Annotated in this window: 227 protein-coding genes, 2 tRNA genes, 4 pseudogenes and 3 riboswitches (2 of these 236 running past the window's edge); of the genes and pseudogenes, 63 read left to right on the top strand and 170 right to left on the bottom strand. The window is 40.5% G+C overall.

Annotated features, from left to right (window positions below):
- Window positions 1-1,349, top strand: the 3' portion of a protein-coding gene (locus DESME_RS08255) for a LutB/LldF family L-lactate oxidation iron-sulfur protein (protein ID WP_025248728.1). The gene continues 103 nt to the left of window position 1, outside the view; 1,349 of the gene's 1,452 nt are visible here — the last part of the coding sequence; the start codon falls outside the window, past its left edge; it ends in the stop codon at window positions 1,347-1,349.
- Window positions 1,346-2,029, top strand: a complete 684-nt coding sequence (locus DESME_RS08260; RefSeq protein ID WP_006718651.1) for a LutC/YkgG family protein — start codon at window positions 1,346-1,348, stop codon at window positions 2,027-2,029. Before DESME_RS08255 ends, DESME_RS08260 begins: the two co-directional genes overlap by 4 nt.
- Window positions 2,030-2,180: 151 nt before the next feature.
- On the opposite strand, the gene splB is transcribed toward DESME_RS08260, so the two are convergent.
- Both splB and DESME_RS08270 read right to left on the bottom strand, forming a co-directional pair.
- Window positions 2,181-3,230 carry a spore photoproduct lyase gene (gene splB, locus DESME_RS08265; protein ID WP_006718648.1) on the bottom strand — a complete coding sequence of 350 codons (1,050 nt, stop codon included), beginning with the start codon at window positions 3,228-3,230 and terminating at the stop codon, window positions 2,181-2,183.
- Between the two features lie 50 nt (window positions 3,231-3,280).
- Window positions 3,281-3,847, bottom strand: a complete 567-nt coding sequence (locus tag DESME_RS08270) for a hypothetical protein (protein WP_006718647.1) — start codon at window positions 3,845-3,847, stop codon at window positions 3,281-3,283.
- A gap of 149 nt (window positions 3,848-3,996) precedes the next feature.
- On the opposite strand from DESME_RS08270, the gene DESME_RS08275 reads away from it, so the two are divergent.
- A complete protein-coding gene (locus tag DESME_RS08275; protein WP_006718645.1) occupies window positions 3,997-4,206 on the top strand; it encodes a DUF1657 domain-containing protein in 210 nt (69 codons plus the stop codon).
- Window positions 4,207-4,251: 45 nt separating this feature from the next.
- Here the strand turns inward: DESME_RS08275 and DESME_RS08280 are convergent, their stop codons facing one another.
- Window positions 4,252-4,620, bottom strand: coding sequence for a DUF4363 family protein (locus DESME_RS08280; protein WP_006718644.1), 369 nt, complete (start codon window positions 4,618-4,620; stop codon window positions 4,252-4,254).
- 30 nt (window positions 4,621-4,650) lie between these two features.
- Window positions 4,651-5,328 (bottom strand): DUF421 domain-containing protein, encoded by a 678-nt coding sequence (locus tag DESME_RS08285; RefSeq protein WP_006718643.1) that lies wholly within the window; start codon window positions 5,326-5,328, stop codon window positions 4,651-4,653.
- A gap of 171 nt (window positions 5,329-5,499) precedes the next feature.
- Here DESME_RS08285 and DESME_RS08290 point away from each other — a divergent pair, with 171 nt between their 5' ends.
- Together DESME_RS08290 and asnB are read left to right on the top strand one after the other, a co-directional pair.
- A complete protein-coding gene (locus tag DESME_RS08290) occupies window positions 5,500-5,916 on the top strand; it encodes a hypothetical protein (RefSeq protein WP_006718642.1) in 417 nt (138 codons plus the stop codon).
- Between the two features lie 174 nt (window positions 5,917-6,090).
- Window positions 6,091-7,977, top strand: coding sequence for an asparagine synthase (glutamine-hydrolyzing) (asnB, locus tag DESME_RS08295; protein WP_006718640.1), 1,887 nt, complete (start codon window positions 6,091-6,093; stop codon window positions 7,975-7,977).
- Window positions 7,978-8,053: 76 nt separating this feature from the next.
- On the opposite strand, the gene DESME_RS08300 is transcribed toward asnB, so the two are convergent.
- The 3 genes from DESME_RS08300 to DESME_RS08310 all read right to left on the bottom strand — a co-directional run bounded on the left by DESME_RS08300 (window position 8,054) and on the right by DESME_RS08310 (window position 11,188).
- Window positions 8,054-9,385: a hemolysin family protein gene (locus DESME_RS08300; protein WP_025248731.1), complete on the bottom strand. Its 1,332-nt coding sequence runs from the start codon at window positions 9,383-9,385 to the stop codon at window positions 8,054-8,056.
- A 268-nt stretch (window positions 9,386-9,653) separates the two neighbouring features.
- Complete coding sequence (locus DESME_RS08305; protein WP_006718634.1) at window positions 9,654-10,082, bottom strand: hypothetical protein; 429 nt, start codon at window positions 10,080-10,082, stop codon at window positions 9,654-9,656.
- On the bottom strand, window positions 10,079-11,188 hold the full coding sequence (locus tag DESME_RS08310) for a ParM/StbA family protein (RefSeq protein WP_006718632.1): 1,110 nt from the start codon (window positions 11,186-11,188) through the stop codon (window positions 10,079-10,081). The genes DESME_RS08305 and DESME_RS08310 overlap by 4 nt, the downstream gene beginning before the upstream one ends.
- Window positions 11,189-11,359: 171 nt before the next feature.
- Here DESME_RS08310 and DESME_RS08315 point away from each other — a divergent pair, with 171 nt between their 5' ends.
- On the top strand, window positions 11,360-12,634 hold the full coding sequence (locus DESME_RS08315; RefSeq protein ID WP_006718630.1) for an Nramp family divalent metal transporter: 1,275 nt from the start codon (window positions 11,360-11,362) through the stop codon (window positions 12,632-12,634).
- Window positions 12,635-12,715: 81 nt separating this feature from the next.
- Here DESME_RS08315 and DESME_RS08320 read toward each other — a convergent pair whose 3' ends face one another.
- Together DESME_RS08320 and DESME_RS08325 are read right to left on the bottom strand one after the other, a co-directional pair.
- Window positions 12,716-14,143, bottom strand: a complete 1,428-nt coding sequence (locus tag DESME_RS08320; protein ID WP_006718627.1) for an ATP-binding protein — start codon at window positions 14,141-14,143, stop codon at window positions 12,716-12,718.
- 167 nt (window positions 14,144-14,310) lie between these two features.
- A complete protein-coding gene (locus tag DESME_RS08325; RefSeq protein WP_006718626.1) occupies window positions 14,311-14,547 on the bottom strand; it encodes a hypothetical protein in 237 nt (78 codons plus the stop codon).
- A gap of 186 nt (window positions 14,548-14,733) precedes the next feature.
- Window positions 14,734-14,908, top strand: a riboswitch (cobalamin riboswitch).
- Between the two features lie 110 nt (window positions 14,909-15,018).
- Between DESME_RS08325 and cobT the strand changes: the two genes are divergently transcribed.
- The 3 genes from cobT to cobS all read left to right on the top strand — a co-directional run bounded on the left by cobT (window position 15,019) and on the right by cobS (window position 17,823).
- The gene (gene cobT / locus DESME_RS08330) at window positions 15,019-16,149 is read left to right on the top strand and encodes a nicotinate-nucleotide--dimethylbenzimidazole phosphoribosyltransferase (RefSeq protein WP_041484173.1); all 1,131 of its coding nucleotides are present in this window, start codon (window positions 15,019-15,021) and stop codon (window positions 16,147-16,149) included.
- Window positions 16,150-16,429: 280 nt separating this feature from the next.
- A complete protein-coding gene (gene cobU, locus DESME_RS08335; protein ID WP_006718622.1) occupies window positions 16,430-17,044 on the top strand; it encodes a bifunctional adenosylcobinamide kinase/adenosylcobinamide-phosphate guanylyltransferase in 615 nt (204 codons plus the stop codon).
- A 2-nt stretch (window positions 17,045-17,046) separates the two neighbouring features.
- Entirely contained in the window at window positions 17,047-17,823 is a 777-nt protein-coding gene (cobS, locus tag DESME_RS08340; RefSeq protein WP_006718620.1) for an adenosylcobinamide-GDP ribazoletransferase, read from the top strand.
- 102 nt (window positions 17,824-17,925) lie between these two features.
- Here the strand turns inward: cobS and DESME_RS08345 are convergent, their stop codons facing one another.
- The gene (locus DESME_RS08345) at window positions 17,926-19,773 is read right to left on the bottom strand and encodes a sensor domain-containing diguanylate cyclase (RefSeq protein WP_006718617.1); all 1,848 of its coding nucleotides are present in this window, start codon (window positions 19,771-19,773) and stop codon (window positions 17,926-17,928) included.
- A 114-nt stretch (window positions 19,774-19,887) separates the two neighbouring features.
- Here DESME_RS08345 and DESME_RS08350 point away from each other — a divergent pair, with 114 nt between their 5' ends.
- Window positions 19,888-20,538: a TVP38/TMEM64 family protein gene (locus tag DESME_RS08350; RefSeq protein ID WP_006718614.1), complete on the top strand. Its 651-nt coding sequence runs from the start codon at window positions 19,888-19,890 to the stop codon at window positions 20,536-20,538.
- 78 nt (window positions 20,539-20,616) lie between these two features.
- Here DESME_RS08350 and DESME_RS08355 read toward each other — a convergent pair whose 3' ends face one another.
- From DESME_RS08355 to DESME_RS08380, 6 genes are all read right to left on the bottom strand, one after another.
- Window positions 20,617-21,603 carry a TIM44-like domain-containing protein gene (locus DESME_RS08355; RefSeq protein WP_006718613.1) on the bottom strand — a complete coding sequence of 329 codons (987 nt, stop codon included), beginning with the start codon at window positions 21,601-21,603 and terminating at the stop codon, window positions 20,617-20,619.
- A 33-nt stretch (window positions 21,604-21,636) separates the two neighbouring features.
- Window positions 21,637-22,317: a PspA/IM30 family protein gene (locus DESME_RS08360; RefSeq protein ID WP_006718610.1), complete on the bottom strand. Its 681-nt coding sequence runs from the start codon at window positions 22,315-22,317 to the stop codon at window positions 21,637-21,639.
- A gap of 616 nt (window positions 22,318-22,933) precedes the next feature.
- Window positions 22,934-23,692: an acyl-[acyl-carrier-protein] thioesterase gene (locus DESME_RS08365; protein WP_006718608.1), complete on the bottom strand. Its 759-nt coding sequence runs from the start codon at window positions 23,690-23,692 to the stop codon at window positions 22,934-22,936.
- Complete coding sequence (locus tag DESME_RS08370) at window positions 23,667-25,130, bottom strand: cbb3-type cytochrome c oxidase subunit I (protein ID WP_006718606.1); 1,464 nt, start codon at window positions 25,128-25,130, stop codon at window positions 23,667-23,669. The genes DESME_RS08365 and DESME_RS08370 overlap by 26 nt, the downstream gene beginning before the upstream one ends.
- On the bottom strand, window positions 25,127-25,432 hold the full coding sequence (locus DESME_RS08375) for a cytochrome c (RefSeq protein WP_242837395.1): 306 nt from the start codon (window positions 25,430-25,432) through the stop codon (window positions 25,127-25,129). Before DESME_RS08375 ends, DESME_RS08370 begins: the two co-directional genes overlap by 4 nt.
- A 203-nt stretch (window positions 25,433-25,635) precedes the next feature.
- Window positions 25,636-26,766, bottom strand: a complete 1,131-nt coding sequence (locus DESME_RS08380; protein ID WP_006718601.1) for a glycerate kinase family protein — start codon at window positions 26,764-26,766, stop codon at window positions 25,636-25,638.
- Between the two features lie 337 nt (window positions 26,767-27,103).
- Between DESME_RS08380 and DESME_RS08385 the strand changes: the two genes are divergently transcribed.
- Complete coding sequence (locus tag DESME_RS08385; protein WP_006718600.1) at window positions 27,104-27,799, top strand: TerC family protein; 696 nt, start codon at window positions 27,104-27,106, stop codon at window positions 27,797-27,799.
- A gap of 93 nt (window positions 27,800-27,892) precedes the next feature.
- Here DESME_RS08385 and hgcB read toward each other — a convergent pair whose 3' ends face one another.
- The 4 genes from hgcB to DESME_RS08400 all read right to left on the bottom strand — a co-directional run bounded on the left by hgcB (window position 27,893) and on the right by DESME_RS08400 (window position 31,679).
- A complete protein-coding gene (gene hgcB, locus DESME_RS15660; protein WP_006718597.1) occupies window positions 27,893-28,183 on the bottom strand; it encodes a mercury methylation ferredoxin HgcB in 291 nt (96 codons plus the stop codon).
- A gap of 12 nt (window positions 28,184-28,195) precedes the next feature.
- Window positions 28,196-29,200: a mercury methylation corrinoid protein HgcA gene (gene hgcA / locus DESME_RS08390; protein ID WP_006718596.1), complete on the bottom strand. Its 1,005-nt coding sequence runs from the start codon at window positions 29,198-29,200 to the stop codon at window positions 28,196-28,198.
- 47 nt (window positions 29,201-29,247) lie between these two features.
- Window positions 29,248-29,505 (bottom strand): GntR family transcriptional regulator, encoded by a 258-nt coding sequence (locus DESME_RS08395; protein ID WP_006718594.1) that lies wholly within the window; start codon window positions 29,503-29,505, stop codon window positions 29,248-29,250.
- A gap of 437 nt (window positions 29,506-29,942) precedes the next feature.
- Window positions 29,943-31,679 carry a cell wall-binding repeat-containing protein gene (locus tag DESME_RS08400; protein WP_006718589.1) on the bottom strand — a complete coding sequence of 579 codons (1,737 nt, stop codon included), beginning with the start codon at window positions 31,677-31,679 and terminating at the stop codon, window positions 29,943-29,945.
- Between the two features lie 260 nt (window positions 31,680-31,939).
- On the opposite strand from DESME_RS08400, the pseudogene DESME_RS08405 reads away from it, so the two are divergent.
- Window positions 31,940-34,099: pseudogene (locus tag DESME_RS08405) on the top strand (thioredoxin domain-containing protein).
- A gap of 28 nt (window positions 34,100-34,127) precedes the next feature.
- Here the strand turns inward: DESME_RS08405 and DESME_RS08410 are convergent.
- From DESME_RS08410 to DESME_RS08445, 8 genes are all read right to left on the bottom strand, one after another.
- On the bottom strand, window positions 34,128-35,195 hold the full coding sequence (locus DESME_RS08410) for an HD-GYP domain-containing protein (protein WP_006718583.1): 1,068 nt from the start codon (window positions 35,193-35,195) through the stop codon (window positions 34,128-34,130).
- A gap of 257 nt (window positions 35,196-35,452) precedes the next feature.
- Window positions 35,453-35,908 carry a hypothetical protein gene (locus DESME_RS08415; RefSeq protein ID WP_006718581.1) on the bottom strand — a complete coding sequence of 152 codons (456 nt, stop codon included), beginning with the start codon at window positions 35,906-35,908 and terminating at the stop codon, window positions 35,453-35,455.
- Between the two features lie 317 nt (window positions 35,909-36,225).
- Window positions 36,226-37,299, bottom strand: coding sequence for a tyrosine-type recombinase/integrase (locus DESME_RS08420; RefSeq protein WP_006718579.1), 1,074 nt, complete (start codon window positions 37,297-37,299; stop codon window positions 36,226-36,228).
- The gene (locus DESME_RS08425) at window positions 37,286-37,534 is read right to left on the bottom strand and encodes a helix-turn-helix domain-containing protein (RefSeq protein ID WP_006718578.1); all 249 of its coding nucleotides are present in this window, start codon (window positions 37,532-37,534) and stop codon (window positions 37,286-37,288) included. Before DESME_RS08425 ends, DESME_RS08420 begins: the two co-directional genes overlap by 14 nt.
- Before the next feature lie 95 nt (window positions 37,535-37,629).
- Window positions 37,630-37,851 carry a hypothetical protein gene (locus DESME_RS08430; protein WP_006718575.1) on the bottom strand — a complete coding sequence of 74 codons (222 nt, stop codon included), beginning with the start codon at window positions 37,849-37,851 and terminating at the stop codon, window positions 37,630-37,632.
- A 15-nt stretch (window positions 37,852-37,866) separates the two neighbouring features.
- Window positions 37,867-38,295 (bottom strand): hypothetical protein, encoded by a 429-nt coding sequence (locus DESME_RS08435; protein WP_006718573.1) that lies wholly within the window; start codon window positions 38,293-38,295, stop codon window positions 37,867-37,869.
- Window positions 38,296-38,393: 98 nt separating this feature from the next.
- The gene (locus DESME_RS08440; protein WP_006718571.1) at window positions 38,394-39,131 is read right to left on the bottom strand and encodes a peptidoglycan recognition protein family protein; all 738 of its coding nucleotides are present in this window, start codon (window positions 39,129-39,131) and stop codon (window positions 38,394-38,396) included.
- Window positions 39,132-39,213: 82 nt separating this feature from the next.
- Window positions 39,214-39,810, bottom strand: a complete 597-nt coding sequence (locus DESME_RS08445; RefSeq protein ID WP_006718568.1) for a hypothetical protein — start codon at window positions 39,808-39,810, stop codon at window positions 39,214-39,216.
- A 292-nt stretch (window positions 39,811-40,102) separates the two neighbouring features.
- Between DESME_RS08445 and DESME_RS08450 the strand changes: the two genes are divergently transcribed.
- The gene (locus DESME_RS08450; RefSeq protein ID WP_006718564.1) at window positions 40,103-40,321 is read left to right on the top strand and encodes a hypothetical protein; all 219 of its coding nucleotides are present in this window, start codon (window positions 40,103-40,105) and stop codon (window positions 40,319-40,321) included.
- A 20-nt stretch (window positions 40,322-40,341) separates the two neighbouring features.
- On the opposite strand, the gene DESME_RS08455 is transcribed toward DESME_RS08450, so the two are convergent.
- Window positions 40,342-42,954 (bottom strand): hypothetical protein, encoded by a 2,613-nt coding sequence (locus DESME_RS08455; RefSeq protein WP_006718562.1) that lies wholly within the window; start codon window positions 42,952-42,954, stop codon window positions 40,342-40,344.
- Between the two features lie 283 nt (window positions 42,955-43,237).
- On the opposite strand from DESME_RS08455, the gene istA reads away from it, so the two are divergent.
- Together istA and istB are read left to right on the top strand one after the other, a co-directional pair.
- Complete coding sequence (istA, locus tag DESME_RS08460) at window positions 43,238-44,779, top strand: IS21 family transposase (protein WP_006716270.1); 1,542 nt, start codon at window positions 43,238-43,240, stop codon at window positions 44,777-44,779.
- Window positions 44,779-45,522, top strand: a complete 744-nt coding sequence (gene istB / locus DESME_RS08465; protein WP_006716269.1) for an IS21-like element helper ATPase IstB — start codon at window positions 44,779-44,781, stop codon at window positions 45,520-45,522. The genes istA and istB overlap by 1 nt, the downstream gene beginning before the upstream one ends.
- A 61-nt stretch (window positions 45,523-45,583) precedes the next feature.
- On the opposite strand, the gene DESME_RS08470 is transcribed toward istB, so the two are convergent.
- The 14 genes from DESME_RS08470 to DESME_RS08530 all read right to left on the bottom strand — a co-directional run bounded on the left by DESME_RS08470 (window position 45,584) and on the right by DESME_RS08530 (window position 55,948).
- Window positions 45,584-46,777 carry a hypothetical protein gene (locus DESME_RS08470; RefSeq protein WP_006719094.1) on the bottom strand — a complete coding sequence of 398 codons (1,194 nt, stop codon included), beginning with the start codon at window positions 46,775-46,777 and terminating at the stop codon, window positions 45,584-45,586.
- Window positions 46,778-46,789: 12 nt separating this feature from the next.
- Window positions 46,790-48,130: a hypothetical protein gene (locus DESME_RS08475; RefSeq protein ID WP_006719096.1), complete on the bottom strand. Its 1,341-nt coding sequence runs from the start codon at window positions 48,128-48,130 to the stop codon at window positions 46,790-46,792.
- A gap of 106 nt (window positions 48,131-48,236) precedes the next feature.
- On the bottom strand, window positions 48,237-48,653 hold the full coding sequence (locus DESME_RS08480; RefSeq protein ID WP_006719098.1) for a hypothetical protein: 417 nt from the start codon (window positions 48,651-48,653) through the stop codon (window positions 48,237-48,239).
- 11 nt (window positions 48,654-48,664) lie between these two features.
- A complete protein-coding gene (locus DESME_RS08485; protein WP_006719100.1) occupies window positions 48,665-49,225 on the bottom strand; it encodes a GLUG motif-containing protein in 561 nt (186 codons plus the stop codon).
- A 15-nt stretch (window positions 49,226-49,240) separates the two neighbouring features.
- On the bottom strand, window positions 49,241-49,441 hold the full coding sequence (locus DESME_RS15900) for a hypothetical protein (protein ID WP_025248734.1): 201 nt from the start codon (window positions 49,439-49,441) through the stop codon (window positions 49,241-49,243).
- Window positions 49,442-49,540: 99 nt separating this feature from the next.
- Complete coding sequence (locus tag DESME_RS08490; protein ID WP_006719103.1) at window positions 49,541-50,161, bottom strand: hypothetical protein; 621 nt, start codon at window positions 50,159-50,161, stop codon at window positions 49,541-49,543.
- Between the two features lie 2 nt (window positions 50,162-50,163).
- On the bottom strand, window positions 50,164-51,987 hold the full coding sequence (locus DESME_RS08495; protein WP_006719105.1) for a hypothetical protein: 1,824 nt from the start codon (window positions 51,985-51,987) through the stop codon (window positions 50,164-50,166).
- 4 nt (window positions 51,988-51,991) lie between these two features.
- Window positions 51,992-52,579 carry a hypothetical protein gene (locus DESME_RS08500; RefSeq protein WP_006719108.1) on the bottom strand — a complete coding sequence of 196 codons (588 nt, stop codon included), beginning with the start codon at window positions 52,577-52,579 and terminating at the stop codon, window positions 51,992-51,994.
- Between the two features lie 28 nt (window positions 52,580-52,607).
- On the bottom strand, window positions 52,608-52,922 hold the full coding sequence (locus tag DESME_RS08505; protein WP_006719111.1) for a hypothetical protein: 315 nt from the start codon (window positions 52,920-52,922) through the stop codon (window positions 52,608-52,610).
- Window positions 52,923-52,986: 64 nt separating this feature from the next.
- Window positions 52,987-54,150: a phage major capsid protein gene (locus DESME_RS08510; protein ID WP_006719113.1), complete on the bottom strand. Its 1,164-nt coding sequence runs from the start codon at window positions 54,148-54,150 to the stop codon at window positions 52,987-52,989.
- Window positions 54,151-54,180: 30 nt separating this feature from the next.
- On the bottom strand, window positions 54,181-54,987 hold the full coding sequence (locus DESME_RS08515; RefSeq protein WP_006719115.1) for a hypothetical protein: 807 nt from the start codon (window positions 54,985-54,987) through the stop codon (window positions 54,181-54,183).
- Window positions 54,988-55,068: 81 nt separating this feature from the next.
- Window positions 55,069-55,383: a hypothetical protein gene (locus tag DESME_RS08520; RefSeq protein WP_006719118.1), complete on the bottom strand. Its 315-nt coding sequence runs from the start codon at window positions 55,381-55,383 to the stop codon at window positions 55,069-55,071.
- Window positions 55,380-55,592 carry a hypothetical protein gene (locus DESME_RS08525; RefSeq protein WP_006719120.1) on the bottom strand — a complete coding sequence of 71 codons (213 nt, stop codon included), beginning with the start codon at window positions 55,590-55,592 and terminating at the stop codon, window positions 55,380-55,382. Before DESME_RS08525 ends, DESME_RS08520 begins: the two co-directional genes overlap by 4 nt.
- A gap of 23 nt (window positions 55,593-55,615) precedes the next feature.
- Window positions 55,616-55,948: a hypothetical protein gene (locus DESME_RS08530; protein ID WP_006719121.1), complete on the bottom strand. Its 333-nt coding sequence runs from the start codon at window positions 55,946-55,948 to the stop codon at window positions 55,616-55,618.
- A 132-nt stretch (window positions 55,949-56,080) separates the two neighbouring features.
- Here DESME_RS08530 and DESME_RS08535 point away from each other — a divergent pair, with 132 nt between their 5' ends.
- The gene (locus DESME_RS08535; RefSeq protein ID WP_006715219.1) at window positions 56,081-57,364 is read left to right on the top strand and encodes an IS110 family RNA-guided transposase; all 1,284 of its coding nucleotides are present in this window, start codon (window positions 56,081-56,083) and stop codon (window positions 57,362-57,364) included.
- 290 nt (window positions 57,365-57,654) lie between these two features.
- On the opposite strand, the gene DESME_RS08540 is transcribed toward DESME_RS08535, so the two are convergent.
- The 6 genes from DESME_RS08540 to DESME_RS08570 form a co-directional block, all read right to left on the bottom strand.
- On the bottom strand, window positions 57,655-59,346 hold the full coding sequence (locus DESME_RS08540) for a portal protein (RefSeq protein ID WP_025248735.1): 1,692 nt from the start codon (window positions 59,344-59,346) through the stop codon (window positions 57,655-57,657).
- 29 nt (window positions 59,347-59,375) lie between these two features.
- Complete coding sequence (locus DESME_RS08545) at window positions 59,376-59,585, bottom strand: hypothetical protein (protein ID WP_156922765.1); 210 nt, start codon at window positions 59,583-59,585, stop codon at window positions 59,376-59,378.
- A 165-nt stretch (window positions 59,586-59,750) separates the two neighbouring features.
- The gene (locus tag DESME_RS15375) at window positions 59,751-61,229 is read right to left on the bottom strand and encodes a PBSX family phage terminase large subunit (protein WP_006718841.1); all 1,479 of its coding nucleotides are present in this window, start codon (window positions 61,227-61,229) and stop codon (window positions 59,751-59,753) included.
- Between the two features lie 57 nt (window positions 61,230-61,286).
- Window positions 61,287-61,865 carry a site-specific integrase gene (locus DESME_RS08560; RefSeq protein WP_006718840.1) on the bottom strand — a complete coding sequence of 193 codons (579 nt, stop codon included), beginning with the start codon at window positions 61,863-61,865 and terminating at the stop codon, window positions 61,287-61,289.
- 204 nt (window positions 61,866-62,069) lie between these two features.
- Entirely contained in the window at window positions 62,070-62,462 is a 393-nt protein-coding gene (locus DESME_RS08565) for a hypothetical protein (RefSeq protein WP_006718838.1), read from the bottom strand.
- Between the two features lie 106 nt (window positions 62,463-62,568).
- Window positions 62,569-62,892: a hypothetical protein gene (locus DESME_RS08570; RefSeq protein WP_006718835.1), complete on the bottom strand. Its 324-nt coding sequence runs from the start codon at window positions 62,890-62,892 to the stop codon at window positions 62,569-62,571.
- A gap of 109 nt (window positions 62,893-63,001) precedes the next feature.
- On the opposite strand from DESME_RS08570, the gene DESME_RS08575 reads away from it, so the two are divergent.
- On the top strand, window positions 63,002-63,529 hold the full coding sequence (locus DESME_RS08575) for a hypothetical protein (protein ID WP_006718834.1): 528 nt from the start codon (window positions 63,002-63,004) through the stop codon (window positions 63,527-63,529).
- A gap of 103 nt (window positions 63,530-63,632) precedes the next feature.
- Here DESME_RS08575 and DESME_RS08580 read toward each other — a convergent pair whose 3' ends face one another.
- The 14 genes from DESME_RS08580 to DESME_RS08630 form a co-directional block, all read right to left on the bottom strand.
- Complete coding sequence (locus DESME_RS08580; RefSeq protein ID WP_167998833.1) at window positions 63,633-64,475, bottom strand: HEPN domain-containing protein; 843 nt, start codon at window positions 64,473-64,475, stop codon at window positions 63,633-63,635.
- Between the two features lie 202 nt (window positions 64,476-64,677).
- Window positions 64,678-65,313 (bottom strand): hypothetical protein, encoded by a 636-nt coding sequence (locus DESME_RS08585; protein ID WP_006718830.1) that lies wholly within the window; start codon window positions 65,311-65,313, stop codon window positions 64,678-64,680.
- Window positions 65,314-65,406: 93 nt separating this feature from the next.
- Window positions 65,407-65,682, bottom strand: coding sequence for a hypothetical protein (locus DESME_RS08590; protein WP_006718827.1), 276 nt, complete (start codon window positions 65,680-65,682; stop codon window positions 65,407-65,409).
- Window positions 65,683-65,810: 128 nt separating this feature from the next.
- Window positions 65,811-65,939, bottom strand: coding sequence for a hypothetical protein (locus DESME_RS16380; protein WP_006718824.1), 129 nt, complete (start codon window positions 65,937-65,939; stop codon window positions 65,811-65,813).
- Window positions 65,936-66,073: a hypothetical protein gene (locus DESME_RS15905; protein WP_006718821.1), complete on the bottom strand. Its 138-nt coding sequence runs from the start codon at window positions 66,071-66,073 to the stop codon at window positions 65,936-65,938. The genes DESME_RS16380 and DESME_RS15905 overlap by 4 nt, the downstream gene beginning before the upstream one ends.
- Before the next feature lie 4 nt (window positions 66,074-66,077).
- Window positions 66,078-66,548 carry a crossover junction endodeoxyribonuclease RuvC gene (locus DESME_RS08595; protein ID WP_006718819.1) on the bottom strand — a complete coding sequence of 157 codons (471 nt, stop codon included), beginning with the start codon at window positions 66,546-66,548 and terminating at the stop codon, window positions 66,078-66,080.
- A complete protein-coding gene (locus tag DESME_RS08600) occupies window positions 66,541-67,392 on the bottom strand; it encodes a hypothetical protein (protein WP_006718816.1) in 852 nt (283 codons plus the stop codon). The genes DESME_RS08595 and DESME_RS08600 overlap by 8 nt, the downstream gene beginning before the upstream one ends.
- Window positions 67,393-67,660: 268 nt before the next feature.
- Window positions 67,661-67,852 (bottom strand): hypothetical protein, encoded by a 192-nt coding sequence (locus tag DESME_RS08605; RefSeq protein WP_006718815.1) that lies wholly within the window; start codon window positions 67,850-67,852, stop codon window positions 67,661-67,663.
- A 207-nt stretch (window positions 67,853-68,059) separates the two neighbouring features.
- A complete protein-coding gene (locus DESME_RS08610) occupies window positions 68,060-70,930 on the bottom strand; it encodes a hypothetical protein (RefSeq protein WP_006718813.1) in 2,871 nt (956 codons plus the stop codon).
- 69 nt (window positions 70,931-70,999) lie between these two features.
- The gene (locus DESME_RS08615; RefSeq protein WP_006718811.1) at window positions 71,000-72,121 is read right to left on the bottom strand and encodes a hypothetical protein; all 1,122 of its coding nucleotides are present in this window, start codon (window positions 72,119-72,121) and stop codon (window positions 71,000-71,002) included.
- Between the two features lie 458 nt (window positions 72,122-72,579).
- Window positions 72,580-72,861, bottom strand: a complete 282-nt coding sequence (locus DESME_RS08620; RefSeq protein WP_006718809.1) for a hypothetical protein — start codon at window positions 72,859-72,861, stop codon at window positions 72,580-72,582.
- A 514-nt stretch (window positions 72,862-73,375) separates the two neighbouring features.
- Entirely contained in the window at window positions 73,376-73,537 is a 162-nt protein-coding gene (locus tag DESME_RS15910; protein WP_006718807.1) for a hypothetical protein, read from the bottom strand.
- A gap of 74 nt (window positions 73,538-73,611) precedes the next feature.
- Window positions 73,612-73,809 (bottom strand): hypothetical protein, encoded by a 198-nt coding sequence (locus DESME_RS08625; protein ID WP_006718805.1) that lies wholly within the window; start codon window positions 73,807-73,809, stop codon window positions 73,612-73,614.
- Window positions 73,797-74,108, bottom strand: a complete 312-nt coding sequence (locus DESME_RS08630; protein ID WP_006718803.1) for a hypothetical protein — start codon at window positions 74,106-74,108, stop codon at window positions 73,797-73,799. Before DESME_RS08630 ends, DESME_RS08625 begins: the two co-directional genes overlap by 13 nt.
- 162 nt (window positions 74,109-74,270) lie before the next feature.
- Here DESME_RS08630 and DESME_RS08635 point away from each other — a divergent pair, with 162 nt between their 5' ends.
- The gene (locus DESME_RS08635; protein ID WP_006718801.1) at window positions 74,271-74,486 is read left to right on the top strand and encodes a helix-turn-helix domain-containing protein; all 216 of its coding nucleotides are present in this window, start codon (window positions 74,271-74,273) and stop codon (window positions 74,484-74,486) included.
- Between the two features lie 155 nt (window positions 74,487-74,641).
- On the opposite strand, the gene DESME_RS08640 is transcribed toward DESME_RS08635, so the two are convergent.
- On the bottom strand, window positions 74,642-74,857 hold the full coding sequence (locus tag DESME_RS08640) for a hypothetical protein (protein ID WP_025248736.1): 216 nt from the start codon (window positions 74,855-74,857) through the stop codon (window positions 74,642-74,644).
- Between the two features lie 427 nt (window positions 74,858-75,284).
- Here DESME_RS08640 and DESME_RS08645 point away from each other — a divergent pair, with 427 nt between their 5' ends.
- Together DESME_RS08645 and DESME_RS08650 are read left to right on the top strand one after the other, a co-directional pair.
- Window positions 75,285-76,340, top strand: coding sequence for a helix-turn-helix domain-containing protein (locus DESME_RS08645; RefSeq protein ID WP_006718796.1), 1,056 nt, complete (start codon window positions 75,285-75,287; stop codon window positions 76,338-76,340).
- A 465-nt stretch (window positions 76,341-76,805) separates the two neighbouring features.
- A complete protein-coding gene (locus tag DESME_RS08650) occupies window positions 76,806-77,432 on the top strand; it encodes a hypothetical protein (RefSeq protein ID WP_006718794.1) in 627 nt (208 codons plus the stop codon).
- 1,096 nt (window positions 77,433-78,528) lie between these two features.
- Here the strand turns inward: DESME_RS08650 and DESME_RS08660 are convergent.
- Window positions 78,529-78,615: transfer RNA gene (locus tag DESME_RS08660), tRNA-Leu, on the bottom strand.
- Between the two features lie 140 nt (window positions 78,616-78,755).
- Here DESME_RS08660 and aspD point away from each other — a divergent pair.
- On the top strand, window positions 78,756-80,393 hold the full coding sequence (aspD, locus tag DESME_RS08665; RefSeq protein ID WP_006718791.1) for an aspartate 4-decarboxylase: 1,638 nt from the start codon (window positions 78,756-78,758) through the stop codon (window positions 80,391-80,393).
- A 124-nt stretch (window positions 80,394-80,517) separates the two neighbouring features.
- Here the strand turns inward: aspD and DESME_RS08670 are convergent, their stop codons facing one another.
- The 8 genes from DESME_RS08670 to DESME_RS08705 all read right to left on the bottom strand — a co-directional run bounded on the left by DESME_RS08670 (window position 80,518) and on the right by DESME_RS08705 (window position 91,290).
- Window positions 80,518-81,756, bottom strand: a complete 1,239-nt coding sequence (locus tag DESME_RS08670; protein ID WP_006718789.1) for a thiolase family protein — start codon at window positions 81,754-81,756, stop codon at window positions 80,518-80,520.
- A 155-nt stretch (window positions 81,757-81,911) separates the two neighbouring features.
- Window positions 81,912-82,694, bottom strand: coding sequence for an enoyl-CoA hydratase-related protein (locus DESME_RS08675; RefSeq protein ID WP_156922766.1), 783 nt, complete (start codon window positions 82,692-82,694; stop codon window positions 81,912-81,914).
- Between the two features lie 37 nt (window positions 82,695-82,731).
- Entirely contained in the window at window positions 82,732-83,589 is an 858-nt protein-coding gene (locus tag DESME_RS08680) for a 3-hydroxyacyl-CoA dehydrogenase family protein (protein ID WP_006718785.1), read from the bottom strand.
- 39 nt (window positions 83,590-83,628) lie between these two features.
- Entirely contained in the window at window positions 83,629-85,383 is a 1,755-nt protein-coding gene (locus tag DESME_RS08685) for an acyl-CoA dehydrogenase family protein (RefSeq protein WP_006718782.1), read from the bottom strand.
- A gap of 48 nt (window positions 85,384-85,431) precedes the next feature.
- Window positions 85,432-86,769, bottom strand: coding sequence for an MFS transporter (locus DESME_RS08690; protein WP_006718781.1), 1,338 nt, complete (start codon window positions 86,767-86,769; stop codon window positions 85,432-85,434).
- A gap of 19 nt (window positions 86,770-86,788) precedes the next feature.
- A complete protein-coding gene (locus DESME_RS08695; RefSeq protein ID WP_006718779.1) occupies window positions 86,789-88,072 on the bottom strand; it encodes a CaiB/BaiF CoA transferase family protein in 1,284 nt (427 codons plus the stop codon).
- A gap of 335 nt (window positions 88,073-88,407) precedes the next feature.
- Window positions 88,408-90,336, bottom strand: a complete 1,929-nt coding sequence (locus DESME_RS08700) for a sigma-54-dependent Fis family transcriptional regulator (protein ID WP_006718776.1) — start codon at window positions 90,334-90,336, stop codon at window positions 88,408-88,410.
- 279 nt (window positions 90,337-90,615) lie between these two features.
- Window positions 90,616-91,290, bottom strand: coding sequence for a 4Fe-4S dicluster domain-containing protein (locus DESME_RS08705; RefSeq protein ID WP_006718774.1), 675 nt, complete (start codon window positions 91,288-91,290; stop codon window positions 90,616-90,618).
- A gap of 269 nt (window positions 91,291-91,559) precedes the next feature.
- Here DESME_RS08705 and DESME_RS08710 point away from each other — a divergent pair, with 269 nt between their 5' ends.
- Entirely contained in the window at window positions 91,560-92,543 is a 984-nt protein-coding gene (locus tag DESME_RS08710; RefSeq protein WP_006718772.1) for a hypothetical protein, read from the top strand.
- A gap of 133 nt (window positions 92,544-92,676) precedes the next feature.
- On the opposite strand, the gene DESME_RS16385 is transcribed toward DESME_RS08710, so the two are convergent.
- The 7 genes from DESME_RS16385 to DESME_RS08750 all read right to left on the bottom strand — a co-directional run bounded on the left by DESME_RS16385 (window position 92,677) and on the right by DESME_RS08750 (window position 104,866).
- Complete coding sequence (locus DESME_RS16385; RefSeq protein WP_282432807.1) at window positions 92,677-93,633, bottom strand: lytic transglycosylase domain-containing protein; 957 nt, start codon at window positions 93,631-93,633, stop codon at window positions 92,677-92,679.
- A gap of 71 nt (window positions 93,634-93,704) precedes the next feature.
- Complete coding sequence (locus DESME_RS08720) at window positions 93,705-96,053, bottom strand: cytochrome c3 family protein (protein ID WP_006718768.1); 2,349 nt, start codon at window positions 96,051-96,053, stop codon at window positions 93,705-93,707.
- A gap of 31 nt (window positions 96,054-96,084) precedes the next feature.
- Window positions 96,085-97,020, bottom strand: coding sequence for an NHL repeat-containing protein (locus tag DESME_RS08725; protein WP_242837448.1), 936 nt, complete (start codon window positions 97,018-97,020; stop codon window positions 96,085-96,087).
- A 632-nt stretch (window positions 97,021-97,652) separates the two neighbouring features.
- A complete protein-coding gene (locus DESME_RS08730; protein WP_006718764.1) occupies window positions 97,653-97,931 on the bottom strand; it encodes a hypothetical protein in 279 nt (92 codons plus the stop codon).
- A 113-nt stretch (window positions 97,932-98,044) separates the two neighbouring features.
- Window positions 98,045-99,931 carry a hypothetical protein gene (locus tag DESME_RS08735; RefSeq protein ID WP_025248738.1) on the bottom strand — a complete coding sequence of 629 codons (1,887 nt, stop codon included), beginning with the start codon at window positions 99,929-99,931 and terminating at the stop codon, window positions 98,045-98,047.
- 38 nt (window positions 99,932-99,969) lie between these two features.
- Window positions 99,970-102,708 carry an immunoglobulin-like domain-containing protein gene (locus DESME_RS15385; protein ID WP_025248739.1) on the bottom strand — a complete coding sequence of 913 codons (2,739 nt, stop codon included), beginning with the start codon at window positions 102,706-102,708 and terminating at the stop codon, window positions 99,970-99,972.
- A gap of 565 nt (window positions 102,709-103,273) precedes the next feature.
- The gene (locus DESME_RS08750; RefSeq protein WP_486598900.1) at window positions 103,274-104,866 is read right to left on the bottom strand and encodes a hypothetical protein; all 1,593 of its coding nucleotides are present in this window, start codon (window positions 104,864-104,866) and stop codon (window positions 103,274-103,276) included.
- Between the two features lie 316 nt (window positions 104,867-105,182).
- Between DESME_RS08750 and DESME_RS16275 the strand changes: the two genes are divergently transcribed.
- Entirely contained in the window at window positions 105,183-105,323 is a 141-nt protein-coding gene (locus DESME_RS16275) for a hypothetical protein (protein ID WP_242837463.1), read from the top strand.
- 144 nt (window positions 105,324-105,467) lie between these two features.
- Here DESME_RS16275 and DESME_RS08755 read toward each other — a convergent pair whose 3' ends face one another.
- The 5 genes from DESME_RS08755 to DESME_RS08775 all read right to left on the bottom strand — a co-directional run bounded on the left by DESME_RS08755 (window position 105,468) and on the right by DESME_RS08775 (window position 111,001).
- Window positions 105,468-106,427, bottom strand: a complete 960-nt coding sequence (locus DESME_RS08755; protein ID WP_006718284.1) for an NHL repeat-containing protein — start codon at window positions 106,425-106,427, stop codon at window positions 105,468-105,470.
- 1 nt (window position 106,428) lies between these two features.
- Window positions 106,429-107,142 carry a tetratricopeptide repeat protein gene (locus DESME_RS08760; RefSeq protein WP_006718286.1) on the bottom strand — a complete coding sequence of 238 codons (714 nt, stop codon included), beginning with the start codon at window positions 107,140-107,142 and terminating at the stop codon, window positions 106,429-106,431.
- Window positions 107,143-107,155: 13 nt separating this feature from the next.
- On the bottom strand, window positions 107,156-108,358 hold the full coding sequence (locus tag DESME_RS08765; RefSeq protein WP_006718288.1) for a hypothetical protein: 1,203 nt from the start codon (window positions 108,356-108,358) through the stop codon (window positions 107,156-107,158).
- Window positions 108,359-108,869: 511 nt separating this feature from the next.
- Complete coding sequence (locus tag DESME_RS08770; protein ID WP_006718290.1) at window positions 108,870-110,057, bottom strand: NapC/NirT family cytochrome c; 1,188 nt, start codon at window positions 110,055-110,057, stop codon at window positions 108,870-108,872.
- 284 nt (window positions 110,058-110,341) lie between these two features.
- Window positions 110,342-111,001, bottom strand: a complete 660-nt coding sequence (locus DESME_RS08775) for a LuxR C-terminal-related transcriptional regulator (RefSeq protein ID WP_006718292.1) — start codon at window positions 110,999-111,001, stop codon at window positions 110,342-110,344.
- 316 nt (window positions 111,002-111,317) lie between these two features.
- On the opposite strand from DESME_RS08775, the gene DESME_RS08780 reads away from it, so the two are divergent.
- Window positions 111,318-112,346, top strand: a complete 1,029-nt coding sequence (locus tag DESME_RS08780) for a hypothetical protein (protein WP_006718294.1) — start codon at window positions 111,318-111,320, stop codon at window positions 112,344-112,346.
- Between the two features lie 114 nt (window positions 112,347-112,460).
- Here the strand turns inward: DESME_RS08780 and larC are convergent, their stop codons facing one another.
- Entirely contained in the window at window positions 112,461-113,669 is a 1,209-nt protein-coding gene (gene larC / locus DESME_RS08785) for a nickel pincer cofactor biosynthesis protein LarC (protein WP_006718296.1), read from the bottom strand.
- A 2-nt stretch (window positions 113,670-113,671) separates the two neighbouring features.
- Window positions 113,672-114,427: a nickel pincer cofactor biosynthesis protein LarB gene (gene larB / locus DESME_RS08790; protein ID WP_025248741.1), complete on the bottom strand. Its 756-nt coding sequence runs from the start codon at window positions 114,425-114,427 to the stop codon at window positions 113,672-113,674.
- Window positions 114,428-114,645: 218 nt separating this feature from the next.
- Here larB and DESME_RS08795 point away from each other — a divergent pair, with 218 nt between their 5' ends.
- A complete protein-coding gene (locus DESME_RS08795; RefSeq protein WP_006718299.1) occupies window positions 114,646-115,059 on the top strand; it encodes a CBS domain-containing protein in 414 nt (137 codons plus the stop codon).
- A gap of 42 nt (window positions 115,060-115,101) precedes the next feature.
- On the opposite strand, the gene DESME_RS08800 is transcribed toward DESME_RS08795, so the two are convergent.
- The gene (locus DESME_RS08800; protein WP_006718301.1) at window positions 115,102-115,839 is read right to left on the bottom strand and encodes an SDR family NAD(P)-dependent oxidoreductase; all 738 of its coding nucleotides are present in this window, start codon (window positions 115,837-115,839) and stop codon (window positions 115,102-115,104) included.
- Between the two features lie 179 nt (window positions 115,840-116,018).
- On the opposite strand from DESME_RS08800, the gene DESME_RS08805 reads away from it, so the two are divergent.
- Entirely contained in the window at window positions 116,019-117,170 is a 1,152-nt protein-coding gene (locus DESME_RS08805) for a VanW family protein (RefSeq protein ID WP_006718303.1), read from the top strand.
- Window positions 117,171-117,346: 176 nt separating this feature from the next.
- Window positions 117,347-118,336 carry a polyprenyl synthetase family protein gene (locus DESME_RS08810; RefSeq protein ID WP_006718305.1) on the top strand — a complete coding sequence of 330 codons (990 nt, stop codon included), beginning with the start codon at window positions 117,347-117,349 and terminating at the stop codon, window positions 118,334-118,336.
- A 26-nt stretch (window positions 118,337-118,362) separates the two neighbouring features.
- Here DESME_RS08810 and DESME_RS08815 read toward each other — a convergent pair whose 3' ends face one another.
- The 24 genes from DESME_RS08815 to DESME_RS08930 form a co-directional block, all read right to left on the bottom strand.
- Window positions 118,363-119,430 carry a tetraprenyl-beta-curcumene synthase family protein gene (locus tag DESME_RS08815; protein ID WP_006718307.1) on the bottom strand — a complete coding sequence of 356 codons (1,068 nt, stop codon included), beginning with the start codon at window positions 119,428-119,430 and terminating at the stop codon, window positions 118,363-118,365.
- A gap of 198 nt (window positions 119,431-119,628) precedes the next feature.
- A complete protein-coding gene (gene tatA / locus DESME_RS08820; protein ID WP_006718309.1) occupies window positions 119,629-119,832 on the bottom strand; it encodes a twin-arginine translocase TatA/TatE family subunit in 204 nt (67 codons plus the stop codon).
- A gap of 160 nt (window positions 119,833-119,992) precedes the next feature.
- Window positions 119,993-120,763, bottom strand: coding sequence for an SDH family Clp fold serine proteinase (locus tag DESME_RS08825; protein WP_025248742.1), 771 nt, complete (start codon window positions 120,761-120,763; stop codon window positions 119,993-119,995).
- A gap of 170 nt (window positions 120,764-120,933) precedes the next feature.
- Entirely contained in the window at window positions 120,934-121,218 is a 285-nt protein-coding gene (locus DESME_RS08830) for a hypothetical protein (RefSeq protein WP_006718313.1), read from the bottom strand.
- Window positions 121,219-121,259: 41 nt separating this feature from the next.
- Window positions 121,260-122,549, bottom strand: coding sequence for a glutamate-1-semialdehyde 2,1-aminomutase (hemL, locus tag DESME_RS08835; RefSeq protein WP_006718315.1), 1,290 nt, complete (start codon window positions 122,547-122,549; stop codon window positions 121,260-121,262).
- 28 nt (window positions 122,550-122,577) lie between these two features.
- Window positions 122,578-123,588, bottom strand: coding sequence for a siroheme decarboxylase subunit beta (gene ahbB, locus DESME_RS08840; protein ID WP_006718317.1), 1,011 nt, complete (start codon window positions 123,586-123,588; stop codon window positions 122,578-122,580).
- A 1-nt stretch (window position 123,589) separates the two neighbouring features.
- Entirely contained in the window at window positions 123,590-124,588 is a 999-nt protein-coding gene (gene nirJ2 / locus DESME_RS08845; RefSeq protein WP_006718320.1) for a putative heme d1 biosynthesis radical SAM protein NirJ2, read from the bottom strand.
- Between the two features lie 19 nt (window positions 124,589-124,607).
- Window positions 124,608-125,579: a porphobilinogen synthase gene (hemB, locus tag DESME_RS08850; RefSeq protein ID WP_006718322.1), complete on the bottom strand. Its 972-nt coding sequence runs from the start codon at window positions 125,577-125,579 to the stop codon at window positions 124,608-124,610.
- Window positions 125,580-125,967: 388 nt separating this feature from the next.
- Window positions 125,968-127,140, bottom strand: coding sequence for a putative heme d1 biosynthesis radical SAM protein NirJ1 (gene nirJ1 / locus DESME_RS08855; protein ID WP_006718324.1), 1,173 nt, complete (start codon window positions 127,138-127,140; stop codon window positions 125,968-125,970).
- A gap of 2 nt (window positions 127,141-127,142) precedes the next feature.
- Entirely contained in the window at window positions 127,143-128,648 is a 1,506-nt protein-coding gene (cobA, locus tag DESME_RS08860; RefSeq protein WP_006718325.1) for a uroporphyrinogen-III C-methyltransferase, read from the bottom strand.
- 27 nt (window positions 128,649-128,675) lie between these two features.
- Window positions 128,676-129,596: a hydroxymethylbilane synthase gene (gene hemC, locus DESME_RS08865; RefSeq protein ID WP_006718327.1), complete on the bottom strand. Its 921-nt coding sequence runs from the start codon at window positions 129,594-129,596 to the stop codon at window positions 128,676-128,678.
- The gene (hemA, locus tag DESME_RS08870) at window positions 129,597-130,931 is read right to left on the bottom strand and encodes a glutamyl-tRNA reductase (protein WP_006718329.1); all 1,335 of its coding nucleotides are present in this window, start codon (window positions 130,929-130,931) and stop codon (window positions 129,597-129,599) included.
- Window positions 130,907-131,545, bottom strand: a complete 639-nt coding sequence (locus DESME_RS08875; RefSeq protein ID WP_006718331.1) for a precorrin-2 dehydrogenase/sirohydrochlorin ferrochelatase family protein — start codon at window positions 131,543-131,545, stop codon at window positions 130,907-130,909. Before DESME_RS08875 ends, hemA begins: the two co-directional genes overlap by 25 nt.
- Window positions 131,546-131,625: 80 nt before the next feature.
- Window positions 131,626-132,483, bottom strand: coding sequence for a c-type cytochrome biogenesis protein CcsB (gene ccsB / locus DESME_RS08880; RefSeq protein ID WP_006718333.1), 858 nt, complete (start codon window positions 132,481-132,483; stop codon window positions 131,626-131,628).
- A gap of 27 nt (window positions 132,484-132,510) precedes the next feature.
- Complete coding sequence (locus DESME_RS08885) at window positions 132,511-133,839, bottom strand: cytochrome c biogenesis ResB family protein (protein ID WP_006718335.1); 1,329 nt, start codon at window positions 133,837-133,839, stop codon at window positions 132,511-132,513.
- Between the two features lie 276 nt (window positions 133,840-134,115).
- Entirely contained in the window at window positions 134,116-135,075 is a 960-nt protein-coding gene (gene nrfD, locus DESME_RS08890) for an NrfD/PsrC family molybdoenzyme membrane anchor subunit (protein ID WP_006718337.1), read from the bottom strand.
- Between the two features lie 85 nt (window positions 135,076-135,160).
- Window positions 135,161-135,835: a 4Fe-4S dicluster domain-containing protein gene (locus DESME_RS08895; protein ID WP_006718340.1), complete on the bottom strand. Its 675-nt coding sequence runs from the start codon at window positions 135,833-135,835 to the stop codon at window positions 135,161-135,163.
- Between the two features lie 279 nt (window positions 135,836-136,114).
- The gene (locus DESME_RS08900; protein WP_006718342.1) at window positions 136,115-137,083 is read right to left on the bottom strand and encodes a polyprenyl synthetase family protein; all 969 of its coding nucleotides are present in this window, start codon (window positions 137,081-137,083) and stop codon (window positions 136,115-136,117) included.
- 29 nt (window positions 137,084-137,112) lie between these two features.
- Window positions 137,113-137,556 (bottom strand): twin-arginine translocase TatA/TatE family subunit, encoded by a 444-nt coding sequence (locus tag DESME_RS08905; protein ID WP_006718344.1) that lies wholly within the window; start codon window positions 137,554-137,556, stop codon window positions 137,113-137,115.
- Between the two features lie 13 nt (window positions 137,557-137,569).
- Window positions 137,570-138,325, bottom strand: coding sequence for a twin-arginine translocase subunit TatC (gene tatC, locus DESME_RS08910; protein WP_006718346.1), 756 nt, complete (start codon window positions 138,323-138,325; stop codon window positions 137,570-137,572).
- A 95-nt stretch (window positions 138,326-138,420) separates the two neighbouring features.
- Window positions 138,421-139,158 carry a polyprenyl synthetase family protein gene (locus DESME_RS08915; RefSeq protein WP_006718348.1) on the bottom strand — a complete coding sequence of 246 codons (738 nt, stop codon included), beginning with the start codon at window positions 139,156-139,158 and terminating at the stop codon, window positions 138,421-138,423.
- Between the two features lie 214 nt (window positions 139,159-139,372).
- Window positions 139,373-139,750 carry an adenosylmethionine decarboxylase gene (speD, locus tag DESME_RS08920; protein WP_006718351.1) on the bottom strand — a complete coding sequence of 126 codons (378 nt, stop codon included), beginning with the start codon at window positions 139,748-139,750 and terminating at the stop codon, window positions 139,373-139,375.
- A 592-nt stretch (window positions 139,751-140,342) separates the two neighbouring features.
- On the bottom strand, window positions 140,343-141,326 hold the full coding sequence (locus tag DESME_RS08925) for an asparaginase (protein ID WP_006718353.1): 984 nt from the start codon (window positions 141,324-141,326) through the stop codon (window positions 140,343-140,345).
- A 125-nt stretch (window positions 141,327-141,451) separates the two neighbouring features.
- Entirely contained in the window at window positions 141,452-142,243 is a 792-nt protein-coding gene (locus DESME_RS08930) for a DUF5714 domain-containing protein (protein ID WP_427846173.1), read from the bottom strand.
- A 129-nt stretch (window positions 142,244-142,372) separates the two neighbouring features.
- Between DESME_RS08930 and DESME_RS08935 the strand changes: the two genes are divergently transcribed.
- Window positions 142,373-142,834 (top strand): (2Fe-2S)-binding protein, encoded by a 462-nt coding sequence (locus tag DESME_RS08935; RefSeq protein ID WP_242072673.1) that lies wholly within the window; start codon window positions 142,373-142,375, stop codon window positions 142,832-142,834.
- An 84-nt stretch (window positions 142,835-142,918) separates the two neighbouring features.
- Here DESME_RS08935 and DESME_RS08940 read toward each other — a convergent pair whose 3' ends face one another.
- On the bottom strand, window positions 142,919-143,266 hold the full coding sequence (locus DESME_RS08940; RefSeq protein WP_006718359.1) for a cupin domain-containing protein: 348 nt from the start codon (window positions 143,264-143,266) through the stop codon (window positions 142,919-142,921).
- A gap of 278 nt (window positions 143,267-143,544) precedes the next feature.
- On the opposite strand from DESME_RS08940, the gene DESME_RS08945 reads away from it, so the two are divergent.
- Genes DESME_RS08945 through DESME_RS08955 form a run of 3 tightly spaced genes read left to right on the top strand, consistent with a single transcriptional unit; the run spans window position 143,545 to window position 145,773 of the window.
- Window positions 143,545-144,006 (top strand): DUF2975 domain-containing protein, encoded by a 462-nt coding sequence (locus DESME_RS08945; RefSeq protein WP_006718360.1) that lies wholly within the window; start codon window positions 143,545-143,547, stop codon window positions 144,004-144,006.
- Between the two features lie 16 nt (window positions 144,007-144,022).
- On the top strand, window positions 144,023-144,229 hold the full coding sequence (locus tag DESME_RS08950; RefSeq protein ID WP_006718362.1) for a helix-turn-helix domain-containing protein: 207 nt from the start codon (window positions 144,023-144,025) through the stop codon (window positions 144,227-144,229).
- Window positions 144,230-144,246: 17 nt separating this feature from the next.
- Window positions 144,247-145,773 carry a DUF4153 domain-containing protein gene (locus tag DESME_RS08955; protein ID WP_006718364.1) on the top strand — a complete coding sequence of 509 codons (1,527 nt, stop codon included), beginning with the start codon at window positions 144,247-144,249 and terminating at the stop codon, window positions 145,771-145,773.
- A 58-nt stretch (window positions 145,774-145,831) separates the two neighbouring features.
- Here the strand turns inward: DESME_RS08955 and DESME_RS08960 are convergent, their stop codons facing one another.
- From DESME_RS08960 to DESME_RS08970, 3 genes are all read right to left on the bottom strand, one after another.
- Window positions 145,832-146,521, bottom strand: coding sequence for a hypothetical protein (locus DESME_RS08960; protein WP_006718367.1), 690 nt, complete (start codon window positions 146,519-146,521; stop codon window positions 145,832-145,834).
- A 109-nt stretch (window positions 146,522-146,630) separates the two neighbouring features.
- Window positions 146,631-147,896: an ABC transporter permease gene (locus tag DESME_RS08965; protein WP_006718369.1), complete on the bottom strand. Its 1,266-nt coding sequence runs from the start codon at window positions 147,894-147,896 to the stop codon at window positions 146,631-146,633.
- Complete coding sequence (locus DESME_RS08970) at window positions 147,896-148,828, bottom strand: ABC transporter ATP-binding protein (RefSeq protein WP_006718371.1); 933 nt, start codon at window positions 148,826-148,828, stop codon at window positions 147,896-147,898. The genes DESME_RS08965 and DESME_RS08970 overlap by 1 nt, the downstream gene beginning before the upstream one ends.
- A gap of 463 nt (window positions 148,829-149,291) precedes the next feature.
- Between DESME_RS08970 and DESME_RS08980 the strand changes: the two genes are divergently transcribed.
- A complete protein-coding gene (locus DESME_RS08980) occupies window positions 149,292-150,539 on the top strand; it encodes a D-alanyl-D-alanine carboxypeptidase family protein (protein WP_006718373.1) in 1,248 nt (415 codons plus the stop codon).
- A 223-nt stretch (window positions 150,540-150,762) separates the two neighbouring features.
- Here the strand turns inward: DESME_RS08980 and DESME_RS08985 are convergent, their stop codons facing one another.
- The 4 genes from DESME_RS08985 to DESME_RS08995 form a co-directional block, all read right to left on the bottom strand.
- The gene (locus DESME_RS08985) at window positions 150,763-151,107 is read right to left on the bottom strand and encodes a hypothetical protein (protein ID WP_006718375.1); all 345 of its coding nucleotides are present in this window, start codon (window positions 151,105-151,107) and stop codon (window positions 150,763-150,765) included.
- A 299-nt stretch (window positions 151,108-151,406) separates the two neighbouring features.
- Window positions 151,407-151,934 carry a putative immunity protein gene (locus DESME_RS08990; protein ID WP_006718376.1) on the bottom strand — a complete coding sequence of 176 codons (528 nt, stop codon included), beginning with the start codon at window positions 151,932-151,934 and terminating at the stop codon, window positions 151,407-151,409.
- A gap of 206 nt (window positions 151,935-152,140) precedes the next feature.
- On the bottom strand, window positions 152,141-152,302 hold the full coding sequence (locus DESME_RS15915; RefSeq protein WP_167998813.1) for an excinuclease ABC subunit A: 162 nt from the start codon (window positions 152,300-152,302) through the stop codon (window positions 152,141-152,143).
- The gene (locus DESME_RS08995) at window positions 152,295-152,690 is read right to left on the bottom strand and encodes a YkvA family protein (RefSeq protein ID WP_006718378.1); all 396 of its coding nucleotides are present in this window, start codon (window positions 152,688-152,690) and stop codon (window positions 152,295-152,297) included. Before DESME_RS08995 ends, DESME_RS15915 begins: the two co-directional genes overlap by 8 nt.
- A 179-nt stretch (window positions 152,691-152,869) precedes the next feature.
- Window positions 152,870-153,003: riboswitch (cyclic di-AMP (ydaO/yuaA leader) on the top strand.
- Between DESME_RS08995 and DESME_RS09000 the strand changes: the two genes are divergently transcribed.
- A complete protein-coding gene (locus DESME_RS09000) occupies window positions 153,002-154,309 on the top strand; it encodes a C40 family peptidase (protein ID WP_006718382.1) in 1,308 nt (435 codons plus the stop codon). It overlaps the preceding riboswitch by 2 nt.
- 337 nt (window positions 154,310-154,646) lie before the next feature.
- Here DESME_RS09000 and DESME_RS09005 read toward each other — a convergent pair whose 3' ends face one another.
- The 3 genes from DESME_RS09005 to DESME_RS16435 all read right to left on the bottom strand — a co-directional run bounded on the left by DESME_RS09005 (window position 154,647) and on the right by DESME_RS16435 (window position 157,202).
- Window positions 154,647-155,024, bottom strand: coding sequence for a YolD-like family protein (locus DESME_RS09005; RefSeq protein ID WP_006718384.1), 378 nt, complete (start codon window positions 155,022-155,024; stop codon window positions 154,647-154,649).
- Entirely contained in the window at window positions 155,011-156,285 is a 1,275-nt protein-coding gene (locus tag DESME_RS09010) for a Y-family DNA polymerase (protein WP_006718385.1), read from the bottom strand. Before DESME_RS09010 ends, DESME_RS09005 begins: the two co-directional genes overlap by 14 nt.
- A 680-nt stretch (window positions 156,286-156,965) precedes the next feature.
- Window positions 156,966-157,202 carry an IS3 family transposase gene (locus DESME_RS16435; protein ID WP_084553226.1) on the bottom strand — a complete coding sequence of 79 codons (237 nt, stop codon included), beginning with the start codon at window positions 157,200-157,202 and terminating at the stop codon, window positions 156,966-156,968.
- Here DESME_RS16435 and DESME_RS09015 point away from each other — a divergent pair.
- From DESME_RS09015 to rnfB, 7 genes are read left to right on the top strand one after another with little or no spacing between them, the layout of a single operon-like run.
- A complete protein-coding gene (locus DESME_RS09015; protein WP_006718388.1) occupies window positions 157,131-157,538 on the top strand; it encodes a SoxR reducing system RseC family protein in 408 nt (135 codons plus the stop codon). The two genes, DESME_RS16435 and DESME_RS09015, sit on opposite strands and share 72 nt — an antisense overlap.
- A gap of 19 nt (window positions 157,539-157,557) precedes the next feature.
- Window positions 157,558-158,877 carry an electron transport complex subunit RsxC gene (gene rsxC, locus DESME_RS09020; protein WP_006718390.1) on the top strand — a complete coding sequence of 440 codons (1,320 nt, stop codon included), beginning with the start codon at window positions 157,558-157,560 and terminating at the stop codon, window positions 158,875-158,877.
- The gene (locus DESME_RS09025) at window positions 158,874-159,869 is read left to right on the top strand and encodes an RnfABCDGE type electron transport complex subunit D (RefSeq protein WP_006718392.1); all 996 of its coding nucleotides are present in this window, start codon (window positions 158,874-158,876) and stop codon (window positions 159,867-159,869) included. The genes rsxC and DESME_RS09025 overlap by 4 nt, the downstream gene beginning before the upstream one ends.
- Before the next feature lie 8 nt (window positions 159,870-159,877).
- A complete protein-coding gene (locus DESME_RS09030; RefSeq protein WP_006718394.1) occupies window positions 159,878-160,447 on the top strand; it encodes an RnfABCDGE type electron transport complex subunit G in 570 nt (189 codons plus the stop codon).
- A gap of 1 nt (window position 160,448) precedes the next feature.
- On the top strand, window positions 160,449-161,072 hold the full coding sequence (gene rsxE / locus DESME_RS09035; RefSeq protein WP_006718396.1) for an electron transport complex subunit RsxE: 624 nt from the start codon (window positions 160,449-160,451) through the stop codon (window positions 161,070-161,072).
- The gene (locus DESME_RS09040; protein WP_006718397.1) at window positions 161,069-161,647 is read left to right on the top strand and encodes an electron transport complex protein RnfA; all 579 of its coding nucleotides are present in this window, start codon (window positions 161,069-161,071) and stop codon (window positions 161,645-161,647) included. The genes rsxE and DESME_RS09040 overlap by 4 nt, the downstream gene beginning before the upstream one ends.
- A gap of 21 nt (window positions 161,648-161,668) precedes the next feature.
- Window positions 161,669-162,502, top strand: a complete 834-nt coding sequence (gene rnfB, locus DESME_RS09045; RefSeq protein ID WP_006718400.1) for an RnfABCDGE type electron transport complex subunit B — start codon at window positions 161,669-161,671, stop codon at window positions 162,500-162,502.
- A 226-nt stretch (window positions 162,503-162,728) separates the two neighbouring features.
- On the opposite strand, the gene DESME_RS09050 is transcribed toward rnfB, so the two are convergent.
- From DESME_RS09050 to DESME_RS09055, 3 genes are all read right to left on the bottom strand, one after another.
- Window positions 162,729-164,297, bottom strand: a complete 1,569-nt coding sequence (locus DESME_RS09050) for a DEAD/DEAH box helicase (protein ID WP_427846174.1) — start codon at window positions 164,295-164,297, stop codon at window positions 162,729-162,731.
- Window positions 164,228-164,827, bottom strand: a complete 600-nt coding sequence (locus DESME_RS16440) for a DEAD/DEAH box helicase (RefSeq protein WP_006718404.1) — start codon at window positions 164,825-164,827, stop codon at window positions 164,228-164,230. Before DESME_RS16440 ends, DESME_RS09050 begins: the two co-directional genes overlap by 70 nt.
- Before the next feature lie 286 nt (window positions 164,828-165,113).
- Window positions 165,114-165,578, bottom strand: a complete 465-nt coding sequence (locus DESME_RS09055) for a hypothetical protein (protein WP_006718405.1) — start codon at window positions 165,576-165,578, stop codon at window positions 165,114-165,116.
- 987 nt (window positions 165,579-166,565) lie between these two features.
- Between DESME_RS09055 and DESME_RS09060 the strand changes: the two genes are divergently transcribed.
- Entirely contained in the window at window positions 166,566-167,483 is a 918-nt protein-coding gene (locus DESME_RS09060; protein WP_006718408.1) for a class I SAM-dependent methyltransferase, read from the top strand.
- Window positions 167,484-167,756: 273 nt separating this feature from the next.
- On the opposite strand, the gene DESME_RS09065 is transcribed toward DESME_RS09060, so the two are convergent.
- Window positions 167,757-168,452: a toll/interleukin-1 receptor domain-containing protein gene (locus tag DESME_RS09065; protein ID WP_006718411.1), complete on the bottom strand. Its 696-nt coding sequence runs from the start codon at window positions 168,450-168,452 to the stop codon at window positions 167,757-167,759.
- Window positions 168,453-168,580: 128 nt separating this feature from the next.
- Entirely contained in the window at window positions 168,581-169,987 is a 1,407-nt protein-coding gene (gene dgt, locus DESME_RS09070) for a dGTPase (protein ID WP_006718413.1), read from the bottom strand.
- A gap of 465 nt (window positions 169,988-170,452) precedes the next feature.
- On the opposite strand from dgt, the gene DESME_RS09075 reads away from it, so the two are divergent.
- The 3 genes and pseudogenes from DESME_RS09075 to DESME_RS09085 all read left to right on the top strand — a co-directional run bounded on the left by DESME_RS09075 (window position 170,453) and on the right by DESME_RS09085 (window position 176,121).
- Window positions 170,453-171,388, top strand: a complete 936-nt coding sequence (locus tag DESME_RS09075) for a tyrosine recombinase XerC (RefSeq protein ID WP_006718414.1) — start codon at window positions 170,453-170,455, stop codon at window positions 171,386-171,388.
- A gap of 146 nt (window positions 171,389-171,534) precedes the next feature.
- A pseudogene (locus DESME_RS09080) lies at window positions 171,535-172,816 on the top strand (IS110 family RNA-guided transposase).
- A 738-nt stretch (window positions 172,817-173,554) separates the two neighbouring features.
- Window positions 173,555-173,700: riboswitch (cyclic di-AMP (ydaO/yuaA leader) on the top strand.
- 414 nt (window positions 173,701-174,114) lie between these two features.
- A complete protein-coding gene (locus DESME_RS09085; protein ID WP_006716242.1) occupies window positions 174,115-176,121 on the top strand; it encodes a KUP/HAK/KT family potassium transporter in 2,007 nt (668 codons plus the stop codon).
- A gap of 25 nt (window positions 176,122-176,146) precedes the next feature.
- Here the strand turns inward: DESME_RS09085 and arr are convergent, their stop codons facing one another.
- Together arr and DESME_RS09095 are read right to left on the bottom strand one after the other, a co-directional pair.
- Window positions 176,147-176,896, bottom strand: coding sequence for an NAD(+)--rifampin ADP-ribosyltransferase (gene arr, locus DESME_RS09090; RefSeq protein ID WP_006716241.1), 750 nt, complete (start codon window positions 176,894-176,896; stop codon window positions 176,147-176,149).
- A gap of 635 nt (window positions 176,897-177,531) precedes the next feature.
- Window positions 177,532-177,771: a CDGSH iron-sulfur domain-containing protein gene (locus tag DESME_RS09095; protein WP_006716240.1), complete on the bottom strand. Its 240-nt coding sequence runs from the start codon at window positions 177,769-177,771 to the stop codon at window positions 177,532-177,534.
- A gap of 207 nt (window positions 177,772-177,978) precedes the next feature.
- Here DESME_RS09095 and DESME_RS09100 point away from each other — a divergent pair, with 207 nt between their 5' ends.
- Entirely contained in the window at window positions 177,979-178,614 is a 636-nt protein-coding gene (locus DESME_RS09100) for a DUF2238 domain-containing protein (RefSeq protein WP_006716239.1), read from the top strand.
- A gap of 692 nt (window positions 178,615-179,306) precedes the next feature.
- Here DESME_RS09100 and DESME_RS16280 read toward each other — a convergent pair.
- The 17 genes from DESME_RS16280 to DESME_RS09180 all read right to left on the bottom strand — a co-directional run bounded on the left by DESME_RS16280 (window position 179,307) and on the right by DESME_RS09180 (window position 195,149).
- A complete protein-coding gene (locus tag DESME_RS16280; RefSeq protein WP_242837451.1) occupies window positions 179,307-179,426 on the bottom strand; it encodes a DUF6019 family protein in 120 nt (39 codons plus the stop codon).
- A gap of 99 nt (window positions 179,427-179,525) precedes the next feature.
- On the bottom strand, window positions 179,526-181,520 hold the full coding sequence (locus DESME_RS09105) for an ABC transporter permease (protein ID WP_006716238.1): 1,995 nt from the start codon (window positions 181,518-181,520) through the stop codon (window positions 179,526-179,528).
- Window positions 181,513-182,280 carry an ABC transporter ATP-binding protein gene (locus DESME_RS09110; protein ID WP_006716237.1) on the bottom strand — a complete coding sequence of 256 codons (768 nt, stop codon included), beginning with the start codon at window positions 182,278-182,280 and terminating at the stop codon, window positions 181,513-181,515. The genes DESME_RS09105 and DESME_RS09110 overlap by 8 nt, the downstream gene beginning before the upstream one ends.
- Before the next feature lie 185 nt (window positions 182,281-182,465).
- Window positions 182,466-183,473, bottom strand: a complete 1,008-nt coding sequence (locus tag DESME_RS09115; protein ID WP_006716236.1) for a sensor histidine kinase — start codon at window positions 183,471-183,473, stop codon at window positions 182,466-182,468.
- Between the two features lie 39 nt (window positions 183,474-183,512).
- Window positions 183,513-184,184, bottom strand: a complete 672-nt coding sequence (locus DESME_RS09120) for a response regulator transcription factor (protein ID WP_006716235.1) — start codon at window positions 184,182-184,184, stop codon at window positions 183,513-183,515.
- Between the two features lie 184 nt (window positions 184,185-184,368).
- Window positions 184,369-185,142: an amidohydrolase family protein gene (locus DESME_RS09125; RefSeq protein WP_006716234.1), complete on the bottom strand. Its 774-nt coding sequence runs from the start codon at window positions 185,140-185,142 to the stop codon at window positions 184,369-184,371.
- A 261-nt stretch (window positions 185,143-185,403) separates the two neighbouring features.
- Window positions 185,404-185,901: a hypothetical protein gene (locus DESME_RS09130; RefSeq protein WP_167998836.1), complete on the bottom strand. Its 498-nt coding sequence runs from the start codon at window positions 185,899-185,901 to the stop codon at window positions 185,404-185,406.
- 282 nt (window positions 185,902-186,183) lie between these two features.
- Window positions 186,184-186,930, bottom strand: coding sequence for a Fic family protein (locus DESME_RS09135; RefSeq protein ID WP_006716232.1), 747 nt, complete (start codon window positions 186,928-186,930; stop codon window positions 186,184-186,186).
- Between the two features lie 524 nt (window positions 186,931-187,454).
- Window positions 187,455-187,802, bottom strand: a complete 348-nt coding sequence (locus DESME_RS09140; protein WP_006716231.1) for a DUF2200 domain-containing protein — start codon at window positions 187,800-187,802, stop codon at window positions 187,455-187,457.
- Window positions 187,803-188,017: 215 nt separating this feature from the next.
- Window positions 188,018-188,944: a ParB/RepB/Spo0J family partition protein gene (locus DESME_RS09145; protein ID WP_025248745.1), complete on the bottom strand. Its 927-nt coding sequence runs from the start codon at window positions 188,942-188,944 to the stop codon at window positions 188,018-188,020.
- A gap of 329 nt (window positions 188,945-189,273) precedes the next feature.
- Entirely contained in the window at window positions 189,274-189,537 is a 264-nt protein-coding gene (locus DESME_RS09150; RefSeq protein ID WP_025248746.1) for a hypothetical protein, read from the bottom strand.
- A 193-nt stretch (window positions 189,538-189,730) separates the two neighbouring features.
- The gene (rhuM, locus tag DESME_RS16285; RefSeq protein ID WP_051413980.1) at window positions 189,731-190,180 is read right to left on the bottom strand and encodes a RhuM family protein; all 450 of its coding nucleotides are present in this window, start codon (window positions 190,178-190,180) and stop codon (window positions 189,731-189,733) included.
- A 282-nt stretch (window positions 190,181-190,462) separates the two neighbouring features.
- Window positions 190,463-191,077 (bottom strand): hypothetical protein, encoded by a 615-nt coding sequence (locus tag DESME_RS09160; protein WP_006716228.1) that lies wholly within the window; start codon window positions 191,075-191,077, stop codon window positions 190,463-190,465.
- Between the two features lie 274 nt (window positions 191,078-191,351).
- Window positions 191,352-192,146 (bottom strand): ImmA/IrrE family metallo-endopeptidase, encoded by a 795-nt coding sequence (locus tag DESME_RS09165; protein WP_006716227.1) that lies wholly within the window; start codon window positions 192,144-192,146, stop codon window positions 191,352-191,354.
- Window positions 192,139-192,489 carry a helix-turn-helix transcriptional regulator gene (locus DESME_RS09170; protein ID WP_006716226.1) on the bottom strand — a complete coding sequence of 117 codons (351 nt, stop codon included), beginning with the start codon at window positions 192,487-192,489 and terminating at the stop codon, window positions 192,139-192,141. The genes DESME_RS09165 and DESME_RS09170 overlap by 8 nt, the downstream gene beginning before the upstream one ends.
- Window positions 192,490-192,939: 450 nt before the next feature.
- Complete coding sequence (gene ltrA, locus DESME_RS09175) at window positions 192,940-194,343, bottom strand: group II intron reverse transcriptase/maturase (RefSeq protein WP_006715476.1); 1,404 nt, start codon at window positions 194,341-194,343, stop codon at window positions 192,940-192,942.
- Window positions 194,344-194,816: 473 nt separating this feature from the next.
- Entirely contained in the window at window positions 194,817-195,149 is a 333-nt protein-coding gene (locus DESME_RS09180) for a DNA-directed RNA polymerase subunit alpha C-terminal domain-containing protein (protein WP_025248747.1), read from the bottom strand.
- A gap of 343 nt (window positions 195,150-195,492) precedes the next feature.
- Between DESME_RS09180 and DESME_RS09185 the strand changes: the two genes are divergently transcribed.
- The 5 genes from DESME_RS09185 (at window position 195,493) to DESME_RS09205 (ending at window position 197,579) form a co-directional block, all read left to right on the top strand.
- The gene (locus DESME_RS09185) at window positions 195,493-195,720 is read left to right on the top strand and encodes a DUF1659 domain-containing protein (RefSeq protein WP_006716224.1); all 228 of its coding nucleotides are present in this window, start codon (window positions 195,493-195,495) and stop codon (window positions 195,718-195,720) included.
- Window positions 195,721-195,791: 71 nt separating this feature from the next.
- On the top strand, window positions 195,792-196,016 hold the full coding sequence (locus DESME_RS09190; RefSeq protein ID WP_006716223.1) for a DUF2922 family protein: 225 nt from the start codon (window positions 195,792-195,794) through the stop codon (window positions 196,014-196,016).
- Window positions 196,017-196,094: 78 nt separating this feature from the next.
- Window positions 196,095-196,289, top strand: coding sequence for a YvrJ family protein (locus DESME_RS09195; protein ID WP_006716222.1), 195 nt, complete (start codon window positions 196,095-196,097; stop codon window positions 196,287-196,289).
- A gap of 40 nt (window positions 196,290-196,329) precedes the next feature.
- Complete coding sequence (locus DESME_RS15390; protein ID WP_006716221.1) at window positions 196,330-196,983, top strand: thermonuclease family protein; 654 nt, start codon at window positions 196,330-196,332, stop codon at window positions 196,981-196,983.
- A gap of 5 nt (window positions 196,984-196,988) precedes the next feature.
- Complete coding sequence (locus tag DESME_RS09205; RefSeq protein ID WP_167998837.1) at window positions 196,989-197,579, top strand: N-acetylmuramoyl-L-alanine amidase; 591 nt, start codon at window positions 196,989-196,991, stop codon at window positions 197,577-197,579.
- Window positions 197,580-197,645: 66 nt separating this feature from the next.
- Here the strand turns inward: DESME_RS09205 and DESME_RS09210 are convergent, their stop codons facing one another.
- Genes DESME_RS09210 through DESME_RS09225 form a run of 4 tightly spaced genes read right to left on the bottom strand, consistent with a single transcriptional unit; the run spans window position 197,646 to window position 203,829 of the window.
- Window positions 197,646-200,867 carry a type I restriction endonuclease subunit R gene (locus DESME_RS09210; RefSeq protein ID WP_006716219.1) on the bottom strand — a complete coding sequence of 1,074 codons (3,222 nt, stop codon included), beginning with the start codon at window positions 200,865-200,867 and terminating at the stop codon, window positions 197,646-197,648.
- A 16-nt stretch (window positions 200,868-200,883) separates the two neighbouring features.
- Window positions 200,884-202,047: a restriction endonuclease subunit S gene (locus DESME_RS09215; protein ID WP_006716218.1), complete on the bottom strand. Its 1,164-nt coding sequence runs from the start codon at window positions 202,045-202,047 to the stop codon at window positions 200,884-200,886.
- A complete protein-coding gene (locus DESME_RS09220) occupies window positions 202,044-203,612 on the bottom strand; it encodes a type I restriction-modification system subunit M (RefSeq protein WP_006716217.1) in 1,569 nt (522 codons plus the stop codon). The genes DESME_RS09215 and DESME_RS09220 overlap by 4 nt, the downstream gene beginning before the upstream one ends.
- Window positions 203,605-203,829, bottom strand: a complete 225-nt coding sequence (locus DESME_RS09225; protein ID WP_006716216.1) for a helix-turn-helix domain-containing protein — start codon at window positions 203,827-203,829, stop codon at window positions 203,605-203,607. Before DESME_RS09225 ends, DESME_RS09220 begins: the two co-directional genes overlap by 8 nt.
- A gap of 165 nt (window positions 203,830-203,994) precedes the next feature.
- Here DESME_RS09225 and DESME_RS16445 point away from each other — a divergent pair, with 165 nt between their 5' ends.
- Window positions 203,995-204,222: an ATP-binding protein gene (locus DESME_RS16445; protein ID WP_084553227.1), complete on the top strand. Its 228-nt coding sequence runs from the start codon at window positions 203,995-203,997 to the stop codon at window positions 204,220-204,222.
- Between the two features lie 136 nt (window positions 204,223-204,358).
- Here DESME_RS16445 and DESME_RS15705 read toward each other — a convergent pair.
- Window positions 204,359-204,493: pseudogene (locus DESME_RS15705) on the bottom strand (competence protein ComM); the annotation flags it as partial.
- A gap of 320 nt (window positions 204,494-204,813) precedes the next feature.
- Between DESME_RS15705 and DESME_RS09230 the strand changes: the two are divergent.
- Both DESME_RS09230 and DESME_RS09235 read left to right on the top strand, forming a co-directional pair.
- Entirely contained in the window at window positions 204,814-205,134 is a 321-nt protein-coding gene (locus DESME_RS09230) for a helix-turn-helix domain-containing protein (protein ID WP_006716214.1), read from the top strand.
- A gap of 222 nt (window positions 205,135-205,356) precedes the next feature.
- On the top strand, window positions 205,357-206,469 hold the full coding sequence (locus DESME_RS09235) for a hypothetical protein (RefSeq protein ID WP_006716213.1): 1,113 nt from the start codon (window positions 205,357-205,359) through the stop codon (window positions 206,467-206,469).
- Between the two features lie 295 nt (window positions 206,470-206,764).
- Here DESME_RS09235 and DESME_RS09240 read toward each other — a convergent pair.
- The 3 genes and pseudogenes from DESME_RS09240 to DESME_RS15395 all read right to left on the bottom strand — a co-directional run.
- Window positions 206,765-207,004, bottom strand: a pseudogene (locus tag DESME_RS09240) (ATP-binding protein); the annotation flags it as partial.
- Between the two features lie 9 nt (window positions 207,005-207,013).
- Window positions 207,014-207,448: an ImmA/IrrE family metallo-endopeptidase gene (locus tag DESME_RS09245; protein ID WP_006716211.1), complete on the bottom strand. Its 435-nt coding sequence runs from the start codon at window positions 207,446-207,448 to the stop codon at window positions 207,014-207,016.
- Between the two features lie 12 nt (window positions 207,449-207,460).
- Window positions 207,461-207,868 (bottom strand): helix-turn-helix domain-containing protein, encoded by a 408-nt coding sequence (locus DESME_RS15395; protein ID WP_006716210.1) that lies wholly within the window; start codon window positions 207,866-207,868, stop codon window positions 207,461-207,463.
- A gap of 146 nt (window positions 207,869-208,014) precedes the next feature.
- Between DESME_RS15395 and DESME_RS09255 the strand changes: the two genes are divergently transcribed.
- The 9 genes from DESME_RS09255 to DESME_RS09295 all read left to right on the top strand — a co-directional run bounded on the left by DESME_RS09255 (window position 208,015) and on the right by DESME_RS09295 (window position 214,497).
- Complete coding sequence (locus DESME_RS09255; protein WP_006716209.1) at window positions 208,015-208,266, top strand: helix-turn-helix domain-containing protein; 252 nt, start codon at window positions 208,015-208,017, stop codon at window positions 208,264-208,266.
- A 111-nt stretch (window positions 208,267-208,377) separates the two neighbouring features.
- Window positions 208,378-208,665 (top strand): hypothetical protein, encoded by a 288-nt coding sequence (locus tag DESME_RS09260; protein WP_006716208.1) that lies wholly within the window; start codon window positions 208,378-208,380, stop codon window positions 208,663-208,665.
- Window positions 208,666-209,445, top strand: a complete 780-nt coding sequence (locus DESME_RS15400) for a recombinase RecT (RefSeq protein WP_006716207.1) — start codon at window positions 208,666-208,668, stop codon at window positions 209,443-209,445.
- Window positions 209,442-211,403 carry an AAA family ATPase gene (locus DESME_RS09270; protein WP_006716206.1) on the top strand — a complete coding sequence of 654 codons (1,962 nt, stop codon included), beginning with the start codon at window positions 209,442-209,444 and terminating at the stop codon, window positions 211,401-211,403. The genes DESME_RS15400 and DESME_RS09270 overlap by 4 nt, the downstream gene beginning before the upstream one ends.
- Window positions 211,404-211,486: 83 nt before the next feature.
- Window positions 211,487-211,840 carry a hypothetical protein gene (locus DESME_RS09275; RefSeq protein ID WP_006716205.1) on the top strand — a complete coding sequence of 118 codons (354 nt, stop codon included), beginning with the start codon at window positions 211,487-211,489 and terminating at the stop codon, window positions 211,838-211,840.
- Window positions 211,841-211,859: 19 nt separating this feature from the next.
- On the top strand, window positions 211,860-212,918 hold the full coding sequence (locus tag DESME_RS15405; RefSeq protein WP_006716204.1) for a DnaD domain protein: 1,059 nt from the start codon (window positions 211,860-211,862) through the stop codon (window positions 212,916-212,918).
- Window positions 212,919-213,030: 112 nt separating this feature from the next.
- Complete coding sequence (locus DESME_RS09285; protein WP_006716203.1) at window positions 213,031-213,633, top strand: ATP-binding protein; 603 nt, start codon at window positions 213,031-213,033, stop codon at window positions 213,631-213,633.
- Between the two features lie 74 nt (window positions 213,634-213,707).
- On the top strand, window positions 213,708-214,049 hold the full coding sequence (locus DESME_RS16290; protein WP_006716202.1) for a hypothetical protein: 342 nt from the start codon (window positions 213,708-213,710) through the stop codon (window positions 214,047-214,049).
- A 34-nt stretch (window positions 214,050-214,083) separates the two neighbouring features.
- On the top strand, window positions 214,084-214,497 hold the full coding sequence (locus DESME_RS09295; protein ID WP_006716201.1) for a hypothetical protein: 414 nt from the start codon (window positions 214,084-214,086) through the stop codon (window positions 214,495-214,497).
- A 393-nt stretch (window positions 214,498-214,890) separates the two neighbouring features.
- Here DESME_RS09295 and DESME_RS09300 read toward each other — a convergent pair.
- The 13 genes from DESME_RS09300 to DESME_RS09360 form a co-directional block, all read right to left on the bottom strand.
- Window positions 214,891-214,967 (bottom strand) — tRNA-Pro (locus tag DESME_RS09300).
- 72 nt (window positions 214,968-215,039) lie between these two features.
- A complete protein-coding gene (locus tag DESME_RS09305) occupies window positions 215,040-215,486 on the bottom strand; it encodes an ACT domain-containing protein (RefSeq protein ID WP_006716200.1) in 447 nt (148 codons plus the stop codon).
- Window positions 215,487-215,622: 136 nt separating this feature from the next.
- Entirely contained in the window at window positions 215,623-217,107 is a 1,485-nt protein-coding gene (spoIVA, locus tag DESME_RS09310; protein ID WP_025248749.1) for a stage IV sporulation protein A, read from the bottom strand.
- A 253-nt stretch (window positions 217,108-217,360) separates the two neighbouring features.
- Window positions 217,361-218,392, bottom strand: coding sequence for an NAD(P)H-dependent glycerol-3-phosphate dehydrogenase (locus DESME_RS09315; protein ID WP_006716198.1), 1,032 nt, complete (start codon window positions 218,390-218,392; stop codon window positions 217,361-217,363).
- A 15-nt stretch (window positions 218,393-218,407) separates the two neighbouring features.
- Complete coding sequence (gene plsY / locus DESME_RS09320; protein ID WP_006716197.1) at window positions 218,408-218,995, bottom strand: glycerol-3-phosphate 1-O-acyltransferase PlsY; 588 nt, start codon at window positions 218,993-218,995, stop codon at window positions 218,408-218,410.
- Between the two features lie 8 nt (window positions 218,996-219,003).
- A complete protein-coding gene (gene der / locus DESME_RS09325; protein WP_006716196.1) occupies window positions 219,004-220,329 on the bottom strand; it encodes a ribosome biogenesis GTPase Der in 1,326 nt (441 codons plus the stop codon).
- Entirely contained in the window at window positions 220,322-221,659 is a 1,338-nt protein-coding gene (locus DESME_RS09330; RefSeq protein ID WP_041483974.1) for a radical SAM protein, read from the bottom strand. Before DESME_RS09330 ends, der begins: the two co-directional genes overlap by 8 nt.
- The gene (locus DESME_RS09335) at window positions 221,656-222,237 is read right to left on the bottom strand and encodes a hypothetical protein (RefSeq protein WP_006716194.1); all 582 of its coding nucleotides are present in this window, start codon (window positions 222,235-222,237) and stop codon (window positions 221,656-221,658) included. Before DESME_RS09335 ends, DESME_RS09330 begins: the two co-directional genes overlap by 4 nt.
- A 13-nt stretch (window positions 222,238-222,250) precedes the next feature.
- On the bottom strand, window positions 222,251-223,429 hold the full coding sequence (gene ftsW / locus DESME_RS09340; RefSeq protein ID WP_006716193.1) for a putative lipid II flippase FtsW: 1,179 nt from the start codon (window positions 223,427-223,429) through the stop codon (window positions 222,251-222,253).
- Between the two features lie 100 nt (window positions 223,430-223,529).
- Window positions 223,530-225,542, bottom strand: coding sequence for a bifunctional 4-hydroxy-3-methylbut-2-enyl diphosphate reductase/30S ribosomal protein S1 (locus DESME_RS09345; RefSeq protein WP_006716192.1), 2,013 nt, complete (start codon window positions 225,540-225,542; stop codon window positions 223,530-223,532).
- A 111-nt stretch (window positions 225,543-225,653) separates the two neighbouring features.
- Window positions 225,654-226,244, bottom strand: a complete 591-nt coding sequence (locus tag DESME_RS09350; RefSeq protein ID WP_006716191.1) for a lysophospholipid acyltransferase family protein — start codon at window positions 226,242-226,244, stop codon at window positions 225,654-225,656.
- A gap of 10 nt (window positions 226,245-226,254) precedes the next feature.
- Window positions 226,255-226,920: a (d)CMP kinase gene (cmk, locus tag DESME_RS09355; protein ID WP_006716190.1), complete on the bottom strand. Its 666-nt coding sequence runs from the start codon at window positions 226,918-226,920 to the stop codon at window positions 226,255-226,257.
- An 82-nt stretch (window positions 226,921-227,002) separates the two neighbouring features.
- Window positions 227,003-227,692 (bottom strand): CPBP family intramembrane glutamic endopeptidase, encoded by a 690-nt coding sequence (locus tag DESME_RS09360; protein WP_051413981.1) that lies wholly within the window; start codon window positions 227,690-227,692, stop codon window positions 227,003-227,005.
- Between the two features lie 90 nt (window positions 227,693-227,782).
- Here DESME_RS09360 and DESME_RS09365 point away from each other — a divergent pair, with 90 nt between their 5' ends.
- Entirely contained in the window at window positions 227,783-228,049 is a 267-nt protein-coding gene (locus tag DESME_RS09365) for a hypothetical protein (protein ID WP_006716188.1), read from the top strand.
- 68 nt (window positions 228,050-228,117) lie between these two features.
- Here the strand turns inward: DESME_RS09365 and DESME_RS09370 are convergent, their stop codons facing one another.
- Both DESME_RS09370 and aroA read right to left on the bottom strand, forming a co-directional pair.
- Window positions 228,118-229,851, bottom strand: coding sequence for an L-lactate permease (locus DESME_RS09370; RefSeq protein WP_006716187.1), 1,734 nt, complete (start codon window positions 229,849-229,851; stop codon window positions 228,118-228,120).
- A gap of 724 nt (window positions 229,852-230,575) precedes the next feature.
- Window positions 230,576-230,686, bottom strand: partial view of a 3-phosphoshikimate 1-carboxyvinyltransferase gene (gene aroA / locus DESME_RS09375; protein WP_006716186.1) — the final stretch only. The gene runs 1,188 nt beyond the window's last position; the window shows 111 of its 1,299 coding nt (coding positions 1,189-1,299); the start codon falls outside the window, past its right edge — the gene reads right to left on this strand; the stop codon is at window positions 230,576-230,578.

Consider the following 230,686-nt stretch of genomic DNA (forward strand, 5'->3'; position numbering starts at 1 on the left):
ATCAGAAGTTGGACGCGGCGAATCAACTTGGAGACTGGGAAGAATGGCGTCAAGCTGGGGAAACAATTCGAAATCATGTCGTTCTTAACTTAGATTATTATCTGAAACAACTGATTGAAAATGTCGAGAAAAACGGTGGGCATGTTCATTTAGCCAAAACTCCGCAAGATGCCGTCAAAATTGTTCAGGACATTTTCCAAAAACATAATGCCAAGACCGTGATTAAATCAAAGTCGATGATTTCAGAGGAAGTCCATCTCAATCCCGCTCTGGAAAAAGACGGAATTGAAGTCAGCGAAACCGATCTCGCGGAATATATTATCCAGATCGCGGATGAACCTCCCTCTCACATCATTGTACCCGCGATGCATAAGAACCGGGATCAAATTGCGAAGCTTTTTGAACCGATTGCGGGGCATCCTTTAACTTCAGATACCCCGACCCTTACGAAATTTGCACGAGATAAAATGCGTGAAAAATTCCTCTCTAGTGAAATTGGGATCTCTGGCTGTAACTTTGCTGTCGCAGATACTGGGACTGTTACTATGGTGACCAATGAAGGAAACGGCCGTATGGTCAGCACCATACCAAAAGTTCAAATTACCATGATGGGCATGGAAAGAATTGTTCCATCCTTTAAGGAACTCAGCGTTATGCTTAATCTTCTTGCGCGCAGCGCCACGGGACAACGCTTATCCGTATATACAACGATGATCACGCCACCTCGACATGAAGGAGATGTTGATGGCCCTGAAGAATGGCATCTTGTCATTCTCGACCATAATCGCTCCGAAATATTAGGTGATCCAGATTTCCGCGCTTCTTTACGCTGTATCCGTTGTGGTGCCTGCTTTAACGTCTGTCCAGTTTACCGGCAAGTTGGAGGGCATGCATATGGATCCGTTTACGCTGGCCCCATTGGAATCGTCATAACCCCGCTTCTCGAACAAAATTATGAGAAGTGGGGCCATCTCCCCTATTTCTCTTCCTTATGTGCTGCATGCTCTGAAGCATGTCCCGTAAGAATTCCACTCATGGATTTAATTGTTAAACACCGTGATCGCAAAGTTCTTACTGGACACACCCCAGCAATTGAACATAAAGCCTTCAAGGCCTATCGTTATTATTTCACACGTCCCAAGGCTCTCCGCAATCTTCTCCATATGGGTTCCCGTATGCAGTGGGTTCTCATGCGTCATGGTCGTATCGTGATGGGCCCGCCTCCGCTTAACAATTGGTTAAGGAGCCGGTATGTACCCCCCCTCCCTCTTCAAAACTTTCAAGATCTCTGGCCGATGCTCGAAAAACGCTTAGAGAAAACTAAGCCACAAGGAGGTGAGCAAAAATGAGTGATCCCCAAGAATTCCTCGCCCACTTAGCCAAAAAACTTGGACGTCCTACTCCGACCTCTGTCGAGCCGATTGAGTTCACCTTTCCTCACTATCAACTCAGCAATCTCGAAGAGCGCATGGATATCCTACTCACAAATTGGAAGTCACTCGGGGGCAAAGGAATTAAAGCCAGAACTCCTGAGGAAGCTGTCCCTGCTCTAAAGAATTGGTTTGGTGATCCAGAACCCGAATGGCTGAACAATACCTCGATCTTGACTTGGGGAGAACTGCCTGATTTTGTGACAAACACGTTTAAGCAGCTTCACTGGGCAACTCAATCCTACCCTGATTCGTCCATAGAGCGTACAGTGCGAATTACCTCAGCTGCGCAATCTCAGCTAGGTGTCACTGGAGCAGATTATGGAATCGTCCAATCGGGTTCCCTTGTGCTTAAAAGCAACCCCGAACGCGGGCGTGCCGTCAGCCTCTTGCCGCCTCGCCATTTAGCCTTTCTTCCCGCTTCAAAAATCAAAGATGAGCTGTCAGAGATCATGGAAGAGCTTCTTACGGCGGGGGCTCCTCCGGCTGGCATCGAAATCATTTCAGGACCTAGTCGCACCTCAGATATTGAGATGGATCTCTCCATCGGTGTTCATGGACCCATCGAAGTTTATTTGGTTATCATGACCGAGTTATAAAGAAGACTTGGCTAACGCCAAAGCGGTGGCCTTAGTCGCCTTATCCTGCCGAACTTAACCACATGCATCGTAGGATAAAGAAAGTTTAACCCGCAAAAAGGCCCTTCCTGAGTAGGTGATCCTAGCACTCTACCGGGAAGGGCTCTTATTATTATATAAAGTACTCGATCTTTGCCCCTGGAAAATACTTTTCTGTGATTTCCAACGCAAACGTTTTCATTTCTGCCATCTCCTCTGGGCGATAAACATATTTACCATAGCCAAACTGACCATACTTATACTTCCGTTGCTCTTCGTCCATCGGTAGCATTGTATTAGGGAACACCTCGAGAATCGTGTTTTTTGCCCGCGTTGTGTATCGATGCGTAATCCATTCGAAACTCAAATCGCTTGACCGATAATTATTCGGAGCATTTTTCTCCAACTCTTGAGCTAAGGACGATAGCAGCGTCTCATATTCCTCCCGCCACCCTTCAACACGAATCATCGGTGCTATGATGAACCCCAAGGGATATCCAGCTCTCAAAACCTTTCCTGCGGCCTGGATTCGTTCCTCTGGAGACGGTGTTGCGTGTTCGTATTCCTTAACTACTTGGGCACAGTTTAAACTAAAGCGAAATCGGGTATGCCCCTCATGTTTTGCCTCAAGTAAACTGTCCACATTCGTAAATTTTGTAACAAATCGGAAGCGAGCCTTTTCAAGCTGACCGAAAAACTCAATGGCTTGTTTTAACGAGCCAGTATACGCTTCAACTGGCAAGGGGTCAGAAGTAGCCGCTCCTTCAAAAAGTGTGATCTCCGGAAGTCGCGCCTCCATAAGCTGGCGGGCCGTTCCCAGAATTTCCTCAACATTAACATAAACACGAATATAGGGCTTTTTACCTAAGGTTGTATTGAGGTAACAGTATTCGCACATTCCTGGACAACTCGTGACAAGAGGGAGCTGATAATGGGCAGAAGGCTTACAGCTTTGAAATTCTTTTCCTTTGCGGACCCCAATCACGAGTGTCCGTTTACCTTCTCGATAGGCTTGTCCAGCGGTTTTCCCAGGAATTCCGCTGACTCGATTATGGGACCCCGTTTCTATTACCGGTATGTCCGTTCCGCGGAAGTGTTCAACCAGTTCCTTTCCCAAGGGGTATTCTAAGGCTTCTGGCTCATAAAAAACACGAGCCGGAAGAAATTTTTTCATTCCAATCATCTGTATTCTTCTCCTCATTTTACTTCTCTTCATTTATTGGAGGCAATTTGTCAATTTAGGTTCACCTGATTTGCCTGTAGATAACTAGTGATTTTATCCTTTTCTTGGGTCTGGACATGCACAATCGCTTGTGCTTTCCCTTCCTTGAAGCCATTCCACTTAAGGAGTAAGCTCTGTTGATAGTGTTTATCAATCACGGGATCGGTATATTGAAGCAAGACGACAAGATAGTACGCGCCTAAATCCATCTCCTCTGGCGTTAAAGCGATCATCAAACTTGACGATGTATCTTTAGGAATTTCATTAACCAAGTCATAGCGTTCATTATGGATGGGTTTTTGTTGCAAATTCTGATCAAAAATAATCGTTTGGCTCGATAAATTCACCGCTGGATGAATACCAACATTATTAAACTTAAATTCAAATTCTACCCCGTCTCTCACCTCAACTTGGGGCGACTCTTTCAGAGAAAGATAAGGTCGAGCATCTTCACGTTGAACCTTCCAGGCATTCAACGTCACATAAACAGTAATTAGGGCCGTCAACGCTAAAATAGCCGTTCCAACAGTCGCAATAATACTACTCCACTTTAACAATTTGTCTTCCTTCGTTGACATACCTCTCTCCTCACAAACGCTATTAATAAAAAAATTGCCAATTCTTCCAAAACTATTTCCTTATAGATTTGGGTTCAAATCATATACTAAGCCTGTTTGCAAAAACAAAAGATTTTTTACGATTCAGAAAAAATAAGGAGGGATTTTTCGTGACTGTTCAACAAGACATGCAAAAAGCTACCGCCGCCGCTAAATCTGCTTTAGGAACGTATGATAACTTCGCACTTTCCACTCAGGATCAATCTGCTAAACAAATGTTTCAAGAGATGTCGAGTGACATGCAACGACATGTAGCACAACTCAATAGTCGTTTAAACTACCTTGAGTCGAACAACGGGTTAAATTCAACTCAAGGATAAACATATACGTTTAGCGCAGGGGTTCTACCTTAATGGGTAGAGCCCCTAAAAAATATTTTTTAGATTGAAGGATTCCGTATCTGCAATATGTTCATACAGTAAGCGCAAAGTAGCTAACTCCCCAGCGGCTAAGACGGAATTGTTAGCCTGAAAATATTCAGTCAATCGCATAATGGCAATATCGATCGTATCAATTTCCTGATGATGCACTAACACGCTCCATACGTCCTTGGTCTCAACCCAATCCTTTTTCAACAATTGTAAGTGTACATTAGCTTGATCCCAGTCTTGATTATCTAGCCGTTCATCAACTTGCTCAATGGTCTGAACTAATTTTTGAGTCGACGTAGTGATGTAACGGTTACCCCATACTGATCCTCCAATCAGTATGGCTAAGATCACAAAAATTATCATATAAGACCTCATGAATCCCAATCCTTTCTGCTAACGCTTTGATTTTTCTTGAAGGAAAAGCGTTCCGGAGGTATCGAGACTCGCAAGAAAAACATCTTCTACTCGATGAATATTCTGCTTTTTAAGCTCCTCCAATAACCACTGAAGATCTTTATCGATGCGTTGAAGGTTGACCTGATGTAATTTTCCATCCATGATTAATATGGTTGGCAGCCCCTCAAACGAGGGACACATATTGAAATCTTCCGGAGTTGTAGGTCTCTTTAATGACTTTGGTAGAACGCTAAGCTGGCCATTCGTTTCTAAAACTGCAAACTCAACATCAGAAATATTAGGAATATTTTTCATGCGTAACTCTTCCAATAAGTCTGTTAAATTATAACGATTTCGTTTAAGCTCAGATTCCACGATTTTTCCCCGTTCTATTAAAATGGATGGGGTTCCATTTAAAATAGCTCGTGCCCGTTCACTTTTCAATTCGACTATCGCGAGAAGCGTACTCACCAGGAGTATAACGAGTATCGGAATAATTCCCGCAATTAAAGGAATCCCGACATTTTCGCTAGGGATTGCTGCTAATTCTGAAATCATAATAATACCGACTAAGTCAAAGAGTTGTAATTGTCCGATCTCACGTTTACCCATAAAACGCAAAGCAATGACAACCACAGCATAGAGGATAAGGGTTCGTGTCACAATAATTAACATAAGAAACTCCTTTCCTTTTCGAGTTCATCCTCTAGCCTGCTCAATCATGGAACGAGAGGAAACATATTATATTTTTCCCTGTCATACCCTACTTATTCTTTAAATTTTCATTCATGAATATTCGAGTGTTGGGCAAGAATAATAGGGAATTTAACACAAGGTGGTGAAGATATGCGCTCATCAATTTCTTTAGGACTGGTTAGTGGCCTAATTGGTCATTTTGCTAAAGTGATCGTATCACATGAACCTCGAAACACCCATAGACGAAGGACTCACCCTCCCCATCATTTTGCTAATGTAATGTCTGGAGCTTTCTTAGGAATTCCGATTGTCTATTTTATGAAAAGAACGGGCAAAGACAAACATATAACCAAAGGAGCTAGCTTTGGAATGCTGCTCTGGGCCTTCTTTTACGGTGGGAAAAATAATCGCGATTACCATCACTATCACCTTAAATTCCCCAAAAAACGCAATGAACTTCTCTCGTTTTTAAGTTACGTCCTTTTTGGGGTCACTACTGCATGTACCGCCGTAAAATTAGCCGATCCCGGTACTTATACTGATGATGAATATGATTTCGGATTTTAATCATTTTTTCCAACAAAAAAGGGACTTGTCAAGAAATAGAAATTCGATCCTATTTCTGTGACAAGTCTCATTTTTTTTAAAATCTTTTCACTACGCACACTTATCACTTTCGATTCATATCCTAAAGCATGAGATAGATGATAATGATTATCTTTATCAAAGGAGGCAAAACCTATGTGTGGTATCGTCGGTTGGGTGGATTGGAAAGCCAATTTATCCCGCCCTGAATCTCAACATATTCTAACAAACATGACCCAAACTCTTATCCCGCGTGGTCCTGATGCAGAAGGATATTGGTACTCCTCTGACGCAAGTTTTGGTCATCGCCGTTTAGTCGTCATTGATCCCAAGGGTGGACTCCAGCCAATGCTTCGTAAGCGCGGAGAAAATGAATTTGTCTTAATTTATAATGGAGAACTTTACAACACACCCGAACTGCGCAGAGAACTACTCGCGTGTGGCTATCATTTCGAGGGACATTCTGACACTGAAGTTCTTCTCCTCTCGTATCTTGAATGGGGCCCTGCATGTGTCGAGCGTTTTAATGGAATTTTTGCTTTTGGAATTTGGGATAGTGCAGAACAACAGCTTTTTCTCGCTCGCGATCGCTTAGGCGTTAAACCTCTTTTTTATAAAGAAACGCCCAACGGCCTGCTTTTCGCCTCTGAGCTCAAGGCCTTACTCGCCAATCCTGACGTTGAACCTGAAGTCGATGCTGAAGGATTATCCGAAATCCTCTTTATCGGCCCAGCTCGCACACCAGGTCATGGAGTCTATCGCGGAATTAACGAATTAAAACCGGGTCATACCCTCCGTTTCTCCCGTTCTGGATTGAGAACCATTCCCTATTGGAGTTTACCCAGCGAACCGTCCTCCGATAATTTGGATCAAGCAACAACCCAAGTCCGTGAACTCTTTCTAGATGCAGTCAAGCGCCAGTTAGTTTCGGATGTCCCACTCGGTACACTTCTCTCCGGCGGCTTAGATTCAAGCGCTATTACAGCTATTGCTGCCCAAACTTATGCAGAGCAAGGGAGATCTCCATTACAAACTTTTTCGATCGATTACCTCGAGAATGAGAAATACTTTCAAGCGAATTCTTTTCAACCCAATTCTGATGCACCCTGGATTCAGCGTGTCTCCCAAGAATTTGGAACGAACCATTATGATTTTAAACTTGATACTCCGGAACTGGTTCAAGCCCTACGCCCCTCTACACAAGCACGCGATCTCCCAGGCATGGCTGATGTTGATTCTTCTCTCCAACTTTTTGCAAGTCAAATCAAAAAAGTGGTCACTGTCGGACTTTCAGGAGAATGTGCAGATGAAATATTCGGCGGATACCCCTGGTTCCATCGTCCTGAAACCTTAGCTGCGGAGACCTTTCCTTGGGCAATTCAAGTCCAAAACCGTCTTCAGGTTTTCTCGCCCGAACTTCTCACGCGTCTTAACCCAACAGAATACCTTCGCAACCGCTATCAAGAAGCCCTCACCGAAGTCCCTCATCCGGAAAAATCATTGCAGAGCTCATCAGCCCAAGATGAAAAAACGACACAAGAACGTCGCATTCGTGAAATCAGTTACCTTACGATTACACGGTTCATGCCCACGCTCTTAGATCGGAAGGATCGCATGACGATGTCAGTCGGTTTAGAAGGCCGAGTTCCCTTCTGCGATCATCGCTTAGCCGAGTATGCTTGGAATTTACCTTGGGAGATTAAATCCTTTGAAGGACGGGAAAAAGGAATTCTCCGACGCGCACTTGAAGGCATCTTACCTCATGATGTTCTTTGGCGTAAAAAAAGCCCTTATCCCAAAACACACAATCCCTCATATCTAAAAGTCGTACGTTCCTGGCTCCTAGAAATCCTTGCTGATTCGCAATCCCCCCTTCTTCCTTTGATCAACCGCTCTAACCTAATGTACCTGATCAAAATCTCAGACAATCTACCCTCTGGTCATCCTTGGTTCGGTCAGCTTATGGATATTCCCCAGCTCTTCGCATATCTCATTCAATTAAACCTTTGGCTGGAAAATAACAAAGTTAAACTCAATTACTAACTCAAATAATTAAAAGAGGTACGAATTACATTCGGACCTCTCTGGCTTTTTTATCCTTATTTATGAACCTAATTGGTCAAATTGATTTTTCATCAGTTCGTTCTTCTTTGGAATCAAGTTTGATACTCTGACTATTTTTTTTAATAACCTTGACTCGAGTTATTCGGTAACCCTTAACTTCTAACACGTTGAAACTATAGCCATCAAATTCAACGTGGTCACCTTTGACCGGTGTTCGGCCCAGCCGAGAAAAAACATATCCACCAATCGTTGACACAGATTCGTCTTCCAAGGTAATTCTCAAGAGTTCTGAAACATCATCAAGAAGCACTCGTCCGTTGATCAGGAATTCCCCATCTTGAACTTTGACTATCTCAGAAGTCTGGACTTCCTCAAACTCATCATAAATTTCCCCAACGAGCTCTTCCAATAAGTCTTCAATCGTAACCATTCCAGCAGTTCCGCCAAATTCATCTACAACGACAGCCATATGAGTTCGCTGCAAGCGCATCTTTTGCACAAGATGGGAAATGGGCATTCCTTCTGGAACAACAAGGATTTCACGTTTAACTTGTTTAATGGAGATAATTTCAGGATTATCTGCCAGATTCAATAAATCTCGCATATGCACTAATCCAATGACATTATCTTTGCTCTCTTCACAGAGCGGATAACGCGTATGTCCATGTTTTTTAACGACCGCTGTCGCTTCTTCTAAGGTATCTTCAGTAAAGATGCACACCATATCCTGACGCGGAACCATTACTTCACTGACAATGCGATCTGAAAACTCGAAAACGTTATCTAAAAGTTTTCCTTCCATCTTGTCGAGAATACCATTACGCTGACTCGCATCTACCAACATTCTCAATTCCTCTTCAGAATGCGCCAAATCAGCTTCATTGGCTGGCTCGATCTTTAAGACGCGAAGCGCCAAATTAGAAAGACCATTCAAGGCTTTAATGACAGGATAAAATACCTTGTAGAATACTTTGATCAGTCCAGCTGTCTTTAATGCTGCAACTTCAGCATTTTGAATAGCTAAAGACTTCGGTACTAGTTCACCCAAGACAATATGTAGAAATGTAATGAGAATAAATGCAATTACCGCTGAGACAGAATGGGTTACGACAGAATCCCAGCGCAAATACTGCTCAAAAAAAGGATTCAGCAGCGTTGCAATTGCAGGTTCTCCTAACCAACCTAAACCTAATGATGCGAGCGTAATTCCCAACTGAGTAGCAGACAGATAGGCATCAAGATTTGCAGTGACCTCAAGCGCTACATTAGCTTGACTTGAACCCGAATCTGCCAATTCAGCCAGGCGGGTTTTACGAACTTTAACGAGAGCAAACTCGGAAAGAACAAAGAAACCATTTAAAGCAACGAGTAACAATGCGGCTACTATTTTTAGCACGCTACCTATGACACCTTCGATCGAAACTTCCTCCTTTAATTATGAGAATTTCTGCGGAATACAACTAAGGCGCCAAGAATAAAGCTCTTGGCACCTACAATAAATACATCAATTGGCTTCTCGAGGTAAAGGATCTTCCACAATAATTCTCCCTTATGATCTTCTTTATAAGATAACTATAAATTAACTTCGATCTGACGTCAAGTGACAACTTTAATCGAATACCCGGTCTGTTACTGAAGCTTCAATTAAAGCACATCTATTCTTCTTTGTGCTCGTCCGTTCTCCGGAAAAGACGAAGGACCTCTTCATCCTCTTCTTTACCGATGATTGATAGTAGATTTTGAACAGGATCAGGTATGACTTCAACCGGGTTCAATTCAAAAAGTGATTCTAGACTGAACTCGACAGGCTCAGGGAAGTCCTCAAAATCATCTCCTGAGTTCTCGTTAACAGAAACACCGTTTTCTTCGTCAACGCCTACTGTTCCTTCCTTTAATACCTCATCTGCTACAGCCGTTGCGCTTAACTTTGTTTGCATCAAGTCAGGATGGGCCTGGAAAAACTCACGCAACGCCATTTTAGTGAATTCCGAGCACTTTTCAGCTGGAAGATTCCGCAACTTTTCCCAAAGATCTTCATCCTCAGTATTAAAAAACAAGTGCAAAAAGGATTGCTCAGTGCTCATGGATTGATATCAGCCTTCTTTGTCAAGCTGTTAACCAGATTTGCCGCCATAATTCGGAACCCGGTTGCATTCCCAAACTGCGGATCGTCAATTAAGATTTTGTTTTCTAACTGAAGATGTTCATAGACAAGTTCTCCTACTTTACCCGCAACGAGAACGGTATGAATTTTTCCAAGCATAGGCTTCAGGGTTTTCTTCACTTCACGTGAAATATCCGTTCCAAGTTGAGCCAGCATTTGATTCATGACCGGATTCAAGTTAATCGTTCCATTGTGCCATGGATAGTGCCCTCCGTGGACGCGAAAAACTTTATCTAACTCTTGATCACCTGTTTCGATCGGGTTCTGATGATTAGCACTCATTTCCTTTAACTTTTCAGCAACTCCGGTATAGGCCCATTTTAAGCCTTTTTCAATGCTAAACGAGTTAGGTGGATCCAGCATCACCCCGTCATAGAATGTCGCGACATCTGTCGTCCTAAAACCTGGATCAATTACGATGACATATCCATTAAAAAGCTTCGGGCTGGTCGGCATACCAAACTCATTTAAGGTTTCTTTAATGAAAACGCCATAACTTTGTGGCAGGACTCGAGATCGAATAATCGTTAATTGACGGGTCTCTCCTTTAAAAGGGCCAGATAAAAACTTAACTGACCAAGACCCTTTGAGTTGAGCTTCGTACTTATCCTTGAGCGCAGCATAATATTTAACCGGAACCCCGGTACCTAAATAAATATTAGCTTTTGGGGTTTTCTGTGCTAACGCTAAAGCAACCACAAGGAGGGCTGTGGCTTCTTCATCTGTTGACTTATCCTCATCCCAACAATAATGTGCTTCATTCGGATTAAGACTTTCTGCTAAATTGCCCATAAAATAATGATGTTCTATACCCGTCGAATTGTTCTTTACGACAACATCTAGAGAAGCGATTTGTTCATCCAATTCTGTGCCACGAGTTACAATAGAATTTCCCAATGTCGAAAAGATCCGTTCATTACCTTGACAGATCACCGCTGGAAAAAGCACTTTGCTGTCCCCTGCATCGAGTTTGATCGCTCCAAAACCAGGATCTCCTCCTGCTACGAGTATGTCGTTTTCAAACACCTTGAGTTCCTCCTCATCACGTTTAGAATCATATTCCGACACAATTCATTTAATTTCTATTATATATCATCAAACCATATCTTACCACCCTCAAGGCGTCACCCCTTCCCCGCCGACTCCATAGATTAGAAATGGGTCACCTCACGATCCAAAAAAAGAGGCGGTGAAAGCATGAGTGATAATCCTCTCTACTTACACAATGTATCTGTTCCAATACCCCTGGAAAAAGAAACCTGGCAAGAAAAGACCAAATCTTTATTACGGTATATCGGGCCAGCCTTTATCGTCAGTGTCGCGTACATCGACCCTGGAAATTTTGCGACGAACATAAGCGGCGGTTCAAATTTTAACTACTCTCTCTTATGGGTCATCCTCTGGAGTAACCTGATGGCCATTTTCCTTCAGACTCTATCCGCTAAACTGGGTATCGTCACCGGAATGGATCTTGCAACCCAGTGCGGACGCCAGTTTAGTCGCCCGACTAATATTCTGCTCTGGATCATCACCCTTTTTACTGCAATAGCAACCTACATGGCCGAATTTTTAGGGGCCGCTTTAGGTTTCTACCTTCTCTTCGGGATTCCCTTAATTTGGGCAGGTGCACTATCCATCCTCACAACATTCTTGATTGTCTATCTTCAACGCTTCGGCCAACACGTGGTTGAACGAACAATTGTTATCCTCGTGGCCGTGATCGGAATTTCATACTTTGTCGAAATTTTCCTCGCTAAACCCAACTGGCATGAAGTTGCCATCCATACTTTGATTCCCAGCTTAGGTCCAGACAGTGTTCTAGTCGCCGTGGGAATGCTCGGAGCCACTGTAATGCCTCACGTTATCTTTCTTCACTCTGCACTCGTTCAATCCCGACGAAAAAGTGAGAAACTTAGTGATATCAAAAGGCATTTTCGGATGGAACGCTTTGACATCATCTTTGCAATGAACATCGCCTTTTTGGTCAACGCCGCAATGGTCGTCGTTGCTGCCTCCGTTTTTTATGCAAACGGGCAGCCTGTCGAAACAATTGAAGAAGCACATCGCTCACTCTCCCCTTTACTTGGTAATCTCTCAAGTGGCGCATTTGGATTGGCCTTACTTGCCTCGGGTCTTTCCTCCTCAACGGTTGGCGCAATGGCAGGAGAAAATATGATGAAAGGGTTTATCGGTTTGGATATTCCGGTTAACATTCGTCGAATTATTACGATGATCCCCGCGATGATTCTGCTCTGGATCGGACTCAATCCCATGAAAATCCTAATTCTGAGCCAAGTCACTTTAAGTTTCGCCCTTCCGGCCGCGATTATCCCGCTTCTTGTAATTACAAGTCGAAAATCGGTGATGGGCGAAATGGCGAATAAAAAACTGACCAATGTTATGGGAATCATTATCGTGACGCTCATTGTCTCACTCAATGCTGTTTTGGTCTACCTAACCCTCTTTAACTAAGAAAAGTGTGGGTTACCACACTTTTCTTAGTTAAAGATTATCAGTTAATTTCATTCTAAATTTTTATATTTAAGTTACCTTTTACTTCTTCAAATTGATCTTCTGTTGAGCCGCTAAATAGTCAATAAATTGCCGAGCGGTACGACCTGAACGCGCATTATGCATCATGACCCAGCGGAGGGCTTGCTGGCGAAGTTGCGCTTTTTCGAGTGCTAATCCTTCCTGCACAGCCAATTCTTCCACAATCCGCAAGAATTCCTCCTGGTCTGGTGAGGGGAACGTAATCGTGATCCCGAAACGATCCGCTAACGAAAGTTTTTCATCCATAGTATCACGGACATTAATCTCATCGCCTTGACGCTCGGAGAAGTTTTCACGGATAAGATGGCGACGATTCGAGGTCGCGTAAATAAGAACATTATCAGGACGCTTTTCCAAGCCTCCCTCTAAAACGGTCTTCAACGATTTATAGGCTAACTCCGTTTCCTCAAACGAAAGATCATCGATAAAGAGAATAAACTTTTGAGGTTGAGGCGCGAGAAAACGAATAATCAAAGGAAAGTCGGTTAAATCTTGCTTGGAAAGTTCCACTAATCTTAGCCCCTGATCACAATATTCCTGAAGAAGAGCCTTGACGAGAGATGATTTACCCGTTCCCCTGTTTCCATAAAGAATTACATTGTTGGCTGGGTATCTTGAAAGGAAGAAATTCGTGTTTTCTAAAAGAATGCCCTGTTCTCGCTCTTGGCCGATTAACTGTTCTTTTCGGATTGGATCTGGAGTTACCGTAACGAGAAGTTTAGCATTCCCGTCCCATTTAAAGGCCAATCCTGTTGCCATTAGACCGGAGCCAATTTTTTGATAGAAAGAGGCTAACTCTTGAACCGCCTTTTCGTCATCGTCTGCGCGTAAAACTGCTTTAACTTCATTACGCATTTTTTCTAAAAACTGTCCTGCACGGCTAGGATCCTGATGAATCTCACCTACTTGGGGAGCCCATAAAGGCCATTGTTCCATCCTTCCGAGCCACTCTACCCCTGAGTTAGTTCCCAATTCAGCTTCTATATCCATTCTTCCACAAACCATTCGTTGTAGTTGTTCTGGTTGAAGAGAAGCGATCTTCTGGACTGCCTTTACATCATGAATAACGAGATTTTTAAGTCCGAGATCTAAACTTCCCCACGCTTTAAAACCAGCTTGACGCGAAAAAACATTGTCCGCTTCTAGGACAAGATCCCATAAATATTCCGGCCAATTCTCTTCAGTTGCTAGTGCACAAAATGTATGATAGTTTCGATAAACTTGACCCCAATCAACCTTCTCTTGAGTTAATGAAGTGAATACGTTCTGTAAGCTCTTTACGACTGGATCTTCACGCAGTGATCTATAAATGATTAAACCCTCTAATAGATAAGCGTATTTTTGGGTTTGTGCTGTCCCATTTAAGCATCTATCCTTTAAATCCTCATATTTCAATGTTTCCGATTGTCTCAATTCTCCCCGTTTCATATATATAAACTCCTTCGATTAAAGTGTTGTAGTACAATGCCACCCCACTCTATTTTTTACTAGCTGTATTATATCATAGATTTATGTTTCTTACCTTACTCAATTCACAATTTTCCACGCATGATAAAAAGGGTGAGCTTACTCACCCTCCGGTTCCATTTTGCTTTTCAATTGAGAACATCAATCACAGCTTTAGCCTTCTTCACCATATCAACAAGTGAACCGCGCGTAGAATCCGTTTCATCATCCGCCGTATGCTCTTCACCAAGTCTTGGACTACGAACAGTTATACAAATTCCATCTGGTGAAGCCACTTCCAGCAAGTCTAAAAGATTAATGACAGCTCCTCCTGGAATATTAATGCGTATTAAGCTTCCCGGTAATTTCGTACATTCTTCGCTCATTAAATCTCCCCCTTTATTACCCTTACAGTGAAATATTCCTGGACCAAGTGCTCAATTTCATCTCACTTCTCCGTTCTACTATAGACTATGTTAGATTTGGACAATGGTTACAAGCTCCTGTATCATCTATTAGACCCATATTTTATACTTGACTTTTTCCGAATCTTTGGTAATCTTAAGGTAAATTTAATTGTATTATTCTTAGGTGCCCCTCACGGGGAGAATAGGGAAACCGGTGTTAATCCGGTGCGGACCCACCACTGTAAAGATGAGCCCTCGCTAATCCACTGGCATTTGCTGGGAAGGAGCGTCAGGGTGCTTGAGTCTAAGCCAGGAGACCTGCCTAAGAAGAAAAGTCTTTCCGGGGTATTGGAAAGCGGCGGCGATGACGGAAAAGTCCCGACCACAATAAAAATTGTGGCGGGACTTTATTTTTTACAAAAAATAAAAACTAAATGGAGGAGATTTAAAATGACAACAAAAAGGACGAGTAGGAATTTTCATGGTCTAAACAATAATCTCAAAGAAGCGGACGAACAAGCCCTTGAGTCCGCCTTAAAAGAGCTTACGAGTGGAATTGAAAAGCTCGATCAGGAATCTATCTCAGCCATGCAACAACGCTTAGATGTAAAAATTAAACCTACCAGAAGCCTAGGCGTCTTAGAGGATATTGGCCAACAACTTGCGGGAATCTTCCGCACCTCACAACCGAAAATTGAAGGAAAAGCTGTCCTCCTCATGGGCGGAGATCATGGTGTTGTAACAGAAGGAGTCAGTGCTGCTCCCCAAGAAGTGACTGCTCAAATGTTCTATAGTTACCTCGAAGGAGGTGCAGGTATCAATGTCCTTGCCGAATACGGTGGCGCTAAAGTCATCGCAACTGACATCGGAATTGCTGCCCCCTTAGACCCCCCCGAACTGATGGTCAATCGCGTTAAGAATGGGACCAATAATATAGCTGAAGGCCCTGCTATGACCCGTCAAGAAGCACTACTCGCGCTGCTTACTGGTGCACAGATTGCAGCTAAAACAGTCGACTCTGGCGTCAATCTCTTAGCAACGGGTGAAGTAGGTATCGGCAATACCACTCCGAGTGCTGCCCTAGTCTCAGTCTTTACCGGCCACTCCGTGGAAGAAGTGACCGGGCGCGGCACAGGAGTCAGCGATGAGGCCCTAAAACATAAACAAGATGTCATTAAACGAGCCATCGAAGTCAATCAACCTGACCCCTCTGACCCTATTGATACCCTCTCCAAAATTGGAGGCCTTGAAATTGCCGCCCTAACTGGAGCGATTCTCGAAGCTGCTTATCAACATATCCCCATCATCCTTGATGGCATTATCTCCTCAGCTGCTGCACTTACAGCTGCACAACTTGCCCCCATCTCTGCCCGCTATATGATCTCCTCTCATAACTCAGAAGAACAGGGCCACCGTTTAGCCCTAAAACAACTCGGCCTCCAACCTCGACTTGATTTCCACATGAGACTTGGTGAAGGAACAGGCGCCGCCCTCATGTTTCCAATGGTAGAAGCTGCCCTCAAAATCGCTGATGAAATGGCAACCTTCGAATCAGCTGGCGTCACCACAGGAGACTTTTAATCTAATACTTCGCTTAATAACTGATACAACACAAAAATAATGATAAAGAGCTGACCTCAGAATCAACATTGCTAACGAGGTCAGCTCTCCATCGATAAGTACGCTTTAATAGTTCTAAGTAAAAACCAAGATAAAGGAAAAGACTACTAAGAACAAAAAGCAGGTGAAATAGAAATTTAAAAGAATATTTATACTCATAAAACTTCAAGCACCTCGGCCGGATAGAGGGTGCACTCGGAAGTGGAGATGATAACCCAACCTAAGGAGGCAGAACACTCTAATGTCTAACTTCATACTTATCACCGGCGGAGCACGCAGCGGTAAAAGCACCTTTGCTGAACAACTCGCTGCCCACCCCGGTCGACCCGTTATCTATATTGCTACAGCGCAAGTCTTCGATAAGGAAATGGCATGGCGAGTCCAAAAACACCAACAGCAACGCCCCAGCAACTGGGAACTCATTGAAGAACCGTTCGATATTCCTTCAGTGTTGGAAGGAATCCGCAGTGAAAATGCAGTTATCCTGCTGGATTGCGTGACAATCTGGCTTTCTAATCTCATGCTTAAGTCCTTGAGCTCTTCTTCAGATTCCCATTACCCCGATACCTTAACTCCCGAAGCAGAGGAAAAAATACTCGACCAAGTTCGAAAAGCTGCAACCCTGGCCCAGGAAATAACTCCGCAGGTCATTATGGTAACAAATGAAGTGGGACAAGGAATCGTCCCTGATAATCCGATGTCCCGCTCTTACCGGGATTTAGCAGGACGAGGCAACCAGCTACTTGCTCACAAAGCTGATAAAGTCTTCTGGGTCGTTTCAGGTTACCCCCTTGAAGTTAAACAATCAGGGCAGGAACTTCTAGATTCTTTAAAACCACGACAGGAGCATCATTAATTATGCGTGGATTTATAATTGCTGCAACCTTTTTGACACGCCTCCCTTTCCCCGCACCAACAGACGTCTCCCAAGAAGAATTTACTGCTAGTCAGCGTTATTATCCGATCGTCGGTCTGCTGCTTGGCGTTATTTTGAGCTTAAGTGCTCTCCTTTTGCTAAACTTTTATCCCCCCCTTGTTGTTGCTACTGCCTTGATTATTGAAGAATTAATTTTAACAGGCGGCATTCATATGGATGGCTTCATGGATAGCATGGATGCCCTCTGGTCAGCTCGGACCCCTGAAAAAATGCTTGAAATCATGAAAGACAGCCGAGTTGGATCGTTTGGTGCTTTAAGCGCAAGCGCCCTTCTCCTCCTCAAATTCACACTCGTAGCAGGACTTCTTCAAGAAAGCGTTCCCCTCGTGTCCTTTTCCACTCATTTTGCACCTATTTTAACCCTACTTATCATGCCGATACTATCACGTTGGGTTTTTATGTTTGGAATTCTCTTTTATCCCTATGCTCGCGAAGAAGGACTCGGGCAAGGGTTTCACGAAAGTTCACTTCAAAAGCCCTTATTTTTTACTATAGAAGGCTTAATATGCTTGGCTCTGACCGTTTATCTTTTAGGTTTGGCTGGTTTGATTGGTTTTCTCTTCTCCATTCTCTTTATTTACTACTTTTCAAAGAAAGTCGCACGCCTTTTGGGCGGATTAACCGGAGATCTATACGGGGCCAGCATTGAACTCTCAGAGATACTTTTTTTAATCGGCGTAATCCCCTTCTTTAGGTAAACCTAGATCTAATATTTCAGCTATCTAAGTTCAAAATAATGAGTAAAGAAGCCGTTATCTTGAGCTCCTCAACAATGAGGAACTTCAAAATAACGGCTTCTTTTAATGAAAAACGATCTGCCCTTTGCCCATATTTTTTCCAATATAAAGACGTTGATCTGCCAGACGGTACAATTCTTCGTAATTCCGCCCTTCCGCAGGAAATTCAACGACACCAATACTTACGTCAAGCCCAAACTGTTTAAGACCAAGGTTTCCTTTCATTCGTTCAATAACCTTCCGGGCTTCCGGTGAGAAGTGCAAATCCGTCAAAACAACCGTAAATTCATCTCCTCCAGTCCTAGAAACAATATCAGATTCTCGAACAGAAGCACACAGATTTTGAGCTAACGTCTTTAAGGCCAAATCTCCTGCAGGGTGACCTTGGGTATCATTGAGACGCTTAAAGAAATCAAGATCAAGAATCAAAAGCAAGAAAGAAGATTGGCGGCGAAGTGTTCCTGCCATTTCCTCACGAATCCGATGATCAAACCCTTGACGGTTCAATATTCCAGTAAGTCGATCCGTAGAGGCTAGATGGGATAACTCATCGCGCTGGCGAATCGCATCTAAGGCAACTCCAACATCTCGAACATAAGCTGATACAATCTCCTGACGTTGTTCTGTCACCCATTCTAAATCATCCATTAACCAAAGTTCACCCATAAGCCCGCTATGGTTGACAATCGGTTGGATAAGAATCTTACGCCAGTGCTCAGGATTATCCCCAACCTCCAAGAAATGTGACACCGCATGTGGATTGGTAAAACGATCATACTTATCTCGTTCCATTTGTTTCCATACCCAATCTTTCCATGCCCATTCTGCTTGTTTCAACCGCCCAAAGGGAGCACGAATTATCCATTCTCCCTGTTCATATAGGAAGAAAAAACCCCCCGGAAGAAAGAGGATTTCCATTGCCATTTCACCGGCTTCTGTGAGAAGTTGCTCCTCTGTATCGGCTTGGACAAGAATTTCCGTGCCTCGCAGCAGTAAGGTCAAAGCCTGTTCTCGTTCTAAAGCCGCCATTCTCAGCTGTTGTTCATAGACAAAGGAAGAGACGAACGGAACAATTTGCCGTAACCAGTAAATATTTTCATTGTCAATATTCTCTCGTTCTTGGGTAAAAAGAACGATCTGTCCCAATGTTTGACCAAAATGGTTAAGCGGTATACTCACAAGTGTTACAAGTCCAAACTCTTTAAGAGGCTTAACCCAAGCTTCGTTAAGCTGATCAAGATTATACCGAATAAGTTGATGCTGCTCATTTTTTTCCGTCTTAGAGAAATGATTAACCCAATCCAATCCAAATTCAGGAGGGAGCTTGTTTTCCACATAGGATCGTAGTTCTTCACTAGAGGTACTGACGGAAACCACTCCATATTCTCCCTCTGTCCAAAGCCATACCCCAACCATCGAAACTTGGAAAAGATCTAAAACCCGACGCGTCACAATCTTTAAAGCCGCAAACTGGTCTTCCTCACGGGCCATATCCTGCGCAAGATTTAAAACATCGTTAGCCCGTATTTTATCGTGAAACTCTGTTATAGAGAAACAGGCACCTTGGACTTCAGCAGATTCATCTAATAACGGAACCCCAACAATTAGACCCCGTTTCTCACTGTCCGCCCGCCAACCCTGCTTTTTTATGACTACTCTGTCTTTTTTGTAAAGAATTTCTTTAAACCAGGGAAGTTCTTCCGTTGACATCCCTTGAAATATTCCAGTTTCAATAAATGCACCTGGACTTGTATAGAGTACTTTCTTACGGTTTGTAACAATCCATTCATGCTCTTTTTCGCATATAGCAGATAAAAGGTGCTGAAGTATCGGCATATATTCTTGGATTTTTTGTTCGAACACAGATTCCACACCCTTACGTTCTCCACACTTCTCCCAATATTTTATCATAAAAAACTCACTACAGGGAATTGATTAAAAACTTATTCTTTTCACACTCCGTTGTACATTGAATTGAGATCAGCTATACTTTTGCTAAAGTATGTGTAGGGGAGAAAATTAACGATGTTTACACCGCAGAAAAAAGCGTCTTTTTTAACTCTTATTCTCTCGATGATCTTAATCCTTTTTCTTTATCCCAAACTCCAGCATCCTCAGGATCTCCAAAACCTAATTCTACAACTCGGTTGGAAAGGAATTATGCTTGATCTTCTTGTATTATCTGTGCAAATGCTTTTTCCCTTCATTCCTTTTGCCCTTCTTGCAGGGATGAATACCCTCCTCTTCGGGTGGAAGATAGGTTTTGCTCTTTCTCTAATGGGAAGTCTTCTTGGTTCGATGCTCGGCTTTGGACTTTCCCGCACACTTGGACAAGAATGGGCTCGACCCAAATTAGCCAAGCTTGGGAAATGGGCCAAACTTTCAGAGGATAAAAATTTCTACTTGATTGTTCTCGCACGCCTCATTCCTGTACTCCCTGCAGCAGCTGTTAATTACGCTGCGGGTCTTTCACCGATAAAATTTTCCTCTTTTTTTTGGGCGACCTTATTAGGTAAAATTCCTATGATTGCCTGGGAATCTTGGGTCGGACATGATTTTTGGAACATCTTAAATCATCCCTGGCGCTTCGCTCTCGCCCTTCTCATTGGCGCACTGGGTATCAGTTGCGCTTGGTATGGTTGGAAACAATTAGACCAACGTGATAACAAAGCTTAACACAACAAAAAGGTCAGGCGTCCTATGTAAGACGGCTGACCTTTTTATTGTTGATTTCATCAATAACTTAATGCTAACTTAATGCTCATCTCCGCGAGCAATCTTTGTAATTTCCAGTGCATCTTCTTGATAAATATTAGAGAGTACCCATTGATCGTGCTCCCAACTAAATTCCCAGAATTCAGTAAAATAAAGGCGATTATCATCTTCTCCCGCGATAATCTTGCCTGAAGTATCCACTGTGTAATCAAATAAACTCGCCGAAATCATCGTAACAAAATGTTGTGCTGTATCATCCAGATGACTATGAATGAACTCAATATCACCTGCATTAAGCACTGGCTCTTTGATCACATTTCGTTCTCCCCGATTGCGCATATTCGCAAGATCTGTCTGATATTTCTGCAGAATTGTCGAACTTAAATAGACCTCGCCTCCACTCAGATCCTGCCGAGTCCAAGCGTCTTGTAGCCAAAAATAGACCTGTCTAACCCGTCCGACCAGAAAGTCTCGATCCCAGCGGGGGAAGGTTTCTGAGTAGTAACGCATGTTTTCTCGGGTAAACTGAATAGCCTTACCAAAACGCTGGAGATTATTCTCATTCGTAATCGGCCGTCCTGTTACATCCACAGGGGTTAGGGGCGAAGGATTACTCTCCCACTCTTGCGGAGATTGGGGTGAATATGGGTCACCGAAACCCTTGCCCCTGCCCTTCCGTTTTCCCCAAGGACGTATTGAAGAACGTAAGGCTTTAATAATCAGAAAAGCAATAATCAACATAAATATTAGGCTGAAAAAGCCGCCAAAGAGAGATCCCCCCCCGCCTAATCCAAAGAAAGACGGGCCCCAGAAAAACGGAAAAAAGGAGAATCCACCTAACCCACTACTAGGAATTCCACCTGAGAACGAACCACTGCTAAAGCTACGGCCAGCGCTTCCGCCCAAACTTCCACCTAAGCTGCCACCTTTCCCCCCGCCAGCGCGAGCCAAGGCCACTGTGGCCTGGCTCGCGAAGATCATGAGGGTCATGATGGTAATATTAAATCTTTTCGTCCACCTCTTCATGATCAAACACCTACTTTAATCTTTCACTTTTTTCTATTCTTCCTTTTTTAACTGTGCTTTTAATTTCGCTAATTCATCCTCAACTTCTGAATCAGCTTGACCCTTTTTCAACTCAGCGAATTGATCATCTAAAGAATTTCCGGTGCTCATCATTGTTTTAGAAGCTTTAGCTTCAGCTTCCATCCGTTCTACACGATCCTCCATCCGATCGATATTCCCCATAGGATCCATTTTCGACATACCGGATATCGTATCATTGGCCTTTTTCATTGTTTCGGCACGTCGTTGGCGCATCACAAGATTATTTCGTTCCGATTTAGCCTTCTCTAATTTTTCAGTTAAGATACGTAGATTTTCTTTTAAATCTTCAACAGCAGTGGTCTGATCGGCCAACTGGGTTTGAAAATCTGTTACGCTTGTCTCCGCTTGTTTTTTCAGAGTTAACGCTGTACGTGCTAAATCATCTTTGCCCTGCTGAACAGCTAAACCGGCTTGCTCTGTCCGTTGAGCAATTTCCTTGCTCAGAGTCACGATGCGCTCTTCAAGTTGAATTTTGTCCGCTACTGCGCGATTCACTTGAATTTGGAAATTTCGAACTTCATCAGTCGCTTGCTCGATATAGAGGTTTAACATTTTTTCTGGATTTTCTGACTTATTCACCAAATCCATAACATTAGCCTGCACCAAATCTTTAACGCGAGTAAATAAACCCATTTTAATTTCTCCCTTCAATTCTACCTTATTTATATATTTAACATATGACTAGATATAACTATAACTTTACACATTATGATCTGCTTTAACCCTTAATCTTCATTCTACCCCCATTCAATATAATCCTCTAATTTTAATATAAAAGGAATTTGAGCTTTTAGCAGGTTAGAAGTCGAGCCGTTTACTTTTAGTATAACAAAGAGGTTAGACGAAATCATGAAATAAAAATGAACTTTCCATGAATTATAATCCCATGAATTTGAATCTTTTTGCCTCTGTTCACCACCTTAATAAAAAAATAAAGACCTTACCCCCTGCTGTGGGTAAGGTCTTGCAATTTCGTAAACGTTGATAGCACCGAGTCCACATCGGACTGATTGACGACACTATCGACGGCATTTCTGCCGCTCGCTACTCCCCTTACTTATGCGTTTTTCCACTTCAATTAGAACCAGAAAAACTATATTTATATAATATGCGAAAGAGAGATTAAAGTCAAACCAGATTCCGATCTAATTTCCAGTTCTACGTTCTCTCTTTAAACGGCTTTAGCCTAATCTTCTCCTGCACAGTCAAGCAATCTCGTTCTCTCTTCTTTTTTCCAACTCATTCTAAATTATCGCTTAGACCAACGTGTTTGGGCCAGAGCTAAAGCTACCTCTTCTTCACCATCCCTTTCCAGAATCTGATGAACATAATGCGCCTCCTGGTCCACTCTCTGCTGTTCTTCTGTTACCGATTGGATCATTTGACCATAAGTACTTTCTTTCTTATAGACAACCTCAAGTGAAGAAATTCGATATGTTCGATACACTTCTTCAGGAATCGTCTCCAACACCCACTCAATATATTTAGCATTATTAACATGATCATTAGTATCTATGTCACTTCGCCGGATCATAAATTTACTCCGTTTCTTTTCTCTTGTTTGACTCATCTTTAATTCTGGGAAAGGAAAAGAAAGGGCTTTGTCCGGGAAAATGTGATAAGCATCACTAACCTCCTGTGGTATACGAGTCGGTCGCCTTTTCTCTAAATTCAGGAAAATCCATAAGGAACTCGCCCGGGCAATCACCTTATCTTGAGAATTTAGGACTAAAAATTCGCGGTCACCATAGAAACGTTGAAAATGTGAAGGCCAGGTCTGAATTTTAACTTTCTCTCCGTAATGAGGATACTGATCCATTTCAATCTGCCACTGACTTAAAACCCAACCATACCCCTTCTCTTTCAGACGGGTTACCCCATACCCTACTGCTTCAGAGTGAGCAATGGCTGTCTCTTCTAGAAAGTTGAGGAGTGCCAGCGGTGTTAGTTCTTGATAAAAATCAACCTCATAGTAATGGACTTCAAATTCTTTTTGAAACTTCTTCACTTATTTTTCCATCCTCTCTCGTTAGCCACCAGACATTAACTATTCTCCAGCCGAAGAGTATACTCCCCACCGTATAAAAAGAACCGCCCGCTACCCGAGCGAGTAAATACGGACTTATCAACCCCTGAACTTGCGTAAAATCCATCCCTAAGTACCGCCATAGATAACTTTGTAAAAATCCCGCTACAAGAAGGCTTGAACTCATGGTTATAACTCCCAGATTCAAAAAGAGAACACCGGCAACAGCCCAAATATAGCTCTTTCGGGAAAGGACTGTGCCACGACTTAGAATAGCGTGAGATCCCGCTAAAACTAGAAAACCCATGACTCCAAATAATGCCAAATGGGCATGTCCAGACGTGATATAGGTTCCATGCGTATAAAGATTAACCCACGGTATCGTCATTAACATTCCGAGCATCGAAGCACCCGTCAGGTGATAAAGCAAACTACTCAAAATCATCCATAAGGTAAGCTTTTCCACTCGTTTCAGTGGACGATGTCTCTTCAATCCTTTATACGTTAAATGAGCAAGTAAGATCACAGGGATCATTTGAATTAGGCTGAAAACTACGCCAATAATTAACCAAATTGCTGGATATCCAATCCAATAATAATGATGTCCTGTACCAAACAGACCCCCGCTAACCGCCAAACTCGCTTCGAGATAAAGCCATTTCTCCATATCTTTCTTTTCAACTAACCCTGATGCAATAAAAAAGGATGCAATAAAGCCGCTGGTTATCAACTCAAAGGCCATTTCCTCCCAAAGATGGACGACCCAATACTTTACTGCTTCATCAACTATCGGATTAGTATAGTTGAGCACATTCGGGATTAATAAAAGGCCAAGAAAAACCATTCCTCCCGTCATAATCGCGGACGCCGGAGTTATATGCTGCTTAGATTTTTTCAACGTTTGGATCAGATTATAAGCACACAGCAGAATGGCTAAAGAAATTCCAGCATAGAACATCGGCAGACCATCAAGAAACTCCCGACCATTTCCGATGCGGAAGGTCAACGTCCCCAACAATCCTGCCGTCGACAATACAACAATCCAAAATTGCCAACGGACAATTTTAAGTGAATATAAATCAGCCTTCAGTTCATCGACGGTAAAGAAATATACCATTCCCATCGCGCCGATTAAGGGCCAGCAGGTTGCCAATCCAAGATGAACAGAACGGCCATATTCATAAGGAACCGGAGAGGGTAAATCAGGTACCACGAGTGAAGTTGCTCCTAAAATGGCCACAAATCCCTGTACGACAAATAATGCACACGCCAAAAATGCGAATCGTCGGGAGAGCGCTTGCCCACCTCGCTTTTTCCCATTTTCCTTTTCGACACGGGCCTTCTGATCTTCATCATTTTGACGTGTTTTCTTTAGGATTTTAGAAATGATAAACCCTAGAACCGTCTGATTTAGTTTCATGATTCCTTTTCCGCCTTTTGGGGCTGCGGGGGCCAACCTAGAGTTGGGATCTTATCAAGATACTCGAAGTATTCAACGATTTGCGTTGCCTCTGAACCGGATAGACCCGGGTGATGTAGTTTCCTATTAGGGAGCATCACTGGAGGTTTTACTAAATAATTAAGTACGTATTCACTCCCGCGTTGAGCGACGATATGGGTCATATCTGCCCCCACATAACCTCCGTTGCCAAAAATGGTATGGCAACTGACACACTCATGTCTTTGCCACACCTGCTTTCCAGAGATTGCGCCTTCACTCATGGGGACCGCTAGATGTGAAGAAAAGTAATTCGCTCCAATAAAGGTTCCGTAGGAAACCAGGCTAATCAATATAAATACTCTCAGCTTCACTGCGCCTCATCTCACTCCGTTTTCAGCTCGATCCAATTAGTTCTTAGTATGCGCAGTTTCACTGAATCTATAATCATTAACGACTAAGCCCTTCTCATATGAAGCGGATCACTTCATAAAGAAATCTGAAGAATTCGAAATGCTCTTTCCGTTGCCCCGATCGTCAACTCATACGCTTGTTCAATTGACGTTTCCAGCATCATCGGACCATTCACAATACTCACAATGGAACTGAGACCATAATCATAAAGAGCTTCTGCACCAGGACCGATCGATCCCACGATGGCAAGTACTGGCTTCGCTTGCTTAACCGCCCTCTTAACAACTCCCATGGGTACTTTTCCATAGAGCGATTGGCTATCAATCCGACCTTCCCCTGTAATAATGAGATCCGCCTCTTCTTGCATCTGATCAAACTTAACCGTATCTAGAATGGTCTCTACTCCTGTCTTTAGTTCAGCGTTCGTAAAAGCCAGTAAACCTGCTCCTATTCCGCCAGCAGCACCTGACCCTGGGATATCCTTCAGATCAAGGCCGAGCTGCTCTTTAATAATCTGTGCGTAATGCTCTAAATTGCGGTCTAGAATTTGCACCATTTCGGAACTTGCTCCTTTTTGCGGGCCGAAAACCGCTGATGCTCCTCGTGGCCCGCATAGGGGATTATCAACATCACACATCACTGTTATCTTCGTGTTTTTCAACCGGGGATCAACCTGCGTGAGATCAATGCTTGCCAATCGTACTAACTCTCCACCTCCCGGTTTTAGTTCTCTACCCTCTTTATCTAGTAGCTTCACCCCAAGTGCTTGAGCCATTCCTGCTCCACCATCGTTCGTGGCACTCCCACCAATTCCTAGGATAATATCGCGTGCCCCAAGATCCATAGCTTTGAGGATCAATTCTCCGGTTCCCTTTGTTGTTGTAACTAGTGGATTCCGTAGCTCAGCGGGTACAAGGGGTAGCCCTGAGGCCGCTGCCATTTCCAAGACCACCATCCCGTCCGGCAATTGTCCAAGAAAGCTCTCAATTGACTCCCCCAAAGGAGAGGTTACCTTTGTTTTTAAAATTTTTCCTTGCCTCGCTTGGACCAGTGCTTCAACTGTCCCTTCCCCGCCGTCAGCCATCGGTAATATGTAACTCGTTGCTTCAGGGAACACCTTATGAATCCCTTCCGTAATCGCCTCTCCGACCTGTTGACTTGATAAACTTCCTTTAAATGAATCAACTGCAATTAAAATATGCATTGTATAACTCCTTTGTCCACGCATAATCTTTTACTTTATGTTACTTTATATTTTAGTAATCTATAGAAGTTAATTCAAGAGCACCAAGAGCAGTTAATAGTGCAGCAAGTCGCTTGATCTTGAAAAATATATTCTTGACCAAGATGCCATTATCTTCTATAATAAATGTATAGTGTTCAAAGGGGAGTAGCTGTTACAGCAAAGTCATCAGTACGGAATTAAGGTTCCTGGCTTTGTTGGCAACTCAAGTTGTTAGCAAGACCTTTGCCCATAACGGGTAAAGGTCTTTTTATATGCCATAATAAATAGAAATGATTTTAATAAGAGGAGGAAAGTTATGGGATTATTAAGTCCTGAATTCTTCAGTGCAATTCTCTCCATCGTACTTATGGACTTGGTTCTAGGTGGAGATAATGCCATTGTCATCGGGATGGCCGCACGAAATTTACCAGCCAAAGATCAAAATAAAGTCATATTTATCGGTACAGGAGGAGCAATTGTCATCCGTTCTCTCGCAACCATTATTGCAGTTTGGTTGCTGAAAATCCCAGGATTAATGCTAGCCGGCGGTCTTCTTCTTGTCTGGATGGCTTATAAACTTCTTGTCGAAGATAAAAGCGAAGAAAACAATATCGAATCCAGCTCAAATTTGTGGGGTGCGGTTCGGACAATTATCATTGCCGATGCCGTGATGGGGTTAGATAATGTTTTGGCAGTAGCAGGTGCTTCACATGGTAGCCCTCTACTCGTAATCTGCGGTCTTCTGATTAGTATTCCTATCGTGGTTTGGGGTAGTACCCTTGTTATTAAAGCGATTAATCGCTTCCCGATCATTATCCCCATCGGTGCTGCTGTTATTGCTCACACTGCAGCAACTATGATCATGGGTGAACCATTTATTCGGAATTTTGTAGGAGACAGTTCCCTCATTGAATGGGGACTTAGCATTATCTTAATTTCTGGCGTATTGATTGTTGGTTATCAGAAGAAAAAACAGCGCACTCGCTCTAATGATCAACAAGAAATTGCCTAAGTAACTCTCTCTTAAAATATAAACAACGTTTACATGAAAAGGATACAATACCATGAACTCAAAGTTCAAGTGTTGTATCCTTTTTAGTTTTATTTAGCAACAACCACCCTCTGAGCAATCACAGCTCGGTTCCGTCCCTGTTAGCCATCCCTTAATAATTGCAGAGGCACAACCGACACCGGGCTTAACTTCTAAAGCATTAACTGGACAATTTCTAACACATGCGCCACATTCCATACAGTGATCTTTATCAATAATGACCGACTTTCTCTCACTTAGGATAAAAACGTGATGCGGGCAAACTTCAAGGCATCGCCCACAACCTATACATTTATCGGACTCTATTTTTAAGGTTGACACATTCTTTAAATAGGTATTTCTCACACTAACATCTCCTTAAAGAGTAATGAAACTATTAACTAGAACTAATACTATCCCCAAGGATATCGAAATAATAATCGCTGGAAGAGCAATTTTCATTTCTTTCAAAACACCTGAAAAAGACGTGAAAGTCGAGGAACCTGTAAAATTCATCGCATAGTACGCCGCTATAGGAGGTAGGATGAGTAAATACCCCAATGCTCTTAAGATACTATATTGGGGTAGGTTAGGCCACCCATTTAATCCATTAACGAGTACTGCCCAAATCAAACCTAATAACCAGCCCTTCCATGCAAAAGCCCGACCTGGAATCCAAGGGAGTAATACCGGAGTTACTACGCACCCAATGATCACTGCCCCCATATACGCGTAAAAATCAACAAAGCCAAAAGGGCCAATCCCTAGAAGGTCTAACAAAAAGAGAATCCCAAAAATCATTAGAGAAACCTTGAGCGAATTGACTAATTCAACTGGAGTTAAAACTAATCGATCATATGTATGAAATGTGACTGCCCGCATTTCTACCGTGGCTTTCATTCCTGAATTGATAAACGCGGAGATATCTTTGGCTTTCACTGGTCCATAGATGATTTTAAAACCAGAGTGCTTCGTAACCTCATGTGCACTTATCCCAGGTGCTCCCAATTGAGGTAAAATTAAGGTTCGATGCGACACAACTTTCCCAAGCTGGACTATAGCTATGCGGTTAAGGAGTTCCTGAGTTCCAAAGGCACCCTTACCGGCTGCGCACCAAACATTGACTCCTTTTGTATCTATGACTAAAATCCAAACATCTAACCCTTTTAGGTCTTTTCTTAACATATCGAAGCTTAATTTATAATTAGCACTCACCATTATCGGAGAATTCGGATTGGGATTACCCACGCTATAAAGGCCAGGCTCAACTCTATAATCCATCCGGTTAATTCCCCATCGGACCTTCCACGCACCTAAAATATCCTGAAAGGTTAATTCGGTGGAAGTCTTCGTCACTTTTATTTCCCGGCTCAATATTTCCATCAGATTATCCCTCTATTCTTTATCTTACTACACTTGGCTTTAAACTCTCACTTGCGACTTCTATATTTTGCTGCGCCGAAATTTCTCCGAGAAATCCATAACCAGATGGGTTTATTTACGATATCGAAAAATTTTTGTTCGACAACCAAAAGAGCTAGTCCATTTCTTACTGTCGCTCTGCTAACCCCATATTGTTGACTCAAAGAAGATTTTGCAGGGAGAATGTCACCCGGTTTTAATACAGAGCTGTTGATCTTCTCTTTTATCTCTTTCAATATTCTGAGATAAACCGGACTATTTGTCATGGTCTGATACTCCCTATGGATTCTTGGAGAGCATCCATTCCTTACATATCCTCACACCAACGGAAACATCTCAGGCGAAATTATGTGCCCCTCCAACAACTTGAATGTCAAAACGTCAAAAAAACTTATTTTCTCAATTATACAAAATAATTGTGAAAAAGGGCAAGTTATAGCGACTTGCTCAGGAAATATGTTACAACCCATAAAAAGCATAAGTCCCAAACCGACGAACCACACATTTTTACTTTAACAACCTTAACAAGTACAACCCATAAAATTCCAACAGCGTGCATCACATAACCTGCAATAGCATATGCCATTTTTGACGTTGGAGATAAAGTTGCTGTGGACAAACCTACCGTCATCCCTAATCCAACGCTTCCGTTGCCAATTGTGTAACCATCATTCCTTGGTCTAAGGGGTCGCTGGATAATTTCTTACTTTTTATAAAGCTGGAAAGTTAACGTATCTCCTTCCACGAAACTACGGATTAAGAGAAACGTATCTGTGCTATTTTTGAATCTAAAATCAAGAACTCCATAAGCTACTGTTGCGTCCTGCCCGTAAGGAACATAAGTTATCTCCAGTGAATGCGCATGTCTTTCGAGAATTTCTAAACCTGCAAGATTTACGACATTATAAAGCGTCGAAGAAACTTGGCAAACTCCCCCTCCGAGCCCTGGGACAAACTCTTTTCCTACAATGATCATTGCCTCTTTATAACCTGCTTCAGCCGTTCGTTCTCCCACACTCTCATTGAAGGAGAATCGTTCACCAGGTGCTAATACTTTTCCATCAAGAGCCTTTGCAGCAAGGCGAATGTTCTCCGTACGATTGACCTGGCGCGAATCAAAGTAAGTTGAATATTGAGCTATCGGCAAGGGTTCCTGAACATTAAGATGAAGCTTGATTGATTTTTCATATCCATCGACAGTTCCATTAAAAACACTCTCCCCTACACTGCTCGTATCGACAGATGTCGGATTCCACTTCACAGGAACATCGAGGAAATCACTGTTATAAAGTTGAGCCTGAACTGTTGTTGGTAAAGAATAGTCTTTATTTTGAATAATCGTTGCAGTTATATCGTCAATAGAAGAAATACTTGTTTCCTTCGCTAATCCCAAAATCAAGTTACTTGATTTTTCGACAATCTCATCTGGCACAACTCCACTGCCCCCAAATGAAACTATATTTGGTCTTAATTTTTTTCCTGAAAGTTTACCAAAATAACTGGCGACTGACTTTGGTAACGCAGGTACAGAAGGGTCGATAAATATTATGGGATCTCCATTCTTAGAAGCCACAATACTCCCTGCTAAAGCATCCGCGAAACCATAACCAGTAGCTAAGTAGACTGTTGATGGGTTCGGTGCAAACGTTTCAGCGATGATGGCATTCGTATCGAATCGAGATTGTCCTGTCAGCCGTTCGACCTCAGCCTGGGGTAACACACTCCTAATTTTGGATTTTACATTGTCCGAAATGGCTCCTTCTCCACCGGTTATGTATACTTTTGATGGCTTCCGTGCCCGCAAAAATTCTTCTACTTCTTGAGGAAGTGCATCATGCGGAGATAATAAAATGGGCCAGCCGTTATTTGCTGCAAAACTTGATATACTCAAGGCATCAGGATATTGTTCTCCGGAGGATATCACAACATTAGATACCATTGTATCTTTAAGCGAGCTAGCGATCATGTAAGATGTATCATACCTGTCTTTACCCGCTATTCTTACCGTATTTTTGAAGCCAAGCTCATTAAGGGTCGCTTCGAATTCGGTACCAATGATGCCATTACCCCCCATGATATAAACCGTTCCAGCTAAATCAAGATGATCATGGATATAATCCAAAGCATCTTTAGAACTCACAACTGATGAATCAACTAAGAGTATCGGGGCTTCCTTTTCATGGGCAAAGACACTTGCAGATAAAGCATCTGCAAAATCATTCCCAGTTGTGAGAATGACATTCTTCACCTTTCCATTGGAGTAGTACTCAGAGATTACCTTCGCCGTCTCATATCTTGTATACCCAGAAAGTCTATCCGTTCTCATAATTTGTGGTGAGTTCATAGCTGAATTGAGATTATTCGAAGTAGCATAAGCTGGTGTTCCTATAAGAAGGCTACTCCATAAAATTAAAATAGGTACAATTCCTTTTTTGTTCACCTCATACGACACTCCTTCTACTTAGAAATCCGGATAATTATCTCATGTTGAAGAAGTGAAGCATGTCGGAAAGAGCATCCTTAAACGTACTTTTAAGTGCAAAAAGGCCCTATTCAACATATATTCGTAACCATCACCTCAGAATCAAAATTTTGCTAAAAGATACTACCAAACATATTAAAATTCGACCAAATTATATATTCTTAAGAACTTTAGGATATAATAATTGAAAATTATTTAAGTTGAAAGAAGGTGATGTAATGACTAACAAAAATGTTGTACCCAATAGATTAGCTCTAGAAAAGTCTCCTTACCTACTCCAACACGCTTACAATCCTGTAAACTGGTACCCCTGGAATGAAGAGGCTTTTCAAAAAGCGAAAACAGAAAACAAACCTGTTTTTTTATCTATTGGGTATTCGTAGTGTAGTTTGTCGACATGTCACTGGTGCCATGTTATGGAACGCGAGTCCTTTGAGGACACGGAAGTCGCCGAATTACTCAACCGCAGCTTTCTTGCCATTAAAGTTGATCGCGAAGAACGACCTGATATTGATCACTTATACATGGAATTTTGTCAAGCCTTAACCGGTTCTGGAGGATGGCCCTTAACAATTCTTATGACACCGGAAAAACAACCTTTTTTCACAGGAACTTACTTTCCTAAAAGCAGCCATTATGGTCGACCTGGGCTTATAGACCTTCTCAGCCAAATCAGTGAGCTTTGGGATAAAGATGAAAACAAGCTTAGAAAATCGGCAGAAGAAATCGTCAAGGCCATTACTTCCCACCAAAAGCGTTCTTCAGAAGAAGTTAACCCCGTAGAAGTTCATGCACTTCAGGGATTTCTGAACGTTCAAAATGGTGGTGATGCCTCAGCCGATTTCCAATCCTGGGCAAACGAACTTATTGAACAATCGTATCAAGCCCTAATTCAGAATTTCGATTCTCGCTATGGAGGTTTTGGTCAAGCCCCGAAGTTTCCCTCCCCTCATAACCTAACCTTTTTGTTGCGCTATGCTAAAGATCATCCCGATAGCCAAGCAGAGGCAATGATTCGAAAAAACCTAGATACTATGGGGCAAGGAGGAATTTATGACCATATTGGCTTCGGGTTTGCCCGCTATTCTACAGATCAGCAATGGCTTGTCCCTCACTTTGAAAAAATGCTTTATGATAATGCCCTACTTGCTATAGCCTATATCGAAGCGTATCAATCCCAAAAAGAGCCTCGTGATGCACAAAAAGCTCAGGAAATCCTGACCTATGTTCTCCGCGATATGACTTCTCCTGAGGGAGGTTTTTACTCGGCAGAAGATGCAGATTCTGAAGGAATAGAGGGCAAATTCTACGTCTGGACTCCTGAAGAAATTACTTCGGTACTTGGTGAGAAACGTTCCGCACTTTTTTGTGATGTGTTCAACATCACGCCTGAAGGAAATTTTGAAGGAAAATCAATTCCGAATCGACTCTCAGGGGACATCGGAGAACTCGCCCGGAAACATCACCTCAACCCTGAAACGCTCAACTACATATTAGAAGAGGACCGTCTAAAATTATGGCAATCCCGGGAACACCGGATTCATCCTCACAAAGATGACAAAATTCTTACCTCCTGGAATGGGTTAATGATTGTAGCTCTCGCCAAAGGAGGGCAAGTCTTTAACGACAATAAATATATTCTGGCTGCTGAACAGGCTGCACACTTCGTTTTAGAGAACCTTTATCCTAACGAACGACTATTAGCTCGCTTTCGCGATGGAAATGCAGCATATTTAGGGTATCTTGATGATTATGCCTTTTTCATCTGGGGACTTTTAGAACTTTATACGGCCAGTGGCAAATCGGATTACCTAAAATCCGCTCTCTCCCTTCAAGAACAACTTGAAACCCTCTTTAAGGATGAGGAAGCTGGAGGGTATTATCTTACGGGTTCGGATGGTGAAGAACTCCTTCTACGGCCTAAAGAAATCTATGACGGGGCACTGCCCTCAGGCAACTCCATCACAGCACTCAATCTTCTTCATCTTGCACGTCTAACCGGGGATGAACGATGGAAACTCCAAGCTGAAAAACAACTTCTCTCCTTCCGTTCCACTCTCACTAGTAATCCTGCTGGCTATACCGCCTTTCTTCAGGCTCTCCAATATGCTCTCCACCCCAGTCAAGAACTCCTCCTGGTTGGCTCCTTGAACCACGAAGGTATTTCACCTCTAAGGCAAACCTTTTTTACAATCTTTTTACCCTATTCGTCTCTTCTTTATCATGAAGGGAGACTTGGAGAACTCCTTCCCTGGGTTAAGGATTATCCCTTTGACCCCAATAAAGTATTGGCATATCTCTGCACCAACTTTACTTGTCAAAAGCCCGTCGAATCGCCTGAAGAACTCAAAGCTCTGCTCGAAAAACTAAATATCTAAAAAGGAGCTGTGTTTTCACACAGCCCCTTTACTTATTCACGACCCCAACAATCATCAGCGAGGGGTGCTCAGCTAAATTATAGTCAATAGGACGGAGTAAACGAATATCCCCTTCATGCGTCACTCGGACATAAGGGCGAGTCGGAAATGCAGGATTTTGTCGGATAACATTTCCTCGCTGTCCATTGCTTAATTTCACACCAGAGCCTGATGGATAGACCGCGATGCTCTTAGAAAAGATATCAAGGACTCGAGGTTCAAAATGCGTTCCACGCTGAGACACAACATATTCAAACGCTTCATGAGGTTGCATTGCTTCTCGATAAACTCTTTTACTCGTTAGAGCTTCGTAAACATCAGCCACAGCCGCGACTCGCCCAAATTCATGAATTTCAGTTCCCTTGAGTCCGCGCGGGTAGCCCGTTCCATCCCATTTTTCCTGATGCTGAAAGGCAATATGAGCGGAAAGTATGCTGAAATCCTGATTCTTTCGTAGAAGCTCAAAGCCATATTCGGCATGTTTTTTAATTTCAATAAATTCAGACTCTGTCAACGGCCCTTTTTTATTGAGTATTTCTTGCGGAATTTTCATCTTACCAATATCATGCATAATAACGCCCATTCCAAATTCTAGGAGTCTCGAATTGTCCCAACCCATTGCAATTCCAAGGAGGAGAGCGATAACTGTAGTATTTATTGAATGACGATATGTATAATTATCATAATCACGAATTTCTACAATGTTGCTTAAGATATCATGGCTCGCCATGAGATCATCAATCATCTGCTCAATTAAGGCTTGAATCTTATCTGCGCCCAGCGTACTCAGTTGGCCTTCTTTAACAAAATTAGTTAGATTCTGCAACGTAGAATAGGCTGCTTTGCGCGTTTGTGCGGATACGCCAGTATAGACTTCCACGTCTTCAAACTGATCATCTTCGATAAAGATAACATCAACCCCCATATTGCTTAAGCGGTTGATATAATTTTGGATCAAAGTAATCCCAGCTTGTAGCAAGACATTTCCAAAGGGACTTACGATGGGGCGAGCCAAAATCTCTCCCTCTTCAACATAATTAATGTTCACTAAACGCATTCTATCTCTAACCCAAACCCTTTCAGCTTTAAAAAAATCTATAAACAAAATCATTATAATTTTAAGCAATTTATTTATTTTCGAGTAATTATCTAATAATCCTTCTTTATTAGACTAATAAACCATTATTTTCCCTTTAGTCCTAATTTGATTTATTCCGTAGGACCCATGTCCTATCAAGAATAAAACCCAGTAGTTTTAACTACCAGGTCTTTTGGGATACACTAAAATAAGCATATGTAATAATTCTGAGGCAATCAGTTCAACTTTTTCTCAAGAAGGACATTTTCTTTTTGATTAATGGGGCACTGACAAGCATACCCCATTACCTGAAACGTGGGGAAAAAGAGATCCAGTTCTTCTCTCCCTGAAAACATGAGTTGAATAGATTCGCCTGACCATTTTAGGGATAACCTCTCCGCAAAACTGAGCAAAGTCATTTCAATATCTTGATTTTTAAATTCCGGTTTAATATAAAGCATCTCAATGGTAACTACTGCATCTTTTCGAGTAAGTGCTAAGAGTGCTTTCATCAATTCATCTTCACCACGATAGTAGAAAATTCGTCCATTGTGATGAACTTCTTCCCAATAAGCACGTTCTTTCTCCACAGATGTCACTAAGTGCATTTCCGAAACAGCCTTCCAATTTTCGCTCAAAAATTCCACCGCTCCATCGAGTTGAGCGGAGGATACTTCATAAATATGGTTCATCTCCCCTACCCCCTATTTACGTCATCTCTTGAGTTGATACTGTAGTTCGCTCGCTATTTTTAATTATACAGCAAATTTAGAATATTACTTCTGTTTAATCTTATTTATTCCATATATATTTATGAAGCATGATTTTGATTTATAGATTTTATGTACAAAATAAAGAAAAAGGCATTTTGGGTAATCTCAAAATGCCTTAAAGTTCTTAATTGGTGCGGTCGAGAGGACTTGAACCTCCTAAAATGATACTCAATGTCGCTTGTACCAATGGTTTGCGGTAATGTGACCGAATTTTTGACCGAATAATTATAAACTGATTATTTTAAAAGAATAGCCAAACTATGTCCTTTTTTAAGTGCATGACTATAATTTCCTGCGGTAGTGCTTGGTACTTGCCCTAATTGTTCTGCAACAGTAGTTATTGATTCACCATGATCCAATAAAATAGAACCTACTCCATGTCTCAAATCATGAATACGAATATGATGTAAACCCGCTTTTTTCAGTACACTCTCTTTTGTTTTGAAGATGGTTTCATGACCAAGGAATTTGCCATTATCGCTCTGAAATACAAAATCACTATCTTTTGCCCTGCTCAACTTTACCATTACTTTTTTATGTTCCTTGAGCTCTTGAATAATTTCTTCATCAAGTTCAATTTCTCGTTTACTGTTTTTGTTTTTTGTGCTTTTAAGATATTTAGTTCTTGAATTGACTGCTTCAACAATTTTAATCGTATTACTGTCTAATAGAACATTCTCCCACCTTAAACCAATCAGTTCCCCAATTCGCATTCCGGTTAAGGCTAAGATTTTGAGTGGCAAATAATGTTTGTATCCTTTGGCAGCTTTAATAAACAGTTTTAATTCATCTTCATTTAGTACGGATCTTTTGACATGTCCTATCATAGGAGATTCAAGACCAGCCACAATATCATCATTCAAATACTTTTTCGACAATCCCCAATTAACAACAAATCTTAACATATCGTATAAATTCTTTATTGTCCTTGGTTTCAAGTTTGAATCATCTTCTAATGGCTTTAAGCTTTTTCTTATTTGCTCTGAATTTACAGAGTATAAATATAAGTTACCAACTAAAGGTCTAAGTCTGTCTATTTGACGTTCATAGGTCTTGTACGTGCTTAGTTCAATCCTAGTCTCTTTGTACTTCAGATAATCGTCAAACAAATTATTCATAGTCATATCATGCGCTTTTGGGACATTCATTTTCTTCTTTAATTCAGCTTCAATTTTTCCTGCATAGAGTTTTGCTTGTGGTTTGCTTCCATAAAAAGTTTCGTAGTGAGTTTGCTTTTTACCTTCATCATCCTTCCCCAAATAGATTCCGATTTGCCAAACATTACTACCACGATTCCTAAATTGTGCCATTTGGTTTACGCCCCCTTCTTGGAAGGGGTTGGACAACTTTATTATACATCATATCGTTTCCCTTTTCATTCTTCATAAATTCTTCCAGAGATTCTTTTGAAATACGAGTTCTTCTCTCTGATAACTTGACAGATTCTAGATGTTTATAATTAACCAGGTCATAGATATATGACTTGGAAACTTTAAGGATCTGAGCTACCTCTGGAACTGTATAATATTCTAACGTTTCAACCATCTATAAATAATCCTCTCTTTTCTTTATCAATAATTATTGCATATAAAAAAGGACTAAGAGTAAAATCTTAGTCCTCTACCAATAAGGCACACCCTTTATTCATTTGCATTTGTATTTGTATTAGTATCTATAACTTTGTTTTCCTGTATAGTTTGCCGAGCTGTTGATTGACCAAAGTAGAATGCAACAACTAAACTAAATACCGTTAAAAATTGTTCTGAACTTACTTTCCCTATAACCGCTAAATAACAAAATACTACTGTAAGCAATAAGGCTATGATTTTCTTCACCTGTAAAAGTTGTATTAATTGTTTCATATTAAAGTCTCCTTTTTAAAATGCAGGAATATTGATAGTTACACCCTTCATTGCAAACCATCCCAAAACAATAAATAAAACTATTCCTAGAATTTTCAATGTAATATCTTTTGTATTATTATTTTTGGTTTTTACAACTTCGGCATTATTTGTGTCTTTAATCGTGTTACTATCAGCAAGCTTTTTTACTACTTCAGTCATGGAAGTTTGTGTTGCTAATAGAGCATTATTTGTTGCGTTAGATGCTAGGGAATTACTTTCAATTCGTGTCAACATGCCTTTTACATCATTTAATTGACCATCAATATTACTTAATTTTTCTTCTGTTACACTTTTAAAAATTTTTAGGTCATTTATATCTCCATCATGGCGATTAAGAATTTTCTTATGATCATCTAAAACCTCTTTAATTTCTGGTTCAATTGCCAACTCAACCACCTCCACTTGTCTCGCCCCCTTATAGTGTTATAATTTTAATTAACTACGAATTCCTTGGGCTTTAAGGAATGAGTAGTTGGGAAGTGGAGTGATCTGCTTCCCTTTTAATTTTGACCTATATTTTGACCAACCTTTGCAACAGTTCCAAACCAACTAGCTCCACTAAAATATTTACGATTTGGATGATTTGGAACATCTGCTCCACCAATAATAACTAATTCATTAGCTTTAAAAACTTCTTCAGGTGCTTGATTACCATTAACTCTAAAGAAAATGGGGCAAACAGATGTATAATCAAAATACTCTTTAACAAGAATCATATCTTTAGGTTCTGGTGTATTAAGTAAAACTACGCGTTCCATATGTAAATCATCTCCATTATATAAATTAGTTACTTCTTTCACGTATCTATCATAGGGAAAATTATCACCTGGGCAAGCCGTGGCGAACTGATCTTTATGTTCTTTAATGGTTGCCTTAGATGGGATAATACCAAGTTCTTTACACTTTTCTACGCAATGCTTAACCGAACTATTAAATTGAACATCTGTCATTTTATCTGCATTTGGACTTTGAAAATTTCCAATATGACATATAGAATAGGCTCTTTGATTCATTGTAAATCTAGAACCATCAGGTGCTAATCCAGGATCATGTGCACCACTATAATAAGTATCTCTGCCTTTACCTACCGTACCATCAGATTCAATTACCGCACTATAACCAATATCTCCATAACCGCGAATATTTTTATGGTATTGTCTAATTTCTTCTGTGTTTTTTTCGTGCCCTGCTGAGTGGTGTAAATCTATAAGGGTTATTTTACAAGGTCTAACTTCCATAGTTTTTATTTTCACCTTCTCATTTTACTTTCTTAGCAATTGGACATAAAAATAGACCATCGTTTTGAATGGTCTAAGTAATTTAAACTACTTTTTTCTTTTTGCTTTTTTCTCTTCTTTTTTCTGCCACGATTATTTTATTTTTATATTCGCTAAGTCTTACAATTTGCTGATTAGATAATTTTGTTACATGAATGATACATCTAAAATCTTCATTCCCAGCTTTTTCAGGAAATTTTCTCTTATTCATTTTATTAGCAAGCTTTTGTAAAAATCTTGGTTCTAAAAATTCAGCCGAATCTCCAAAATACTTAATTATACTTTCTTTCGAAATTAACCATGTATCAATTAGAATATCTTTCTTTTCTTTTATTGCTATAAATGTAATGTCTATGAAATTTGATATTAGACAAGTTGGTTTATTATTACACAGTTTACCAATATGAAACTCTATAAATCCATAGGGGCTACGTTTACATTTTAAAGGCAACCCTTTCCCCCAAATAAATTTCTCAGCAATCAGTAACATAATTGATAAGACTATTATTGTAAAAGCAGTGGTAAGGATCAATAAATCAATTTGATATTTAAGAGCGAATAAAAAAGCAAATATATAAATAGCTAGAATTATAAATGCATATTCAATGTACAGTTCATTAATAGATTTTATTTTCTTCATAACTCCTCCATTCCATCCAATAATCTTCGACAGAATAGAGGATAATCCTTCATTAAGTGGGAAATATTATGTTACGATCTAATCCCTGAATATGGAAATCTATGATAGAATATTATAAATAATAACTAATTTAGGAGTGATGTAATGAGGAAATATGAGCTACCGGGATTGATATTGGTCTGTTCTGCATTATTGGGCTATATTATAGACTTGAATTTGTGGCAAGGAGTTGCTTTTGTTTTGTTCAGTGGGAGCGTTTTGCTGACTGGAATTAAGATAAGGAGTTGGTAATATGCGTATAGATCTACAAGATATTAGAGATGTAGGCATTTGGGTTGCTATGATATTATATTTTTTTGCTATAAGTTATCTTGCAGAAGGAGGACAAAGTTTATTAATATTTTTCTTTGTGATTGCCTTTAGTATATTGGCTATTGGAGGTCTTATAAAAAGTACAAGTAAATTCCTTGAAGATTATTATTCCAAGAAAAAAGATACATCAAAACTATAAAAGAAAAATAAGACAAGGGATTATTTAAGTCCCTTGTCTATTAGTATTTCTTTCTTTGCCTTTGCTTTTGCTTCAGATATAGCTTTTGCTAATAAATCTGCTCTAACTTCATCAGCAGATTTATTTTTATTATCTTTAGCATTGATATAAGTGCTCTTCTCCATCACATTATTAAAAGAATTCAAGGTCAATTCTCCTACACGTTTCTGATATTGTGTTGCTTCAGTAGGAGTTAAGTTAATTTTTGGATGAGTTTGGGTTTTCTCAATATAATTTGGAACCATTGTTGGGAATTGATTTGTTAATCCTAAATCATTTAATCTTCTTAATTCAGAATCTACTTTAGGATCAATATTTTGATCTCTGGCAATAATTCCTGGACTTAGAAATTGAGAAAATGCTCTACCCACTGGATTCTCAATTTTCTTAACATCTTCACCAAATGGAGTTTGTTTAGGTTGTAATGACATGCTGACAACAGGTATTTTCGCAACTATAGCATTTTTGAAGGATTCAGGCATATTCCCCTTAATATATGTTTGTCTAACTGTTGGATCTATTGTACCTGCTAATTGACTAACTGCTGTTGGAATGAACTGTGTAGCATAGGATTGAGGCAATTGAGCTAATCCCTCCATAAAACCTTTTGTTCCACCTCCAAGTAAATTTTTAACTCCTTTCATGATAGACATATTAAATACAGTATCTCCTGAAGCATTTAATCCTTCCATCATTCCATTTGCTATAGTTAAACCCATTTCCCAAAGTTTAGAAGTGTTATTCTTTTCAACAAGACTATTCATTTTGGCAACATCTTCTGGTTTATTTTTGATTGCATTATAAATTTCTACACCAACAGATAAAGGAACTGAGAAAGGTTGCATCCAGTCATAAGAATATTTACCAAGTATAGAAAATGGAGAATTACCTGTATTGGCATCATATGCTTTTAAATCTGCATCACTAGAAGCTTTACCAGTTAATATCCCTTTACTTGCCAATAAATAACCTAAACCTAATATACCTGTTCCAGTTAAACCTTTAGCCATTTCATCAATTGCAAAACTCGCACCTTTAGAATCTCTTATTTTGGATAATCCATTAACTATTCCAATAGGACTATATTGCATTCCACGTTTGATAATATTAATAGGTGTTTTAGTAAAGGGTAATGCAGCTTCTACCACAAATGCTGTTGTTTTTGCCCCTAAATTTGCATCATTTCCTGGATTCTTAACCTTATTTAGATAACTAGAAATAATACTAGCATCCTTATAAGTTGCCTGTTCTGCTTCTAATTTAGCTGTATCAAAGGCCTGTTGGTCTAATTTGGAAAAATCTTTAATACCTTTGGCTTGAGCATAAGAAGCAAGTCTGTCTACATAAGCGTTTTTATAAAATGGATTATCTCCCCATTGAAGAAGATTATAATTAAGTTTACTGATTTTTTCTAATCCATTATTCTTGAATACTCTTTTATTAGCCATATTCAGTTTAATATTGTCCATATATTTGTTTGTCCCATTAAGAAGATCATTTTTATTAGCTTCAAAATAAGTATTTGCTAAATCTTTATATTCTTTATTGATAATAACAGATTGAGTTCTTTCAGCTTGTGGTAGAACTACTTTTTGCATAATTCCAGATACTCTTTGAGCAGATTTCCTCATACCCATCATAATTCCATTACCTACGACATTTCTAATTTGAGTTTTAGGATTAAGTAGCATAGAAATATGTCTCCATGCGTTTAATTTTTCCATTACGGTTGAAGGTAATTCATTCGCTATTCTGGTTTGTATTTGAGTAAATGCATCTTCATAAGATTGTTTATTTCCACGCTCTATTTTGCTAACCATATTAAGCTCATCAGGGGTTAGATCAACATTACTCCATTTCTTACCGTATGTTTTTAAACCTTCTTCATTGAGAGTCTTTAATTGTTTACTCATAGTCATAAGGAATGTTTCTGGATCTGCTTCACGTAATATTCTCGCAGCTTGCCCAAATTGCCCTGCTTGTGTTAATTTATCAGCTACAATTGAAATTATTTCTCTAGCTCCTTGAATGTTTCCAGATTCCGTTGCTTGACGAGACAATAATTTAGCCAAAGGAATAGCTTCTGGTTGCATACGAGCAGCTAAATCAGTTAATTGAGAAATAGCTGATTCCTGACCTTGATTAAAAACAGCTTGAGCTTTTGCTAAAGTTTCAGGGTTTCCTAATTGCTCATATGTTAAAGGTTTATTAGTATAACTATCTCTTAAAACATCAGGATTATTTACATCTGTTCTAGTATTTGCAGAAAATCCACGTTCTTTTAAACCTGTTCCAATAATAGGATCTGCTCCAACCGGTACTGTTTGGGGAATATCTGTTTGAGGTAATATTTCAGTTTTTGGTAAAACTTGATTTGGATTAGACATTTGAGCAGGTTGATTTGTGTTTGGTAAAGGTTCATTTGGATTTGTTACTAAAGGATTATTAGGCTCAGTTAGATTTATTGTTGGTTTATTTGAAATATTTAAAGGCTTAAATTGCCCTACTCTATCTTGAATTTGACTTTCATTTGTCCAAGTTTTAGGTTGTTCTAAGGGTTTTAATTTCGGAACAACCCCTGAAACTCTTCCCATTCTTAATTCTTCAGGAGTAAGTGTAGTTTTAGCATTTTGAGCTTTTACAAGATTATCTGTTAAAACAGGGATGTCTACCCCTGTATTTAACTTAATATCTGCATAGGCTTGATCTATTGAATATTACGGAGCAAAATGAGCCATGCTTCCGGACTGTGAGAGCCACAGCTCCGGATTTTTAGAGCCACCCTTCCGGATTGTGAGCCACTTGATGAAACTTCTTATTAGAATGTAGTTATACACCCGAGAGAGGAGTGTAAATACATTCATAGGAGGTCATCAAATGACCAATTATCGAGAGATTCTTCGGCTAATTAGCCAAGGAATCAGTCAACGCAGCATCGCAGTGAGCTGCGAATGCTCACGCAACACTGTTGCCAAGGTGGTGAAACGATCCAACGAGCTTAATATTACTTGGCCGTTAAACCCAGATCGGACGAATGGTGAATTGCACAAGCTTTTCTATCCTGAATCCACATTACCTCCTACCCGAAAGCGCCCGGATAATGAGTACATTCATAAAGAAATGGCGAAAAGCGGAGTAACGCTCAGTCTGCTTTGGAATGAATACTGCGAATCCTGCAGACTCAGCAATGAGATTCCCCTCATGTATACTCAGTTTTGCTACCATTATCAGCAGTATGTGGCGAAGACCAAAGCGACCATGCATATCGGACGAAAGCCTGGCGAACAAATGGAGGTCGACTGGGCAGGCCAAACGGCAAGCCTCGTGGATACGGATACAGGAGAGAGCATTGCTGCCTACATATTTGTAGCTGTTCTACCGTACAGTCAATATGCTTATGTGGAAGCTTTTCTGAATCAAGGCCAAGAATCCTGGATTACAGCTCATGTCAATGCCTACAAGTATTTTGGAGGCGTTACACGGATTCTTGTACCGGATAATCTGAAGACCGGTGTGGAACGCTCCTCATGGTATACGCCCATAATCAACAAGTCTTATCACGAAATGGCCGAGCACTATGGGACCGCTGTTATTCCTGCTCGGGTAAGAAAGCCCAAGGATAAACCCAGTGTTGAAGGGACGGTTGGCACCATTTCCACCTGGATCGTTGCGGCTCTCCGTCGTCAACAATTCTTTTCTCTTCCAGAACTTAACCTGGCGATACGAGAGAAACTGGAGGCCTTCAACAGTAAACCGTTTCAGAAGAAAACGGGAAGCCGTCAGAGCGTATTTCGAGAAGAAGAGAAAGCCCTGTTACTACCTCTTCCCGCAGTACCCTATGAATTAGCAGTTTGGAAGGTTGCCACCGTCCAATTTAACTATCATGTTACTGTAGAGAAAATGCATTACAGCGTCCCTTATGAATACATCAAACACAAAGTCGATGTCCGAATCACCCGTTATGTAGTTGAAGTGTTTTTTAATAATCACCGGATATGTTCCCATCCTCGCTTGCATGGTCGTCCCGGACAATACAGCACAGTTACGGAACATATGCCGGAAGACCATCAAAAGTATACAGCATGGAATGGCGAACGCTTCGTATTTTGGGCAGAAAACGTTGGTAAACATACCGCCGTGGTAGTGAAGGCAATCTTGTCTTCTCACCGTATAGAACAACAAGGCTACAAAAGCTGTATGGGTTTACTCAAACTAGCAGATAAATACTCGGTTAGTCGCTTAGAAGCAGCCTGTGAAAAAGCACTCTCCTACACACCCAACCCCAGCTACAAAAGCATTCAGACCATCATCAAAACGGGACAAGACAAAATCGTCAAGGAAGAGCCGGTTAACCCTGAGAAATCCTCTAACAGCTTTGGTTTTACCCGAGGCGCAGACTACTACAGGAGGAATTCATAATGGTTAACGAAACAACAATCGGCAAGCTTAATGAAATGCGACTCACTGCTATGGCAGAATCATTTCGCCAACAACTTCAAGATCCATCCTATACCGCATTAAATTTTGAAGAACGATTCGGGCTCATGGTGGACACGGAATGGGCAAGGCGTAAGAACAATAAACTCACTCGCCTCATCCGCAAAGCCGATCTTTACTTTAATCAAGCGTGCATTGAGGATATTGAATATCATGCGGATAGGAAATTGGACAAAGCACAAATCGCTCGGTTATCAACATGTACTTACATCCAAGAAAAACACAACATCATTATCCTTGGTGCTTCCGGCGCAGGAAAAACCTATCTCAGCTGTGCCTTCGGTATTGCCGCCTGCCGCAACTTCTATACAGTGAAGTATATTCGGCTTCCCGATTTACTGAATGAACTGGCAGTAGCACGAGGAGAAGGTATCTACAAAAAAGTAATGAAGCAATACAAGCAAGTCAGTCTGCTCATTCTAGATGAATGGTTACTCGTTCCACTGGGTAATAGTGAAGCACGTGATCTTTTAGAAATCGTGGAAGCGAGACACAAAAAGGGATCAACCATTTTCAGTTCTCAATTTTCACCCGCCGGATGGCATGGCAAAATTGGTGAGGATACTTTAGCTGATGCCATCTTGGACAGAATTGTTCATGATTCCTATACAATCTTGATCGATGGCCAAGATTCCATGCGTAAACGCAAAGGAATACAGGAATAACAAAACCTTACTCTAGTTTAGAGAGCTGTGGAGAGTGAGGACAAGCCCTTTTGGGTCTTTCTCAAAAGAACTTGCCCACACTCTCCACAAACTCAAGGAAATTCGGGTGGCTCTCTGTCCGGAGCAGTGGATCATTTTTTCCAGAGAGATGGCTCAGTGACATCTGGAATAGTGGCTCTCTAAAACCGTAATATTCATCTATTGTTGTTCCAGGTGGATATCCTGCTAAAACATCATTATGACCAATATAATTCTGTGCAGTTTGAATCCCTTGATTATATTCATTTAATGCTCTTTGTTCGCCTGTCGTAAATTTATAAGCACCATTTTGACGAGGAGGAAGAGTAGCTTTAAATTCGGCTTGAGTTGGTGTTTTATAAGCATTTTGAAAATCTTGTAAAGGATTATTTAACGATTGAATATTATTGTCTGTTGCTAATTCTGCTGACTTTAATTCAGAAGCAAGTTTTAATTCAGGATTAACCGCTTTTAATCCCGAATTAAAGACACTTCCTGCCCCTCTTAAAGCCATTCCTCCAAGAGCTACACTAGGTAATTGTGATTCACGATCTAAAAATTGTTGAGTATTATCACCATTTGCTATAGCTTCAGTTGGTGCAACTACTGTTCCATAAGTTACTGCATCTTTTAATCCACCTTTGATAAAAGCAGGGATTTTAGAAGCAATTTTCTCTGTAGCTTTTGGTAAAATTTTAGATCCAACTTTACCAACTAATCCTTCACCAGTTGTCCATAATGGTATTTCAGGAATAAATTCGCCAATTTTACCAAGAGCAGTTGTTGAAGGGTGAGCATCTCTATAATCCTGTTGTGCTTGTAGAGCAACAATTTGTTGTTGACCAAATTCAGCCATAGGTGCAAAAGAACTATTTGCTTCGATATTTGCAATATTAAGATCATTTCCCCCTACACCTAACTTAGTAAGACCAATTGCTAAACCGTTCTCTACTTCATTGGCAAGTTGTGTAGGGTGAGTACCATACCATTTAACCCCACCGACAAAATCTTGAACGCCATTTTTTACAGTATTTTTCACAGTATCAATAAGAGGAGGTTGATAGTCAGGTATAGTATCATTGACTTCCCTTAAACCCTGCATTGAACTATTTTGCACAACATCTATATTTTTTGATATATCCCTCTGCTTATTTTGTTCGTCAATTAGGTATTGAAGGGGATTATCATTAGAATTGTTTCTAATTTGTTTAATTGCAATCTGAAATTGTCTTGACACACCTTCACCTCCCTAGCCAACTTCTTTGTTTAAGGTGCTTAAATTATACCAAGTTCCATTAGCATCTTTCTCCCAAGTAAAGGCATTTTTAGCACGAGCTATAACATCATCAAAGTTCGCCCCTGCTCCGACAAAATCATTATAGTGTTGATTTGCATAGGTCAGAATTTCAGAGCGTGTTGCTCCATTACTTGCCATATCATTTAAAACTTTAAAAGCATTATTATTTGCCTGAGTTGTACTTGCTTTATCTAAATAATTCAATTCACTAACTGACATTCCACCTCCACTACTACCACCACTACTTGCTTTCATTCTACTTAGTTCCAATGCAGAATTTTTATATGATATATCTGACGCTAACTGTTCTTTTTGCAATCCAAAAGTATCTTGGAATTGTCTTGCTTGTTGATCTGCTTGACTTTGTCTGAAAACATTATCTAAAGCATTTTGAACATTTCTAGCATCAATCTGTTGTTGTGTCATTCGATTAGTCGTAGCATCCTGAGTAGCTTTATATGCCCAATTATTATAATCTAATGCACTTTGTGCTCCTGCATTTGCAATTTTGGCTTGAGCATCTTGAAGTATTGCAAGAGAACTTTCATCGCCTTGAACTTGAGCTAAAGAAATTGCATCATTAATTTGTTTGATTTTACTTGCTAAATCAGTTTGAGCAGTAGCAATCTTAGTCCCAAAATCTGCATTAAGTTGTTGACCTTGAAGATTATTCGCATTGATATTATTTTCAGTCGTTGTATCATTTAGAAGTTGTTGTGAAGCACTCTCACCTGACTGAAGTAAATTCATTTGAGCTAAATTATTACGTGTACGTTGAGTGTTGGCTATACCTTGTGCAGAAGCTTGATTATTTAAATTAGTTACTTGACCTGGTATTTTACCACGTTCAGTATTTAGTGTTCCAATTGCTGTATTCATCTGATTAGTATAATCAGTTTTAGTTGCTTCTCCTTGCTGTGCTTGTCTAGCAATTGCTTGTTTAACTTTCAAAGCTTGGTCACTAGCTTGTTGATTATATAAATTAGTTTGTGCTGTAAGCTGATTTTGCAGAGAAGATTTTATTTCATCTTTAGTTTGTTGAAGAGATGCTTTCATTTCATTTAAAGGTCTTATATTTGTATCGTAGTTTTGGAATGCGGTTTGAGTCGCATCACGGTCTGCACCATATACCCTTTGTGCCCCATTCAAAACAGAATCGGGAATAACCGAAGATCCACCCAGAACAACATCATTTGAACTAATTGCCATACCTGGTTTATAAAGTCTTACATCTGCATTAGGATTAGCTTTCTTCGCAAGATCATAATCTATTTGATTTGCAATATATGCCATAAAATAACTCCTTTCTTAAAGGTAATAAAAAAGAACTGTCCTTGAAGAGAACAGTTCCATACTATTTCATAAATAACAATTAGTGGATAAACTAACTTATTTAACTTTATAATTTCTTTAATACCCCTCCAATATTTGTCCACATACTATCTATTTTGCGTAAAACACCATCAATTCTCACCCATCCATCTGAGTATGTTTTTAATACTCCGTCTATTCTAGGCTTTAGGTTTGGTGGAGTCCAAAAAGTAAACCCTCTAAGAAACGGATACCCACTATTTGAACTACTGTCGATATTCCATATTGTACTGAAATCCCAACCAGAAAAAGTTGCCTGTGTTTTCATTTCTGCTGTGGTTTTACCTGTACCACCTTCTGAACTTAATATACTACTAACTGTTGTATCCCAATAAGAACTTGTTATACCACAACCTGAAGCAGTAGTTGGTAATAAACCGCCTAAGGTTGTGCCATTTAATGTTCCTACAGCGAAACAGTTTGTAATTTGTAAACTTGTCGCCATATTATCACATCCTAAATATTATACATTGAAAATCCTGCAATGCCACCTGCTGAACGTCCTGTAATATTGCATTTAGAATAACAATCACTTATTGTACAACCGGCAGTGTATCGTACACTGCCAGCTATTCCGCCTGTATAACCATCAGCACTTATATTACCCACTATAGTTCCTGTAACAAAGCATTTAGTAATAGAACCAGCTACCATTTCTCCAACAATTCCACCTACAGAACTAACACCTATATAGTCTATTCCTCCTCTGAAATTAACATTTGAAAGTCCTAAATTCATTACCTTATTAGTACTACTAAAAAATTCATCGAATAAACCAACACGTTGTTCAGATGGTCTATTTGCATAAAGACCATCTATGACATGAAAATTGCCATTAAATTCTTTAGCAAAACCACTAATTGGAACCCACCCTGCTCCACTATTCCAATTTATAGTATCTGATGCATCAATATCATTCATGAGTTTATAATAAGCAGTTAGATTATTTCTTACTGTGTCAAGTTCTGAGAGCGTTGTGATTTGGTAAGGGTCTAGCGAAGTTCCACTCCCTAACATATCTCGTTCACCCCCTTACACATACTTAATCCATAAGTCACCGTCACCCATAGAACCTAAGACGGCATCCGTTGTATTTAAAATTACATTGTGAATCTGTGCTGTAGCATAAGATGTATTAGACTGAGCTGTAACTACACCCGTAAATGTTCCACCGCTTTTATCCATCTTATTAGCAACTCTATCTTTAATTTGCCCTGCTGTGTTTGATAGCATATCATCCGTTACTGTACCAGCACCAATACCTGTCGATACTACATTATCAATAGCAGTCTTTAATGAATTTAGAATATTTTGTACTGTTGTTCCTGTTAATCAACTTGGGGCAATTGCTCCAACTAATCCTGCACCTGTTGTAGCTCCTAATTCTGTTTCCGTATAATATCTACCATCATGGTCTACACTTGTTTTATGAGTATTAAGGTTGCTTGCATTAGTAGAATCCGCAGAATTAAGAGTTGTAATCTTACTATCAATTTCTGCTTCCGTGTAGTATCTTCCATCATGATCCGTACTTGTTTTATGGGTAGTTAGGGCATTTGTTTGATTCGTATTATAGGTATCAACAAGGGTTTTTAGAGCAGAAAGAAGAGTTTGAACATCATTTCCTGTTAATCCAGTAATAGATTCAACCCCAATAAATTTTGCTCCGCTTGTTCCTGTTGTAATAGCTTGTAAACGTGTTATAAGTGCTTCGACTATACTTTGCACATCAGTTTGTGTTCCAATAGAAGTAATAGGGGTCATACCAACATTTTTAGCTCCACTTGCCCCCGCTGCTGTTGCATTGAGAAGATTTATAACTCCATTTAAGGCTAATCTTAATTCTTCACCTCTAGCATTAAAACTTTGTTGAGTTTGTAATGGTGTCCAACTTGGATATGGAGCCTGTGCTGTATGATCAAATGTAAAAGTATCTTTAGTTTCAAAAGCCATAATTATCTCATCTCCGATCCTTGGTCATATTCAATTTTTAATGAAACAATAGACATTCTTTCATCTAAAACATTATTTTGAAATTTAAACTGAAAATAATTAGCACGTTTTGACATGCTTTTTCGTTTGACTATAGGGAAAAATGATGTTGAATAAGTAAAATTAACATAAGAAAAACCTGCATAACTAAACGCACTCGTTTGCATATTTAAAGCAATATCTGCAACTCCTTGACGAGATAAAAATAATAAATCAACCGAACCTCTGTTCATAGGTTTAGCGGTTAGATCAAGTTTACTAATTACTTTAATCCATGTTGGAGTTCCATCATGTTCTACTCGTGTTGTACTCCATGCATCAATTGCCACGCCATCATCATTTGCTATAGTTGGATCAAATTGATAAATTAAACCCTCTGTATTACTTCCAAAACATAAAGTATTATCAATCACACTAAAGCAAGATGCAGGAATATTAACATCATAAAGCCATATATTGAGTTTATAATCCCAAACATAACAGACATTATTAACACATAACCCATAATACCCATCAAAATTATAAGATATAGCATCTTTTAAATTTAATTGACGAAGTAAACCAAGATCAAGACGTTCTACTCCTGCTTTATTGATAAGGTCACTTATTTCTACAACTGATAAACGATTATTAAGAGTAGTGTTTGATAAAATTTGTAATATTCCATTTGTTGTCGAAGCACATATTACTGAGTTATTTACATCTTGAATACTACCTGGAATATCAGATCCTTTTTCAAGATTGATATCTGCATATGGGAAAACGGGATAATTAACACCATCAACATAAGAAAGATATCCATGACCATTTGAATGTGAGACATAAAGTAAGTCATAAATATGACTTAATCCACTCACATTCCCAGGAATTTTCTGCCAAGCATCATCAGGAAAATAATCAGCGGAATAGTTTGAGCCATATAATCTTGAGTGCCATACTTGATCTGGAAAATTAGGATTACCTGAAAAAAATACTGTCGCAGAAGTTTTACCACCATAAACTGCGGTAATTGTACAATTCTTAATATACTCAGGATGGGTTAAAGATGCTTTGTAAGCTGTAATAATAACATTGTTTGTGCCTGTAGCAGGAATAGCAGTAAAAGTAATTGCTCCTGTTATGCGATTAACTGTAAAATCTGTTGTTTCAATCTTATTTGCATTATTAACTACTGCTGTAAGAAGTGTCACATCAAGATTTGTATAAGGGAGATTATAAACACTTGATGTACCATCTGCTGAGAATGAAATTTTAAACCCTGCACTCAGTAAATTAAAACTCTCATTTGTAGTTCCTGCATTAGGTGAACCTGAAGGACTTCTTCCAATTAAGACAGTTGGAATATAGGCATTTGTTGTTACATCTGCACAAGTTGTACCATCAAAAGAGAGATAATCTGTACCATTCTTTATATAAGAAATATCATTTAAAACAAAAAAACTAGCCTTTGCATTAGCAAAACCAGTCTTGATGGATACAGGTTGAGATGAACCATATTGAGTATAAAGTTCTGTTCCCCATGTTAGTAAACGATAAGTATTACCATTTGCTTTTTTATATTGAAATAATCCATTGATTTTTCCTGTCCCAAGAGAAGTTGGATATAGACGTTTATATCCTGGACGTTTATCTATCGTACCATCTCTTACCCTAATATTTTGACACTCAGGAGTTTGATTAGATGCAATAAGTGAAGGATTATCTCTATAATTTAATCCACCTGAAAAATCAGCATATGTTAGTTCTTTAGTAGTATTTTCCCTCAAATATCGTTGTCTTAAAGGCATTTAATCACCACCCCATAACATTTTTAATCTTACGAACTCCATTTCTACGAAAAGGAATAACTGCATCTTTTGCATCATTATACATAGTTAAAAGATCAATACCATCTGCCTGTCTACCATTTTGATGTAACCATTTACCCGCAGGAAAATAAGCTAAATAATCATGATATTGTGGTCTAATTCGAGGAATATCCGTCAAGTTAGTTAATCTATCTGGCAATACAAAATACCATAAGGTAATTGGATTAGTTGTTTCCACCATAAGTAAATTATCCATAACAGAAAAATCTGTGACTTCTTGGTTATTTACTGAATTTTCAAGTTTATAAAAGTCTAGGAAATCCGCAGGTAAAGTATATTGATAAGTAACACCATCAGGTCTTACTGTTCCATCTGTTAAAACATAGTCTTTTGACGATAAAATCTTATCACTCTGAGCGAATTCATAATAAGCAATATTTAAATAATCATTTATCAATTGTAATAAGTCTGCGTTATCGCCTACTGTTAATGGTTGACCATCTGAAGAATAACTATTGATCAATTTTAATGTGAGATCTTGAAGCTCTTTTAAAGTTCTAGTATTTGCCAAGGAATTTCCACTCCTTCCACTATAAATTTTATATTTCTCTTGCTATTTGCTTTTTGTAATCTTTTACAACTGCTTCTAAATAATTATATCTATCTCTTTCATTCGATTTATCTAGTTTCTCGTTATATTCATCAATCTCTTTTAAGGCATCATATCCTCTATGAGAGTCAATTTTCCGCATATGTTTAATTAGTCTTGCATCAAGGGGTCTTTGCCATTCCATCACATATTGGTCTTTAAATAGAACAATATAATTACCATTTAATTCATTTAATTCTAGAGATAAATTAGGATCAAATTCTTGTAATCTTTCCTCGATATTATAAACGTCACCTACAACCATAGTTTCACCTCAATAATAAATAAAGGGCAGAGAATTAACCCTGCCCTAGTTAGATTAAATTAGATTAGGCTTCTGTAATATCAGCCAATACAGTTTGAGCATTACGAGCAGAACAACCAAGTTCTAGATAACGATACAAAGTAGCACCATAGGCATCTTTACCTGCTACGCGAGAAAGAATTGCTCCATCCTCTTGCATCCAGTCGATATCGCTCAATTGATATACCTTGAGATAATCAGTATCCAAGAAGAATACTTTTCCAGTTGGTGCATCTTTATCGGCAATAAGAGAAAGACCATTATAATCAAGAGCCTTCTTACCACCCTTGAGATCCATAGTATTCATGTATTGACGAGTATTGGTCAAAAGTGATTGATATGCTCTACGAACACCAAAAGAGGTTAGAATAGCTTTGGTAGAACCATCAGAATTTGTTTCAGTTGTATCCATTGCAGTTTGCATTAAAGCTTCTGTAATTGCTCTAGGAGTACCACCATTAGCTAAAACATTAGCTTTCCAGAATGCATATGTTGCAGGATCTAAAGTTTGAATAGGTAATGTAGCAGAACAAATTCCTTGGAGTCCCATTACTTCAATATTACGAGAACCATGAATATAAACTGCATCAGTTGAAGCAGTTGATACCGCAGAAGCTACGGTAAAAGTTGTTGAACTTGGAACAGATAAAACTGCAACACCATTTGCAACAACTGCACCAGTTGCAGAAGTTAAAATATCAACAGTCATACCTACCCGAATATACTTGGTGCTTGCCACATTTACAGTAGTTGCAGTTGTAGTTGTTCCACAAACAGAAAGAATACCAGTACCATCACCCCAAAACATACGATTGAGTTGACGTTTAAAGTCTTTAGCAGCTCCCTTCATTTCAGAATCTACCGCACGAATAAAAGCACCTGCATCAGATTTAGTTGCTTTAATTGTCGGTCCTGTAATTTCAATCGTGGAATAAATATAGCGTTGAGGAACAATACATTCCTTATATTGTTGAGAACCTGCTGTAGGAAGAATTCCACCTTCTGCAACAGAAGCAAAACCTTCATTACCTCCAACATGCAAAGGAATTGTAAAATTCTTACCCACTACACTATCTTGGTCTTTATCTAAAAGATCAAGTACAACCACATCATTATTCACTTGCTCCCGCAAGGGTGCAAGATATTGGTTTTTCAAAATTCCATCTAAAGTTTGTAAAGTCGCTCCCATAATTAAACACACTCCTATTTCATATAATTTTTATTTACTCATTAAACTTTTTAATAGTTCGATACTATTTGCTTTGGCTTCAGCAAAGGTTTTTGGTGCAGTTGTTTCAATAACAGGACTTTGCCCTGCACTCTCTACTGTGCCTTGAGGTTTAGTTTTTTCAGCCAAATACTCTTTAATTGCAGTTTCTTTTGCAGATTTTAGATCTTGCTCATGCTTGGCAAGAATTTCTGGCAAATGATCTTTAGCTAGTAATGTATAGGCAGTAAGATAATCTGTATTCAATTCTTTAGCTGTTGTTTCTACTTCACTTTCCCAATCCTTAAAGAATGGTTTCTCTGCTAATGTAGTTTTTTGTTCAAGTAAAGTTTGATTTTGCTTAAATGAATTTAATTCATTTTGAACAGAACTAAGTTGTTGTTTGGTATTTTGAAATTCTCCCCAAACCGCAGGGTCAATATTATTTTTTGTTGCTTCTGCTTCAATGGCTTGACGATTAAAGTCTGAAAGTAAAGTATCAATATCCCAACCATATTTCTGAAGTTCCTTTGCTTTCGCTTGGATTGCTTCGTATTGTTTACGCTCTTGAGCTAATGTTTGGGTTTTGCGAGTATAATCATCACCCATTTGAGCAAGTTTAATGACTTCTTCAATCGGCAATTGTTTCTCTTCTCCTGCTACTTTCAAACTATAAAGCTGTGGTTGATCCACTTGGCTTGCATTTGGATTTGCAGTTGAGGATGTATCTACTGTGCTACCATCTACTACTGAGGTATCTACTGAGGTATTAGTTTCTAATGGAGTGCTTTCAAGGCTTGCTCCGAGTTCATCTGCCATTTATAAATCTTCCTTTCATTGCACTCCCTTAAAGGGTTAGTGCATCCAAACATAATAAAAAGAGCCTTTCAGCTCTTACAATTAAACGATTCCGATTTTATCAATCTCTAACCTAAAATCAGTGGATTTATCTTCATTGATTTCGCACCTTTTTACTGTACATTCCATCATTATCTTTAGGGTGTCCCCTGGTTTAGAATCTGGAATATTATCAACTTGCTTACTACTTAGATTAAAAGATGGCTTTTCTTGGGAATAATCCCAAGCCATCATATTATCTTCGCCTTTTTTAGGTTTTGTGATTTTTATGTCTTTCATCATTTTATCCATATTTTTAATAGCTTCTGCTTTGGCTGTATCCCATTTTATATTTACTTCATTTTGCTTGTCTGTCATGGTTGTTGCACCCCTCCTCCCATCATTCCATCAATTTTAGCCATCATATCTTGCATCATGGATAACATTTGATCCATTTTAACTGTTATATCATCTGTTTCCATAGGAGTATCTTGATTTAAACTAGCATTAGGATTTGCCATTGCTTTACTCATATTTGCCATTGCTTGACCTTTTGCTGTATTCCAATTGGTTTGGCTATTTGCCATTTTTATATCACCTCTTTCTTATATTATTGTCCCTGAATTGCTATTTGTGGTGGTTGAGTAGATTGAGGTTGATTATTGATAGATTGAGCCATTGCTTGAGCAGAAGCTAATTGTTGAGCAAATGCTGAATGTTCCGCAATGTGAGCATCAACTTGAGCTTGATATTGGGTTAGTTTCTCATAATCATCTGATTTTCGATATTTATTATGTTCTAATATATGGATTTCGTGATTGTAAAAATCTCTTGTTTTATGGGTAAAATCACCTTTTAACCATTGTTCTTGTTCTCGTTTAGCTTGATTTACATCAATACTTAAATCATCATATATTTCTTCAATATTACCGAATTCAAGCAATTTTAAGGCTTTTGTAGCATTCCTGTAACAAGAAAAAATGAGCTTTGAAAAAAAGATGACCTCACGTTAAGCTTTGAGAGGACACACTGTTGGCCAACAGAATCCAATCAAAAAATACCGGAGGTCATCCAGATGAATTTTACACAAAACGAGAAACTAAATCAACTTTCAGAAAGTAGTATTGTCATTGGAGTGGACATCGCAAGCGAACTTCATTATGCCAGAGCTTTCGACTGGCGAGGAGTAGAGCTAGGGAAAGTATTCAAGTTTGCAAACACTGCAGAAGGATTCAAAGACTGCTACGCATGGATTGAACGGCTAAAAAGGCAGACACATAAGGACTCCATAATAGTAGGCGCAGAGCCAACCGGCCATTACTGGTTCAATCTAGCATCATATTTTAAAGAGCAAAGCATTAAGCTAGTCCTGGTCAATCCATTTCACGTAAAACGTAGTAAAGAACTGGATGACAATCATCCGAGCAAAACGGATGCCAAGGATCCTAAAACAATCGCTAAGCTGGTGATCGAGGGCAGATTCAATGAGCCTTACATTCCGGAAGGGATCTATGCGGAATTGCGAATAGCTACGGCTTGCAGAATGCGCATACAAAAGGATATGAATAGCATAAAAAATCGCATCCAGCGGTGGCTAAAAATATACTTTCCCGAGCATGAAACGGTGTTTGCTAAATTTGATGCCACAAGTAGCATGCTGGTGCTGCAAGAAGCCCCTCTACCCAGCGATATTGAAAAACTTGGAGCAGAAGGAATAAACCAAATTTGGAGGGACAACAAACTGAGGGCAGTGGGTATGAAAAGGGCTAAGAGCCTGTATGAAGCTGCTCAAAAGAGCATTGGTTGCACCGAAGGAGAGTTTTGTTCCCGAATGGAAATCAAGCTATTACTCCAAGACTATCATAATAAAACAGCACAATATCAAGCGATCACAGAGGTCATTGATGGTTTGTGCAGTCAAATACCAGAAGTAGCAAAGCTACTTGAAATTAAAGGTGTGGGACTGGTTTCAGTAGCTGGTTTTATCTCTGAGGTTGGAGACATTAGACGCTTTAATTCTCCGAAGCAGATTCAAAAACTTGCCGGATTGGCCTTGCGAGAAAGCAGCTCAGGCAAGCACAAAGGACAGACCACGATCAGCAAACGGGGGCGAGCGCGACTGAGGGCAATTCTATTTCAAGCGGTGATGCCACTAGTCTCTAACAACACAGAGTTTGCAGAGATACATAAGTATTACACGACAAGAAACAAGAATCCTCTCAAAAAGAAACAATCGCTAATCGCCTTAAGCTGTAAACTGATTCGGGTATTCTATGCAATATTAACGAAAGGCATAGACTACGACCCGCAAAAGCTAATTAAAGACATCCATCGTCCCGTTGAGTATTTAGCAGCGTAACAGAAAGTGCAAATAAGCAGTTCTGTTGGTAGGCGTCACCACAGAATGTACCCAAATCATAGTAATCTAACAAGATAAAAGAGCTGGTAGTCAGTCAACATATTATCCATTAGAGCAAAGACTCGGTTTTGTAGCATTACTGACACCCAATCATGGATAGGTGGAACGAAGGAATTTAGGGCAGATGTGTTAATCTTGACCCTGTTAGACATGGGAGGTTTACCACCGTGAGTATAGTGGGTTTACAACGGCCAACATATTAAAAATAGCAGACGTTGGCTTTGCCATACTCAGTTTCTCTGAATTATGCATTCTATGCGAATTTTATCCGTGATGAGCTTTTTAGGTAAGTTAGGAATTCTATGAAAACAAGAGAAAATCAAAGTAAATCCCAAGATATTATAGGGAGGGTCACTAAGTATCTTTCTGTCCCATAAATCTAATACAAAATTTTGTCTTGCTACAGTTGATTTTGGCATAGCAGATCCAGAAACAACTTTAACGTCTTTATTACCCTTAAGATCAGAACCTTGAAACTCTTTAACATTAACTTGACCATTTTTACCTACAATTTTTATCATTCGAGGTTCAATATAATATTTTTGCATTAAAACTAAGACGAATTTTGCCCAATTTTCATAAGTTGTTTCAATATTATGGATAATTGGACCAAATTTTGTCTCATCTTGTTCTCCTAGAAAAGCAATAGCTATACCTGACTTAACACCTGTTGGTGCTGTTCCCGAAGAAACCTCATGAATACCAGAAATATCTTCAAAATCTCTTAATTGTAAGTCCAATTCAGCTTGAATATGTCCAGGTTCAGAAGGTGGAGTTTCCCAATTAGGTTGGTTATACCCTTTCTTATAACCAAGCTTTTCTCCAGGTTCATTTGTAGGTTCATCTATTAAAGAATTGATTTGATATAAAAATCTAGGATTACCTGTTCTAGTTTGATTAAGTCTCCGCTGTGTACGAGTTTTATTATATTCTCTTTGAACAGGGATTAAGTCCTCAATATTAGATGAGCCATAAACTCTACCAGGAACTAAATTATGAGGAGTTAAAAAGTAAGGTAATATATCATAAGGATTATCTTCAAATTGTAATAGTTTGCCATTAGCTATAGTAATATGTCTGCCTTTAGGATATTTCTTACTTGGTTTTTCCCAATATTCCTTGACAACAACTCCATTTTCCATAGAAATAGGTTTAAAATCGGATTGTTGACCATTAACATTAGCAAGAATACCATTAAATATATTCGTTGAAGATAATCCACCTTCAGGAGATACTTCAACATCATAAGTATCTTTAACTTCATCTACAGTCTTTAATATTCTTTCACAACACCATTTTGCATTATCAAATTCTGTAGCAGAAGGATCAAATACAAAATCAAAAGGACTCACAACTGAATTATCAATGTCACCTAATCTTTTAGTTTGTGTAATTTCATTTCCTTTTTCATCTAAAGCAAAATTACCGTGTTCATCCAAGGTATTAAGTTGTACTTCTTCACCTAAACTATCATTCCAAAATGTTTTTTGGATACTTGTTCCTGTAGTGATTTGCCACAAGGCTGATTTGAATCGTTTCTCATCCATATTTGTATTACGCCATACAAAATCAATAGCCTGTGTTCCTACTTTTGATGCATCAATATCTTCTTCTTCATTAGATGCAGGAATAACATTAAACTGAATTTTAGATTTTGTTATTTTTGCTAATTCTGTTCTAACAACAGGTCGTATACGGTTGATTGTGACTCTTTCTTCCCACCAATCATCTTTAGGTCTTTCAACAATTTTTTGAGAAGATTTATCATAAACAATCCATTGTTTACCTGTTAAAAATGCAATATTAACCGCCCATTGTTGTTCTAATGGAGGGTTTTTACCTTCTTTAATACGATCTTCAATAAAGGTTACTGACTCTTCTTCATTTACAGAAGCAGGATCTTTTGCAATTATTTTAGCCATGTGTTCACCTCCGATTCAATAAATTATATTTATTCTATTTTTGGAGTCAATATAATATCAAAATCAGGTATAACTAACTCTTCAGCATCACAAGGTAATGAATATAAATGCAATTGCTCACGCAATTTATTTATAGCTTCTTCTTGATTCTTTGCTACTGTAAAGCCTTTAATATCATAGTAACCACCATAATAAAGTTTATAGTTCAATATAGTTTCTGGCTGATTCTGCTCGTTCATTTGTGCATTCTCTTGGTTCAATGGGTTCCGTAGTGGTTTTGAATTCAATGTAGTCTTTTGCTTGGATACGGTCATATAATTGTTTTCTCTCCTTTGCTGTATCTTTTTCTCTTATATAAAGAAATACCAATGTAGCTAAATATGTTAAACAAACTATAAAGATTGTCATAGTTCTTTATATCTCCCCTTTTTGCTATTCTTGATTAGATTATTTCTATGTCTCTCTACCCTTGCTGATAGTGAATTATCATACTTATTTGCTTTTGGAATTGATGGTTTATCGTCTTGCTGTGATCTGATTTGATAAGTAATACACAATCCCATAACTAAATCATCATGTGAACCATTCTGTGCTTCTGGTCTACCCTTTTCATTACGAACAAAGGTTAGCATTTCTTCTAATGTAGGAATATTATTGATGAGTTCGATATTCTCTCTAACAATCTTAATTAAATTAGCAATCATCAGAGGTCTGGTTGTTTTACCAGTTAAAAAGCCAAATGATTTCTTTAAATTGCCTGTATATGTATCCTGTAATTCTCTAACATATTGATTGTAATAATTGAGTCTTTCCAACTCTTTGATAGGGAATGTGCTGTAATTAGTTTCTATACCAATAAGAGCTTCATTATAATAATTTCCTAAACAATACATTTGACGAGAATATAAATCTTCATCAAATTGATGTTTTAAGGTTGCTACTTGCTCACCTGTAGTATTATCTATTACATGCCCTGTGAACGAATCTGAGCCATCACCTGCTGTATCTCCACCTATTACATAAGGATATCCTTGTTTAGGCTCTGAATAGATAGTAATATAACCATCTTCATCATCTACCCATTGAATAGTTACATCATCTATCTGTTCATCTATATATTCAAAAGTAAAGTAACCACGTTTAAATGTTTGCTTTTTAAGAGCTTCTAGCCTTAATGTTACCAACTGTGCAGGGAATACCGTCTTACCAGTTACACCCCATTGATTTAAACAATAGACAGAGTAATAATAAGGATCTGTGTCTTTAAAGTCCTCTAATACCTTTATTGCTTCAGCATCTAAGAATTTATTATCTTTATAGGTAGTCTCAATAACCGTTGCATCTGATTTCCTATTATCAAAGAATTCTCCTTTAAGCCAATGTGTAGCACTTACAGGGTTAAAGGATATGAACATTTGATGAGGATATTTTGAACTTCCACGTAAACGAATGTTTAACTGTCTATAATCTTCTGATTCAACCTCTGTAGCTTCTTCTATCCATTCATCTGTAATATCATTGATAGACTTGATCTTTTCAATATCATCTAATCCCCTGAATATAAACCTATTACCATTTATGCACTCAATAGTCATATCGGTCTTATTGATCTTGAATAGATTATTACAACCATAACTAGAAATTGTTGCTTTAATTAAAGAAAAGCAGGATTCTCTCAATGAGTTTCCTACTTTTCTAACAACTAATACATTATGTCCTGGCTCAGTAATGGCTCTATATACTAACAATTGAGCAATACCAAATGATTTACCTGAACCACCACCACCCCTACAAACAATATAACGATCTCTATTTTCCCAAATATCTATAATCCAATCATTAAGCATTGATGGAAGTTCTGTAAAATCTACATCATACTTCATGTACTCCCTTTCCCTTTCAATAAAAAAAGAGTGATGTTTAATCACTCTGTCCAATATTTATAAATTAAGTTTAATATAAACTTCATCTAAATCATCCTGCGTAATGCCAATATATTTCTTTGTCATCGCTATACTGGAATGATTAAGTGCTTCCATGATCAAAGCAAGGTCTACTCCGCTCTTATATGCCCAATAGCCCCAAGTCTTACGCATTGTATGAGTAGATATAGAACCTTTAATTCCTAAATAATCAGCAGCGTTACTAATAATTTCATGTGCCTGTTGCCTTGAAATAGGTTTACTACTACCATCTTTATTAGGTTTATTACTGGTTATTAAGTAATCATTCTGGGATAGTTTACTTAATTTAATATAGTCTCTAATAGCTTTTTCAAGGTTAGGACTTACAGCAAATATCTTGCCTTTATCTGTTTTCTTCTCTCTAATATCAATATGTTCATTAACTCTTTTGCCATCCCAAACATCAGATACTTTTAACCCTAATATATCTGATATTCTTAATGCACTAGATATACCAATCATGAACATAACATAGTCTCTAGGATTCTTCTCTTTTAAATGGCTCTTCATTTTGTCTATGTCTTGTTTGTTTCTCAATGGTTGAACAAGATTCATGCTCAAAACCTCCATTTGGTTTAATCTGTCATATCACTATTTATAGTATATGTTATGTCAGATTATTTTGCAAGGATAAAGGATGAATTCTTAAAACTACTGATAACAAAGGATTTCGCACTTGACATTTATTCATTGTGTCAGATTTCTAAAAATAGAATCAAATGTTAATTTCGTAAGTTATTCTTCTATTTTTGTTTGATTCTATTCTTTGGGACTATTGAAGTCTGGCTTGGTAACTTTAATAGTTACATCTTCATTAACATTTGCATCTAATTTATCAGTATATAAATTTAACATTGTCAATAATACTTTTCTGTCTGCTGAACATCTTGGATTAGATTTAGCATATTTAACAGTTGCATTTATAATATCGTTTACTGATCCTTTTAACATATCCATTGTCATAGTATTGAGTAATGCAATGAATTTTGGGTTGTTCATTACTCGATACCAACTATCTCTAGATACATCAGCCATCGTACATCTTTCTTTGATAGTTTTATCAAAAGATTCGGGATTTAAAGCAACTTCTAATATTCTTTTCTCGACTTGAGAGGGTTCATAGATGTCTGATTCTTTCAGTATTTCTCTCACAAAATCACCTCCATATTATCTACTTTCTATTTATTCAAACAAAAAGAGCCCCAAATCGGGACTCTTATAAAAAAGTAATATCATATTTTCTATCAATACTATTAGTTTAAAAATCAATACCAGGATCTCTATCATAAAGAGCATCCACCACTATATCATAAGTTCCTACTAATGACTCCAGTAAATACATCTTTCCCGGTATTTCTCCACTCAGTAGTAATTTAAGATGATCTTTAACCATTTGAGTTGCAAAATGAGTGAGCGATTCGCCTTTATGATCTTTAACTAACTCTTCACTAAATATCCGATTACTTGCATAAAGTACCACCGCATTTACCAAAATCATTTTATTTTCGCCGATTTCACTTACAAAATAATAGTTACCTAGATTATCCTGTATTAAATCTCTAAATGGTAATATTTTTTCCATTTTTAATCATCTCCCTTCACACCTACTTATTCGGCCAAAGGTAAGCTATTCCTTTAAATATCTGGATTATTTTTCCTAACTATAGTAGTCTATTATTGAGGTGGCTAATATGGGTTTTGGGGATTTTATGATTGAATATAAAGCAATATTTGGTACATTATTAGGAACTATAGTAACATTAGTAACAACTCATTTTTTAAAAAGTAAGGGCAAATTGATGTTTGAACCCCAAAATTGGTCTTTAAGATTTTACAAATTTGTTACAGGAGTAGAAAAAGAAATTACTTCTTCTGAAGAAGCTTCTTATGCATTATTCAACTTTGAGCTCATTATCTATAATAATTCTGAAACGCCTAAATCATTAAAAGATATATACTTAGAGATTAAAGATGAAAAGACACAACTCAATTTAATATTAAAAAATTCTAATACAGCTAGATATAGTTCTGGATTTCGAAATATAGATGAAGTAAAAATATTAAATATAGCACCAAAAACTATGTTCTGTATCCCTCTAGAGGGCAACTTAGATGAAAATACGACTAAACAAATTAGAAATGGAATGAAAGTGATTTTTCACGCTAAAGACTATAAGAATAAAACATATCAAACTGAAATCGCTAATATTTCTTATTGATCTTGGTCTATATAAATTATTAAAACCATCATAGCTAGCTACACCTTGATAGATATAAATATCGAATTATTTCTACATATTATCTACGTAGGATGATAACCTTTTAAACCTGTTCATTTATCCAGTTTACGGTTTCGTCAAAGTAGAAAATCAATGTTCTAATAAACCCGAACATGTCCTTATACTTTATTTCATTTATTTTTAATATTTGACGGTCATACATGTTATCCCCATGGGCAATTGCATTTCTTATCTTATATATTGCTTCAACAACCGAAAATAAGTCTGGCTTTTCTTCCAGTAACGATTTGCCATAAGCCTTTTTAAAACCAAAATGGAAATACTCTAAGGCCATCGTTTTTTCGTAATCACTTTCATAATTTCTAAATTCTTTATCTAACTTTTTTTTGGGAAATCCCTTATCTTTAAGTAATTTTGATATGAAACATTCACTTGCCATTGAAAGATTCATAATTGCCATTTCAAAGTTACCTTTTTCATGAAAATATTCAGCTTGTCTGATAAACTCTCTTACTAAATCTTTAATGGTTTGTTCTTTTCTCATGTCATTTAAGGTTAAAGTAATTCTCTCCTGGGTTATTTTATAAACAAATTTTGCATCTGAATAATCATAATTAAATCCTAGCTCCGGAATAGAAAATCCATACGGAATTATAAAATCTTCACCATCAAAAATGTTAAAAAACGATTCATCCATATGAAGAAATAATTTATTGACAAAATCTTTAACTACAACCCCAACTTTTTGAGCTAGTGATTTATATAACTTGTGTAGAAAACTGTGTTCGTAACCTAGATTGAGGTTAGGCTCTGGTGTATCTGTATGCGTAATATAAATTACCATAAAACCATCATAATGTTGCATTTCAATTGAGGACTTCCATGGTTTAATTACTATTTCTTCTATAACAATATCAGATGACAAATCATAATAGTATTCGAATGGTAGCTTTAAATACCATGTACATGTAATCCTCATTGTTGATACCTCATTATTATCCTTAGAATCTTTTTTTGACTTTTAAACTAAAAGAGCCCGAAGGCTCTTAGTAAGCGATTCACATATTACATTTCCAATCATGTAACTTTGCTATTTCTATAAATTAATCTAACATTTACTCTTGCCTTTATGCTTGTTCCCATAAATTTAAAGCTTCTTGTTCTTCTTTTTGCTTTTTAGTTTTTATTAGTTTAACAAGAATCTCATGGAATTGTACGAAAAGATTTATATAAGCTGTAATTTCATCATTAACTTTTGCAGATACACTAAAACCATATTTGTATCTTGGGACATCAGATTTATATTGTTTTTCCCATGAAGAATCCTTTGAATAATCTTTATAACCATAGTCGATCAGTATTTTACCTGAATAACCAAGAAGTTCTCTAATAGAATTGTCTATATTAGATTTTATATTTCTTTGAGCATTAAACAATGAATTAAATTCATCTTTTCCATCTAAACTATATGAAAGTAGAAGCCATAATTCATCATTATCAAATTTCTTATTTACTAACTCTGGAACTTGATCAATTAAAGTATTTAGCTCTTTTTTAAGCTCACTTAATTTTTCCAAACCAAGTTTTTTCGTGTTTTCAGTATTTGACTTCACATTAGATTCAATATCATGTTTAAATTTATCTTTAAGATAAACTTCTATCTCAGAGATAATTTTGATCTTTTGTCCATCCATTTGCCCCTTTAAAGAATCCAGCGTTTTTTCACATTCGGTAATTTGACGTATTAATACTTCAATATCCATTTCTACTTCCCCTCTCCAAATATAGAAGAAACAACTTAATGGATAATTTCGCCAAAGAAATCCTGTATCCTGCAATTTAAAACAATTATATTATTAGATAATATCCGTTACCCATTTAGCTACATCAAATTTGATTTTATTTTCTTGTAAATATTTCGCATATGTCTTACCAACGCTGCCACTTAAATCTATTCTAATAGGACACCACTGGATTCTCTTATTTTCTTTTATTTCTTCATCAATTTCAAGCTTAGTGGCATATTTAATGATTCTATCTACACATTTCTTAGGACTTCCGTTAATGTATTGAACCTTACTTTTATCCATAAACCAAATAAAACAACCACTAACTCTAGGATCAATTATCATTTGTTTATTCTCCCTTTTCATGCAACCTGTATTTAAAATTAAAAGTCAAATTAAAGCCAATAACTATAACAAAACTAACCAAGAATATTAAAACATTAACACGCATTTTTATTCTCCTCTATTAGATTTTACGAATCAGCCAACTTCTTTAATAATTCTCCATGTTTCTTTAAAAGATTTTGAATCATTCTTATTTCTCTATCTTCTGGATCATCACCTTGAGCCAACATGCTCATAGATTTTGAATATCTTTTCATAATATCTTTTCATAATATCCTTCAATTTCTAAACTCTTTCTAGCTTCTTTAGGAGTAATACCTTTCTCCTTCATAGACTGTTGAATTAGTTTCTTAATATCTCTCATGCAAGTTAAAGGTTTTTTATCACTCATTTGTTTACCATCCCTTAATCTTATTTACTGCCCATTCACCAATACCAATACTATCAGCTTCATCTGAACTTACATCTAAACCATATTTATCCTTAACAAATGCAATGGTATTCAGCTTTTGTTCTTCCCTTTTCCTGCCCTTAATTTTACATGCTGCTTTCCATTCGGTAGGCTTAACAATACAAAAACTGATATTTATTTGAAATAAATAAAGCATAATTACACCCTGGAATTGGCTGAGTTGTTGATACGTTTTATAATTGTTTTGAAATTGAGTATCCTCAAACACAATAAAGTCAGGAGAGAGTGATTCAATTAGATTTGTAATTTTATCACTCATCAACTTCATGCGTTCAATTATATTCTTTTCAGCCGGATCAACCTCAAGAATTCCAAATGTAATTAGTTTATTATCATCAAATAAAGAATAGCCAGTTTTTAACGTTGCCTGATCTAGGCACAGTATTTTAGCCAACTAAATCATCAACCACTTGATAATTATACATAGCATTATAAAGTTTTAATGGAATAACCGATTTATATTGGTCTGCAATATCTTTAATCCGTTGTTCCTTAAACTCTTTATAAGCTATAAAAGCATCCTGAGGAGTATCAAAAGTACCTAAGTACTGTTTCTTTCCTGTCCCGATTTGACACCTGCTCATATATCTATCATTTTTAGTGAGACTTACACCAATAGGCAGTTCTCCACGACTAGCATCATTTTTAGTAAACAAAACATTGATACTTCTTGGAAGTAGGCAACATGTCTCAGGTGAATATATCTTATTGCCAGGATAGAGAATGTCTTTATCCAATTGTAAAGATTCACTTTCGCCTTTTATTTCATAATAATTATCTTTGTACCATCTAGAAAAAGTCTGGAAGTTTAAAAAATCATCCGAAACTGTGCAATCCTTATAAGTAGGATATTTCGCCTTTATTTTTTGTGAGAAACATCTTTGAAGCATGGCATTCCAAATGGAATAAACATTCGTTGCTTTACCATTAATATAAGCTTTTTGTTCACCAAAGCCTATTTTCCCATGACCCCAAACTGAAATATCATCTGGATTTTTTACGCTACCTGATTTAAATTGATTGTACGTAACATGAGCTATGAAGCCATTACTAAATTGGACTGTTACATTTTGACTATCAGTATAATCAATAATCCACATCGTAGAATTGCAATTGTTGGTTCTGGTCTCACCAATCCTATCGAGTGCTTGTTGTTTACAATACTCTTTCTTTTCTGCTTTGACCTTTTCTTGTTTGACCTCGCGTCCCGCGACCCTATCCATTACCACTGTATCCATTTATAAACCCCTTTCTAGCTTCGTAAAGTGCGCCACCCCTTAAATTTGGATATTAAAAAAGCACCCATTGAAAAATGAGTGCTTAATCAGCATAAAAAATAGGACAGGACAAACCTGTCCTATCCTTGAGTGAGAGGAGGATATTCAATCGCCTATCTCTAGGCAAGTAATTAGTTTAATTATTTTATAATTAACCCTTGCAATCGTATTTTATCTATGTTAATATGATATCATGAGTTATAAATTTAAGTATTTTTAGGTTGAAAAATTAATGAGTCTGTAGAAAGTCTTTGACATCCGCTAAAGTTGATTCCCATAGGTCTCTCTTCGCTGCCCTCCACCTCGACAAAAGTGGAGTGTCGATTCCATTTACACCAATTTGTTTAGCTACCCAACAAGCTTTTACTCCATGAGTTTCTATATATTGATTCATCTGATCCCGCAATTCTTGTTCTTCCATGACCTGTTTAACTCCTTTCTCAATTTATAATATCTTCAATTGTATTAAATTTTTATTGTAAATAATGTTGACATTGTATTGATGCATATGTTATAATTAAATTTAGTCATCTTTAATTCTCTATCCTATTGTAGCATAATAAGTAAAGTGCCTTAAACTTAGTTATATCAACAGTTTAAGGCACTTTTTTGACGGAGAATCACCCCATTATTTAACAAACATGTTTAATAATCCATCTCCATACACCTGAAATAATACTTCCAGAGTTATTGACTCAATTCCACTTCTCTTGTCAATTTCTCCATTCTTTTTTACTGAATTTAAACACATTTTCATAACACCATATAAATCCGCTTTTGTTAGTTTTATATACAATATATTATTTACGACTTCTTTTTTAACAGACCTTATTTTTTCCAATTTATCCTTGGCAGCTAAATCACAATCTAATTTATAGGCTTTAATTTTTTTATCTAGATTTTTAATATTTTTTACAACATAGGAAACAACTTCGTCATTAGCTTTATGCTTATTTTTTTTGACCAATTTTATAACTTGGGTTGTGCCAATCTTTTTACCATTTTTAACTTTATCCATTTCCTCTTCTAACCAGTCCATAGGGGTATCCATCTTTATATATATCTTCTCTTCCCATTCCTTTTGGATTTTATCATTCACTTTTAATAATTTAACTAAATCTTTGTTTTCCTTATCCAAGTCTTTAATATCTATTCCATTATCGGCACAATATTTTAATATTATCGGTTGATCCAGGTCTTTCCTATGCTTTTTATTTGTTGCTTTTCTTTGTTTTTTAGAAGCATTATCCCCAATGAATTTAAAGAAATATGGTTTGATTCTTCTACTATCATATTTCTTGAGTTCTTCATATTTTACCGAAATTCTACTTTTGACTTCATCGATTTCATTTCCTTTTGCTATAGTTAATTCTTGCTTTAAGGTTTCAATTTCTGATTTAATCTGGATTACCTTCTCATTATCAACCAACTTTAACCCTTTTTTCATTCTCTCTAATTCTTTAGGAACATTAAGCTTCTCAAATTGTTTTTTGGCTTTATCAATCTCACATTGACTCATAGAACTAAGTCTACTAGTCTTTTGGTACAATTCATATAATTCTTCTTCTGTTGCTTCCTTATTGTATTTTAGATGATTGTACAACGAATTGATTTCTTGGCTGAGATTAATTACAGAGCCAATATAGTTTTTTGAAATTTTATGGTCAATATCGCTCATTTTTTGACCTGTTAATTCAGCATTATTACTGCCTGTGTTCTCTATCTTATTGATTGGAATAGGAGTTGCTTCTTTATCTATCATCTTACAAGCATCAACAATGATTTTGTTTTTTGTCAGTAGGTTAGAATCTATGTCAAAATCTTCTCCTTGATATGTAGATAATATTGGATAATCAATAGAGTTTAGAAATACTATATTGGGCGTACAGTTGAAATACTCTTTTAAATCTTTAACTTCTTTATTAACCTGTATACCGATATTTGAAACATTGATATGTGGATTTCTAAATCCAATAATGTCATCACCATCATCGAATCTACTACAGTACAATTCATTACCCTTTAACTCACTTGTACCATCAAATTGACTAACTGTAGCTTTTAATAGTTCAAATGGGTTCCCACAAGCTACACAGTAGTCTGACTCGATTTTGATCTTACCCTGTCTTACTTGAGTAATATAAGCATTGATATAGTTCCTTCTAAAATCTTTAAATACCTGTGTATTTTGAAATTGAGGATTAGTTTTAATTAACTCTAAAAAAGCTCCTGTAACATCTATATTCCTTCCAATATCTAATACATTGTCATTATCATCCTCTTCATTTGTATCATAATCTTCTCCAATTTCTTTGATTTCTTCTGAATATTGGTTAACTTCTTGTAAAAAGAAATCCAAATCATCTTTTAATCTATTTACATATTCAATCTCTGGTTTAACTAAATCTGATATTTGCTCTGGCGTGAAGGGAATTGTGTTAATCATCTGGTAGCTTAAGCGATTGATTAACCCATTTTCAAAGTGTGAGGGTTTATCCGTTTTACATACTCCAAACGTCTCTCCACAATTATCTTTCCAATATTTTAACCATGCATCTTCTCCTTTATATCCATCTATTTTTAAGACTTCATTATTATATTTACTAAGTTTTATAGCACTAGGAGTAGTAATTAGTAAAATATCCTTGACCAAAATCTTATTACCATACATATCTTCAACTTCATATGTTTCATATTCCAAACAATTATCTTTACAATATTTTCTATAATACTTTTCAATGTAGCAACAGAACCCTGCACACTTCATATATCTGTTTCTGAGTAGAGCCACTCCGCGGCCTTTAATAACTTCATTTTCATCAAAGATTTTAGAACTAAGTAAACCTTCACCATCCCAAATTGAATCCTTTTCTTTAGTAGGAATAGTCTCTGTTTTTAGTTCTCCATTTTCTAACCAGGTGTTACTCATAGTCCAGTTAAATTCACTTATATGATCATCTATCACTAAGATACTATTAGGATTGATTTTAACACACCCAATGATGCTTGAAAGAGGTAAACTTTCATACGCACGAATTCCTGCAATATCACAATCACTTTTAAATTCTAAACCCATTCTTGCCCAATCAATGACATTTTTAATAGTTTCTAAAATAAATAGATTTTCTCCAATTCTGGCTTTGCCACTTGCTCTTTTAAAGTTGGTCATTAAATTACCATTAAATTTGAATCCATCAATATAAGTCCAATCTCTTAATTGTTTAGTCGTTTTTTCTTCATTTGCTACTTTGTACTTTTTAGTATATTTAACATTAACAATGTCTAATGTATATAGTTTTCCATCTACTTCTTTGATTTCAATACCTTCAAGTAATTCCTTATTTTCTACTAGTTCAAATGAATAATCTAATTTCCCATTTAACAATTTATCTAAGTACTCATAATCAATTTCATAATTCTTAGTTTCACTATTATTAGCTTTATATAGCCAACATGCCTCAATATTTGGTATATATATTCCACTTTCTAAGTTGTTCATTATCTATATATTCCATCCTCTCTTTATTAAACACACGATTCCCCACTCAGGGGATTTTACAATAAAATGTTAACCACTCAATACATGAAATGGCATTTGATCATCATTATCCTCTTCTTCACATGCCCTATCAGCCTTAGCCTCATAACTCATATCAACATAAATCTGAGATAAAGACTTTCCTGGATTCTCTCTTTTAAGTCTTTCTTCTTCTAACTTTCGAACATTAACATCATTGTCATATTGCCATTTTTGTTTTTGTCGAAGTAGCTTTGACAACTCTTTTTTCTCGGTTTGAGTTATTTTACTATCCTCTTTCTTCTTTTGGAGTATATAGATTCTCAGGGAAACTGATCTTTTTTCATTAGCAGTAACTTCATTAACCTTTGAAGTAAAACTCCACCCTGCTTTTCTTTTCTGGCTCTTAAAAGCGGTAATACTATTATCTAATTCCGCTTCCCATCCGTCACGAAACAAGGTGTATGTAAAATTAGCTTTTCTTCTAATAGGCTGCTGCCCATCTAATTTAAATATCATATCCCCTGCACACATGTATCGAATAAGATCTAACTCGACCAACCTATTAATATACTGCTTTAGCGTTGCCTGTGATTGGATAAAGATATCTTCTCCAATGGTTTCATAACTTGGATATGCCACTTCAGGTTTTCTTTCAGCCGGAGAAATATCATTCGCATTTCTTTTAATCCGGCTCTTGATATTACAAAATAAATTAAGCAAATTGTATTTATCTAATTTTCCATGATCCGTATTTATAATCGTGTTAAATTCAGAATCCAAAAGTCCAAAATACCTTTGCACATTACCATTGCCATTACGTTCATATATATCTAACCTTGCACTTACAAAATCATCTGCATTCAAAGATTCAATATCAATCTCACCACAGAACTCAATTAAAGAATTATCTTTCAATGCAATTAGAAAATCTCTGAAATATTTCCTTTCGTGACTCGGACTATTTTTAATCTTTAGCAACCACAAAATCATATTGATAGAGAAATAGGCATAACCTCTCCTATTTTGAAGTTCTAATAAAGCATATAAATATGCTACAGTCCTTTTACCAAACATTTGAATATAGCTATTATTTAAAACACCATCAAGTGTTATATTTTGAACAACAATATTAGGTATCATTTTGTACTCAGGATCAACATTACTATCCATTTAAAACTCCTCTCAAAATACAATTTATTTATAGAAACAGAACAAAAAAGAAACCTTACCTTGCAAAAAACAAGAAAGCAAAGTAAAGATTCTTTTTTAGGGTTTATCCCTAAAATACAATACTTATTCTATTCTTATTAATTATTATTCTTATCTTGTTATATATTAGTATTATCTTGTTACACTTATCTGACGTTTAGAATCTCTACATTTTTTGCTTAAATACTTGAAGTGTTTGTAGAGAATCTCTACATTATTTGATTTTACACTTAAAGTGTTTGTAGAGAATCTCTACATTTGCCAAAACACTTGTCTAGCGGTAAGGGTTTATGAGCTATTAAAAACAGGTCGTTTGGAAGTGTCTTGTTTTCGTGGTCGACGTCCTCGGTTAAACGTGGTCGAATTCTATTTTTCTATAACCAGATTTCATAGGCAATTGGGTATCCTTGGTATTTTCACTAATTATTTATCCTCACCGATACTTCTTTTTTTGTTTTATTAATCTTGTTGAATGCTTCAGCAATGTCATCTTCTATCGATGACTCATTATTTTCAATCTTCCTAAGCAGATCATAAATCATTTTTCTTAACTCAATGATATTTGTGGCAAGATAACCATCCATCCTTGCCCCTGATTTTTCATAAATCCTTTCAGATTCAAGCTGCCGAAGTTTATTATCAATATCTTGAATTTCATGACTATATCTCTTTTTAATTCCAGTTGGTTTTGATGTTTCCATAATTCTATCCTCGCTCTCTTTTTAACAATTTTCTATATTTCTGATATTCGGTTTTTTACAATTTAGCATAAAACCTCGATTTTATGCCCTTTATTTCCATATCAAAGACTTGTTTCATGCGGTCTTGTTTGATCCTCTCCTTTCATTATTTGTTGTTACAACTATCCAAGCTTGGATAGGAATTTTAGATGATAATATTGACAATACACGAAGCTTCTTTTATACTAAAAAAGTAGATAGCATATAAGTAAATTAGTTATGCTCTAGTTGGTAAAGGACATTAAAAAAATAGACAAATAGACAGGGCAAGCTCTTATCGAGTTATGCCTTATTTGTAATTTATACCCTAATTGAATGTTAACATACAATTTTTAGAAGTCAAGGATTTGGATTCCTGTTCGTTTGAGCAGGAATTTTAATTTGCTCAAAACATGGTCCCCTAACCAAAAGCCTTATCTACATGGGGTTTCAGGTTATTTGCTTCCATAAAAACTGGTAAGTCAGTCCGAGGTAATCAAGTATCACAATTTAGCATAGCAGAAAGGTTTATTGTCTTAGGTTCATTATAATAATATTTCTCAAGAACATGGATTGCATCAATCATAGCTTTTAGCTTTGCAGCTCCCCCAGGATGGACAGGATGACATTTTAGATTATTGTTTAGACTTTCATTCACTCAATAACTCACTATACTCAGGTTCAAAATGTACTATTATCGCATCAATGACATGATCCAAAGTATCCACCCCTTCACCCTAATAATTTATTGATGAGTTTATCAAACCAACTTTCCTTATGTTCCTCTTCTCTTTGGCAGTTTTCCCTCCATAATTCTTTTTCGATATTATCATTCGAGGAATAATATTGTTCATATAACTCATCGATATCGACCTTTGACCAATCGGTTTCTTCGGGAGTTTTTATAGGGAACTGAATTAGCTTGCACATACCAACTCCACCCTCTTTTCAACTAACACCATGTTCTCACCAGTAAAGGCTAGACTTTGGGTTATAAGTTCTTGATATTCAGCTTCTTCAATGTGAAACTCCAGGTTAAACCCATATAATGCTTTGGCTTGATTGAGCTGGTCTAAAACTTGGGAAGCTCTATCTTCGGTTACATACATCATATACACACGATCCTCTATTGTATGATAAGAAATATAAGCAACAACAGCCTTTTCGATTAAACGAATTGAAGAAACAATATTCCCTTGACCATCTTTGACTACCCATACTTTTTTCATTAAAATTACCTACCTCTCTCTTATTTGTTTATTTCTCAACTCTGTATATATTCTACAGCTTCATGTAGATACTGTCAAGCAAAGTTGTATTTTTTCTTTGACTTTATGTAGAATATATACTATTATAGAAACATAATATAAGTTCTGGAGGAGATAATTATTATGTCATTCAGTTTCAAACCATTATTTAAGTTATTAGTTGATAGAGATATGACAGCCGAGGATTTACGAAAGGCTTTAGGTTTTTCCTTTTCTACAATGGCGAAGATGAAAAAAGGTGAATATGTTTCGCTTGAGGTACTCGATAAAATTTGTAATTATTTACACTGTAATTTGAGCGATGTTTTAAAGCACGTTCCTGATAATAAACAATACTAATTTCACTCTTCACCGTCCCCTACCCCAAGTCCATTATTCAAGGATTTGGGGTTACTTTATGCTTAGAAATAACATTTACCGTCCGAATGAACAAAAAGCACTTTGGGGCAATTACATACCCTCAAAGTGCTTTCTTATAGTTACAAACAATTAACTTATTCAACCTCACTTCTGCGAACAAACCGACAAAGGGTCTCATCCCACATCCATTCAGTTTGGTCTTCAGGATTGTCCATAAACCTAACCAAAACATCAAATTCAGATTCCTTTAAGGCAGTATCAAACCATTCTTGATAAGTGATCCCGAGGGATTTACATACAGCATCAAGTCGAGCCTTAACTTTTTCATCGCCTGGAAACGTGATAAACAAAAGATCACTCTCCTTATTTGGGACATAATAACAATTATTAAACATAAGACCTCAAAATCCCTGCTAAATCATCTCATCATTTTCAATTTTAAGTCAAAATTCCCTTAATACAACAAGAGATTTTAATCCTATCTTTATTGTCTAGTAAGAATCCCTACCCCATTATAATTCATTGCCAAAATCATGAGTATATACGTTTAAATGGACTTCTGAGCCTTTCAACTTCATTTTATGAGTTGTTCTGAATACACCAAATTTTGAATTGATTCTAGGCTATTTAATTATCCTTCTAAGCGATAAATATAATTTTTTGTAAAGTCGAAAACGCGAGATATTTAGAGATAATCAGAGATATCTCATTATAATCTTGATTTATCGCCAATTCTATGTTATTTTATCCGTAATATAATCGAAGGGAGTAAATAGCATGGAATACGTTTTACAAAATACAGATCTTTTTGATGAAGAAATAGGCACAAAATTTAATGAAGCCATAAAACCAGACATAAAGAAATTTGATAAGGATAAAGTTTATAAGTTTACAGTTAGCTTTCATGTAAATTTATTGAAAGACTCACGAATGGAAGATTTCATTATTCCAGAACCGATTATGAGTAATATCGATACAAAAGAAGAAATAAATCAAGTTTTAAGTGTGGAATTAAATAGCAATATAGTCACCCGAGAAGATAAAATGAATGAGGTTTTAAGTGTGCAATTAAAGAGAATAGAAAGGATAGTGAATGAGTATGGGATAGATGCAGATTTAACAATCCAAGGTGATTATTTAGGTGCAGAAAATATTATTAAGATAGAAATTGCTGAAGATCCTACAGAGCCGATATTCACTAAAAAGGGTAAAAAGATAAAAAGGATCAAAGTCAACTCTGTTATACCAAGTTTGCCAGGTACAAAAGAACTAGTATCAGAACTATATACAAAGAGAATCGTTGAAATATATTGTAAACTCTTTAAACCTTTTCTTAATGATAAAAAATTCATATCGGAAATCTTAGACATTGAAAAAACAAATGATGTCATATTATTGATTAATGCATTTCGGCAGCAGTATGGAGATTTGTGGCTCGCTACTAGCGAAAGAGAAGAAGAAATACTTAATCGTTTAAAAGAAAGAGTTTTATTTGTTCTCAAAAAATATGAAGGACAATCTGGAATACAGCAAGATAATGGACTTTCCAATCATGATGCGAAAGACAATCCTGATGTGATAAACATTGATGATACCCTAGAAAAACCTAGATTTCCTAATAACCTCAGATATTTCAGGAAAAAATTAGGTATTACCCAACTAGAAATTGAGAAACAAACAAAATTAGGTAAGAACCAATGGAAACGATATGAATCTGGTGAGCGAGAACCTAAAATAAGCTTAGTAAATACATTTGTTTCAGCCTATAATCAAATAGCTCAAGAAAAGGGTGTTGATTTAATAGTTACTCCCTCTGATCTTTATCCTGAATAATAGAGTTATCGTAAAACCTTCCGACTACGGGAGGTTCTTTTTTTGGTATCGTTTAATCATAACTCAAAACAATAGAAAAACAGTTGATCCTATGGATTATCTAAAATGAACCTTCTACCGATCCCAAAAGGCTATCTTCTTTTCTGTCCCTTAGTCCAATCCTTCCCTCCTGTGCCTCCTATCTCCCTCTATTTCCCTATCTTTCTTAAAGATTCATATATTTAATGTAACGGTCTTTATATCTAAAATCAATTAAGGCTCCTAGCCATTACGAATCCCTTACTATTATATTTTAAAAGCCTTAGAAGATAATTCTAAGGCTTTTGATGTAATTATATATTAAGAAATTAGTTATGTTTAGTTTCTAAACTATACTTTTAAACCTTAACTTTTTAGAAGGAATTTGTTAATAAAAATAGAAATATTTATTATATATTATCGAATATTGTTTCAGGAGAGTTATAAATGAAAAAAATAGTACATTCTTACTCCTTATATATACCTCCAGGTAACTACTTTATTGATAATCTATTAGAGATTTATGAGAAACTAAGAAGTGTATCATTAGATGTCAAGATCACATCTAATGATTATGAGTTTGAAAGTTTTGAAGAACTTAGGCAGTATAATCAAGATATTAAAGAAATTTCTTTTTCTATTACCCAACCATATATAACTATTGAGATCAATAAGTGGGTATGGATCTATACAAGCGACGATATTCCCTTTAACAGAGGAATGGTTGAACAACTTAGAGATATCTGTCTTAAACAGGTTAAGCCGTTTAATTCAAAGTCACAAAGTGGCTCAAAATTAAGTAATATTATAACAATATTATTTTTAAGTGTAGGAGGTTTTATTTTAGGTAAACAAAAAAATTTGATAGGCATGTTTTTTCTGATCTTCGGATGGTCATATTGGTTTTGGGATTACTATACAAGCCTTCACCGTCAATCTAGTATAAAACTAAAACCTAAAGAAGATGTTCCACCCTTCTGGATAGCGAATAAAGATAAAATAATTATTGCATTTATTAGTGCTATTCTTGGAGGAGTAGTAAAGGTCTTTTTAGATATAGTTATTAAATCTTAATAAATCGAAGAAGAATTTCTTACTAAAGCTTAAATGAAAAGAAATGCTCACTTGATTTAAATGAGCATTTCTCTAAATTTAAGTTTTTTTATTCGACCGAATCTTGACCGAATTCTTATGAATTCCTATAGGTTTTTGGTAGAATCTAATCGAATTTATGGTAATTTGTCCAACCCCATAAAACATTTTTAAATCTCTCTAATCCGCCTGTGCCAATATTTCCAGAGTCTATATGTTAATGCTTTAAAGTTCTTAATTGGTGCGGTCGAGAGGACTTGAACCTCCATGCCCTTGCAAGCACTAAGACCTGAACCTAGCGCATGTTTCTCTTCTGACACTTGCTATTGGGCTTTTTCTATCTCTACTATATCAATAGCTATAACATCTTAAAGCTTTTATCTATTTCTTAAATGATACATTTTTACCCTTTTCATCGTCGTATACGGAGCTCACTGTTTTATTTACACCACTAGCTCAAGAATTTCACATACATCCTTGGTGACGAATAACGACTCCCCAGCTTTGACGAAGGTTCTGACTTGCTGACCTTGATAGTTGAAAATCTCCGGCATTATCATTTCTCTCTTCTTACAGGATTATCCTTACTTGTGTCGAATTGGTAAATGATCTAAACCAAAATATTCACACTGAAGGGAGGTTGTCACAATGATTTGTCCAAAATGCGGTCAAGATACTTATTTCATGAATTCCGATGTATGCGGTCTAGTTACACTTATGAAAACTCCCGAGAATGAAATAAGTACAAATCTAAATAGAGTTTTTCCGGTTCACGTATTCTTATGTCGCACTTGCAAGCACGTGGAACTCAAGTGGAAGGACCCAGAAGAGACGTAAGTTAATGCCCAATTTGGCAGGTAATTGTGCCATCACAAGAATATTAATTTGATTCCGACTTCATTGGCCGAACTGAAACTTGTGTTTCAGTCGGCTATTTCTTTTTCTTTAGCAGCCGCCTTCGCTTCCAAAGTGATTACACGTTCACAATCTAACGTGCTTCATATAATTGAATCTAACGCATATGCGCAAAATAAAAAGGATAGCTCATTTTCTAATGAACTATCCTAAAATCCAGTATTGGTGCGGTCGAGAGGACTTGAACCTCCATGCCCTTGCGAGCACTAGGACCTGAACCTAGCGCGTCTGCCAGTTCCGCCACGACCGCGTAACAAAAATTATTATATGACTCCAAATAAAATTTGTCAAGATTGTAGAAGAAATATAGATAGACCTCATTCCTTGTGTAAATACTATATACTATACCAAAATATCATTGAAAGATTTGAGAATAGGGGCGATTACATTATGACTACACCTAACCTCATCCGCCTTGAGATCGAACACATCTATGGACAAATTAGCCCATTTGAATTAAAAGACCGTTTGATTAGCCTTGCAAAAGACCAAAGTAAAAAAAGTGCCCGTACCTTACTCGACGCCGGTAGGGGTAATCCTAATTGGACAGCTGCGACTCCTCGTGAGGCCTTCTTCACTTTCGGCTTATTTGCAGTCGAAGAAACGCGGAGAGTATGGAATCAGCAGGACCTTGCAGGAATGCCTCAGCATGATGGAATTGCTGAACGCTTTAATAGATATGCTCAAAATCATCCCTATGCGCCAGGCATGATACTTCTTCGAACAATGATCGATTATGGAATCCGTTTCAAAGGCTTTAACCCAGATGATTGGGTTTATGAACTGACCGATGGAATCATAGGAGATAACTATCCCCTCCCCGATCGAATGCTTGTTCATATCGAGAAAATTGTCAAAGATTATCTATGCCATGAGCTTTATGGCTATAACTCCGCATCTCCAAATGGTGAGTTTGATGTGTTCGCTGTTGAAGGCGCAACTGCTGCCATGTGCTATATTTTTGACACCTTAATCGCCAACAATATATTAGCTATCGGTGACACTATTGCAGTGATGGTCCCTGTTTTTACCCCTTATCTCGAAATCCCACTTTTACCGCGTTATGATTTTAAGGTCATCCCTATTAACGCTTCAGAATTGACGCCTAATGGAACTCATACGTGGCAATATCCAGCCTCTGAAATTGAGAAACTGAAGAATCCAGATATTAAAGCGTTATTTATCGTAAACCCCAGTAATCCCCCTTCAGTAGCGATGAAACCTGAAACAATTGAACAAATCAAATTAATCGTAAAGGAACAGAATCCTAATCTGATGATTATTACAGATGATGTATATGGAACGTTCGTCGATCACTTCCATTCCTTGGCGTCCGACTTACCCTTTAATACTCTAGGGGTTTATTCCTTTTCAAAATATTTTGGTGTCACTGGCTGGCGTTTAGGCGTGATTACACTACATCACGAAAACATCTTTGATCGCTTGCTTAAAAACTTACCAAAAAGGTTAATAGACAAAGCTAAAAAACGCTATGAGTCCCTCTCAACCCATCCTGGAGAAATCCGTTTCCTGGATCGAGTTGTCGCCGATAGCCGTCAAGTTGCCCTCAATCATACAGCAGGCTTATCCACTCCTCAACAAGTACAAATGGCGTTTTTCGCACTCTTTGCTCTACTCGATCAAGATAATCACTATAAGGAATTGACAAAGGAGATTTGTCGTCATCGACAAAAACTCTTATTTGCTAGCCTCGGATTAGATCTACGAGCTGACCCTTATGATGCTTCGTATTATACCGAATTCGACTTATTAGAATGGGCAACCCATTATTACGGGGATCCTTTCGCCCAATATTTGCAAGAACACTATAAACCAATTGATGTTCTCATCCGCCTCGCCGAAGAATCTTCTATCGTTTTATTGAATGGAGGTGGCTTTCAAGGACCCGAGTGGTCGATTCGCATCTCCCTGGCCAACCTTGCTGACGAAGATTACACCCAAATCGGTCAAGCCTTACATCATGTCCTCGAAGCGTATGTCGCCGATTGGAAAACAGCTACAATTTAGCTCACTCTACCTCTAAAGACGTGACTTGATCTAAAAAAAGTGCCGTATAGTCCTTATAGATTATACGGCAAAACATATGGAGAGATGAGTTAGATGAACTTGAACCTAAGGGTCATGGATTAGATTATCCTTTATAATATCCATTCTCAAATAATAAGGCGATTCCTTGTCCGCCGCCAATACAAGCAGATCCAATTGCATATTTCTTAGAAGGATTGTTCTTGAATTGATAACAAATTGATGTAATTATGCGTGCTCCTGACATTCCCAAAGGATGCCCAAGTGCTACCGCACCGCCATAAGGATTTAAGCGTTCATAAAGTTCAGTTCCTGGACCATTTCCTAATTCTATTAAGCAGCCCAATGTCTGTGCGGCGAAAGCTTCATTAATCTCAAGAATATCAATATCTGACAGTGTTAAGTTATTTTCAGCCAATACTGTATTAATTGCACTTACAGGACCCAAACCCATTAAACGAGGATCACAACCTGTAATTGAATAGCCCACTACTTTAGCCATAACTTCCAAATTGCGTTCCTTAGCCGTAGATTCTTTCGTGAAAATCTCAAATGCTCCGCCATCGTTTAATCCAGAAGCATTTCCTGCAGTAACTGTACCCCCCTTTTTAAACGCGGGTTTTAAAGTCGCTAAACCTTCTAAAGTGGTATTTAGCTTTGGATGACCATCTTTGTCAACAATAGTAACCATGCCTTTTTTACCCTTGACTTCCACGGGTACAATTTCTTGCGCGAAAAGGCCAGCTTCCATAGCTTGTTTAGCCTTCATTTGGCTATTGTATGCAAATTTATCTTGTTCTTCACGGGTAATGCTATATTTTTCAGCAACTAATTCTGCTGTAATACCCATATGAGTGATATCTTTATTAGGATAACCAGATGCTGAACGATGTCCTTCATCATTGGCATCAATTAACTTGCTATCTCCCATTCTAAATCCTTCGTAGCGACTATTTGCTGGCAGATAGTATTCAGCGCGAGATAAGGATTCTGCTCCGCCTGCAGCAATGAAGCTACGATTCATTAGTTGTAATTCCTGAACGGCACTAATGGCAGATTGGAATCCAGATCCACATATTCTGTTTACAGTAAAACCAGTTGAGACTTCTTTTAATCCGGTATTGATTCCAATGATTTTCCCTAAATTATTTGTTGTTTGTGAGCCTGTAACATGTCCAACAATAACTTCATCGATATCTTCTTTTTTAATTCCGGCACGGTTAATTGCCTCTTCTAGAGCAATACGCCCCAATTCTTCTACCGGTACTGTTTTTAAATCACCCAAATAAGCTCCTACAGGCGTTCTTGCAGCACCAACAATAACGATTTGTTCCAATGATTTCATGGTCAAATCCCTCTCTTCTCTTTTCAGTTTTTCCTATATTTATTATTTATCCGGGTTAAAAGGCCACCCTCTTGTGGCCTTTTAACCCCCCACTGAACACGGCGTGAGGATTTCTCGCACCGGCCTCTTCGGAATTGACTCACAGAGTAAGATGTTTACTGGTTTTTGAACACGGCTTCTCGTTTATTAATAAAGGCATCGAGCCCTTCACGGAGATCATCCGTCGTAAAAATCTTCTCAACATACTTCATTTCCATTTCCAAGGCATCGGCTAATTCAAGCTCCAATCCTCTATTTACCAATTGCTTAGTACTACTCATGGCTACGCCCGCTCCCTTGGCAAGCTTTTTAGCTAAGGTAAGAGCTTCGTTTAAGGATTCACCCGCAGCGACAACTTGATTAACCAACCCAATACTTAAGGCTTCTTCAGCCCTAACCATTCTCCCCGTAAATAAGAGTTCTTTCGCTTTTGCCGGCCCTACCAATCGTGCTAATCTCTGTGTCCCACCGAGTCCTGGAATTAGGCCAAGATTCACTTCAGTTAATCCAAATTTAGCTTTTTCATCTGCTATTCGAAGGTCACAGGATAAGGCCAACTCAAGTCCTCCCCCTAAGGCAAGACCATTTAAAGCACAAATGACAGGCTGGGGAGCATTTTCTAAATAAGAAAACATTTCTTTATAGATCGTCGCATTTTCCCGTGGGCCTACTTCGAATTGATTCGGAAAATCTTTGATATCGGCACCTGCAACAAAGCACTTCGGACCAGCCCCTGTAATCACGATAGCCCTAATCTCACTGTTTTCTTTAACTTCCTGAAGAACCTCCTTCAGTTGCCCTCTAACCTCTAACGTCAGCGCATTTACCGGTTGATTATTAATGGTAACAACCCCTACACCCTCGGTAACAACAAGTTCAACAACTTTATTTGACATCACTCTTCCCCCCCTTTAAGTTTAAATGATAGATTCTAGCTTACTTATTGTAGTCATACCAGCCTGCACCGGTCTTTTTCCCCAGTCGTCCAGCGCGTACAAGATTTTTCAGAAGCTGCGGTGAATTCCATTTCATATCGTGATATTCACTCACGAAATAATCTGCAACGTGAACGGAAATCTCTACACCCGTGAAATCCATTAGTTCAAAGGGTCCCATTGGGTAATTCAAGCCCAGTTTTACTGCCGTATCAATATCTTCGATCGAGGCAATTCCCTCTTCCGCAATGCGAATCGCTTCTAAGAATTGAGGCATCATAATCCGATTGACGATAAACCCTGGTGTGTCCCTTTTCACTTCGACCGGTGTTTTTCCCATCGCTTTAGAAGCCTCAAAGACCTTAGCGACCGTTTCGTCACTCGTATAATAACCACGGATCACTTCGACCAGTTTCATAACTAAAGGCGGATTGAAGAAATGCATCCCAACCACTCGATCTGGACGAGAAGTTGCTGCCGCTAAGGTGGTAATGGACATGGAAGAAGTATTCGAGGCAATGATTGTTTCAGGTCCACAAATCTTATCTAGTGTCGCGAAAGCATTTTTCTTAACATCGATATCCTCAAAAATAGCTTCAATGACAAGAGGAAGCGAAGCAAAGTCCTCCATTTTTGTAGTGGTCGTTATGCGATTTAATGTTGCTTCTTTCTCTTCAACCGTTATTTTTTGTTTTTGAACACTTTTATCCAGGAAACCCGAAATACGAGTAATTGCTCCGTCGACAAAACGCTGCTCCACGTCACAAAGTACAACCTCTAAGCCCTTAACCGCTGCTAAATGAGCAATTCCTCCACCCATTGAACCTGCACCTAAAACACCAATCTTCGTAATTGTCATTTTTCTTACCTCCACTTTCGTTTGATTTATTTTTCAAGGTTATGCCGTGTACTTTCCGTTTTCTGAAATCACAGCAGCGACTTCCTGTCTTAACGCCACGGTATTCCGTAGAGTATATTGGGTCAGCTTTTTCAAATTTTCGAGTAGATTTGTTAATTCTTCACCTTCAGCGAGAGCGGTCAATGTCTCCTTAGCGGTATATTCTGAGAGACCAATGGTTGAGTTAATGTAAGCCATAGCCATACTCAATTTGAGTTTTGCTTTTGCTTCTCCCTCATTTACGACAGCCTTCTGTGCACGTAACCAGGCACTATCCATTGCATAAGCTTGCATCGATAGGTCAGCTAGTCTCCCCACAATCTCTTGCTGTTTGGCCAAATCTTTCCCATATTTTTGCTGGCTAGCATCTAAGGTCAACAGGAAGATATCCTTCGCTGCCTGTACTAAGCCTTCTTCCCCATCTCTAGCAATACTTCCTGAAGTGATTTTTGTCTTGAGCGCATCAATCGTTTCCTGGAGGGGTAGCTCCTCCTTCGCCGCACGCTTAAGCAAAGTCGATGGAATGATCGTGCGATTAATTTCATTTGTACCTTCAAAAATGCGATAGATCCGGGAATCTCGGTAAAGTCGTTCTATGGTATATTCCGCACTAAACCCATAGCCGCCATGAATTTGTACCCCTTCATCTACACAATAATCTAACGCTTCGGTAGCAAAGATCTTATTCATAGAGCACTCGATGGCATATTCCTCAACACCCTTAGCAGCTACCTGACCCCCATCAGGACCGGAGGTATCAAGGCTATGCATCATCTCATCCAAAAGCCCTCCGGTACGGTAGACCATACTCTCCGTTACATACGTCTTAATGGCCATTTCAGCAAGTTTCTCTTGAATCATGCCGAAGCTGGCTAGGGGATTACCGAATTGCTTACGCTCATTTGCATAGGTAGCTGCCAGTTCCAAGGCAAACTTAGAGCCTCCCAAGGAATTCGCCGAAAGTTTATATCGACCCAGGTTCAAGATATTAAAGGCAACCACATGTCCTTTACCGATTTTATACAACATATTTTCAACCGGCACTTTAACATCTTCAAAAATGACTTGACGTGTGGAAGACCCTTTAATTCCCATTTTGTGTTCTTCAGGGCCAGTCGAAAGTCCCTCTGAATCCGCATCAACGATAAAGGCTGTAAACTTATCCCCATCAACTTTGGCATAAACGATGAAGATATCTGCAAACCCTGAATTGGTGATAAATTGTTTGGTCCCATTAAGAATGTAATACTTTCCATCCGGGCTCAGATCTGCCCGAGTTTTAGCGCCTAAAGCGTCTGATCCCGCTCCGGGTTCAGTTAAAGCGTAGGCTCCGACAATTTCTCCAGAACCAATGCCCGGAAGATATTTTGCCTTCTGCTTAGGTGTACCAAACATAACGATAGGCATACTGCCAATACCGGTCTGTCCCCCCTGAGTCATTGCAAAGGATCCTGACCACCCCATACATTCCGCAATGATTGTGGTACTGATTTTGTCCATCTCCGTGCCGCCGTACTCTTCCGGAATTTCTGAACCATTTAACCCTAATTCGCCAGCTCCTTGCAGCAATTTGCGATTCAAGCCTTCTGTTTTGAGCTCAAGATCATCCATTTGAGCCAAAACATTATCCTTTACAAAACCAGCTGCCGTCCGGAAAATCATTTTATGTTCAAGGGTAAAATCTTCAGGAGTAAATAGGGTTTGAGGGTCAGTTCGACCTAAGAGGAAACTTCCGCCTTTAGCTATGATCGTCATTAGGTTCACTCTCTCTTTCTCTCTAGATTGAATCGGATAACTGAGAATTTAAGCTTTCACGTTGACACTTTCTATACTTTTTCCTTTAGTTTCAGTCACAAAAATTGCCATTAAAGCGGCTATTACGGCTGGAACTGCGAAGAATACAAAAATTCCGGTAAACCCTACCCCGATCTGTTGGACATAACCTGCAAGAATAGGACTAAGAAATCCTCCGACTCGACCAAAGGACTGTGCCCAAGAAACGCCCGTACTTCTAAATTCAGTCGGATAAGCTTCGGCAAGGAGGGGTTGAGTCCCACTTAACCCATAATTCATAGCAAAACCGACCAGCGCACCGCAAACAACCACTTGCCACTGATTTGAAGCCACGCCTAAGAGAATAACTGAAACAGCTGTAGTAGCCCAACCCATAATGCTGTTTGTCTTACGCCCAATGATATCAGCCATGTAGCCTGTAACAAATCCGCCAATCGCTCCGAAGACATTTTGCAAAACGGCAAAAGAATAGCCCTTTACTAACCCATACCCTTTTCCTACAAGCAGAGTTGGCAACCAACCGTTAATTCCGTATATTACGACAGAACCCATGAAATAGATGATCCATAGCGTCAAGCTTGTTTTACGATATCCTGGAGAAAAAAGAGCGCTAACTCCAACTTTATTCGGAGGGGATGGGATAACTAAACAACCTGGCGCATATTCGTTTGCTTTCCCTTTAGCAACCCTCTCAATCGATTGAATAACCTTGATTGCTTCATTTTCTCGCCCTTTACCTAAGAGCCAGTGGGGAGATTCAAGAAGAGTAGCCAATAAAATGAAAGCATATAGGGCTGGGATTCCCCCTATTAAGTAGACAACTCGCCATCCATAAGCTGGAACGACATAAATGGCTGCAATCCCCGCAACGACCCAACCGATAACATAAAAGGACATAATTGAGGAAGTAAAGAAGCCTCTATTTTTGGTAGGAACATTTTCAGCCATCAAAGTAATGGCGATGGGTATGCAAGCGCCAAAACCAATACCCCCTAAAATCCGCAGAATAGCAAATGCTTCAAAACTATTCACAAAGTAAATTGGAAACGTGAGCAAGGAGAATACAAGAGTAAAAATGGCCAAGCTCTTTTTTCTCCCAATTCGATCAGAAATGACGCCAGCGATCATTCCACCAATCATTAAGCCCAAAAGGCTCCACGAGGCTAGACTTCCTGTTTGAACCTTCGTTAATGACCATTCCGCTGCCATCTGCGGCATCGTATAAGAAATAATCATATAGCTGAATCCGCAAAAGATCAGGGTAAGACCGACCAACAAATAGACTTTAAACGTATACTTGGAGATACCTATCTCATCAATAATTTGAGAGATTGATGTTTTATTCATTCGCTTCCCCCCTTACTCTTTAGATCACACCTTTTTCACGGAAATTAGCAATTTCGCGATCACTATAACCTAAGAGCGTGTGAAGAATCGTATCTGTATCTTCTCCAAGCGTCGGCGCCCCACGCCATACTTGTGCTGGAGTCTCGCTCATCTTTGGTACAAAACCAAAAGCTTTCACATTTTTATCCAGCGTCTCATCTTTATATTCAATGAAGTTATCCCGTTTCTGATAGTGTTCGCTGGCCGCTAGATCAGCAGCTGTTCTAACGATGCCGCTTGGCACTTTCAAACTCAGCAAATACTTCAGCGCCTCTTCTGAATCACGAGCAGCCACCCAATCAATAGTAAGCTGGTTTAACTCGAGTCCCAGTTCAGAATTTACCGCTTCTACCGAATTTCCACAGGCTTCGTGAGTATACTTGTTTAAGTCAAGACCTAACGCTTTTACAAACCGTTCGTAAACAGCTCGCCCATAAGCACCAATGTAGAGGTATTTTTCATCTTTTGTCTTGAATAAGTTTCCCGGCTGGAAGATTGCAACTTTATTTCCATTCCGTTGCCTTACTTTACCAAGCTCAAAATAAGAGACAAAAGTATCATTAAGAACCCTACTCATAGACTCGATCTGAGAAATATCAATAGCCTGGCCCTTACCCGTCTTTTGAGCATGCAAATAAGCCATCAGTATCCCATTGACTGCAAACATTGCTGTAAGGTAATCATTGATAAACGTCGCAGCATGAGAAGGGGGCATCGGCTCGGGAAAACCATTGACGAACATATATCCCCCTTCAGCCTGACCGATCGGATCATAAGAAGGTCTATTACACTCATCGGGAACCCCTCCAAACTGAGGCCTGCCAAAACCACTGATGTGCGCAATAACAAGCTTCGGATTTACTTCCAAGAGTAGCTCTTCTGTAATTCCCAGCTTTTCTGTCCAAACCATATTCTCGACCCAAACATCACAATTCTTGATCAGGGAAAGAAAAATTTCTTTACTTTCAGGAATCTTAAGATTAATTTCCAACGTTAGGCTCAGTTTATTTCTCCCATCTTGAATCCATCCCGCACTAATCTTTCGATCACCACGCGTGATAACCGGCGCTTGTTCACGATAGGGGTCTCCTATGTTTGGTCGCTCAACATGAATGACCTCAGCACCGAATTCTCCCAGCACTGATGCTGCAAATGGAGCTGCAACAATACTTCCTGTCATTAAAACTCGCATCCCTGTGAGTGGACCATAGGATGCCGCAATAGCGGGGGCGGGAATGTAATTGATTTCTTTCCATCTTTCCATATCTTTCTAATCTCCCCTCTGCTTATGTGTTATTCTGAAGCTTTATACTGAAGTAGGTTTACTTTATTACCCCCTCCTTTGCACGATATTTTTGAGTATTTATATTATTTTATATATTCTGAATTTATTGCAATTACTGTGCCAATTGTTTCTTTGCAATAATGCCCCCAAATGAAGCTGATTTTATAAAAAATCATAGACCCTTGAATTAAGCTGTAAAGAATTTTTACGACGCTGTAAAGATTATTAACATACTCTCTTCTTTAACGCGATAACAGAAATGCCCTCAACACTTCCAAATGAAGGTCGAGGGCATCAATTAAATAATTATGAAACTATTGCATTCGATTTAAGACTTTAAGTAAAGTAGGACGACTAATCCCCAATTTTAACGCAAGTTCTGTATTACTGATTCGTGTTTTTTCTCGTATTCTTTGAATAATCTCTGCATTCATTTCCTCCAGAGTACTCATGCTCACATAAATTCTATCCTCAGCTTGCTTATGATCATCCTTATCTAAAACGTTGATGTGCAATTCTTCTTCTAACAACTCACTAACAAGATCTAACCAGTCCCTTTCATTTTCTGAGAGAATAGTGCATCTCTCGAGAAAATTCTCAAGCTGTCTAACATTCCCCTGCCACTCTAAGGCCGAAATTTTATCCAGGATAGGTTGAGGCAATGTATAACTTGGCCTTGCATACTTTTGGTTTAGTTTTTGTAATAAAAAATGAACAAGAGCAGGAATATCTTCTTTTCTTTCTCTTAAAGGGGGCAAATTCAATTGCAAAACATTTAAGCGAAAATAAAGATCTTCTCGGAAAGCACCTTTTCGCACTAAACTCTCTAAATCTTCATTCGAAGCTGCGATGATCCGAACATCTATCGGGATCACTCGATCACTCCCGATCCGTAGAACTTCCTTTTCCTGAAGAACCCTAAGCAAACTCCCCTGTAGTTCGATTTTCATCTTTCCTATTTCATCTAGAAATAGAGTCCCTCCTTGGGCCAGTTCAAATAATCCCGGTTTCCCCCCTTTTAGTGCTCCAGTAAAAGATCCTTCAGTATATCCAAAGAGCTCACTTCTTAATAAACTATCTTCTAAAGATGCACAATTGACAGCAACAAAAGGCTTCTTGCTCCTTAATTGATGCCCGTTATGCAGACTTTGCGCCAACAATTCTTTCCCTGTGCCGCTTTCCCCTCGAATAAGCACAACACTATCCGTATTTGCATACTTTTTAGCTTTAGCTATCACTCGATCCATCTTTGGGCTGTCGTGGATAATATCTTCAAAACAATATTTTGCAGCAAAGCCTTTTTCTAAAACTTCTCGATTAAATTTACCGTCTTCTCGAGTGTTCTTAATTTCTTTAAATGTTATAAAAACATCCATTAAATTTTGGTTATCATAGTGCGGTGTTCGATTAACCGTAATGGCTCCCTTCGACGTCTGCATAACATAACCGAGCTTTTTATAGGGACTTTCAAACAATTTTATAAGGTCTCGGCAATGGCTTATATCTGCCAGCGAATGACCCATGACCTCTTTTTCCTTCAGTCCAAAGAATCGCGCAGCGACTGTATTAAAGACCGTAAAAACTCGCTTCTCATTGATCGCAATAATTCCTTGATTCGAAGAATTGGTTACTTCTTTCATATATTCAAAAACTGTTTTTTCACGCCGTTTAGCTTCTAAAATAGCTTTAGCTCGTCCTAGTGCGGCCCTTATCGTATTTTCTCCACCCATAACGGAAATATATTGCATACCATTTTGCTCAACGACCGCGGCGATCTTTTCTCCGGCTCCGATAACTAACTCTATCCGATCATGACGTGCCTTCTCGATTTGAGTGAGAAGCTCTAACCAATCGCGATAGACATAAACATTAACCGGAAATCCTAGAACACTCGCAATCGTATTGATAATCCATATTTTCTCTTGCTCAGCAAAAAACACGCCTATTTTGCATCGCAATTTCTTCGCTTGTTCTAGAGCTAACGCTAAATCGTACTCCGTTGGGTAGATATTAACCCAAGGTAGAGAGCCAAAATCTTGGCGCAGAAGTTTTAACGTTGCACCACCGCTAGCGATTAACGCAAGTCGATCGGGATTTTGGGATATCATATTCCGTGCGACGTGAACAGCATCCTCAAATGTTGTTTCACGCACAATAATATTCAGATCAAATTCCTTTTTTACTTTGTCTAGCAAAACTGTAAATTCTCTCTGCGGTGAGGTTAATAGAATTTCACCGGGCATTCATATCCCCCCATACACTAAGCATCACGCTTCTCAAGTTTGTCTTTACAAGTCTGAGATCAGAGCTATGTATAAATAAGGATATAAACAAAATCATCTGCTGCATTAACTATTATGTAAAAAAGTTCTAACCAGCTCTATTTTATTTTATTTGTCTGAATATTACAATATTTGTGAAAACTAATTTATATATTTAAAGGGCTACCCAGGATGAATTCGAGAAATCTCACCCTAAGTAGCCCTTCTTTTTTACTGTACGCAAGAGATCATTCCATTCCCTTATTTTACGGCATTTTTTGGAATGATAACCAAACATGGCGCAGTCATTGTCGGAGAAGGCAGCCCTTCTAACTGTCCACGAACAGCTCCTGGAGTTTTCAGGAGTTCACTCAGTTCTCCATACTGGAGTGCATTCACAGGGCAAGCTCTTACACAAGCGGGTTTTTCCCCTTGGTCCTGAAGATTATAACAAAAATGACACTTACTGATTGCTCCGGATTCCTCACCAAATTGTGGCGCATGATAAGGACAAGCGTATAAACAGTATTTACAACCGACACAACGCTTCTTGTTATGGATTACAATTCCATCCTTTTCGCGTTTCTTATATGCCCCAACAGGACAAACCGAGACGCAAGCCGGCTTTTCACAATGATTACAGCTCATTGATAAATTGTGCTGATCCCCAATAATCAGCTTACGCCACTTAACGCCCTCCTCCCATTGATTCGTTTGTTTACAAGCTTGAGCACAGGCCCCACATAAAATACATTTTCCTTCATCATACATAAAGCCCAGTTGTTTTTTTCCCTCAGAGTCAGGTTTACTTGTGTCTTCAGTATCTGCATGCGCTACTTTTCCAGGGATAATTCCTAACGTCAATGCTCCTCCTATGAGAACGCTTGCTTTTATCACATTTCTACGTGTTAATCGGATCTGCCTCACCCTGGTCATCCAATAAACAGCTCCTTTCTTCTCATCGATTAAATTACTATTTACACAATTATAACATATAATTGTTATAGTGGAAATTATTTACATTTCCTATTCTTTATGCTATTAATTAGTAATAAGAAAAGGAATTTTTTATTCCTCTGATTTGTGAATTTTTTTATTTATGAAATTAAATTGTGTCCTTTTCAGCTCATGAACATTGGCTGAGCTTAATATATTTAAATGAGCTGATTTAAACAAAATATATAATTAAGAAAGGAAGGTCATTCATGAAACCAAAGAAGCTCTTGCTTATAGCCTTGGTTTCCCTTTCCGCTCTCGTCATTCTTTCTGGATGCGGTAAGTCCAAACCAACGGTGACTGTGCCAGAAACGCCCGCTCCGCAAGTTTCAACTCAAACAACCAAGGTCTCTAGCATCATCGATCAAGTCCGGAATAGTCAACATTTTAAAATGTTTCCCACGTTAATTAGTGAAAAAGAAAAAGACCCAAGCTTTGACTATGAAGATGGATGTATCAGCTGCCACTCCGAAATTGCAATATTAAAAGATCCTGGTGCAAAATTAACGGATTTCTTCAAAGGTGGAAAATATGCCAATGAGCGTGAAGGAATCACTTGCTTAGTCTGCCATAATGTTGGAGGTGAAGAGATGATTTCACTCCGCAATCCCGGTTGGAAATCATGCACCACCTGCCATACTTCCGGCGGTACGATTACTCTTGGGAAAGAAGTCCATCACTCACAAAAAGAAATGATTGAAGGCATCGGAGTTGGCATCGTAGCTACTACACCCTCTTATAAATGGGTCGCTATGAAAGATACCTTTTCTTGCACGGATTGTCATGTAACAAATGGCCTTAAACATGATTTCATGGTTCCCGGTGTAACGGTTACCTATGACGCACTTGGAACCACCCGAACAGGAACGCAGATGGATTACACCAAATTTGCAGATATGTTTAAACAGGATAAATGCGTCACCTGCCATTATGAACCTTCCTCTACAATATCTAAAATCCAACAACGTCAAACGGAAATCAGTCAAAAAATCGATACTCTGAAACCGAAGTTTGATTCTTGGGAAAAGAAAGTCCAATCCCTAGATCCAAAAGATCCCAAAGTTGCTCAATTTAACAATGCTCGGACGTATTACATGTATGTCACCTCAGATGCCTCAAAAGGAGCCCATAATTATGCGTTAACTAAATCGCTGTTGCAACAAGCCGAAATTGAGATTAATAAACTGAACTAATTTTCAGCGAGGAAGAACAAAAAAACAATCAAAACCTAAAACCGTAGGGTTAGCCATAAAAGGCTTAAACTCTACGGTTTTTTCATGGAGTATCAATATGTTCATCAATTTCAGTTGAGCAAATGGAGATTGGTTAAGTCTTTTCTCTGTTTTCTTGCCAAAGCCGCTCGTACTTACGGATGAGCACTGGAACATTTTGAACATAGTCTAACGTTTCGGGTATTTTTATCCAATGCCCGTTCTCTGCTTCCCCCGGACCTGCATTATAGGCGGCTAATGCAGTCTGGACGCTTCCAAAACTTTCAAGCTGCTGTTGTAAATAATGGGCTCCCCCATCAATATTTTGGGCGGGATCATACGGATTAACCCCCATTAGCTCAGCTGTGGAAGGCATCAGTTGCATTAAACCGATTGCACCGACTGGGCTTAAGGCTTCAGGCTCACCACCGGATTCTTGTTCGATTACCGCAGCGATGAGCGCCGGCTCTATATCATACTTTTCAGCTGCTGTTTCGATTTCCTTCTGCCAACGAAGTACCCGATCATCGAGATTAATTGGCTGTGATCCTTCGCCTACAATCATTTTCTGAGGCTGATCCTGAGCTGGGTCCTGACTAGGAACGGTCACGATTGTAATCGACCAAAATTCGAGGAGGGTGCTGGCTGCATCGGAAAGATCGTTCCTTATCCTATACCCATAGGACTTATTACTCGTGTTTTCTTCGTCTAAATCACTTTCTTCGTTTAAGCTTTCATCTTTTCCCGGAGCATTCTTGAAATCAAGTTGAACTACATATACTTTTTTCTTTAACTCTGCTAATTTTACCCGCTTAATTTTCTTCGTTTGCTCAATATCAATCACTGTATTAGGTTGAGAGGGGACTAACCACGTTGGTGGATTTCGACGACTTAAGAAGTCAATTAAACTCTCTGAAGTTAATTTAGTAGGTGGGTTGAAAAAGAGAAAATAATATATTACTGCCATAGCTCCAAATAAAACAAATAATTTATAAATCTTAATTTTATCTATTTTAATCCGATACAAGATTTGTGAATAGATTTTATATGCATTCGGCTTAATTTTATTCAATAAAATCATACAATTAATACGCCGCCTTACTGTTCTCAGTAGAAAGGGCTTTAGTTTTTAAAATTTATTCATCAATTATCATGACACCCTGAGTTGGGAACCGTACTACATGAATTTTTAATCCAATTATTTGTTGTTCCTGAAAGAGAAGTGATTTTGCTTTTACTATCAACCGCAGTTGTAGACAGCAACTTGGGATTTGAAGATCCATGAGGGACTGTTACATGACAGGAATTACAGGCTACATTTACATGTTTATCAATGGTGTGCAGGTTTTTACTCCCCACTTCTGCTGAAAATCCAGAATCGTTAGTTGATTGAGTATGACAATCTATACACAGATTATTTCCTTGCTTAACAGTTAAAGCACCACTTGATACGCTATGCGGATCATGACAATCAACACATTCAGCATGACGATTATTCGTGCTTAGCTTAGATGAAGTCGTTTCCGTATCTTGATGTAGTCCACTCATTTCGAGAGTTGGATGATGAGAGCTTTGACTAAAAGATGTTCCGACATTAGTGTGACAAGATAAACATTCTCCGCTTGTGCTTGCAGTATCTTCAGGCCGACTTTGCAGTCGAGGATTTGAGGAACCATGAGGTTCATGGCATTGATTACAAGTAATTCCGTTTGATGCATGGATACTACTCGTATAGCTTGCTTTATTCCAACCGCTATTGATAAAGGTTGTTTGAGGAAAAAGTATACTAAAGGGAACAAGCTGAGTTGCCGATCGAGCTGCGACTGGTGGTTTATCGCCATGACAACGAAGGCAATAATCCGTCATATTGCCGACTGTTGCATTCGGCGTTCCCGCAACCGTCGTGAACACATTTTTAGTATTTTGAGGGTCAGATAAATCAGAATACGCTTTTCCTTCATTTAAAGAAGCCACTCCCACCGTGTGGGATCCGTGGCAGCTGGAGCATTCGACTTTTCCTCCAGTTGAGGAGGTAATATCATGCTTAGAAACAATCGTTACTGTTGGACTTCCAAAAAACTCCTCTTGGATATTTCCCTGCCCACTATGCGAATTCGCCTTGTTATCATGGCAGCTTAAGCATAGATTTTCCTCTAGCTGGTCAGTAAGTTGATTAAACTTTCCACTATGCGAGGTGTGACATTTCGTACAAGTGATTTTTGTCAGCGTATTGAGAGCAGTTTTTGTTGTATCATAATGCGCAGCTATAGGATTCGTATGATCTCCGGCAGTATTATTATAATAAGTATCTGTAAACTTTCGGTCGGTCTTGCCATGACAGGTAAGGCAGAATTCATTTCCTTGATAAATGGTGTTTGTTCCATCATTAACTCTGAGTAACTTTTCATAGGTATTTCCAAGTGGATCTGCATCCCCATGTGGGTTATGACAATCACTGCATTGAAACAGTTGTTTTGCTTCGAGATTTCCGGTATCCATAATTGGATGAAAGGACTGATTATTTGAAGAACCGAGCATTCCGGAACTAATATTGATATTACTCCCCGTCCCATCATGGCACGTAAAACACAACGCCGTTTCCGTCGTTTTATTTATAAGAGATGTATTCAAAGCATTATGTGTTTGATGACAGGTGGCACAGGCATTAGAATTGATCATATAGACTCCGTGAGGATCATAAAATTCGGTGTTTCCAGTTGTAAAAGACCAGACATAATCCTTAGTAAGATTTACTCCAGTGCTATCCTTAACTCCAGTACCATCTGGAGCTCCTTTTAAAGTCACTGTATATTTTGTATTGGTGGTTAAGGTACTTGCCGGCACGAAGGCAGCAATTCGGCTCGAGGCATCATAGGTTATCGATTTGGCCGTAACTGGATTATTGTTCTCATCTACCATCGTAAAGGTCGTGGTATTAATTGAGTTGGGATCCATATCATGATTAAATTGAGCAGAAATAACTCTTTTAGTTCCCACTTGAGAAATCGATTCCTTGGGAATCGTATCTATTATAAGGGGTTGAGGGGTATCAGAAGAGAGTGTTGTTTTAAAGGAGCTCACATAGTTTGCTAAAAGGGGGAGGCCAGTCGTATCTTTAATCCCCGTTAAAATTGTTATTTCGTAGCTTTCATCCTGTTTGAGTGAAATTTGGGGTATAAATACTGTTGTTTTACTCGTTGGATCATAATGGATACCACGTGCTGGAACGCTTTGCCCCTTACTATCTTTAACGATTATATTTGAGCTTATCATAGTTGAAGCATCCATATCACGGTCAAACGTAATATATAGGGGTAAATTAATGTCCACCTGCTCTTTTTGATCTTCTGGACTTGTTGATGTAACAATAGGATTACCTGTTACGGCCTGAACTGGTGTTATAAAATAAACCATCAAAGCAACCAGGATTATAAAATTCAAAATTAAAATAACTGATTTTTGTACATATTTTATATCCCAATCATTACGCAAGATACCAGACCTCCCTCTTGTTAAACACGATCTATTTATAGCCAAAAACTTGAATACGATTATTTTCTCGATCTGTTATATAGATAAGTCCTTTATTATCTATGCATATTCCATTGGGAAAATTGAATTGTCCTTGGTTACTTCCCATTCCACCTAAGACCCAGAGTTCATAACCCGTCTCATCGTAAACACGTACCGAATTTGAAAATACATCAACAACATAGATTTGTCCTTGGTCATTTACGGCAACACCGCGGGGTAAAGTCATCGCCCCGAGTTTTCCATTCGAGCCCGTAATCTTAGTTAAAAACTCTCCTTCGCTGTTAAAGATCTGAAGTCGGGCATTGTTCGAGTCGCTTACATAGATTTTATTGTCCTTATCGATAAACAGAGCATTTGGATAATTAAATTGCCCATCGGCAGTTCCAGGACTTCCAAAACTCCTGAGTATTTTTCCTTGTTGATCGAGAACTACAACACACTGATTCGCTATATCTGTAATATAAAATAAGTGATCCGAGCTCACTTGAATATTAGAAGGCCTAATGAATTGACCCGGTTTGCCATCTTTTAGGATTAGCCTTTGATGCTCTAAAAGAGCAGGCAGCTCCTCTCCATTTTCTTGGTAGATAAAAATTTTCTGTGCTTGAGGATCACTGACATATAATTTTTGTTCAAAAAAAGCAAGTCCCGTTGGATAAACAAGGCTACCCCTACCAAAATCTTTTTCCCACTCTCCCCTTGAGCTTAAAACTTGAATTTGAGAATGGCCTGTATCGGCAACAAAAATTTTCCCTTCAGTTGAGGTGGTCACAGCGAGCGGACTTTTAAATTTTTGATTACTTCCATTGAATTCATAGAGAAATTGCGGAGGTCGAGTTGCATTGGCAAGGGATTCACTGCTCTCTGCCAATGCCTTCTTACCAGAAAAGATACTATTAACGACCTGCCTTCCGCCAGCTAACACAATTAACAAGATTGAAACAAAGATCGCTACGTAAATTTTTCTTTTCGTTCTATTTTTCATATCTTGATTAATTATTCGATAACGACAAAGCATAAAGCACCTTCTTAACTTAGTTTAAGCAATCTAATCGCTTCTAATTTAAAGTTTCATACATTTAATTCTCTATAAATTGCGGATTCCCTTTACATATATTCCCATTTATTTAGACTTGATTCTATTAAATGTTCCATTAATTGTTATCATAACTTCACAATTTGAGCAAAATTGCATATAATAAAGACAAAGCCTTATAAAGGCACCGCGAGTACCCCTATAAGGCTCATCATGATTAGGTAAATCTTAACTCAATTCTTGGACTAGCTGAACGTTTTAGCTAGTTCTTTTTTATCAGTTAGGAGCTACGGCCGTCTTGTTGTGGCAAGCTTGGCAAACGCCCATGTTCGGTAAGCGTGAGAGCCGTTGTACGAGAAGTATCATAAGTTTGGAGAATCGTGTCTCCTTTAGCATTGGTGCCCGAGAAAGCTGTACCTTGTCCGAGTTGAGTCAGGGAAGCTTAATAAACGCATCACTGGTTCCATGAGCATAGTGGCAGTATAAATAGTCAACTGAAGATGCCTTAGATGCTGCATTTTCTAAGGATTGGAGGTATTAAATTTGAGTCCTGGATAAGAAGCATTTAAGGAATTAGGATCTGCAAGATAAAAGCCAACAGAGTAACGATAAGCTTGAAGATAGTCTCCTAGCATTACATTATAAGCTCCACCTATTCTTAACTTTAAGGGTCCGTCAGCATTTATCGCTTGTTGATCAGGCTTTCGATCTCTTGCCTCAATATGAGTGGCATTGATTGCGTTTGTTTTTACATCAGTAAATCCGTTCGGAAAACTAAATTGGCCATTTCCACTTCCCACTCCACCTAACTCCCATAGTTCCACACTTTTATTAAGCTATTAAGTTGCAGATAGAAATTGAAAAAAGGGCATCTTAGATTTACTTTTGAGATGCCCTTAAAGTGTATTTAAATTTAGATTGTATATGTTATGTTTCTGGTAACAGTAGTAACATTACCTGCAGCATCCGTTGCAGTTACAGTAATTATGTTAGTACCCGTTACAAGAGAGATGGTTTTGACGAAATTGCCATTGACATCTGGGTAAACTCTGACATTATTAACTTTTATGATGCTACCAACCTCTGACTGGCCTGTTATCGTTATCTGGGCTAAGCTAACTGTAGTATCTTCAGCAGGTGAACTCACTACGAGTGATGGTGCAGTTGTGTCTTGTGTAACCGTTCTCAATACGGTGGTGGTTCCTGCCACTACCGTTATTGTGTTTGTTCCATCCTGAAGCGTTAATTCATAACTGTAATTGCCACTAGCATCAGGTGTTACGACGATGTCATTGATGGTGAGTGCTGTTCCCATAGCCACTTTTCCGGTGACCACTACGGTTCCCTGATTGGTTAATAGATTATCCGCTGGGGCCGTTACGGTTACATATGGGGCGATCACTGTAATGTTCTTTTCCGTTACGTTACCTGCGGCATCCGTTGCGATGACTTTGATCGTATTTTGTCCGAGGTTCACGGTGATTGCTTTCGAAAAGTTACCGCTGCCATCGGGATAAACCATTACTCCATTTATTTTGACACTTGCTCCTACTTCTACTGTTACTGTTCCGCTTACAGTAACCTGGGTTCCACTCAGATTTTCACCCTCTTTGGGACTGCTAATAACCAGGTCTGGTCCATTTGTGTCTTTTGTAACCATTCTCGTTACGGTTGTGCTTCCTGCCACTACCGTTATTGTGTTTGTTCCATCAGCTAGGGTATAGGTATAACTGTAGTTTCCACTGGCGTCCGGTATTACAACAGTGTCATTGATGGTGAGTTCTGTTCCCACGGCAACTTTTCCAGTGACCACTACGGTTCCCTGATTTGTTAGTAGATTATCCGCTGGGACCGTCACGGTTACATACGGGGCAATCACTGAAATGTTCTTTTCCGTTACGTTACCTGCGGCATCTGTTGCAATGACTTTGATCGTATTTTGTCCGAGGTTCACGGTGATTGCTTTCGAGAAGTTACCGCTGCCATCGGGATAAACCATTGCTCCGTTTATTTTGAGACTTGCTCCTACTTCTACCATTCCAGTTACGGTAACCTGGGTTCCACTAAGATTATCGCCCTCTTTAGGACTACTAATGGTCAGGGGCGCCCCTGTTGTGTCCTGTGTAACAGTTCTCGTTATGATGGTAGTTCCTGCTTTTACTGTGATGGTATTGGTTCCATCCTGAAGCGCTAATTCATAACTGTAATTGTCACTGGCATCCGGTGTCACGGAGGCATTATTGATGGTGAGTTCTGTTCCCACGGCAACTTTTCCGGTGACCACTACGGTTGCCTGATTGGTTAGTAGATTATCCGCTGGGACCGTCACGGTTACATACGGGGCAATCACTGAAATGTTCTTTTCCGTTACGTTACCTGCCGTATCTGTTGCAATGACTTTGATCGTATTTTGTCCGAGGTTCACGGTGATTGCTTTCGAAAAGTTACCGCTGCCATCGGGATAAACCATTGCTCCGTTTATTTTGAGACTTGCTCCTACTTCTACCAATCCAGTTATGGTAACCTGGGTTCCACTAAGATTATCGCCCTCTTTGGGACTACTAATGGTCAGGAGCGCCCCTGTTGTGTCTTGCGTAACAGTTCTCGTTACGATGGTAGTTCCTGCTTTTACTGTGATGGTATTGGTTCCATCCTTAAGCGCTAATTCATAACTGTAATCGCCACTGGCATCCGGTGTTACAATGGTGTCATTGATGGTGACTTCTGTTCCCGCGGCAACTTTTCCGGTGACCACTACGGTTGCCTGATTGGTCAGCAGATTATCTGATGGGGCCGTCACGGTTACATACGGGGCGATGACTGAAATGTCCTTTTCCGTTACGTTACCTGCGGCATCTGTTGCAATGACTTTGATCGTATTTGTCCGAGGTTCACGGTGATTGCTTTCGAGAAGTTACCGCTGCCATCGGGATAAACCATTGCTCCGTTTATTTTGAGGCTTGCTCCTACTTCTACCGTTCCGGTTACTATAACCTGGGTTCCACTGAGATTCTCCCCTTCTATTGGACTGTTAATGGTCAGGATCGGTCCAGTTGTGTCTTTTGTTACATTTCTTATTACTGTGGTGGTTCCAGCTACTACCGTTATCGTGTTTGTTCCATCGGCTAAGTTTAAGGTATTGGAAAAACTGTAATTGCCGCTGGCATCCGGTGTTACAATGGTGTCATTGATGGTGAGTTCTGTTCCCACGCCAACTTTTCCGGTGACCACTACGGTTCCCTGATTGGTCAGCAGATTATCTGCTGGGGCCGTGACGGTTACATACGGGGCGATCACTGAAATGTCCTTTTCCGTTACGTTACCTGCCGTATCTGTTGCGATGACCTGGATTATATTTTGTCCTAGGTTCAAGGTCATGGCTTTCATATAGTTGCCGCTGGTATCGAGATTGACTGTTACTCCGTTTATTTTGAGGCTTGCTCCTTTTTCTACCGTTCCGGTTACTATAACCTGGGTTCCACTGAGATTCTCCCCTTCTATTGGACTGTTAATGGTCAGGATCGGTCCAGTTGTGTCTTTTGTTACATTTCTTATTACTGTGGTGGTTCCCGCCACTACCGTTATCGTGTTTGTTCCATCGGCTAAGTTTAAAGTACAAGGAAAACTGTAATTGCCGCTAGCATCTGGTGTTACTGGGGTGTTGTTAATGGTGAGCGGTGTCCCCACTAGCACTTTTCCAGTTACCATTACGGTTGCCTGATTGGTCAGCAGATTATCTGCTGGCGTCGTCACGGTCACATACGGCGCAATCACTGGAATGTCCTTTTCCGTTACGTTACCTGCCGTATCTGTTGCGATAACTTTGATCGTATTTTGTCCGAGGTTCACGGTGATTGCTTTGGAAAAGTTACCGCTGGCAGCGGGATAAATCATTGCCCCGTTTATTTTGAGACTTGCTCCTACTTCTACTGTTCCAGTTACGGTAACCTGGGTTCCACTAAGATTCTCGCCTTCTCTTGGACTGCTAATGGTCAATTCCGGACCTACGGGTATGGGATTGACCACATTAATAACCCGTGTTACAGATGAAGCCTTATTTCCGTTTGAATCAATTGCACTATAGGTTAGCGTATAACTTCCTACCATGTTTATATCGACGCTTCCGCTTGCAATTACTGTAACGTTTTGATCATAGTTATCACTTGCGGTTGCTCCAGGATCACTGAAGTTGCTGCCTACCTGTACCACTAAAGGATCCTCTCCGTTTAGAGTGATAACAGGGGCTTCGTTATCCACTACCTCAACCGTTCTTGTCTTAGTGGTTTGGTTACCGCTGATATCTGCTGCACTGTAAGTAATCGTATAGGTTCCAACCGTATTCGTATCGACGCTTCCGCTTGCAATTATTATAACGTTTTGATCATAGTTATCACTTGCGGTTGCTCCAGGATCACTGAAGTTGCTGCCTATTTGTGCCACTAAAGGATCCTCTCCGTTTAGAGTGATAACAGGGGCTTCGCTATCCACTACCTTAACCGTTCTCGTCTTAGTGGTTTTGTTACCACTGACATCTTCTGCACTGTAAGTAATCGTATAGGTTCCAACCGTATTCGTATCGACGCTTCCGCTTGCAATTACTGTAACGTTCTGATCATAGTTATCACTTGCGGTTGCTCCAGGATCACTGAAGTTGCTGCCTACCTGTACCACTAAAGGATCCTCTCCGTTTAGAGTGATAACAGGGGCTTCGTTATCCACTACCTCAACCGTTCTCGTCTTAGTGGTTTGGTTACCGCTAATATCTGCTGCACTGTAAGTAATCGTATAGGTTCCAACCGTATTCGTATCGACGCTTCCGCTTGCAATTATTGTAACGTTTTGATCATAGTTATCACTTGCGGTTGCTCCAGGATCACTGAAGTTGCCTCCTACCTGTACCACTAAAGGATCCTCTCCGTTTAGAGTGATAACAGGTGGTAAATTATCATAAAAACCGGTACGAGTAATAATCGTTACTGTTGGTGGTTTAGTTGAATTGTCAGTATCAGATACTGTTATTGTATTAAGACCAGGAACTAAGGGAACTGTTTGGCTAAATTCACCCACCCCACTGAACGCTGGTTCATTATTAATCTGGACCGTTGTTGAATTCTCTGCCGTTCCACTAATAATGATTGAATCTTGATTGATAAGGAAACCCTGAACAGGAATTACTAAGGTAAGCCCTGGCGCAATTGTATCCACATAAAAATCACATTTTTGTTTTTTTTCATTTATTGGTTTCCCATGTTTATCATATACTGTACTCCAAAATGTTAAAACATTATGTCCAGAAATAGCATCAAAGGTAACACTATTCAGCGCCGTTTTCTCAATATCACTACCCCATTGATAATGAATCGTAGCATCGGAATATTCTTCAGCATTATAATCCGCTGTTAAAGAAATTGTAAGTACGTTTGTACTGCTCTGGTTAGCAGGATTCACTGTAATAGAAGTATGTACCGGTCTGTCTTCTGCATAAACAGTTTTAGTTAAGAACGTAAAACACAATGTCAGAATAAAAATAGATAATATTGCAAACTTGCTTCTATTCTTAAAATTCAATAAATGCACTTTTTTCCCCCTCCTCGTTTTAGGATTATGTCTACAACCAATTCGCTTATAAGTCCATCCTTGCACCCTCCTCTGTAGTCTTCTACCAGTTTAAATATCGTCTTTTTCAAGTTAAATATCAGCATACAAAAGAATACTTTAAAAATTCCCAAAGGGATAATACAAATTATCCCTTTGTACACTATATTTTCTACTTATGTAGTCTTGAAGAACTTACCACTACGAATTCTACGGAGGCAGCCCTTAAGAGCACTTAATAAGCAATTCTCAAAATCACCATTTGTACATTCAGGCTAATTTTTAGCTTATCTGCCGAAATATGTTAACATTTTGAATAAAATTGCTTATAATAAAAGGGAAGCCTTATAAAGGCACCGCGAGTACCTCTATAAGGCTGATCGATTTAGGTAAATCCTAATTCATTACTTGGACTAGCTGAACGTTTTAGCTAGTTCTTTTTTTATCATCTAGAAGCTATACCCGTCTGGTTGTGGCAAACTTCAAAACTATGGTTTATTGCTACTTTTCACGTATTATATTGATCTATCCTCACACTTGTATACGTTTATTTTGCAATGACTTTGAAGTAAGCGGTATTGCTTGCAACAACAGCTCCTGAAGCATTTGTAACTACTTCAGTAACTTGATAAATTTCACCAACTGTTGCACCGCTCAGCACTTTGGCACTGAGTCTTGTAATTTGATCTACGCTAGAATTAACTGTAACTGCAGAACTAACATTAACAGTAGAAGTAGTAGGTGTTGCAGTTACAACGTCTGCGAAGTTCTCTGCACTAGTTCTTGCTGAGATTTTAAATGTACCAGCAGTACTATCAAACAGATCGCTGAAGTTAACTGCTGTACCATCAAGTTTTGCCAAGCTGAGTGATGTTGTTAATCCTGTAACTTCTGTACCACTAGATAACGTAAAGTCTTTAGCAAGAGAAGCTGCCTGTTTAACCTCTTGTGGAGCTGCAGCGGAATACGTTGCTGTAGCTAGGTTAATTCCAAGGACTGGAGATTTACCTTCTTTGTTATGGCAAACTTGGCAAACGCCCATGTTAGGTAAGCGTTTAAGAGCTGTTGTACGGGTAGTATCGTAAGTTTGGAGGATCTTGTCGCCTGCAGCATTGGTGCCCGCAAAGGTTGTACCTTGTCCGAGTTGACTCAGAGAAGTTTCAATAAACTTATCACTAGTTCCATGAGCATAGTGACAGGTTAAGCAGTCAACTGTAGGAGCAATAGCGCCAGGTGCCTTCGGATTAGAGGTATCAAATTTGAGTCCAGCATAAGTAGAGATCAAGGAATTAGCATCAGTAAAGTTAGGATCGGCAGTGGTAGCAGTGCGCGTAAAGCCAACGGAGTGACGATAAGCTTTACGATAATCTCCAAGGAGTTCATCATAAGCTCCACCAGTCCCGTATGAGGCTGAATCAGTTTTATTTACGTTGTTGTAGTCAGTATGGCAAGCACCGCAGAATTGGTTGATACCATTTTCATATTTAACGGTTTCAGCTGCGGTTAACTTAGCAGCAACCGTCATTTCAACAACTAGAGCCGGTTTATAGGCGGCTGTAACTGTACCAGTTTGAGGTCCTGTGAATGTAACAGTCCCATCTTTGTATTGAACTGTAAAATCAGTATTCTCTTTTTTCGTCACACCAGCGACTTTAACAACAGGCTCATTATTACGGCCACTCATCCAGTTGCCTTTGGAAGCTTTGAACACTGTATTAGTTGCATCAGTAGCTGTGAGCGTATCAGGAGTTGTTTTCAATGCTGTAAAAGCTGCAGAAGCAACTCCGTTGACATCAGGATTGAGAATACGAGCATTACCATAGGTTCCATGAGGATCATGGCAAGCGATACAAGTAAATTCAGTATTCCAGTCTCCATTTATATCTTTGTTGCCAGTTGCACTAGCGAAGTCTTCAGCACCACCGGGTGCAGCTGCGGTTGTTACAAAAGCTGTTTCCTTCGGAGACATACCATGGTTTGAAAGGCCTTCTGTAGCTGCTTCCGAACCTGTTCCGAAAAGTCCACCGGAGTTCACCTGAGAACCAGCAGCGTGAGTACCGTTAACGACGTCATAAGTAGCTGCTACTGTACCATCATGGCAAGCCCAACATGCGGTCTGAGGGTCTTCCCATTGTAACAATGCACCAGTAGTATTAACCGAGGTGTGGATTGCGTGACAAGAAGCACAAGCATCAGAGGTTTTGCTATAAGCGCTGTGAATTACTTTGTTATTTGTGCTGTCATACTTAATTGGTTCGTTAAGGTTATCCGGGCTATCAAACCCAGTTCCACTATTTCCACCTGTTTTGCCATCAGCATCAGGTGTCATGCGGTAGTTTTGACCAGTTACAGTAGTTACTGGGTTTCCATCTGCATCTAAGGATATGGTTCCATCTGCGTTATACACAGCGGCATCTCCAACCCCTAGACCATTCGTTGTTAAGGTTTGTGCATCAATGCCAGTAAAATCTGGAGCAACCGTTGCTGCTGCGAATGCAGTCGATGCAAAACCCAATGTGACTGCTAATGTAAGAGTGGCTAATAAGCCAAATTTACGCATTCTATATTTCCTCCTTCCGATTGTCAAACATCCCTAGTTCTTTATGTTCTAATAGCTGTTTTACTCCCTCCTTTTTTATAGATTTGGAGACCTGCCGAGGGATGTTCAAAACCAATTGGCGGTAACTCCCATAGGGAAAAGTGATACTAGAGATCATGAATAGAGCTGACCTTAAAACGCATTATTGAAAGATTGCAGTCCGGGTATTCCCCACATCGGTTATATACAACCGGCCCTGGTTATCTCGAGTTAAACCATTCGGAAACCTAAATTGTCCATCATCTGATCCCATTTGTCCAATCGTCGTTAACTTTTCGCCATTAGGTTTGAAAACCACAACCTTATTGGTTAAGTTACTGACTACATAGATGTTGCCCTGCGGATCTACGCTGATCCCACGAGGATTAGAGAGTAGGCTTGAGGCCTTGAGAAGAAAATTACCCTGTTCGTCAAAAACTTGAATCCGATCGTTTCCTGTATCCGAAACGTAGATCTTATTCCCAGCATGCACAAGGGCATTGGGTGAATTCAACTCACCATCGCCTGCACCTTTTTTCCCAAAACTCAGCAGTTTTGTCCCATCAAGGGAAAAGACTTTAATTTCACTACTTTGAACATCACTGACATAAAGTTTATCACCATCAATCGCTAACCCACCCGGACCTTTAAATTCTCCTTTTTCTCCGAAATACTTAATAAATTGTCCATCTGGACTAAAAATCGAAATATTCCCGTTATAGAGATCAGCGATATAGAGTTGACCTTGAGCATCACTGGCAATTCCATAAGGAAAGCGAAATTGCCCTTCTCCTTCTCCAGGTTCACCAAACATGGAAATCGGCTTCCCTTCATAGTCAAAAACCTGTATCCTCTGGTTATTGGTATCGGATATATATATGGTACGATTTGAAACGGCAACAGCCATTGGCTTGTTTAAGGGAGCGGATAAATCTCCATAAATATTTGCTTGAAAAGTCGGTATTATTGAGCCTATAGGTAAATATTGCGTAGCTGTTTTCGTAATGTTTGTTTTGGAAAGAAAAGCCCAAGTGAATAACCCCACCTCAAGGAGCAGAATAAGAACTAAGATTAAGTACATATTTCGCCTTCTCATAGGACGATTAATAATACTCGTTGACATGTTACTTTACACCTCCTAGACGGCTTAAGGCTTCTTGGGCTAATGCAAATTGGGGATCAAAATTAAGGGCATCCTGATAATCTTTTTTGGCTTCATCGACACTCCCCATTTTTTCATGGAGTTGACCAATATCATAAATAATCTTCGTTGAGCCAGGGTGAAGCTTCTCTGCCAGTTGTAATTCCTCCAAGGCTTGATCTAATTTATCGTTACTCTGATAGGCTAGGCCAAGGTAGTAATGCGCTTCATAAGACTTTGGAGCAAGTTCGACTGCCTTTTGGAGTGTAGTGATGGCTATATCAATCTTATCTACCTGTTGATAAGCAATACCTAAGTTAAGATACGCTTTGAAGTTCTTTTCGTCTAATTCAGTGGCTTTTTTATATTCCGCTAAAGCTTCATTATATTGACCTTTTTGAAAGAGAGCCCAACCGAAATCGACGTGGCTCGTCGCACTGTCGGGGTTCTGCTTTACCTTCTCCATGGCACTCTGATACTCTTTTTCAAGAATAGGGGTCTTATCAAACTGGTTCCAGAAATAGGTATTGCCAATATATATTCCAAGACTAAAAATGCCGAAAGTAAAAGCTAAAAGGATCAAAACCTCTTTCCAAAGCTTAATCGTTTTATAGGGTTTTTTTTGACCCTGATTAGGTTGGACTTGAGGAATAAATCCTGGGTTCTGATTGATACTCGGGTTCATGGGTTCCGTCATTACGATTTCCTCCTTACTTGTGGCACTTCGAACAGTTATTCTTCGAATGGCATTTGTAGCAACTCGTTACAAGGCCTACCCCCGATTGAATGGGTACAGGATGTAATCTAGATATATAATGTTCCTTCTTATGGCAGGAGATACACACGGTTTTAGTCGCTACCTTCGCTTTCTTATTTGGTGTTTTTTCATGACAGACAAGACATACTCTCTGATCCTCGGAGGCCCTTTCTCCATGCAAAAATGGTTTTATGTTATGACTCGAAGGTTTTTTTGCATGACATTCAACACAAAACGAATTGCTGCGTGCGTAAGAAATAACCTTGTCATCGTTCTGGACGCGTACTAAATTTAACGAATAACTATGACACTCATTACAAGAATCAAGATTTTTGAAAGCATCCTGACCATGTATCCCTTTTTTTATCCAATCCTCCGTCTGATGCGACGGCGGCGGGACGATTCTGCTATGGCAAGATTCACAGTCCTGGGGCCCTTCACGGTCTTTGTGACAGATTATACACTGTTCCATACTCATGGTTTTATATTGCCAAACCATATTTTGTCTTCCGGTTACCTCGTCCCAACGATTAAAATCTCCATCAATCGTTTCTTGACGTTCTGCGATTCCACCATGAGCAACTCCGATATGACAAGTCGTACAGGCTATGCCCTCTGCCTCATGCTTTTGATGCGGTACAATTAGATCACCGCGTGGAGTCACCGCGCGATTTTGAGAATGACAATTTTCACAGACTTCATTCCCCACAGGTGCTTTAACTTCGATGGGTAAATAATATTTCTTGGTAAAGTGCTTCGTTTGGAAAAAATGAGTAGGACCAATATCAGTATGACAGTTGATACAAGCAATTTGGGAATGACTTGATGCTTTCCAGGTTGCGATTTCAGGTTTCATCTCGTGGCAGCTCTCACAAATGAAGCTGGCGCTGGGTGATTGCGTCAAACCAATTGCCCCAAAGGCTAGAAAACTAAACATTAAGGCAAGCATTAGCCTTTTAATCCAGCGTTTTTTACGTTTAGGTCCTTTTGGAGGGGGACCAGAATTGCTGTTTTGATCGCCCATGCCTTCCGAGAGATCAAATAATATCTCCTTCTCACCATTATGACCTTCCTGAGTCCCTTGAATGTCTTGAACTTCTTGGATATTTTCCCTATTCAATTTCTCATTTTCAAAGGAGGACTTGTTATTTTCCATTAATACTTATCTCTCCTACTCAATAAAAGCCGGTCCAAGGTTCTCTTCATGGCATCTCGAGCAATAATTTATTATTGGATCTAATTTTTACTTAAGCTGACTCATATCATCACTTACTAGACATCAAGTGATATCTTCCTCGTTACTCCCTTGTGCCAATCGATACAGATCACTCCATTCAGGTAATGTTAATCATGAGGAATGATAAGAGCATTTCTCGGGGTAACCGTTCAATTAGGGTATGACACTGTAAACACGCTTCATTACAAATCGAGTTTTCAGTATGAATCGAATCGATATGACACGTGCACAAGGGATATTCCGGTGTGAGGAAGGAACAAACCCGCCTTAAACACTTTTGTGATCCGCCGGTTTTTCATTCTATCTCCTTTTACCCTACTTCCTTAAACCGATTTCCCTCGTGCCTAATCAATTTATTAAACTTAAGTGACAAGTGCTAGTTCACTAAATGCCGTATAATACAGACCCCTCTTTCAACTCGTATACAATTCTATTGCGGAGTCTCCACCTTACCATTTTTAAACCAGTGACAGGTATTACAGGTTACGGCGTTCACACCGGGCATCTTTTGGTTATTCTGATCGGTTGCCTTTTCCGTCTCATGACAGACGAGACAGTTCTGTGCGCCTTTATCTTTCACGACATTTCCATGAGTCGGCAGCCATTGTTGTTTATTTTCCAAGTGTCCCGTAGGTCGTTTTTCATGGCAGGGAGCACATAAGGTGTTGGAACGGGCATAATCTTGAACCGTTGTTTGGGCTGTTATAAGAACTCTATCGCGTTGTCTGGAGTGACATTCAGCACACCATTTAATATCTTGTGCAGCAGTTATTCCATGAGTATTACTCCAAGATTTATCGACGTGATTGACGGGTGTTTGGATCTTGAGATGACAGGGAGCACAGCGCATAGGAGCCGTAAGTTCACTGGTTCCAGCCTTCGCTATCGCTTGCACAGCTCCAGGGAGTTCCCCGTTTCCATCCTTCGCTTGTTTTTCGGATGCTTGGCGTTCAGCTACTCGTTGGGCTTCTGTTTTCCCAAGACCTTGATTTTCTTCCCAAGGTTTTAGCCCTTGATTCACTTGTTCATGACAATCCATACATGCTTCCATCGCTGTTTTCGTATCGTCAAATTTACTGACTTCTTCCGCTTTGGCCAATGTCCATGTAGCTGAATTTTCTTGGGTGGTCAGCCCCCGCTCCGCTACAAAGGCGTGAGCTACTCCTCCGTGACAGGCTGTACAGGCGATATCGTGTTCTAAGTGCTTTTCATGCGGGATATTGATGTCTCCAGATGCCGTCACTTTCCGCATGGTCGAGTGGCACTTTTCGCAAACTTGATTGGGAATGGGCTCAGATGCAACAATTGGGCCTTTATAATTTCCGGTGATATGCTTACCAATATAGCCCATGACTTTGACTTTACTTTCGATATAGCTTCCGACTCCAGGTGTAAGATGGCAAGTGGTACAAGAAAATTGGGCATGGGATGTCACCTTATAAGTCAAGTGTTCTGGCTGCATTTCATGACAGGTTATACAAAACGAATTAGATGAGGTAACACTTAACCCTACTCCACCAGCGAAAATAAGGATAATAACAATAACTAACAATAGTCCTAAGCTTTTGCCTTGTTGAAATTTTAGCTTACTCATAATTGTGCTAAGCCTTTTTTTCACGAACAAAATCCCTCCTTTTTGGAGCCCTTATTTAAATCTATTCACCTCCTGAGAAAACTAAACCCAAAATGTGAAGACTCAAACGTATGATTCTAGTTTACTTATCTTTCCCAAAGAGCAATAACTCTCTTGCACGTATGCTTACTACCTTATGGAGAGTATCTTGCTATACTCTTACAGTTTACATTTTTTTACAAATTGGCTCAGGATCAGGCTTTGAGGGAAATCAATTTGAAACCAAAATTAATTTTATTTTTAAAAATAATGAAAAATATGTGAAACCTTCACTCTTGAAGTGCAATAATTCCTTTCCGAATTGCATATTTTACAAGATCCACGCGATCATGAAAGCCTAATTTATCCATAATATTACGGCGATGAGTCTGGACCGTCTTCGTGCTGATAAAAAGTTGCTTTGCGATTTCTTGATTCGTAAGCCCTTCTGCCGCCAAATGCAAAACTTCCATTTCACGATCGGTTAAACAGGGGGCCATCTCTCTTCCTGCGATAACTTCGTGACCGTGTTGCATAATGCCATTAACAATAAGTTTCGAAACCATCGGATGGAAATAGGAATTCCCTTGAGAGATGGCTCGAATAGCATGGAGCAATTCTTTAAATGAGCACTGCTTTAAGAGATACCCAGAAGCACCCGCTTCTATGGCTGAGCGAATCGCCTCGATACTACAGAGGTTTGTTAAGATAAGAATTCTTATCTTGGGGTAGAACGTGTGAATTTGACGAATCGCTCGAATTCCATTACAAATCGGGGAATGCAGATCCATCATAATGATATCCGGCTGCGACTCGGATATTTTATTCACGGTTTCTTGTACATCTCGAACCGTCTGCCTAACCTGAATGTCCTCAACCGTCTCAAAGAGTTTTTTCAGCCCTTCCAACTGTATATAATTTTCATCTGCCAAAAGGATCTGAACCGACATTCTATCACCTCCCTTCACTTGAAAATACGTTCTGCAAGGTAGCTTTTTTCTTACAGGTTACCTTGTAGTCAGTATTTACGATGACCAGACGTTAACTTATACTGTATTTTAGATATTTGGGTTTATTTGGAAAACACTAAACCTATTCTCTAGTTTATGATAAATCTCCTCTCGCGAATTACTTCTTATTAGGGAGATTCTTTGACTAATCCTCTCCCTTTCTGTAGTTTCCTGTTCATGTAATGTGTAAGGGATTTTTATCATATTCATCTAACAGGATTAAATGTTATATTCCTAAGCGAATGGAGGTACCCTTGTGAAAATTCATAAGATACGCAATGTCATTATTGTCCTAGGCATTTTTGGGTTACTCTCTGGTTCCCTCTACGTAAACTCTTCCACGATCACCAACAAAGCCTTACCTCGTGATATACAGCTGTCTTCAAACCCCCTCGAACAAACTCCCCTTCCTCCTTCCGAATCAAGCAGTTCCTCAGTAGCGCCCAAAGCGACTGCTACCCCTTCTTCGCCGTCCTCCGATTCTTCTTCATCTGCTTCTACAAGTGAGACTTCGGTCCCCGATTCTTCTTCGCCCTCACAGCAGGGCCAAACGGCTTCAGATTTAAGGGGAGAAAATAATTCAATCCAAACCCAAGTTCAAAACAGCGCCCATAATCAACTTTCCCTCCAAGGGAATGGAGTGATCTGTAATATCTGTCACAGCATAAATGGTAATACGTATTCCTTACGAAATAAGGGCTGGGAATCCTGCGGTTCGTGTCATGTTAATTCTAACGGGAATCCCACACCAGGGCATGAAGTCCAACATCCCCAGTTCCAAATGATTCAAGGTACTGCAATAGGTGACATTTTACCGATGCCCTCTTACAAATACAAATATATGAAGGATACCTTCACCTGTACCGATTGCCATCTCACAAATGCGAGCAAACATGACTTTTTGGCTCCAGGAGTTTCAATAACGGATACCTCTGAAGGAATTCGCCATACCGGAACAGAAATTGATTATCAAGCTTTTAGGGCCATCTTTAATCAAGATAAATGTGCAGTTTGTCATCCGTCGGGCGCAGACATGGTCGAACGTGTAAAAATTGAACAAGAAACCATCTCAAAAAGACTGGACGAACTCGAACCGATTTACATAGAATGGAGCGGTAAGATAGCCTCGATGAATCCCGAAGATCCAAAAGTAATTGCCTTCAAAAATGGAGCAACCTATTTCACCTTTGTCGATGCTGATGGTTCAAAGGGCGTTCACAATTTTCCCTATGCCCAAGCTCTTCTGGATAAGGCTGAAAGTTATTGGAAGATACTTAAGCAATGATAATCGTTTACTTGAAGTGGAGTTATAAGCTAAAGACAAGAAAAACGAGATTTCCCATACGGGAAATCTCGTTTTTCTTGGGTCATATTTCTAAATGAACGAATGGGTCAAAATCTACGAGTTCAGATCCATTGCTTGTCTTTTCACCTCTTCATAAACTTCCTTCAAGGGAACATTCGCCGCTTCAGCAAGACGACGACAATCCTCATATTCTGGGGAGAATGTTTGATACACTCCTCCAGCCTCTACCATTTTCACTTTTGCCTTGCCCCAAGGAGTATCTATTGCTACCACTTGGTAAGGAAGCATATATTTGGTCACTGGGTACACCCGAACTCCGATCGTTGTCGTCTCCTTTAAAATAAGCGTAGTGAACTTCTCCACCTGACTTGGGTGAATTTGCACTGACAGAGTGGTTGCAGGGCGATTCTTCTTCATCTGAATCGGTTGAAGAAAGACATCCATTGCTCCCTCTTTCAAGCATTTCTGAATGATGTAATCATAGAACTCTGGGTTCATATCATCAATATTGGCCTCAATCATTAGCGCTTGCCCCGTCTGAATAGATTGACTGACCTTGGAATCAACAATTTTGTCGATGCCTTGATCTCTTTTCTCTCCGATCATCACTCTTAATAAATTGGGAATCGCTAATTCACGAGTTCCTGCTCCATATCCGATCCGCTCGACCTCCATCACAGGCATCTCCCCAAAATCGCAACAATAAGTAGAAAGAATAGCCGCACCGGTCGGAGTAACCAACTCAAACGGAATATCTTGGGTATAGATTGGAATTCCACTCAGTAATTCCAGAGTCGCCGGAGCTGGAATCGGAATCATTCCGTGCGCCGCTTGGGTAAATCCTTTCCCCGTATGAACAGCTGAAGCATACACTTTTTCAATTCCAAGATGATATAAGCCGATTACCGCTCCGACAATATCCACGATCGCATCGACCGCACCGACTTCATGAAAATGAACCTGCTCGGGTGTAGTACCATGTACTTTACCCTCAGCTTCTGCAAGTCGCCGAAAAATAGCGATTGCTTTTTCCTTCACTTCCTCAATGAGTTCACTTTCTTCAATAATTCGGGTGATATCCTGTAAGTGCCGATGAACATGTCCTTCTTGAGCCAACACATGAATTTTGGTCCCTGTCATCCCTAGTTTAGTCACTTTTTCCTGCTGAATTTCAAAATCATGGAGATGAAGCTTCGCTAGCTCTGACTTGAGAACTTCAAAATCAAGTCCAGCATCCACTAACGCTCCCAGTGTCATATCACCGCTGATTCCTGCAAAACAATCAAAATAAGCAATTCGCATCTCTAGTTCTCTCCTAAATGATTAATTAAACTGGCCTGATAACCTGCTCCGAAACCATTATCGATGTTAACCACGCTGACCCCACTAGCACAACTATTGAGCATAGCCAGCAGCGCTGCCAACCCTCCAAAACTAGCGCCATACCCTACACTGGTCGGAACCGCGATTACGGGTCTGTCCACAAGCCCGCCAACGACACTAGCTAAAGCGCCTTCCATTCCTGCCACCACAATGATTACTCGAGCATAGCGAAGTTTTTCCGTTTGGCTGAGCAAGCGGTGAATCCCCGCAACGCCAGTATCATACACTCTTTCAACATGATTCCCCATCATCTCAGCTGTAATTGCTGCCTCTTCAGCAACGGGTAAATCCGAAGTTCCCGCACTTAAGACAAGAATATTTCCTATTTTCTCTTGCTTTCCCCGGCGAATCATGATAGTTCGAGCTAGAGAATGGTACTCCGCATCAGGGATTCGTTCTAAAACAGCTGCATACACCTCAGGCGTTGCTCGTGTAGCTAAGATATTTCCTCCACCCTGCGCAGAAAGCTTCTCTGCAATCGCCACAACTTGTTCTGCCGTCTTGCCTGCACAATAGATCACCTCGGCAAAACCCTGTCGAAGATTACGATGATAATCTACTTTAGCAAATCCCAAATCTTCAAAAGGGAGAATTTTTAACCGCTCTACTCCTTCTTCTATGCTTAAATCCTGCTGTTTGATTTTTTGCAGCAAAAGTCGTATCGTTTCTTCATTCATTCCCACTTTTCTTCAATCCTTTTTCACAATTCTTAAACGCATATATCAAATTCTTGAACCACTAACTATAATTTATAGCATAGCACAATTAAAGCTTGATACACAATTTCAACGTCTAATTTTCAGCCTTCCTTCCTTATTTCCTATTTTTCCCCTTTGCTTCTACTCCTCTTTTCCTTTAAACTATAAGGAACACTAATTTAGGAGATATAATAATAATGAATGTTCTCTTTTTTCTCATTCCTAAAAATGAAGTCATCTATTTAAAAAACACGGCGACGATGAGACAAGCTTTGGAACGAATGGAATTTCATCGTTATTCCGCTATTCCACTCATCAATGAAGATGGACGATATGTGGGAACCCTAACTGAAGGAGATCTCTTGTGGAAGCTCAAAAATACACCGGGTCTCACCTTTGCGAATACGAACACCATCCGACTAACTGAAGTCGAACGACATATACAAAACTACCCCGTTTCCATCGATGCGCATATCGAAGATTTGTTTTCACGGGCAATTGAACAGAATTTCATTCCCGTCGTAGATGACCAAGAAATCTTCATTGGGATTGTCCGCCGCCGCGAAATCCTGGAATATATTACCCAGCAGCTACAGAAAAGAGAGGCTTAGCTCATGCTATCCTCTCTTCCTTTTTCCATTCTTTTTCACAATTTAAATAAAGTTACCCCCATCAACGACGATGACCTGTCCCGTAACGAAGCTCGCCTTAGCAATTAAGCCATACGCGACTTCTGCAATATCTTCTGGCGTAGCAATCCTTTGCAAGGGAGTGCCCTCACCAAGATGTTTAATGTGATCTTCTTGTCCTGCAACCCAGCGAGTATTGACGACTCCAGGAGCGATTGCATTAACTCGTACTTCAGGAGCAAGTACCCTAGCTAAGGATTTGGTGATACTAATGTTCGCCGCCTTTGAGGCTGAGTAAGCGATCGAGCTTCCTAACCCCGTAAGCCCAGCTATGGATGCCATATTGATGATACACCCTTTTTGTTTCCTGAGCTCCTCTGCTGCAGCCCGACAGCAGAAGAAAAGTCCTTTTACATTGACGGCCATGATGTCGTCCCAGTATTCTTCTTTTAAACCTTCTAAATCCGAATGATCTACAAAATGCGTCATACCTGCATTGTTAACCAAAATATCCAAATGTCCAAAATCAGTAATGACCTTGTGTACCATTTCTCTTACTTCACGATCAATAGCGACATTAGCCTGATACGTTAAGGACTTGACACCTAAAGCTTCAACTTCGTCTTTGGTCCGCTCTGCCTCTTCAGCTGAACGAGAATAGTTCAAAGCGACATTCACGCCCTCACGTGCGAGAGTTAGCGCAATCGCTCGTCCAATTCCAGTACCTCCACCGGTAATCAATACTGTTTTCCCTTGTAACATATAAGGATCATCTCCTCTCTCATTTTACTCAGTATATCGTACATATAAAGGTTCAGCAAGAAAGAGTAATATAACAACACTTCCTACTTAAATGTGTGTTATAAAAGTGCAAAATAGAAGGAGAAATGTAATTCGAAGTAGAATTTATTATCCTGAGAAGTTTGAGGAGGAGTAGAAATTTGGAAGTAGAAACCGCCCAGTTAGCCCAACCCAAACCCAAGCCTTGGAAAAAAGCAATAATTATATTTCTTATGATTATCCTATCACTCTCACTTATAGGTTGGGGAGGACTTTATCTTTACACCAAAGATAACGGACTAATCCCCGATGGAGTTAAAATCGGTGATATTAATGTATCAAACCTAACTCCAGCAGAAGCTAAACAAAAACTTGAAAGTACTATTATACCTATTCTTGATCAACCCCTTGAATTTATGATTAAATCTACCGCCACGGAAACAGTTAAAGTGCCACTCCGTGATTTAGGACTTACCTATAACCTGGAGGAGGGAGTAGATCAAGCCTATCAGCTCGGTCGCGATGGGAATATCCTTCAAAAGGCTTTGAGCAAATATCATGCTCAAAGGGGAACTACCATTCTTCTTCCCTTAGACTTCACCTGGGATAAGGAGAAGCTCCAAAAAACACTTCACGCTAAATTTTCTTCCTATAATAAACCTTTGACAGATGCGACCTTCAAAATTACACCCGATAACCAAATGGTGATTACAAAAGAAACCCTAGGGCAGGAAGTCAATCTTGATGCCTTAACCTCAAGTATTGAAAACCTTGATCCCCTACATCCAACTTCGCTCGAAGTTCCCATCCGAGTATTAGATCAACCCCAAATGACTGCTGCCCAACTCGAAGCGATGAAGATTACCGGTTTAAAAGCGAAATATTCAACTTGGTTTGATGCTAGCAATACTGAACGAACAGAAAACGTCCGTCTCTCAGCAAAAGCGCTTGATGGTGTTGTTCTTACGCCGGGTGAGGAATTTTCCTTTAACAAAACTGTTGGCGAACGTACTTCTTCGGCCGGATACAAAGAAGCATTTATTATCGTTAATGACGAATTTGTCCCTGGTCTAGGAGGTGGAGTCTGCCAAGTTTCCTCAACGCTCTATAACGCAACCATTAATGCCAATCTGGAAATTACCGAACGTCACCCTCATTCCTTAGAGATTACCTATGTACCCCCAGGTCAGGACGCTACTGTTGCCTATCCATACCTTGACTTTAAATTTAAAAATAATACTTCCGGGTTGCTCTTAATTAGAAGTGCCGTTCAAGGGAACACACTAACCTTCCAACTTTACGGACACGTCTAGATACACTTCTCCTAATAACCGAAAAATTTATACTTATTGATCGCATAAAAACCTCCAGATGAAGTTTCACAAGCTTCACCTGAAGGTTTCTTATTTTTTTTACAGATTTAGGCATACTACTCGTAGGGCTATTCGAGAATTGCTCGGATAAGCAGATCATGTAAAGGACGGTTAGAATGAATATCTCGACTATACAATCGTTAAAATTTTCTGAGGAATCTCCTGTCGTTCTTCCTGAATTACTGATCGTGGAGGAAGAGCTTCACAAAACAGTAGCAAAGGCACAGGGCATGATCCTTAAATCCTGTTCTCATCTACTCTCTTCGGGTGGAAAACGGCTTCGACCCCTATTGACTCTGCATAGTGGTATGTGCTTTGGGCCCTTAAATACGGCTACCCTCCAAGCTGCCGTCGCCGCGGAACTCATCCATATGGCATCCCTAATCCATGATGATGTCATCGATCATTCTGATCTAAGGCGTGGACAACCCACGATCAATTCCCAACAAGGAAATCTTAACGCCGTTCTTACCGGAGATTATCTTTTTGCTGAAGCGTTTCAGATTCTTTCTTCTCACCAACTTATGGATAGCATGCATTACCTTGTCGAAGCGATCCAATCCATGTGTACCGGAGAAGTAGAACAAGCCAAACATCAATTCAATTTTTCACTCACAATAAATGACTACTTTGAACGCATCGCACAAAAAACGGGGATTCTTCTCGCAAGTTCATGTCGTTCTGGAGCTGCCACAGCCGGAGCTTCACAAGGAGATATTGAACGTCTCGGAACCTATGGAATGTACCTCGGCTATGCTTACCAGATTATTGATGATCTCCTTGATTACACCGGAAACCCTGAGCAGACAGGCAAGCCTGTGGGGGCTGATCTAATAAACGGGAATCTTACCTTACCCATGATCTATCTTTTAAATAATCCGCTTTATGGACCATGGGCTCGTGAGCTTCTTCAGGATAAGATCACTTCTCAAAGCCTGCGTAAAATAATTCAAGCCTTAATCTCTTCTGACGCCATGGATGAAGCCTTTTCTACAGCCCAGACCTGTATCACATCTGCTTTATCCTACCTCGAAAAGATTCCAGACGGTTCCTCAAAAACTGTATTAACAGACCTTGCTTATCAAGTGCTCTATCGGACGCACTGAACTCTTACCTTACCTGATTTTAACTTTTACAATATCCCTTTTTTACGAAGCAGCATACACATCCCATAAAGAATACGGATTTCGATTCCCCCTGATAAGAGCAAAGCACGAGCCCCTCCGCTTAGCTCCTCAATTTTAGTTTTCGGGTCAGATAAATACATGGCCAAAAGCCCTTCAACCACGGTTTGATGAAATTTGGGATAACCTAAGTGCTGAGTGCGTTCTAACGATTCTCGCAGAATAAGCCCAAGTCTCTCCTCACGCTCTGAAATATTCGTATAATACTGAACGAAATTAAGCTGCTTTGTTTCACGATCTTCCACTAAATCAATATAGTAATCGAGAAGAATATGTAAAGCACTGATCCATGGAAAATAGGCTTGTTTTATCTGTTCCACTTCTTCTGCCGTCAACCCAGGTCGATGAGCAGCAGCAACTAAGCAATAAATTCCCAAGGTAGAGCCTGTAGCAGCCGCCAACTCCCAGATAGAGACTTCTGGATAGTTGACTTGGTTCTGTGATAACCAGGAGAGCATTTTCTCTTCTCTTACCTCTAAATTCAGGTGCTTATACGTCTGTAAAGAGGAGTAAAGTGAAGCTAGCCAAGATAACTCCGCTTTCACAACGGGGTAAGACGGAAGAGACTGCAAATTAGCTTGGCAGGTGCTAACCAATTGATCTAAATACCCACCATCCTCACGTTGAGGATATTTTGCATAATAGTAGGAGTGTTTTGCTTCAGGATCTAACGCTTCATTCATCGCGCGATGAAGCTGAGTGAAGGCCTCTTCATCCTGCACCTGCGTAGCGTCCACAAGATTATCTAAATAATCGCTAATTGTCTGATAGGCAACAATAAACTCGATCATCGCATCTCTGTCAGCCCTAGGATAGAGAGCGAAGATACATCCCCCTAAACAATGGAACGCTTTGCGTTGCAAAGAATCGAGAGCCTGTTTTGAGAGAACTAAGTCAGGAACCTTTTTCGCTCTCAAACGCCAAAAACGGAGTTCTTTTTTCACTTGGGGAAAGACCTCTTTAACGAAATTTAGAATAATAAAGAATTTAGAATTTTCTTTAGTAACGTATGACACTTACATTGCTCCTCATCATAAATCTTATAATTCTATATTGTCCCAATTCAAGTTCCAAATAAACCCTATTTATTTATCGTTCATCAGAAAAAGAGCATTTGAAATATACGCTATCTAAAATAGCTAATATTCCAAATGCTCCAATGAATATTCTTTATCTTTAAAATGGATAATCTAGTCTTATTCAAGGAAACTAGATTACTCTGATTTGCTAACTTCTTTCTTCTCTTCTTTTTTTTCTTCTTCTTTGTCATCACCATTTGTTGCTGATTTGAATTCGTTGATGCCTTTACCTAAAGCTTTTCCTAGATCAGGTAGTTTACCTGGTCCAAAAATAACTAAGGCAATAACTAAGGCAATAACTGCGACAGTTGGCGTAATTATACCAAAAGTTGCGAACATACTTGTCCACCTCCATGATGATATTTGAACATGTAAATACTATACCATAGAAATATAAATGAATCTAATCAAGATTCGCTCGTGAAGATTTTAACACGCTTCACATCACTTATCCTAAACTAGATTCATAAAAGATGCAATAGTATTTTCTGGACAACTTTTAATCAACACATTCCATCTGATTAAATAATTCCTCATATCCAAGGTAGAGGCTCCAAATCACGTCCCATAGTTCACCATCCGCATCCGTGACTTTTAACCCAAGCTCTCTTGCTTCACGGCGCCCGATAGGATAACCGTGAGAAAAATATCCCTCGGTCAGTGCATGCGTAACTCCTGACACCTGAGCTGGGGATTCCTTTAACATGTATCGTGAAAGTAAGGCTTCAGCATACTGGTGTGAGGCTTTAAGCGATTTTTCATAATCACCGATCAACCACGGATCCAGCTTATTCAGAACTGGATTGATAACAAAAGTGGCTAACTCCGGATCCGGACTATTTGTAATCGTTCGCTGTAGATAATCCAGACAATAACGAATAGCCTGTACTGGTACCCACAAATCCTTGTAAATGGGATGTTTGACTAAAGGATCAATGGGTCCTAACTCAGAAACAGGCCCCATCACCACTTCGTCTGCTCCTAAAACAACCATCGATGCAGCAGACTTCGCCACAAGCGGTACAATCACCCCAAACTCCTCACAAAATTCTCGAATGAGCATCACAAGCTTATACGGAGTGTCCACTGCCCCACCATAACTATGCAAAATCAAATCAATTTTGCGCGTATGCCCAAGCGCTTTGAGCTGCTTATAGAGGGGAACCAAGATACTGTCATCCAAAGGCGTATACGAAAAATATACTAAAACTTTAGAATTCCTTAGCTTCTCTAAACGTTCCAAGTATTGAAAACGGTTCTCTGCATCCACCGTCTCTCCCCCCAATTCATAAGAATATAGTGCATTATATTCCATTTTTATCCATCATGTGCACTATGTGGGGAAAGAACAACGCACTTAGAAAAGGCGCTTTCCAACTCTGGAAGCGCCTAAGTGATCAGATATGAGAAGCTCACGCTTCTACGTTATGTAACAGACACTCATTGAGGCAGACTAACCTTCACTCCGGATTGATCATGACAGGATTGACAATAAACCTGACCGCCTAACCCCTTTTTTTCATGACAAGGATAGCATTGTTCAGCTGGAGCCTGATTATTATTCACAACGTAACCATGCCCTTGCGGCCCACTCAACCAAGTCTCTCTCGAAATCGTCGAGTGTGGGTTCGACGGGTCTCTATTTTGAGAAATAATAATAACCGCAACCAACGCAACAAAGAGTCCAAGGGTAATTAAACTTCGGACGATTTTTTTCCGTTCCATATGAAACCTCCTAAAATCTTCTCCCCTGCGGATGGAGCAGACTAAAGTGTCTTAAAGACTGTCCGAGCTTGTTCTAGGGTAAAATCAAGATCAGCATCCGTGTGAGCAAGCGAAAGAAAAACAGCCTCAAATTGACTTGGAGCAAGATAAACGCCACGCTCCAGCATACCTCGAAAATACGTTGCAAACTGTTCGACATTTGAGGTGCAGGCACTCGCAAAATCTTTGACGGGTTGGTCTGTGAAGAAAGGACAGAACATTGCCCCAATGGAATTGACCCATACCGGCAAGCCCTTTTCTTCCGCAATTTTTGATAGTCCTTTGGCTAAATAAGACGTTTTCCGTTCGAGTTCTTTATAAACGCCAGGTTTTTGCAATAGCTTCAACGTTGTTAAACCGGCCGCCATCGCCAGTGGATTCCCGGAAAGAGTTCCAGCCTGGTAAATAGGACCATTTGGTGCTACCTGATCCATGTACTCTTTCTTGCCCCCAAAAGCTCCGACCGGAAGACCTCCCCCGATGATCTTGCCCAGACAAGTCAGATCTGGATCTATGCCGAATCGACCTTGAGCTCCACCATAACTAACACGAAAACCTGTCATGACTTCATCCAAGATCAATAAGGCTCCATATTGACGAGTGACTTCCCGGAGGCCTTCCAAAAAACCGGGTTCAGGCAGAACAACTCCCATGTTTCCGGCTACAGGCTCCACAATAACCCCGGCAATGTCTTCTCCCACTTCGCGGAAAAGCGCTTTAACTCCTTCTAAATCGTTATATTGGGCAACGAGTGTAGTCGAGGCTGTCGCGTTTGGAACCCCAGGTGAAGTCGGAACTCCGAAGGTTAAGGCTCCACTCCCTGCTTTAATCAGCAACGAATCAGAATGTCCATGATAACAGCCTTCAAATTTAACAATCTTATTACGTCTCGTAACGCCCCGTGCTACGCGCAACGCGCTCATTGTCGCTTCAGTACCTGAATTGACCATCCGAACTTTCTCCATTGATGGATAAGCTTTGAGAACTTCTTCTGCTAATTCGGACTCAAGCTCTGTTGGGGCACCGTAACTCGTTCCCCGTTCTGCTGTCTGCTTTATCACTTCAACGACTTGCGGATGAGCATGTCCCAAAATCAAGGGTCCCCAGGAACCTACGTAATCAATATAGGTATTGCCATCAATATCCCAAAGATGCGCTCCTTCGCCTCTATCTATAAAAACGGGATCTCTGCCTACAGAACGATAAGCACGTACTGGAGAATTTACGCCCCCAGGAATAACCTCTTTGGCCCGTTCAAAGGCTCGACTACTCCGTCCATCTTGAAAACTCAAACGTAAGACCTCCTATCGCTATCGTTATTTAATCTATTGCTGCTTCTACAAAGTATTTCATGCTACTCTTCTTAAGTTCAGCTTGACTAAAGAGCATTCGATAATCTTCAACCCCTGTGGCCTGCGCTATGCGCTCCATAACATTCTGACAGTCCTCAACTGAACGACCATGAATCATGGTAAAGAGTGTATACGGCCAATCAGGAAGCGTTGGACGCTGATAACAATGGCTCACTTCCCGAAACTCCGCCATTTTCGCTCCGATTTCTTCCGCGTGATCTTCAGCCACTGGCCAGACTCCCATCGCATTGGCCGTAAACCCCGCCTTTTGGTGCCGCAAAACAACGCCAAAACGACGAATCAAGCCTCTTTCTAGCATGCTCTGAGTGAGATCTAGAACTTCCCTTTCCGTCCATTTTAAGGCTTTGGCAAGCTCAGCGAAAGGGGTTAGAGAATAGGGCAAATCACCCTGGACCAGACGAATAAGCGCTTTGTCACGCTCCGTAATCTCAATGGTTTCTGCTTGACTGCTTTCCCAGGCTCCAGGAGCTTTAGAGGAACTAATTGCTGTATCACTATCTGAGTCATCTTCTTTAAAATTAAAATCAACACTAATTTTAAAGAGGCGGATTGCAGGCAATGAATAGACCTCATCTGATCCCGCAATCTGGCGCACTTTATCGAGTATCTTCTCAACTTCAGCTTTAGTTGAAGCAATAATGGTGAACCACATATTATATTGATGAGGGCGTAAATAATTATGCGTTACACCCGGTATTCCGTTGAGATATTCTGCTACTTCGGAGATTTTAGCCTCAGGGACTTTTCCTGCACATAATGTACTGTGATACCCTAAACGATGGGAATCAAACACACCTCCTAAGCGCCGAATAATCCCTTCTTCTCGGAGTCTGATAATGCTTTGCCAAGCTTCTTCTTCAGAAACTCCGGCAAGCTCACCAAGGGTTTGATAAGGGTGGGAAGTGACCGGGAAAGCAGTCTGGACGGTATTTAGCAATATCCGTTCGACAGTATCCAAGTTACTTAACCCCCTTCCGTCCTTGGTATAGGCACCAGGGCTCCTCTGCCATATAATCTCCATTTTCATAGAACGCAGCTCGAGCACGACAGCCTCCGCAAATCTTTTTGTATTCGCAGGTACCGCACCCCCCCTTGTAATCAAGCGTTCTTAGCTCTTTCAGAACAGGATTATTCTTCCAGATCTCATCAAACGGTGTTTCTCGAACATCCCCGAGAGGAATATTTAAATAAGCACAAGGTTGAACCTGGCCTTTGGGGCTAATGATACAGTACGACGTACCCGCTAAGCACCCCCGTCCAAAGCGTAGATTCAATCCCATTTGTTTCGCAATCCGCATAAATTGGGGAGCACACGTCGGTTTTAGCTCAATATCCACGGTTTGTTGTTTTTTCATAATGCGGGTTAATACATTTTCGTACTCTTCCGCGCGTAGTGATTCTTCCTCGATCGAAACCGCGCGACCCGTTGGGACAAGGAAGAAGAAATGGTGGGCTACAGCGCCTTCGCTTACTGCAAAATCGGTAATATCTTCAAGCTCATGCTGATTCCAATCCATGACCGTGGTATGGATCTGAAACGGAAGACCCACTTCACGGCAATTTCGCATACCTTGAACGGCGCCTTCCCAGGCTCCGGGGTATTTACGAAACTGGTTATGCTTTTCAATATCCAAAGAATCAAGGGAAATTCCCATTCCCATGGCACCTGCTTCTTTAAGACGGCGAGCCATATCTAACGTAATGAGTGTGCCATTTGTTCCAAAAACGGGTCTCAATCCTAAAGAGGTGGCATAAGCAACCAGCTCCACAATGTCTGGTCTAATCAACGGTTCACCACCGCTAAAGATCATAATTTTAAAACCTGCTTTAGCAATCTGTTCCAATAGCGTTTTTGCTTGTGAAGTACTCAGTTCATCCTCAGCCTTAGCGCCAGCATCTCGGTAACAATGATCACAATACATATTACAAGCATTTGTTGTATTCCAGGAAACGATCATCTTACTCTCCTCTTTTCTCTCATTTTTGCAACCAGCGAGCCACATCCAAAGCGTGATAGGTGATAATAAGATCGGCTCCTGCACGTTTCATACTGACTAATGATTCCATGACGATTCGTTCTTCATCAATCCACCCCTGAGCTGAGGCAGCCTTAACCATCGAATATTCGCCGCTGACATTATAGGCCACAACAGGAACACCAAAACGTTGTTTGGTACGATAGGTAATATCACCGTAAGCCAACGCTGGCTTTACAATAATAAGATCCGCTCCTTCTTCAATATCTAAGGCTGTTTCAAGCATTGCCTCATTGCCATTCGGCGGATCCATTTGATAAGTGCGACGATCTCCAAACTGTGGTGTAGATCCTGCCGCTTCACGGAAGGGTCCATAAAAACCTGAGGCGAATTTTGCAGAATATGCCATCACAGGGATGTTCGTAAAGCCCGCTTGATCGAGTCCTTGGCGAAGTGCTCCAACACGACCATCCATCATATCTGACGGGGCAACCATATCAGCACCCGCTTGGGCATGAGATATCGCCGTTTGGGTCAAAAGGTCCAAGGTTGGATCGTTCAGAATTTGACCGTCCATAATTAGCCCACAATGCCCATGATCGGTATACTCACACAAGCAAACATCGGTAATTACATATAGATCAGGGTAATATTTTTTTGCAACCCGAACAGCTTCTTGAACGATACCATGTTCGTGATAGGCACCCGTACCGACCGCATCTTTCGATTCCGGAATTCCAAAAAGCAAAATCGCTGGAACACCTAAGTCTACTACTTCTTTCAAAGCGTCAACAAAAAGATCTAACGAGTATTGATATACTCCCGGCATCGAAGGAATTTCATTTTTAGTATTCTCCCCATAGATTACAAACATGGGGTAAATCAAGTCATCAACACGTACATGATTCTCACGAACCATATTACGAATAGCAGCATTGGCCCGTAACCGACGCGGGCGATGTTTAAGTTCCATAAGTCTACCTCCAAAATAGTTCTCCCAGAGAGCTTTTTGTTATTCATTAAAGTCAGGCATTCAACCCTAACAAAAAGCTCTTTTAAGTCATATATCCGACAGGTCTTATTCTCGTGAGACTTCGAAGCAAGTTGCGATTACAGTAAGCGAGGACTTTTAGCGAGCTGCTACCAAGCTTGGGCAAAACTGCCCTTGCATAGCGGGACGGGGCACAGGACGGGGCACAGGACGTGCCTAGTGCAGAGTGCGCCAAGGATGGCATAGCAACTCTGCGCGGCGAATTAGGAGGAAATCCCGTAGCTTACATCCAGCAGTTATGCCCTTAGCTTGGTCTGCGAGCGTCCGTCCGAGTGTCTGTAACGCAACTCTGCTTGCAAAAGACCTCTTTCTATAGCCCTATTTCCTCATCCGTCAAATAACATGCCGGATCTGACTCCCAGAAGTTACCGGTTACTGCTTCCGCACGGGTTCGGAAATTCCCATTACAGATATCGAGGTATTGACATTTCGAACAACGTCCTTTAAGCAAAGGTTGACGGTCTTTCATGCCTGCAAGGATAGGATTGGATAGATCGGTCCAGATATCTCCGAACTTTCTTTCCCGAACATTACCAAACGAAATATGTTGCGTAAATTGGTCTGGGTGGACATAGCCCATTGGATCAACTTCAGAAAATGCAATTCCGGAACGGTTTCCACCATTAAGACCAATCAAACGTTTAATATCAGCCGCTTTCTCTGGGTCCTCTTTTAAGGTGCGAAGATAAAGATATACGCCATCGCAATGATTATCAACCGTCAGAATTTCTTTTTTAAGACCACGATTTTCAAAATCGATCGTGCGACGAACAATGGTCTCCATCGCTTGACGCGATTCCTCTGGGCTTACATCTTGAGCAATCATTTGGTTCCCCCGGCCGGAATAGACGAGATGGTAAAAACAAACACGATTGATATTATTTTCTTCAATAAAATCGAAGATATTATCTAACTCTTTTAAATTATGGCTGTTAATCGTAAAACGAAGACCCACTCTTTGATCAACCGCAACGCAGTTTTGAATCCCTTCCATGGCCTTTTGGAAGGCTCCCTCTTTCCCTCTAAATTCGTCATTCACTTCACGTAAGCCGTCAAGGGAAATACCAACATAACCTACGCCAATATCTTTAATCTTTTGCGCTACTTCCCGAGTGATCAGTGTTCCATTCGTAGATAACGTGGGACGAATTCCTTTGGAAACAGTATAAGCGGCAAGCTCAAAAAAATCGGGACGAATCAAAGGTTCCCCGCCTGAAAAGAGAAGCACAGGTACTCTAAATTCAGCAAGATCATCAATAAAACGCTTTGCTTCTTCAGTCGTTAGCTCTCCTTCGTATTTTTGAGCATCAGATTCCATATAACAATGTTTACATTTTAAATTACAAGTACGAGTCGAATTCCAAACGACAACTGGACCGCTTCCTATCGTCGTCCCGTTTTTTGCTCCTTTTGAGTCAGCACTATAACGGAGTGAATCTCCGAAGTATTCCGTATTAAACAATAATTTTGTGACACTAATCATTATTAACCCTCCACCAAGGCTTGAACTAGCCCTGTAATTGTATATTTTTCTGCTTCACGATGAATGGTCAAGCCGAGCTCACGTGCCGTTGTACTGGTAATCGGCCCGATCGAAAAGAGCTTAACCCCTTCAAGCAAAGTGAGGTCTCCATCAAGAATTTGCAAAAAGTTACGAACAGTAGAAGAACTTGTAAACGTTACAGCATGAATCATATGATCGCTTAATAATGCTTTTAATTCTTCTTTATCGGCCTGTCCTACTATTGTTCTATAGGCTGGAACATCCCAGACATCCGCACCCAAAGCTTTTAGGGACTCTGGCAAAATATCCCTCGCCTCTTCTGCACGAGCAAGGAGCACGCTTTGTCCGGGGAGGACTCGACTGGCAAGCCCTTCAATAATTTTTTCTGCGCGATATTCTTCAGGTACGAAGGAAACCCGTAAGCCACGCTTCTCTAAAGAGGCTTGTGTTGCAGGGCCTATCGCCACAAGTTCAATTCCGGCTAAATCACGAACATCTTTTCCTTGATCGTTAAGCACTTTAAAAAACGCTTCAACTCCATTAACGCTTGTGAAAACCAACCAATTAAAACGTTTGAGTTGCTGAATGGCTTGGATAAGTTTTTGAGGTTCACTCGCCGGTGCAAGTTCAATAGCTGGGAATTCCCAAGGCTCTCCACCCAAATCTTCAATCGCTTGGGATAACACACTGGCTTGATGACGTGCTCGAGTAACCACAATGCGTTGTCCAAAAAGAGCTTTCTTTTCAAACCATTGGATCTTTTCGCGGAGACTTACCACTTCGCCAACAATAATAATCGATGGATTGCTAAATTCCTCTTGCTCTGCGCGTTCTTTAATATTTTGTAATTCTCCAACCAGCGTTCTTTGTTCTGGTCGGGTTCCCCATTGAATCAAAGCAACCGGAGTGGTCTTTTCTCGACCGTTTTCCATCAATTTATTAGCGATCAGGCCCAAATTTTCCATGCCCATTAAGAAAATTAAGGTACCATGAGAGTTTGCGATGTGTTCCCAAGGAATTGCTGAGTTGTTCTTGGTTGGATCCTCATGACCCGTAATGACAGCAAAAGAAGAGGTTAAGTCCCGATGGGTCACCGGAATTCCGGCATATGCGGGAACAGAAATAGCTGAGGTCACACCTGGAACGATTTCGAAAGGAACACTAGCATTAAGCAATGCTTCAGCTTCTTCTCCACCCCGTCCAAAAACGAACGGATCTCCCCCTTTAAGGCGAGTCACGATTTTTCCTTCGAGTCCTTTTTTAACTAAGACCTCATTGATTTCTTCCTGGCGAAGAGTATGCCGATCCGGAGATTTCCCAACATAAATCATTTCACATTCAGGATTTGCTAAGGTAAGTAAACGTCGAGAAGCTAAGCGATCATAGACGAGAACCTCTGCTTTCGCAATGCACTCGGCCCCTTTGACGGTAATTAACTTCGGATCTCCCGGACCTGCTCCGACTAAATAAACGTATCCTGTGTCCAAATTCCCACACTCCGTTTCATCTCTAATTTAGCTAAGAACTCTTATCTGATCAAGAATTGCCTTCGCCCCTTGAGCAATCAGTTGCTCTGCAACGTCATAGCCAATTTCTTCGGGGTTTTGCCCTTCTACTGATGCTCTAAGTAAGTGTTGGCCATCCAATGAAGCGACCATTCCCTTCAATTGGACCCTACCTTCAATGACAATTCCTAATGCTCCAATCGGGACCTGACATCCCCCTTCTAAACGACGCATAAGCGCTCTTTCTGCGCGAACGGCTAAACTTGTTTCCTCGTGATGAAGAGGCTTCAGTAGCTCGTAAATATCCTGACGTTCGGTGCTAATCTCAATTGCAATTGAACCTTGTCCAACGGCAGAAAGCATAATATCTTCTGGAATAAGCTGAGTGATCCGTTCTTCCCAACCTAAACGCTTGACTCCTGCATAGGCTAAGACAATCCCCGCCATTGCGGATTCCTCAAGTTTACGCCAACGGGTCTGCAAATTACCTCGTAAATCTGCAAAATTCAAATCTGCTCGATAGTGTTGTAGTTGCGCTTTGCGTCGGAGACTGCTTGTCCCAATCACAGAGCCTGGAGGAAGATCTTCAAGTCGGGTCCCATCTTTACTCAAAAATACATCTCGAGGTTCTTCGCGCTCACAAATTGCACCAATACTTAAACCCTCTGGCAATATAGTCGGCAAATCTTTGAGGCTATGCACAGCGAGATCAACCTCGTCGCGCAATAAGCCATTTTCAAGTTCTTTCGTAAACAATCCTTTGTCCCCGATTTTAGCAAGAGGAACATCGAGAATCTTATCTCCTTTTGTCTTCATCGACACGAGGATAAATTGATGTTCAGGATAAATCATACTCAGCTGTGTCTTAACCCATTCGGCCTGCCACAGGGCAAGTACGCTATCTCGTGTTCCAATTCGAATGATACTCATTTAGCCCTCCTTGGTTATTACCTGGCTTGAATTCTGGGGTACACTCCGCATTGAGCGAACTGATTCTTCATCAACATCCAAGCTAAATAAGTTCTGAAAGATTTCAGTATAAAGGTGTCCCTGGCGAGTCGTCGCAAATTCCTTTAAATTCGTGATAGGGGTATGAATCAATTGATTGACAATCGAATTTGCCATCGAGCGAATGACCTTTTCCTGTTTCTCTGTAAGTCCCCCTAATTTACTCAGTGCATGCTCAAGTTGATAGTTTTTAATTTCTTCCCCTCGATGCTGCAAGGCAACGATTGTGGGAATCGCAAAGAGAGAATTATGCCATTTCATAAACTGGGCCATTTCTTCTTCAATAATAACTTCCGCTTTTTTCCCCGCAATTTCTCTTGCGTTTTGATGCGTATCAATGACTTCTCGCAAATCATCGATATCGTATAACGTTATCCCAAGGATTTCACTAACATCAGGGTGAATATCCCGAGGCACGGCAATATCCACAAGTAAGAGAGGTCGATAATTTCTTTGCTCCATGACCTCTTGAATCTGTTCAGGAAGTATCACGAAATTAGTAGCTGCAGTTGCCGAAATCACAATATCGACTTTCTGCATACATTCCCCAAGCTGATCGAAGGGAACAGCTATTCCGTCAAATTCAGCAGCTAAGTTTTGGGCCCGTGCATGAGAACGGTTGGAGACCATTACCGTACTCGCGCCATTCGCGACAAGATGTTTTGCAGTTAACGCACTCATCTCACCTGCTCCCAGAATAAGGATACTTCGTCCTGTAAGATCTCCCAAAGCTTGTTTTGCAAGCTCCACTGCAGTATATGAAATAGAGGTAGGATGCTGGTCGATTTGTGTCTCCGTCCTAACCCTCTTTCCCACAGTTAAGGCATTCTGAAAAAAGACATTGATTACTTTATTCGTCACACCTGCTTTTACAGCCTTTTCATAAGCCTGTGCAACCTGTCCAAGGATTTGGGTCTCCCCTAAAATCATGGAATCTAAACCCGCAACCACCCGAAATAGGTGCCGAACCGCTTCATATAGTGTATGGACGTATAAGTGTTGAAAAATGACTTGCTCTTCAAGATGAGCATGATTAACTAGAAAACTTTTAATCGAATTGATTCCAAGATCTACATCCGTTGTTGCAGCATAGATCTCTAGCCTGTTACAAGTATTAAGTATAACTAAGCCCTCTAGACCTGGATAAGATTTAAGCTCAAGGAGTGCACTTTCAATCTGATAATGAGGGAAGCTCACCTTCTCCCGGATCTCAACTGGAGCTGTACGATGATTTAATCCAACAATGACCGGAAACACCGTTCTACCACTCCTTTCGCCTCACTAAGCCGGCCTTTTTTAATCAGTTCCAGAATTTCACCATCGGTCACTTTGGACCAAAATACGTGTTTTTGTTCTGAAGATAAACCGGACTTAACTTTCTTACGCCATTCTTTTAATAATGAAAGATAATCTTCAAATTCCTGGCCGTATTGCATTTGGAGTTGCTCTCGAATCTGTCGTGCTACAATAGGGCTACTGCCCCCTGTGGAAACAGCAATCTTCAAGTCTCCTCGTTCCATAATCGAAGGAACGATAAAAGAACATTTTTCCGGATCGTCAACAACGTTAATCAATCGCTTATTCTTTTGAGCATCGATTGAAACGTTAGCATTGACCTCATCTTTTTCTGTGCAGGAAAAAATAATCGTGGCATCTTGGATGTCCTCAGAACTATATTCTTTATTTGCCCAAAAACAACGTTGCGAATCCACTAAGTCCTTTAACTCCATAATCAAGTCTGGAGAAACGATATGTACAATCGCACCATGTTCTAACAAAGTTTGAACCTTACGGTATGCTACATTTCCTCCACCCACCACCAAAACAGGTTTTAATCTTAAGTCCACAAAAATGGGGTAGTAATCTGACATGTACTTAGCACCTTCTTTTAATCACTCACACAATAATTCGACAATTGACCTAAGACTTCCCCCTTTCTAACCGAGTTTTCTTATGCATAGGAATGCAGGCCTGGCAAGAGATAATTAACACCGAAGAAGGTGAAAAGAACCGCAATAAATCCAAGTACCTCTAACCAAGCAGCTCGCTTCCCTTTCCAACCATACATTAATCGAGCATGGAGATACGCCGCATAGATAATCCAGGTAATCAAGGACCAGGTTTCCTTCGGATCCCAAGACCAATACGTTCCCCATGCATAATTCGCCCAGATTGCTCCCGTTATGATACATAGGGTCAACATTGGAAAGGCGAAACCGATGATCTTATAAGCAAGCTCATCAAGAACCTGGGAAGCAGGAAAACGGGAAATCCAACTTTGATCCTTTGATTTTCCATCTTCATCTTCCTTAGGAGATTTAAGTAAATACATCAAACCTAATCCAAAGGAAATCGCAAACGCACCATAGGAGAGCATGGCTGTTATGACGTGGAAAGTTAACCACTGGCTTTTCAGAGCTGGAGGAATTGAAGAGGCAACCCGCTCATCAGGTCCCATGGTCATAATGATAAATAATAGAAGCAGGAGAGGGATGGGTATTACAAAGTTTCCCAAAGATTTCACCTTGTACCTCACTTGTGCGAACAGGTAAACTGCAACAATCCCCCAGCAAAACGTGAGAATGAATTCATATCCATTCGATAAGGGGGGTCTTTGGGAAATAATCGCTCGTGAAATAAGTGCAACTGTATTTCCGACTAGGCCTAGCAATGCCATTCCTGTGGCCAAATGTTCAAGCCATCCCTTTTTTACGACGAGTGTTAACCAGTACAACATTGTGCTTGATAAATAAGCAATAATCATGAGGTAAAACATAGCCACTTCAAGGTTGTTTAAGGTCTCGTTCATGTTACACTCTCCCCTTATTCACGAATTTCATCGGGTAACTGCTGATGAATCAGCCGTAAGTCGCTCCTTTATATCGGCCTCAATCCGCTTAAACTCATCTTGTGTTCCCACTGCAAGTTTCCCTCGGACTGCCCCCATAAGTAAGCCGGATTCCTTTTTCATTTCGAGAATACCTGTAACAGTGTACGGTCTCCAATAAAAGGAGAGAACAAGCCCCAGCATTAAAAACGCGCATCCTAACCAAACCCAATTTACCCCAGGATCCTTTTTCACTTGAAGGCCGGTAAAGCTCGTTAACCCATCAAACGTTAACGAAACCGTGTCATTAACTTTACTCGATTGGCCTAAATTCATTTGACCCATCGCTACAGGCTGTGAAGAATATCCTTGATAGGCTTGATAAAGGACAACCGGTGCTTTGGGATCAGCCTTCATTGCAGCAAGGATAAAATAAAGATTTGTCCCAGGAACCTCAAAATAATTTCCACCTTGGTTCTGAAGGACAAAAGGAACCTTTTGACCATTCACATCTGCGGTAAATTTACCTCCTTGGGCAAAGCTTGATTGATAAAATGTAACTCCTTTGTAGGAAAATGGATGGTTAACAGATAGTGTCTGGCGGGCAACCTCTTGGCCCGATTCAAGAATACTCAAATCGGTGTACCAATTATCTCTATCTCCATTAGCAAGGAGTCGATCCTCAGCAGAATTGATCTGAACGCTAAAGTTCTCTTTAACATTTCCTTTGCTCACTTGGATTTGCTGAATTGATAAAGTCTCCCCTTCTCCTGCCATAAAGAACCCTTTAAAACCGATCATTGATCCTAGGAGGGCACCTAAAATAAGTAAAATAAAAGCAATATGTGTGATTAATGAGCCCCAATTACCCCATTTATGTTTTTGTGCTATAAAACTCCATTGTCCTTCTTGCTCATTCGTCGTCAGATGATACCCTTTACGGTTAAGTACATCGGTCACAGCTTCACGCAATTCTTTTTCATTTCCCAAGATTCTGGTTTGGATTTTTTGAGGTATACCTTTTGACGATTGCGGTGGCATAGATTTAAACGTTATACGATAAATTCCGCCGATACGTTGAATACTGCAAACGAGAAGATTTACACAAAGTAGTCCAAGTATAAGTCGAAACCAGATCGTTGAGTACAGATGCGTAAAGCCAAGCGTTTTCCATATCGTGTTGACTTGCTTCACTCCCGACGGATCCAATGCTTCTTGCGGAATTAAAGTACCTATACCGGATACGATAGCAATAACGCCTAAGAGAATTAATCCCGTCTTCATTGAACTGAAAACATTCCAAACCTTGTCCATTACGCTTTCAGACTGATCACTCATGAAATACCTCCACTCCCCTTAATCTTGTACATTGGTTTGCACGAATATAATTTTACTATATATATTCCATTTCTCCTACTGATAAAAGTAACTTCTTTTCAGACAGATTTCATTCTCATACCTCTTTTTTCACGTTCAATTTCTTAATTATATAAAGTTTGTCTTCACTTTCACTAAATTTTGATAAAAAAAGAGCAAAGCTTTTTTTCATGTTACAGGTAATGATACATGAAATAATAAGCTTTGCTTTTATATTTAATAAATTTATCTTTTAGCTTACTTCAAAACGCCATTCCATAGGGGGAGCGCTGCAAAGATAACGACGAATCTTAAAATAAATCCTCCGATAATAACCCCAGTATCAACGGTTAATAAGGAGCGTGAACAATCGATTTCTTCAACATGTGCTCCTGAATGTTCTGCTTGACTTGATGCTGTAGCAACTTCAAATTTAACAGGTACTTTAACTTTAAATTTTGATAACTTTTTATAATTCATCATAAAGACCGCGAGGGGAATAACTAAGCCGACACCCACGAGTAAAATCCAAAAAGGCAAAGCGAGTGACCCTGCAAGAATCATCTTTGCAGATTCGATTCCTACTGCCCCATGGCGACCCGAAAGCATCGTGGCAAAGATAGCGAGAAGAAGAACAACTTCAGCTCCAACTAAACCGATATGGATTTTACATATTCTCCGTTCATCCGTTTTTTGACCCTTTTCCAACACATAACTTAAAATTGAGGTTATCGACATTCCCGTAGATAGTGCCGATACCACGAATAGAACAGGCATAAGGTAGGTATTCCAGAATGGTACTGCTGTAATAACAGCGACCAGTAACCCTGTGTAAGTTCCTGTTGCCAACGCGAGGAATGCCCCAGCATAAATGAAACCTTTCGGAACGACTTTTTTCTTCCAAGTTAAAAAACCAACGACTAATGCAACAACAATAAAGCAGGCTAAAATATATACACCCCAAGTCATCACAGAGCGTGGATTCGCAAGTAAGCCAATTAATAACCAGGGTTTTTTCAGTCCTTGACCCAAGTCAAAAACCAAAAGTATCGTTCCTAGAGCAACAATTGGTCCTGAAATAAAATAGCCTATGCGCTGAAGTGCAGGAGAATTTCCGATCCACCCTCTTCCTGCGGCAAAAGAGGTAAGAAAAGCTCCCGCTCCTAAACCTCCCATAAAAAGATAAATAACAATTAACCATCCCCAAATTTCTTCCATGAGCGCTTCCTCCACATCATTATTCTTATTTTCTTGACCCCAAATAATTTTGCTATACTCAGAATTTCTTTAAATTTTTAAGAAATCATGGCTTGGGAATAATATAAAAGGAAGGTTGGGTTATTTCAGGTGAAGGTAAATTTGCAATTTGTGTAACAGCTCCCGCTAATTTCTTAAGGTCGACTACATCGCCATATTGAAGGGCTTTCGTTGGACATGCCTCAACACAAGCTGGTTTTTGTCCCTCATCGATTCTCTGATAACACATACTACATTTGGAAATTGCACCACTCGTTTCTCCAAATTGTGGGGCATGATAAGGACAGGCGTACATACAATACTTACAGCCTACGCATCGAGCAGAGTTATGTACGACAATTCCATCTTTCTCACGTTTTGTATAAGCGCCAACAGGACAAACCTTGAGACAAGCAGGGTCTGCACAATGATTACAACTCATTGATAAAAAGACAGGCTTTTTATCAGTCGCTATTACATGAACTTTTCTCCATTCAACTCCAGCTTCCCATTTGTTCACTTTTTTACAAGTATATGCGCACTGCTTGCATCCAATGCACTTCTTCTGGTCATAGGAGAAACCGAGTTGCTTTGAGCTACTTCCGGTATTATCTGCAGCGAGTGCACTGCTTACCTGAAATTTTTGAAATGGCGAGACTCCAATAACAAGTGTTGCAGTTGTTAATACTCCAATTTTTATTGCGGCTCGACGGGTTAAGTTAATCTTAGAACGAATTGTCATAATGTATCTAACCCCTTTCTTTATATTTGCCCGAACTTTCACAACGTATTTGGCAAATATTCATGAGCTTCCTCTTGAATTTTAGCACATCCAAAATAGAAATAAAAATCTATATTCGGTTAATTTTGGTATTATATCTCTCTTACCCTCTTAATATTTCGTTTTTTTACGAGATACTTCTAAATTACGTCGCCCGAAAGTAAAGGAATGTTCATTCTTAGATTAATTAAAAGCATCCCTCATTTGAAACATAACATTTCATTGAGAGATGCTTTTTGTTTAGAATTTCCGATCACGAATAAATTGTGCCAAATCAGCTAACGCTTTTCGCGTTGGCACATTCGGCAATTCTTGAAGATAACTTTTCGCTTTACGGATATACAGATCAACACATCGCATAGACTCATCAATTGCACCAGAATCTTTGATCAATTGAATTGCCTCTCTAACCTCTAGCTCAGTTTTATCCTCTTTACCCAGTAAATAAGAGAGTCGTTCCTTCTGAGAAGAACGTTGAAGTGCGATAATCATCGGCATGGTCATAATTCCCTGAGATAAATCTCCACCAACTGGTTTCCCCAATTGAGACGCTTCTGCCGTAACATCTAAGACATCATCTACAATTTGGAAGGCCATTCCGATAGCATGACCATACCCTCCAAGTGCCCACACCTGACGTCTGGGAGCATCAGAAACAATGGCACCTAATTTACAACTTGCTTCAATAAGAAGTGCAGTTTTCCGTTTAATTCGATAATAGTATTGCTTTAAATTCTGTTTAACATCAAAGGAAGCCTTAATCTGCTGAATTTCACCCCGACTCATTTCGACACTGACTTCAGCGAGGATAAGTGATACTTTGGGATGATTAATCTTTGCTATGAGATCAAGCGAGCGAGCCAGAAGATAATCCCCTGTCGCAACAGAAACGACATTACCCCATTTCGCTTTGACCGTAGGCCTACCACGACGTGTTTTAGAATCATCGACTACATCATCATGAACTAATGTAGCCATATGAATAAGTTCTAAAGACATTGCAACTGGAAGTAACTTTTCTAGAGGATAGCCATAAAATTTTCCTGCGAGAAGAGCAAATGCGGGACGTAATCGCTTCCCTCCAGCGTCTAATAAATGAACTGCTGATTCCTCAAGTACCGGAAAATCTGTTTCGACGAACCGATGAAGTTCTTTCTCTACGCGTTGAAGGTCCGAGTTGATCTGATTAAACAACCACAATTGTTTCAAAACCGGTTCACCTGCTTGCACCCTTATTTTCAACTTTTATATGATACCATATCTTCTGGAAGCTCGGCTAGTGGGTCTAGACCCTTATCCTGATCTTTGGACTGCGGTTTAGAGGAAGAATTATCCACTTCATCATAGGTAAGAAGCTCTTCCTCTGCTTCCTTACTTACTTGTGACTCGCCATTTTGCTTTTTAGAGCCTGTACTATTCATATCCAGAACAGGTTTTACTGATTCATCAATTGTTTTATTGATAATATTAGATGGCGTTTCGATAACGTCTTTAATATTCTTGCTCACATCTGTAAAATCTTGGGTTACATCCTTCAAATCCTTTGTTGCATCATTAAATATTTTCTTCATTTCATAAACGAATTTTCCGACAGTCCGTGCAATATCTGGCAAATCTTCAGGTCCAAAAATAATTACACCGATCACCATCAGAATGAGGAGTTCTGACATTGAAAAGCCCATAGTATTTCCCCTCCTATGACGCGTTCAGAGCCTTTTCTCGTTTTTTAACGACTAAATACCCCAACCAAATACTGATTTCATAAAGTAAATACATCGGACCGGCCATTAATAATTGGGTCGGTATATCCGGTGTTGGTGAGACGAGCATCGTTAAGGCAACAATCCCAAAAAATGCCCATTTTCGCTTTTTAGCAAGTGTTTGGGGGGTTACGATTCCGATACGGATCAAGAGTAGCAGAACAATGGGAAGCTGAAAAACGATCCCAAAGGTCAAGATAAACGTGATTAAAAAGCTTAGATAAGAGCTTTGCGTCACCAAAGTGGTCGATTGAATTGACCCGCCTGTGAATAATAAAAATTTTATTCCAAGTGGAATAACCAAGTAAAAGCTAAATGCATCACCCAGAAGAAAAAGGAATATAGAACTGGGCACAATCATATACAAATACTTGCGCTCTGTTTGTTTAAGAGCAGGTAAAATAAAAGACCAGATCTGCCATATGAGAATAGGTAAGGCAACAACAACTCCAGTCACGATCGAAACTTTAAGTTTGACCATCATCGGTTCCATTGGAGTTGTCGTAATAAAAGACACGCCAGCTAGCTCAAGAACTGGACGCGCCAAGTATGCAAAAATCATATCACTAAAAGCCCATCCCAGCACAGTCCCTAATGCGATACCATAGGCTGAAATAACAAGGACTTTTCGTAAGGCGCGGATATGTTCCATAAGCGGCATGTTTTCATCATTACGTTTCCGCCTGCGCATTCCTACACATCCTTCCCATAGACCATTAACTGCACATAATCCAAAGTCTTCTCAATTTTAGCATGTAATTCTTCACCTGACAAAACATATTATGTTTATACTGCCTCCGCCAAACTCTTTTCCATATAGTCATAAAGTTCGTAAAGAGGTTTGACTTCTGCCTCAGGCAATTCCTGAAGAATCGCTTTTGCACGAGACAGGGATTGTTGAACGACTCGCATTTCCATTTTATCCTGCCAAGCACCCCAGGCAAGTCCTAATTCCCAACCCAATGCTTCACACCTATTCTGTATCTTCTCTGAGCAGCCTGTGATTTCAGCACTTAGCCTGGCTGCTACTCCAGTTATAGTTGCACGCTCCATTTCCAGTATTTCGAGTCGTTTGCTTTCGTTGCCACTTTCACGCAGGGTTTGCCAACGTGAAATAGCCCCCTCATTCATAGTCGCAATAACTTGAGCTAAAGGCGCTAATAAGTGGAGCAGTTTATTTTTGCATAACCCTAAAAAGAATTTTCCATAGAGAAAATCCCCAACCAATACTGGAAACTGCCGTTCATCTTCATCTAAATCCGGCTTATCATTCATAAGACGATGAACTTGATCTGCCATAAAAATATATTGTACGATCGTGGCGAGTGCAACCGCTGGACGGGCATTCCCTCCGAAGGAACGATTCACAGCCAACACAATCAAGGGACAGGCATTCTCATCTAAATCATTTGAAGAAAGTTCAACTAGTTCCTCAAATTCAGCCGCTTTAAATCGTATTTCACGTTCCAGTGTTTCTTTTATCTCTTCAAGTTCTCTTGTAAAATTTTCTTTGAGTGGAAACAAGGCCATCTCTCCTTAACTTTTTGAAGCCTAACCTAAATATTATTCTATAATAAACCTAAAATTCCTGCTAAGTGAAAACTCACCGGAGATTTTATGATTATATTTTCTGCAAGAGTAAGGACTTATATCCTAAATTAATAGACCTTGCAACAAACCTGTCACAAGGCCTATTAGTCAGCCGACATCCTAGTCTGGAATAAAATAAATATCCCTCCTAAAGATTTACCGCTTCCTTTGGATTCTCAAAAATCCCGCGTTTCATTTCGGTAGCAGTCATATGACCCGCCTTAAATTGTTCCGTTACATAATTACAGGCATCCCAGGGATTGACACGATCCCCGCACGTGAAGACGTCTACGGCTGCATAGCCAAGTTCCGGCCATGTATGAATGGCTAAATGCGATTCCGAAATAACAACAACGCCGCTGACTCCTTGTGGGCTGAACTTGTGAAATACAACCTCACGTACTTCTGCTCCTGCTTCCAGGGCTGCGTTGACCATGATCGTTTCGACCTTTTCTCGGTCATTAAGAATATCGAAACTACAACCATAGATCTCAGCCAACACATGACGTCCCAGAGAATTACTCATCTTGTCATCGTTGCCCCCTTTTCTTTTACAAAATAGGAAGGAATCCGAGCCGAACATTTGTCCGATTACCCAAATTCTCATCGAGAACAATTTTAGCATAAAGTAACAGGTTGTCAATAAAAAAAATTAGAATACCCCATTTAACCTATGATCATACCGAAAAACTTCAAAATTGCTCATTATATATCCGTTTTTCTCCGAATTTCTCCTCTATGCATTTTATCTTAACCATCAATCATTATGTCAGCAATTTCATTTCTGGTGTAATACATCCTTTCTAGTTCCTTTAGTATTAATATGAAGGAAAATCTATTCTGTTATTCAAAAAAACTTAAGGCTATGCTCAACTTATGGTCATAGCCTTAAGGGGCTCCTCCACTAATTATTACTTAGAAGACTATCCCCAATGCAATTAGAATTAAGATAGCAATACTAATAATGGCTGTGCCAACTAAAAACATCAAAATCCCTCCTTAGTTGGTATATATTGGGTACACTTTATTATATTAAAATAAGCGAGCAACTGCTAAATTAAATAGCGGTTGCTCGCTTATTTTTTTGAAGACTTATAGCTGTTCTTAGCCAAACATGATTACTGGACGCCACCACGGGCCAAAACTTTTTTCAGCTCTAGTGGTTCAATACCTTTCCCCAAGGCGATACTCATAAGTAACCGGACTTTTTCTGTTGAAAGATCTGAGGCGAACCAAACCCCGGAACGTTCTAGGTCTGCACCTCCACCGGGATACCCGTACGCGGGTGCGGTTCTACCAAATAAGCAGCGTGAGGTTACCACGACTGGGATTTTCCGTGCAATAAACTCTTGAATTATTGGCATTAGTTCTGGTGGTAAGTTTCCTCTGCCAAAAGCTTCTATGACCAAACCCTCGATTTTCTCATTCAGAAAGCATTCGAGGATAAAGGGTGACATCCCTGTAAATACCTTACAGATTATTACATTCGCTAAACGTTGAGGGAGTCCAAAATTAACTGAAGGTTCAGGCTTACGATGCCAAATGACATCCTCATTATCGATTCCCCCTAAAGCACCGCTTTCTCCAGAATTAAAAGCATCAACATGACTCGTGTGAAGTTTACGAACATCGCGTGCAGCATGAATTTCTTCATTGAGTGCAATCACGACTCCTCGTCCAACTGCCTGTTCATTTTTCGCAATTAACATCGCATTACGTAGATTTCTCGGTCCATCCGAGTCCTGCTCAGATGCATCCCGTTGAGATGCCGTGAGAATAATCGGACGCGTATCGCGAATCGTGAGATCTAAGAAATAAGCGGTCTCCTCCAAGGTGTCCGTTCCATGGGTTATTATGACCCCCTTGATACTGGAATTATGGAAGTTATTTTCAACGATCCGCGCGAGTTCTAACATCTTCTCGGGTGACATATTACAACTGGCCACATTACTAAAATCAACGATTTCCCATTGGGTTTCTTTCCGAAGATTAGGAAGACTCTCTAACAGATCAAAACCGCTCACAGCGGGGACTGCCTTGCCATAGCCATCCTTGCGCATAGCAATTGTTCCCCCTGTTGCGATTAAAAGAACTTTTTCCAACTTCATTACCCCCACTACATTTCAAGACCATATATGTTCCTACGCCATTTTAATTCGAAGACGAGATTGTTTCAAGCCTTGACTTGATTAGACTGTTCTGCTATATGTTAACAGGGGTATTACCTTTATTTAAAATAGGAACATCTAGATTCTCTGCATCCATGAGGGTGACGTGAACTGTGAGTACAAATAATTGTTTTACTTGGTGAAGGCAAGAAAACAGTAAAATACCTTTCAACGAATAAAATAGCCTCACTTAAAGCCGTTCTTACAAAGTTTTTACAGCAACAAGGACCCGTTTCGTCGCTAATCTTATCCACGATTCTCGCGACTACTTTCATAGTCATCGCTGTTTCTTGATCTTTCGAACAAGCCGCACCTAAAAGGACACTAAAGCAGGAACCAATGGCTGGGGCAATTCCGCATACTCCTGTGAGTCCACAATATCCTCCAATGGCTTGTCTCTTTGTTCTATTCAGTACTTCAACAATCTGATCATCCGTAACCTTGAGTGTTCCTTCATTCTTGATTGCTGCCATCAAAGCGCCTGCTGCTATCCACGCATTTTCGCAACCGAGCATAGGAATATTGTTCTGGTCCATTAGATATTCGGCAATTTCAAAAGGATTTGCCGATTTACTGCTTAAAACGTATTCTTTTACCGTATCGAAAAGACCTTTCCCATGACATTCATCGCAGACATAGTGTCCATTGGGACAAGAAATATTGCCAATTTCTCTTTTCCCACATTGAACGCAAATCAATTCTCTTCCTAAATCGAAGTATTCTAATTTTCCCCCACAGATTTGGCAGTTCTCAGTATTAGATTCATTGTGCTGACCAGCACTCGAAATCGTTCCTCAACAACTCGATGTCGCGGTGTTTTTATTTTTATCCTGATTCTGAAGTAGGTCCATCAACCCCAGGCCTCCTATTCTCTTTACTTAATAGTCACTGTATTCTTCTCTCCCTTCATAGAATAGATAAACGTGATAGTTGTCCAGTCATTGAAAACTTGCAGGAATGAAAGGAAGGTTTGTTCCATTATGCTTAAGTTATCCGGAGACTCTAATATAATCTCAACCTGCCCTATATGTAACGGGATGGGTCAGAAAGTACGTATGGAAACGGTTGAACATCAAATACAACCTAGTATTGAAATTGAAGCGGAACAGTTTTTTCTCTGTAGAACTCCTGAATGTGAAGTTGCTTACTATACTCAGGATGGCCATAAAACCATATTTCAAGACGAATTGATCAATAAGATCTGGTTTAAAAATATTTCATCGCCGATTACGATTTGTTATTGTGCAAATGTTACAGAGGAGGAAATCTTACATCATGTAGCCGTAGCTCAATGTTGCTCTACCTTAGACGATATAAAGAAACATACAGGAGCGAATACCGGATGTGATTGTCTCACGAAAAACCCTGCTGGTCTCTGATGTTCAGCTGTGGTGCAATCGGTGATTGCCAAAGGTCTGGCTATGAGAAAAATGGAGAAGTAAAAGCTCTACAGAGAAATGGCGGTCAAGGTTAAAGTTACCTTGGCCGTCATTTTTTTCAAGTTACGGTTCCACCTGCTCTTCTTCTTATTTATCTCCTTCTTCTGGGACAATACAAATAAAGGCGAAAGGTTCTGAGCTTATATTCTGAAACTGATGAATTTGATCTCCTGGCACATAAGCAAAAGATCCTGCTTCAACCGGATAGTCTTTACCGTCAAGGTGAAGAATTCCCTTGCCTCCTAAAATATAATTGATATGAGGCCAAGCATGTTGGTGCTTAGGCGTATGACCGTAAGGGCCAATTTCAAATGAACGCATAACATAGCCGCCCCAACCCTCATTGGGAGAAATCAAGACTTTTTTTAGCACGTTTTCAGCATCAGCACTGCTCATACGCGTTCCAAGGACATCTCGTTGATGGGCAACAATCATTTCATTCCCTCGCTTTCGTAATCTATAGGAGATAGATATCTATCAATTCACCTTTTCATTCTACATTATCCTCTATTATACCATGATCGCTCATTTACTACCCTGTTCTTCCACTTTACCTTTACCTTTTGCTGAGAATATCCCCGCTATTAATTAATATATTCCGCTACGTTTCAATAAATATTTATCGTAATTCAATAAATATTTATTGAATTTTAGTAAACAAAGACTTAAACTGATTTTGTAAGAATTAATTACAAGGAGGGCTCGGAACAATCATGTTAATCTTGGGCGAAAAAAGCTTATCTGTTTTAGTAAAATGGATTCTGGATTTGGTTTTCCTGGGCGGACTAGCAATCACAATCACCCTACCCTATGGATTGAGATGGTATTTGAATACGCTACATTCTACGAGCAGCGAAAATTATTCTTTTATGCTTGGATTCCTCTATTTTACCGGAATCGTATGTCTTGCGTTAGTGAATGAGATTCGAAAGATCTTTAAAACCCTCAATCGAAGAAATCCTTTCATGATGGATAATGTGAAAAGTTTGAACCGAGTAGGATGGGCTTGCTTTATCATTGCAGCCGCTTATATTCTGAAAATCTTTTTCTACAACTCTGTTCTTACCACAATTATTACCATGATTTTTATCATTGCTGGACTTTTTTCCATCGTTCTGGCTGAAGTCTTCCGTCAGGCCATCGAGGTTAAAGAAGAAAATGATTTAACGATATAGAGAAAGGATGCAGGAAATGGGAATCGTCGTAAATTTAGACGTCATGATGGCTAAAAGAAAAATGAGCCTGTCAGAATTAGCCGCCAAAGTGGATATTACCTTGGCAAACTTATCGATCTTAAAAAACAATAAAGCAAAGGCCATTCGGCTTACGACTCTGGAGGCTATTTGCCAATCATTGGACTGCCAGCCAGGGGATATTTTAGAGTACAGGCCGGACTAATCATGGAGGTGTTTTCGATGGAGCAAACCCGTATTCAACTCACAGAAAACCAGATTGAAGGTCTCACAAATAAGAAGGGGATCACTCTTTTATTGGGTTCTCTTGTCCTTGGTCTCTTGTTTAATTTTTTATTCTATAGGAAATCTCTAGGGTTGTCCTATCCTCTATACATAACTGCACTGTATACTTTTTTATTCTGGAGTATAAAAAAGAAACCTAAACTAAAATTAGATTTTATTGGACTGCTGGGAATATCGATCATCGCGCTTTCATTTACTTATTTCTTTTTCTCAAGTCCATTCTTTCACGTCCTCAATTTTCTTCTCATCCCCATTTTGGTCGTCGCCCATACCCTTCTTCTCACCTCAAACAGTCGGTTTAAATGGTTTGAAGCGTCATTTTTCCTGGATATGCTTAATGGGATCTTCATTCGTCCTCTGGAAAACTGCCTCAAGCCTTTTTCATTGATAATTTCAAATACAAAAAGGATAACGATTTTAGAGAAATCGACGGTTATGCTAAAGGTTCTGATGGGTTTAATCCTTACGATCCCTTTGTTAATCATCATCGTTCCCCTTCTAGCATCCGCCGATGATGTCTTCCATCATTTTATTGATCAGATTCCGAATCTATTTCAAGCCATCAACCTCAGTTATTTTATTCCCCAATTTCTTATTGTTACGGTGGTAACCTGCCTCGTTTTTAGTTATATTTGGAGCCTCTTTTATTCAAAGCCTAAATTCGGAAAGGGAATTTCCAACCTAGAAATTCTCTCTCCTGGCAAGTTTCTCGATCCCATTACGGTCACAACTCTATTGATCGTGATAGACGCTCTTTATGTCTTTTTTATCGCCATTCAATTTTCCTATCTCTTTGGGAGTCTAACTGACAGCCTGCCTCATGATTTCACATTCGCCCAATATGCACGCAAAGGATTCTTCGAACTGGTTGATGTGACTCTCATCAATCTTGTTCTTCTGATCGGAAACATGTACTTTGTTAAAGCCTCTGGGAAAAAGTTGGACAGTGTTGTGAGAATATTAAATACAATCCTGGTGATGAGCACGTTCATTATGTTGTTATCGGCTCACTTCAGAATGTCATTGTACGAAGATGCCTATGGCTTTACCTATCTGAGAGTCTTAACCCATGCTTTTATGGGGTACCTTTTTGTCTTGTTTGTCGTATCTTTTATTAAAATATGGCGTCAATCCATACCCTTATTCAAATCTTTTGTTGTCATTTCGATTGTTGCCTATACGCTGCTGAACTATATTAGTGTAGATAAAATAATTGTGAAGGAAAATATCACGCGCTACACCGAGGGAAAGCCCATAGACGTCTACTATTTAACAACACTTTCTTATGATGCAATTCCGCCGCTTGTAGAATTTATGGATCAAACTCACGACTTGAGTTTGATCACATCGTTCAATAATGGTCTTAACAATAAAAAAACAATGCTCAATCAAGAAACACCTTGGCAGTCTTTCAATCTTTCTAAGTACAGAGCACAGGAAAGTCTTAAAGAAAGTTTTAAATGATCCGCACGTCAAAACCCTTAGACTTTGGAAACTCTATTATCGAAAAATATGAAGAACTTTATATACCGTGGTAAACCAGTTCGGAGGAGTTCGACTCGTTGTATAATTCATACTTAAAGGTGTCCCAGTACCAGTGAGTATCCATTATCTTTTCTCCATTAGTCCCTTCTTCTAATGGAACGGTAATCTTTTTCGTGATGTTTAAAATTTGGCGGTTGCCAAAAGTTTGGTACGATTCATCGAATTCGAGAAAGTCTGCTTGAACGTATTCCTTTAATGACTCAGGCAAATACATTCTCACTTTGAAATTGCTATCATTTCTGCCGTAGTCTGTTAGTGACAAACTAATACTGAGGGTTGCTTGGTGTTCATTTATATCTGAGAATGAGAGGTTCGAATCCTTTATATCAATTGACTTAAGTTCAACCTTCATTGCCTGGAAATAGGCATTTTTAGCGAGGTCTAAGGAGCCCTTCATGAGAGGAATTACCATTAAGAGCACAATGATAACGATGGCTATTTTGTTCTGTATACCTATGGGTTCTGTTTTAAACAGCCCTTTTATGGCAACGATGAATAAAGCTAATGGAACTATTGCTGATATGAAAAGGACTGAATTCTCAAATCGTATGGGTTTGATGATATATTGCATAATGGAATACGAGTCACGGGGGAGCTTGTAGGTTAAGAGAACCGATATGAAAATTAGACCTAAATACTTCATCAATTCTTTGATATCTTTAGTCATATCAGATCCTCCTTAACTCTGTTCAACCAAATCACCTATTTTATATCCTAATTCTATAATTCTTGGAAATTACCTTTAGAAATCAACATTCAAGCTGTCACTAGCGCCTTTACCGTTGCCGAATCAAACGTCCGATTTGTCGCCAGGAGACTTTTCCATTGAGAAGAATGCAGACTCGGTAAAGCTTCCCGCCTATCCAGATAAAGAGAATTGTAGAGATGATGAGATCTAAAATTCCAAGGAGGACATAGAACGTAGGAATTGATGTTAACACGATGCGAGCAAACAAGACCATCGGAGTAAAAAACGGAACATAAGATAGCCCGGCAATCCACGGGTTATTCGGGCTGGTCAAGGTAAACATGGCAAGCAAAAAACCGATAATAACTAAAAAGGTCATCGGACCCACAGCCTGTTGAAGGTCCTCAGTACGGCTAACCGTTGCCCCGATTCCAGCATACATAGCCGCATATAAGAGAAATCCTAGGATAAAGAAAACCCCGAAATAGACCAAATAAAGCGGTTCAATCGTGTTTATTTGAAGGCTCATTCCTGGGACCAATGCTATACCTTTCCCTTTTAAAGCGAGAAGGCCAAGTCCCGTCCCAATCCAAAGAAAATACTGGGTTAACCCTACAGCACCGATCCCGATAATTTTGCTGGCCATCAACGTCATGGGTCTAACGCTAGCAACCATCATTTCCATAACTCGACTGCTTTTTTCCTCAACTACGCCATTAGCTACGTACGTCCCATAAACGATTAACGAAAAGTAAAGCATAAAAAGGAGAAAATAGACCAGGGTCATATTTTGAGTTTGTTGTTCTTGAGTTGCTGCTCTAAGCCCCTCCGCTTGTGTTTCAAAAGGAATCGGGGTCAAAATTTCAGTAAGCTGGGTTGAAGAAAGGCCACTCTGTTGAATGCGCTCCTGAGTCACCATCTGCTGTAGAACGGTTTTTACCTTAGTAGATGCTCCTCCCATTTCAATTTTTTTTGAGTGCCAAATTACTTTACCCGGTGCTTCTGGTGAAGAAAATTCAACAACAGCTGAAATTTTACCTGTTAAGAGTTGGTCTATTGCTTCTCTTTTCTTCGTTGACCAATTGGAATCATCAGCATTCATGATTTGGAAAGAAAATTCCGGTTCACCGCTAGGCAGTTTATCCTGAAGGTTTTTCTCTAAAAAAGGAGTAACCCGTCCGCTCGTTTCAAGAACAATAATTTGCTGTTTATCTGCAGACTTAATCTTATCCATGATGGCGGGGGCAAAGGATAACCCCAAAATAACAACTAACCCTAAGAGCGTGGAGAGAATAAATGTTTTGCTGCAAACTTTCTCACGATATTCTCTCTGAAATAAAATCCAGAATTCCATCAAATATCCCCTCCTACTAAACGAATAAAGGTTTCATTCAAGGATGGATAGCCGATCTCAAAGTGTTGAACTTGTCCTTGCTCTAGAGCGCCTCTTAAAATTACTTGGGGATCTACCCCTTGTGGAAGTTCAAATTCGATGTCATTTAAGGTGTGAGAAGATCCATCTTCCGATTTATTGTTTCGTATGAAAGGTTTTTCTGGTTTAATCGGAAAAGCCTTGAGAAAATCCAATGAGCCTTTGTATTTTAAGTGAACCATTTGACGGCCCGATAGCTTTTTAATGTTCTCTACAGAACCATGAGCTAAGACCTGCCCTGCCTTAATAATACAAAGGGATTGGCAGAGTTCTTCAATATGTTCCATCCGATGGCTCGAGAAGAGAATTGTTCGTTTTTCTGCTGCAAGGTCTCGAAAAGCTTCTTTGAGGAGTTCGACGTTGACCGGATCAAGCCCAGAGAAGGGTTCATCAAGAATTAGGAGTTTCGGTTGATGCAAAATAGCAATAATAAATTGGACTTTTTGCTGATTCCCTTTGGAAAGTTCGTTCGTCCTCTTCTTCAGTAGATCTTCCAACTGAAACCGATTAGACCAGTAAAGAATACGTTTTTCGGCCACAGAAGAAGATAATCCTCGAAGACGAGCAAAAAAGCGCATTTGGTCATGAACATTCATTTTGGGATATAACCCCCGCTCTTCAGGAAGATATCCAAAAGTTCGGGTCGTCTCCAATCGGACCTCTTTTCCGCTCCAAGTCACACTACCCTGATCGGGTTTAATAATATCCATGATCATGCGCATTGTCGTTGTTTTGCCTGCACCGTTAGGGCCAAGGAAACCAAAAACCTCTCCTTCAGGAATGGATAGATTAAGATTATCGATAACTCGATTTTGACCGAAAGATTTATGGACAGCAATTAAATCAAGAGACATCATTCACCCTACTTTCTGTACACCTAAGATTTAGATATACACAAAAACTATATAGACTTAGCCTATAAATCATACCAATCTCTATAATGTCTTTCGGCAAATCCTCACGCATTTCCTCTAATTTCCATATGTTCTTTCAATTGGGACGATTACAGGCATGGTGAATGCTGAAACACCGCTCTGGTATCTACAGGAGCGGTGCTATTTATTTGAGTTTTTTGCTGTTCAGAAGCGATCTGCTGTATCTCTGTTCCGCATTCATTTAGTTTTTAATAATTTTTGTATAATATAGTTAAAGTAAAGGTTTATGAACTTTGGAAGTTGTGCTAAAGTGGCTCGATGATCGACGTCCTTATCCAAAATATGGACGCAGCTAAATTCGGCAAATGCGTTGTCGAATTGTGCATTATCAATTAGAATTGTACATGTACCATTAAACATTATTAGCATAGGAGGTCTTCTTATGACTCAGTCTCCCTCGACCCCACCCACTACGAAACGGCCTCAAATGCCGCCCCTTCCGATCAAAGGAATTCTCGTTTCACTTCTGGTCGTATTGCTTGTCGTAGGGGGATCTATTCAAATTACTCGCCCCGTCCCTCCAGTTGACGCCAAAGCTACCACCCAATCCATCACCTTGCCAGGTCAGCTTTCGGTATCGTTTCCGGATCAAGGCGAATCTGCCGTCGGTACAGAGAATTTGGGGGTCATTGCTTCCACTTCGGATCAATCTCCAGTTGCGATTGCCAGTGTAACTAAAATCATGACCGCTTATCTTGTCTTAAAAGCACACCCCCTAAAACCGGGTGAAGAAGGCCCCACCTTAACGATGAGTGCTCAGGATTTTGCCGGTTATCAAGAGGGAGCAAATAATGGGCATTCTGTCTTAAAGATTGCTGAAGGAGAACAACTCACCGAAAAGCAAATGCTCGAAGGATTGATGCTTCCATCCGGTGATAACATCGCTGATACCTTAGGCCGATGGGTTGCCGGTTCGGATCAGGCCTTTGTGGACAAAATGAACGAAACAGCAAAAGCCCTCGGTATGACGCAAACTCATTATGCGGATGCCAGCGGGGTTAATCCAGCAACGGTCAGCAATGCCGTCGATCAGATCAAAATTGCTCAAGCTGCCATGTCAGACCCTATCTTTCGTGAAATCGTGGCCATGCCGCAAGCAACGCTACCTGTTGCAGGAACGGTTTATAATGTGAACTCCATGCTTGGCAAGCATGGAATCGTCGGGATTAAAACGGGTTCCATGACAGTCGCCGGCGGTAATTTTGTGTCGGCAACACCTGTAAAAGTCGGCAGTCAAACTCATTATATTATTGGAGCGGTCTTAGGGCAAAAAACACTGCAATCCCTTCAAAGCGCTCTCGATGCCAATGCTAAAATCCTTGACCAGGTCCGACCTCAATTTAAACTCTATCCCTTAACCGAACCGGCTGAAGGATTTGGACAAATCACCACGGCTTGGCACAGCAGCAGCCCTTTAAAAGCAACGGAACCGGTCCAAATCTTTGGTTATCCGGGGATGAAGCTTACGTACTCCATCAATATGACTCAAAACCCATTACCGATCAAAGCTAATCAAGCAATTGGAACATTAGAAATCGAACAAGCAGGACAGACCGTTCTCGAAGTCCCTCTAGAAAATTCACAGCCCATCAACGCGCCCGGATACTTCTGGCGGCTGATTCGTTTTTAATAATTTATGCAGCCTGACATCGTATTTCATACGGTGTCAGGTTTGTTTTTAGTTGGATTCATATACTCGACGTAAGGCCTTTTATCTTTGATTTTCATTTCTTAGCGGTTCTAAATGACATATCCTCATTTTAATTTGCTTACCAAATCACTTTTGAAAGGCAAAACATTGGAAGGGCTTGGGATTAAACCCAGGCCCTTCCATCTATTTGTGTTACTTTATTTCACTTTGGATAATGAGCAGTCTCCTTCGCATCCGCTCCCTCGGGCAAATAAATCCGGGTTCGAACCATTCCGGCAAACTCCCCGTCCTTAAAATAGCTACTATAGGTAATGACCATCCCAAAGGCTATCTTTGTAAAGGATTTTAATTCCCCGCTTCTAAACCGGGCTACAAAGTCGGCAATCTTTTGGCGATTTTCTTCCTTATGACACTCAACAGACCACAACCCCATCACGGGTTTTCCATAAAAATCTTCCTCGAAGGTATTGGCCCAGACCACATTAAAATCTGCATCGGTAACCAAAATTCCCGCTGAAATATCCTTGAAGACTTCACCAAAATCCATTCATATACCTCTCCAGTTCTCAATCAATTTCGCTAATCTTACTAAGAAAACACCAGCACCTAACAACTCAAGGAGTTAAATACTCTGCATAGGCAAAGGTAAAAGGCTCCGTACCCATACACCGATAGGTCTTGATGACTTATAGTTTTCTAGCGCATCTACAGCACGGTTTACTCTAGCCACGATTAACCCGGTCATTTTTCGCACCATTTCATTCCCGTGTAGCAGCTTCCTCAATCATCACTCTGAACCGTTTTGCTCAAGTTTCCTCGCGTTTGCCGCGTGTTATTCTGCCGATGTCAGCACTTCAAGTCAATTTTTGCCGGGTTCGGCTCATCATCAACGGCTACGGCACGGAGTGCATCAAGCATACGCCCGCATTCAACGGCGACACATTGCTCTAGCTGCTCCCACGGAACCTTGGTTCCGAGAGTGTCATATGAAACTGCTATCGCACCATAGAGCGCGAGTCCGATACAGTGCCGTGCTGAATGAATCGTCGACGCACACTGACCGATCGCCCTTGCGGCGGCTTGCGCAGCAGGCTTCCCATCGGCTTCGCGGGCAGCCGCGTGGCACTCGAGGATTTGCTTCTTAGCCTCTGGTAGTTTGATTTTCCCGGCAAGCCATTCCCGAGCGGCATTTAGCGCATTTTGCGGACGCATATCGTCTGGGTAGTGCTTGCTCCACAGCGGCAATATAACTCCCTCGGCATAATCAACCGCCCAATGCGCTAGTGTTGACTTGCTCTGCGTTTTAATCAATTTCACAAGCGACTGAATATACGGCGCGTTCCAGTCACTTAACATTTTTCGTGTTTTTGGCATATTCATCCTCCCATCAGGGGTGATTCCCCGGTCCATAGTGCCATTACTTCCTAATTTCGCTCCCGAGCAGTGCTTTCCCTTTATTGCTTATTTAAACATCTATGTTAAAGCGATTGAAGGGTGACCTAAATCATAATAGGATATGCTTCCCTATCAAGAAAAAAAGGAACACAATATTTGCGTTCCACATCAAAATAGAAAGTATTTTACACGTAATTTGCCGTAATTGACTCCTTGCAGTTTCTCAAGTCACCCGGTGTTCCTTTAAAAAGAATCTGACCGCCTCTGCTACCGCCCTCAGGACCCACGTCAATAATCCAATCGGCATGACGAATGACATCGAGTATGGCTACTAAAATTTCATGCATTCTTCCATTGTTCATATTTTCGTAAATCTGACCTTACTTGTCTTATGGCTATCGAAAGTACAAAAACATCATCAATTAAACCGACTCCAGGAATTACATCTGGGATCAGATCAACTGGTGATATAAAATAAAGCAATGCTCCAATAATAGCCGCGATAGATCCAACAGGTACTTCTCTGTAATTCCCTTTTACCCAATCACCTGCTATTCCAAACATAAGCTGAAGATCATGCCATATTTCATCAAGTGGGCCTCTACTTTCTTTAGCCTTTTCCAAGGCCTTTTTTATGGTTTCTTCAACCTTGCTTGGATTCTTTAAAATATCTTCGCCCTTACTAACATAGCCAGAGAACATATTGATTGCGGCACTTTCATCAAACTTTTTCATTATCCTACCTCCACTTTTATTTAGTGGAGTATAATTTCGACAAAAGCATCTATTTTCCTTGCCAAATTGTAAAAAACCATGTATCAAATCTTGGAAATAAAATACACTATTTACTAAATCGAATTTTACAGGATATTGCCAAGTTATGAAGAATATTAATATTAAATACATAAAGAAAGGAAGAATAGAAGCTGAATCTGGTTTTTCCAGAACGGGGGATCTCGTACTGGGGTGTATCGTGCCGTTAGGTGCGTAGGGCTACACCTGTGCCCAAACCCGTCAACTAACCTCGTAAGCTCAAAAGGTGGCAAATGTTTAAATTTAGTAATCAGAGCTTCAAACGTGTAATCGTGTTTCTCAGTCGTTTCTCACTCAAAGGTATTTCCTTTAAGAAGATTTCTCTGAAAAAGATATCTCTCAAAGACGTCTCTTTCAAACGTATTCCGTGGAAGTCTCCTCAGTTTATCGGCGGAGCCTTGATTGTCACAATCGTATTGGTGGGATCATCCCTCGCTTTTGCCCATCCCCCTGCCTATGCCTTATTGGTTGATTCCAATCAAAAAACCACTGAAGCAGCAACCCAACACGCAGTTGCCCTGAAAATTGATGGCACTACGGTTGCTATTTTAGCAAATGAAGATGAGGCAAACACCTTGCTCCAACAATACAAGGACAGTTTTGCCGATCCGAGTTCCGAAAATAAAATCGACTCGGTGAGTTTTGTTGAAAAGGTGACGATTGAGACGATGGACGCTTCTCCCTCGGAAATTCAACCCCTCGATAAGACCTTGCAACTTCTGATCGATGGCCATCTCACCACCAAGGAGTATACGGTTCAAAAAAATGACTCTTGGTGGTTGGTTGCTCGTAAGAATGATATGTTAACTAAAGATGTCCTCGCAGGAAACCCGGGGATGACCGAGAGTAGTCCGTTAAAACCCGGTCAAGTGATTAAATTGGTGGATACAACACCGTATCTCACTGTGATCAGCAAAGGCACATACACCGAAACCCAAGACATACCTTATAATACCGAAACCAAAACGGATTCGAGTTTGCGAAGCGGCCAAACGAAAGTCATCACTCCAGGGAGCAATGGATCAAAAGTAGTTACTTATGCCTATGAACAAAGAAATGGTCATGATGTCCAACGCAGTGTAACGAGTGAGCAAGTTACAAAACAACCCGTTACACAAGTCGTCCTTCAAGGACCGAAAACTTCAGGGGCTACGAACGTTAGTGTTTCTCGTGGATCTAATGGTTCATCACTTATCAATCACGCTATGAGCTTGATCGGAACGCCTTATGTGTGGGGTGGAACGACCCAAAGCGGGTTTGACTGTTCAGGCTTTACACAATACGTTTATCGTGGGTCGGGAATTTCAATACCCCGTACCTCCTATGCCCAATTTGCTTCTGGGACTTCCGTGAGCCGGAATAACTTATCCCCTGGTGACTTGGTATTTTTCAACACCGATGGACCTGGAGCTTCCCATGTGGGAATCTATATCGGTGGAGGGAGTTTCGTTCATGCCGCTAACCCCCGCCGTGGTGTGACTACAAATAGCTTGAACGAAAGTTATTACGCATCACATTATCTGGGTGCCCGTCGCTATTAAACGATAAAAGGACGTACGAAATCCTGAATTTCGTACGTCCTTTTTAGGTGGAGCCTTTGTTAGCTCTGTTTTTCAAAGCCTCCGTAATATCTTGCATTTCATTTAGATATGCTTGAGGGAATGTAACTTTTATCAAATTCTATTTAGCTCTAAATGTTCAAATACTTCTGACTAAAATTCTTATCATAATAGTCGTGTGACATATTATACCACAATAAACCTCCTTTTTTAGGAGGTTTATTGTATGAGTATTTATCACTTAAACCTGAGATGTAGCACTGAATAAATAGGTGTTATTAGCCACTAAACCGACTTATGAATTGTAACCTTGGTCACATCATAAAACTCCATGCCGCGAATCTTCTTCAGCTGTTTCTTCCATTGAAATGTCCAGAATGTCATCAAATGTAATTTTCGTATCAGCGATGCGCAAGATGCGGTTAACCACATTGAAAAGTAATACCTCACCGCTTATGGAACGATACTCACCATCACAGAAATAGGTAACAGTCGCAATACTGCCTTTTTGCAGCAAGGCAAGCTTCGCGTTAAGTTCGTCCGCCATCTCCTCGGACAGCTCCGTTTTCTGGACAATGCCAAGATCACGCTCTTTCTTCGCCAGAGCCTCATTGAGACCTCTTACGGCAGCAAAGGGCATAAACTGCTTTGCCCGCTCGGATACGGGCATTTTAGCTCTCGGTCTACTTGCTGCCACTCTTATGCCCTCCAATCTGATGGTTCCGCTCACGCGTGGTGGCAGCTTCTTCAAAGTTCATTCCTTTCAGAACAGCATCTTTGCCACATCTCTTCTTGATGCTGAGAACGGCCTTTTGAACCTTATGATTGCGTTCCACTGCTTCGTCCTGCGTATCAAAGAGGCTGAGCTGATGGTATCCCGTTTCAGCTGCCACATTATTGCAGGAGATGTTAATGCGCCGGACGGGTTTACTCTTATCAACGATTCGCTCATAGAGTTCAACAACCGCAGGAATCAGCACCCTATCGGCGCTGGATGGGGTTGCAAGCGATGCCGTTCCTTTTGCCGGGTCAGCACGGAGCGCGTTAGAGTAACCGACTTGTAAGGACACGGAGGCCGTCACAAGCTCTTTCTCTACCAGATCAAGGCAGAGCAAGTCCATCATTTCCCGCACAATCAGTTTGCCCTCATCGAAGGTATAATCCCGCATGAGAACCTGCCCGCTGGTAAGGCAGTTTGTTTTCGGCTTAAAGGCTTTTATATCCGCAATGGTCGTCGGCTCACGTCCCCAAGCATGGTCTATCAGTAGCTCGGCATCAATGCCAAATATCTTATAAAACATATCCTCATCAGCATGAGCGACCTGTCCCATTGTTGTGATACCGCGTTGCCCCAAGCGTCGTGCCGTTCCAGCACCGACGCGCCAGAAATCGGTGATGGGTTTATGGTCCCAAAGCGTCTTTTGGTAGGACTCTTCGTCAAGAATACCGATGAAATCCGGCGAGTGTTTCGCCGTTATATCAAGAGCGATTTTGGCGAGGTAAAGATTTGTACCGATACCACAGGTCGCTCTGATGCCGGTCTTTCTAAGAACCTCTGCCATGAGTTTTAACGCCATCTCCTTGGCAGTCAGTCCATAATGTGAAAGGTAACTGGTAACATCAAGAAAAGCCTCGTCGATGGAATACACATGGATATCGTCTTTTGAGATGTATTGCAAGTAGATACCGTAAATCTCGGCGGCGTAGTCAATATACTTCTGCATTCGCGGCTCGACCATGATATATTTTATGTTCTTCGGTATCTCAAATACCCGACAGCGATTGTGGATGCCTAGTGCTTTCATCGTCGGAGTAATAGCAAGGCATATGGTCTTATCCGACCGTTCAGGATCAGCGACAACCAGATTCGTGGTCATAGGGTCGAGACCCCGTTCCACGCATTCGACCGAAGCATAGAATGACTTTAGGTCTATACAAAGATATGAGCGATTTGTCATTCTGTTTAATCCTCCTGTCTGCGGGCTATTCTTTGCATTCTTATTGTGAAGGTGTAAAAAGAGACGGAATTGTTACTGAACCAACTCTCGTCTCTTTTAGAATCTACTTGATAATTGCCTCTTTCATCGGGAATTTGGGCAAGCAATTCTTTTAAATCATATTTTCACCATGCTATTTCCCCATTTACGGATATTTGCCTACATTGTATCGCATCTTCCTTTTTGTCTTGTATACAAAGTATAAATAACCTTTTGTTATTTATCAAATTAATGTCTAACTCCTTATAAAGAGATGGATTAACACGCTATTTAAATAATCCTCATGATTAATCGTAGCTCATTTTTTTCTCAAAATTGTCCAATCTTATCTGATTCATCTCGTATCATTAATATGTTGTAATGTAAATTTTTTGAGCAATTAAATGTTACTTTCTTGCAGGAAGTCTTTTTTAAATGTAGAAGCACTAATTATCTCATTGGAGGACTTAAGGAATATACCAATCAACAATAGGATATGCAGGTGATTGGGGGTGCATATCATGAAAACTATGACCAGAGTCGAGTAAGAAAAGTAAACGGCGCGAAATCTAACCATTATGTGATTGTGGGAACATTGACATTCGGATCATTTCTTTAGCATATCTTTAATCTTGACCAAGGAAAAAAGACCAGCCCGGTGTTTATGGTGGTTGCAGATTCATCAAACGGTGAACTCGGTTCTTACTACATTTAATTTTGTGTTTTCGAAGATCCTTAGTAATCCGTCTAAAACCGTATAATTCTTTAGATTTCTTGTGGATTCTTTTGATTTTCTTTTTGTCAATGTGAAAAAGGAGTCTGAACAAATGAGTGAGATGCTTGAAGGAATAGTTGTGGAACTTAAAGGTGAAAATGCCACGGTGAGAATCAGCAGGCATAGTGAATGCATCGGTTGTGGTGCTTGTCCAGGAGACAGCGCGATGATTCTCGAAGCTACCGATACCCTTGGCACAAAAATTGGTCAACATGTTTTAATTGAGAATAAGAAAAACAATATGATTTTTGCCTTCTTTATGGTATTCATTATGCCCTTACTAGCGGTAGCACTGGGAATATACCTTGGCTATTATTTTTCTTTAAAATTCATGATTTCAACAGCTTTAATGATGATCTTGGGAGGGGTGCTCTTTGCTCTGTTAGCGATAATTGGAGTCAAACACTTTGATTCATCGCTACAATCAGAGAAGCCTATTATTATAAGAGTCATTCAATGAAGAGAAAGGAGTGGTAAAGTTGTTTGGAAAAATCAAGTGGGGTATTCATCCTGATACCCACAAAACAGCAACAGAAAGAAAAGCTATTGAAATCCCTGAGCTGCCAAAGAAAGTGATTCTCCCAGTTCGTCAACATATAGGCGCACCTTGTACGCCTATTGTGAAAAAGGGGGATACTGTGAAAAAAGGGCAGCTTATTGCCTCTGCGGGCGGTGCCGTTTCAAGCAATGTTCATGCGACTATTTCAGGCACTGTTGTGGAAATTTCTGATCAACCTCATCCAAGCCTAGGGAAATGTCTTGCTATTATCATTGAAAATGATGGTCTGGATCAGTGGGCAGAAGGTGTTCCAACTAAACGCGAATGGGAAAACCTAAATCATGATGAACTTATTGATATTATTAAAGATGCAGGTATTGTTGGATTAGGCGGTGCTACCTTTCCCGTTCACATTAAACTTACTCCTCCCAAGGATAGTGTTATCGATACATTGATCATTAATGCTGCAGAATGTGAACCTTATTTAACTGCAGATCATCGTATTATGCTTGAATATACGGAGCGTGTGGTTACAGGCGTAGCTATCCTCAAAAAAATCCTAGCGGTTAACCATGTGATCATTGGCATCGAAAATAATAAATTAGATGCCGTAAAAACTTTAGGAGACGCTTTTAACGACCCACAGGTCGATGTTGTAGCGGTTCCCACCAAATACCCACACGGTTCAGAAAAGATGTTGATCAAAACACTACTGAATCGTGAAGTACCATCGGGGAAACTACCGTTAAGCGTCGGAGTCGTAGTCCAGAATGTGGGTACCGCTGTCGCTGTTTGTGATGCGGTCCGAAATGGGATTCCTTTGATTGAAAGAATTGTTACGGTAAGTGGCAGCGCGATCAAGGAACCTAAAAACCTGCTTTTGAGAATTGGAACTCTATTTTCTGATGCTATAGCCCACTGTGGTGGATTCAAATTTGCACCTGATAAAATTATTATGGGTGGCCCTTTTATGGGAATGGCTCAGTATTCAATCGATGTCCCTGTGATTAAAGGAACAAATGGAATCCTTGCTTTAAGCAAAAATGAAGTCAACTCTGGCCCGCAATCACCTTGTATTCGTTGTGGACGATGTGTCGAGGGATGTCCGATGGGTCTAAATCCGAGTATGCTCAGTATTCTCAGTGAAAAAGGATTTTTTGATGAAGCTCTTGATACGTATCATTTGCTTGATTGTATGGAATGCGGCTGTTGCAGCTATGTTTGTCCAGCAAAACGGAAAATTGTCCATTTTATTCGGTATGCAAAAAAGATGTCTGCGCTGAAGGGGGCAAAAAAATGAGCACTGAGATCGTTATTGATGAGCAATCGAAGAAAATGATTGTTTCTTCGTCGCCGCATATATTTGATAACACCTCAATTTCAAAGATTATGTGGACGGTTACTCTCACTTTATTGCCAGCCGTAATTTTTGCCATCTTCCATTTTGGCATGTCGGCATTCGTGACCTTAGCTGTTGGGAGTCTATCCGCTGTGCTTTTTGAGGCAATCACCCAAAAAATATTGAAAAAGAAAATTACGGTAAGCGACGGCAGTGCCTTCTTATGCGGATTGCTTCTGGCTATGTGCTTACCGCCGGGAGTACCTGTTTTCGTTCCCATTGTTGGGTCATTTGTGGCGATCGTCATCGCTAAGCACTCAATGGGTGGATTGGGTTTTAATATTTTTAATCCCGCCCATATTGGGAGAGCTGTTTTAATGGCTTCGTGGCCTGTATTGATGACAACATGGACTAATATGGGTCCCAAAGTGGATGTAATCACGGGTGCTACGCCCTTGAACATATTGAAACAGGATGGTTACGGTGCACTGATCCAAGTTTTCGGAAACCAAACGGAAATGTATAAATCTATGTTTTTGGGGTTTAGAAATGGAAGTATTGGCGAGACGTCAGTTGTCCTACTTGTTCTTGGCGGGCTTTTCCTTATTTATAAACGTTATATCGATTGGACAGTCCCAGTTGTGATGATTGCTACCGTCGGAGCGCTTACCTGGATATTCGGCCCGCAAGGTCTTTTTACAGGGGACCCGCTTTTTCATATGATGGCCGGTGGCCTTATTATCGGTGCCTTTTTCATGGCCACGGATATGGTTACGACGCCAATTACGAGAAAAGGAAAGCTTATCTTTGCTGCAGGGGCAGGTGCGCTCACAGTTTTGATTAGGCTCGTCGGAGGATACCCAGAAGGTGTTTGTTATTCAATCCTCCTCATGAACTGTGTTACCCCATTAATCGATCGTTATATCCAACCTGCTCAATATGGAAGGAAGTGAGATAGTTAATGACTTCAGAATATGCTGAAAAAAATAGGAATAGTATCTTGAAGATTGCCCTTAATTTGACAGCAGCTTGTGTGATATCAGGGCTTATTATAGGTATAGTTTATTTTTTTACTAAAGATATTGCTATTCAAAAACAAATTGAATTAAAAAATCTAGCGCTTCAAAGTCTGGTGGCAGAAGCGGATCAATACACTCGTATTCCAGATAAAACAGATTGGTATACCGCATCTAAAAATGGTCAAGTCATTGCCTATATAGTTCCGACAGAAAGTAAAGGCTATGGCGGCCCTATTAAGATGTTGGTCGCGATTGACAAAAATAATAAGATCATTAAATATACTATCCTCGAGAGTAAAGAAACTCCAGGGTTGGGAGATAAGGCATCCAAACCGCTCTTCGCCGATCAATTTGTAGGAAAAAGTGTTAATAACCTTCAAGTAACGAAGAATCAAAGCGACAAAGAATCAATTCAGGCCATCAGTGGTGCTACGATATCCTCAAAGGCGGTGACCTTAGCTGTGAAAAATGCTATGGATGAAGTTGCTAATTTTGCGAAGGGGGTGAATTAAGATGTCATTGTGGAAGAACTTTTCAAAAGGTCTCATCGTGGAAAATCCGATCTTTGTCCTAGCTCTGAGTCTTTGCCCTGCCCTTGCAGTCACTAGTTCAGTTGCAACTGCGTTAGCTATGGGGCTATCCGTTACCTTTGTTATGTCAATGAACAATCTTATCGTTTCATTAATACGTAAAGTGGTTAATGAAAAAGTACGGGTACCCATTTATATTACTTCAATTGCCACAATTGTTACTGTTGTTGAATTAATACTAAAGGCATTTTTGCCTTTGCTTTATAAAGATTTAGGAATTTATCTAGACCTAATTGTAGTATTTGCGATTATCTTAGCACGGGCAGAGGTTTTTGCCTCAAAGAATCCCCCTCTTCCATCCTTCGTTGATGGTCTGGGTATGGGAGTTGGCTTTACATTAGCCATGGTCATTATCGGAACTATCCGGGAGATCATCGGGAATGGAAGTATTCTGGGGTTTGACTTGTTTGGGCCAACCTATCAACCCGCATTAATTATGATTCTAGCGCCAGGTGCATTTATACTCATTGGCTACTGCGTAGCCGCTTTTAAAATTCTTAATCAACATATTGAAAAACGCCATAAAGAGAGAGGTGAGATCGCATGAATGATTATTTACTCCTTTTTATTGGGGCGGTTGTCGTTAATAACTTCGTACTAACACGGTTCCTTGGCTTGTGCATTTTCTTTGGCGTTTCCAATAGCCTTAATGCTTCAGTCGGAATGGGTATGGCTGTAACATCGGTTATTACCTTGAGTTCAATGTTCGCCTGGGGAGTATATAATTTTATCTTAGTACCCTTAAATGTCACATTTTTAACAACAATCGTGTTTGTTCTACTCATCGCGAGTTTTGTCCAATTGCTCGAAATGGTGATCAAAAAATATGCGCCAGGTCTATATAAGATGTGGGGGATTTATCTACTTTTGGTTGCGACTAACTGTGTTGTGCTTGGTGTTCCGTTGATCAATGTTGAATCGAATTACACGTTTTTGAAAAGTGTCGTCAATTCGGTGGGATCTGGTGTGGGGTTTGCTTTAGCAATTACCCTAATGGCCAGCTGTCGAGAGAAATTACGCCTAGCTGATGTGCCGAAATCCTTGCAAGGATTGGGAATTGCATTTATTATCGCAGGATGTTTGTCCTTATCATTCTTTGGTTTCTCCGGAATGATAAAATAGCGGAAAGGGAGGGATATGAGCATGCAGATTATTATAACGATTGTTGCAGTAATGGGTCTTGTGGGATTGTTCTTTGGACTAGTTCTAGCTTTTGCTAATAAAAAACTGGCAATTGAACTGGATCCATTGATCCATAAGGTTGAAGATATTTTACCTAAAGGACAATGTGGTTCTTGCGGTTTTGCGGGTTGTTCAGCTTATGCTGAAGCCGTCGTTATGAATGAGGATGTGCCCCCGAATCTTTGTGTACCGGGAAAAAAGGCAGTTGCGGATAAAGTGGCTGAATTAACCGGAAAAGCAGCGGCAGAGGTTGAGTCAAAATTTGCCTTTGTAAAGTGTACCAATCCTATTAGTATTGCAGAAAAGAAATATGAGTATTCAGGGCTTGATGATTGCGTTGCTGCCAATATATTATTGTCTGGTCCAAAAGCATGTGAATATGGGTGTATTGGCTTAGGAAGTTGTGTCAAGAAATGTGTGTTTGGTGCTCTTTCGCTCAACGATCAAGGATTGCCAGTTGTAGATAAAGAACTATGTACTGGTTGTGGTCAATGTGCAGCAATTTGTCCGAAAAAGGTCATAGAAATGATTCCAATTGATGCTCATGTTACAGTTGCATGTAATTCGCACGATAAAGGTGCAATAGCTCGCAAATATTGTCCAACAGCTTGTATCGGTTGTGGTTTGTGCAAAAAGCAATGCCCATATGAAGCCATTCAGATCAAAAATAACCTAGCGGTGGTCGATTCGAACATCTGCATCGGAAAATGCAATCAACGAGTTTGCTTGGAAAAGTGTCCCACGAAAGCGATCGAGGAGTGCCTAATTTCTTCTTTGAGAATGAGAGCTGTTTAATAACTAATCTACACACTCTTAATTACAGACCCCGCAAGCGATTGCGAGGTCTATGTTTTTGAAGTAAATTTTAAAATAATTATTGGATACCCGCATTCCCGATAATTTATAACGAGTATAGCGGCTTAACTCCAAGGCTTCCTGCATAACTGTGACCTTCGTCCCCTCGCACAAGTATCATATTAATATACCAGACTTTGAAAGCTAATATGACCCCTTAATCCGCTCAATCCTTCTCAAACCTCTTATAATACTCCTCTAACTTTTCATCACAATGGCTAATAATCCATTCCTTCTCTTCCATAGATAACTTCTTGAAAATATGCCGATTAAACTCCACATACTCGATTTCCCTACACCTATTCATAAAGCGCATATCTTCAAAGCGTTTAAAGGGATTTCTAAAAATATTTCCCTCTACTTCCTTTCTACTGTACCTGTCCTTACAATAGACACTAGATTTCTTCTCCGCTACTAAGCCCTTCGCTTTTCTTGTCTCGTAAAAGTCGATAAAGTAATCAACCATATCTTCAACTAAGACTTTACCCTTCTCATCGACATTGCTAAGCATTGCTTTTAGAAGTACAGGCTTATATGAATAGCTCATATCCATCGTTCTAACCATTTCCATGAATTTATCCTTCATATTAGCTGGATTGATTAAGTCCCAACCATACTGTGTTGCGTACTTCTTAACTGTTTCTTCTTTAAAATACTTAAAGGTTCGTTTATCACCAAAAGGAACCTCCAGATCCGCAAGGATTTTCCCCTCACGAATATACTTGTCAATGGTTTCAGATTGTACATCAACCCTTTGTACAAACTCCAATTGAGAGATCATATCCTTGACTTCATCCTGCCAGTTGAAGAGATCAATCAGTTCGTAGTCGGCCACATTAATGGGGAAATCCAAGTAAACCGAGGGCTTTTCCCCCCGAGCTAACAAATCACGATCTAACTCAAACTTTTTATTTGGAGACAGAACGTAACTTCCAGTCTGGTATTCCTTGATGTTGAAAAGCCTATGCAGGGAATACGGCATGTTGAAGAGATTCGCATTATCAATAAAGTCAAAGACCATGAGATATTCTTTGCCTGCACTTTTTCGCATCCCTCTTCCCAATTGCTGAATATAGAGCGTTTTGGAGAGGGTAGGTCTTGCCATGAAGAGCACCTCTGTTTTGGGACTATCCCAGCCTTCGTTCAGAAGGTCACAGGCACAAAGTACATTAATGTCACCATTTTCGTACTGATCCAAGGTTCGCTTCCTATCCAAAGGTTTCATCAAACCAGATACGGCTTCGGCACGTATCCCGCTTTCCTTAAATAATTGGGCAATCTCCTGGGCATGGCGCACAGAAGCACAGAATACCACGGTCTTTTTATCCCTTACCCACTCCTGGTAAGTTCCTACAATAATCTGGTTTCGTTCCGGAACAAAAAGCTTGCTCTCCAAGTCTTGAGAGTAGTATTTGATACCATTAATACGGACCGTCGAAAGATCAACATTAGTCTTGATCCGAATACAGCGGATAGGTACCAGTTCTCCGATCTCTACAGCCGTTTTCAAGTCCAACTTATGGGCTACCTTCTTGAAAACCTCCAGTAGATCCTCTCCGTCTGTTCTATCCGGTGTAGCTGTAAGTCCTAAGGTGAATTCCGGTGTAAAATACCCCAATATCTTTTTATAGGTATTGGCCGCACCATGATGACATTCATCGATGATCACATAGCCGAAATCTTCCGGTCTAAATTCCTCCAGATTACGGGCAACACTTTGAATACTACCACACACCACATAGGCATCTTTATCTTTTGCTCCGCAACATACATACCCGTGGAGACATCGTCCCAAAGGCTTTGAAAGGTGCTCTTGGCCTGAGCTACCAATTCCTGAGTATGGGCTAAAAAGAGGGTGCGCCTGCCTAGCTTCCTAGCATCGCTTACTGCCGTTACAGTCTTTCCTGTGCCTGTAGCATGGTAAAGAAGGGCAATACTCTCCCCTTTCAAGCGCATTTCTTGGAGATTGGATAAAGCAGCGACTTGATGATTCTTAAGCTCAAGGATCTTGCCTTTTTGAGGGGGTAAGTAATCATTCAGCATCTTAAAAACAGGCATATCCCCTAAAAAGATGCGGAATTCATCCTTAACCTTTTCCGGAGTGTGCTTCAACTGATTATAGACCCATCGATAGACTTTCCAGTTATCATGAATAAGGCTGTTTTGTTTAAGCCCAAAGGTCTCACAAAACAGCTCAATGAACAGATCCTCTGCCAGACTATGCAGCTTGCCGGTTTGCCCATATTCTACAGTTAATTGCCTCACCTCAAATTACAAGCTTTATTCGTAAGCAAAAAAAGAAACTTATCGTTTCTACTAAGCCGTTTGATTTTGGGAGACAAAACGGTCATTCTCAGCCCAAATCACACTCCATTATTTATAGGATTTATCGTCTGATTTCACACTATAATTCACATGGCTGGATACAACTGAAATTCCCAGCAAAAAAGAAGCACGCTCAAATAGAGTGTGCTTCTTCGTATTGCAGAGTCGCAAAATAAGAAAAATGTGACCTAGCATTAGATTAGTCACGGTTATTAAATTGTTATCTTTATTTTGCACCGTCTGCTTTCATTGGAAAAGCAGTTTTACTTACTAGAAAATTACTGAATTCTGCAATTAATGCTTTATTACCCAGGTTATTTTCTATCTTAGTTAAATAATCTTTCAACATACTGGTATTATCATTGACCTTCTTATTCGATTCAAGTACCATAAACTTCTTTAAATTAAAAAGCATTTGTCCCAATTCTTTATTTTCTTTGTATGATGTATACGGATAAATACTTGATAATGATGAGACTATCTCTACGCAATTTTTTATTGCTGTTTCATTTGTTAGTGATACACCTTCAAATAAATCAATGCTTTGACTAATTCCACCGAAATCACTTCTAAATTTGGAATCTAAGAAATCCCTATCCTTTTTTAGATTAAGAAATAGGAATAAATTAACCCCAATCGAGCCTATTAAGAATATCAATAAAACCAATGATGTTATTCTCTGTCTAGTCATTTCATTCCCCCTCTCTTTGACGGTTGTAACATGTATACTGATACTAAAGCCCAACTGATTTCTTCATTTCTAACACCACTAAAAAGTATATGTGTTGGTGCATAAAATCTTACAAATACGCATTAGAGAATAGTACATAGATATTCCATATTATAACATTGAATACCTCCCCTCGGCTTAACAAAATTCGCCTTGTTATCCACTCAGTTCTTGTATAATTCACATCCCAATTCGCAAGGTATTTCACTACCTATTCACATAGTAGTAATAATTTTATTACATAGGTGTGAATTGGCATGTGAATCCAGACTCAATTTTCTCGCAAAGCCTTATTATAATGGGAAAATCTCAGGTGATTTTGTATGTGAATTCATCTGAGATTTACGTTGTGAATTATGAATTTGTCTCCCAAAATCAAACGGCTTACGTTTCTACTAAGGGGTTCCATTTTGGAGTTGAAAATCAAAAATAGCATAGGTTTCAGCACAAAATCAGCTGGTGTTTAGCATCTGCTGATTTTGCTTTATCCCGCTTGTATCAAGGGGTCTATTTAAAAATAACATAAAATTAGCAGTTTTTTAGCGCTTCTTTAGCAAAGGAAATAATTATTTATCCAGCTAGAATTACGCTGAAAATCTGCTGTTTTTCTTGCTAAAACAGTGCTGAAATCTTGCTGAAAAGAGGTTAATTCAGGTAAGTTCCCAATAAGGTTCAGGAGGTTTATGATTAGAATGATATTCTTTATCTCATATAATATGGTTTTTGCGTTATTGTAGGAAAATGCGTAATAAGGATTATTTATATTAGCCTTATCATATTTAGAATACACTTTACTGTTTTATTCTATTAAAAAAGCCGCCACTATAAAGGTGACGGCTTTGTAAATTCTTCATTTTTTCTATCTTTACCATACCACAAAATGGGAAAAAATTCAAGTCTTGTAGTGTTAGCAGAAAAGTAGTATTAAGTATTAGAGGTGATAATTTTATGGAACAAAAAAGTATGACAGCACTCGTAAGTGCCTTTTCAAGAGCGTATCATTCAACACAAAATGCGGAGAAAGTATTTGACGATTATTTGGCAAAGGAAATCTTAAGGGAGGATGAATACGAACAATTAGCAAGCAACATGTCGAAAGGAATTGGTTTCTTCAATCCATCCTTTGTTGGTACACAGGACGAGGCTTTGCGATGGGTTGTTAATAATCAGTTATCACCATCTCCATTGGGTAGAGCAGTATTTGCAGAAAAATCACTTGAAAATGCTGTTCAAATAGGTGCGAAGCAGTATTTAATTTTTGCTGCCGGATATGACACATTTGCATATCGCCAGCCTGACTGGGCATCAAAAATACAAATCTTTGAAATAGACCACCCTGCTACCAGTGCGGACAAGCAAAAACGTATTCAATTAGTAGCAGCGGAAAAGCCCGCCAATTTACACTATGTGCCTGTGGATTTCAAAGAAAACAACTGGCAAAGCAATTTACTTGCCTGTACAGAAGAATTTGATGTAAACAAAATCAGCTTCTGTAGCTTGCTTGGAATAAGCTACTATTTGTCTAAGCAGGTTTTTACAGAAACAATCAACACGATTTCAAGCTTTGTGCCAAAAGGAAGTAGTATTGTTTTTGATTATCCCGATGAATATACCTATACCGACAAAGCAACAGAACGTGTTAAAAAGCAAACAGCGATGGCTGGTGCGGCAAAGGAAAAAATGCTTGCAAGCTATTCTTATCTGGAGTTGGAAAAGCTATTAGTTGATAGTAATTTCTTAATTTATGAACATTTGACACCGAATGAAATAACAGAGCAGTATTTCAAAAAATATAATCAAGCGAACCCAGAGCGCCCAATGACAGCTTTTGATAATGTGAATTATTGTTTGGCTGTCAGAAAATAAAAACAAATACTAGAAAATAAGCATAACTCTGTATTTCCAGTTAAATGCGCATAATTCTTATAATGTGCAGTTCACAAAATAGTTCGGACTGCTGAGTTTGCTTATACTATACTTGTCATTGCCTAGAACGTCCGGCGGCTTGCACTACCTTTCAAGCGAGCTATAACTTTCAATTTCACACTACCTTTTTTCTTCGGGGTTAGTGCAACCGTTGTGCAAAACCGCTCGTTATCAGCAGCGCTATTCGTCCATAGAGTTTGATTTTTTTGTCGTTTATGTAGTAACCAATTCAGCTATTTTAGCCGCAACATCTGCCATTGATTCTTCAATAGTACTTAAGCCACTTCGCGAGCCAAGTAACGGACTAACTTCACGTAAATCCTCAAAAGTCGTATTATGTACAATAGGGACAAGCAAATCACGAGCTAGCAAAGCTGAAAGTTCTTTATCTGCTATTCCTTCTCCCTCAACACGTTTAAGAAATGAAGGCGTAACTAATACAATACCGACACGAGATTTTGCCAACCCTTTATCAATTTCACGAAGTAAAGATGAACCTAAAGGAACATCCTTTTCACTAAACCAAATAGTTACACCTTTTGATTCAAGGAGATCGTGTAATTCTTTAGCTGCGCCTTTACGGTCATCCCAAGCGTGACAAAGAAAAACATCTCGTAAATCTGGTAATTTCGAACGCTTCTCAACATTATCACGCACAGGGGTAAGTGTTCGAATTTCCGCAGAAGTATATAAAATACTAGAACCAACTAAAGACCAACGTGCTTTCGTCTTAGTTTGTCCGCTAACACTACTACGACTTGTAGAACTGTTTGATGATGAAGAATACGGTGAAGAATATGAGGAATAAGAGTTGTAACCTCGATAACTACCTCCACCTCCACATACTGGGCAGCTTGCCCTTCCACTTGCCGTGCGATGACCGTAAACTGGTGCTGTACATCTTGCCATAGTTTTATTCCCCCTATATTTTTTTAAGAAAATTATATCCGTTTGTGTTATTGATAACCCCTAAGTCAATTCTTTACATCATGCATCTGTTTGAACTTCCCATTATTTACATAATGGGAAGTTATTCTCTATACTCGCAATAGATTGATTCCTTCTAACATTTGGTATGTCTCCAACGCAAATTCATCTGTCATGCCACTCACATGATCAACAATCAGATGAATTCTCAACCACCATTCATATACCAAAAATTCTTCAGTTACTGTCTGATCAAGTTTGTCAACAGCGTACCAATATGCTTTTACATATCGTTTACCGAGTCTGTTAAACAATCGCTTTTCAACATCAAAATTGTCCACTTCCTTTTGCTTCGCGATTTTTTCAAAGATGGAATAAGGTAATTTAAGTATTAGCTCATAATGCCTTAATATTCCAGTTATGACTGCATATCCGGTTAATTCAATACTTTCGGCTTCAATAGAGGTATACAAAACTTTCTTTGATACTTTCTTTATGGTACTTAAAACACGGCCCATTCCATCATGAGGTATTAACTCTTTAGCGGTTCCGTTATAGAATTCCTCATGATTATCTATATAATTTTGAATTGCTTCTTGCACAGCTTTTTTGGACCATGGAATGGAGATATCATGATTAAAGTTATCAATATGATCAGGAATTTTGACCGGACAGGTTACTTCACGGTAATCCTGAGTCCAAGATTCTCTAAACTCATTAAGAAAGTCTTGCTCGGTTAGTATTCGTTTTTCAATACCGTCTGATATATCGCTCAAACAATAAGCTATATCATCTGCAGCCTCCATAATGTATGTTAACGGATATCTGTGATGTAATTCTAAATTAACCTCGGAGCACATTTTTACCACTAAAGATTTTTCGGTTTGAAAATATCCCGCTTTTTTTAAAATTCCATTATCTCGATCCTCACCTGCCGCTCTGGAATATTTTAAAGCACAGAGTAAAGTTGCATATGTTAAATTCAAACTAAACTCATCGCGTTCAGTGTGTAGTCTCGTTATTGTACGAAAGCCTTGAGGATTTCCGTCAAATTCTTCAAAATCACTCATGAGTAGAGAGAATTTAGTGTTCTGAGATATTACTTCTGTAGGTAACTTTGGTAAACTATTTCTTGCCCAGTCCTGAATAGCTGCCTCACCGAAATGCCCAAATGGAGGATTCCCTATATCATGTATTAAGCAGGCATTTTCAACAATAGCGACTATATAAGGCACAGAACGAATCGAGATAATGTTTTTGTTAAATAAGCGTTGAGCAATGCCATTTGATAAAGTTCTTCCCAGATCAGAAACTTCAAGTGAATGAGTCATTCTTGTTCGTACACTTGCATTTGGTTCTAAAGAAAAAACTTGAGCCTTTTGCTGAAGTCTCCTAAACGATGAACAATATAGTACACGTGATCTGTCGCTATAAAATTCATCAATTTGAGCGGATCTTTTTACCGTTGATGAACGCTCTCGGTTAACACTCAATCTATTTTTATAATCATACTTCATTTCAATACTCCCTCTCGCCTAAAGATATATTACTGACCTATCAATTTTTAATAATTTTATAAAAACCAACTGTGCTTCACATTATTGCTAAAAGCCAAGGAAATTTATAATTTAATCACATCAATATTTATTCTCCTCGAAACTTATCTATAAGCATGTTAACATTATCCTAATGTCGAATACTCGTAAAAATGGTCGATGATAACGCATCGACCAAATGGGCAAACCTACAGATGAATGAATAATAATGACTTGTTTAATTACAATTGCCATTTAAATCAGCACCGTACAAAACATACACGAAAGGGAGCACTCTTGCGATCCCCCCGTTTTTCCAACTTCTGAACTAGACTAGTGCCCTTTCCATCCTACTTCCGCGAATTCTTATAACTCCTGGTTGTTATTGCTAAAATCACTTTATCTCCTGCTAAATAGGTCAAGACTATTGGTAAGGAGATGATTACTATGCAATCAAACAAAAGTTGTCCGCTTATCGAGCAGTATCTAGGATATCTTATAGTTATTAGAGGTCGGTCTGAAAGCACTATAAAAGAATACCGTACAGACTTACTTATGTTCTTTGAGCATGTTCTTAATTCCCGAGGCATTAGCTTAATCAATAGCGACTTCTCATTGGTAACCTTGGAATTCATTAAATCGGTATCCGTTAACGAGATGTACGCTTTCATAGCCCATTGTCAAACGAAATTAAAGTCTTCTGCCGGTACAAGGGCAAGGAAAATAATCGCAATACGACAGTTTTGGAAGTATCTAAAGACAAAAGTTCATCTTATTGATAACAACATTGCCGAAGAGTTGGAAACACCCAAGCTACCCAAAAGAATTCCCAAGTATCTTACCTTGGAGGATTCCGTCAGACTGTTGATCCAATGTGAAAAATCGCCGCGCGACCATTGCATTATCACTATATTTCTTAACTGCGCACTGCGGTTATCCGAATTAGCAAGCCTGGATATAAACCAGATAGATAGTGATGTGCTCAGCGTGATCGGCAAAGGAAACAAGGAACGAAAAATCTACTTAACCCCTGCCGCCAAGAAGTCGATCAATATATGGTTTCAAATACGAAATAGCCTTGATGTGCAAACCAAAGCTTTGTTTGTTTCACGAAACAAACAGCGGTTGACAACCAAGGCTATTCAAAACATTGTTAAAAAAAATGTTATTGCATCAGGGCTTGATCCTCAAACTATCTCGACCCATAAGCTGCGCCATACGGCCGCGACGTTAATGTATAAGTATGGACGTGTTGATATTCGGTCATTTCAACAAATCCTTGGACACGAGAGCGTGGCCACAACAGAAATTTATACCCATATTGATGACCATCAATTGCAGTCTGCTGTGAACTCAAATCCCCTTGCCATGATGTTTAATTAGCTTCTTCAGGATGGCTCAAGACGATTTGTAGCATTCCTGTAACAAGAAAAAATGAGCTTTGAAAAAAAGATGACCTCACGTTAAGCTTTGAGAGGACACACTGTTGGCCAACAGAATCCAATCAAAAAATACCGGAGGTCATCCAGATGAATTTTACACAAAACGAGAAACTAAATCAACTTTCAGAAAGTAGTATTGTCATTGGAGTGGACATCGCAAGCGAACTTCATTATGCCAGAGCTTTCGACTGGCGAGGAGTAGAGCTAGGGAAAGTATTCAAGTTTGCAAACACTGCAGAAGGATTCAAAGACTGCTACGCATGGATTGAACGGCTAAAAAGGCAGACACATAAGGACTCCATAATAGTAGGCGCAGAGCCAACCGGCCATTACTGGTTCAATCTAGCATCATATTTTAAAGAGCAAAGCATTAAGCTAGTCCTGGTCAATCCATTTCACGTAAAACGTAGTAAAGAACTGGATGACAATCATCCGAGCAAAACGGATGCCAAGGATCCTAAAACAATCGCTAAGCTGGTGATCGAGGGCAGATTCAATGAGCCTTACATTCCGGAAGGGATCTATGCGGAATTGCGAATAGCTACGGCTTGCAGAATGCGCATACAAAGGATATGAATAGCATAAAAATCGCATCCAGCGGTGGCTAAAAATATACTTTCCCGAGCATGAAACGGTGTTTGCTAAATTTGATGCCACAAGTAGCATGCTGGTGCTGCAAGAAGCCCCTCTACCCAGCGATATTGAAAAACTTGGAGCAGAAGGAATAAACCAAATTTGGAGGGACAACAAACTGAGGGCAGTGGGTATGAAAAGGGCTAAGAGCCTGTATGAAGCTGCTCAAAAGAGCATTGGTTGCACCGAAGGAGAGTTTTGTTCCCGAATGGAAATCAAGCTATTACTCCAAGACTATCATAATAAAACAGCACAATATCAAGCGATCACAGAGGTCATTGATGGTTTGTGCAGTCAAATACCAGAAGTAGCAAAGCTACTTGAAATTAAAGGTGTGGGACTGGTTTCAGTAGCTGGTTTTATCTCTGAGGTTGGAGACATTAGACGCTTTAATTCTCCGAAGCAGATTCAAAAACTTGCCGGATTGGCCTTGCGAGAAAGCAGCTCAGGCAAGCACAAAGGACAGACCACGATCAGCAAACGGGGGCGAGCGCGACTGAGGGCAATTCTATTTCAAGCGGTGATGCCACTAGTCTCTAACAACACAGAGTTTGCAGAGATACATAAGTATTACACGACAAGAAACAAGAATCCTCTCAAAAAGAAACAATCGCTAATCGCCTTAAGCTGTAAACTGATTCGGGTATTCTATGCAATATTAACGAAAGGCATAGACTACGACCCGCAAAAGCTAATTAAAGACATCCATCGTCCCGTTGAGTATTTAGCAGCGTAACAGAAAGTGCAAATAAGCAGTTCTGTTGGTAGGCGTCACCACAGAATGTACCCAAATCATAGTAATCTAACAAGATAAAAGAGCTGGTAGTCAGTCAACATATTATCCATTAGAGCAAAGACTCGGTTTTGTAGCATTACTGACACCCAATCATGGATAGGTGGAACGAAGGAATTTAGGGCAGATGTGTTAATCTTGACCCTGTTAGACATGGGAGGTTTACCACCGTGAGTATAGTGGGTTTACAACGGCCAACATATTAAAAATAGCAGACGTTGGCTTTGCCATACTCAGTTTCTCTGAATTATGCATTCTATGCGAATTTTATCCGTGATGAGCTTTTTAGGTAAGTTAGGAATTCTATGAAAACAAGAGAAAATCAAAGTAAATCCCAAGATATTATAGGGAGGATAATGGGAACAATGTATCGCCAAATGGTTGTTCCGCTACATAAGTACGATGTGCAACCTCGGAAGGAACAATTCTTAACAGTTGTATAATTGAAGAATCCGAATAATTGGAGAACTATTAAAGGGTCTTGAATAGACATGTCAATCAAAGTTGAACTTAATGATTTCGGGTTAAGCACATGAAAGAAAAATGCAGATATAATGCACGTTACTAATAATGAAAGAAATTCCAGTAAAATCTAGGCCTTATTGGAGAATTTGAAAGGTTTTTATTCAAATTCGGTTCTATACAATCCAATATAAAGGGATTATTATGAGTAGAAGTTGAATAAAGCCAGCGCTGAATTCTATGGAAGCGGGGGAACCAAGTCTGGGCTATCAATTAGCCAAATGGGGTGAATCACTGAATGTGACGGGTTATTCCTTTCAATCCGAATCCGACAGCTAACCTCGTAAGCGTTGAAAGGGGGTTAAAAGCAAACCATACCCTTTGGTTTGTTATACACTTTGACATTAACCCCAAATGGGGTTTTTCTTTTTTAGGAAGCTAATAGCATGGAATTCATTTTAAAAGTTATAAAAGGAAGAGAATAATAAACTTGTGGCTAATCGGGAAAACTTCATGCGCGGACTACTTGAGTAAGACTGCTCAAACGTTGAAGGTCGCTCTGAATGGTTCGCCAATATTTTAAGGAAGGCATTGCCGGAGTTTAATCTGTCATAGGTAAACCGCACTCTGTATTACCCCCCACACTGTATTTACTAAATACGCTGAAAAAACTCACTTTCAAAAGTAATACAGCAGCCTAACGGCAACTGCATGAAGATCATTTTGTTTATTCAATAATATCACTGATAAATTGATATGAAGGAATGAAGGACAAAATAATGGAAAAAGCATTAAATATCTACAAGGAACGGCCATTAACCTTAGCCGGTATGCTCGTAACAATCGGTGTTGTTTATGGTGATATTGGTACATCACCCTTATATGTTATGCAAGCATTAGTTGAAGGGAATGGTGGATTAAAATCCCTTTCCAATGAGTTTATATACGGTTCCCTTTCCCTTATTTTCTGGACTCTTACCTTACTTACCACGATTAAGTACGTCCTAATTGCACTCAAAGCAGATAATCATGGAGAAGGTGGCATCCTTGCACTGTATTCATTGATTCGAAAGATGGGTGGCTGGCTGATTGTTCCAGCTATGATTGGGGGAGCAGCCCTTTTAGCTGACGGTGTTTTAACTCCGGCAGTTACCGTCACAACTGCTGTGGAAGGTTTAAAAGGGATTCCGGCCTATGCGAATAGCTTTGGCTCTAGCCAATCCACTGTTATTTTGATTACCATCATTATTCTTTGTGTCCTATTCCTCATACAACGAACGGGAACGGAGATCATAGGACGATTATTTGGACCCATTATGATTTTATGGTTTACCATGTTAGGGATTCTAGGTGTTATACATATTTTCGGAAACCTTGATATCTTAAAATCATTTTCTCCCTACTATGGAGTTAAACTGTTGTTTAGTGACGAAAATAAAGTCGGGTTTGCAATCTTGGGCAGTGTATTCTTGGCTACAACAGGGGCAGAAGCGTTATATTCGGATCTAGGACATGTAGGACGAAAAAATATTTATGGAACTTGGCCTTTTGTTAAAATTTGCTTGCTGCTCAACTATTTTGGTCAAGGGGCTTGGTTGTTACAGGTTAAAGATAATCAGGGGCTACAAAATATTATGGACTTTAATCCGTTCTTTGAACTAATGCCCCATAATTTTCGTATCATTGGTGTTGTCTTTGCTACTTTAGCAGCTATTATTGCTTCCCAAGCCTTAATTTCCGGATCCTTTACCCTTGTCTCAGAGGCCATTAAGTTAGATCTACTGCCGAGATTAAGAATTAACTATCCAGCGATGTCTAAAGGGCAAATGTACATTCCGATCGTCAATTTCCTCTTAATGATTTCTTGTATCGGAGTGGTCCTATTCTTTCAAACATCGACACACATGGAATCGGCTTATGGGTTAGCTATTACAATTACGATGCTGATGACCACAATCTTATTGTTCAATTACCTTCTTCAAAAAAAGGTATCCAGGGTACTCGCACTCCTCATGGTTATCATTTTTGGAGTATTGGAAACTGCTTTTTTCGTCTCAAGTGCCGTAAAGTTCTTTCATGGCGGTTTTATAACTGTGATTATTGCTTCTCTCATTTTAATTCTGATGTTTTTATGGTTAAAAGCGACACAGCTTGAACAAGTCGTGACGAAAGAAGTTTCACTGGAAGATTATATTTCTAAGCTTGATAATCTAAGAAAAGATGAACATATTCCAGTATATGCCACGAATTTGGTTTATCTAACCAGCAAATCAAAATCAGGGCATATAGATAATGAAATCATTTATTCGATTTTAGATAAGCGGCCAAAAAGAGCAGAAGTTTATTGGTTTATAAATGTACAGGTAACAGATGAACCAAGGACAATGGCCTACACCGTAGAAAACTTTGGAACCGATTATGTTTACAAAATTCAACTGCGCTTAGGATTTAGGGTTGAACAAAAAGTGAGCACGTATCTAAGACAAGTTGTTACAGATCTAATGGAATCCCACGAACTAAAACAACAACCGCAAATGTATTCTACAAATGTAGTAAATCGTAACGTTGGGGATTTCTGTTTTGTTTTAGTCCGTGAAGAACTTGCTCATGATACCAACCTTCCTTTATATGAACGATTAATCATGCAATTTAAACTCAGCATAAAGCAAATTACGGTTTCCCCTGTGAAATGGTTTGGGCTCGAACATACGGATGTTAAAGTTGAACACGTCCCATTGCGTTTAGGAACCACTCGGCCAATCAAACTCAAGCGAGAACTTCTATAAAATCAAAGGGTGCTTTGCTTTATGCTCAGTTAATAATCTCGCCCTTGTTTTTGGCTAAATTTTCGCGCCATTTGTGTCGCTCGGTCGTTGTCAGTTTCGTCCACTCTGTTTCTTCACCAATAATTCTTAGAGGTTCTTGTGAGCGATAAGAACGTGTTAAGTTACCCGGAAATTTTTTATCCGTAACATTTGGGTCGTTTTCAAATTCACCTGTTGGTTCTATTCTATAAACGCGTTCTCTTCCTTCTCCTTTTGCTAATGCTGCTGCAAGTCCTGCGCCATTTGCGTTAGCAGTGAAATAAATGTGGTTCATTTTAAGCTCAGGTTTGTAATTTGAATTACCCCCCGCTGTCAGTAAATCACCAACTTGCAATTCTGCCTTTGTTCCATGATAAAATGGTCCCTTATCAGAAGGCGCACCCTTATAGGAATTTGATAATTCATAATTTCTACTTGCATTATTAGAATCACACAATTCCTCATAACATTTGGCAATGTTTAAATATAACGTTGAGAATGCACTTTTGACATTTTCATCATTTATATTTAGTGCACACCGTAATGATGTTTCCATCCATTCCAATTTGTCTGTAATACTCTTTTGTTGACGAGCGAAATGATAAGCTGCAATAAATCTTTCATAGTCGTCTGTTGCTTCGTGCCATGCTTTATTAAACATCGTGGTTGCATCTTCAATGTTTCCACTATCTTCTAAATTAATCCCCATCATACAGAGTTTAATAACAACATTATTTGGATCAAATTTTATATCCATTTTATTTTCCCCCCTGTAAAGTTAGCTCATCAGATAAGCCATGTTCGTACCATCAATTGCCACCGCTATTGCTAACGGATTGTTTTTGGTCAATTCTACCCTGGGTTTACCATTGAGATAAAGTTGAACCATTTGATTTTTTAAATTCGTCTGTAAATGATCTTCGTTCCCGCTTGATCATAGCAATCTCCTCGTCTTTCAATATTGGTTTTAAGTTTACTAGGCCTCAAGAGAACTGTCCATTTAAGTGTAACCTATCCACATCGAGAAATTCAAACAGTTAAGGTCAATAGCTAAAATAGGGTTATAGAAATATTAGTGATTGGAGAAAAAAGGAGGAAACTTGCCATAAGCTTTGCGGCGGTGTATCCGTTGGCGATACTGATTTGACAGACTACATTCGGGAACATATACCAGTCGATAACCTGTTAGTTTTCGGGGGTGGCCGTGAAGAAGTTGATGAATAACGTGATAACAAACGCGGAGAAATAAGTCAAATTATCCTTCGTTTTTAGCAGAAAATCAGTCACGACTTGGCAAATCCAGATCGTGACTGATTCATTTCCGGAAGGCACTTTATGCATAAAAATTGTACTCCAATGAAATTCGGAGTACAATTTGCAAGTTTATATTTATTACAGATTTTGGTGTGAACCATCACAATATGGAGGGTTTTTGGTGTGCTTACAAGCACATAAGTACGCTGTTTCATCTTTCTCAGCAGTAAATGCCATAGGTGTAAATGAAGTGTCTTGATGGGCTCCGTTACAAAATGGCTGATTATCGCTTTTGCCACATGTGCAATAATAATACGTTTCACCCTTCTTGAGTTCTACTGGTATAGGCGATTTCCCCGCAACAACAGGTTCATCCATACTTGTCTCTCCTTTTTACATTGATTTATTTGTTTCGCTCTATTTTGCGTCTTAAACTTATAAGTTATACCTTATGCTACTACGTACTTTTTTTGTAAGGTGCTCCTCTAACACCCCTTAAATGTCCAAAATTACTGCCACATAGATAAGTATGGATTTTAGCAAATAGACCATTCTAATAAAAAACAATAATTCAAAGGAGCCGAAATGCTTAAATTAAAATCTATACCCAAGATTCATCTTTACCTTCTCCTGATCTTATTAATTATGTTTATATGGTCGGTGATTAAAGCGGATCAACTCGGGATTTGGTTTCTCGAAGTTATTCCTGTTATTTTCGGAACAATTATTATTATATATACTTATAACACGTTTCGTCTGACTACACTCGTTTATATCCTTCTTTGTTTAGATGCCATAATCATCTTAATCGGCGGGCATTTTGGGTATGGCAAAGTTCCCCTATTTAACTGGTTTAAAGACTATTTTCATACAGGAAGAAATTTCTACGATCGATTTGCTCATCTTATTGGTGGTTTAGCCGGAGCCATGACTATCCGGGAAATATTGCTGCGAAAGTTAGATCTTAATAATATGAAATTGACGATAATCTTAGTTCTTGGTTTAGTCCTCGGAGTAAGTGCGAGTTACGAGCTCGCTGAGGGATTCGTTGCCTTAGTTGCGGGTGGAGCAGAAGCATTCGTGGGACTCCAGGGGGATATCTGGGATACCCACTGGGATATGTTTATCGCTTTAATAGGGGCAATTAGTGGCTTACTCAGTTTGAGCGCAATCCATAACAAGTCATTAGCCCTGATTAGACAGACTACGAAAGAACCTTAATAGGAAAATGGTCAATTTATAAGCATCCTGACAATTTTACATTAAAGAAAACCGGTTAAAGTGTACACCACTCTAACCGGTTATTTATTCACCCCATGTTTTTAACCTTCTGTTCAGGCCTTGCTCCAGCAATACTCTGCTAGTTCAAATTCACTAAGTTTGGCTGTTTTTACATTAAACAATTGAAACCCTGTAATGATCGCGTATCCCTTGAAGAATTTTTTCAAGTCTTTTTTGAGAGAACCATCTTCCCTGAAGCATCACCCCTAATTGGGTCGTCATATTATCAATGTTCTCCAAAGGATTTAGCTCAAGAAGAATGAGATCTGCTCGTTTTCCTATGGATATCGTCCATAGGGACAACATTTACATGTTTTAGTACGATGAGTGATTCTAGACGATTAACTAATGCGCTTGCAGGAGTAAGATAGGTCAACTCTTTTCACACTCCATAATGAAGCAAAAACTCTCTTCATGATCTCATATGCATATTATTCGCTTTCATTCTTAAGCTTATAGTATTTCACGTTTAGCAGGTTATATTAAAAAAAATACGTTCTTTTAATAGAATTCATGTACTTATTGTCGTTTAGATTCTGAAGGTTGGCTAAAAGAAATGTCAAAATATCTGAAAAGCTACTTATCGATATCATTGCTATCCAATTTGCGTTCAATTGCCTTAACTGACTCAATCAATTCTGGTGTGCCTCTGCAATACCGTTCTTAACCGCAGTTTTAATGATGAAGTAAAAAACGACTAAGCCAATGGCCCAAAGAAGAATGGGGAATAAAGCAACGCCAACCAATCTCATCACCTCATCTCTAATATTATAAATCTGCTTAGTTATCTTATATTCTCTATTCCAATTTCATATTTAAATTCCTCCCAATAAGATGAAAATAGCCCCCTGCTAACTCACAATCTTATAATACGTTCTCGCCGTTATGGCGTAGACCAGCGCATAAAATGCGGCAAAGACAAGGAGCGTTATTCCCGTCCAGAGTGCAAAGAGAGGGATATTCGTCAGATTAAAGACAGAAAGTAAGCGTGTAATCAACTTAAAAGCAAACCCGATATGAATGGCTGCCGTGACTAAGGGCAAGAAGAACACGGTCAAAACCTGATTTCGAATCGACTTTTTTACTTCGTCAAGACTCATACCGACCTTTTGCATGATCTCATAGCGCCCCTTGTCATCGTAACCCTCAGCAATCTGCTTATAGTAGATAATGAGCACCGTCGCCATGATGAACAATATCCCTAAGAAAAGACCCAGGAAGAACAGGCCCCCATAAACTGCGTAGAAGCTCGCCCGTGAACTTTCGGCTCCATTAACATATCCTTTGATTCCCATCGTTTGGAGTTCCTTTTGTAAAGATCTCGTCAACGCGATTTGGGTGTCTTTGTCGCCATTTACATCGAAGCCATAATTATAGGATAGCATTCCTTGATCAGATGGGTCTTTACTATACCCCTCGTTTCCGGTTAAGGCGAGTGAAACCTGATTTATTGTCTCAATATCTTTAACCACGATGTAATAACTGTTCGCAAGCACTGCTGTGTCCTCACCCTCATAAAACATGGAGTTAAGGCGCTCTTTAAGGGTAAGCTCGTAACCGTTGATGTTCATCCGATCACTTGGAATATTCCCTCGTAGCGAATAGACAAGGACTTGATCCTTTGCAAGTTCTACAGATTTATTCTCCATATGGTTATAGTCCTCAAGAGGGATAAAAACGAGCATCGCGAAACGGTTTGAAGAATATGAAGTAGAATTCGCTGGCGTAAAATGATTCCCCTCTTGACTGCAGGTGAATTCCTTCGAACGATAATGAACGACATTCTTCGGTGGAACATTGGCCATTGCCGTTTGCTGTTCGATGGTTTGATTCAGAGCCATAACTTGCTCATCGGAAACAAACTGAGCATTCATCGAGATATTGCGTGGGAACCGCGTTCGGAGAGCATCCTCCACACCGACATACAGGGAAATGGTCGTGGAGAGCATCACAATGACGGCCGTTGATAAAATACAGATATTTGCAAGCCCCACCGCGTTTTGCTTCATTCGGTACATCATTCCCGAAACCGAGATGAAGTGTTCAAGCTTATAATAGTAGCTTTTATTTTTACGGAGCATTTTTAATAAGGCGATACTTCCCGCCGTAAACAGGTTATACGTTCCGACCATGACTAAGACCACCGCCACGAAAAAAAGGGTAAGTGCCTGAAGGGGCGATTCGGTCGTCAACGCGATATAATACCCGGCTCCTAAAGAGAGTACACCCACTCCGGTCATGATCCACCGTGTTTTCGGCTCTTTTTCGCCGACGTTCCCCCCTTTGAGCAATTCGATGGGCTTAGATAAATGGACCTGGAAAACGTTATAGAGGAGATTCACAAGAAAAATCCCGCTAAATAAGGCGAGAGTCATCAGAATCGCCGAAGGAGGTATTTCAAAGCCAAAGGTCACTTTGAAGGAGATGATTTTAAAGAGCAGGAGAATCATGAGTTTACTAAACAAGATTCCGGCGGGTATTCCGACTCCGAGACTGATTAGTGCGATAAACAGGGTCTCAAAAAGCATAACCTTCGCGATATGCTTTTTTTCCATCCCTAAAATGTTGAAAAGTCCAAATTCCTTTTTCCGTCGCTTAATGAGAAAGCTGTTCGTATAAAACAGGAAAATCACAGAAAAGATGGCGATGACAACCGCACCAAAACCCAATACGCTGCGGAGACTTCTACTATCGCTCAAATCGCCGATATCTTTCACAACGACAAGAAAAATCATGTTATAGAACATAAGAATCGTACCGATACACGTGAGCAGATACGGGACATAGGTCTTCGCATTCTTTTGCAAATTCATTAAGGCTAGCTTGGGATAGAAAAAACTATTCATTCCGTACACCACCCGTTGCAATCAGGGTGAGAGTATCCGAGATTTTTTGGTACATCGCCTCCGTGGACAGGTTGGCTTTGAAAAGCTGGTGGAAAACCTCCCCGTCCTTGATAAAGAGCACGCGTTTGGCGTGGCTCGCCGCTTTGACGCTGTGAGTCACCATGAGAATCGTTTGGCCTTCTGCATTGATCTCGCTAAATAGCTTGAGGAGTCCCTCAGTCGCACGCGAATCGAGCGCACCGGTCGGCTCATCAGCAAGGATAAGCTGGGGCTTGGTAATCAAGGCCCGAGCGACGGCGGTTCGTTGCTTTTGCCCACCGGAGACCTCATACGGATACTTGCTTAAAATATCATTGATCCCCAACCTTTGAGCCATAGGTTTAAGCTGCCGATCCATTTCCTCATAGGCCTTCCCTGCCAAAACTAAAGGTAAAAAGATATTGTCCTGAATCGAAAACGTATCCAGCAGATTGAAGTCTTGGAAAACAAAGCCTAAGTTATCACGCCGAAAAGCCGAGATTTCCTTTTCCGGAATAGTTACGATATTTTTTTCATTCAAAAGGACCTCCCCACTCGTCGGCTTATCGAGGGCTGAAAGAATATTCAAAAGCGTGGTCTTACCTGAGCCGGACTCCCCCATGATCGCGACATATTCTCCTTGCTCAACGGAAAACGTGACATTCGTCAGGGCTTGGACGGGATTTCCTCCAAATCGCGTCGTATACACTTTTTTCAAATTATGAACCTCTAAGAGTGGCATCTTCTTTTCCTCCTCTTCAATTATTTCATCCAGAAGTAGGAACGACTGTAGAATCCTGCTTCTTTGTTAATCCTAAAATTACAGAATGCTTGTGCTTTCCTTGATATGATGATAACAAAAAAAGAAAATGTCCTGCCAATATTCTGGCTTACATTTTCTCTTCTAAACTTACATTTTAGTAAGGTTCACTCAGGGGCGATATGCATCGTATCCAACCCAATCTTAACACTGGTCCCCTTACCCACCTTAGATTCGATCCGAATGGTGTGCGAAAGCTTATTCAGAATTTGCTTACAGAGATAGAGCCCGATACCGGTCGACTTTTTATCGGCCCGCCCATTATACCCAGTGAACCCTTTTTCGAAAACGCGCGGCAAATCCTCCGGCTCAATCCCGATCCCGGTATCTTCGATCACCAAAGTCATGGGCAAATCAGGATCTAAAGTAATCGTGATCTCACCCTTCGGGGTGTATTTTAGAGCGTTGGATAGAATCTGCTCGATAACAAAAACGAGCCACTTTTCATCCGTTAAAACGGTACAGTTCAACTCCTGATAATTCAGCTTGACTTTCTGTCGAATAAAGGACTTCGCGTATTTACGAATCACTTGCCTGACGATTTCATCCAAGGAAATCTCTCGAAAAACCAAATCGTTGCTCAGGCTCTCCATGCGGATATACTGAAGCACCATCTCCACGTATTGCTCGATCTTGAAAAGTTGGTCGAGGAGCTCCTCCTTTTTACCAGCCTGCTCCACTTGCAGTAGTAAGCGCATCGCGGCAATGGGTGTCTTAATCTGATGGGCCCAGATTGTGTAGTAATCGCGCATCTCCGTGTAGGCTTTGTCCTTCTGACTGATGATATCGCCTCGGTCCTGGGCAAGGTTTTTCAGAAGTTCCTGGTAGTCCCTTTCAATTAAATCCCTGGTCGAAGGAAACACAGGATCCAAAAGCGGGATACTTTCTTGCATTTTTTCAAGGGCTCGATGCTTCTTGAAGAACGCGTGAAAGTTCACCACGCCAAGGATTAAAACAAAAAAGCCTATCAGCAGTGCCGCGTAGCCTACGGCCTCCAAAGGCAAAGAATAGAGCGAGAAAATTCCTAGAAAGATGCCAAGGATAAGGAAGAGAGTCGCTAGGACAGCGAGGTTACGCTTTATGTAGGAAGAAGCGATGCTTCTGAATTCTTTCATTCTTTACTCCACAATACAAACTGTATTTCAGTCCAAAACCTACTCGATTATATATCCAAGACCCTTTTTGGTCGCAATAAAATTCATGAGCCCCCACTCCGTAAGTTTCTTGCGCAAGCGTGCCATGTTGACGGTCAAGGTGTTGTCATCGATGAATTGATCGTTTTCCCAGAGGCGCTGCATGATTTCTTCCCGGGAAACCACCCGCCCGATATTCTCCATGAGGAGCTGGAGAATTTTATAGTCGTTCTTCGTGAGGTCGATTTTTTGGTTTTCAACCGTCAGGGTAGTATCACTGAGATTAAGGACCACGCCCTTATGCTCAATGATGCTTACTTGCCCTTGGAAAGAGTAGGTCCGGCGCAGAAGGGCCCCTACCTTTGCGGTTAAGACATTTAGGTCGAAGGGCTTGGCGATAAAGTCGTCCCCGCCCATATTCATCGCCATCACTATATTCATATTATCGCTGGCCGAGGAGATAAAGATGACCGGAACCTTCGAAATCTTACGGATCTCGCCGCACCAGTAAAAACCATTAAAATACGGAAGCATTATATCCAATAACACCAGTTGAGGATCCAGGCGAAGGACCTGCTCGGTGATATTGCGAAAATCGGTCACGAGAGTGACCTGATAATCCCATTTTTCGAGATGATCTTGGAGGGTACGAGCAATCGTGAGATCGTCCTCGACGAGCATGATATTGTACAAGAAAGCATTCCTCCCTAACACCTAGCGAGCCGAACGGACAGCCCAATCCTGTTCCTTTGAGTTCATATATTCCTATTCTATACTTTTATTTATTACTCCTTTATTCACCTAGAAGCACTCTTCTTGACCTAAGGATAATCATCTTCCTCCATAATTCGGGAATGACTCATGGGGAAGCATTCTCTTATAAAATTTCCTTAAGTTTGGGATAAACCGTAAGCGCATTTCGATAAAATACAGCTTCGTGGTACTCTTCCGGTATAACATGCTTGATAAATTCTACATAAGGTTCAATCGGTACAAGGGGCCAATCCGATCCAAAAAGAACTTTGTTATAGCAATTCGATATGACTAAGGATTGTTGAATATACTCGACGTAAAGCCTTTTATCTTTGATTTTCATCACGTGCTCTTTATTTCCTGCAATGAGTCCGGATAAGTCTGCGTAAACATTATGATTCTTGGCGGTGACCTCTGCTACATCGATCATCCAGGGGACGCCCATATGACAGATCACAAACGTAACGTCCTCTTGTTTTACAGCTAACTCATCAATGGTCAACGGATGGGAATATTTTAAAAGTCCTTTTGGGGATTGTGTATCTCCACAATGGATCGCCACAGGAACTTGGTATTTACGAGCAAGCTCATAGATGGGTTCATAGATCGGATCATACACGTAATAGGGAAAATAACCGGGATAGAGTTTTATCCCTGTCACCTCCCTTTTCTTAAGCTCTCCTTCAATATAATCGAGTTCTTTGTAATCTTCCTTTAGCTTTTCAGGATTGACCCCGACACAAGAAAGTGAACCTTCTACAGTCCCATCTTCCAAAACAAATTCTTCCGGACTACCCGAAGGTTGGTTGGGTTCTCGGCTGGGCGTTGACATGATGATTCCAGCGACCACACCGGCTTGTTCAAACTCTTTTCTTAGCCCTTGAGCACTGAATTCCACTTGTGATATATGTTTGGCCGTTTCATTAAATCCAAGTCGATTTGAAAAATGAAAATGCGCATCAATATTTCAAATGACATTCCTCCGTATTTGGTATCCTGACCATGCAAATCAGTTGTCCTCATTATATCCTCATTTTATTCGGCTTACCAAATCACTTTTGAACGGCAAAACATTGAAAGGGCTTGGATTAACCCCAAGCCCTTCCAGTTCCCAATCAAATTCACCAATCTTACCAAGAAAACTCCAGCACCTAACAACTCAAAGAGCTAAATACTCTGCATAGGCATAGGCAAAGGTAAAAGGCTCCGTACCCATACACCGATAGGTCTTGATGAATTTATAGTTTTCTAGTGCATCCACGGCACGGTTTACTCTAGCCACGGTTAACCCGGATTTTTCTTCTAGCTTGCTACCATTTATGTAATTCACTTCTTCAATCACTTTTAGTACCTTTTCAACATCAAGAATAGGATCAAAGCTTAATTCTTTCTCAAAGATGAAGAAAAGGACGAACGTAGGCATTATATACGCAAATTGAAAGGGTTCTGTTCCAGGCAATCTTTCAAGATTAACAAGCCCCTCTGCTTCGAGCTCCAGAACCCCCTTGTTAAACTGCTCAAGACTTAAATCACTGAAGCATTCCTGAAAAAGTCCTCTGGCATGAAATTTCTTTTCCATGCCTTTTTCTTCACCTTCACTCTGTGACATGACCTTTCCAATCTGGTACGCTTCATTGGAAAGTGCTTCTCTATTCATTTTCAGTTGTTTTATTCTTTCCTTAACATCCACTTAATCCATTCCCTACTTTATAAAGTTTAAATTTCCACAAATTCGAGCATAAGCAAGCCTTTAATTCGTACTTAACTCAATACTGGGATGGGATACACTGCGATTATAACACAACATTCTACATATTTGGATTCGGGCAATGAAAAAGCCACTCTACTGAGCGGCTTAAGATACTAAGGATTTGGGTCTCATTATCAGTTTACAACATCGGCTTGTTGAAACCATTTGATAATAGAGTCACCTAACTTTTTAAAGCTTAGGTATATGTATATGCAAAAGGCGCATAATTTCTTTTTCTGATTCAATGACTCTTTCAGCTATAAATTCTTCAAAAGGCAACTCATCTCTATGCGCTTTTTCAAGAAGCTGAATGTATTCATGTCTAAGAATCGGAGGAATCACAGCTAGCATGTATCCATCCTGGATCAATGCTGTATTCATGATTAGCCGAGCAATTCTTCCGTTACCCTCTTTAAAAGGATGAATAAAGGCAAATCGTTTATGGAGCTGCGCTGCAAAAACAACCGGATGTAACTTCTCCCTTTCAGCTTCGATCCATTGAAACAACGCATCCATTTCTTTCTGGATGCGTTTCGGTTCTGCCACCGGATATTTAGAGCCGGAAATAAACGCATCGATATCACGGTATTTTCCTGCGTACTCACTTTCAATACTCGCATAAAACATCCGATGCATTGTGAAAACATCACTTTCCGTAATAGTCCGCTTTTTGAGCAGTGTAAACATGAAATCATAGGCTTTGGCGTGACCAATAGCCTCAAAGGTATAGCGTAAAGGTTTTCCTCCAATGGTCAATCCATCCTCAAGCAGCACTTTGGTTTCGCTTTCCGTAAGAGTATTCCCTTCAAGAGCATTTGAAGACCAAGTAAGGCCAATGCGATAGTAAGCTTGGAGTTGTTTCAGCATCTCTCCCTCGAAGGGTCTGCGCTCATCAATGTTCACTTTGTATAAGTCAAGCAATCGATAAATATCCATTGATAGATACACCTTTTTCATTATATTTATTCTCTAATTATACCATGAGAGATCAATTATTACCATTTTCTTCCACTGTATATTTACCCCTACGTTATTTGCAGCTCAGCTCTTAGCGGGCCACCTGGATATCGATCAAAGCATTCTAATATTCCAGTTTATCCAACGCTCATTTAACCGTTTTTGGGGTTATCCTCTTCTCTATTACGGCTTCACTAAGCCGGCATTTTTCTAAGATACGCTCCAACCCTAATTATCGGCTTGGGAAAAATACCGCGATCGCTCTGGCTTTGGCCCTTGAGCTTAATAAAAAAGAGACCGATCAACTCTTGAGCGCTGCCGGTTACTCCTTGTCCGAAAGTGATACCTTTGATTTGGTTGTTCAATTTTGTCTTGAGAAAAAATATATAATCTCCAAGATGTCAATCAGGCCTTGGATTATTTCAGCCTGAAGCCGTTAGCCGATGTATTAGAGTGAAAAGCAGGAAGTCAATCCTTTTAACCGATTGACTTCCTGCCTTTCTTCAACTTCTCAAAATCTTCTCCATTGGCTTGCCTTTGGCCAATTCGTCAACTAGTTTGTCAAGCCAACGAATTTTCTGCATAAGCGGGTCTTCAATTTCCTCGACACGAACACCGCAGATTACTCCCGTGATTTTATGGGCGTTTGGGTTGATTTGCGGTGCTTCTGTAAAAAACGTCTCAAAGTCAACACCTTTAGAGATTTGCGCCTGTAGGCCCTGCTCGTCATATCCTGTCAACCAACAAGTAGCCCTATCGACTTCTTCTTTTGCGCGACCCTTTTTCTCAGCTTTTTGGACGAGTAATAGGTAGACTTTTGAAAAAGCAGTCGTAAATATTCTCGGTTTCATGTTTAACCCTCCGCTTGTTTCACCCTCCACCGCACAATGTCCGTGATGAATTCATAATCTATCGGCTTGCCAAGCGGCAGCTAAATCGCTCCTTTACTGGTCTTATATCCTTCGAGCCGCCCCGCAAATTCGGACGTAGCTTCGCCGCCGGTGTACAGCCCTATGTATTTTTTGAATGCCGCGAAGTGGATGAGGCGCCCTAGCGATAAGCAAATTCAATGATGCACAGAGCCCATAATTACTTTTTCCGGTGATAAAGGACCTGTTGGGCTAAGTTTATTGAGAAGCCTTAGAAGATAATAAAAATACTCATTTCTTTGGGCATCATCCAATTTCTTTAGAAACATTCTTGTTAATTTTCTATCTAGAAATTGCAAATGCTTTACAAAATGCTCATGGCAAAAGTCATTTATATTTTTATCCTCTAAATATTGTTCAATTGTTTCTAAATAAACTATTTCCTTAGCCTCCTCAGTTGTAAACTTTGCTTTTTTAATGGCATCGTTAATGCATTTCTCCTGCAATGATATTCTAAGAAGTTTAAAGTGGGAAGATTGAACAACCTTTTTAATGGCATCTACATGCTTTTCAGAAATTTCTTTATAAAAATAGCGTTCTAGAAGTTTCTTCCTAGTTTTTTCCGAAACCCCTACTAAATAATAAATTTTCCTTAACCCTTTAGTACCTACCTTAACTGAATTTAATCTTTCTTTAAGCTCTTCAGGAATATCTATTAATTGTTTATAACTTTTTAATGTACTTGGAGACATTCCCGTTACCATAATAATTTCAGAGTCAGAGAAACCATGTATATAAATAAGTTCTTTAATCATCTTCTCCTTTTCAAATACAGGTCTTCTTTTTTGTTGAAATTCTGGTATTAATCGCTTTAGTAGTCTAGTTCTTGGGCTCGTTATGGGTCTAACCTCACATTTTACGAACATTCGCCCCATATTCTTTAAGGCAAAAAATCTTCTATAACCATGAACAAGAATATAATCGTTCTCTGCAGTCGGGCCTTCCACAATTAAAATTTCTTCCAGTCCATTTCTATCAATACTATTACTTAATCCTAAATCTTCTTCTATCGAACGAAACGTTTCTTCAGTCTTAATGTGGCTCAACAATATATTTCTTTCCAATTATCAACACCCCACTTCTCTTTAAGAAATGGGTATGCTTCTCATAAATTGTCCAATAACATGAAACATAAAACTGAACAAGAAGATTTTAGACAAATATAGAATATAAAATGAAGGAAAATCCTAAATATTTCAAGAAGCAATTAACGATCTACCTTCGTTGCAAGCTAGTGACAAATACTTAGGAGGTCATAGACCCCGGGGGAAAGGTTAAACCTAATTCCCTTGAGCAATTTCGATTTTTGAGTGGGGCGTAACCCGGGGCGAGGCTTTAGCCAATGCCCGCCGAGCACCCCCTTGACACAATCCTAAAGACCTCCGACATTCGGCTATTTTGCCGACCCATTGTACTTCAAGAGTTCCTCCCTACGTGCTAATAAGTGTTTAGTGGCCAACTTCCCCACTGCTTTGGTCGCTGTATAATTCCATATTGAACCAATTCCAATAGATGCAACTGGAACGGCAGAATTCACTATGGTCTTCTGGATGATTTTGACAGCAAGCTTCTTCCCGATATCCTGAATGGCTTTCAAGACCTCTTTTTTGACTACTTCTTTTACGGCTTTTCGAGCTATGTTACCTCCAACTTTCATTCCCGCTTTACCCGCAGCTTCGGCGGCCGCCCCCCCAATGCATAAGCTAAGATCGTCAAAATATCTTCAGGATCATTCGGATTAAGGGTACACCATATACTTTGGCTAAATTCGCAACAACGGAAGTTGTATTCTTACAAGCATAATAGACTCGGCAGCAACCGCAGTTGCTGCTATTGTAAGGTTAGGTCCTTTAGCGCATCCGCTCGCTCCACAATAAGTTCAGCAGCCGTATGCCCATGTACTGAATAATGGAGTTATTTTGTGCAGTCGCAAAAAACTCCTTAGTCAATGCGAGGTTTGGATTATAATCGATGGAAAGAGTATAAATCTCCTTAACCTTTTGATAAAAACGTTTTTCTGAGCTCCGAATATCACGAATACGCTCTAACAGCTCATCAAAATAATCCGCACCGAACTTCTTCGGATTTTTAAGGCGATCGTCATTCATAGCAAAGCCTTTTTTCATGTATTCAGTAAGGACTTCACTAGCCCATCGACGAAATTGGTTTCCTACGTGCGAGCGTACTCTGTAACCAATGGCTAAAATCATTTTAAGATTATAATACTCAACCTCTCTAGAAACCCCTCGGTTGCCCTCTTTTTGAACTATCCGGAATTTCCGGATAGTTGCCGAGGACACCAATTCTTCATCTTCAAAGATATTTTTAATATGCTCACTAATGGTCCTGACATCCTTTTGATAAAGTTGAGCAATTTGCTTTTGGCTAAGCCAGATCGTTTCGTCTTCAAAGAAAACGTCAATTTATGTTTTACCATCCTCAGTCTGATAGATTAATTACTCGCCTTTCGAAAAGTTATTCAACTGATTACTCACTTAAAATATCTCCTCTCAAATTGACACAAACCTGTTTAATTCGTGGCATACTAATGCGTCACTTCTCATGAAAGAGTGGTATTTATCTTATTTAATTGTTACTGTTTCTTCTAAGGCTACCTCTTGTATCTCAGGTATTTCACGAAAGGGTTTGATGGTCAAATTAAACACTATCCCAGCCACTTCATCGGGTAAAGGAGGTGTCACGACAAAGGAATGCACCATTCCCTTTTGCTGTCCGTAACCCCCATTTTGCCGGCACTGATATTCTGGTGAGATATTTAATTCAAAACGATTGTGACCCAGTCTTGTAAATGGTTCATTCTTATTTACCTCAGTTTCGATGTACACCACGCTAGCATTGCGATATTGTTTCATATGGGTTACTGCATATACAACACGGTTTATTTCCACAGATTTTAAGATCGGAACAAACTTCAAAAAATCGGAAGGTTCAACGGGTGGCACCCAATTATGCTCACCATACATTAAGGAGAAAATTCTTCTCAGCCAATCCTCATTAAGTCCATACTGTTCGCTCCAGGAAGAGATCTGATCGAGATGTGGAAATCCTGGATTATCATCAGAAAGCTCTTTACGTTTTACTAGAAGTTCACAAATCTGCCCATCAATTGGTGTTAATTCTTCACAATAGTAATCTGTTGGGGGATGAAAAGGTAAGCGCGTTAAAGGCGTCTGCATCAAATTAATGACCTTCTTTCATTGAAATATCAATTCCGCTATTTTCTACAGTTCTATAGGATTCACCCGTTAAAATCCTTAGTTTATATATACTTCTCTGCGTATGTATATCTAAACCGTTTAAGGTTCTTAGCCCCGTTCATACAAATGACCTATTTATATCCCATTCTACAATTTTTGGAAATTACCTTTAGAAATCCACCTTTGAATTTGCTATTGGAACAAAACAGGCCACACCTAAGCTCATATCTACTGCTATTATCTTTAAAATTTTTTAGCATCGTAAAACGACCCCAGGTAGCTCCTCCGGTTCTTCAGGTAAATCCGCGAAATCCTCAGCCTTTAAATCGACATAGTTTAAGGCTGTTTCTAAACTCTTTTTAGGGATGAGCTTGTCATGATAATTGGAAATGACCCATTCCAGATATTCAGCAGGTATCTTTTTAGCTTCCGAGGTTCTAAATAAATCCGAATTACCGTTGATCGCGTTTAATAGTTTTGTCGCGGTTTTTTCTACTTTTTCTAACTTTAACTTATCCAATTGGGGATTGTTTAAAATGCCGAGTTCTTTCAAGCGAATGAGAGTCATATCATAACTGACATTAAACGCGGTCTGTATCCTTGCGATGTCTAAGCCCTTCCACGTATTAACATCCTTATCCTTAAGTTCTAGTCTCACAAAATTATAGACTTTCTCTGTCGGCATTAATAAACAAGCTGCAAAATAGTTAGCCTCAATCTCATTTTCATCTCGGTCGTTGAAATCATCATCGCGGATCATTGTACAGCCTTGCTCGGATAGATGTAGTTTTTGATGTCCCATTTCATGAGCTACCGAAAAAATTTCCCGTGATAGGATCTGTGAAGAATTTGAAAAGATGATTCGTTCTGTATCCTTAATTAAAGCAAATCCTAAAAATGCTTCACTACCAATAGGGTACCGAATCACGCGATACTCTGCCTTTTCAGCGGCTTCGAATATATTTTGAAAGCCATAACCCGTTACCTTGCATTCATCTCTCACATTTTCAGCAGTTCTTTCGATCTCAAGTTGTCTACTTTTATTCATCAACCTCAACCTGCCTTACACTTTGGTAGAGCTTGCGATGCGCATAAAAAGTATCAAGCATCTTGGTAATATATTCGAACTTATCTTCTTCAACTGAGTTATTATTTGCTCTAAACATGGGTTGCTCTTGAAGGACCGCGTTTACTGAAGACGTTATCTCTTCAACAGCGATCCCCATAACTTGGGAAACTGTAATCAGGCTAGCATAGGAAATATCGATTAACCCCTTCTCAAGCCGAGCATATTTTTGCCTTGAACACTTCATGTTTTCCGCCATCTGTTCTTGGGTTAAGCCTTTGGACTCTCGCAAGCTTCGGATTCTTGCTCCTAAAATTTCATTCATAAGGTTATTCCCTCCCATTGGATTCTATCTGTACTCTATCCTACTCAAGCGCCAATGTATTGTTACATTTCTATAACATCTATATCTATTATCGCTACCATTATATCCAAATTATACACGATAATGTTATAAATTCGAACCATAACTTATTGATCTAATAGAAAAGCTTGGATTCATTGATGATAGGGTATGACCTAGGAACATAGCACATAAAAAAACTGGCTTCTTGGGCATCGCCATATAATAGATAATTGTTTATTGATGCAACTCCACTAGAATTAATTTCATAATTTAGTGACAAACCCGAGGGAAGGCGAAAAATGCTCATGGATCCCCCTCCCGAGCGCCTAGTCACCCAAATCGGGTAGGAGGCTGACCATTATTTGGTCAGCCGACCTCCCACAGCACCGTACGTACCGTTCGGTATACGGCGCTTCCAAAGTTTACGCGTTACTTCGCAGAATAACTAAAACTGAGATATCCAATCCGTTCGAAACGCTTATTGGATAAGGCTTTTGTCAAAATCGGGCTATGGGCAGTACGCCAATAGCCTTTTCTTGTGTTTGCCCACATCCACGCTTGTTCCTCTTGTATACCTACTTTCTTGAGGTTTTCAAATCGCGTTCGGGTTCTCTTCCATCGCTTCCAGGTAACCATCCGTATGCGACTTCTTAGCCACTCATCCAGTGTCTTAAGTAGATTTCTAGCGTCGGCCAGTTTAAAGTAGTTCGTCCAGCCTCGCACTATCTGGTTGAGTTTTGTTCTCCGTTCTTCGATTCCCATCCCGTTGCTCCGTCCAGTCACTTCTCGGATTTTATCTTTGAGTTTCTGGATGCTTTTAGGATGGATTCTCAGTCGCCCAAATCCTCTGTAGATGTAAAAGCTATATCCCAAATACTTTACATAGTTTACGTGCGAGATCTTAGTTTTCTCCCTGTTTACCTTGAGAAATAACTTCCCTTCGATGAACGGAAGTATATGGTCAAGCGCACGCTTTGCTGCTTTCTTGCTTTTGCAAAAAATCATCATATCGTCTGCATAACGCACAAATCTATGCCCTCGCTTTTCCAACTCGTGGTCACATTCATTGAGCATAATGTTTCCAAGTAAGGGACTAAGGGGTCCGCCTTGCGGTACGCCCTCGGGGCTTTCCTCAAACAAACCATCCACCATAACTCCTGCTCTTAGGAATTTGTGGATGAGTGAGATGACTCGCCCGTCTTTTATTGTCTCAGACAGAATTTGAATCAGTTTGCTCTGGTTGACCGTATCAAAGTATTTCTCTAAGTCCATGTCTACTACATATTTGTATCCTTCTGTAATATGACCCTGGCATTTCAACAGTGCATCATGAGCACTGCGGTTCGGTCGGAATCCAAAACTGTTGTTTGAGAACTGCTCTTCAAAGATGGGGCTCAGGACTTGAGTAATCGCTTGTTGGATTAACCGGTCTACGACTGTTGGTATTCCCAGTTTTCTAGTCTTTCCGTTCTCTTTGGGTATCTCTACCCTCCGTACGGGTTTTGGACGGTATTTACCGTCCCAGAGGGATTGCAAAAGTTCATTCTTGTGCTCTTTCAGGAAGGGTAGAAGTTCATCCACCTGCATACCATCGATTCCACCTGCGCCTTTATTTCTCTTCACCTGTTTGTAAGCTCGGTTTAGGTTTTCGACGCTAAGAATTTGCTTAAGCAAGCCTTCTGTCTGCTTGTTCGTGTTGGTGTTGTCGGTTTCAGTCATCTTAGGTGGCGCGCACACTTCCGCATACTCTCTCTGTTCCGCAGATACCCTTTGCAGATAGTCTTCGAATCGAAGTTGTCTGTGTTTTGAATTACCACTTTCAGTAACTTTCATTGACCCACACCTCCTTTGGTTCAACCCTTCCGTCGGTGTCTAGACCACCTCTGTACTATGGCTTCAGCTGACTCCTCACGATAAATCTTGTTTCAACCAGGTTTCTTACTCTGTTTCCACCTGTCCGTGAGGCCTCCCACGGTAAGACGATTCACTTTCGTTCCATGTACCCGCAGCATTTACGCTAACGTATCCGTGTAGCTTTTGGGCTTCAGCTTGAATGGCAGCCTTACCCCACGTTTTGCGCCTGATACTGTTCGTGTTCCTCGGGTCGGAGCTTTGCCGCCGGCTTCCTTCAGATTCCACCTCACGATGGACACCCTTGCCTTAAGCTAATGGTTGGTCGCTACATACCCCCATAACGGACTTTCACCGTCTAGTTAATCGCCATGCGTGGCGCACCAAAAAAAACCGCTACTCTTTCTCAAAAGTAACGGCTGCTTAATCCTTGCTTCCCCCTATCATAAGTTTCCCTACAAAACTTCCTCATACTGCTTCAGTTTCTCTCTCACCTCGAGTACGCTTTTCCTCCCGAATCCTTCGATCACAAGAAGTTCCTCCTCAGAATGCTTCTTCAAATCACTTACCGTATAAATTTTCGCGCGATAAAGGGCATTAAAAACCCTCGGGCTAAGCTTCAAATTCGTAAGATTGGGAGAATCCACAAAACGCTGACACCACTCTTGGCATTTTTCAGCCGCCTCTCTCGTGGAGTACTCCTTTTGGCATAGATCACAAATAAACCGGGTCGCCTTACCTTCAATTACCATCGAACAACTCTCCTCCCACTCATTATCTTCTTCCACTAATCCCATCCTTGCTTTAAAACTTAAGGAATAGTGCACCCTCATTCTCGGCTTGCCTAATTACCTTCAGCAATCGTATATATGTTCTATATATTCATTATACTCTTTTATTTTTGTTCGACAATAAAAAACCTCTGATATTCTTCTAATCTATCCTCTAAGCCTAAAATCCGCCTCTGCTCCTTGATTAGCTATTTGCTAAACCTGTTTTCGTTTACAAACATATGTGTGGTAGTCTAAACTATAACTGACCGGAAAATTCTACCGGTCTTAAATTTAATAGGCGGGCCTCAGCTTACCGGCCAGCGCCCGCCCAACAAACAAAAGATAGGAGGGAAAACAGATGGCAGTATCCAAAACCCCTGTAACATCAAGCATTCGACTCAGCTTAGTTACAGGATTAGACACTCAAGGTGCCCCGATCCTCAAGCAAACAAACCTCAGCAACGTCAAATCAAATGCCTTAGATCAGGATTTGTTTGATGTGGCCAATGCGCTCGTAGGCTTGCAAGAGTACAGCGTGCACAAAATTCAACGACTCGACACGGCTGAATTAATTGAAATGGTCTAATCCAGCCTAAAAACGCGAGTTAGCCCGAACTACAGCTTAAAATCTTTGAGTATTAGAAAGGAGGAATAGCTTTGGCTACCACCCAAGTTTTGAAAATGGTTTTTCTAACCCCGCTCAACAAGCAGGTGACCATCAGCCTGAATAACCCCAAAGATACCCTGACTGCCGCCGAAGTCCAGGGAGTTATGGACACAATGATCGCTAGAAACATCTTCATGACTACCAACGGCGAGCTTGCCTCGAAAGTAAGCGCCCGGATTATTGACACCACGACGAACGAACTGTTCACTGCCTAAGGGTAAAAGAACAGCCGGGGAGGATTAAGTCCTCCCCTTTTTTATAGCTAAAAGCAAGAAGAAAGGAGGTCTTTGCCAATGGAAGAGCTATTGAAGCTAACCGCCAATTATGGTTTCCCGATGGTTGTCGCCGGATATCTTCTAGTGAGGCTGGAACCGACCATCAAAGAATTGCAAAAAAGCATCACCTCGCTCACAATCGTCGTAGCCCGTCAGAGCGGGATGGACAAGGATGAGATCTATGACCTTATCAATAACAAAAAAGTAAGCTAACGCGCTTTTAAACAGCACTCGCAAGAAGGGATTTAGTCCGATGAAAAAGATAAAAAGACGCGCAGCAGCCCCTCTCCTCACACTTTTCCTTGCAGGATTGCTGGGTCTCGGAAATTATGGGGTTAACGTCAAGCCCGATTGGAGCGGCCTACCGAAATCACCGAATGACTCACCAATCACAGATAATACAGCGTCTCAGCCAAAGCCGGAATTTCAGCAGCCCGAGTCTCCAGCTAGGCAAAGGGAACAAGAAACCGGGATCTGTATTATTGCCTATGATGGCGATACCATTACGGTAAGGCTGACCCAATCTCCTCAAAACCCAATCAAGGTTCGTTTAATCGGTATCGATACCCCAGAACTCAAAAAGGGCGAGTTTGGCGAAACTGCCCGTGATTACCTGAAATCGATGGTGTTGGGCCAGAAGGTTCGCTTAGTCTACGACACGGATCGTTTGGACAAATACGGGCGCACACTGGCTTATGTTTATCTCCAAGACGGAACTTTGATCAATGCCTGTTTATTAGAGGAAGGCTATGCTCGAGTCATGACAGTTCCCCCGAATATCGCTCATGCTGCGGAGTTTAATCAGCTACAGGCTGAAGCTAAAGAAAAGCAAAAAGGAATTTGGTCAATTCCGCCGCCCAAATCAACTTGGCGTGAGGAAAAGATTGTTCAAGATTGGAAATTCTGAAAGAGGTGAAACCCTTGCCGATTATTTGTATTGATCCCGGACACAACAACTCAGGAGCCGATGCCGGTGCCGAAGGAAACAGCCTGCGCGAGCAGGATCTTACCTTGGATATTGCTCTACACTTAAAAACCTTACTTGAATATAACGGCTTTACAGTTATATTGACCCGAGAAGGAGACGTTGTTCACGGACCGCATCAAACCGAAAAGCAGTCCTTGCAAGCTCGGTGCAATATAGCCAATAAGGCCGGAGCGGACTTGTTCCTGTCGATTCACATCAATGCGGGAGGCGGAACTGGGACAGAGATATACGTTTTACCCGGCGGGCAGGCAGAAATAATGGCCACGGTACTGCTTCCCTATTTATCTCAGGAAGGTTCCTGGCCAAATCGTGGTGTTAAAACCAACAGGCGTTTTTACGTATTGGTCAATACCGATATGCCGGCAGTATTAACCGAAAACGGATTTATCGATCATCCGAAGGATGCCCAAAAGCTTGGGAATCCGATATTCCGAAAAAATCTGGCTCGTGCTCATGCCAAAGGAATCTGCGCTTATTATGGGATAGAATTTCGCGATCCAGAGGATAAGAAGTGACTCTCCTTAGAAATGATTAAAATAGCCGGCGGTTGCCGGCTATTTTAATGTCTTGAGGTCTTTAAATTAATTATCCGAACCATATTGGGATGGATTCTCTGCCACCATTGACAGATTACTTTGTGTGACAGATTCAAATACCACTGGTTCACCTTCCGGCTCTGTAAACGATGCAGAACCGCCAATGCCAAAATACTTCTCAAAGAATGCCTTCAGCCTATCAATAACACCCTGCTTTTTCTTGGCTCTGCCACCGCCACCAAATCGGGAAACAGGAGGCATAATCTTATCGATATCCGTCCCAGCAGTCTTGATTTCACCATCACGGAATGCGTTATCGAGGAATTTGCGTGTATCTTCCGGCTTCAGCTTTTCTTCTGTGATAATTGTTTCTAATTCTTCTTCACGCTGTTTTACAACATAATCGTGCCACTCAGACATTACATCATCTGCATCATTGATACCTGCAATAAATGTTTCAATCAGCTGTTTCTTACTACGGAGTTCTGGGCTGGCATCAATTGCTTTCTTGATGGTAATCAGAACTTCCTTGTCCTCGCAATGGGTATCATGGTACTTCTTAACAAGCATCAGAATATAATCGATATTAATTTCTATCTGCTTGATCAGTTCCACTTCAAACACAATATCATCAATAATATCCGTGCTTTCTCCGGCTTCACGCTTGCGTTTCCATTCATCACGCAAATCCTGATACCTGCCAAGATAATCCTGCAAGTCACGTTCGGTAATCAATTCCTTGTCCTTAAATTCATCAAAGGAGACAAGGAGATTTCGCATACGAAGGATTGCACCTAACAAGGCTATAAAATCCTTCTGGTTCTGCTCCCCAATAATCTGTGGCTCTGTAAGCGGGAACTTATCATTCAGTTCCTCCATCATATCCACATATCCAGGCATTGGCTTATCATCCACGGAAATATATCCGTAGTAGTAGTCCTTAAAACTCTGGAGCAGAACGATTCCTCCGGCATTCTTATCCCCAAAGAGGGATATGGCACTGTCTACACGCTTTTGCAGATTGCGGAAACATACAATATTGCCAAAGGTCTTGATAGAGTTCAGTATGCGGTTTGTTCTTGAGAAAGCCTGAATCAGTCCATGCATTTTCAAATTTTTGTCCACCCACAGCGTGTTCAGCGTGGTGGCATCAAAGCCTGTGAGGAACATATTGACTACAATCAGCAAATCCAGTTCTTTGTTCTTCATACGCAGGGATACATCTTTATAGTAGTTCTGGAATTTGTCACTGGATGTATCATAGTTCGTATGGAACATTTCATTATAGTCACGGATAGCTGCCTCAAGGAAATCACGGGAGTTCTGGTCAAGGGCAGAAGTGTCCTCTGAATTTTCCTCGTCTAATATACCATCCGTTTCTTCCTCGTTTGCACCATAGCTGAAAATGGTAGCCACACGCAGTTTTCGTGTTGGGTCAGCTGCCATCTGCTTTTGGAATTCTTGATAATACAGCTTTGCCATCGGCACGGATGCCACGGCAAAAATGGAATTGAATCCGCTGAGACGTTGTTTCTGTTTGATTTCCTCTACAGCACCTCTTTCGGCAGAAGCAACCGCAGCGATATTTGTGAGAGAATTGAAAATATAGGTCTTGTCCCCACGGTAGGTCTTCTGGTCAAAATGCTCCAGAATATATTTCGTCACAAGGGCGATACGCTGCGGTGCCATCATAGCCTTTTCCCGGTTGATGTCCCACACCATTTCGTCATCAATCTTTTCATCGGTATCCATTGTCTTGATGTAATCCACTCGGAAAGGAAGTACATTCTTGTCATTGATGGCATCCACAATCGTATAAGTGTGAAGTTGGTCGCCAAAGGTCTGCGCTGTTGTAAAAAACTGCGGATTTTTCGATGCACCTGAGTTAGCCGCAAAAATAGGTGTCCCGGTAAATCCGAACAGATGATACTTTTTGAAATTCTTGACGATTGCGGTATGCATATCCCCAAACTGGCTGCGGTGGCATTCATCAAAAATAATGACTACGTGTTTATCAAACACTTCATGCCCTTTGTATTTCTTTATGAAAGATGCCAGTTTCTGAATCGTAGTAATGATGATGTGTGCATTTGGATTTTCTAACTGTTTTTTCAGAATTGCCGTGGAGGTGTTGCTGTTGGCAGCACCTTTTTCAAAGCGGTCATATTCCTTCATGGTCTGGTAGTCCAAATCCTTACGGTCTACCACAAACAGCACCTTGTCAATGTAAGGCAGCTGAGAAGCCAGTCTTGCCGTCTTAAAGGAGGTCAGTGTTTTGCCAGAGCCAGTAGTGTGCCAGATATATCCGCCACCTGCCACACTGCCATATTTTTTATAGTTATTTGCAATTTCGATTCTGTTTAAGATTCGCTCTGTAGCAGTAATCTGATAGGGGCGCATGACCATCAGCATATTTTCCGATGTGAAAATACAATACTTGGTCAGAACATTCAGCAGCGAGTGTTTGGCGAAAAATGTCTTTGTGAAATCAATCAAGTCTGGAATCACACGGTTATTGGCATCTGCCCAAAAGGAAGTGAACTCAAAACTGTTGCTCGTCTTTCCTTTTTTGGTCTTGCCGGAATTCGCATCCTTGATGGCATTGAAACGGGTACTGTTGGAATAATACTTTGTGTTTGTCCCGTTGGAGATCACAAAGATCTGCACATATTCAAACAGACCACAGCCTGCCCAAAATGAGTCACGCTGATAGCGGTTGATCTGATTAAATGCCTCACGGATAGCAACCCCACGTCGCTTCAGTTCAATATGTACCAATGGCAGACCGTTGACAAGCACGGTCACATCATAGCGATTGTCATATTTTGCACCATCTGCTGTGCCGATGACATACTGGTTAATAACCTGCAGACAGTTGTTGTGGATATTATTTTTATCGATGAGGGTGATGTTCTTGGAAGTGCCATCATCCCTCTTAAGCACTTGGACAAAGTCCTCCTGTATCTTACGGGTCTTTTCCACAATATGCTCATTTGGATTGGCAACAGCATTTGAAAAGAACTGTTCCCATTCCGTATCGGAAAACTGATAGTTATTCAGTCCCTCCAGTTCTCTGCGGAGATTGCTAATTAGATCCTTTTCCGTATGGATTTGCAGATACTCATAGCCCTGTTCACAAAGCAGGCGAATGAATTCCTTTTCCAATGCTGCTTCACTCTGGTAGCTGTCAGAACGTGTCTTGACAGGCTCATATTCTGTGACTACCGTATTTTCATTTGTCTGAGCAACGATATTGAAATAAGGCACACGGTTCGCCTCCTTTCTATGAAAGTTCTTTAAAGGTTAATAATTTATCACGATAATATTCGTATTGTTTTTTGCGGGCTTCGATTTCAGCAGGTAGTCCTGTGGAAATGTCGTTGCAAAGGGCGTCGAAGCGGTCAAGAATGGCAACAATGCGGCTTTGTTCTTCAAGGGATAACGCTGGCAGTGTAATAGAGCTTATGGTTTCACCAGTGATATGGGGAACTCCTGCACCACGTTTTGATTTATTTAGCACAGGTTGCAAATTTTTAAAATAGTAATATAGAAATCGGATATTATTATTTTCTGTTGCTTCAATAATAAAACCATCTGTTACAAATATTGGTTCATCCCAATAAGAAACAAATCCAGCAGACGCACCGCTTCTTGAAATGACAATGGCTTTTCCCATATGATTTGGGTGGTCGATATAGTATGCAGGTTCTTGCCCGCCTAAAATCACTGGTATATTTCCAACTTTAGAATCCTTTTTTGTTATGTATTCACCACGTGACATAATACAACACCGTTTAAAATTTATGTATTCGCAATGGCAAGCCAACAATTGATTTCTATAATACTCATACTGTCTTTTTCTCGCTATAAGCTCGGCTGTAAGCTCGGCTGTAAGCTCGGCTGTAAGCTCAGTGAAATTGTCCAGAATACGGACAATTTCACGCTGGACTGGTAAAGGGGGAACGGGTAACATTAAAGACTTTACACTATCTGCATTAAGATTTTGAACAGCACCACCAAAAGATGCCCTTTTAGCCATTTCCTGCTGAACAGCTGTGGAATTTAAAAGATAATATAGAAAATCTGTGACAAAAGTATCATTAAAATCACTTATAGCAAGCCAACCATCGTGAATGCAGCCATCAATTGCTAAAATATAGGGGCGTCCGAAACTCATAGAATTAGAAAGAATAAAATCGCCTTTTTTTACCTTTCTTGATTTTTCTGCACCTTTAGCTGTTATTTTTTCATTTGCATGAGTGACATATTTGCTCCCAATAGCTACATCACCAATTTTAATCCAATTCACTCCATCTTCATCAGAAGTTATGAAATTCTTAATTGGTCTTGGAGATGCACCACGCAAAATAGTAGCTAGTTCTCCAAAAGTTTTATATTCCACCCCATCCGGACAAAATTCCTCTATCAATTCCTCCAACTTACTCATTCGCCCACCTCGATTTCTTCGATGATGTTGCGAATCGCTTCACGCAGTTCATCCTCATGCATTACGATTTCTTCAACCTCTGCATTCAGCTTTACAATGTCCACTTTTTCACGGGTATCCTCAGTTTCTACATATGTAGAAACAGATAAGTTATAATCGTTTTCTGTGATTTCTTCATAGCTGGCAAGATGGGATAAGTGTTCCACTTCCTCACGATTTGCAAATATGTCTACTATATGCTCGATATTGTCCGTAGTCAGCTTATTGTTATTTGTCACCTTGATGCACTCGTTAGAAGCATCAATAAACAGTGTCTTGTTGTCATTCTTGTTTTTCTTCATTACCATGATACAGGTGGCAATAGAGGTGCCAAAGAACAGGTTGCTCGGCAACTGGATTATGCAGTCCACATAGTTGTTATCAACTAGATACTTACGAATCTTCTGCTCTGCTCCGCCACGGTACATAATGCCGGGGAAACAAACAATCGCAGCTGTGCCATTAGGTGCAAGCCATGAAAGACTGTGCATGATAAAGGCAAGGTCAGCTTTGCTCTTTGGCGCAAGCACTCCGGCAGGAGCAAAACGAGGGTCATTGATGAGCAGTGGGTTTTCATCACCTGCCCACTTGATAGAGTAAGGCGGATTAGAAACAATCAATTCAAATGGCTCATCGTCCCAGTGCTGTGGTGCTGTTAGAGTATCCTCACAAGCAACATTAAATTTATCAAAGCCAATGTCGTGCAAGAACATATTGATGCGGCAAAGGTTGTAGGTGGTGATATTGATTTCCTGTCCATAGAAACCGTTGCGGATAGCATCTTTTCCCAAGATTTTTTCTGCTTTCAGCAACAGAGAACCGGAACCACAAGCAGGATCATAGACCTTGTTGATTTCTGTTTTGCCCACAATTCCTAATCTGGTCAGCAGTTCGGAAACATCTGCCGGTGTATAAAACTCCCCACCGGATTTTCCTGCGTTGGAGGCATACATAGACATGAGATATTCGTAAGCATCGCCAAAGGCATCAATCGAGTGATCTTTGACTTCGCCAAGGTTCATTTCACCAACACCGTTTAACAGTTTTACTAGTTTTTCATTTCTTTTGGCAACCGTAGAACCAAGTTTATTGCTGTTCACATCAAAATCATCAAACAGCCCTGCAAAATCGCTCTCTGCATCGCTGCCCTTTGCGGATTCCTCAATGTGACGGAACACCTTTTCCAGTGTTTCATTCAGATTTTCATCGTTCGCAGCCTTTGCTCTGACATTGCAGAACAGTTCACTAGGCAGGATGAAAAAGCCTTTTTCCTCGATCAAACCGTCCCGTGCTTCTTCCGCTTCATCGTCAGACATTTTTGCAAAGTCAAACTCTGTGTTGCCTGCCTCTGCTTCACCACTGTTGATATAGCTACACAGGTTTTCGGAAATATATCTATAAAACATAGTGCCGAGAACATAGTTTTTGAAGTCCCATCCATCTACAGCACCACGCAGTTCATCAGCGATTGCCCATATCGCACGATGCAGTTCATCACGCTCTTGTTCTTTCTTTGTATCAATCATTCTCTTTTCCTCCGTCTTCTGGTATAAATTCCAAAATATCGTCCACACCACAATTTAAAACACGGCAGATACTTTCCACACTATCGAGCGAAATATAACCATTCCGTTTTAATCGTGTGATTATATTAGCAGAAAATCCTGCTTCCTGCATCAACTGTGCGTTCGTCATATCTTTTTCTATCAATAAATGGAAAAGGTTTTTATAACTGACTGCCATATCACACCTCCATTAAATCTGTAAGCTGATACTAATACAGCATATCACGCAAAAGTGAATTTTTCAATCTTAGTATAGAGCATAAACAAAAGATTGCATAAAAATGCCCTTTCTGCCGAACAGCAGTTAGGGCGACTTTCGTATATTATCGTAGCACTGTGTCACATGAATTTAAGCAATCAATCGGAGTTATTATTCAAAGTTATTGCTGACAGAGCTGAACGTCGAAGCGTAATCGTTTCAACAAACCTGAAATTCTCAGATTGGGTCACAATGTTTAAAAATCTCACAATGGTCACCGCTCGTATTGATCGGTTAACGTTCAGATCCCATGTATTAAACATAAATTCTGATCAGCCCTACAGGGCTGAGTATTACGACAAGAGTAATTAGCATTAAGAGAAATACTTGCTTAAGTGTTTCCCTATCTTTAGAAGCTGTGTGGTAAACTTTTTCACTGTCAAAAAGTTAGATCATTGCTGGTAAACTAATTCGCTGTCACGCGGTAAAAATTCGTTGACATTCACACGCGAGATTCCCGAACGGCGGTTGCAGGCAACCCAACCATATCAAAAACAGGCAGTCCGTTCGATACATCCACTTCAATACGAATGATATGTGCTTGAATCCCGGAAACGGCCATTCCATAGACAGCTACAAACAAAAAATCCTCCTTGTTTAGAGGGATTCGACTAATTTCTTAATTATCCTTCCCAATTTATCCAGGGTATTCCACCAAGCAAGATAGTAGAGAGGAGCTAAAAATTACGTCTTTGTAGGGATCACTTGCGTTTAGGATTCTAAAGCGGGACAGTATATAGGGGGGTAAATTCAATATAAATCAATAATAATCAATAAAATCACTTGCATTTTGACGCTCTATGAGGGGTTAAAGTGAGGGGATAAATAATTAAAAACAATGGGGATAACTTCAAGCGGGGTTATCTCTTTTTTTATACAAAAAAACACACAGGAGGTAAGACCATGAGCCAGCGATTTTACAAGGTTTCACACGTTGCCGAGGTTTTGAATGTAAATTATTCAACCGTATGGCATTGGATTGACTCAGGGAAGTTATCCGCCTTGAAAATAGGGCGGAACTACCGAATCAGCGAGGAAGCTATTTTAGACTTTATTCGAGAGAGCATTAAATACCAAGACAAGAAGGAAGAGCAGAACCAACTAAAAGAGGGGCTGATGAAAAGTATTCTTAAAACCTATTACCCTGAGACTTTAGCAAAAGAACGGGTTGAGAAATTCAAGAAAGACCTTGAGCAATTAGAGAACCGACACAAAGAGGACTAATAAACAGTAACTAAAAAACCCCTCATCAAACCATTATCAAGGGATGAGGGGTTTTCAGGCGAGGGGTGTATATCAATGTCAAGACGTTTGAATAATTCTCAAGATGTTCGGAGATACCTTGCTAAATTAGCCGAACGACTTGAAAAGGTGAAACTCTCCCCAAGGGTTTGAAGGAAAGTCACCAAGTGTGTCGAATACCGTTAAAAAAAGGAGGGGAAAAATTTGTCAGCGGTTCAAAGAGAAACTCCCAGAGTAAACATGTTAAAAAACACGCCTAATTTTAGTCTTAGTACAAAACAATTATCATGGGCCCTCGCAATTGGTGGCTTAATCTTTTATTTTTTGCTAACTTTTATAACTGGCTTAATTCCTCAAATTAAAACAGAAGATCCCTTTTTAGAAAGATCATGGATTGAGTTTAGTAGAACACTTGTAGAAGTATTGAAACTATTAAGTGGAGTGCTTATTTCATCTGGAATAATTTCACTCTTGTTAGAACTAAGTACAATTAAAGATAATATGCTACATACGTATAAGCGACTTGTTAATGATATACTTCGTGCCGATTTTCAGTTAGACAGTTATTCATATAAGGTATTAGATGACTTCCACATTAAAATCATTGCTCAGAAACATACTAAAGTGCCAATTGATCAAATTCCGAATTCAATATACTCATTAGAGAAGAATTTAAATGATTTAATAGAAAGTCGGTATCTTGATTCAGACGAGGCGGTTTACTGGGTTACACCTGACTCGGAAAGAGGTGTTTTTCAAAAGAAAGTTAGGAAACAATACACAGTTATTAACAAATATAAACAAAAAAACCGGATAGATTTTAGACTTAGTATGGCCTTTGATGAAAAAATTCCTGAAGAAGAAAAACTGGATAAGTTAAAAATTACAGCATTTAAAATAAATACGACTGACCTTACGGAAAAAGCAAAGGAATATCTATCAGGATATTCTCTTCCCTTAAGATCATCAAATATATACAATTACTGCTTAGCTTTTAAAATGAATCTGCAAGAATGTGAAAAACATACTATAACGCTTGAATATGAATACGAAGTGCCGATTAGTGATTTCTCCCAAACACAGAAAAACTTATTACCTTGCAAGAAGCTAAGTCATCAAGTATATCTCATTGGAAAAGAACAGCAAGAATGGTCACTCCAGATGAATGGATTTGCACCTTTTTATTTTATGGGATCGGATTTAGCAGGAACTTTCGAAGTTAAGCAGAATACATTATATAACGTGGAATTCCATTTCAATCAATGGACATTACCTGGTGCAGGCTATGTTGTTTCATTCAATAAATTAATTCATTAACAAGGTTACCCTTACATAGTATGTAGAAACAAGAATTTAATAATGGAGGTTATGAGTATGTTAAGAGAAGAGACATTAAACTAATTAAGTAACTAATTAAGTAGCATTCCAAGATTTTTAGAAAAGAAGGTGCCAGATGAGCGCCTTCTTTTTTTCTTGATTAAATAACATAATAGAACTAAGGGTACTATCTTCCGTCTATATTAAATTGTAATAGAATGTTCCATTTTAAAAGCCTTCTTTAAATAAAATAGCTCTTACACTCATTAAATTATTAAAGAATATCCACTCTTTATAGAATTGCTACCATCGTTGCCGAGTGATGAGGTTGTCGAAACGGTCGGCTCGTGATGAGACTTCCACTATGGCCTAGTAACCCTGCTATACTATAGAGTTGAGTTACTTCTAAACTTTCGCTGCGACTTAAGAGCGGAAGAATCCCTGCATAAGCCTTAGCTAAGAGTGTCTTCCCCGACCTAGGAGGGCCAATAAGAATGCCCTTATTCTCCACAACCTCGGTCACTGCTAATGACCTAATTACCCCTCACGCCCCATACCCCTCGCCCTCTTCACAAGCGATGCAGGAAAGCGTATCGACCATCTCTTTCAGGCTGCGGCTGGAAGCTGCTTCTTTAAGCTGTGTTTTATACTCCCCTGCCTTTTCCCCCAGGACCAATTGACACGCAAAGAGATTCGCCTGATATTCCTGCTTAGGGTAAAATTGGGTCTTTTCCATAATGAACATAAAATTAGCTTCCGTATGAAATAAAAAATGGCCTAATTCGTGGCCACATACAAGCTGCGTCTCAATTTCGGTCAAGCCTTCATCGATCTGGATTATTTTATGCGTTCCCAAGGACATCGCAATCCCCTTGAGCGCTTTTAGCGGTAAAAAAATAACCTTAACACCTAAGTAAGCGGCGATATCCATCGGTTTCATGCCGCTTCGGGCAAGTTCCAGGGCCTTTTGGTATGACATGCGAGATATCACCTAGCTTTCCGGCTGTTTCTTGGCTCGCTCGTTTTTTAAGACTTCCCAAGCTGTCCGCAAAGCCAACATAATATCGTCTTTAACATCCTCATTCATGGGGTCGCCAAATAGCCGCAAGTTCGGCTGGTTGCGAATAAACTGCTCCAATTCAAGAGGGGCCGGCGGGTTACCCTTCTCCCACCAGGGAAGATTATCGCCTTCTTCACGTCCCAACAGGTAATCCACGGAAACACCTAAAAGGTTCGCAATCTTCATCGTCATCTCGAGATCAGGAGTGCGGTAACTTCGTTCATAACCGGACAAGGTCCCGATCTTAATCTCCAAGAGATTCGCCATGTACTCTTGAGTCCACCCCCGCTTTTCCCGCTCTTCTTTAATTCGCTTCGCCAGTAGCTTGTTATTTTCCATTAAATTATCACCCCTCTATAATATAGCATAACGCTTACTAGTTTTAAACATTCATAAGCGAAACGCTAAATATTTTATTGACATGCGCAATGCGCTTATATAAAATAGTTATGTAAGTAAGCGTTTCGCATAAAGGAGGTGATTCCATGTTCTCAGGCAGCCTTGTTAAAAAGGCCCGGGAAGACAGGGGGCTTAAAGCCTACTATATCGCAAGGAAGGCAAAAATATCGCCCTGGTACCTATCCATGATCGAAAACAACAAACGCTCTCCAGCGCTCGAAACGCTGCAGGCCATCGCCGATGCGGTCGAAATCGAGGTGACCGAGTTTTTTTTAGCCCCAAATGTAAGCGATTCGCTTAGTTCGAGTCAATCGAGCTATGACGATTCGCCCAAGTAAGAGGGCTGCACCCAAAAACATAGCGATGTAAATGTCCTCGTAACCCCCTGGTACACCCCTTAGTAAACTCCCTTTTAAGAAAATAGGTTCCCAAGAGAGGAGAGAAATTCAATGTCAGATCATGATTATTCCGTTAATGAAGCCTTAGCGCTTTTCAAGAAATCCTTGGAGCACTGCGGCCTAGAGAATGTCCATATCGCCGTGAACTCTCACGGCCTGACCCTTATGCAGAGCGTGACACTGGTCCAACATCTGCTTGCGGAGGGTTTCGGGCAAAACGTAACGCCAGCCAGCCAGGACTATCCGTATTCCAACCAATCCGGCCATTACTCTTGGTTGAATGTGGCACAGGGAAGCGACCAAATCAATCTTTTCTACGATACGGAGGTGGCAAGTTAAATGGCGATAACTCCCAACCCTATACCGGCTCAAGATGGCAGCCCGATCCCTAGTCCCGACGATATTGTCGGAGAACTGGCCCGGCGCAAGATCTATGCTGGCATCCCGGACGATGATGTTGCTTTGGCCCTGGCCCTCTGTCAAAAATATGGCTTTGACCCGCTTCTCAAACACCTGGTCCTCCTCGCCACCAAGGATAGAGACGAAACCACCGGGCAAGGACAAAAACACTATAATGCCTACGTAACCCGCGACGGCTTGCTGCATGTAGCTCACACGTCCGGCATGCTCGATGGCCTAGAAACAATCCAGGGCAAGGATGACTTAGGTGAATGGGCCGAAGCGGTCGTTTACCGCAAGGATATGAGCCGGCCTTTCCGCTACCGAGTCTACCTGTCCGAATATGTGCGCGAGGCCAAGGGCGTTTGGAAAACACATCCTCAGGCCATGCTCACCAAGACCGCCGAAGTTTTTGCGCTGCGCCGCGCCTTTGATGTCGCCTTGACCCCTTTCGAGGAAATGGGCTTTGATAATCAAAACATAGCCGGAGACACTGGACCGTCTCCAAAGACAGGATTTACTGAAAAGGCGGGTTTTACTGGGAATACAGATTTTTCGGCTGAGGCGAGTCTTCCTGGGAAGGCGCGATTTTCCACGGAAGCAGGACTTACGGACATGACTGTGATTCCTCCTAACCGGGTGACCGGGTCTATACCGGAAACCTCTCGACTAAACACCTCTGCCGGTTCCACGGGCAGACAAAGGAGGCAACTCTTTTGAAGATCAATCGCCTCCATCTAGAAAATTTCCGCAACCATCAAGAGACCACGATCGACCTTGACCGCCTCAACTTCTTCCTCGGTCACAACAACGCCGGCAAAAGCTCCCTTCTGGCCGCTCTGGAGTGGGGCTTAACCGGGAGGTGCCTGTGGACCGACAAAGCCGGCCGTGGTGCTTCCGACCTCATTCGCCAAGGTGAAAAACGCACTACTGTGGCACTGGAAGTCGAAGGACTAGGAACGGTCCTCCGCTCCCTTCCTCCCCACACGTTGCAGGTGGGACAAGCTTCCGGAGTGAATGAAGGACAGGCAAAGCTTCAAAACCACCTTGGCGTCGAGGAACCTCGTCTGCAGGCAGCACTCAACGCCACTGCCTTCTTGTCCATGAGCCAAGCCGAACAGCGCGCCTTTCTCTTTTCAGCCTACGGCCTTTCCTGGACTGTGGAGGAAGTCGTCGAGAAACTCCACGATTGGCTGGTCAAAGAACGCTTCAATCCGGAAGAAGCTCGCCGCTTGGCTGCAAAAGCTAAAAAATACTATCCCTCGGGAATCGCCGGCGGACCCGAAATCTTTGAAGCAATGGAAAAGCGCGCTCGAGAAGAACGCAAAGAGCATAAAAAGGCTAAACAACAGGTCGAAGCAGCCTTAGCTGAATTGAGTCAGAGTTGGCGCGCTCCGAGTATGCCTCTGGATTTAGAAGAGGCTAAAGGCCAACTCGCCGAGCTAAAAGCAAGACGAGACGAAGGGCTTAAAGTCTGTGGCGCTCTTCGCGAAATCCAGCTCCGACGGCAGACCTTACTCGAAAAAATCCCAGCCACCCAGGAAAAATTGACTGAGGCTCAGGATATAGCCCAAAGCCTAACTCAAGAGTTGGAAAGTCACCCCGATTCGGTAAAGGCTGAAACAACCTCTAACCCCATGGAAACCAACCTCCAGAATACACTTGACCAAGCCAAGACGGTTGCCGCAGCTTCCCAAAGCAAGCTCAATACCCTTAATCAAGCTGCTCAGTCACTCGCCTGCGAAGAACGTCGCTGTCCACTCGCCCCGGATCTTTTACCCTGCAGTCTTACCCAAGCCCAAGTGAAGGCCGTTTTAGAGAGTCTGCAAAACGAACATAACATAACCAGCCAAGAGCTTGCCCTCCAGGAAGCATCGATTCAAGACACTTCCCACCAATTGAAGATCTTAAGGACAAGCCTTGAAAAAAGCCGTGCTCATTCCAAGCGAATTCTTTTTCTTCAAACCGAATTAAACACTCAGCACTATTTGATCAAGACCCTGGAAGCAAGTCTTGAGGACCTAAAAACCGAAGTGAAAAACCTTCCTGAAGAAGATCCCTATTTCCTTGAGGACCTCGCCCAGCTGGAAAGCACCCTCACTCAGAGGGAAAATACGCTTGTCCAATATCACGAAGCTCAGATCCTCTCTTCGCGCCAGGCCTCCCTGCAGCACGACTTGGAAACGCTAACCCTTAACCTTGCTGACCTCGAAGTTCTAGTCAAAGCGCTCGGACCGGACGGGCTCAGAAAAGACCTGCTGAGCGGAATCCTCAATACCTTTGTTGAGCAAGTCAATAACCGGCTGGGGTGCCTTACGGTCGGGACTTACCACCTCAGCTTCTCTCCCGAGATGACGCTGCTTTGCTGTGCTAACGGGGGTCCCACTCTGCCCCTCAGGCTTCTTTCCAAATCAGAACAACTGCGGGTCGGTATCGCCCTCAGCGCAGTCTTTAGCCAAGCAGCCGGAATCCGTTTTTTAGCGATCGATGAGGCGGACATGCTGGATCAGGATAACCGTGACCTGCTCGCGGAAATGCTTCTGGACACCGCTGACGACTTTGACCAAATCGTCGTCTTTACCACAGTAGGCACTGTCCCGCCTCAAAATCCCGACCTGCCCGGAGTCAAGATGTTCTGGGTGGAAGACGGCTCAGTCCGTGGACTTCCGATTGGATAATTCATACTCTGATCCGGTACCACTAAGAGATGCCCTCACTCTTAGCGTACTCCCTCACCCTCTAAGGAAAGGAGTGATTGACAATGGCTCAACAGGAAGCACCCCCTTTATCTCCCCGTGAACAAGTGGTTCTGGACTCGATTCCCCTCGGGCACCAAAAAGCGATTAGCAGGCGAAGCTTAGCCGCGGTCACGCATCTCGATGACCGCTTGTTGCGCGTGATCATTTACAGTCTGGTCGTCGATCAGGGTTTCCCCATTGGCAGTTCCACTGGCCACGACGGCGGCTACTTTATCATACAGGATCAAGAGGATCTGGAAGTCGCCACTCGCCACCTTAAACCGAGGGCAAAAGCCATCTTTCGCCGAGCGCAAGCCCTCGAGAGGATTGCTCGGAAGCAATTTGACCAACAGGTAGAGATGGTATGGCCCGAGTGACAAACAGGAGGTCGGTATAGTGGCAGGTTGGATCAAACTTTGGCGCAAATTGATTGACAACGGGCACTTGAAGATGCCTGGGACGGCCTTCAAGCTATGGATCTATTGTCTGCTCGAGGCTGCTCCCTACCCCGACCTCAAGCGCAATCTCGCGATTGGTGAGCTATGGCTCAGTTATCAGAGTATCCGCGAGAATTTGGGAGAAGTCGATAAAAAAGTAAGCAATAGTACCGTATCGGCAGCGTTGAAATACCTTGAACAGCATGGGTATCTTACGCTCCAATCCCAACGATTCAAGGGGATCAAGGCTAAGGTCGTGAACTGGTCCGAATATCAAGCCCTCACCTATGCTTCCTCAGAACTCACGACGACTCAAGAAGCAACCGAGACTAGCTCACCCCTTCCTCCCCCACCTGTTGACGACTGTACTGTGAAAAACCGATTGACTCCTCCCGCAAGAGCCGAAAACGAGACTGAGCAAAAGAGGTCGACTCCCTTTCCCCGAACCAAAATCCATGAGATACGGAACCAACCGACTCCTCTTACAGGAGTCGACACCTCCTCGTCCAGTCGTCGCACGAGTACGCCTACAGTAGCCCACAACTCCTCCCAGAGTAGCCGACCGACTACTCCCACAGGAGTCGTGAGCAATCCTCAGCCTTACAACACCAAGGCTTCCAGCACAGACAAGAACTCTATTAATAATGATAAAGAGAATAATATTAAGAATATTAATGTTGTAGTTAAGGTTGCCGCCGATTTTGCAAATGAATTTGGAAGGCCTCTTTCCCCGAATGAAATAAAACAGCTTGTCTATTGGCAAAAATCCTTTTCGGAGGATCTGATCAAGGAAGCCCTCTCCCTCGCCTCACTGCAAGACAAGCACACCCTTGCCTATGTCGGAGGAATTTTAAAAAATTGGTCGCGTTCCGGTCTAACCTCAATCGAGGAGGTCAAACGTGAGCAAGCGAAGCCCCGCTCAAAAAGAAGCCCAGAAGGAAGGAAACGCAATGTCCAAGCTAAACCCGGTTATCACCCTGACGAAGTCGACTGGGCCAACGAACCCAATACCCTTTAGCGCAACCCGATCAACCCGGGCAGCCCGAGCAAACTGCAGCCCCAGCCAAAGTTGCCTGGTCGAACTCACAGGTCATCCCGGATACTGTGATCAATCAGAAACGACTTGCCCCTTGAAACTGCAGGCCCTGTTCAAGACCCTGACACGCTGCGGAATTCATCAGCGTTTTCTCAGCTCCAGCTTTGGACAGATCGAAGAAATTGAGATTCCGCAGAACCTTCAGAACCAATACCGCCAGATCAAAGCCTATGCCGCACACTTAGAAGAAAATATCAAGGCAGGCCGTGGACTTCTCCTAAAAGGTGCTGTCGGGACAATGAAGACCACCCTAGCTGTAGCCGTTCTTAGAGAATACCTTGACCACGGAGGTGAGGGCTTGTTTCTGACCATGTCCGGCCTACTTGATAATATATTTACACTCAAAGCAAAAAGCATGAATCAATGGGCTAGATTCGAGCAACAAATTCGCGATACGCCCTTGCTCGTGCTTGACGACCTGGGCGCAGAACATACCGAAGGCTGGGTATTAACCAAAGTCGACTCCATCATCGCTGAACGCTACAACCGCTGCCGCTCGATCGTTATCACGACCAATCTTTCCACTGCACAGCTGCGCGGTGTGTATGCCGAGCGGGTCATCGACCGCCTGCGTTCCACTTTGGAAATCATTAACTTCAGCGGACCAAGCCAACGGCGATCCCCTTTTGCTGAATAAACAGTCCCTGGTCAAAACTTCTGTTCAAGATCACTTAACGTCCTAAGCAATAGGTTAAAAATAAGGAGGAAACCATGAGAAAAGCAGATTTTAAAGCGCGTATCAAAAAAATCGAGATCGTGAATAGAGTACTCAGTGACGGCTGGGCTCAATCCATCCGCGTCATTCTCGAGGAAATCGATTTGACCAATGAAAATCTCCTCGAGTTAAAACAATTCATGCCGAATGAAGATGTCGTTGTTGAAATTACTCCCGTGCAGCCCAGCCTTTTCGAGGACCAGGATATAAAAAAGCTCCAAGAGAATCCTCTAATCCAGCAGGACGATCTGACCCACGAAGAGGAGCAAGCCCTGAGCTTTTCCGAGGAGGAAGAAGATCCAAATAACGAAACCCTGGTTAAAGGATGGACGTTTTAAAAACGTTTTAATCTAGAAAGGAGAGGTTTACCGCATGCTTCCTGCGATAAATGAGCAACACCTTGCGATAGATGAACAACACCTTCTCGCTCAAATTATGAACAGGGATTTAATTTATACTGAGCTACAAAAGGAGTTCCAAACTGCCCAAGCACTGGTCTCCGAAGTTAAAACCTTATCCGCCGAACTCCTGGAAACCCTCAACACCTTAAAAGACGAGACTGAAAACCGATACCTCAAATTTGAAGATTTACCCGACTATGTCGATATCAAAATCCTTAAGACATATCTTAAAGTCGGAACGAACCGGATCTACGAACTGACGAATACCTCGGGATTTCCTACACATGTTCCCTACGCCAATGGCAAAAAAGTCTATGCCAAAGCAGACGTCATAGAATGGTTAGAGCATAAAGAAAGGTCCCTGAAGGGTAAAGACAAGTCGTAATTCCTATCTCCCCAATCTAGAAATGAGTTATAATTTATACCTAGCGCTTCTCTGATGAGGCGCTATCTTTTATTCGATTGAATGTTACGAAATTGACCATTAAAATGATTACTCCCGAACCTTGCTCACGGTAGACCAGAAATAAAAAGCAAGCTGTTTCAACAGCTTAACAGCTTGCGGATAATAAAGAAGGCTTGGCTAGCGCTAAAGTGATAGCTTAACCGCCTTATCCTGCCACGAATAAGTCATGCAGCGTAGGAGGAAAGAAAGTCGCTGGTTGCACTTATACTATCAACCGATAGAAACTTATACTTTCCTGATAGAATAAAAAAGCCTCTCCGAAGAGAGACTTTTTTATTCTATCAGGAAAGGCCAAACGCCTTAATATACAATTGGTCGGAGCGACAAGATTTGAACTTGCGACCTCTACCACCCCAAGGTAGCGCTCTACCAAGCTGAGCCACGCCCCGACATATTAACTATCCCTTACAGAAGGGACTTATATAAGTTAACATACCCAAAAAGAAAATGCAAGTAAAATTTTAGTTCTGACCGATAACCTCAATCTTACGTACTCCTTCTATCTCGCTCAAACCGACTAATAAATGCTCAGGCGTATCCACCATATCCGCTGTATCAAACGCAATTGAAACATTAGCTATTCCTTGCAACGGGATACCTTGATTAATAGTTAAAACATTACCCCGAAAGCTTGCAATAAAATTTAAGGTATTGGATAACACACCTGCTATATTTTCAAGAATCAAAGAGATCGTAATAATTCGTTCTTTGCTCACCTCATAAAAAGGAAAAACTCCGTCCTTATACTTATAAAAAGCACTGCGGCTGATACCGGCCCTTTCAGCTGCATCATTAACGGTAGCGCAATCCCCTTTGGCTAACAATTCTTTGGCCTGAGCCGTTTTTACGATAGCATCAGGTAATATATCCTTGCTTACCATTAAAAAATCTTTATTGCGATTAGCCATATGCGCTCTCTCCCATTTTCTTTCGAATCTAGAATAAGTATAAGCAAACGGCTGTGAATAAGCAATAAAGAAAACTTACCTTCTATAAAAGTCACAACCCCGCAGCACGAATGATGCGAGGTTGCGTTACCTTCTCTTAAATGATAATACAAATGAGCCCGCCGTTGCCATCATTTACGATCCGTTGCAACGTATCCTGAAGTTTATGTTGAGCATTCTCTGGCATCCGATAAAGTTTGTTTTGCACTCCTTCACGAACTAAATCATGGAGTGATTTACCAAAGATATTCGATTCCCACACTTTCTTCGGATCGGATTCGAATTCATCAAGAATATAGCGTACGAGTTCTTCCGCTTGTTTTTCCGTTCCGATTAGCGGCGTGATTTCGGTGGTCACATCCGCCCGGAGGATATGCAAGGAAGGGGCACTCGCTTTGAGCTTAATTCCATAGTGTCCTCCCGACTTAACTAGTTCGGGCTCTTCAAGAAACATTTCTTCAAGAACAGGCGTTACAACCCCATAACCATTAACCCGTACTTCTTCAATAGCAGGAGCCAGCTTATCCCATTCTTTCTTCGCCTTACTGTAATCCATGATTAAGCGCAGAAGCGTATGCTCTCCTTCAACTGCGACTCCTGTCATTTCTTCGAGAACATCCTTGAATAGCCCCTCAATTGCAGTCATCTCAATATCTGCGACTCCCGTTCCAAGCTCCATCTGTTTTAGCAGAACATCTTGAGCTTGGGGACATTCTGTCAATTTATCAAGGGCTTGATCAATGTCCCGGACGCGGCGAATTCCTTCTATAGATTGGCGCACAGCCTCTTCAAAAGCTGCACGAACAGGATGACTTGGATCGAGTTCTTCAACCCACTTCGGAATTTCAATGTTCACTTCAGCTACCGGGAATTCATAAAGCACTTCTTCTAAGATTTGGATGATATCTTCATTGGTCATCTCTAGGCAATCCACAGGAATTACGGGCACCCCATATTTCTCTTCCAAAGTGCGAGCCAATTCCATCGTATGTTCAGCATAAGGTCTTGTTGTATTTAAGACGATCACAAAGGGTTTGCCTAGTTGACGTAATTCTGCGATAACGCGCTCTTCAGCTTCAACATAATTATCTCTCGGTATATCAGTGATCGACCCATCCGTCGTTATAACAATTCCTAGAGTAGAATGATCGGTGATTACTTTACGTGTTCCGATTTCTGCAGCTTCTTGAAACGGAATAGGTTCTTCACTCCAGGAAGTCCGAACTAACCGGGGTTCTTCCCCGTCCTCAGACTCATAACCAATAGCTCCTTCTACTGCATAACCTACACAATCCACTAACCGAACTTTCATTTGAATGTTCTCACGAACTAAGATTTCGACGGCATCTGATGGAATAAACTTGGGTTCCGTCGTTGTAATCTGTCTACCCGATCCACTTTGAGGTAGTTCATCATTAGCCCGTTCCCGCTCAAACACATCCATAATATTGGGCAAGACCAGGAGATCCATGAAACGTTTGATGAAGGTGGACTTCCCAGTGCGGACTGGCCCAACGACTCCGATGTAGATATCGCCCCCGGTGCGCTCGGCAATATCTTTAAAAATATCCATTTTTTCCACAAAATTCCCTCCCTTATTGAGTGCTGTCCCAAAACCGGGGAAGGGCCCCACCTTTTTTCTCCCTTCCACCTCCAAGTGGCAAGACATAACTGGACTAGCACGTTACGCAGTATAAGTATATTGATCATTTAGCGTAAATATGTCAGCAATCGAAAAAGAGGAATCATTTTTAGAGCAAAAAAAGAGTCCACTCTACACTGAACGTTACGTTCACTGTAAAGTGGACCCTTAAAAGTAGCGATATGACCCTATGTTACTTGTCTAAAGTCCTTTGAGCAAGCGCGATCTGAGCGACTTCTTCAAGTTCATGCTTTTTACCGCGCATCATCAAATTAGAAACCGCAACTTTGGGATCACTGCCTTCAAAAAGCACACGATAGGCCTCTTCGATGATGGGCATACTAATTCCTCGATCTAGGCTCAGTTCATAGGCGACTTTGGTCGTTCTCACGCCTTCAACGACCATATCGACCTCTTTAAGAACTTGATCTAAGGGTTTTCCCTGCCCTAAGGCAACCCCGGCCCGCCGATTCCGGCTATGTAAGCTAGTACACGTCACGATCAAATCCCCTACCCCGGATAATCCCGCAAAGGTTAAAGGATTGCCGCCCATTACTGTACCTAAGCGAGCGATTTCGGCCAGTCCGCGGGTCATCAAAGCCGCCTTGGTGTTATCTCCAAAGCCAAGACCTTCTGCAATTCCCGTACATAAAGCAATAACGTTTTTCAAGGCTCCTCCGAGCTCAACTCCAATCAGATCGGGATTCGTATACACTCGAAATTTCGGAGTCATCATCAGCTCTTGAACCTTTTCTCCTGCTTCGCGATTATCTGAGGCCACAACTACAGTTGTAGGCATATCTCGGCCGACTTCCTCTGCATGACTGGGGCCTGAAAGCACGACGATCGGATGATCGGGTAATTCTTCCTTTAATACTTGGGAAAGGCGCTTCTGAGTTCCTTCTTCTAACCCTTTAGCCGTATTGACAATCAAGGTGTTGGGATGCAAATTCGGGCGTAAGAGACGGGCTGTACTGCGAACAGCATGAGAAGGTACACTCAGGATAAGCAAGTCAGCATTGCACCGTGTCAAATCTGTTGTCGGTTCGAGCGGTTGAGGTAAAACAACGCCCGGAAGGTAGCGAAGATTTTCACGACGTTCGTTCATCTGCCGGATTTCTTCATCATTTCGTCCAATTAATGCTACTGAATTTCCGGACTTTGCCATTAAGACGGCTAAAGCGGTTCCCCAACTTCCAGCTCCATAAACAGCGATGTGCTTCATTCTCCCTCACCCTTTCTATTTCTTCTCACCAAACCGATTCTCGGTCCCATTCAGAACGCGCTGAAAGTTTGTCCGGTGCCGAAGCACGACTAAAAGCGAGGCAACCACTGCAAACACGCAATACGCTGTTGGCTCATGAAAAATAAAAACACAGACCAATAAGGTTAGAGCGCCTACGACGGAGCCCATGGAAACATACCGCGTAAAATAAACAACGGCTATAAAAAGAATGACCGCTAGCAGAGTAATCTTTGGCATTAAGACAAGAATTGTACCGAAGCCAGAAGCGACTCCCTTACCACTCGGCTTAAACCCGAAAAAGGGATTCCAACTATGTCCTGCCATGGCTAGCAAGCCGCCGATGATTCCTCCCCAGGGGCCCCAAAAACTATATCCCAAACCAGCCGCTAAGGCGCCCTTTAACGCATCTCCAAGAAGAACAGCAATTCCCCATTTAACCCCTAACAAGCGAAAGGCATTGGTTGTCCCCATATTGCCGCTTCCTTGCTTACGCACATCAACCTTTTTAACTCGTCCTGCCAAATAGGCGAAAGGAATAGCCCCTAAGAAATAGGCAATAATGAAAATCCCATATCGTCCCATCCTAGATCTTACTCCTTCTCTTCATCTTTCTGGCGAATTACGAGGTGAATCGGTGAGCCCTCGAAACCAAAGCTTTTACGGATTTGATTTTCAAGATAACGCTTATAGGAAAAATGCATCAAATCAGCATCATTAACAAAGCAGACAAATGTCGGGGGTTTAACCCCAACCTGGGTCATATACAGAATTTTGAGGCGTTTACCTTTATCTGTCGCGGGTGGATTGAGATGAACCCATTCTCGGACCAAGGTATTGAGCGTTGCTGTTGCAATCCGAGTTGAATTTTGTTCAGCCACGAAATCGACCAGTTCGAGCAAACGATTGACCCGCTGACCTGTCTTGGCCGAGATAAAAAGCGTGGGCGCGTAGCGCATAAAACCTAACTCTTCACGAATTTCGTTTTCAAAGCGATTCATCGTTTTATCGTCTTTATCTACGAGGTCCCATTTATTGACGACAAGAATGATTCCCTTTCCTGCTTCATGTGCGTAACCGGCAATTTTCTTATCTTGCTCAGTAACTCCCTCAGTGGCTTCGATCAACATCAAAACAACATCACAGCGGTCCACTGCCCGCAAGGAGCGAGAGACACTATAGCGTTCTGTAAGTTCATCGATTCTACCCTTGCGTCGCATCCCTGCGGTGTCAATTAAAATATAATGCTTGCCTTCATGTTCGAAAGCGGTATCAATCGCATCCCGGGTTGTTCCTGGAACGTTACTCACAATAACGCGTTCTTCCCCTAATAAGGAGTTAACTAAAGAAGACTTTCCGACATTCGGGCGGCCAATCGCGGCGATCTTGATAATGTCTGGATCATACTCTTCTTCCTCTTGAGAAGGAAAATGAGTAAGGACTTCATCGAGCAAATCCCCAATATTCATCCCATGAACCGCTGAGATCGGAATCGGTTCTCCCAAGCCTAATCTGTATAATTCAGATAGCTCAGCATTGGCAAAGCTCTCGATCTTATTCGCAGCCACGACCACGGGTTTACGGGATCGACGCAATGTTTGCGCGATCATTTCATCATCAGGAGTAAGCTCAAGCTGGGCATCAACCACTAAAACAATGACATCGGCCTCTTCAATCGCAATCTCGGCCTGTTTTCTCATCTGAGTAGGGATTGACGTCTGCTCGTTTCTAAATTCTATCCCACCGGTATCAATAATGGTAAACTTTCGTCCCAACCATTCAGAATCACGGTATAGGCGGTCTCGCGTCACTCCTGGACGGTCTTCGACAATAGCCACTAATCCCCCTGCTAACCGGTTAAATAAAGTGGACTTTCCCACATTTGGACGACCTACAATTGCTACAACGGGTTTACTCAATGGTTTCTCCCTCCAAAACTAAGCCAGTTACTGCCTCAATAAAAGCAGCGCCATGGTTTTCCACAATTAGGGGCACTCCATGGACCTTTTCAGCTAGCCAAGTCACACTTTGATTATCTAAGAAAATATCTTCATCTGATTTAAGCATTACGCTGGGAATTAAGAAAATCTCGCCGTTAAGATCTGGCAACTGCTCTGCAATATCCTGAGCGGTCAGCAATCCAGCAACTGTTACTGACGTGCCAAAAAAACGATTTTCAAGCGTATGCAAATTTAGGTTTAGGCCTGTGTATTCATCAAACCGATGAAGGATTCGTTGAAAGAACGGGGTAGCTGAAGTCCCTGTTAAAATATGCACTGTTCTCTCAGGTATGGCTTGAGGCAGTAAGCGAAGTTTATCTTCAACCTCCGCGAGAAACTTACTCGCCATGCCTACTCCATTTTCCAATTGGGGAAAATCATCATAGACTTCGACACCTGGAAAATCGAATCCAGCTTGTGCATAAAATTCATCTGAAAAATACACCAAGCGCCGGCCAGTTGCTTGAAAATATTCGGCCTGCCAGCGTTCTCCTTGCTCAAGAATATGTTGAGACTCTTCCTTTGTAAAGCCCCGTAAGTCAGGGAGTCCTTGCCGATATCGAGTCAGCCCGACCGGCACCACCGCGATGGATTGGACTGCAGGATAGAGCTTTGCCAACTCACTCACCGTTTCCTCGAGAACTCTACCATCATTATACCCCGGAACCAGAACAATTTGCGCATGAATCGTAATCCCTGCTGCGGCTAATTTAGCAAATTGTATCGCTAAGTCTCCTGCCTTCGGGTTTTTCATCAAGCGAACGCGTTCCTCAGGACTCCAAGCATGGACAGATATATAAAGCGGGCTTAAATGCATATGCAGAATCCGGTCAAATTCCGTATCACTTAAATTAGAAAGGGTAATAAAACTTCCCTGGGTCAAAGAAAGACGATAATCATCATCCTTATCATATAAGCTTGCTCTCATTCCTTCCGGCATTTGAGCAACAAAACAGAAAAGGCAATTATTTTTGCAGAGCTTCAAACCTTCAGCGCTCACCGCTTGTACTTCGAGACCGAGTTCTTCGTCTAAATCACGCTCAATCTCGAGTTCCCAGACTTCACCCTCTTCTTTCTCGACCAAAAGCGTGAATTCCTCATCGGCCGTAAGATACTGAAAGTCTATAATATCTTTAAGCTCTTGTTCGTTGACGGCTAAGATCCGATCCCCGGGAACAATCTCCATTTCCTCAGCAATACTTCCCGGTTGAACGTCAGCCACGACTAAGCCTTTGGGCACAGTCTTCATTCCTTCTCACTCATTTCTATTAATACATCGTTCCTTTTCTTCCTTAACGTGCGTGCGCAAGCGACAGTAGATAAAAAAATCACACTCAAATTCCAAAAGAAAGGATCAGGCAAATCATAATGTCGTACAATACCCTGAAATAAGAAAACGGATATTCCTAAATCCAGCAGGATTCCTCCAATCAAAGCCAACCCCATCCCCCAGAAATCCCGGCTCGTGATCAAGGCTACGAACACGACAATTGCCCCAAAAAACCATTGATCTCCTTTAACAATACCCGGTTCATTCACTGCAAACAAATTCTGAGCAACCAAAGCAAAGGCTGTTACTAAAGCAGGTAAGAATTTGCGTCCGTTTGTGTTCTTCAAGGCTACTCCGGCAAAGAATATCATGACCAACACCCGTGAAAAATGCCAGTGATAAGCGCCCTTCCAAGGAAAAAGACCTTCCAGGAGGAATCCGGTAAACCAGGCAATCCACAAGCCTCCCCAGAATCGTCTCGAGAATCGAGCTCTTTCTAACCATAAGGTATATACCCCTAAAACGAAGATAAAATACTCACCCAGAGGGAAAATCAAGTCTGCTCACCCCCTACTGACTTATCGACTTGACTTCCCCTATTATGCCCTTCAAATCTGTATTGAGACGTGCATAACATGAAATATTCATCAAAATTCCAATCTCTGCTAAGGTAATCACTAAAGAGCTTCCCCCGTAGGAAACAAGGGGTAAAGTCACTCCGGTAACCGGCATAACCCCTGTTACCACAGCTAAGTTCATTCCCGTTTGAACAGCGAGTGAAGTCGTAACTCCAAAGGCCAATAATCGTCCAAAACGGTCCTCGCATTGGCGGGCGATATAAAAACCACGAGCATATAATACAACGAACAAACCGATCAAAAAAAGAGTCCCGATAAGTCCAAGTTCCTCCCCAATCACTGCAAAGATCATATCCGTGTACGTTTCTGGGAGAAAACCATATTTTTGCAAACTATGTCCTAACCCTACCCCAAAGATTCCACCGGAACCAAAAGCAATCTGGGCATTGGTTATTTGGTAACCTAAATCACTCGCGTATTTCCACGGATCCATCCAAGCCAAAATTCGATTCCATTGATACTCTGTATGACGAATTAAATAGAAAAGTGGAATCGATACACTGGGTATCGCAATCAAAAACCAGCGCGTTGGGAGCTGAGTCTGCCAGAGCATCGCAAACACAGTGATGGCTATAACCATAGTCGTCCCTAGATCAGGCTGCTTATAGACCAGTCCTAAAATCAGGATGATGAACGCACCTGGAATGACAAAGTCGCGTAATTTTTTAACAGGAAAACGGTCTAAGACATGGGCTAAAAAGAGAATGACTGCCAATTTCGCTATTTCTGAGGGCTGTACGTTTACAGGCCCCATCTTAAGCCACCTTGCCGACCCCTTAGCCACTTGTCCTGCACTCGTAAATAGTACAGCGACTAACAACACAACACTGAGGACAATTACAATTCCCGAAAAGCGGCGCCAAATTCTATAGGGTAATTTGGCCATTAAAAATGCAACTCCCCCACCTAAGATAGCCCATTTAAGTTGTTGCATAACATAGAAAAAAGAATTTTGATTCGATGTCGTGTTGAAGCTACGTACAGATCCCGCAGTGAGCACCATAATTAAACCAAAAGCCAAGATGGCTAAAGTCGCTAAGATAAGAGGAAAATCGATTCCCTGTTTAGGCGCAGGGTATTTTCCCTGGACACCTTTTCGTCGCTTTGGCACCGCCTATCACTCACTTTTTCGAGAAATGCATTTTTTGAAGTGCAAGAAACGACTTCTTGCGTAATGCAAGAAGTCATCCTCATTCGATACTTTCTCGAACTTATTGTTCTAAATCCTGTTTCAGGACATCCCCGATTGTAACTGCAGGAATATCCGATTGAGCTGCTAAAACTTCTTCATCCTGAGTAGCTTGCGCCTCAGAGATCGCTTCCCGGATACTTAGACTGATCCGTTTTTCTTCCGGCTTGCACTCAATCACCTTGGCCTGAACCATATCTCCGACCTTTACTACATCCTCAACCTTCGCCACTCTTTTTTCTGAAAGCTGTGAAATATGAACCAACGCATCGACTCCATCTTCCAATTGGACAAATGCGCCAAAAGGAGCGAGACGAACGACCTTACCGGTTACAAGAGAACCGAGTGCATACTTTTGAGCAACAGCATCCCAAGGACTAGGTTTCAGTTGCTTTAATCCCAAAGAAACTTTCGAATGCTCTTTATCTAACTTTAATACTTGAACTTCAACTTCGTCTCCGACATTAACAATTTCAGAAGGATGTTTGACTCGGGAATAAGCCATTTCCGATACATGGAGAAGTCCATCGACACCCCCGATATCAACAAATGCCCCAAAATCAGCCAAGCGACGCACGACACCTGTGACTGTGTCACCCTCTTGCAATGTTTCGAAAAGTTCAGCCCGTTTACTCACTTGTTCTTCAGCAAGAATAACCTTCTGAGAAAGAACGACTTTATGTTTAGCGGGATCAAATTCGATGACCCGTAAGCGCAAGGTTTGTCCCAAAAACTGTTTTAGGTCCTCAACATATCCTAATTGAATTTGCGAAGCAGGTACAAAACCACGCATCCCAACATCCACAAGTAAACCGCCTTTGACCACTTCAGTAACCTTAGCTTGAAGTTCTTCTTTAGACTCAGCTAATTGTTCAAGTCGTTCGCTTGCCTCTTCTTCAGCAGCACGTCGTTTGGAGAGCACCGGATTTCCCTCTTGATTCTCCACTTTTAACACGACGACTCTAATCTCATCTCCAACTGAAACCACTTCGCTTGGGTTTGAAACAGGTGCAACCGAAAGTTCTTGTAAGGAAATAATACCTTCCGACTTCCAGCCAAGATCAACATAAACTTCGTCATGAGTAAGCTTCACAACCGTCCCCGTTACAACTGCGCCACGATGTAACTTTGTCATATGATCAGCCCAGTTCTCCATATCTATGTCGTTAAGATCCATTTCTTCCTCGTTTTGGACAGTTAAATCCTTTTCATCAATTTCTGTCATTTTCTTCTTTACCTCCTCAATTATCCAATCTGGCGTCGAGGCACCTGCGGTTAAGCCCGCTTTATGTATACCCTTAAACCAGTTTTCATTTAATTCATCTGCGGTTTCAATAAGATGGGTTTCAGTTTGCTCTGAGCATATGGAAGCGAGCTTTCGTGTATTCGCACTATTTCTGCCGCCAACAACGACCATCACGTCGACTTTTCCCGCCAGTTCCCAAGCCACCGTTTGTCGTTCTTCCGTGGCATTGCAAATCGTATTGTAAACGGTTAATTCTTGAGTATGCTGATGCAACTCGTCAACAATCCTCTGAAAATTGGCATGTGGTTGTGTCGTCTGAGCGAGAACGGATAAGTGCGGATAAAAGGGGAGTTCTTGAGCTTCTTGCAACGTTTCTATCGCGAAAGCATCTCCACCTGCCCAGCCTAAGATGCCTTGGACTTCTGGATGATGCTTGTCCCCTACAACAATAACTTGACTCCTTTGAGAAGCTTCTGCTGCGAGCTTCTGCGCCTTCTGAACAAAGGGGCAAGTCGCATCTTCAACTTCGATTCCTCGTTCTAGAGCTGCCTGATAAATTTCCGGTGGAACTCCATGTGAACGGATAATCATGGTTTCGCTCGACTTTGCTTCTTCGACAGCATCAATAACACGCACCCCTTGCTTTTCCAAGCGATCCACGACCTGTTGATTATGGATTAAAGGACCAAACGATACTGTCGCCGAATTTTGAACCGTACGTTCTGCCCTTTCCAGTGCACGTTTGACACCAAAGCAAAAACCGGCTTTTTCTGCCTGAATAACCTTCACCTTTGCTCCTCCTTAATTTAGGCATGACGAATACTTTCGCCAACTATAACGAAAATCCTTCATGTATAGTATAAACTACCCTCTCTAAGAAAAAAACATACCCCTGGAATTTTAATCATCCAAGGAAGCTAAAGCTTTCATAATCTGTTCTGTAAGCCATTCTCTGCGATCCTCGACTCCCTCTGGAGTCTTCATCCTTTCTGAAGTTAGAGGCTCACCCATCACGACTTCAAGCTTGCCCCAGCCTTTTGTTAAAAGTTGCTTTGTTCCAGAGACTCTTATCGGTAAAACCGTTGCTTTTCCTTTATCCATAAGCAAAGCTGCACCAGGTAATCCCTTTTGCAGTTCACCCGTTTTAGAACGTGTACCTTCCGGAAATAACCCTAAAACTCTTCCTTCTTTAAGTACTTTTAAAGATTGCCGAATCGCGCTCGTATCCCCTTGCCCCCGTTTGACAGGAAAAGCGCCGAGACGACGAACGATAGGGCCCAAGAAAGGCACCCTGAACAATTCCTCTTTGGCCATAAATGCAACAGGGCGTGAGATGCTACACGCAGCAACGATCGGGTCCCATAAACTAACATGGTTAATGGCCAGAATAACCGGCCCCTCAGAAGGTAGATTTTCTACACCTCTTATTTTCCAACCCATCACTTTAAACTGAAGGCGAAACATTCCTCTAGCGAAAGAATATAAAGTCATGGTAAGCCTCCTAAAGCTGAGCCGTTAAAGTGATAATCTGATCCACGATTTTTTCAATCGATAATCCGGTCGTGTCAAGAATAAGCGCATCCTCTGCTGGTACAAGTGGAGCAACTTCACGCTCAGAGTCCTGTTTATCCCGGTTTTCCATATCGTGTTGAACCTCGGCAAGAGAAAGCTCTTTACCGGAGTTGCGCAATTCCAACCAGCGTCGATAGGCTCTTTCCTCAGGTGAAGCGGTTAAAAAGATCTTGAGATCGGCCTGCGGTAAAACGACAGTTCCTATATCCCGTCCATCCATAATAACCGCGCCCCGTTCGGCTTCCTGTCGTTGAAGCTGAACCAAGCGTTCACGGACGATCGGGTAAGCGGCAATCTTCGATACAGCTCGAGACACTTCTGGATTGCGAATAGCTACAGTTACATCTTTTCCATCACAAAAAACTCGGCGCGCCTCTGAATGTTCTAACACAATCTCGGTCTTCTGCACCATCTGTCCCACTTCTTCTTCACGATCAATAGGAATACTGGAACGAAGGGTTTTTAACGCAATGGCACGATACATCGCACCCGTATCAACATAAAAAATTCCCAAACGCTGAGCTACTGCTTTGGCGATGGTACTTTTTCCAGCTCCTGCCGGACCATCAATGGCTACTTTAATTTGTTTCTTCACGTTTCCTACCTCAGCAAAAATATTAGTGTCCTATTATTATACCATAATGTCCCAACCCTAAACAATCGAATGTAAGCTTGTATCAGACTATACCGGATATTGAGACGAGCATTAAAGCGATCATGTTATTCAAGGAATGCAGAGCGATCGAGGGATAAATGGATTTATATTTATCGAATAAATAGGCTAACATTAATCCTAGGATGAAACGAGGAAAAAATCCATACGCTTGAAGATGCAATGATGAGAAAAAAATCGCGCTGAGGATCGCTGAAGTCCATTTACCAAAATAAGCTTGTAAGCCACCAAAAATTACACCTCTGAAAAGGGTTTCTTCAAAAATCGGGGCTAAAATCCCGGCGAGGACAAGATTAAGGATAAAAGTTAATGGCGTCGCATTCCCCAAAAGCTGGGTGTAAACATCTGTACTTGGAGGTGTAATCCCTTTTTGGAAGAGGACAATACTATACATAATGTTGATAATCCAGGTTAGGCCATAAACTTTCAACATAGTCCCCCAGAATTTACTCAATTCAATTTTGTGCCACCCGTAATCTGACCAGTTCCAGTGGCGAACTCGGGCTAAGATCCCAAGCAAGAGAAAAAACATCAACTGGGTGAGGAAACCGTTCATATACAGAAGAATTCTTGGATGCGGCCACCAGCTTGCAATCCACCCTGTTCCAATACCTAGAATTATAAAGGAACCGACGATTCCAACAACACCCGCTAGAAGATCAATCCACCCTAAGCGGCGCACTTTGTCCTCCATATTTCTCACCTTTCCAATTCAAGTCACAAGAGTGCCCGAACCACTCTGAGTATATACTAACATAAAATTAAACTTTAGGGAGGCAATCTCATGAACATTCATGACTCCGTCGAAGAAGAGAATTTTTCTTCAACAACCTTGCTAGTCTTCCATCGGCATCTTAAAGTTCCCCTTGAATCCTATCTGAGCGCAGTTCAAGAATTTACCGATCCTTGGGATGAGCGGGCTTATCAATACTTTATTCATCACTATTTGCAAGAACTAGGTGACCCTGGCCTTGTAGGGATGGTCCGCAAGGAGCAATCCGCTGATTTTCTTTTCTTTGATGCTGCAGTCCGCTATCCTGTATCAGAATAAAACCGCCAATAAAAAAAGGTTACTCTCTGTGAAGAGAGTAACCTTTTAAGCTCGATTTAATTTTAATATTACTTAACAAATGGGACTTGCATCCAAGGCCATACATAGGCTTGGCACCAGACCAGTGCACTCAACAAAAGTGCTAAAGCAAGACTGTGTGGGAAGACTTTCCGGAAAATCGGACCAACCGCGGCCATCCCATCTTCATGATTATCATAACAAGCAACTGTTGAAACAACAATACTTTGAGCATCGATCATTTTACCCATAACACCACCCGTGCTGTTTGCAGTAACAATAAGCACAGGGTTCAAACCAAGTTGGTCAGCTGTAATATGTTGTAAGCTACCAAACATAGCATTCGAGGAAGTATCACTACCTGTAAGGAATACGCCTAACCAACCCAGCATTGAAGCAAAGAATGGGTAAGCAACCCCTGTCTTAGTGAAGGCCAGACCCATAATAGCATCTGTACCTGCATAACGAGTGGTGTAACCTAATCCTAGAACCGTACAAATCACGGTAAGGGGAACCCGCATCCGGAAGAAAGTAACCTTAAAGATCTCTTTCCATTGCTTAGCTGTAACTCTAAGGATAAAGATTCCGCCAATGAAGGCTGCGATCATCATTGCTGTTCCAGCAAACGTTAAAAAGTTGAATGTGTATTTAGCCGCTTCCATGGTCGGCTCAGGGGATATCGGAGCCGTGCGATAAACAACTCCATGTAAAAACGGAACTGGGATTACGGGTGCGAAGATAGCATTAAAGAATTTTTTAAAGCCCGATTGACCCCAGGTAAATACAGCAATCGCCATGATAATCCACGGAGCCCATGCTTGAGCAAGCTGTGAACCTGTATACTTAGGAATTTCTAATTTGTTATTTGCCAAACCTGTAGCTGAAGCATTCTCATGAGCATCTTCATGACTCATGATATGTTTGGGTTGCCAAATTTTCAAGAAGAGAGCTGTGACAACCATACTTACGATACCAGCACCAATGTCAACCAATTCAACATTTCCTGATTGCGACATTGTAAGCTGAGTAATTGCAAAGGAAAGACCAGAAACTAAGGTAGCAGGCCATACTTCAAAGACATCTTTCCACGTTCCTTTGTCCATGAAGACCAGCGTCGCTACCAACCAGAAAGGAACAATTAAAGAGAAGAAGGGCAGTTGACGTCCAGCCTGCATACTGAGAAGGCTAGGATCAATTCCTGAAACTGCGCCTAGTGTAAGGATTGGAGTACCAATTGATCCCCAAGCCACTGGAGCTGTATTCGCAATCAAACAAATTACTGCAGCAGTCATCGGTTTGAAACCGACCCCTACCATCAAGGCACCTGCAACAGCTACTGGAGTACCAAAACCAGAAGCTCCTTCCATGAACGCCCCAAAGCTGAAAGCAATCAGTAACGCTTGTAAACGGCGGTCGGGAGAAATCGAAGCCACTGAATTTTTAACAATTTCAAATGAACCCGTAACAACGGTCATTGTATAAAGGAAAATTGCGCCGAACACAATCCAACCAATTGGGAAAAGGCCATTAGCCGCACCATAACCAAACGCAGCTACAGCGGTAGCAACCGGCATCTTCATCATGAACACCGCGACTAAAATCCCTACGATCGCTGAAGTAATTGCTGCATACGGAGCAAAAATACCTAATTGACGTTTACCATGCTTATCTTTATGCGGATGAAGAGCTAATAAATATAGTAGGACAATAATCGGTAGTGCTGCGAAGAATGTCGATAGAACAACACTTCCAGTGGGGTTATAGTTCTGAAAATACTTCTCCATTAAAAATTCTCCTTCCAATTTCCTCTGCTGAATTAGGTTCAAATCGAGCTCATAATAAAATAGGATAAATGCAACGATAGTTTTTCTTCTCTATACCCTCTTCTCTATATCCTCCTCTCGCTCAAGCTTGCATTGCTCGCTATTCCCCAATAGATACCCTGTGTACAATCTACTGGTTAGGCCAGCAATTTACGCATTTACAGAAAATTTGTTCTTCACTGTTTATTCTAATTTCTACATATAATAAAGAATTCCTTCTTTTTGTTTAAAAAAATTAAATAATTTAAAATATTTCGTATTACGAGATATAGAAGGGGCTGTCGCAAAACCTATGGTCGTGTAGTTTCGCGCATATCCGTTCACTCTAGCGCTCTGGGACTGGTTCACTTCGCCTTCGTAGCGGCTCCGCCAAACCTCTTCTAGTCAATAGCTAAGGTACGTCGCTCCTGTGCGTCCATGCACCCGCGACATCATGCCTTCCGTGGCCAAGTCCCCTGGCTTCGCTATGCTACGATAGCTTTGTTCACCTGCACGTCCCTCCGCGAATCGTTCACTTCTATGCGCTATAGGAGACTAGCTTTGAATTGAGGAACGAAACTCAAAGCTTAGTCGACTTATCCTCGAAGGGGAGAAACTACGCTTTCGGGTCTTTTGTATTAGTCCATAATTATTGTGCGCGCGAAAAAGGGGCTGTTTTGCGACAGCCCCTCGACACTTACACTTATTAAATATGAGTTACTTGCTCAATTAAGGGTAGGAAGCTAGGGAAAGAAACGAAGGCTGCTTCAATTCCCTCAAGACTTACTCCTTCCTCAGAAAGAAGTCCTGCAATCGT

The organism is Desulfitobacterium metallireducens DSM 15288, assembly GCF_000231405.2.
Classification (GTDB): Bacteria; Bacillota; Desulfitobacteriia; order Desulfitobacteriales; family Desulfitobacteriaceae; genus Desulfitobacterium_A; species Desulfitobacterium_A metallireducens.

Bases quoted from the DNA above. Each gene is read 5' to 3' on its own strand.
- DESME_RS15400 (WP_006716207.1), top strand. From the start codon at position 208,666: ATGGCGATAACTCCCAACCCTATACCGGCTCAAGATGGCAGCCCGATC.
- DESME_RS09140 (WP_006716231.1), bottom strand. From the start codon at position 187,802: ATGAAACCGAGAATATTTACGACTGCTTTTTCAAAAGTCTACCTATTA.
- DESME_RS09130 (WP_167998836.1), bottom strand. From the start codon at position 185,901: ATGAATAGAGAAGCACTTTCCAATGAAGCGTACCAGATTGGAAAGGTC.
- DESME_RS08455 (WP_006718562.1), bottom strand. From the start codon at position 42,954: ATGGGAAGAGTTTCAGGGGTTGTTCCGAAATTAAAACCCTTAGAACAA.
- DESME_RS08515 (WP_006719115.1), bottom strand. From the start codon at position 54,987: ATGGCAGATGAACTCGGAGCAAGCCTTGAAAGCACTCCATTAGAAACT.
- aspD (WP_006718791.1), top strand. From the start codon at position 78,756: ATGACTACACCTAACCTCATCCGCCTTGAGATCGAACACATCTATGGA.
- DESME_RS09110 (WP_006716237.1), bottom strand. From the start codon at position 182,280: ATGCCACTCTTAGAGGTTCATAATTTGAAAAAAGTGTATACGACGCGA.
- DESME_RS08505 (WP_006719111.1), bottom strand. From the start codon at position 52,922: ATGGTTGTAGGTGACGTTTATAATATCGAGGAAAGATTACAAGAATTT.
- DESME_RS08485 (WP_006719100.1), bottom strand. From the start codon at position 49,225: ATGTTAGGGAGTGGAACTTCGCTAGACCCTTACCAAATCACAACGCTC.
- nrfD (WP_006718337.1), bottom strand. From the start codon at position 135,075: ATGGAAGAAATTTGGGGATGGTTAATTGTTATTTATCTTTTTATGGGA.
- DESME_RS09055 (WP_006718405.1), bottom strand. From the start codon at position 165,578: ATGACTAGACAGAGAATAACATCATTGGTTTTATTGATATTCTTAATA.
- DESME_RS08810 (WP_006718305.1), top strand. From the start codon at position 117,347: ATGAATATCTCGACTATACAATCGTTAAAATTTTCTGAGGAATCTCCT.
- DESME_RS08765 (WP_006718288.1), bottom strand. From the start codon at position 108,358: ATGGAAAATAACAAGTCCTCCTTTGAAAATGAGAAATTGAATAGGGAA.
- DESME_RS09275 (WP_006716205.1), top strand. From the start codon at position 211,487: ATGGCTCAACAGGAAGCACCCCCTTTATCTCCCCGTGAACAAGTGGTT.
- tatC (WP_006718346.1), bottom strand. From the start codon at position 138,325: ATGCGCAGGCGGAAACGTAATGATGAAAACATGCCGCTTATGGAACAT.
- speD (WP_006718351.1), bottom strand. From the start codon at position 139,750: ATGAGTAATTCTCTGGGACGTCATGTGTTGGCTGAGATCTATGGTTGT.
- DESME_RS08605 (WP_006718815.1), bottom strand. From the start codon at position 67,852: ATGGAAGAACAAGAATTGCGGGATCAGATGAATCAATATATAGAAACT.
- DESME_RS08315 (WP_006718630.1), top strand. From the start codon at position 11,360: ATGAGTGATAATCCTCTCTACTTACACAATGTATCTGTTCCAATACCC.
- DESME_RS08420 (WP_006718579.1), bottom strand. From the start codon at position 37,299: ATGGCACAATTTAGGAATCGTGGTAGTAATGTTTGGCAAATCGGAATC.
- DESME_RS15900 (WP_025248734.1), bottom strand. From the start codon at position 49,441: ATGCTATCAAACACAGCAGGGCAAATTAAAGATAGAGTTGCTAATAAG.
- DESME_RS09220 (WP_006716217.1), bottom strand. From the start codon at position 203,612: ATGATTGATACAAAGAAAGAACAAGAGCGTGATGAACTGCATCGTGCG.
- DESME_RS08510 (WP_006719113.1), bottom strand. From the start codon at position 54,150: ATGGGAGCGACTTTACAAACTTTAGATGGAATTTTGAAAAACCAATAT.
- dgt (WP_006718413.1), bottom strand. From the start codon at position 169,987: ATGAAGTATGATTATAAAAATAGATTGAGTGTTAACCGAGAGCGTTCA.
- DESME_RS09075 (WP_006718414.1), top strand. From the start codon at position 170,453: ATGCAATCAAACAAAAGTTGTCCGCTTATCGAGCAGTATCTAGGATAT.
- tatA (WP_006718309.1), bottom strand. From the start codon at position 119,832: ATGTTCGCAACTTTTGGTATAATTACGCCAACTGTCGCAGTTATTGCC.
- ltrA (WP_006715476.1), bottom strand. From the start codon at position 194,343: ATGAAAGTTACTGAAAGTGGTAATTCAAAACACAGACAACTTCGATTC.
- DESME_RS09215 (WP_006716218.1), bottom strand. From the start codon at position 202,047: ATGAGTAAGTTGGAGGAATTGATAGAGGAATTTTGTCCGGATGGGGTG.
- DESME_RS08760 (WP_006718286.1), bottom strand. From the start codon at position 107,142: ATGACGGAACCCATGAACCCGAGTATCAATCAGAACCCAGGATTTATT.
- DESME_RS09025 (WP_006718392.1), top strand. From the start codon at position 158,874: ATGAGCACTGAGATCGTTATTGATGAGCAATCGAAGAAAATGATTGTT.
- istA (WP_006716270.1), top strand. From the start codon at position 43,238: ATGACCAATTATCGAGAGATTCTTCGGCTAATTAGCCAAGGAATCAGT.
- DESME_RS08945 (WP_006718360.1), top strand. From the start codon at position 143,545: ATGTTAATCTTGGGCGAAAAAAGCTTATCTGTTTTAGTAAAATGGATT.
- DESME_RS08620 (WP_006718809.1), bottom strand. From the start codon at position 72,861: ATGGAAACATCAAAACCAACTGGAATTAAAAAGAGATATAGTCATGAA.
- DESME_RS08305 (WP_006718634.1), bottom strand. From the start codon at position 10,082: ATGAGCACTGAGCAATCCTTTTTGCACTTGTTTTTTAATACTGAGGAT.
- DESME_RS09085 (WP_006716242.1), top strand. From the start codon at position 174,115: ATGGAAAAAGCATTAAATATCTACAAGGAACGGCCATTAACCTTAGCC.
- DESME_RS08560 (WP_006718840.1), bottom strand. From the start codon at position 61,865: ATGAATCTTGTTCAACCATTGAGAAACAAACAAGACATAGACAAAATG.
- nirJ1 (WP_006718324.1), bottom strand. From the start codon at position 127,140: ATGATTAGTGTCACAAAATTATTGTTTAATACGGAATACTTCGGAGAT.
- DESME_RS08450 (WP_006718564.1), top strand. From the start codon at position 40,103: ATGCGTATAGATCTACAAGATATTAGAGATGTAGGCATTTGGGTTGCT.
- DESME_RS09260 (WP_006716208.1), top strand. From the start codon at position 208,378: ATGTCAGATCATGATTATTCCGTTAATGAAGCCTTAGCGCTTTTCAAG.
- DESME_RS08360 (WP_006718610.1), bottom strand. From the start codon at position 22,317: ATGGGTTTATTTACTCGCGTTAAAGATTTGGTGCAGGCTAATGTTATG.
- DESME_RS09330 (WP_041483974.1), bottom strand. From the start codon at position 221,659: ATGAAGACTGTGCCCAAAGGCTTAGTCGTGGCTGACGTTCAACCGGGA.
- DESME_RS08350 (WP_006718614.1), top strand. From the start codon at position 19,888: ATGTTTACACCGCAGAAAAAAGCGTCTTTTTTAACTCTTATTCTCTCG.
- DESME_RS08285 (WP_006718643.1), bottom strand. From the start codon at position 5,328: ATGTTAATTATTGTGACACGAACCCTTATCCTCTATGCTGTGGTTGTC.
- DESME_RS08445 (WP_006718568.1), bottom strand. From the start codon at position 39,810: ATGAAGAAAATAAAATCTATTAATGAACTGTACATTGAATATGCATTT.
- DESME_RS09040 (WP_006718397.1), top strand. From the start codon at position 161,069: ATGAATGATTATTTACTCCTTTTTATTGGGGCGGTTGTCGTTAATAAC.
- hemB (WP_006718322.1), bottom strand. From the start codon at position 125,579: ATGGAACTTAAACATCGCCCGCGTCGGTTACGGGCCAATGCTGCTATT.
- splB (WP_006718648.1), bottom strand. From the start codon at position 3,230: ATGATTGGAATGAAAAAATTTCTTCCGGCTCGTGTTTTTTATGAGCCA.
- DESME_RS08690 (WP_006718781.1), bottom strand. From the start codon at position 86,769: ATGAATAAAACATCAATCTCTCAAATTATTGATGAGATAGGTATCTCC.
- DESME_RS08525 (WP_006719120.1), bottom strand. From the start codon at position 55,592: ATGGCAAATAGCCAAACCAATTGGAATACAGCAAAAGGTCAAGCAATG.
- DESME_RS08955 (WP_006718364.1), top strand. From the start codon at position 144,247: ATGGAGCAAACCCGTATTCAACTCACAGAAAACCAGATTGAAGGTCTC.
- DESME_RS08395 (WP_006718594.1), bottom strand. From the start codon at position 29,505: ATGACAAATAGTCCGGTTTATCTCAGAATATTGAAAGAGATAAAAGAG.
- DESME_RS08615 (WP_006718811.1), bottom strand. From the start codon at position 72,121: ATGGATAGTAATGTTGATCCTGAGTACAAAATGATACCTAATATTGTT.
- DESME_RS08950 (WP_006718362.1), top strand. From the start codon at position 144,023: ATGGGAATCGTCGTAAATTTAGACGTCATGATGGCTAAAAGAAAAATG.
- DESME_RS16280 (WP_242837451.1), bottom strand. From the start codon at position 179,426: ATGAGATTGGTTGGCGTTGCTTTATTCCCCATTCTTCTTTGGGCCATT.
- cobT (WP_041484173.1), top strand. From the start codon at position 15,019: ATGACAACAAAAAGGACGAGTAGGAATTTTCATGGTCTAAACAATAAT.
- DESME_RS09165 (WP_006716227.1), bottom strand. From the start codon at position 192,146: ATGAATAAAAGTAGACAACTTGAGATCGAAAGAACTGCTGAAAATGTG.
- DESME_RS08905 (WP_006718344.1), bottom strand. From the start codon at position 137,556: ATGGGCTTTTCAATGTCAGAACTCCTCATTCTGATGGTGATCGGTGTA.
- DESME_RS08585 (WP_006718830.1), bottom strand. From the start codon at position 65,313: ATGGATATTGAAGTATTAATACGTCAAATTACCGAATGTGAAAAAACG.
- DESME_RS08270 (WP_006718647.1), bottom strand. From the start codon at position 3,847: ATGTCAACGAAGGAAGACAAATTGTTAAAGTGGAGTAGTATTATTGCG.
- DESME_RS08280 (WP_006718644.1), bottom strand. From the start codon at position 4,620: ATGATAATTTTTGTGATCTTAGCCATACTGATTGGAGGATCAGTATGG.
- DESME_RS08290 (WP_006718642.1), top strand. From the start codon at position 5,500: ATGCGCTCATCAATTTCTTTAGGACTGGTTAGTGGCCTAATTGGTCAT.
- DESME_RS16435 (WP_084553226.1), bottom strand. From the start codon at position 157,202: ATGCCTGCTGATTCTCACCGTGGCATTTTCACCTTTAAGTTCCACAAC.
- DESME_RS08475 (WP_006719096.1), bottom strand. From the start codon at position 48,130: ATGGCATATATTGCAAATCAAATAGATTATGATCTTGCGAAGAAAGCT.
- DESME_RS08260 (WP_006718651.1), top strand. From the start codon at position 1,346: ATGAGTGATCCCCAAGAATTCCTCGCCCACTTAGCCAAAAAACTTGGA.
- DESME_RS16290 (WP_006716202.1), top strand. From the start codon at position 213,708: ATGAGAAAAGCAGATTTTAAAGCGCGTATCAAAAAAATCGAGATCGTG.
- DESME_RS09030 (WP_006718394.1), top strand. From the start codon at position 159,878: ATGACTTCAGAATATGCTGAAAAAAATAGGAATAGTATCTTGAAGATT.
- DESME_RS16445 (WP_084553227.1), top strand. From the start codon at position 203,995: ATGAATTTAAGCAATCAATCGGAGTTATTATTCAAAGTTATTGCTGAC.
- DESME_RS09370 (WP_006716187.1), bottom strand. From the start codon at position 229,851: ATGGAGAAGTATTTTCAGAACTATAACCCCACTGGAAGTGTTGTTCTA.
- DESME_RS08370 (WP_006718606.1), bottom strand. From the start codon at position 25,130: ATGAAACTAAATCAGACGGTTCTAGGGTTTATCATTTCTAAAATCCTA.
- DESME_RS08980 (WP_006718373.1), top strand. From the start codon at position 149,292: ATGACTCAGTCTCCCTCGACCCCACCCACTACGAAACGGCCTCAAATG.
- DESME_RS09305 (WP_006716200.1), bottom strand. From the start codon at position 215,486: ATGGCTAATCGCAATAAAGATTTTTTAATGGTAAGCAAGGATATATTA.
- DESME_RS08440 (WP_006718571.1), bottom strand. From the start codon at position 39,131: ATGGAAGTTAGACCTTGTAAAATAACCCTTATAGATTTACACCACTCA.
- DESME_RS08480 (WP_006719098.1), bottom strand. From the start codon at position 48,653: ATGGCGACAAGTTTACAAATTACAAACTGTTTCGCTGTAGGAACATTA.
- arr (WP_006716241.1), bottom strand. From the start codon at position 176,896: ATGGATATAAAATTTGATCCAAATAATGTTGTTATTAAACTCTGTATG.
- DESME_RS08965 (WP_006718369.1), bottom strand. From the start codon at position 147,896: ATGGAATTCTGGATTTTATTTCAGAGAGAATATCGTGAGAAAGTTTGC.
- DESME_RS08940 (WP_006718359.1), bottom strand. From the start codon at position 143,266: ATGATTGTTGCCCATCAACGAGATGTCCTTGGAACGCGTATGAGCAGT.
- DESME_RS08670 (WP_006718789.1), bottom strand. From the start codon at position 81,756: ATGAAATCATTGGAACAAATCGTTATTGTTGGTGCTGCAAGAACGCCT.
- DESME_RS08755 (WP_006718284.1), bottom strand. From the start codon at position 106,427: ATGTCAACGAGTATTATTAATCGTCCTATGAGAAGGCGAAATATGTAC.
- hemC (WP_006718327.1), bottom strand. From the start codon at position 129,596: ATGAGTATCATTCGAATTGGAACACGAGATAGCGTACTTGCCCTGTGG.
- rnfB (WP_006718400.1), top strand. From the start codon at position 161,669: ATGCAGATTATTATAACGATTGTTGCAGTAATGGGTCTTGTGGGATTG.
- DESME_RS08490 (WP_006719103.1), bottom strand. From the start codon at position 50,161: ATGGCTTTTGAAACTAAAGATACTTTTACATTTGATCATACAGCACAG.
- DESME_RS08590 (WP_006718827.1), bottom strand. From the start codon at position 65,682: ATGATAATTGATCCTAGAGTTAGTGGTTGTTTTATTTGGTTTATGGAT.
- DESME_RS08570 (WP_006718835.1), bottom strand. From the start codon at position 62,892: ATGGAAAAAATATTACCATTTAGAGATTTAATACAGGATAATCTAGGT.
- DESME_RS09195 (WP_006716222.1), top strand. From the start codon at position 196,095: ATGGAAGAGCTATTGAAGCTAACCGCCAATTATGGTTTCCCGATGGTT.
- DESME_RS08410 (WP_006718583.1), bottom strand. From the start codon at position 35,195: ATGCGTTTAGTGAACATTAATTATGTTGAAGAGGGAGAGATTTTGGCT.
- asnB (WP_006718640.1), top strand. From the start codon at position 6,091: ATGTGTGGTATCGTCGGTTGGGTGGATTGGAAAGCCAATTTATCCCGC.
- hgcA (WP_006718596.1), bottom strand. From the start codon at position 29,200: ATGGAAATATTGAGCCGGGAAATAAAAGTGACGAAGACTTCCACCGAA.
- plsY (WP_006716197.1), bottom strand. From the start codon at position 218,995: ATGGGACGATATGGGATTTTCATTATTGCCTATTTCTTAGGGGCTATT.
- DESME_RS08695 (WP_006718779.1), bottom strand. From the start codon at position 88,072: ATGGAAAGATGGAAAGAAATCAATTACATTCCCGCCCCCGCTATTGCG.
- DESME_RS09185 (WP_006716224.1), top strand. From the start codon at position 195,493: ATGGCAGTATCCAAAACCCCTGTAACATCAAGCATTCGACTCAGCTTA.
- DESME_RS08415 (WP_006718581.1), bottom strand. From the start codon at position 35,908: ATGAACCATATTTATGAAGTATCCTCCGCTCAACTCGATGGAGCGGTG.
- DESME_RS15395 (WP_006716210.1), bottom strand. From the start codon at position 207,868: ATGGAAAATAACAAGCTACTGGCGAAGCGAATTAAAGAAGAGCGGGAA.
- DESME_RS08700 (WP_006718776.1), bottom strand. From the start codon at position 90,336: ATGCCCGGTGAAATTCTATTAACCTCACCGCAGAGAGAATTTACAGTT.
- DESME_RS09315 (WP_006716198.1), bottom strand. From the start codon at position 218,392: ATGAAGCACATCGCTGTTTATGGAGCTGGAAGTTGGGGAACCGCTTTA.
- DESME_RS09115 (WP_006716236.1), bottom strand. From the start codon at position 183,473: ATGAAAGAATTCAGAAGCATCGCTTCTTCCTACATAAAGCGTAACCTC.
- DESME_RS15915 (WP_167998813.1), bottom strand. From the start codon at position 152,302: ATGCATGAAATTTTAGTAGCCATACTCGATGTCATTCGTCATGCCGAT.
- DESME_RS08875 (WP_006718331.1), bottom strand. From the start codon at position 131,545: ATGTCAGATTACTACCCCATTTTTGTGGACTTAAGATTAAAACCTGTT.
- DESME_RS08985 (WP_006718375.1), bottom strand. From the start codon at position 151,107: ATGGATTTTGGTGAAGTCTTCAAGGATATTTCAGCGGGAATTTTGGTT.
- DESME_RS08625 (WP_006718805.1), bottom strand. From the start codon at position 73,809: ATGTGCAAGCTAATTCAGTTCCCTATAAAAACTCCCGAAGAAACCGAT.
- DESME_RS08685 (WP_006718782.1), bottom strand. From the start codon at position 85,383: ATGACGATCATAGCTAAAGGCGGAAGTTTCCTCTTAGGTCGAACTGAC.
- DESME_RS08600 (WP_006718816.1), bottom strand. From the start codon at position 67,392: ATGGATACAGTGGTAATGGATAGGGTCGCGGGACGCGAGGTCAAACAA.
- DESME_RS08775 (WP_006718292.1), bottom strand. From the start codon at position 111,001: ATGTCGGTTCAGATCCTTTTGGCAGATGAAAATTATATACAGTTGGAA.
- DESME_RS09095 (WP_006716240.1), bottom strand. From the start codon at position 177,771: ATGGATGAACCTGTTGTTGCGGGGAAATCGCCTATACCAGTAGAACTC.
- DESME_RS08520 (WP_006719118.1), bottom strand. From the start codon at position 55,383: ATGACAGACAAGCAAAATGAAGTAAATATAAAATGGGATACAGCCAAA.
- DESME_RS08425 (WP_006718578.1), bottom strand. From the start codon at position 37,534: ATGGTTGAAACGTTAGAATATTATACAGTTCCAGAGGTAGCTCAGATC.
- DESME_RS08375 (WP_242837395.1), bottom strand. From the start codon at position 25,432: ATGAGTGAAGGCGCAATCTCTGGAAAGCAGGTGTGGCAAAGACATGAG.
- DESME_RS09255 (WP_006716209.1), top strand. From the start codon at position 208,015: ATGTTCTCAGGCAGCCTTGTTAAAAAGGCCCGGGAAGACAGGGGGCTT.
- DESME_RS09000 (WP_006718382.1), top strand. From the start codon at position 153,002: ATGTTTAAATTTAGTAATCAGAGCTTCAAACGTGTAATCGTGTTTCTC.
- nirJ2 (WP_006718320.1), bottom strand. From the start codon at position 124,588: ATGATCGTTTCCTGGAATACAACAAATGCTTGTAATATGTATTGTGAT.
- DESME_RS08650 (WP_006718794.1), top strand. From the start codon at position 76,806: ATGAAAAAAATAGTACATTCTTACTCCTTATATATACCTCCAGGTAAC.
- DESME_RS08610 (WP_006718813.1), bottom strand. From the start codon at position 70,930: ATGAACAACTTAGAAAGTGGAATATATATACCAAATATTGAGGCATGT.
- DESME_RS09230 (WP_006716214.1), top strand. From the start codon at position 204,814: ATGAGCCAGCGATTTTACAAGGTTTCACACGTTGCCGAGGTTTTGAAT.
- DESME_RS15375 (WP_006718841.1), bottom strand. From the start codon at position 61,229: ATGAAGTATGATGTAGATTTTACAGAACTTCCATCAATGCTTAATGAT.
- DESME_RS09360 (WP_051413981.1), bottom strand. From the start codon at position 227,692: ATGGAGGACAAAGTGCGCCGCTTAGGGTGGATTGATCTTCTAGCGGGT.
- DESME_RS08575 (WP_006718834.1), top strand. From the start codon at position 63,002: ATGGGTTTTGGGGATTTTATGATTGAATATAAAGCAATATTTGGTACA.
- DESME_RS08830 (WP_006718313.1), bottom strand. From the start codon at position 121,218: ATGGAACGGAAAAAAATCGTCCGAAGTTTAATTACCCTTGGACTCTTT.
- cobU (WP_006718622.1), top strand. From the start codon at position 16,430: ATGTCTAACTTCATACTTATCACCGGCGGAGCACGCAGCGGTAAAAGC.
- DESME_RS08345 (WP_006718617.1), bottom strand. From the start codon at position 19,773: ATGATAAAATATTGGGAGAAGTGTGGAGAACGTAAGGGTGTGGAATCT.
- DESME_RS08545 (WP_156922765.1), bottom strand. From the start codon at position 59,585: ATGAACGAGCAGAATCAGCCAGAAACTATATTGAACTATAAACTTTAT.
- DESME_RS16275 (WP_242837463.1), top strand. From the start codon at position 105,183: ATGCCAGTAAAATCTGGAGCAACCGTTGCTGCTGCGAATGCAGTCGAT.
- DESME_RS09010 (WP_006718385.1), bottom strand. From the start codon at position 156,285: ATGACAAATCGCTCATATCTTTGTATAGACCTAAAGTCATTCTATGCT.
- DESME_RS15390 (WP_006716221.1), top strand. From the start codon at position 196,330: ATGAAAAAGATAAAAAGACGCGCAGCAGCCCCTCTCCTCACACTTTTC.
- DESME_RS09350 (WP_006716191.1), bottom strand. From the start codon at position 226,244: ATGACTTTATATTCTTTCGCTAGAGGAATGTTTCGCCTTCAGTTTAAA.
- DESME_RS08380 (WP_006718601.1), bottom strand. From the start codon at position 26,766: ATGCATATTTTAATTGCAGTTGATTCATTTAAAGGAAGTTTATCAAGT.
- DESME_RS08960 (WP_006718367.1), bottom strand. From the start codon at position 146,521: ATGACTAAAGATATCAAAGAATTGATGAAGTATTTAGGTCTAATTTTC.
- DESME_RS08990 (WP_006718376.1), bottom strand. From the start codon at position 151,934: ATGCCAAAAACACGAAAAATGTTAAGTGACTGGAACGCGCCGTATATT.
- DESME_RS09135 (WP_006716232.1), bottom strand. From the start codon at position 186,930: ATGGATATTTATCGATTGCTTGACTTATACAAAGTGAACATTGATGAG.
- DESME_RS09225 (WP_006716216.1), bottom strand. From the start codon at position 203,829: ATGGCAGTCAGTTATAAAAACCTTTTCCATTTATTGATAGAAAAAGAT.
- DESME_RS09100 (WP_006716239.1), top strand. From the start codon at position 177,979: ATGCTTAAATTAAAATCTATACCCAAGATTCATCTTTACCTTCTCCTG.
- DESME_RS08705 (WP_006718774.1), bottom strand. From the start codon at position 91,290: ATGACCAGGGTGAGGCAGATCCGATTAACACGTAGAAATGTGATAAAA.
- ccsB (WP_006718333.1), bottom strand. From the start codon at position 132,483: ATGAACGAGACCTTAAACAACCTTGAAGTGGCTATGTTTTACCTCATG.
- DESME_RS08645 (WP_006718796.1), top strand. From the start codon at position 75,285: ATGGAATACGTTTTACAAAATACAGATCTTTTTGATGAAGAAATAGGC.
- DESME_RS09065 (WP_006718411.1), bottom strand. From the start codon at position 168,452: ATGGCAAGATGTACAGCACCAGTTTACGGTCATCGCACGGCAAGTGGA.
- DESME_RS08325 (WP_006718626.1), bottom strand. From the start codon at position 14,547: ATGAGCGAAGAATGTACGAAATTACCGGGAAGCTTAATACGCATTAAT.
- DESME_RS09365 (WP_006716188.1), top strand. From the start codon at position 227,783: ATGAACATTCATGACTCCGTCGAAGAAGAGAATTTTTCTTCAACAACC.
- larB (WP_025248741.1), bottom strand. From the start codon at position 114,427: ATGAATGAAGAAACGATACGACTTTTGCTGCAAAAAATCAAACAGCAG.
- DESME_RS08385 (WP_006718600.1), top strand. From the start codon at position 27,104: ATGGGATTATTAAGTCCTGAATTCTTCAGTGCAATTCTCTCCATCGTA.
- DESME_RS08710 (WP_006718772.1), top strand. From the start codon at position 91,560: ATGAAACCAAAGAAGCTCTTGCTTATAGCCTTGGTTTCCCTTTCCGCT.
- DESME_RS08540 (WP_025248735.1), bottom strand. From the start codon at position 59,346: ATGGCTAAAATAATTGCAAAAGATCCTGCTTCTGTAAATGAAGAAGAG.
- DESME_RS08895 (WP_006718340.1), bottom strand. From the start codon at position 135,835: ATGACAATTCGTTCTAAGATTAACTTAACCCGTCGAGCCGCAATAAAA.
- DESME_RS08320 (WP_006718627.1), bottom strand. From the start codon at position 14,143: ATGAAACGGGGAGAATTGAGACAATCGGAAACATTGAAATATGAGGAT.
- DESME_RS15905 (WP_006718821.1), bottom strand. From the start codon at position 66,073: ATGAGTGATAAAAAACCTTTAACTTGCATGAGAGATATTAAGAAACTA.
- DESME_RS08800 (WP_006718301.1), bottom strand. From the start codon at position 115,839: ATGTTACAAGGGAAAACAGTATTGATTACCGGTGGAGGTACTGGAATT.
- DESME_RS09060 (WP_006718408.1), top strand. From the start codon at position 166,566: ATGGAACAAAAAAGTATGACAGCACTCGTAAGTGCCTTTTCAAGAGCG.
- istB (WP_006716269.1), top strand. From the start codon at position 44,779: ATGGTTAACGAAACAACAATCGGCAAGCTTAATGAAATGCGACTCACT.
- DESME_RS09015 (WP_006718388.1), top strand. From the start codon at position 157,131: ATGAGTGAGATGCTTGAAGGAATAGTTGTGGAACTTAAAGGTGAAAAT.
- DESME_RS09170 (WP_006716226.1), bottom strand. From the start codon at position 192,489: ATGAATGAAATTTTAGGAGCAAGAATCCGAAGCTTGCGAGAGTCCAAA.
- cobS (WP_006718620.1), top strand. From the start codon at position 17,047: ATGCGTGGATTTATAATTGCTGCAACCTTTTTGACACGCCTCCCTTTC.
- DESME_RS16380 (WP_006718824.1), bottom strand. From the start codon at position 65,939: ATGAAAAGATATTCAAAATCTATGAGCATGTTGGCTCAAGGTGATGAT.
- DESME_RS09160 (WP_006716228.1), bottom strand. From the start codon at position 191,077: ATGCAGACGCCTTTAACGCGCTTACCTTTTCATCCCCCAACAGATTAC.
- DESME_RS08630 (WP_006718803.1), bottom strand. From the start codon at position 74,108: ATGAAAAAAGTATGGGTAGTCAAAGATGGTCAAGGGAATATTGTTTCT.
- DESME_RS08680 (WP_006718785.1), bottom strand. From the start codon at position 83,589: ATGACAATTACGAAGATTGGTGTTTTAGGTGCAGGTTCAATGGGTGGA.
- rsxE (WP_006718396.1), top strand. From the start codon at position 160,449: ATGTCATTGTGGAAGAACTTTTCAAAAGGTCTCATCGTGGAAAATCCG.
- DESME_RS08355 (WP_006718613.1), bottom strand. From the start codon at position 21,603: ATGAAGAGGTGGACGAAAAGATTTAATATTACCATCATGACCCTCATG.
- DESME_RS08970 (WP_006718371.1), bottom strand. From the start codon at position 148,828: ATGTCTCTTGATTTAATTGCTGTCCATAAATCTTTCGGTCAAAATCGA.
- DESME_RS09245 (WP_006716211.1), bottom strand. From the start codon at position 207,448: ATGTCATACCAAAAGGCCCTGGAACTTGCCCGAAGCGGCATGAAACCG.
- DESME_RS08885 (WP_006718335.1), bottom strand. From the start codon at position 133,839: ATGAGTGATCAGTCTGAAAGCGTAATGGACAAGGTTTGGAATGTTTTC.
- DESME_RS09150 (WP_025248746.1), bottom strand. From the start codon at position 189,537: ATGAAAGTTGGAGGTAACATAGCTCGAAAAGCCGTAAAAGAAGTAGTC.
- larC (WP_006718296.1), bottom strand. From the start codon at position 113,669: ATGCGAATTGCTTATTTTGATTGTTTTGCAGGAATCAGCGGTGATATG.
- DESME_RS08430 (WP_006718575.1), bottom strand. From the start codon at position 37,851: ATGAAACAATTAATACAACTTTTACAGGTGAAGAAAATCATAGCCTTA.
- DESME_RS08795 (WP_006718299.1), top strand. From the start codon at position 114,646: ATGAATGTTCTCTTTTTTCTCATTCCTAAAAATGAAGTCATCTATTTA.
- DESME_RS08995 (WP_006718378.1), bottom strand. From the start codon at position 152,690: ATGAAAAAGTTTGATGAAAGTGCCGCAATCAATATGTTCTCTGGCTAT.
- DESME_RS08495 (WP_006719105.1), bottom strand. From the start codon at position 51,987: ATGCCTTTAAGACAACGATATTTGAGGGAAAATACTACTAAAGAACTA.
- DESME_RS08535 (WP_006715219.1), top strand. From the start codon at position 56,081: ATGAATTTTACACAAAACGAGAAACTAAATCAACTTTCAGAAAGTAGT.
- DESME_RS09295 (WP_006716201.1), top strand. From the start codon at position 214,084: ATGCTTCCTGCGATAAATGAGCAACACCTTGCGATAGATGAACAACAC.
- DESME_RS08635 (WP_006718801.1), top strand. From the start codon at position 74,271: ATGTCATTCAGTTTCAAACCATTATTTAAGTTATTAGTTGATAGAGAT.
- DESME_RS09105 (WP_006716238.1), bottom strand. From the start codon at position 181,520: ATGAATAGTTTTTTCTATCCCAAGCTAGCCTTAATGAATTTGCAAAAG.